The organism is Cryobacterium sp. Y50 (assembly GCF_002929805.1).
GTDB lineage: Bacteria > Actinomycetota > Actinomycetes > Actinomycetales > Microbacteriaceae > Cryobacterium.
The window spans coordinates 1-188,319 of the sequence record NZ_PJJM01000103.1 but is presented as its reverse complement, the minus strand read 5'-3'; the positions used below and the strand labels follow the sequence as shown (position 1 = coordinate 188,319).

The 188,319-nt window shown below is 64.1% G+C and carries 171 protein-coding genes, 2 tRNA genes, 6 pseudogenes and 1 riboswitch; of the genes and pseudogenes, 63 read left to right on the top strand and 116 right to left on the bottom strand.

The features are described 5' to 3' along the window. The 3 genes and pseudogenes from CXY73_RS23675 to CXY73_RS23665 form a co-directional block, all read right to left on the bottom strand. Positions 1–391 (bottom strand): annotated as a pseudogene (locus CXY73_RS23675) (hypothetical protein); the annotation flags it as partial. Between the two features lie 130 nt (positions 392–521). After that, positions 522–719 (bottom strand): hypothetical protein, encoded by a 198-nt coding sequence (locus tag CXY73_RS23670; RefSeq protein ID WP_104178589.1) that lies wholly within the window; start codon positions 717–719, stop codon positions 522–524. Between the two features lie 72 nt (positions 720–791). Further along, entirely contained in the window at positions 792–971 is a 180-nt protein-coding gene (locus CXY73_RS23665; protein WP_104138405.1) for a hypothetical protein, read from the bottom strand. A 65-nt stretch (positions 972–1,036) separates the two neighbouring features. Here CXY73_RS23665 and CXY73_RS18890 point away from each other — a divergent pair, with 65 nt between their 5' ends. Then, positions 1,037–1,645: a PH domain-containing protein gene (locus CXY73_RS18890; RefSeq protein WP_146071818.1), complete on the top strand. Its 609-nt coding sequence runs from the start codon at positions 1,037–1,039 to the stop codon at positions 1,643–1,645. Positions 1,646–2,082: 437 nt separating this feature from the next. On the opposite strand, the gene CXY73_RS18885 is transcribed toward CXY73_RS18890, so the two are convergent. From CXY73_RS18885 to CXY73_RS18870, 4 genes are all read right to left on the bottom strand, one after another. After that, positions 2,083–3,831 (bottom strand): ABC transporter ATP-binding protein, encoded by a 1,749-nt coding sequence (locus CXY73_RS18885; protein ID WP_104178588.1) that lies wholly within the window; start codon positions 3,829–3,831, stop codon positions 2,083–2,085. Then, positions 3,828–4,775, bottom strand: a complete 948-nt coding sequence (locus tag CXY73_RS18880) for an ABC transporter permease (RefSeq protein WP_104138414.1) — start codon at positions 4,773–4,775, stop codon at positions 3,828–3,830. Before CXY73_RS18880 ends, CXY73_RS18885 begins: the two co-directional genes overlap by 4 nt. After that, positions 4,765–5,694, bottom strand: a complete 930-nt coding sequence (locus CXY73_RS18875; RefSeq protein ID WP_104138417.1) for an ABC transporter permease — start codon at positions 5,692–5,694, stop codon at positions 4,765–4,767. The genes CXY73_RS18880 and CXY73_RS18875 overlap by 11 nt, the downstream gene beginning before the upstream one ends. A gap of 145 nt (positions 5,695–5,839) precedes the next feature. After that, complete coding sequence (locus CXY73_RS18870; RefSeq protein WP_233198460.1) at positions 5,840–7,498, bottom strand: ABC transporter substrate-binding protein; 1,659 nt, start codon at positions 7,496–7,498, stop codon at positions 5,840–5,842. 323 nt (positions 7,499–7,821) lie between these two features. On the opposite strand from CXY73_RS18870, the gene CXY73_RS18865 reads away from it, so the two are divergent. Further along, the gene (locus CXY73_RS18865) at positions 7,822–8,613 is read left to right on the top strand and encodes a CPBP family intramembrane glutamic endopeptidase (RefSeq protein WP_104178586.1); all 792 of its coding nucleotides are present in this window, start codon (positions 7,822–7,824) and stop codon (positions 8,611–8,613) included. Positions 8,614–8,784: 171 nt separating this feature from the next. Here the strand turns inward: CXY73_RS18865 and gcvP are convergent, their stop codons facing one another. The 5 genes from gcvP to CXY73_RS18840 all read right to left on the bottom strand — a co-directional run bounded on the left by gcvP (position 8,785) and on the right by CXY73_RS18840 (position 14,863). After that, complete coding sequence (gene gcvP / locus CXY73_RS18860) at positions 8,785–11,685, bottom strand: aminomethyl-transferring glycine dehydrogenase (protein ID WP_104178585.1); 2,901 nt, start codon at positions 11,683–11,685, stop codon at positions 8,785–8,787. Between the two features lie 7 nt (positions 11,686–11,692). After that, entirely contained in the window at positions 11,693–12,064 is a 372-nt protein-coding gene (gene gcvH, locus CXY73_RS18855) for a glycine cleavage system protein GcvH (RefSeq protein WP_104138428.1), read from the bottom strand. A 26-nt stretch (positions 12,065–12,090) separates the two neighbouring features. Beyond that, positions 12,091–13,254, bottom strand: a complete 1,164-nt coding sequence (gcvT, locus tag CXY73_RS18850; RefSeq protein WP_104178584.1) for a glycine cleavage system aminomethyltransferase GcvT — start codon at positions 13,252–13,254, stop codon at positions 12,091–12,093. Between the two features lie 157 nt (positions 13,255–13,411). Then, positions 13,412–13,507: riboswitch (glycine riboswitch) on the bottom strand. A 33-nt stretch (positions 13,508–13,540) separates the two neighbouring features. After that, positions 13,541–14,161 carry a DNA-3-methyladenine glycosylase I gene (locus CXY73_RS18845; RefSeq protein ID WP_104178583.1) on the bottom strand — a complete coding sequence of 207 codons (621 nt, stop codon included), beginning with the start codon at positions 14,159–14,161 and terminating at the stop codon, positions 13,541–13,543. Between the two features lie 99 nt (positions 14,162–14,260). Then, positions 14,261–14,863, bottom strand: a complete 603-nt coding sequence (locus CXY73_RS18840; protein WP_104178582.1) for an LON peptidase substrate-binding domain-containing protein — start codon at positions 14,861–14,863, stop codon at positions 14,261–14,263. 125 nt (positions 14,864–14,988) lie between these two features. Here CXY73_RS18840 and CXY73_RS18835 point away from each other — a divergent pair, with 125 nt between their 5' ends. Continuing rightward, positions 14,989–15,339, top strand: a complete 351-nt coding sequence (locus CXY73_RS18835; RefSeq protein WP_104138441.1) for a LysR family transcriptional regulator — start codon at positions 14,989–14,991, stop codon at positions 15,337–15,339. Positions 15,340–15,382: 43 nt separating this feature from the next. On the opposite strand, the gene CXY73_RS18830 is transcribed toward CXY73_RS18835, so the two are convergent. The 4 genes from CXY73_RS18830 to CXY73_RS23285 form a co-directional block, all read right to left on the bottom strand. Further along, a complete protein-coding gene (locus tag CXY73_RS18830) occupies positions 15,383–15,598 on the bottom strand; it encodes a dodecin (protein ID WP_104138444.1) in 216 nt (71 codons plus the stop codon). Between the two features lie 132 nt (positions 15,599–15,730). After that, entirely contained in the window at positions 15,731–17,395 is a 1,665-nt protein-coding gene (locus CXY73_RS18825; RefSeq protein WP_104178581.1) for an ABC-F family ATP-binding cassette domain-containing protein, read from the bottom strand. A 48-nt stretch (positions 17,396–17,443) separates the two neighbouring features. Further along, on the bottom strand, positions 17,444–18,109 hold the full coding sequence (locus CXY73_RS18820) for a bifunctional 2-polyprenyl-6-hydroxyphenol methylase/3-demethylubiquinol 3-O-methyltransferase UbiG (protein ID WP_104178580.1): 666 nt from the start codon (positions 18,107–18,109) through the stop codon (positions 17,444–17,446). A gap of 44 nt (positions 18,110–18,153) precedes the next feature. After that, on the bottom strand, positions 18,154–18,282 hold the full coding sequence (locus CXY73_RS23285) for a hypothetical protein (protein ID WP_255411402.1): 129 nt from the start codon (positions 18,280–18,282) through the stop codon (positions 18,154–18,156). Between the two features lie 254 nt (positions 18,283–18,536). On the opposite strand from CXY73_RS23285, the gene CXY73_RS23660 reads away from it, so the two are divergent. Together CXY73_RS23660 and CXY73_RS23655 are read left to right on the top strand one after the other, a co-directional pair. Continuing rightward, complete coding sequence (locus tag CXY73_RS23660) at positions 18,537–19,076, top strand: hypothetical protein (protein ID WP_369831260.1); 540 nt, start codon at positions 18,537–18,539, stop codon at positions 19,074–19,076. Beyond that, complete coding sequence (locus CXY73_RS23655; RefSeq protein WP_369831259.1) at positions 18,983–19,795, top strand: MFS transporter; 813 nt, start codon at positions 18,983–18,985, stop codon at positions 19,793–19,795. The genes CXY73_RS23660 and CXY73_RS23655 overlap by 94 nt, the downstream gene beginning before the upstream one ends. 213 nt (positions 19,796–20,008) lie before the next feature. Here CXY73_RS23655 and CXY73_RS18800 read toward each other — a convergent pair whose 3' ends face one another. Next, positions 20,009–20,728, bottom strand: a complete 720-nt coding sequence (locus tag CXY73_RS18800; protein WP_104178578.1) for a DUF2461 domain-containing protein — start codon at positions 20,726–20,728, stop codon at positions 20,009–20,011. A 9-nt stretch (positions 20,729–20,737) separates the two neighbouring features. Further along, entirely contained in the window at positions 20,738–21,304 is a 567-nt protein-coding gene (locus tag CXY73_RS18795; protein ID WP_199185429.1) for an HhH-GPD-type base excision DNA repair protein, read from the bottom strand. Positions 21,305–21,529: 225 nt separating this feature from the next. On the opposite strand from CXY73_RS18795, the gene CXY73_RS18790 reads away from it, so the two are divergent. The 3 genes from CXY73_RS18790 (at position 21,530) to CXY73_RS18780 (ending at position 25,002) form a co-directional block, all read left to right on the top strand. Further along, positions 21,530–22,684 carry a TIGR04053 family radical SAM/SPASM domain-containing protein gene (locus CXY73_RS18790; RefSeq protein WP_104178576.1) on the top strand — a complete coding sequence of 385 codons (1,155 nt, stop codon included), beginning with the start codon at positions 21,530–21,532 and terminating at the stop codon, positions 22,682–22,684. 70 nt (positions 22,685–22,754) lie between these two features. Further along, entirely contained in the window at positions 22,755–24,218 is a 1,464-nt protein-coding gene (gene hemG / locus CXY73_RS18785) for a protoporphyrinogen oxidase (RefSeq protein WP_158254161.1), read from the top strand. Between the two features lie 85 nt (positions 24,219–24,303). Further along, positions 24,304–25,002, top strand: coding sequence for a cytochrome P450 (locus CXY73_RS18780; RefSeq protein ID WP_104178574.1), 699 nt, complete (start codon positions 24,304–24,306; stop codon positions 25,000–25,002). A gap of 328 nt (positions 25,003–25,330) precedes the next feature. On the opposite strand, the gene CXY73_RS18775 is transcribed toward CXY73_RS18780, so the two are convergent. Continuing rightward, positions 25,331–27,199, bottom strand: a complete 1,869-nt coding sequence (locus CXY73_RS18775) for a sigma-54-dependent Fis family transcriptional regulator (protein ID WP_104138473.1) — start codon at positions 27,197–27,199, stop codon at positions 25,331–25,333. Between the two features lie 167 nt (positions 27,200–27,366). On the opposite strand from CXY73_RS18775, the gene CXY73_RS18770 reads away from it, so the two are divergent. The 5 genes from CXY73_RS18770 (at position 27,367) to CXY73_RS18750 (ending at position 35,120) form a co-directional block, all read left to right on the top strand. Continuing rightward, positions 27,367–29,223: a hydantoinase/oxoprolinase family protein gene (locus CXY73_RS18770; RefSeq protein ID WP_104178573.1), complete on the top strand. Its 1,857-nt coding sequence runs from the start codon at positions 27,367–27,369 to the stop codon at positions 29,221–29,223. A gap of 33 nt (positions 29,224–29,256) precedes the next feature. Next, positions 29,257–29,712, top strand: a complete 456-nt coding sequence (locus tag CXY73_RS18765; RefSeq protein WP_104138479.1) for an acetone carboxylase subunit gamma — start codon at positions 29,257–29,259, stop codon at positions 29,710–29,712. A gap of 2 nt (positions 29,713–29,714) precedes the next feature. Beyond that, entirely contained in the window at positions 29,715–31,841 is a 2,127-nt protein-coding gene (locus CXY73_RS18760) for a hydantoinase/oxoprolinase family protein (RefSeq protein ID WP_104138481.1), read from the top strand. A 52-nt stretch (positions 31,842–31,893) separates the two neighbouring features. Then, entirely contained in the window at positions 31,894–34,227 is a 2,334-nt protein-coding gene (locus tag CXY73_RS18755; RefSeq protein ID WP_104138484.1) for a hydantoinase B/oxoprolinase family protein, read from the top strand. A gap of 89 nt (positions 34,228–34,316) precedes the next feature. Continuing rightward, the gene (locus CXY73_RS18750) at positions 34,317–35,120 is read left to right on the top strand and encodes a hypothetical protein (RefSeq protein ID WP_104138847.1); all 804 of its coding nucleotides are present in this window, start codon (positions 34,317–34,319) and stop codon (positions 35,118–35,120) included. 506 nt (positions 35,121–35,626) lie between these two features. Here the strand turns inward: CXY73_RS18750 and CXY73_RS18740 are convergent. The 4 genes and pseudogenes from CXY73_RS18740 to ychF form a co-directional block, all read right to left on the bottom strand. After that, the gene (locus CXY73_RS18740; RefSeq protein WP_104138490.1) at positions 35,627–36,301 is read right to left on the bottom strand and encodes an SDR family NAD(P)-dependent oxidoreductase; all 675 of its coding nucleotides are present in this window, start codon (positions 36,299–36,301) and stop codon (positions 35,627–35,629) included. Between the two features lie 86 nt (positions 36,302–36,387). After that, positions 36,388–37,269 carry a hypothetical protein gene (locus CXY73_RS18735; RefSeq protein WP_146071817.1) on the bottom strand — a complete coding sequence of 294 codons (882 nt, stop codon included), beginning with the start codon at positions 37,267–37,269 and terminating at the stop codon, positions 36,388–36,390. Positions 37,270–37,345: 76 nt separating this feature from the next. After that, positions 37,346–37,537, bottom strand: a pseudogene (locus tag CXY73_RS23030) (HigA family addiction module antitoxin); the annotation flags it as partial. Positions 37,538–37,631: 94 nt separating this feature from the next. After that, positions 37,632–38,705, bottom strand: a complete 1,074-nt coding sequence (gene ychF, locus CXY73_RS18725; protein WP_104138493.1) for a redox-regulated ATPase YchF — start codon at positions 38,703–38,705, stop codon at positions 37,632–37,634. A gap of 76 nt (positions 38,706–38,781) precedes the next feature. Here ychF and CXY73_RS18720 point away from each other — a divergent pair, with 76 nt between their 5' ends. Both CXY73_RS18720 and rmuC read left to right on the top strand, forming a co-directional pair. After that, on the top strand, positions 38,782–39,396 hold the full coding sequence (locus CXY73_RS18720) for an exonuclease domain-containing protein (protein ID WP_104138496.1): 615 nt from the start codon (positions 38,782–38,784) through the stop codon (positions 39,394–39,396). Between the two features lie 64 nt (positions 39,397–39,460). Next, on the top strand, positions 39,461–40,858 hold the full coding sequence (gene rmuC, locus CXY73_RS18715) for a DNA recombination protein RmuC (RefSeq protein ID WP_104178571.1): 1,398 nt from the start codon (positions 39,461–39,463) through the stop codon (positions 40,856–40,858). Between the two features lie 122 nt (positions 40,859–40,980). On the opposite strand, the gene glpX is transcribed toward rmuC, so the two are convergent. Further along, positions 40,981–41,913 (bottom strand): class II fructose-bisphosphatase, encoded by a 933-nt coding sequence (glpX, locus tag CXY73_RS18710; protein ID WP_104178570.1) that lies wholly within the window; start codon positions 41,911–41,913, stop codon positions 40,981–40,983. A gap of 207 nt (positions 41,914–42,120) precedes the next feature. On the opposite strand from glpX, the gene fbaA reads away from it, so the two are divergent. Then, a complete protein-coding gene (fbaA, locus tag CXY73_RS18705) occupies positions 42,121–43,146 on the top strand; it encodes a class II fructose-bisphosphate aldolase (protein ID WP_104178569.1) in 1,026 nt (341 codons plus the stop codon). A 22-nt stretch (positions 43,147–43,168) separates the two neighbouring features. After that, positions 43,169–43,783: a DUF6264 family protein gene (locus CXY73_RS18700; RefSeq protein WP_104178568.1), complete on the top strand. Its 615-nt coding sequence runs from the start codon at positions 43,169–43,171 to the stop codon at positions 43,781–43,783. A 28-nt stretch (positions 43,784–43,811) separates the two neighbouring features. Here the strand turns inward: CXY73_RS18700 and CXY73_RS18695 are convergent, their stop codons facing one another. After that, on the bottom strand, positions 43,812–44,852 hold the full coding sequence (locus tag CXY73_RS18695) for a 4-hydroxy-3-methylbut-2-enyl diphosphate reductase (protein ID WP_104178601.1): 1,041 nt from the start codon (positions 44,850–44,852) through the stop codon (positions 43,812–43,814). 132 nt (positions 44,853–44,984) lie between these two features. Here CXY73_RS18695 and xseA point away from each other — a divergent pair, with 132 nt between their 5' ends. The 5 genes from xseA (at position 44,985) to CXY73_RS18670 (ending at position 49,246) form a co-directional block, all read left to right on the top strand. Then, the gene (xseA, locus tag CXY73_RS18690; RefSeq protein WP_104138510.1) at positions 44,985–46,208 is read left to right on the top strand and encodes an exodeoxyribonuclease VII large subunit; all 1,224 of its coding nucleotides are present in this window, start codon (positions 44,985–44,987) and stop codon (positions 46,206–46,208) included. 5 nt (positions 46,209–46,213) lie between these two features. Further along, the gene (locus CXY73_RS18685) at positions 46,214–46,465 is read left to right on the top strand and encodes an exodeoxyribonuclease VII small subunit (protein ID WP_092450460.1); all 252 of its coding nucleotides are present in this window, start codon (positions 46,214–46,216) and stop codon (positions 46,463–46,465) included. Next, positions 46,462–47,115: a DUF4245 domain-containing protein gene (locus CXY73_RS18680; RefSeq protein ID WP_104178567.1), complete on the top strand. Its 654-nt coding sequence runs from the start codon at positions 46,462–46,464 to the stop codon at positions 47,113–47,115. The genes CXY73_RS18685 and CXY73_RS18680 overlap by 4 nt, the downstream gene beginning before the upstream one ends. Continuing rightward, positions 47,112–47,762, top strand: a complete 651-nt coding sequence (locus CXY73_RS18675) for a carbonic anhydrase (protein WP_104138518.1) — start codon at positions 47,112–47,114, stop codon at positions 47,760–47,762. The genes CXY73_RS18680 and CXY73_RS18675 overlap by 4 nt, the downstream gene beginning before the upstream one ends. Before the next feature lie 68 nt (positions 47,763–47,830). Next, positions 47,831–49,246 carry an aspartate ammonia-lyase gene (locus CXY73_RS18670; protein WP_255411401.1) on the top strand — a complete coding sequence of 472 codons (1,416 nt, stop codon included), beginning with the start codon at positions 47,831–47,833 and terminating at the stop codon, positions 49,244–49,246. Between the two features lie 357 nt (positions 49,247–49,603). On the opposite strand, the gene CXY73_RS18665 is transcribed toward CXY73_RS18670, so the two are convergent. The 4 genes and pseudogenes from CXY73_RS18665 to CXY73_RS18650 form a co-directional block, all read right to left on the bottom strand. Continuing rightward, a complete protein-coding gene (locus tag CXY73_RS18665) occupies positions 49,604–51,409 on the bottom strand; it encodes an HNH endonuclease signature motif containing protein (RefSeq protein WP_104178565.1) in 1,806 nt (601 codons plus the stop codon). Between the two features lie 611 nt (positions 51,410–52,020). Continuing rightward, positions 52,021–52,149 carry a PLD nuclease N-terminal domain-containing protein gene (locus CXY73_RS23025; RefSeq protein WP_304529285.1) on the bottom strand — a complete coding sequence of 43 codons (129 nt, stop codon included), beginning with the start codon at positions 52,147–52,149 and terminating at the stop codon, positions 52,021–52,023. 419 nt (positions 52,150–52,568) lie between these two features. Further along, positions 52,569–52,968 (bottom strand): annotated as a pseudogene (locus CXY73_RS23020) (hypothetical protein); the annotation flags it as partial. Beyond that, the gene (locus CXY73_RS18650; protein ID WP_369831262.1) at positions 52,905–53,651 is read right to left on the bottom strand and encodes a fibronectin type III domain-containing protein; all 747 of its coding nucleotides are present in this window, start codon (positions 53,649–53,651) and stop codon (positions 52,905–52,907) included. The gene CXY73_RS18650 and the pseudogene CXY73_RS23020, both read right to left, overlap by 64 nt. Before the next feature lie 105 nt (positions 53,652–53,756). Between CXY73_RS18650 and CXY73_RS18645 the strand changes: the two genes are divergently transcribed. Next, positions 53,757–54,008 carry a hypothetical protein gene (locus tag CXY73_RS18645; RefSeq protein ID WP_104178563.1) on the top strand — a complete coding sequence of 84 codons (252 nt, stop codon included), beginning with the start codon at positions 53,757–53,759 and terminating at the stop codon, positions 54,006–54,008. A gap of 396 nt (positions 54,009–54,404) precedes the next feature. On the opposite strand, the gene CXY73_RS18640 is transcribed toward CXY73_RS18645, so the two are convergent. The 3 genes from CXY73_RS18640 to CXY73_RS18630 all read right to left on the bottom strand — a co-directional run bounded on the left by CXY73_RS18640 (position 54,405) and on the right by CXY73_RS18630 (position 57,828). Next, positions 54,405–55,754 carry a PhoH family protein gene (locus CXY73_RS18640; RefSeq protein ID WP_233198458.1) on the bottom strand — a complete coding sequence of 450 codons (1,350 nt, stop codon included), beginning with the start codon at positions 55,752–55,754 and terminating at the stop codon, positions 54,405–54,407. Positions 55,755–55,971: 217 nt separating this feature from the next. Then, a complete protein-coding gene (locus tag CXY73_RS18635; RefSeq protein ID WP_104178562.1) occupies positions 55,972–57,093 on the bottom strand; it encodes an aminotransferase class V-fold PLP-dependent enzyme in 1,122 nt (373 codons plus the stop codon). Between the two features lie 36 nt (positions 57,094–57,129). Next, the gene (locus CXY73_RS18630) at positions 57,130–57,828 is read right to left on the bottom strand and encodes an isoprenyl transferase (RefSeq protein ID WP_369831258.1); all 699 of its coding nucleotides are present in this window, start codon (positions 57,826–57,828) and stop codon (positions 57,130–57,132) included. 154 nt (positions 57,829–57,982) lie between these two features. Between CXY73_RS18630 and CXY73_RS18625 the strand changes: the two genes are divergently transcribed. After that, entirely contained in the window at positions 57,983–58,684 is a 702-nt protein-coding gene (locus CXY73_RS18625; protein ID WP_104178561.1) for a hemolysin III family protein, read from the top strand. Between the two features lie 5 nt (positions 58,685–58,689). On the opposite strand, the gene CXY73_RS18620 is transcribed toward CXY73_RS18625, so the two are convergent. Together CXY73_RS18620 and mca are read right to left on the bottom strand one after the other, a co-directional pair. Further along, complete coding sequence (locus tag CXY73_RS18620; RefSeq protein WP_104138555.1) at positions 58,690–58,947, bottom strand: hypothetical protein; 258 nt, start codon at positions 58,945–58,947, stop codon at positions 58,690–58,692. Then, positions 58,944–59,792, bottom strand: coding sequence for a mycothiol conjugate amidase Mca (mca, locus tag CXY73_RS18615; RefSeq protein ID WP_104178600.1), 849 nt, complete (start codon positions 59,790–59,792; stop codon positions 58,944–58,946). The genes CXY73_RS18620 and mca overlap by 4 nt, the downstream gene beginning before the upstream one ends. Positions 59,793–59,892: 100 nt before the next feature. On the opposite strand from mca, the gene CXY73_RS18610 reads away from it, so the two are divergent. Together CXY73_RS18610 and greA are read left to right on the top strand one after the other, a co-directional pair. Further along, positions 59,893–60,378: a DUF4307 domain-containing protein gene (locus CXY73_RS18610; RefSeq protein ID WP_158253152.1), complete on the top strand. Its 486-nt coding sequence runs from the start codon at positions 59,893–59,895 to the stop codon at positions 60,376–60,378. Positions 60,379–60,475: 97 nt separating this feature from the next. After that, complete coding sequence (gene greA, locus CXY73_RS18605; protein ID WP_104138561.1) at positions 60,476–60,967, top strand: transcription elongation factor GreA; 492 nt, start codon at positions 60,476–60,478, stop codon at positions 60,965–60,967. Between the two features lie 298 nt (positions 60,968–61,265). On the opposite strand, the gene ilvA is transcribed toward greA, so the two are convergent. From ilvA to CXY73_RS18575, 6 genes are read right to left on the bottom strand one after another with little or no spacing between them, the layout of a single operon-like run. Next, entirely contained in the window at positions 61,266–62,501 is a 1,236-nt protein-coding gene (ilvA, locus tag CXY73_RS18600; RefSeq protein WP_104178560.1) for a threonine ammonia-lyase, read from the bottom strand. A 3-nt stretch (positions 62,502–62,504) separates the two neighbouring features. Continuing rightward, positions 62,505–63,944, bottom strand: a complete 1,440-nt coding sequence (locus tag CXY73_RS18595) for an AI-2E family transporter (protein ID WP_233198457.1) — start codon at positions 63,942–63,944, stop codon at positions 62,505–62,507. A gap of 21 nt (positions 63,945–63,965) precedes the next feature. Beyond that, complete coding sequence (locus tag CXY73_RS18590) at positions 63,966–65,069, bottom strand: ABC transporter ATP-binding protein (RefSeq protein WP_104138567.1); 1,104 nt, start codon at positions 65,067–65,069, stop codon at positions 63,966–63,968. Continuing rightward, a complete protein-coding gene (locus CXY73_RS18585) occupies positions 65,066–65,911 on the bottom strand; it encodes an ABC transporter permease (RefSeq protein ID WP_104178559.1) in 846 nt (281 codons plus the stop codon). Before CXY73_RS18585 ends, CXY73_RS18590 begins: the two co-directional genes overlap by 4 nt. Then, entirely contained in the window at positions 65,908–66,774 is an 867-nt protein-coding gene (locus tag CXY73_RS18580; RefSeq protein ID WP_369831261.1) for an ABC transporter permease, read from the bottom strand. The genes CXY73_RS18585 and CXY73_RS18580 overlap by 4 nt, the downstream gene beginning before the upstream one ends. Continuing rightward, entirely contained in the window at positions 66,758–67,900 is a 1,143-nt protein-coding gene (locus CXY73_RS18575; RefSeq protein WP_104178598.1) for an ABC transporter substrate-binding protein, read from the bottom strand. Before CXY73_RS18575 ends, CXY73_RS18580 begins: the two co-directional genes overlap by 17 nt. A gap of 161 nt (positions 67,901–68,061) precedes the next feature. On the opposite strand from CXY73_RS18575, the gene CXY73_RS18570 reads away from it, so the two are divergent. Further along, positions 68,062–69,252 carry a winged helix-turn-helix domain-containing protein gene (locus CXY73_RS18570; protein ID WP_104178558.1) on the top strand — a complete coding sequence of 397 codons (1,191 nt, stop codon included), beginning with the start codon at positions 68,062–68,064 and terminating at the stop codon, positions 69,250–69,252. Between the two features lie 21 nt (positions 69,253–69,273). Here the strand turns inward: CXY73_RS18570 and CXY73_RS18565 are convergent, their stop codons facing one another. The 4 genes from CXY73_RS18565 to CXY73_RS18550 all read right to left on the bottom strand — a co-directional run bounded on the left by CXY73_RS18565 (position 69,274) and on the right by CXY73_RS18550 (position 71,820). Continuing rightward, the gene (locus CXY73_RS18565; RefSeq protein ID WP_104178557.1) at positions 69,274–70,158 is read right to left on the bottom strand and encodes a M48 family metalloprotease; all 885 of its coding nucleotides are present in this window, start codon (positions 70,156–70,158) and stop codon (positions 69,274–69,276) included. A gap of 13 nt (positions 70,159–70,171) precedes the next feature. Then, positions 70,172–70,738 carry a LemA family protein gene (locus CXY73_RS18560; protein ID WP_104138578.1) on the bottom strand — a complete coding sequence of 189 codons (567 nt, stop codon included), beginning with the start codon at positions 70,736–70,738 and terminating at the stop codon, positions 70,172–70,174. A gap of 138 nt (positions 70,739–70,876) precedes the next feature. After that, positions 70,877–71,332, bottom strand: a complete 456-nt coding sequence (locus CXY73_RS18555) for a VOC family protein (RefSeq protein WP_199184360.1) — start codon at positions 71,330–71,332, stop codon at positions 70,877–70,879. Then, positions 71,329–71,820 (bottom strand): GNAT family N-acetyltransferase, encoded by a 492-nt coding sequence (locus tag CXY73_RS18550; RefSeq protein ID WP_199184361.1) that lies wholly within the window; start codon positions 71,818–71,820, stop codon positions 71,329–71,331. The genes CXY73_RS18555 and CXY73_RS18550 overlap by 4 nt, the downstream gene beginning before the upstream one ends. 297 nt (positions 71,821–72,117) lie before the next feature. Here CXY73_RS18550 and CXY73_RS18545 point away from each other — a divergent pair, with 297 nt between their 5' ends. Beyond that, positions 72,118–72,468: an ABC transporter permease gene (locus CXY73_RS18545; RefSeq protein ID WP_104138581.1), complete on the top strand. Its 351-nt coding sequence runs from the start codon at positions 72,118–72,120 to the stop codon at positions 72,466–72,468. An 83-nt stretch (positions 72,469–72,551) separates the two neighbouring features. Here CXY73_RS18545 and CXY73_RS18540 read toward each other — a convergent pair whose 3' ends face one another. Beyond that, positions 72,552–74,012, bottom strand: a complete 1,461-nt coding sequence (locus tag CXY73_RS18540; RefSeq protein WP_104178556.1) for a glycoside hydrolase family 1 protein — start codon at positions 74,010–74,012, stop codon at positions 72,552–72,554. 176 nt (positions 74,013–74,188) lie between these two features. Here CXY73_RS18540 and CXY73_RS18535 point away from each other — a divergent pair, with 176 nt between their 5' ends. The 3 genes and pseudogenes from CXY73_RS18535 to CXY73_RS18525 all read left to right on the top strand — a co-directional run. Then, on the top strand, positions 74,189–76,534 hold the full coding sequence (locus CXY73_RS18535) for a hypothetical protein (RefSeq protein WP_104178555.1): 2,346 nt from the start codon (positions 74,189–74,191) through the stop codon (positions 76,532–76,534). A 26-nt stretch (positions 76,535–76,560) separates the two neighbouring features. Then, positions 76,561–77,487, top strand: coding sequence for a Ppx/GppA phosphatase family protein (locus tag CXY73_RS18530; protein ID WP_104138589.1), 927 nt, complete (start codon positions 76,561–76,563; stop codon positions 77,485–77,487). Position 77,488: 1 nt separating this feature from the next. Further along, a pseudogene (locus CXY73_RS18525) lies at positions 77,489–77,800 on the top strand (IS30 family transposase); the annotation flags it as partial. A 40-nt stretch (positions 77,801–77,840) separates the two neighbouring features. On the opposite strand, the pseudogene CXY73_RS18520 reads toward CXY73_RS18525, so the two are convergent. Continuing rightward, positions 77,841–78,138: pseudogene (locus CXY73_RS18520) on the bottom strand (Txe/YoeB family addiction module toxin); the annotation flags it as partial. A gap of 187 nt (positions 78,139–78,325) precedes the next feature. Here CXY73_RS18520 and CXY73_RS18515 point away from each other — a divergent pair. Further along, positions 78,326–78,877: a peroxiredoxin gene (locus CXY73_RS18515; RefSeq protein ID WP_104138594.1), complete on the top strand. Its 552-nt coding sequence runs from the start codon at positions 78,326–78,328 to the stop codon at positions 78,875–78,877. A 244-nt stretch (positions 78,878–79,121) separates the two neighbouring features. On the opposite strand, the gene CXY73_RS18510 is transcribed toward CXY73_RS18515, so the two are convergent. Both CXY73_RS18510 and CXY73_RS18505 read right to left on the bottom strand, forming a co-directional pair. Continuing rightward, entirely contained in the window at positions 79,122–79,820 is a 699-nt protein-coding gene (locus CXY73_RS18510) for an alpha/beta fold hydrolase (RefSeq protein ID WP_104178554.1), read from the bottom strand. A gap of 230 nt (positions 79,821–80,050) precedes the next feature. After that, positions 80,051–80,560 (bottom strand): hypothetical protein, encoded by a 510-nt coding sequence (locus tag CXY73_RS18505; RefSeq protein WP_104178553.1) that lies wholly within the window; start codon positions 80,558–80,560, stop codon positions 80,051–80,053. A gap of 896 nt (positions 80,561–81,456) precedes the next feature. Between CXY73_RS18505 and CXY73_RS23015 the strand changes: the two genes are divergently transcribed. Beyond that, positions 81,457–81,819 (top strand): hypothetical protein, encoded by a 363-nt coding sequence (locus CXY73_RS23015; RefSeq protein WP_233198456.1) that lies wholly within the window; start codon positions 81,457–81,459, stop codon positions 81,817–81,819. Positions 81,820–82,060: 241 nt separating this feature from the next. Continuing rightward, positions 82,061–82,456, top strand: a complete 396-nt coding sequence (locus tag CXY73_RS23010) for a tyrosine-type recombinase/integrase (RefSeq protein ID WP_233198455.1) — start codon at positions 82,061–82,063, stop codon at positions 82,454–82,456. A gap of 9 nt (positions 82,457–82,465) precedes the next feature. On the opposite strand, the gene CXY73_RS18495 is transcribed toward CXY73_RS23010, so the two are convergent. The 7 genes from CXY73_RS18495 to hisS all read right to left on the bottom strand — a co-directional run bounded on the left by CXY73_RS18495 (position 82,466) and on the right by hisS (position 89,408). After that, positions 82,466–82,542: transfer RNA gene (locus CXY73_RS18495), tRNA-Leu, on the bottom strand. A 74-nt stretch (positions 82,543–82,616) separates the two neighbouring features. Next, on the bottom strand, positions 82,617–84,098 hold the full coding sequence (locus tag CXY73_RS18490; RefSeq protein WP_104178552.1) for an NAD(P)/FAD-dependent oxidoreductase: 1,482 nt from the start codon (positions 84,096–84,098) through the stop codon (positions 82,617–82,619). 22 nt (positions 84,099–84,120) lie between these two features. Further along, on the bottom strand, positions 84,121–85,452 hold the full coding sequence (locus CXY73_RS18485; protein WP_104178551.1) for a S8 family serine peptidase: 1,332 nt from the start codon (positions 85,450–85,452) through the stop codon (positions 84,121–84,123). Next, positions 85,449–85,994, bottom strand: coding sequence for a DUF501 domain-containing protein (locus CXY73_RS18480; RefSeq protein WP_104178550.1), 546 nt, complete (start codon positions 85,992–85,994; stop codon positions 85,449–85,451). The genes CXY73_RS18485 and CXY73_RS18480 overlap by 4 nt, the downstream gene beginning before the upstream one ends. Further along, positions 85,991–86,467, bottom strand: a complete 477-nt coding sequence (locus tag CXY73_RS18475) for a septum formation initiator family protein (RefSeq protein ID WP_199184362.1) — start codon at positions 86,465–86,467, stop codon at positions 85,991–85,993. Before CXY73_RS18475 ends, CXY73_RS18480 begins: the two co-directional genes overlap by 4 nt. Positions 86,468–86,700: 233 nt before the next feature. Further along, positions 86,701–87,981, bottom strand: coding sequence for a phosphopyruvate hydratase (gene eno, locus CXY73_RS18470; RefSeq protein WP_104178549.1), 1,281 nt, complete (start codon positions 87,979–87,981; stop codon positions 86,701–86,703). A 146-nt stretch (positions 87,982–88,127) separates the two neighbouring features. Continuing rightward, positions 88,128–89,408, bottom strand: coding sequence for a histidine--tRNA ligase (gene hisS / locus CXY73_RS18465; protein ID WP_104138619.1), 1,281 nt, complete (start codon positions 89,406–89,408; stop codon positions 88,128–88,130). A 92-nt stretch (positions 89,409–89,500) separates the two neighbouring features. On the opposite strand from hisS, the gene CXY73_RS18460 reads away from it, so the two are divergent. Next, positions 89,501–90,481: an ABC transporter ATP-binding protein gene (locus tag CXY73_RS18460; RefSeq protein WP_233198454.1), complete on the top strand. Its 981-nt coding sequence runs from the start codon at positions 89,501–89,503 to the stop codon at positions 90,479–90,481. Next, the gene (locus CXY73_RS18455; RefSeq protein ID WP_104178548.1) at positions 90,478–91,587 is read left to right on the top strand and encodes an ABC transporter permease; all 1,110 of its coding nucleotides are present in this window, start codon (positions 90,478–90,480) and stop codon (positions 91,585–91,587) included. The genes CXY73_RS18460 and CXY73_RS18455 overlap by 4 nt, the downstream gene beginning before the upstream one ends. A gap of 25 nt (positions 91,588–91,612) precedes the next feature. Here CXY73_RS18455 and CXY73_RS18450 read toward each other — a convergent pair whose 3' ends face one another. Beyond that, complete coding sequence (locus CXY73_RS18450) at positions 91,613–92,419, bottom strand: MazG family protein (RefSeq protein WP_233198453.1); 807 nt, start codon at positions 92,417–92,419, stop codon at positions 91,613–91,615. A gap of 150 nt (positions 92,420–92,569) precedes the next feature. Between CXY73_RS18450 and nhaA the strand changes: the two genes are divergently transcribed. Continuing rightward, positions 92,570–93,940, top strand: coding sequence for a Na+/H+ antiporter NhaA (gene nhaA / locus CXY73_RS18445; RefSeq protein WP_104178547.1), 1,371 nt, complete (start codon positions 92,570–92,572; stop codon positions 93,938–93,940). 61 nt (positions 93,941–94,001) lie between these two features. On the opposite strand, the gene mfd is transcribed toward nhaA, so the two are convergent. From mfd to CXY73_RS18390, 11 genes and pseudogenes are all read right to left on the bottom strand, one after another. Beyond that, entirely contained in the window at positions 94,002–97,622 is a 3,621-nt protein-coding gene (mfd, locus tag CXY73_RS18440) for a transcription-repair coupling factor (RefSeq protein WP_104138632.1), read from the bottom strand. 13 nt (positions 97,623–97,635) lie between these two features. Continuing rightward, positions 97,636–98,220, bottom strand: coding sequence for an aminoacyl-tRNA hydrolase (gene pth / locus CXY73_RS18435; protein WP_104178546.1), 585 nt, complete (start codon positions 98,218–98,220; stop codon positions 97,636–97,638). Positions 98,221–98,276: 56 nt separating this feature from the next. Continuing rightward, positions 98,277–98,894 (bottom strand): 50S ribosomal protein L25/general stress protein Ctc, encoded by a 618-nt coding sequence (locus tag CXY73_RS18430; RefSeq protein ID WP_104138638.1) that lies wholly within the window; start codon positions 98,892–98,894, stop codon positions 98,277–98,279. Between the two features lie 244 nt (positions 98,895–99,138). Further along, a pseudogene (gene manD, locus CXY73_RS18425) lies at positions 99,139–100,366 on the bottom strand (D-mannonate dehydratase ManD). A gap of 47 nt (positions 100,367–100,413) precedes the next feature. Next, positions 100,414–101,373 (bottom strand): sugar kinase, encoded by a 960-nt coding sequence (locus CXY73_RS18420; RefSeq protein ID WP_104138644.1) that lies wholly within the window; start codon positions 101,371–101,373, stop codon positions 100,414–100,416. Then, positions 101,370–102,038 carry a bifunctional 4-hydroxy-2-oxoglutarate aldolase/2-dehydro-3-deoxy-phosphogluconate aldolase gene (locus CXY73_RS18415; protein ID WP_233198451.1) on the bottom strand — a complete coding sequence of 223 codons (669 nt, stop codon included), beginning with the start codon at positions 102,036–102,038 and terminating at the stop codon, positions 101,370–101,372. The genes CXY73_RS18420 and CXY73_RS18415 overlap by 4 nt, the downstream gene beginning before the upstream one ends. A gap of 5 nt (positions 102,039–102,043) precedes the next feature. Beyond that, positions 102,044–103,192: a galactonate dehydratase gene (dgoD, locus tag CXY73_RS18410; RefSeq protein WP_104138650.1), complete on the bottom strand. Its 1,149-nt coding sequence runs from the start codon at positions 103,190–103,192 to the stop codon at positions 102,044–102,046. Further along, positions 103,179–103,712: a gluconokinase gene (locus tag CXY73_RS18405; RefSeq protein WP_233198450.1), complete on the bottom strand. Its 534-nt coding sequence runs from the start codon at positions 103,710–103,712 to the stop codon at positions 103,179–103,181. Before CXY73_RS18405 ends, dgoD begins: the two co-directional genes overlap by 14 nt. A gap of 2 nt (positions 103,713–103,714) precedes the next feature. Continuing rightward, entirely contained in the window at positions 103,715–104,596 is an 882-nt protein-coding gene (locus CXY73_RS18400; protein ID WP_104138653.1) for a carbohydrate ABC transporter permease, read from the bottom strand. Beyond that, positions 104,593–105,516 carry a carbohydrate ABC transporter permease gene (locus CXY73_RS18395; protein ID WP_233198449.1) on the bottom strand — a complete coding sequence of 308 codons (924 nt, stop codon included), beginning with the start codon at positions 105,514–105,516 and terminating at the stop codon, positions 104,593–104,595. The genes CXY73_RS18400 and CXY73_RS18395 overlap by 4 nt, the downstream gene beginning before the upstream one ends. Before the next feature lie 96 nt (positions 105,517–105,612). Continuing rightward, complete coding sequence (locus tag CXY73_RS18390) at positions 105,613–106,899, bottom strand: sugar ABC transporter substrate-binding protein (RefSeq protein ID WP_233198448.1); 1,287 nt, start codon at positions 106,897–106,899, stop codon at positions 105,613–105,615. 138 nt (positions 106,900–107,037) lie between these two features. On the opposite strand from CXY73_RS18390, the gene CXY73_RS18385 reads away from it, so the two are divergent. From CXY73_RS18385 to CXY73_RS18375, 3 genes are all read left to right on the top strand, one after another. After that, the gene (locus tag CXY73_RS18385) at positions 107,038–107,820 is read left to right on the top strand and encodes a FadR/GntR family transcriptional regulator (protein WP_233198447.1); all 783 of its coding nucleotides are present in this window, start codon (positions 107,038–107,040) and stop codon (positions 107,818–107,820) included. Positions 107,821–107,919: 99 nt separating this feature from the next. After that, on the top strand, positions 107,920–109,377 hold the full coding sequence (gene gndA / locus CXY73_RS18380) for an NADP-dependent phosphogluconate dehydrogenase (protein WP_104138661.1): 1,458 nt from the start codon (positions 107,920–107,922) through the stop codon (positions 109,375–109,377). A gap of 108 nt (positions 109,378–109,485) precedes the next feature. Then, positions 109,486–109,851: a hypothetical protein gene (locus CXY73_RS18375; protein ID WP_104138664.1), complete on the top strand. Its 366-nt coding sequence runs from the start codon at positions 109,486–109,488 to the stop codon at positions 109,849–109,851. 254 nt (positions 109,852–110,105) lie between these two features. Here CXY73_RS18375 and CXY73_RS18370 read toward each other — a convergent pair whose 3' ends face one another. From CXY73_RS18370 to CXY73_RS18360, 3 genes are all read right to left on the bottom strand, one after another. Continuing rightward, on the bottom strand, positions 110,106–111,083 hold the full coding sequence (locus CXY73_RS18370) for a ribose-phosphate diphosphokinase (RefSeq protein WP_104178544.1): 978 nt from the start codon (positions 111,081–111,083) through the stop codon (positions 110,106–110,108). Continuing rightward, the gene (gene glmU / locus CXY73_RS18365; protein ID WP_104138670.1) at positions 111,084–112,526 is read right to left on the bottom strand and encodes a bifunctional UDP-N-acetylglucosamine diphosphorylase/glucosamine-1-phosphate N-acetyltransferase GlmU; all 1,443 of its coding nucleotides are present in this window, start codon (positions 112,524–112,526) and stop codon (positions 111,084–111,086) included. 35 nt (positions 112,527–112,561) lie between these two features. Next, positions 112,562–112,633: transfer RNA gene (locus CXY73_RS18360), tRNA-Gln, on the bottom strand. 123 nt (positions 112,634–112,756) lie between these two features. Between CXY73_RS18360 and CXY73_RS18355 the strand changes: the two genes are divergently transcribed. Next, a complete protein-coding gene (locus CXY73_RS18355) occupies positions 112,757–113,248 on the top strand; it encodes a MarR family winged helix-turn-helix transcriptional regulator (protein ID WP_104138673.1) in 492 nt (163 codons plus the stop codon). Between the two features lie 90 nt (positions 113,249–113,338). On the opposite strand, the gene CXY73_RS18350 is transcribed toward CXY73_RS18355, so the two are convergent. From CXY73_RS18350 to rsmI, 22 genes are all read right to left on the bottom strand, one after another. Then, positions 113,339–114,112 (bottom strand): phosphate ABC transporter ATP-binding protein, encoded by a 774-nt coding sequence (locus CXY73_RS18350; protein ID WP_199184365.1) that lies wholly within the window; start codon positions 114,110–114,112, stop codon positions 113,339–113,341. Positions 114,113–114,400: 288 nt separating this feature from the next. Beyond that, positions 114,401–115,270, bottom strand: coding sequence for a sortase (locus CXY73_RS18345; protein ID WP_233198446.1), 870 nt, complete (start codon positions 115,268–115,270; stop codon positions 114,401–114,403). A gap of 143 nt (positions 115,271–115,413) precedes the next feature. Further along, a complete protein-coding gene (locus CXY73_RS18340; protein ID WP_104178543.1) occupies positions 115,414–116,502 on the bottom strand; it encodes a hypothetical protein in 1,089 nt (362 codons plus the stop codon). Between the two features lies 1 nt (position 116,503). Beyond that, on the bottom strand, positions 116,504–117,463 hold the full coding sequence (locus CXY73_RS18335; protein WP_104178542.1) for a WxL protein peptidoglycan domain-containing protein: 960 nt from the start codon (positions 117,461–117,463) through the stop codon (positions 116,504–116,506). A 203-nt stretch (positions 117,464–117,666) separates the two neighbouring features. Further along, positions 117,667–118,749 (bottom strand): hypothetical protein, encoded by a 1,083-nt coding sequence (locus tag CXY73_RS18330; RefSeq protein ID WP_104178541.1) that lies wholly within the window; start codon positions 118,747–118,749, stop codon positions 117,667–117,669. 32 nt (positions 118,750–118,781) lie between these two features. Beyond that, positions 118,782–119,888 (bottom strand): hypothetical protein, encoded by a 1,107-nt coding sequence (locus tag CXY73_RS18325; RefSeq protein WP_104138687.1) that lies wholly within the window; start codon positions 119,886–119,888, stop codon positions 118,782–118,784. A gap of 108 nt (positions 119,889–119,996) precedes the next feature. Continuing rightward, positions 119,997–122,603 (bottom strand): hypothetical protein, encoded by a 2,607-nt coding sequence (locus tag CXY73_RS18320; RefSeq protein ID WP_104178540.1) that lies wholly within the window; start codon positions 122,601–122,603, stop codon positions 119,997–119,999. Further along, positions 122,600–124,219 (bottom strand): phosphate ABC transporter substrate-binding protein PstS, encoded by a 1,620-nt coding sequence (pstS, locus tag CXY73_RS18315; protein WP_233198445.1) that lies wholly within the window; start codon positions 124,217–124,219, stop codon positions 122,600–122,602. Before pstS ends, CXY73_RS18320 begins: the two co-directional genes overlap by 4 nt. Then, positions 124,216–125,514 (bottom strand): phosphate ABC transporter permease PstA, encoded by a 1,299-nt coding sequence (gene pstA / locus CXY73_RS18310; RefSeq protein ID WP_104138693.1) that lies wholly within the window; start codon positions 125,512–125,514, stop codon positions 124,216–124,218. The genes pstS and pstA overlap by 4 nt, the downstream gene beginning before the upstream one ends. Positions 125,515–125,516: 2 nt before the next feature. Then, entirely contained in the window at positions 125,517–126,563 is a 1,047-nt protein-coding gene (gene pstC, locus CXY73_RS18305) for a phosphate ABC transporter permease subunit PstC (RefSeq protein ID WP_233198444.1), read from the bottom strand. A gap of 196 nt (positions 126,564–126,759) precedes the next feature. Continuing rightward, positions 126,760–128,544: a PASTA domain-containing protein gene (locus CXY73_RS18300; protein ID WP_104178539.1), complete on the bottom strand. Its 1,785-nt coding sequence runs from the start codon at positions 128,542–128,544 to the stop codon at positions 126,760–126,762. A gap of 28 nt (positions 128,545–128,572) precedes the next feature. Continuing rightward, positions 128,573–128,734 carry a hypothetical protein gene (locus tag CXY73_RS22115; protein WP_158254160.1) on the bottom strand — a complete coding sequence of 54 codons (162 nt, stop codon included), beginning with the start codon at positions 128,732–128,734 and terminating at the stop codon, positions 128,573–128,575. A 531-nt stretch (positions 128,735–129,265) separates the two neighbouring features. Continuing rightward, positions 129,266–129,925: a methionine ABC transporter permease gene (locus CXY73_RS18295; RefSeq protein ID WP_104138700.1), complete on the bottom strand. Its 660-nt coding sequence runs from the start codon at positions 129,923–129,925 to the stop codon at positions 129,266–129,268. Position 129,926: 1 nt separating this feature from the next. After that, positions 129,927–130,955, bottom strand: a complete 1,029-nt coding sequence (locus tag CXY73_RS18290) for a methionine ABC transporter ATP-binding protein (RefSeq protein ID WP_104178538.1) — start codon at positions 130,953–130,955, stop codon at positions 129,927–129,929. 115 nt (positions 130,956–131,070) lie between these two features. Then, entirely contained in the window at positions 131,071–131,976 is a 906-nt protein-coding gene (locus tag CXY73_RS18285) for a MetQ/NlpA family ABC transporter substrate-binding protein (RefSeq protein WP_233198443.1), read from the bottom strand. Positions 131,977–132,217: 241 nt separating this feature from the next. Continuing rightward, on the bottom strand, positions 132,218–134,011 hold the full coding sequence (locus CXY73_RS18280) for an ABC-F family ATP-binding cassette domain-containing protein (protein WP_104178537.1): 1,794 nt from the start codon (positions 134,009–134,011) through the stop codon (positions 132,218–132,220). A gap of 143 nt (positions 134,012–134,154) precedes the next feature. Beyond that, complete coding sequence (locus CXY73_RS18275) at positions 134,155–135,090, bottom strand: 4-(cytidine 5'-diphospho)-2-C-methyl-D-erythritol kinase (RefSeq protein WP_104138710.1); 936 nt, start codon at positions 135,088–135,090, stop codon at positions 134,155–134,157. Positions 135,091–135,099: 9 nt separating this feature from the next. Beyond that, positions 135,100–135,300 carry a hypothetical protein gene (locus tag CXY73_RS18270; RefSeq protein ID WP_104138713.1) on the bottom strand — a complete coding sequence of 67 codons (201 nt, stop codon included), beginning with the start codon at positions 135,298–135,300 and terminating at the stop codon, positions 135,100–135,102. 132 nt (positions 135,301–135,432) lie between these two features. After that, positions 135,433–136,230: a 16S rRNA (adenine(1518)-N(6)/adenine(1519)-N(6))-dimethyltransferase RsmA gene (gene rsmA, locus CXY73_RS18265; RefSeq protein WP_233198463.1), complete on the bottom strand. Its 798-nt coding sequence runs from the start codon at positions 136,228–136,230 to the stop codon at positions 135,433–135,435. Between the two features lie 158 nt (positions 136,231–136,388). Then, positions 136,389–137,405 carry a TatD family hydrolase gene (locus CXY73_RS18260; RefSeq protein WP_104138719.1) on the bottom strand — a complete coding sequence of 339 codons (1,017 nt, stop codon included), beginning with the start codon at positions 137,403–137,405 and terminating at the stop codon, positions 136,389–136,391. Next, on the bottom strand, positions 137,398–138,969 hold the full coding sequence (gene metG / locus CXY73_RS18255) for a methionine--tRNA ligase (RefSeq protein WP_104178536.1): 1,572 nt from the start codon (positions 138,967–138,969) through the stop codon (positions 137,398–137,400). The genes CXY73_RS18260 and metG overlap by 8 nt, the downstream gene beginning before the upstream one ends. Before the next feature lie 51 nt (positions 138,970–139,020). Next, on the bottom strand, positions 139,021–139,884 hold the full coding sequence (gene rsmI, locus CXY73_RS18250) for a 16S rRNA (cytidine(1402)-2'-O)-methyltransferase (RefSeq protein ID WP_104138725.1): 864 nt from the start codon (positions 139,882–139,884) through the stop codon (positions 139,021–139,023). Between rsmI and CXY73_RS18245 the strand changes: the two genes are divergently transcribed. From CXY73_RS18245 to CXY73_RS18220, 6 genes are all read left to right on the top strand, one after another. Further along, positions 139,883–141,502, top strand: a complete 1,620-nt coding sequence (locus CXY73_RS18245) for a dolichyl-phosphate-mannose--protein mannosyltransferase (RefSeq protein ID WP_233198442.1) — start codon at positions 139,883–139,885, stop codon at positions 141,500–141,502. The genes rsmI and CXY73_RS18245 overlap by 2 nt on opposite strands. Before the next feature lie 155 nt (positions 141,503–141,657). Continuing rightward, positions 141,658–142,758 carry an acyl-CoA desaturase gene (locus tag CXY73_RS18240; RefSeq protein WP_104138731.1) on the top strand — a complete coding sequence of 367 codons (1,101 nt, stop codon included), beginning with the start codon at positions 141,658–141,660 and terminating at the stop codon, positions 142,756–142,758. A 135-nt stretch (positions 142,759–142,893) separates the two neighbouring features. Then, positions 142,894–143,157: a hypothetical protein gene (locus tag CXY73_RS18235; protein WP_146071815.1), complete on the top strand. Its 264-nt coding sequence runs from the start codon at positions 142,894–142,896 to the stop codon at positions 143,155–143,157. Positions 143,158–143,273: 116 nt separating this feature from the next. Continuing rightward, positions 143,274–144,647 (top strand): L-serine ammonia-lyase, encoded by a 1,374-nt coding sequence (locus tag CXY73_RS18230; protein ID WP_104178533.1) that lies wholly within the window; start codon positions 143,274–143,276, stop codon positions 144,645–144,647. A gap of 98 nt (positions 144,648–144,745) precedes the next feature. Beyond that, a complete protein-coding gene (locus tag CXY73_RS18225) occupies positions 144,746–145,243 on the top strand; it encodes a LysM domain-containing protein (protein ID WP_104138740.1) in 498 nt (165 codons plus the stop codon). 72 nt (positions 145,244–145,315) lie between these two features. Further along, positions 145,316–146,212 carry a sulfurtransferase gene (locus CXY73_RS18220; protein ID WP_104178532.1) on the top strand — a complete coding sequence of 299 codons (897 nt, stop codon included), beginning with the start codon at positions 145,316–145,318 and terminating at the stop codon, positions 146,210–146,212. Between the two features lie 124 nt (positions 146,213–146,336). Here CXY73_RS18220 and CXY73_RS18215 read toward each other — a convergent pair whose 3' ends face one another. Further along, the gene (locus CXY73_RS18215) at positions 146,337–148,835 is read right to left on the bottom strand and encodes an RNA helicase (RefSeq protein WP_104178531.1); all 2,499 of its coding nucleotides are present in this window, start codon (positions 148,833–148,835) and stop codon (positions 146,337–146,339) included. A gap of 265 nt (positions 148,836–149,100) precedes the next feature. Between CXY73_RS18215 and CXY73_RS18210 the strand changes: the two genes are divergently transcribed. Continuing rightward, entirely contained in the window at positions 149,101–150,702 is a 1,602-nt protein-coding gene (locus CXY73_RS18210; protein WP_104178530.1) for a molybdopterin-dependent oxidoreductase, read from the top strand. A 147-nt stretch (positions 150,703–150,849) separates the two neighbouring features. Here the strand turns inward: CXY73_RS18210 and CXY73_RS18205 are convergent, their stop codons facing one another. The 5 genes from CXY73_RS18205 to CXY73_RS23280 all read right to left on the bottom strand — a co-directional run bounded on the left by CXY73_RS18205 (position 150,850) and on the right by CXY73_RS23280 (position 155,575). After that, on the bottom strand, positions 150,850–151,806 hold the full coding sequence (locus tag CXY73_RS18205; protein WP_104138752.1) for a ferritin-like domain-containing protein: 957 nt from the start codon (positions 151,804–151,806) through the stop codon (positions 150,850–150,852). Between the two features lie 152 nt (positions 151,807–151,958). After that, complete coding sequence (gene tatC / locus CXY73_RS18200; protein WP_104138892.1) at positions 151,959–152,714, bottom strand: twin-arginine translocase subunit TatC; 756 nt, start codon at positions 152,712–152,714, stop codon at positions 151,959–151,961. 41 nt (positions 152,715–152,755) lie between these two features. Next, on the bottom strand, positions 152,756–152,998 hold the full coding sequence (tatA, locus tag CXY73_RS18195; RefSeq protein WP_104138755.1) for a Sec-independent protein translocase subunit TatA: 243 nt from the start codon (positions 152,996–152,998) through the stop codon (positions 152,756–152,758). Between the two features lie 117 nt (positions 152,999–153,115). Next, positions 153,116–154,546: an FAD-dependent oxidoreductase gene (locus tag CXY73_RS18190; RefSeq protein WP_255411404.1), complete on the bottom strand. Its 1,431-nt coding sequence runs from the start codon at positions 154,544–154,546 to the stop codon at positions 153,116–153,118. Positions 154,547–154,636: 90 nt separating this feature from the next. Further along, the gene (locus tag CXY73_RS23280) at positions 154,637–155,575 is read right to left on the bottom strand and encodes a molybdopterin-dependent oxidoreductase (RefSeq protein ID WP_255411403.1); all 939 of its coding nucleotides are present in this window, start codon (positions 155,573–155,575) and stop codon (positions 154,637–154,639) included. 104 nt (positions 155,576–155,679) lie between these two features. Between CXY73_RS23280 and CXY73_RS18180 the strand changes: the two genes are divergently transcribed. Then, positions 155,680–156,462, top strand: a complete 783-nt coding sequence (locus CXY73_RS18180; protein WP_104178528.1) for an RNase H family protein — start codon at positions 155,680–155,682, stop codon at positions 156,460–156,462. Positions 156,463–156,479: 17 nt separating this feature from the next. After that, on the top strand, positions 156,480–156,854 hold the full coding sequence (locus CXY73_RS18175) for a TraR/DksA C4-type zinc finger protein (protein ID WP_104138767.1): 375 nt from the start codon (positions 156,480–156,482) through the stop codon (positions 156,852–156,854). A gap of 251 nt (positions 156,855–157,105) precedes the next feature. Here the strand turns inward: CXY73_RS18175 and CXY73_RS18170 are convergent, their stop codons facing one another. Then, a complete protein-coding gene (locus CXY73_RS18170) occupies positions 157,106–158,410 on the bottom strand; it encodes an exonuclease domain-containing protein (RefSeq protein WP_104178527.1) in 1,305 nt (434 codons plus the stop codon). 284 nt (positions 158,411–158,694) lie between these two features. After that, positions 158,695–160,164 (bottom strand): sugar porter family MFS transporter, encoded by a 1,470-nt coding sequence (locus tag CXY73_RS18165; protein ID WP_104178526.1) that lies wholly within the window; start codon positions 160,162–160,164, stop codon positions 158,695–158,697. A gap of 215 nt (positions 160,165–160,379) precedes the next feature. Here CXY73_RS18165 and CXY73_RS18160 point away from each other — a divergent pair, with 215 nt between their 5' ends. Continuing rightward, complete coding sequence (locus tag CXY73_RS18160; protein WP_104178591.1) at positions 160,380–161,294, top strand: oxygenase MpaB family protein; 915 nt, start codon at positions 160,380–160,382, stop codon at positions 161,292–161,294. Positions 161,295–161,327: 33 nt separating this feature from the next. Here CXY73_RS18160 and CXY73_RS18155 read toward each other — a convergent pair whose 3' ends face one another. The 5 genes from CXY73_RS18155 to CXY73_RS18135 form a co-directional block, all read right to left on the bottom strand. Continuing rightward, entirely contained in the window at positions 161,328–162,185 is an 858-nt protein-coding gene (locus tag CXY73_RS18155) for a Cof-type HAD-IIB family hydrolase (RefSeq protein WP_104178525.1), read from the bottom strand. Between the two features lie 62 nt (positions 162,186–162,247). Then, on the bottom strand, positions 162,248–162,574 hold the full coding sequence (locus tag CXY73_RS21670) for a CAT RNA binding domain-containing protein (RefSeq protein ID WP_233198441.1): 327 nt from the start codon (positions 162,572–162,574) through the stop codon (positions 162,248–162,250). Positions 162,575–162,611: 37 nt separating this feature from the next. Then, positions 162,612–163,910 (bottom strand): M18 family aminopeptidase, encoded by a 1,299-nt coding sequence (locus CXY73_RS18145; protein WP_104178524.1) that lies wholly within the window; start codon positions 163,908–163,910, stop codon positions 162,612–162,614. 48 nt (positions 163,911–163,958) lie between these two features. Continuing rightward, the gene (locus CXY73_RS18140) at positions 163,959–164,696 is read right to left on the bottom strand and encodes a hypothetical protein (protein WP_104178523.1); all 738 of its coding nucleotides are present in this window, start codon (positions 164,694–164,696) and stop codon (positions 163,959–163,961) included. 258 nt (positions 164,697–164,954) lie between these two features. Next, positions 164,955–165,242, bottom strand: coding sequence for a hypothetical protein (locus CXY73_RS18135; protein WP_146071813.1), 288 nt, complete (start codon positions 165,240–165,242; stop codon positions 164,955–164,957). A gap of 242 nt (positions 165,243–165,484) precedes the next feature. Here CXY73_RS18135 and CXY73_RS18130 point away from each other — a divergent pair, with 242 nt between their 5' ends. From CXY73_RS18130 to CXY73_RS18115, 4 genes are all read left to right on the top strand, one after another. After that, on the top strand, positions 165,485–167,644 hold the full coding sequence (locus tag CXY73_RS18130) for an ATP-dependent DNA helicase RecQ (protein ID WP_104178522.1): 2,160 nt from the start codon (positions 165,485–165,487) through the stop codon (positions 167,642–167,644). A 131-nt stretch (positions 167,645–167,775) separates the two neighbouring features. Then, entirely contained in the window at positions 167,776–168,564 is a 789-nt protein-coding gene (locus CXY73_RS18125; RefSeq protein WP_104138789.1) for an amino acid ABC transporter substrate-binding protein, read from the top strand. Positions 168,565–168,576: 12 nt separating this feature from the next. Then, positions 168,577–169,245 carry an amino acid ABC transporter permease gene (locus CXY73_RS18120; protein WP_104138792.1) on the top strand — a complete coding sequence of 223 codons (669 nt, stop codon included), beginning with the start codon at positions 168,577–168,579 and terminating at the stop codon, positions 169,243–169,245. Beyond that, positions 169,232–170,098 carry an amino acid ABC transporter ATP-binding protein gene (locus CXY73_RS18115; protein WP_104138794.1) on the top strand — a complete coding sequence of 289 codons (867 nt, stop codon included), beginning with the start codon at positions 169,232–169,234 and terminating at the stop codon, positions 170,096–170,098. Before CXY73_RS18120 ends, CXY73_RS18115 begins: the two co-directional genes overlap by 14 nt. Positions 170,099–170,312: 214 nt before the next feature. Here CXY73_RS18115 and CXY73_RS18110 read toward each other — a convergent pair whose 3' ends face one another. From CXY73_RS18110 to CXY73_RS18090, 5 genes are all read right to left on the bottom strand, one after another. Next, complete coding sequence (locus CXY73_RS18110) at positions 170,313–170,609, bottom strand: hypothetical protein (RefSeq protein ID WP_092451240.1); 297 nt, start codon at positions 170,607–170,609, stop codon at positions 170,313–170,315. Continuing rightward, a complete protein-coding gene (locus CXY73_RS18105; RefSeq protein WP_104138798.1) occupies positions 170,606–170,935 on the bottom strand; it encodes a hypothetical protein in 330 nt (109 codons plus the stop codon). The genes CXY73_RS18110 and CXY73_RS18105 overlap by 4 nt, the downstream gene beginning before the upstream one ends. A 345-nt stretch (positions 170,936–171,280) precedes the next feature. After that, positions 171,281–171,859, bottom strand: a complete 579-nt coding sequence (locus CXY73_RS18100) for a hypothetical protein (RefSeq protein ID WP_199185426.1) — start codon at positions 171,857–171,859, stop codon at positions 171,281–171,283. Between the two features lie 89 nt (positions 171,860–171,948). Beyond that, positions 171,949–174,978 (bottom strand): AAA family ATPase, encoded by a 3,030-nt coding sequence (locus CXY73_RS18095; protein WP_104178521.1) that lies wholly within the window; start codon positions 174,976–174,978, stop codon positions 171,949–171,951. Then, entirely contained in the window at positions 174,975–176,141 is a 1,167-nt protein-coding gene (locus tag CXY73_RS18090; protein ID WP_104178520.1) for an exonuclease SbcCD subunit D, read from the bottom strand. Before CXY73_RS18090 ends, CXY73_RS18095 begins: the two co-directional genes overlap by 4 nt. Before the next feature lie 175 nt (positions 176,142–176,316). On the opposite strand from CXY73_RS18090, the gene CXY73_RS18085 reads away from it, so the two are divergent. From CXY73_RS18085 to CXY73_RS18055, 7 genes are all read left to right on the top strand, one after another. Next, positions 176,317–177,105, top strand: a complete 789-nt coding sequence (locus tag CXY73_RS18085) for a DeoR/GlpR family DNA-binding transcription regulator (protein ID WP_104138810.1) — start codon at positions 176,317–176,319, stop codon at positions 177,103–177,105. After that, positions 177,102–178,103, top strand: coding sequence for a 1-phosphofructokinase family hexose kinase (locus CXY73_RS18080; RefSeq protein WP_104178519.1), 1,002 nt, complete (start codon positions 177,102–177,104; stop codon positions 178,101–178,103). Before CXY73_RS18085 ends, CXY73_RS18080 begins: the two co-directional genes overlap by 4 nt. Continuing rightward, positions 178,100–180,115, top strand: a complete 2,016-nt coding sequence (locus CXY73_RS18075) for a fructose-specific PTS transporter subunit EIIC (protein ID WP_104178518.1) — start codon at positions 178,100–178,102, stop codon at positions 180,113–180,115. The genes CXY73_RS18080 and CXY73_RS18075 overlap by 4 nt, the downstream gene beginning before the upstream one ends. Positions 180,116–180,150: 35 nt before the next feature. Next, a complete protein-coding gene (ptsP, locus tag CXY73_RS18070) occupies positions 180,151–181,941 on the top strand; it encodes a phosphoenolpyruvate--protein phosphotransferase (protein ID WP_104178517.1) in 1,791 nt (596 codons plus the stop codon). 44 nt (positions 181,942–181,985) lie between these two features. Further along, the gene (locus CXY73_RS18065; RefSeq protein WP_104138824.1) at positions 181,986–182,264 is read left to right on the top strand and encodes an HPr family phosphocarrier protein; all 279 of its coding nucleotides are present in this window, start codon (positions 181,986–181,988) and stop codon (positions 182,262–182,264) included. Between the two features lie 167 nt (positions 182,265–182,431). Further along, a complete protein-coding gene (locus CXY73_RS18060; RefSeq protein ID WP_104138901.1) occupies positions 182,432–182,683 on the top strand; it encodes a hypothetical protein in 252 nt (83 codons plus the stop codon). A gap of 2 nt (positions 182,684–182,685) precedes the next feature. Beyond that, a complete protein-coding gene (locus tag CXY73_RS18055; protein ID WP_233198439.1) occupies positions 182,686–183,651 on the top strand; it encodes an FHA domain-containing protein in 966 nt (321 codons plus the stop codon). 39 nt (positions 183,652–183,690) lie between these two features. Here the strand turns inward: CXY73_RS18055 and CXY73_RS18050 are convergent, their stop codons facing one another. After that, positions 183,691–184,197 carry a hypothetical protein gene (locus CXY73_RS18050; protein WP_104178516.1) on the bottom strand — a complete coding sequence of 169 codons (507 nt, stop codon included), beginning with the start codon at positions 184,195–184,197 and terminating at the stop codon, positions 183,691–183,693. A 197-nt stretch (positions 184,198–184,394) separates the two neighbouring features. On the opposite strand from CXY73_RS18050, the gene CXY73_RS18045 reads away from it, so the two are divergent. Continuing rightward, positions 184,395–184,628 (top strand): hypothetical protein, encoded by a 234-nt coding sequence (locus tag CXY73_RS18045; RefSeq protein WP_146071812.1) that lies wholly within the window; start codon positions 184,395–184,397, stop codon positions 184,626–184,628. A 528-nt stretch (positions 184,629–185,156) separates the two neighbouring features. Here CXY73_RS18045 and CXY73_RS18040 read toward each other — a convergent pair. The 5 genes from CXY73_RS18040 to CXY73_RS18020 form a co-directional block, all read right to left on the bottom strand. After that, positions 185,157–185,930 (bottom strand): gamma-glutamyl-gamma-aminobutyrate hydrolase family protein, encoded by a 774-nt coding sequence (locus tag CXY73_RS18040; protein WP_104138832.1) that lies wholly within the window; start codon positions 185,928–185,930, stop codon positions 185,157–185,159. Between the two features lie 160 nt (positions 185,931–186,090). Continuing rightward, complete coding sequence (locus CXY73_RS18035; RefSeq protein WP_104138835.1) at positions 186,091–186,270, bottom strand: hypothetical protein; 180 nt, start codon at positions 186,268–186,270, stop codon at positions 186,091–186,093. A gap of 21 nt (positions 186,271–186,291) precedes the next feature. Further along, positions 186,292–186,840: a hypothetical protein gene (locus tag CXY73_RS18030; protein ID WP_104178515.1), complete on the bottom strand. Its 549-nt coding sequence runs from the start codon at positions 186,838–186,840 to the stop codon at positions 186,292–186,294. Between the two features lie 21 nt (positions 186,841–186,861). Continuing rightward, on the bottom strand, positions 186,862–187,068 hold the full coding sequence (locus tag CXY73_RS18025) for a hypothetical protein (RefSeq protein WP_104138841.1): 207 nt from the start codon (positions 187,066–187,068) through the stop codon (positions 186,862–186,864). Positions 187,069–187,078: 10 nt separating this feature from the next. Next, positions 187,079–187,774: a hypothetical protein gene (locus CXY73_RS18020; protein ID WP_146071811.1), complete on the bottom strand. Its 696-nt coding sequence runs from the start codon at positions 187,772–187,774 to the stop codon at positions 187,079–187,081. Between the last annotated feature and the right edge of the window lie 545 nt (positions 187,775–188,319).

The window sequence follows — 188,319 nt, the reverse complement described above, 5'->3', positions numbered from 1 at the left end:
ATTCGCCATGCTGCGAGACGGCACCCTCTACGAAACTGAACACCAACTCGCTGCTTGACAAAAACATAGGGGCACCCCCCACGCGCCCGAGCGCTTCCCCCTGACGCACATACAGGTTCACCTCGTCGACGGCGCACAAGGCCGCGACGCGACCGTACTCGGGATACTCGCTGACGACATCCTCAAACTTGACAACCACTTCTCGACGGTCATTTCTGGCCGCCGCTGCCGCCTCACTCGCGAGTCGCTCGTTGACCTCGATACGAGCAGCGAGCACCGCATCGGCAAGGTCGACCACGGCGCGCATGTCGTGAGTGATCAAGCGGATGGCGCTGTCCAGTCGATCGCGGAGGCTCCGCAGCAGGTCGGGAATTTCGGCCTGCACGGTCACGTCGAGGGCGGTCGTGGGTTAGTCGGCAATGAGCAATTGCGGGTCATGGGAGACGGATTGGGCGATCATGGCACGCTAACGTTGCCCACCGCTCAATCGGTGGGGGTAGGAGTTGAACGCCATCAGCAGATTAAGCAGTTCGACCATGTCGAGCAGCTCCAGCGCGCGTCTTGGCCTGCGAGGGGGATATGCCGAAGTGGGCGCGCAGGGTCTCGATGATCTGAAACCCGATCGTGTCGACCGGGTTGAGCGTCGTCATCGGTTCCTGAAAGATCATCGCTATCTGGCCGCCGCGCACCGTGTGCATCTGAGCGGGCTTCAGTTCCATAAGCTCGCGGCTACTGAGCTTGACGCTGCCAAAGATGCGGCTGTTTTCGGGGAGCAGGTCGAGAATAGTCGTCTAGCTGGCACTCTTGCCCGAGCCTGACTTGCCAACGATGGCGAACACCTTGCCCAGCTCGATCGAATAGTTCAGGCTGAGCGCGGCCGGCACCCAGACGTTATCGACGCCGGAGTGCACGGTGAGGTCGGTGACCTGCAGCACGCGGGGAGACAATGTGGTCGTCGCCTCGTCGGTCATGAAATCCTGCCTTCATCGAAGCTGCTCGTGCGGTGGGTGCAAACAAAATCTGGCAGCATGGCTGCATGCCCGTCGCTTCCGACCCGAATGTTTTCTACTCGCGGTTCAACCGCATCATCGCCACCATCTTTGCCACGGTTGCCGCGCTCAGCGCGCTCAGCCTGTTCCTGCTGCCCACCACATCGAACCGCTGGCTCGCCGTTCCGGCCCTGTTCGTCATGCTGTTCGTCTGGGAGGTGCTCTGGCGGCCCGACTTGCAAGTGAGCGACGATGTCGTGACCATTCGTAATCCGCTGCGCACCATCGTTGTGCCGTGGGAGGCGCTCGTGCACGTCGACACCAAGTTCGCACTCACCCTGTACACGCCGGGGCACAAGTTCGCGGTCTACTGCGCCCCGGCGCCCGGCCGGAGCCAGACCAGCGCCGGACGTCGTAAGATCACCGACCCGGTACCCTATGTCAGCGGCCCGCCGCGGCTCGGCGACCTGCCTGGAAGTGAGTCCGGCCAGGCGGCGCAACTGGTGCGCTCGCGCTGGGACGCGTTGCAGCGCAGCGGCCAGGTAGACAGCGGCCTCGCAGCCCAGACCCCCGTTGAGGTCGTCTGGGCATGGGGACGCTGCGGCGCGCTGGTGGCGGGCGCTGCGGCATCCCTTCTGGCGATATTTCTTGCCTAGCCTCGCGGAACGGGGTCGTGTCGAGGCCTGCGGTGCTGCCGCCCATCTCAAAGTATTGGGTGCCTGTGGTTACATGCGCAGTGTCCGGGCCTATCGTCGCCCTGTCGTAGTATCCGGATCCGATCGCCCAGGCAAGAATCATGTCATCCGCTGTGACCGGTTCGTCGTGCTGCGGCCGCGAGTCGAGTGCGGCCGGCTAGGGCAATAAAGAAGATCTATCATTTTCGCCAAAGAAATACCCGAACCGTTATGAAATTGCACCATTCTTCATCGTTCCAGTCGCGCATTCTGCACAAATCCCGCGTCTGCTCCGTAAGGACGAAGCGTTTCGTTCGTTTGGGGGCAAACAACCACAAGATGCCATGCCCGGCAGTCGGTAGACGAAAGGCCCGACCGGAATAATTACCAGTCGGGCCTGGATTGCAGAAAGCGTTCGACTACCGCCCGAACTCAAAGTTCGCTCCGGGGATTGCCGCCAGCAGTTCCTGCGTGTAGACCTCCCGCGGGTTGTCGAACACGTCGTCGGTCGACGAGGCTTCGACGATGCGTCCCTTCTGCATGACGCAGACATTGTCGGCGACCAGGCGCACGACAGCGAGGTCGTGCGTGATGAACAGATACGTCAGACCCAGGTCCGTCTGCAACTCGGTAAGCAGGTTCAGGATCTGACCCTGCACAAGCACATCGAGTGCGGAGACGGCTTCGTCGAGCACGAGCACGTCGGGCTTCAATGCCAAAGCTCGCGCGATCGCGATGCGCTGACGCTGGCCACCGGAGAGTTCGCTCGGGTATCTAAACTGGGTCGACGCGGGCAGGGACACCTGATCGAGCAGCTGCAGCACACGCTTCTGCCGCTCCCGCTTGGTGCCAACCTTGTGCGCGAGCAGCGGCTCGGCGATGGTGTTTCCCACGTTGTACTGCGGGTCGAGCGAACCGTACGGATCTTGGAACACGGGCTGCACGCGGCGGCGGAAGTTCAGCAGCTCGCGCCCCTTCAAGCCAGCGACGTCGCGCCCCTCGAATTCAATCCGCCCGCTGGTGAGGCCCTCGAGCTGCAGAATGAGCTTGGCCACGGTGGACTTGCCGGAACCGGACTCCCCCACGATCGCCGTGGTGGTGCCCTTCTTCACCCCGAACGATACGTCGTTCACAGCGAGAAGCTCGTCGAAACGCAATCCGGACTTACGAATGCGATACATCTTGGTGATGCCCTCGACCGAGATGAGGTCCTTGCCCGAGGCTGCAAGTTCACGGTCTGTAGCACGCTGAATCAGCGCGGTGTCCGTGCCTCCGGCCGAGAAGATTTCGGTCGCCGGGCCATCCTCGTTCTTCTTGGCCTGAATGCGACGCGAGGCGAGGCTCGGCGCGGCCGCCACCAGACGCTGGGTGTACGGGTGCTGCGGGTTGGCGAGGATCTCCTGCGACGGGCCCGATTCGACGATCTTGCCCTTGTACATCACGACGAGCTGCTCGGCCCGCTCCGCGGCGAGACCGAGGTCGTGAGTAATAAACAGGACGCTGGTGCCGTAATCCCGGGTGAGGGTGGCCAGGTGGTCGAGAATCTGGCGCTGCACGGTGACGTCGAGCGCACTGGTCGGCTCGTCGGCGATGAGCAGTTTCGGCCGGGCCGACAGTCCGATACCGATGAGCACACGCTGACGCATGCCGCCGGAGAATTGGTGCGGGTATTGCTTGAGCCGGTCAGCGGCATCCGCCAGACCCGCCTCTTGCAGCACTTCAATGGTGCGCGCCCTCACGGGCTTGCCGCGAAGTCCGCTGTTGGCCTTGATGGCTTCGGACACCTGAAAACCGATGTTCCACACCGGGTTGAGGTTGCTCATCGGGTCCTGCGGAACGTAGCCGATCTCGCGGCCGCGCACGGCCTGCATGTCGGTGGCGTTCAGAATGGTCAGGTCGCGACCCTCGAACAGGATCTGCCCGCCGGTCACCTGGCCGGTGCCGGCCAACAGTTTAATGATCGCTTGGGCCGTCGTGGTCTTGCCCGAACCGGACTCCCCGACGATCGCGAGGGTCTGACCGGGGTAAAGCGTGAGGCTGACGCCGCGCACGGCGGGCACGATGCCGCGCTGGGTGCGGAAGCCGACCTCGAGGTCGCGGACCTCCAAGAGTGGTTCGGAGCCGGCGGGGGGAGTCTTATTCACGGTTTCGGTCACTAACTGGGTCATCGGCGTGCCCTCGCCTGGGGATCGAGCGCGTCGCGCAGCACGTCACCGAGCATGAGGAACGCCAGCACGGTCAAAGAGAGCGCAATCGAGGGGTACAACAGCACCTGCGGGCTCGTACGAATGGATGTCTGCGCCTCGCCGATATCGCGTCCCCACGACATCGTGCCGGGGCCGAGGCCGATACCGAGGAAGGAGAGCGTGGCTTCGGCAACGATAAAGGTGCCGAGTGAGACCGTCGCGATGACGATAACGGGGGCGATCGCGTTAGGAACGACGTGGCGCACCAGAATCTTGAACTTGGACACGCCGAGTGCGACCGAGGCCACCACGTAGTCCGAGTTTCGCGCGGTCAGTACCGCGCCGCGCATGATGCGCGCGACCTGCGGCCAGGCGAAGATCGAGATAACCAACGCGATGACCACCGGGGTGCGGTCGGGCAGCACCGAGAGCAGCACGATGGCGCCGAGCACGGTCGGAACGGCGAAGAAGATGTCGCCGATGCGCGAAACGACGGCGTCGAGGAATCCGCCGTAGTAGCCGGCGAGGGCACCGACGATGAGACCGAACAGGGTCACAATCGATGCGGCCAACATGCCGACGGTTACCGAGGCGCTGGTACCGAAGATGATTCGGGCATAAACGTCGCAGCCCTGAAAGGTGAATCCGAGCGGATGCCCGGACTGCGGAACCCCGTTGCTGTCCGACAGCTGGCACTGGGTCGGTGACACCGAGGAAAACCATCCGGGTATCAGCGCCACCGCGACGATGAGCAGTATGAGTCCGGAGGAAATCCAGAAGGCAGGCCGACGACGCATCGCATCCCAGGCATCCGCCCAGGTGCTGCGCGCTTTCGCGGTCTCGTCGAGGTGGTCGATCGCCACGAGAGGGGTGTCTTCGAGCGCTGCAACGAAGTGCGGCTGCGCGCCCTGGTTCTTACTTGGCATAACGGATCCTTGGGTCCAGAGCTGCGTACAGCAGATCGACGAGCAGGTTGGCGAGCACAAAGATCACGACCATGACGGCGATGAACGACACCACGGTCGGTCCTTCGCCGAGGCGAATGGCCTTGAACACGGTTCCACCCACCCCGTTGATGTTGAAGATTCCCTCTGTGACGATGGCACCGACCATGAGCGAGCCGATGTCGACGCCGAGAAAGGTGATTACGGGTACGAGCGAGTTGCGCAGCACGTGCACGGTCACGACGCGCGGGCGGGAGAGTCCCTTGGCCGTGGCGGTGCGAACAAAGTCGGCGTTGAGGTTGTCCGACACGCTGGCCCGCGTGAGGCGCACAATATAGGCAAATGAAACGGATGCCAGCACCAGCGCTGGCAAAATCAGTTCGTCGATCGGTGCAGCACCACTGACGGTCGTGCGCGCCCAGCCCAGTTGCACGCCGAAGACGAATTGCAGTACGAAGCCGATCACGAAGGTCGGCACGCTGATCAGCAGCAGGCTTACGACGAGGGCGCTCGCATCGAACAACTTGCCCTTGCGCAGGCCGGCAATGAGGCCGACGAGAATGCCGAAGAACGCTTCGAAGGCTAGGGCGAGCATAGCCAGACGGGCAGTGATCGGGAAGGCAGAGGCCATCACGTCGGAGACGGAGCGACCGGAGTAGGTGGTGCCGAGGTCGCCCTGGAAGAAGTTGCCGATATAGAGCAGGTATTGCACGAGGAACGGCTTGTCGAGGTTGTACTCGGCGCGAATCTGGGCGATGACGGCGTCCGACGGCGGGCGTTCGCCGTAGAGGGCAGCGATCGGATCTCCGGGGAGGGAGAACACCATGAAGTAGATGAGGAACGTCGCGCCGAAGAAAACGGGGATCATTTGGAGCAGACGTTTGCCCGTGTACCAGAGCATCAGCTACCCGTCGGCGCAGTTGACACGGTGCTGATCGGCACGGATGAAGTTGAGTGCATGAAAGATTCGCAATCATTAAGCGGAACTCGAGAGGCCCGGGGAATGACCCCCGGGCCTCTCGTAACGACGTACTAGGAACGAACGATTAGTTCTTGGTGATCTCGTGGTAAAGCGGCACGGAATCCCAGCCGAACTCAACGTTGCTCACCGTGTCAGACCAGACACCCGAGGTGTTCTGGTACCACAGCGGGATGGTCGGGAGGTCCTGCAGCAGGACTTCCTGAGCCTCGACGTACTTGGCGGTGGCTTCTTCAACGCTGGACGCCGCGGCGCCTTCCTTGAGGAGTGTGTCGAACGCTTCGCTGCTGTAGCCCTCGTAGTTCGAGCCGGCACCGGTCTGGTACAGCGGCGCAAGGAAGTTGTACAGCGACGGGTAGTCGGCCTGCCAGCCGGCGCGAGTGGCACCGGTCAGTGCCTGAGCGTCACGGTCTTCGAGCGCAGCGCCGAAGGTCGGGTACGGCTTGCCAACTGCGTCGATGCCGAGCGTGTTCTTGACGCTGTTAACGACGGCGTCGACCCAGACTTGGTGGGGTCCATCCGCGTTGTAAGCAATGTCAAAGGTGCCGGTGTAAGGCGAGATGGCGTCGGCTTCGGCCCAGAGTGCGACGGCCTCTTCGGGGTTAAAGTCGAGCACTTCGGAACCCGCGAGTGAATCGGAGTAGCCATCGATGACCGGGGAGGTGAAGTCGGTGGCGGGGGTGCGGGTGTTCTGGAAGACAACGTCGGTGATCTCGGCGCGGTCAATGGCCATGGAGACGGCGGCACGACGCAGCTTGCCCTCATCGCCCGACCAGTGCTCGAGGTAGTACGGCATGTTGAAGGACTGGAATACCGCGGCGGGCTCGTTAATGAAGGTCTCCGGGAAGTCCGACTCGTAGCTCGCGAGGGCGGATTCGGGGATGGCATCGAGCACGTCGAGGTCGCCGCCCTGCACGGCCGCATAGGCGGCATCAAAGGAGGCGTAGAAGATGATGGTCAATCCATCATTGGCTGGAGTGCGCACGCCCGCGTAGTTCGGGTTGGTGACGAGTTCGATTTGCACCTCGTGCTGCCAGGCATCGTCACCGGCGAGCATGTACGGGCCGTTGCCGATCGGGTTCTGACCGAAGGCGTCCATGTCCTCAAAAGCAACCTCGGGCAGCGGCGAGTACGCCGAGTAGCCCAGGCGGAGCGGCCAGTCGGCTTCGGTTCCGGCGAGCTCTACTGTGAACGTCGTGTCGTCGACGACGGTCAGGCCGGACATAGTCTCGGCGAGCGGCGAGGCGACGCGAAGAACGCTGCCGCTCTCGTCGGTCGCACCGGTCGGGTCGTCGATCATGTTGGAGACGTCGGAGTAGCCAACGATGTTGTCGAAGAAATAGGAGGAACCCTGCGCGTTGGTAGACAGCGCGCCGTAGTTCCAGGCATCAACGAATGACGATGCTGTAACGGGCTCGTCGTTGGTGAAGGTCCAGTCGTCGTTTAGGGTGACGGTCCAGGTCGTGGCGTCGTCGGACTCGATCGACTTAGCGACCTCGTTCTCGATTTCGCCCGCGGCCGAGTACGAGACCAGTCCGGCGAAGATGGACGTGACGATCTTTCCGCCACCAACCTCGGTGGTGTTGGTCGGGATCAGCGACATCTGCGGCTCGGTGCCGTTCGTGGTGATGATCGCGGTGCCGTCAGCGGATGTCGTTGATTCTCCAGCGCATCCCGAGAGCACGAGGGCTCCGGTAGATGCGAGAGCGATGGCAACAATGCCCATTCTCCTGATTTTCAATTCTTGCTCCTATGCACGAAAGGGCGACGGACACAGCTCTTAACCGTGTCACGCGCCAGTAGAGTCAACCCAATTTTGACCGCGGAAGACCCGGCTCAACCTTGGGGGGGTTATTACGACCCTAGTTTGTAACCCGCCCAGAATGAGCAATCAGGCGGAGAATGTTACCGACGCGCAATATATCCGGCAACTATTGAGCGTAACGCGACGCAATCTTGCACTTATGTTGCAGGGCACCTTTTTGAGCAGATGGCTTCCCGCGGTCAGGGCGCAAGCGCCTGCGGATGCCGGGGTGGCAGGATAGGGCCATGCCGCCAGCATCCGCCCCGCACCGTTCCCGGCTCGGTAACTCACCGTTGTACTGGGAGATCGGGATTGTACTCGCCTTATCGCTCGGGGCGTCGGCCGTGTACTCGATCGTGTCGATCGTGGCCCGGCTGACGGACATGACACCGCTCGCCGACCAATCGGCGACGATCAACGGCTCGCAGTCGACCCGCGAGTGGCTCGACTTCACCTACCAGTTTCTCGGCATCGCGTTCGGGCTCGCGGCGGTGGCCCTGGTGATATTTCTGCTGTGGCGGCCTGGGCAGAACCCGTTCACCCGGCTCGGCTTCGATCTGACCCGGCCGGGCAAGGACCTGCTCGGCGGGTTCGGGCTGCTGCTCGTGATCGGTGTTCCGGGGCTCGCGCTCTACCTGGCGGGACGGGCGTTCGGCTTCACCGTGGCCGTGGTGCCGTCACCGCTCGACACGTTCTGGTGGACCATACCTATTTTGGTATTCGCCGCCTTGAAGGCCGCGCTGGTTGAAGAGATCATCGTGGTCGGCTACCTGTTCACCCGGCTGCGGGAGCTCGGCTGGTCGACCTGGACGATCGTTCTGAGCTCGGCTGTGCTGCGTGGGAGCTATCACCTGTACCAGGGCGTCGGACCGTTCTTCGGCAACGTGGCCATGGGGGTCGTGTTCGGCTGGTGCTACACCCGCCGGGGGCGCACCATGCCGCTCGTGGTGACGCACTGGCTGCTCGACATTCTCTCGTTCGTCGGGTATCCGCTCGCGCTGGCCTGGTGGCCGGGGCTGCTCGCTCCGACCGGCTGACCTGCTGGTCGAGGCGCGAGGCCCGCAGCACGAGCGATCGACCAGCTGGCAGGGCATGAGGACCGGCTTGCTTGGGCGCGCCCCATACGGGTGGCCGTTACGGCGGTTACCGTAGCGGCCACCCGTATGGGGCGGCGGCGAACCTTGGTGCGCGGATAGGCCTGGGCGGTTCTACTCGAACGCCTCCGGCGGCGGGCAGGCACAGACCAGGTTGCGGTCGCCGTAGGCGTTGTCGATGCGACGCACCGGCGGCCAGTATTTGTTCCGCACCAGTGACGCCAGCGGATACACCGCCGTGGCCCGGTCGTACGGATGCTCCCACTCCCCCTCGATTACGGACTGCGCGGTGTGCGGCGCGTTGTGCAACGGGTTGTCGTCGGCGGGCCAGCGGCCCGCGGCGACGGCATCCGCTTCACCCTTGATCGCGATCATGGCGTCGATGAAACGGTCGATTTCGCCGAGGTCTTCGCTTTCGGTGGGTTCGACCATGAGCGTGCCGGCCACCGGAAAGCTCATGGTCGGCGAGTGGAAGCCGTAGTCAATGAGGCGTTTGGCCACGTCGTCGACGCTGATCCCCGTAGCCGCGGTGAGCGGACGCAGGTCGAGGATGCATTCGTGGGCGACCAGGCCGTTTTCGCCGGAGTAGAGGAGCGGGAAGCTGTTCTCAAGGCGTTTGGCGACGTAGTTGGCGGCGAGCACTGCGGCACCGGTGGCGTGCTTGAGTCCGTCGACACCCATCATGCGCACGTAGGCCCAGGAGATGGGCAGGATGCTCGGGCTGCCGTAGGGCGCGGCCGAGACCGGTCCGCCAGCGTGAACGACGGTGGCCGAGACTCCCCCACTGCTGAGCAGGTAATGCTCGTCACTCTGGGCGAGCGGATGCCCAGGCAGGAACGCCGCGAGATGCGCCTTGGCCGCGACCGGACCGACGCCCGGCCCGCCGCCGCCGTGCGGGATGCAGAAGGTCTTGTGCAGGTTCAGGTGCGAGACGTCGCCACCGAAATCGCCGTACCGGGCGAACCCGAGCAGTGCGTTGAGGTTGGCACCGTCGACGTAGACCTGGCCACCGGCCGCGTGCACGGCCGCGCAGATAGTGCCGACTTCGTGCTCATAGACGCCATGAGTGGACGGGTAGGTGATCATCAACGCGGCCAGATCGGCGGCGTGCTCGGCGATCTTGGCGTGCAGATCGACGAGGTCGACGTTGCCGAGCTCGTCGCAGGCCACGACCACGACACGCATGCCGGCCAGGGCAGCGGATGCCGCGTTGGTGCCGTGCGCGCTCGACGGGATCAGACAGACCGTGCGGGCACTCTCTCCATTGGACTGGTGGTAGCCGCGAATGGCGAGCAGACCGGCCAGTTCACCCTGGCTGCCGGCGTTCGGCTGGAGCGACACTGTGTCGTAACCGGTGACGTCCGTTAGCCAGGTTTCGAGCTGGCGCACGAGGTGCAGGTAGCCCTCGACGTCGGCGCGCGGCGCGAAGGGGTGGATGCCCGCAAACTCGGGCCAGCTGACGGCCTCCATTTCGCTCGCCGCGTTGAGCTTCATGGTGCAGGAGCCGAGCGGGATCATGCCGCGGTCGAGGGCATAGTCGTAGTCGGCAAGGCGTTTGAGGTAGCGCATCATGCTGGTCTCGGAGCGGTGTGTGTTGAAGACCGGGTGGGTGAGGAACTCGCTCGTACGGTCGAGATCGGTCGGCAGTCCGTGCTGCACGGCGTCGAAGTCGACGTGGCCAAATGCAGAGCGGCCGCCGAACGCTCCGACGACATAGGAGAGGTCAGCGAGCGTGGTGGTCTCATCTACCGACACGCTGATGGTGTTCGCATCGACTTGGTGCAGGTTGTAGCCGCTCGCGGCTGCCTTCGCGACGACCTCGGCAGCGCCCGCCGGCACGTTGATCTGGAACGTGTCAAAGAAGGCGTCGGTGAGCACGTCAACGTCAATGGCGCGCAGGGCGGCGACGAGTGCCCCGGCCCGCTCGTGCACCCGGGTGGCGATCGTTTTCAGGCCCTGCGGCCCGTGGTAAACGGCGTACATGCCAGCCATGACGGCGAGCAGCACCTGGGCGGTGCAGATGTTCGAGGTCGCCTTGTCGCGGCGAATATGCTGTTCGCGTACCTGCAGGGCGAGGCGGTAGGCCGGGTGGCCGGCGGCGTCCACACTCACTCCGACCAGGCGACCGGGTAGCTGGCGTTCGAGGCCCTTGCGCACGGCCATGTAGCCGGCGTGCGGTCCGCCGAAGCCCATCGGCACGCCAAAACGCTGGCTGGTGCCGACGGCCACATCAGCGCCGAGGTCGCCGGGCGACTTCAGCAGGGCGAGCGCGAGCAGGTCGGCGGCCACAACGGCGAGCGCCTTATGTTCGTGCGCCAGGTCGATGACGGTCTGCGGGTTCCAGATGCGACCGGAGCCGGACGGGTACTGCACGAAGACACCGAAATAGTCACCGAGATCCTCAGCCGTGGTCTGCTCGTTCAGAGCAACCTGGGCGAGCTCGATGCCAAGTGCGGCGGCGCGATTGGCGAGCAGCGCGTGGGTCTGGGGGAAGGCATCCGCGTCAACGATGAATCGACGTGAGCCCGACTTTGACGCGCGCAGGGCGAGCAGCATGCCTTCGACGACGGCCGTCGACTCGTCGAGCATCGACGCGTTGGCCGTGGTCAGCCCGGTGAGGTCGGCGATCATGGTCTGAAAATTGATCAGGGCTTCGAGCCGCCCCTGCGAGATTTCCGGCTGGTAGGGCGTGTAGGCGGTGTACCAGCTGGGGTTTTCGAACACGTTACGCTTGATCACAGCGGGCGTGAAGGTGTCGTAGTAGCCGAGGCCGATCATCGAGCGTTTGACCGTGTTGTGGCTGGCGAGGGCGCGCAGTTCGGCGACGGCCTCGTTCTCGGTCGCGGCAAGTGGCAGGGCACTGTCGCCGTCCTGCCGAAACAGATCGGCGTGGATCGATGCCGGCATGGCGGCGGAGACGAGGTGTTCCACCGAGTCGTAGCCGAGCGTAGCGAGCATGTGGGACTGGGCGTCAACATCCGTTCCGATGTGACGCTGCGTGAAAGCCTGGCTCATAATGCGACTACTCCCCGATCAGAGCGGAGTACTCGGCAAAGCTGAGCAGCGTTGGGAGGGTCTCGAATTCGACCTTGATCAGCCAGCCCGCGCCGAAGGGGTCGCTGTTGACTAGTTCGGGGCTGTCCACAACGGCGTCGTTGGTTTCTGTGACGGTGCCGTTCACCGGAGCGAACAGTTCACCGACCGACTTGGTCGATTCGATTTCGCCGACGACCGTGCCGCTGGCCACGGTGCTGCCGACGCCCGGCAGTTCGACGAAAACGACGTCACCGAGCTTTTCGGCGGCATACGCGGTGATGCCGACGGTCGCGACGCTACCGTCGACTAAAACCCACTCGTGCTCGGCGGTGTACTGAAGCGAGGATGTGTCTGTCATGGGGTTGCCTTTCGCAGGTTGAGGGTCTACTTGACGCGCTTATAGAAGGGGAGCGAGGTGACGGTCGCCGGAATGCGTGTACCCCGCACGTCGACGTAGACCTCGGTGCCGAGACGGGAAAGGTCGGGCGTGACGTAGGCCATGGCGATCGGGTAACCGAGGGTCGGCGACAGGGCACCACTGGTGATGATGCCGTCGGCGTTTTCCGCGTCGACGCTGCGGAAAATCTTGTAGTCCGCGCGTCCGGCACGCTTGCCAGCGGCAATCAGACCGACCAAAACGGATGCCCCAGCCTCCGGCCCCGCAGCGCTTGCCGCTCGGCCGACGAAGTTGTTCTCCTTCTTCAAATTGACCACTCGGCCGAGGCCCGCCTGGGCCGGGAAAGTATTCAGGGTGAGTTCGTGTCCGTAGAGCGGCATGCCTGCCTCTAGCCGGAGCGTATCGCGACTGGCCAGCCCGGCGGGGACCAGCCCCATTTCGGCGCCGGCGCTCGTGAGTGCATCCCAGAGTTCGCGGGCATGGTCTGCCGCGAGGTAGAGCTCGAAACCGTCTTCACCGGTGTACCCCGTGCGGGCGACCAGCAGCGGCTGGCCGCGGAAGAAGGCATCCGTGATGCGGTAATACTTCATGAGCAGCAGGTCGGTGCCGACGTCGGTGATGCCGCTGGTGGCGCGCAGAATGGCAAGTGCGTTCGGGCCCTGCACGGCGATCAGGGCGTAATCGTCGCTCTGATCAACGACGCTCACGTCGAAGTCTTCGGCGCGGGCGAGCAACGCGTCGAACGCGGCGAACCGGTTGCCGGCGTTGGCCACGATTAGAAACTTGCTTCCGTCGAGACGGTAAACGACGAGGTCGTCGATGATGCCGCCGTTCTCGGCCAACAGCAGGCTGTACTTGGCCTGCCAGAGTTCGACACCTGAGAGCTGGCCGGCCAGCGCATAGTCAAGGTAGGCGGCGGCATCCGTGCCTTCGACCAGGATTTCGGCCATGTGGGACAGGTCGAACAGGCCCGCCGCGTTGCGCACGGCGTGGTGCTCGGCGAGATCGCTCGAGTACCGCACCGGCATCTGCCAGCCGGCGAAGTCGGTGAAGCTGGCACCGGCATCAACGTGCGCCTGGTGCAGCGGGGAGAAACGTTCGCTATTTCGTGAATCGGTGGAGTCGGGGGTGCTGGAATCGGCCGTGGTCATGAGTTCTCCGGGTCACAGGATGGTGTGCACGGCTCGACTGAACCGCGTGGGAACTCCCCCTCTGTCGCTCGTGCCTGAGAGCTTCACCAGCGCGCGGGCACTGACTTTCACCGTGGGCGAGACTGTCGGGCACGCACAATCTACTTTTCAGAGTGGCCAGTTCGATGCGGTACGAGTACCTGAGAGATTGTCGGGGAGGATTGCTCCTTCGGTGTTCGTGCGCTTATGCGCCGAACTCTCCCGCACCGTCCATATGGCCCGATATTCAGTTGTGATAGCGCTCAGCCTAGCCCCACACTCCGCTGCTTCCGCGACGGTGACTGTCTAGCAGGTGGGTGTCGATCATGCCGATCGCCTCCATCAGCGCGAACATCGTGGTCGGGCCGACAAAGACGAAGCCGACCTTCTTGAGGGCCTTCGCCAGCGAAACGGATGCCTCGGAGCTGGTCGGCACGTCGGCCTGCGTTCGCGGCTGGGGCGTTGTGGCGGGCTGGAACCCCCAGACAAAGTCGACCAGTCCGCCCTGCTCCCGCAGCGCAACCGTCGCCTTGGCGTTGGTGATCGTCGCGCGAACCTTGAGGCGGTTGCGCACGATCTGCTCGTCCTGGAGCAAACGCGCCACGTCGTTCTCGTCGAAAGCGGCGATTCGGTCAGGGTCGAAGTCGGCGAAGGCCGTGCGGAACCCGGGGCGCTTCCGCAGGATAATGGCCCAGGACAGCCCGGATTGGAACGCCTCGAGGCTGATCCGCTCGAACAGGGCGTGCTCGGTGCGCACCGGCACGCCCCACTCGGTGTCGTAGTAGTCGCGCAGCATCGGGTCGACCGAGGCCCACGCAGGGCGGGCAAGCCCGTCGGGGCCGACGATCGCGCCGGAGGGTGGTGGAGGCGCATCCGCTGGTGAAGTCATCTACCCCATTAGACACCGCTCCCCGCAGGCTTCGTTTGCCGAGGTGTGAGTTTAAGGCGATTTTTGGTTTTCGGGTCGAAACCCACGGTGCGACGAGTGTCACCAGGCCAGGGCCTCGGCCGCGGCCTGGGTCAGCTCGATGATGTTGTCGAGCAGGGCTTCCATGGTGGGCGAGCGTAGCAGCGCGATCTGGTCGAGCGGTCCGACCGGGGTGATCGCGGCGAGCTGCCAGGCGGCGGCGGTCGGGTCGTGCGAGAGCACCACATCGGGCGACCACTCCTGGTCGCTGAACTCGCTCGCCAGTGACAGGGTACGGCGCACAAGTTGCTCGGCCTGTTCACGGCGCGGCAACAGCGCATCGTCCCATTCCAGGTCGGACAGCACACGAACCGTGGCGAGGGGATGCGGGTCCTCCGGCATCCACTCGGTCACCTCGATTCTGCGCTCGCCCTGCACGACCAACCCGAGGTAACCCTCCGGCGCTTCAAACTGGGTGACCCGGGCGACGGTGCCGACGCTGAACCGACGTTCGCCGCCGCCGACTTCCTGCCCGCGTTCAATGAGCACGACGCCGAACTCGGCCGGCTCCGAATCGAGCACCCTGGCCAGCATGACGAGGTAGCGTTCCTCGAACACACGCAGTTGCAGCGGCATGTAGGGAAACAGCACTGATCCCAGGGGAAACATCGGCAGGGTCGTCATGCACCCAGCGAACCACGTCGACGGCGTTCCGCCAAGCCCCGTGCGCGACGGATTGGAATAGGCCGCATTCGACGCGTAGCCTAGAAGGTCTCCCGCTCCATCTGCGGAAGAACGAGAGGCTGTTTGTGGACATCACCCTGCTAGGACACTTCGTGGCCGCCGCCGAGGCTCCCGATTTCGCCCGCGCCGCGCAGGCACTGGCCATCTCGCGCGACACGCTCAGCGCGTCGGTCAAGCAGGTCGAGGCAGAACTCGGCTACGCCCTGTTCGACCGTGCTGCCGACAGCACGACACTGACCGAGATCGGCGTGGCCTTTCTCGCCGATGCCCGCCTGGAACTCGCGCAGAAGGCTGCCCGCAGCTCGCAGCCCGGCGGCGGTTCCGGCGGAGGCAAGGCGAAGGCGAACAAGGGCAAGGGCCGCGCCCCCGCGGTGAAGGGCCAACCGAAGCTCGGCAAAAAGCGCCAGTCTCGGTAGCTTGCGCACGCGACCCTTCGCGCCAGCTACCAAGCGGAAGACACTAGCTCAGCGCGATGAGCTTGAAGCCGAGTTTCATCTGCACCTGAAAGTAGTCAACGGCCCCATCTACAATATGGCCTCTGATCTGCACGACCTCAAACCAGTCAAGGTTCTGCACCGTCTCGGTAGCGCGCTGAACCGCGTTGGCGATGGCCTCATCAGAACCCACCTTTGACGTTCCGACCACTTCGATAACACGATAGGTATTGTCAGTCATTGTGTGCTCCCTGGTTGTTCGACGGTGAACGGATAGGGCCACGGTACTGCGGACGAACGACGCGCAACAGGTGGTTCGGTATTTTTGCGTACCTCGCTGGCTCGAGTCGGTCGTAGGAATCGGTCGGAACAGTTACAGCTCGGTCACTTGACCAGCGTTCACCTGCCAGTGCCGGTCGGTATGCACGTTGGCGAGCATCCGGCGGTCGTGCGTGACCAGCAGCAGGGTGCCCTCATAGGAGTCGAGCGCCTGTTCGAGCTGTTCGATCGCGGCGAGGTCGAGGTGGTTGGTCGGTTCGTCGAGCACGAGCAGGTTGACGCCGCGCGCCTGCAACAAGGCTAGCCCGGCCCGGGTGCGCTCCCCCGGCGACAACTCGTCGACCGGCCGGTTCACATGGTCGGCTTTGAGTCCGAACTTGGCCAGCAGTGTGCGCACTTCGGCCGGGGACAGTTCGGGGACGAGCAGCTCGAAACTCGCGGCCAGGGCACGGGCACCGGCCAGCAGCGCCCGGGCCTGGTCGATCTCACCGACTGAGACACTCGAACCAAGGTGAGCGCTGCCGGCATCCGCTTTCTGACGGCCCAGGAGTGCCCGCAGCAGGGTGGACTTGCCGGCGCCGTTCGGGCCGGTGATACCGATGCGTTCACCCCCGTTGATCTGCAGCGACAGGGGACCGAGCACGAAGTCGCCCTGCCGAAACTCGGCGTTGTTGAGGGTCGCCACGACGGCGCTCGAGCGCGGGGCCGCGCCGATGGTGAACTCGAGCTGCCATTCCTTGCGGGGCTCCGGGGCCTCTTCCATGCGCGCAATGCGGCTCTCCATTTGCCGCACCTTCTGGGCCTGCTTTTCGCTTGACTCGACCGATGCCTTGCGGCGAATCTTGTCGTTGTCCGGTGCTTTCTTCATCGCATTGCGCACGCCTTGGCTCGACCATTCCCGCTGAGTTCTGGCGCGATCGACGAGGTCGGCTTTCTTGGCGGCGAACTCGTCATAGTTCTCACGGTTGTGCCGACGCGCGGTTTCGCGTTCCTCGAGGTAAGAGTCGTAGCCGCCGCCGAACACCCGGTTCGCGCCCTGCGCGAGGTCGAGTTCGAGCACCCGGGTGACACAGCGGGTAAGAAATTCACGGTCATGACTGACCAGCACGACGCCGCCGCGCAGCCCGGTGATGAAGGTTTCAAGGCGTTCGAGACCGTCGAGGTCGAGATCATTCGTCGGCTCATCGAGCAGCACGATATCGAAGCGGGAGAGCAGCAAGGCGGCCAGCCCGACCCGAGCGGCCTGGCCGCCGGAGAGCTCGGTCATCAGGCTCAAGGCGGTCAGGCTACCACCCAGAGTGAGGCCGAGGTCGGCGAGCACGATCGGCAGTCGTTCGTCGAGGTCGGCCGCGCCGCTGGCCAGCCAGCGCTCGAGCGCGGTCGAATAGGTGTCGGCCGGGTCGATTCCGTCAGCGCGCGGCTGCGTGTCCGCGAGAGCGGATGCCGCGGCATCCATTTCGCGGGTCGCCTCGGCACATCCGGTGCGCCGAGCGATGTATCCGGCGATGGTTTCCCCGGGCACCCGTTCGTGCTCCTGCGGCAGCGCGCCGACGAAGGCATCCGCTGGACTGCGCGTAATGGTGCCGGCCTGCGGCTCGGTGAGCCCGGCCAGCAGATTCAACAGGGTGGATTTGCCGGCGCCGTTGGCGCCGACCACGCCGACGACATCGCCGGGGGCGACCGTGAGGTCGAGGGATTCAAACAGGGTGCGCTGCGCGTAGCCGCCGGCCAGGCCCTTGGCCACGAGTGTTCCGGTCATTAGACAATATTCTCATTGACTGCGTCGTCTTGGCGCAGGGTGCCCAGCTTACGCGACGGGCGTGCGACGAAGGGTCAGCACGCTGTCGACGAGGGTGGCTACCTGGCCGTCGGGGCCGGTGGCTTCGCGGCCGACGGCAGCTTTGGTGACGATCGTCCAGTGCTCGGAGTCCAGCTCAAGCGAGGTCAGCACCTCGTCGGCCGTCGGCAGCGGAACGCCATCCGGTTTGCGCTTCGACCACGGCGGAAACTGGGCGTGACCGACGACGAGCAGCACGCCGCCCGGTGCGACCGTCGCGGCAGCGCGATGCAGAATGACCTCGCGCGGCAGCGGGGCCGGTGACTGCAGAAAGTGGGCGGTGACCAGGTCGAACGGGCCGTCCGGCTGCCAGGTGGCCAGGTCCGCTGTAATCCAGCGGATGCGGCCGGTGAGACCCGCGTTCGCGGCAGCGGCTTCGCCACGGGCGAGGGCAGTCGGTGAGATATCGACGGCGGTGACGGACCATCCGTTTTGGGCCAGCCACAGCGCATCGCCGCCCTCGCCGCTGCCGAGGTCGAGCGCCGTGCCCGGAATGAGATCGGCGGCCTCGCGTTCGAGCGTGGCATTCGCGCGTCCGCTCCAGGCGCGGTCGCTCTCGCGATAGCGGTTCTCCCAAAAGGTTGCGGCATCTGGTGCCGACTCGCCGTCGTGCCCGTGCCCGCTTGAATTCGTCATATTTCTACGATGCCCGGTGTCGCGTTTCGGCGCAAATCTGGCCGCTACCGGCAGCTGCGCTGCTGGCTGAGTGCGGAAACTTCGGCGTCAACGGTTGGCGACTGCACGTCGGCGTTGATCGCCCCGTCGAGGTGACCCGCGCCGTATTCATCGGGCGTGCCCACATCGATCACGACAGTGCCGCTGTCAGCTCAATCGGTTCGGCTGATGGTGAGCAGGCCGAACACGACGGTGACTGCTAAAACCAGTGCGATAAGCGAAGCGCTTTCTTCATGAGCTGCTTTCAGAAGGGGGAAACGAGCAACGTATCCCGTCCTGTTTATACCGTAAGGGGCATTCTAGCAGAGGGCGAGCCCGCCGCGACTGGGGCTCGATAGAGTGAACCTCAGGCGGCCGGTCGAGGTCACAACCAGGGGAAAAACACACGATGAAAAACAATCGAACACCCGTCGAGCCAACGGTCGTAACACAGGCTCCGGAGGCGCACACCGCCTTACAGCAACGCGTCGTGCGAGTGCTCATTGCCGGCCAGATTCTCGGCGGCATCGGAATGGGAGCAACCCTGTCATTGGGTGCTCTGCTCGCCGCCGAACTGTCGGGGTCGAACGCCTGGTCGGGCATGGCCGCGACCATGAGTACCCTCGGGGCGGCGATCGTGGCCGTGCCTCTCGCCCGGCTGGCGCAGGCGCGCGGGCGTCGCGTGTCGCTCGCGACCGGTTCGCTTATGGCCGGCGCGGGCGCGGTGCTCGCGATCATCTCGGTGTCCGTTGACATTTTCGCCCTGCTGCTCCTGGCCCTGATGCTGCTCGGCGCTGGCTCGGCGACGAACTTGCAAGCCCGCTTTGCAGCGACCGAGCCCGCGACCTGTCGATCGTGGTCTGGTCGACGACCATTGGCGCCGTGCTCGGCCCTAACCTGTTCGGACCGGGAGAGGCGCTCGGTGCCGCCCTCGGGCTGCCGGCCATGACCGGCGCATTCGCTTTTTCCCTGGCAGCCACCGTGGCCGCCGCGTTCGTTTACGCGCTCGGTCTCTTACCCGACCCCCTGCTCACAGCGCTGGCGGAGCGCTCGAAGAGCGCGGGTATCCGTCGGGCCAGTGGCGGTTTGGCTATTCTGCGCGGCAACGCAGCGGCCCGGTATGCCGTGGCGGTCATCGCGCTCAGCCACGCGACCATGGTCGCCCTGATGTCAATGGCACCGGTACACCTGCGCGACCACGGCGCGACCCTCTCCATCGTGGGCCTGACGATCAGCCTGCACGTGGCCGGAATGTACGCCCTCTCCCCCGTGTTCGGCGCGCTTTCCGACCGCCTTGGGCGGCTTCCGGTCATTTTCGGCGGTCAGGCCATGCTGCTGGTCGCACTCACTGTGGCCTGGCTCAGCGACGGATCACAGGGCACGATGACGCTCAGCCTGATCTTTCTGGGACTCGGCTGGTCGGCATCCGTTGTGGCCGGATCTGCACTCGTCTCGGAGGCCGTCGAGATCGAGGATCGCTCCTCGCTGCAGGGTTTCTCCGATCTTTCGATGAACGCGGCTGGCGCCCTCGGCGGGGCGATCGCCGGGCCGATTCTGGCGCTGACCGGGTATTCCGGGCTCGGCCTTTGCGCCATGGCTCTCGTCGCCGTCGTGGTCATCTGGTCGGCCCTGCGACTAAGCGGCCCCGCACCGTGTGAGCTCTCCTGACCATTGCCACTATACCCCAACGGGTATAAATTCACAGCATGGCCACCATTGATATCACCGAGAAAACCTTCGACACCACCATCACGAACAACGCGATCGTGTTTGCCGACTTTTGGGCGGGCTGGATGAAGTGATCGCTACCGTGCAGGGTCTCGACGTGGCCGAGGTACGAACGAGAATGGCAGCGCGCTAAACGGATGCCGGCGGCGACAGTCAGGCGGACCAGCGCCGACTCGTGGCTGCTTCTTGCGCGAGCGGAGTAGCCGCGGCGAGGGGAACGTTGAGAAAATCCACGACCGGCTGGAACGCACGAAACCGCTCTATTACGAGATCCGTGAATTTCTCATCGAGCGCGACGTCACCGGGCAGGGTCGAAACCAGCGCCCAGCTGCGGTTGAGCAGCAAATCGGCTGCCGGATTGTCGATCGGAAAGCCGCGTGGCGCGCGAATGAGCTTGTTGCCGCCGAATGGCTGCGCCAGTCTGGCGAGTGCGGGCGTGGCAAGCAGGGAGCGCAGCTCGGCGTGATGTTCGAGCACGTAGTCGCGGATGGCCCGCAACTGCGGCGGCTGCGGGCTGTAGGCACCGCCGGCCATCATGACGCCGTGCACGCCGACCTGCAGAAAGTATCCGGCTCCCCCAGCCTTCTCCAGCCCACGGGGTGGCCAGTGTGCGGCCAGGTAAGTCTTGTACGGCGACTTGTCGTTGGAGAAACGAACATCGCGATAGATGCGCATCATGGCTTTGTGCGGCGGACGCACGCAATCGGCGGCGAAATCGCCTAAGGCGAGATTGAGCGATGCGATGACCGCGAGCATCCGCTCTTTCAGTTCGAGCTCGTAGATCGGTTTGTGCTCTTGGAACCATTCACGTTCGTTGCGGTGCTCGAGTTCGTCGAGGAAGTCGAATGTCTGTTCGCTGAAATGAGCACCCACCCCGCGGGACTACGCCTTCGCAGCCGCCTTGGCGGCCCGTTTGGTCGCGCGCACCCGGGTGAGCGATTCGGGGTCGACGATATCGGCCACCGATCGAAATGATCCGTCTTCTCCGTAGGGAGCGGATGCCCCGCGCCAGCCATCCGCGTCGACCCCGAGTCGCTTGCCGAGAACCGCAAGGAAGATCTTCGCCTTCTGTTCGCCGAACCCGGGCAGTGCCTTCAGCCGGCGCAAAATCTCGGGACCGGTGGGGTGATCAGCGGTCCAGATCGAGGCCGCATCGCCGTTCCAGTTACTCACGATAACCTCGGCGACCTCCTGCACGCGTTTGGCCATCGAGCTCGGAAAGCGGTGCACGGCGGGCGATTGACGAAACACGTCGACGAAGGCGTCGGCGTCGTAGGCGGCAATCGTGGCCGGGTCGAGCGCGCCGATGCGATCGCGAATTTTGGCCGGGCCGACAAAGGCCGTCTCCATGGCGATTTGCTGATCAAGCAGCATGCCAACGAGCAGTGCAAACGGATTCTCGCTGAGGAGGCTGTCGGCGGCGGCATCGCCGGTCAGGTGCAGTGTCATCATGCGCCCATTGTGCCACTGCGCTGTTCTCGGTGCGTTCGGGGCAACTTGATGGGCTGAATAAAACCGGAACTCTCTGACGTATCCGAACGGATGATCCTGCTAGAAATTAAGAGGGTCGAAAGACCCCGAGCACAGGCTTCGCGGAAACCCGGAGGCCGCTCGAAACCGCAGGCACGATCGCCCGGAGACCCTCCGAATCTCGGCGCCTGGACGAGGAACCCCATGAGCGAAACCCCACGCAAACGCCCGGTACGCCTGCTGCACCACGACGCCGCCGAACGCCCGTTCATCGTGATCTGGGAGGTCACGCGAGCGTGTCAGCTGGTCTGCACGCACTGTCGCGCCGACGCCATTCGCACCCGCAATCCGTTAGAGCTCAGCACCGAGCAGGGCAAGACCCTGCTCGACGACCTCGCTGCGTTCGGTACGCCGCGTCCGCTCGTCGTACTGACCGGTGGCGACCCCTTCGAACGCCCCGACCTGCCCGAACTCGTCGCGCACGGCACCGCACTCGGGCTGAGCATGGCGCTGTCCCCTTCGGTGACCCCGAAGCTGACCCGTGAGGTGCTCGTCGAACTGCACGACGCCGGGGCGAAGGCCATCTCGCTATCGCTGGATGGCGCATCCGCTGCCACTCACGACGCCTTTCGCGGCGTGGACGGTGTCTTCGACGACACCATGGTCGCGGCCCGCCTGGTGCGCGAGGTCGGCTATCGACTGCAGATCAACACGACCGTCACCGCCGACAACGTGCACGAACTGCCAGCAATTCTCAAGACCGTGCTCGAACTCGGCACGACGCTATGGAGCATCTTCTTTCTGGTGCCGACCGGCCGCGGCAAGCTGCTGCAGGCGCTGACCGCCAAGCAGGAAGAAGAGGTGCTGCACTGGATGCACGACGTTTCTGAGCTCGTCGCCATCAAGGCGACCGAAGCGCCGCACTACCGCCGCATCGCCATTCAGCGCGCCGGCGTGGCGGACCTCGACGCGGCGTTCCCGGTCGGTCCGCTGCGCACTGTGCTGCGTCGGGACACCGCCGAGCTGCTCACCGGCGACGAACCGAAACGACGCGCGGCCCGGGCACCGATCGACGTCAATTCCGGTCGCGGGTTCGCCTTCGTCGACCACGTCGGCATGGTCTACCCGAGCGGGTTCCTGCCGGTCGCGGTCGGCTGCGTGCGAGACCAGCCCTTCCCCGATATTTACCGCGACGCCGACCTGCTGCAGGACTTGCGCTCCCCGGATAATTTTGGAGGCCGCTGCGGCCGCTGCGAGTTTCGTGCGGTCTGCGGCGGGTCGCGCTCGCACGCCTACGCGGTCACCGGCGATCCGCTCGCCGCGGACCCGAGCTGCGCCTACGAACCCGCACGAGCATAGCCCGTACCGGTGCGACCGACGAACGGGCTGGTCGTCGGTGATTTCTGCGTCGTCCACGAAAGGAATAGCAGTGTCAGAACAGACCCGCATCACCATCGTTGGCGCCGGAATCGGCGACCTCGCCACCGCCTACTACCTGCGGCGCCGGCTCGGCGGCCGGGTACAGATCACGCTCGTCGAGAGTACCGATCGGCTGGGTGGAAAGATTGCCACGCGAAGTTTCGCGGGGCATCCGCTCGATACCGGCCCCGACGCCCTCATGGTGCGCGCATCCGTCGCCGCGGCGCTGATCGCGGACCTCGGCCTGGCCGACCGGGTCGTGGTGCCGAACGTTGGCGGGGCGCGCATCTGGAGCCGCAACCGCCTGCGTTCGCTACCGGAAGGCACCATGTTCGGCGTTCCCGGCGGCCTGGTGCCGCTGATTCGCTCCCGGCTACTCTCGCCGCTGGGTTTGCTTCGCGCCGCCTTCGACCTGGTATTGCCGCGCAGCCGATCCGCCGCGGCCGACCCCTCGATCGGTGAGCTGGTGCGCACCCGGATGGGCTCCCAGGTTTTCAATCGCCTGGTCGAGCCGCTGCTCGGCGGCGTGCACGCCGGACGCGCCGACACACTCAGCGCCCAGAGCACGGCCCCCGACATCGCTGCCCTCGCCCACACCCACCGCAGCCTCTACCTCGGAATGCGCCGTCGGCCAGCACGCTCGACCGGCGGCGGTCCCGTGCTGGTGACCCTGACCACCGGCCTCGGCGGACTGGTCGATGCCCTCGCCGACCAGCTGACAGATGCCACGGTGCGGCGTGGCAGTGCCGTCACCGCGGTGACACCCGCGGCAGGGCCCCGGGCAAGCGGCTACCGCATCGACCTCGAAGACGGCGATGTCATCGACGCTGACATGGTCGTGCTGGCAACACCGGCTTTCGCGTCGGCCCGACTCGTGGCTTCGGCCGCCCCGGAGCTTGGCGCATTGCTGGGCGAAATCGAATATGCCAATGTGGCCACGATCGGCCCGGCGTACCCTCGGTCCGCGTTCCCGGCCACCCTCGTCGGCACCGGTTTTCTGGTGCCGCCCGAGGAACACCGGCTCATTGTCGGTTGCACCTGGTCCAGCCTGAAGTGGCCACACCTGGCCGACGACGACGTGGTACTGGTGCGCTGCATGGTCGGCCGGCGCGGTGATAACCGCTGGCTCACTATGAGAGACACCACCCTCGTGCGCCGAGTGCGGGACGAACTCGATGAGGCGATGGGACTGCGCGGCAAGCCGCTCGAGCAGTTCGTTCAGCGCTGGCGACAAGGCATGCCACAGTATCTGGTGGGCCACCAGGCCCGCCTCGATGCCCTGGCCGAGGAACTGACTGCGCTGCCCGGGCTGTTCCTGACCGGTTCGGCCTATCGAGGCGTGGGGCTGTCCAGCTGCATCGCCGACGCCGAACGCACGGCGGAGTCGATCCGCTCCCTCGCGGCCTCGACTGGAGTCGGGCTCGGCCTGCGCGTTCCGGCGCACTTTGCACCAGACCATCCAGGAGAACGATGACCGAGAACTAGCCGTGTAACTGGAACCCGCGCTCCCCCGCGGTGCTCGAGAACCAGATCGCCGCCTATGACGAGCTGCGCGGGCGATGCCCGGTCGCGCGGCGACGCTCGCGCAAGACCAGCCGGCGATGGCGGCGATCGCGGTCGAGTTCGACGGCTTCATCCGTGCTCTTCTCGTCGCGCGCCGCCAGGCGGGCGACGCCGCACCGGACGATCTGACCATCCACCTGCTCAGTGAGCGCGTCTGGGACCGCCCGATGACCGACAACGAGCTCGTCAGCCTGCTGCGCAACTGGACCGTCGGCGAGCTGAGCACGATCTCGGCCGGCGCCGGGATTCTGGCTCACTACCTGGCGGCGCACCCACCGACCCAGCAGCTGCTCCGCGAGGACCCCTCCCTGATCGGTGCAGCGAACGACGAGATCCTGCGCCTGCACGCTCCCCTGATAGCCAACCGCCGCATGACGACCGAGTCGGTCGAGGTCGGCGGTCAGCTCATCGGCGCGGGAGAGCGAGTCACCGTGCTCTGGGCGTCGGCCAACCGCGACGAGGCGGTCTTCAACGACCCGGATGAGTTTCGGCTCGACCGCGACCCGGCGGACAACCTGTTGTATGGCCGCGGCATCCACGTGTGCCCCGAGGCCCCGCTGGCTCGCCTTGAGCTGCGGGTCCTGGTCGAAGAGTTGCTTGCGCGCATCACCGAGCTGGTGCCGGCTGACATCTCACCAACGCACGCCCACTACCCCGGAAGCGGCTTCGCAACTCTTCCTCTCGTGCTGCGCTGAACGGTGAAGCGGTGCCGAAGCGATTCTTCATTCGAACAGTCGCGGCCGAGAAAACGTCGGAGTGTCGGTCATCATGACACTTTCTCATTTACCTGACGCGGTAGCGCTTGTCGCCAGTAGGATCAGCCCCATGCTTGGGATAATCATTGAAATCACACTGGCCGGTGGCGTAATCGTTGGCGCAGCTCAGGGGGTCTGGTAGACACAGGCTTCAGCTGTGCTCTGCTGTATAGCACGATCATGTCGGCCGTGCCGATCGTGGTCCCGATCATCTTAACGAAAACCGCAGGCGTGGCGAGTGCGCCTGAGAGGCGTGTACACGTAGCTGCTACGAGTCGGTGACCGTGATGCCGAAAGTCTTGAGCTTGCGATAGAGAGATGACCGGGCGATTCCCAGGGCCTCCGCCGCGCGCATGCGGTTGCCTTCGGCCTTGTGCAGCGCGCCGACGATGAGGTCACGCTCGCCAGCTTCCAGCGCCGTCAAGAGCCGGGGCGCAACGCCGTGGCAGTAGGCGGGCAGGTCCTCAGCCTGGATGGCACCGACCGGGCGTGTGAGCAGGGCGATATCGAGCGCTTCTTCGAGCTGTCGAATGTTACCGGGCCACGGGTAGCGTGAGATCACCCGCATGGCACCGGCGCTGACGGTGGCTGGTCGCAATCCGGCTTGTCGGGCGAGTACCCGCGCGACGATGTCGGGCAGGTCGTCGAGGCGATGCCGCAGCGGCGCGACCGTGACGGAGACCTCGAAATGGTGCAGCAACGTCGTAAACAGCCGACCTGCCGCACGGTCTGCCTGCAGATCGGGTTGCGACACAGTGACGGCGATAGCGCCAGCACCTTCGCCCGCGTTTACCTCCCGCTTGATGAGAAACGCATCAAATTCAGCGACAGCGGCCGCGCTCAAGCGATCGATATTGCGGAAGATGTACAACGTGGGCAAGGCAGCGGCGTTCATCAGGTCTTTGTCAATGGCCGGTTGCACACCCTGCTCGTTGAGCTCGTCAGCGCTGTACACCACGCTACGACCCAGCGGCACGACGTGTCGATAGAGTTCAGCCAGAAGGGATACCTTGCCTCCACCCGCCTCGCCCAGCACGAGGAGGGCTGCGCCCACGGTGAGAGCGGAGATAACGCTGCCGGACGCACGTTTACCGAGTAACGATGACACATCATTGAGAATTGTCGATGGTGCTTGAATGTCGCTCAACACCGGCTCCCGCACTCGACGCCCCCGCACTGGCAATAGTTTCAGACCAGGCCCGCCGACCAGAATCGGGGCGACTTCGGAGACGATTTCGACGACCACAACTATCCCCGCTACATCGGGACCGACCACGACGCGCTTGCCTCGAATATGAACGACCTTGCCCGACGACAATTCAATCTGGTCAACCGGTTGGCCCGGAGCGATCGTCAAATAGCGGGCATGTTCGCGGATTGTCAGCTGTTCATCGGGCGCAAACAAACTCTGCGCAACCGCGTTGCCCATCACGATCGTGCCGCCGATCGCCATGACGGCGCCGCGCGTTCGAGAATCTACCCGAACGTACGCCTCGAACAGGGCCTGCTGACACTGACTCCGATCGACGAGAAGGTTGCGCTCAATCTCTCGGGCGGCCGACCGCACCAGGGAAGGCATCAAGGGGCTGGCATCCTCGCTTAGACAACTAAGGTCTAGGACGCCCTCGATACGCCCGGTCAGCGGGTCACGAATCGGACTTCCCGCACACGCGAACGGCTGGAGATGCTCGATAAAATGCTCGGGACCAACAATGTACAGGGGCTGGCCCGACTCGAGCACGGTACCGATTCCGTTGGTTCCAACGCTGGTCTCGGCATAATTGAACCCCGGCGCCAGCGATACTTCATCGAGCAGGGTTCCGATCGTCTTGTCGGTTTCTAAGCGGCTGAGAATTCTCGCCTTGGAGTCGGTGAGCACGATCGATAGCGGCATCTCGGCCATTTCTTCGCTCAGCCGGGCGATGACTGGTGCGGAACATCGCATTAGGCGACCGGTGAGGTCAAGATCGCTGTGAAAAACTGCCTGGGACGAAAACGCGTTTACGCCAGCGGTGAGGGACCGCTGCCAGGAAGCCGCCACGACTTTAGGAACCGATTGGGTTTCGGCGTGACCGAACCGCAGAAAATCGGCGCGTTCAGCGGCAATCTTGATTCGCCGATCGGCGACTCTGTGCATATCGACTCCCTTGTGGACTCCTTAAGCATGCCCTGTACTCGACCGCAAGCGCTAGCCGCGGAGTGTCCCAATGTGGGACACGCCGCGGTCTGAACACGGGGCCAGTCTTGCTAGAGTGCCTCCCCCCGGGGCATCGGTCACTCACAACAACCCGCAATGGAGCGCTCATGGAACGATTGATCAATATCGACAACGGTGGAACCCTCACCGACATTGTCGTCGCCAGCGGCACAGATTTCACGTTCACCAAGACTCTCACCACCCCGGTAGACTTGTCTCAGTGTCTCTTCGACGCCATGACGAAGGTGTCTACCCAGCTGTATGGACAGACGAACCTGGCCGATCTGCTGCACTCAACCCGGCACATCCGCTATTCGTCAACGCAGGGCACCAACGCGCTCGTACAGCGCAAGGGTCCACTGATTGGCCTGATCACCGATGATCCCACTCTGCCAGACTCGCTCGCTACCTCGAAAGAGACGGCTGGGCTCTTCAACGATCTGATCGGCGCCCGCATCGGCATCATCGCGGCCGACGGCACCCCGGAGGAGCTCTCTCGGCAGTTCGTCGCCGACATCAACCGGCTAACGACGGCTGGAGCCGAGCGGCTCGTCGTGGCAGCGTCGAGTGCCCAACGCGAGCAGCTGTTCAAGCGCACCATGCTCAAGAATTTTCCCAGGCATCTGCTCGGTTCGGTGCCGATTCTGTTCTCCCGGGAGTTTGCCTCTGACACCTCACGCGACCGACAGGTCTGGTCGGGAATTCTCAACTCCTTTCTACACCCCACCGTCGAGCGGTTTCTCTACAGCGCCGAGCACCGGCTGCGCGCCTACAAGGTCAAGAACCCCCTGCTGATCTACCGCAACGACGGCGCATCCTCTCGCGTCGCCAAATCGGTCGCGCTCAAGACCTATTCTTCGGGGCCGCGCGGCGGGCTCGAAGGCACGCGTGCGCTCGCCGAGGCCTACGGTCTCGACAATGTGCTGATGATCGATGTGGGCGGCACCACAACGGATGTTGGCGGCGTCGCGAACAAGGCGATCGCCGTCGACCGGCGCGGATCGATTCAGGGCGTCGATATCTCCTACGAGATGAGTGACGTGCGCTCGACCGGCGTGGGCGGCAGCTCAATCATCGCCGTGCACGACGGTGAGATCACCGTGGGGCCGGAGAGCGTCGGCGCCGCTCCCGGACCGGCCTGCTTTGGTTTCGGCGGCACCCAGGCCACCATTACAGACGTCAACCTGCTGCTCGGCATTCTCGACCCAGCTACCTACCTGAACGGCGAGATGGCGCTCGATGCCGAACGGTCACGCGCGGTCATCACCAAGACCGTTGCTGATCCGCTCGGCATCAGCCTCGACGAGGCGCTGATCCGCATGGAACACAGCTACTCCGGTCATCTGGCACAGGCCTTCGCCGACCTGGTCAGCCCGACCGGCGAAACGACCGTGGCTGCGTTCGGCGGCGGCGGACCGATGAGTGCCTGCAGCGCTGCTCGCCTGGCCGGCGTGCACCACGTGCTCGTGCCTCGTCTCGCGGCGGTGTTCTCGGCCTACGGCATCAGCTTCTCGGACATCGCGCAGTCCTATGAAACCAACGTCACCGGTTTCTCGGCCGAAGAACTGACTGCGACACGTCAATCGATGCAAGCGGATGCCGGCCGGGACATGTTCCAGGAAGGGCACGACCTGAGCGAGTGCGAACTCGAATGGTCGACCATCATCGAAGACGGCGAAGAGATCCTCGCCCTCAAGGCCATTTTCAGGCTGCCACACCCGACCATCGACACCGGCCTTCCCTCAGCGGCGAGCCCCGCAGTCGCTACCGGAACGCGGCAGGTGCGCTCCTCGGCGACGCGCGTCGACAGCGTATCCGTTTATGAGCTCGACGGTCAGGTGCCCGGCGCCACGGCAGCCGGACCCGCCATCGTCGAGGGCCCGTTCTTTACCGCGCGCGTACCGCTCGGCTGGACGCTCACGGTATCCACCGCCGGCGACCTGCAACTAGCCGACACCCTCTAATCCACTTTGTTTCCCAAGGAAGGTACAAACAAAATGCGCGTTCCCATGACCGAATACCTGCTCATCGACCTCGACACGGAACGATGGATCTGCCGCGTTTGCGCCCACGACTTCGGCGATGCTCGCGGCAATTATAAGGAGGGCACTCTGGTCTACGACCGAGACCCCCAAGAGATTCATCCTCCCGTGATCGACCCGGAGAAGTACGAATTCACGTTCTCTCCCGACCCCGCCTTCTGCCGCATTCTGGAGTTCTACTGCCCCACCTGCGGAACCCAAATCGAAGCCGAATATCTGCCGCCGGGGCATCCGCCGACCGTCGACATGCTGTGGGACATCGACTCGCTACGCGAAAAGTGGGATGCCCATGGCGGCAACCCCGAAGAGGTCGTCAACTATGGCCCTGGCGAAAACGCCGAGGCCGACCTCAGCGCCCGCTTCGACTCCGTGACACCCCACGCCCACTCGCGCCAAAACGAAGGACACTGACCGTGAAACGAATCTCGGTAGACATCGGCGGCACGTTCAGCGATTGTTTCTTTGTCTGGGATGACGTATACATCGAATCGAAGGCGCTCACCACGCACCACAACCTGGCACTCGGTTTCAACGAAGCCCTCGACCGGGCCTGCGAAAGGGCTGGAATCAGCCGCGAGACGGCACTCAAAGAGGTGGACTCGGTACGCTATGCCACGACGCTGGGCACCAACGCCCTGATCGAGGGCAAGGGCCCACGGGTCGCGGCTATCGTCACCCACGGCTTTGAAGACACCATCCCGCTCTCCCGCGGACGTGGTTACGGTGAGGGGCTCGACGCGGCCAAGCAGGGCGACATGCCTGACGCCCAACGTCCCGAACCACTCGTGCCACGCCAGCTCATCCGCTCGGTGAAGGAACGCATTGATTCGGTCGGGGAAGTGCTCGTGCCACTCATGTACGACGACGTGCGCACCCAGGTTCGCGAGCTCGTCGACAACGGCGCCGAGGCCATCGTGATTGCCCTGACCAACGCCACCGAGAACTCGGTACACGAGGACCGCATCCTCGAGATCATCCTCGACGAGTACCCCACGCACGAGCTTGGCTCCATTCCGGTGCTGCTCAGCAGTCAGGTATCGGGACGCAAGGGCGAGTACGTGCGGGCCATGGCCACTGTCGTCGACGCTTTTTTGCACCAGACAATGTTTCACGCGCTCAATCAGCTCTCCAACAACCTGCGCGACTCGGGGTACGAGAAGCCGATGCTGGTCATTCATAATTCGGGCGGCATGGCGCAGCCGAACTCCACAGATGCCCTGCAAACGATTCACTCCGGGCCGATCGCCGGCGTCGGGGCGGCCCAACACCTCGCGGAGTCAACCGGCCTTGGCGACGTAGTGTCAATGGACATGGGTGGCACCTCGTTCGATATCGGTCTGGTGCCAGAGGGCGGAGTACGGCACTACGATTTCCAGCCCACCATCGGTCGTTGGATGGTCTCCGCGCCGATGATCCACCTCAACACGCTCGGCGCCGGCGGCGGATCTATCGCCGCCTACAACCGCATTCACCATGCCCTCCAAATCGGTCCGGAGTCAGCTGGAAGCGACCCGGGCCCGGCCTGCTATGACCGCGGTGGCCTGCGCCCAACGGTCACCGACGCTGACCTGGTACTCGGCTACCTCGACCCGGACAATTACGCCAACGGGCACATCAATCTCAACAAGAAGCGTTCGATCTATGTCATCGATGAGACGCTCAGCGACGAGCTCGACCTGGACGCGGTTGAGGTTGCCAAGGTTATTAAGAAGACTGTCGACGAACAGATGGCGATCGGCATCGAGAAGGAGCTGCGCTCCCGCGGCGGGCTGATCGAGGACTACACGATGCTCGCCTACGGCGGTAACGGTCCGCTGCATGCCTGCGGCATCGCGGCAAGCGCCGGCATCAGCCGTATCTTGTTTCCGCCGTTCGCCTCGGTGTTCTCCGCGCTCGGGGCCGGCAACATGCGTCCGCTGCACATTCACGAACGCAGCGCCTACGTCGTGCTTTACGAACCGATCAAGCGCAGCCTCTACGCCCAGTACGAAGCGCTCAACGGGTACATCGAGGAGCTCGAAGCGAAGGGCGCCGAAGACCTCGTGCGCCAGGGCTACGACCGCGCCGACGTGCGCTACCGCCTCGAAATGGACATGCGCTACGGCAACCAGCTCGTCACCACTGCCGTCGCCTTCAACATCAACCGGGTCAACGGAGTTGCCGACGTGCTGCACCTGATCAAGACGTTCTCCGAGCTCTTTGGCGAACGCTACGGCGAGGGCACCCAGGCGCCGGAGGCGGGCGTCCGTGCGCAGACCATTCGCGTAGCGTCCTATATCGAGGGCGAAGTCATTCAATTCGAGTCGATCAAAACCGGCGGCGAAAAGATTAAGCCGGCACCGGTCTCCCGGCGTTCGGTGCACTTCACGAGCATCGCCGGCGCAGTCGACACCCCTGTCTATGACGCCGACGCACTCAAACACGAATACGTGATCCACGGACCGGCGATCGTCACGACCGAAAACACCACCTATCTGGTGGAACCGGGCTGGCGCCTGGAACCGACAGTGCAGGGGGCGGTATGGCTACTGAGCGACTGACCGACCTTCCCACTTTTTCTTCAGCGAACGCAAGCAAAGGAGCTTGAACACCATGACACTGACAACTGACCAGTTCGTGCCCACCAGCGGAGACGACGACGCATCCCAGCTACTGACCGACCAGGAACAGCAGTGGGTCGACAAATTCATGGACGAGACTACCCTCTTCCTCGGACCAGACCCGGCCATCATGCGTACTCACGAGATCATGCCGCGCACAGCCTATGAGGAGGAGTGCATCGCGAAGGGTATCGACCCGCTCGAGGTCGACCGGATTCGCAAACGCCTGGCCGGTGCACTTGATGAGGCCTTCGAGATGTGCGAGAGCATGGGCGCGGCGCCCGGAGCGAAGTGGGCCGACCTCTCCTGCGCGGTCTACACCGCCGAGGGCGATGTCACGTATCTCTCCAACCGCGGCGTGATTGCCTTCTCCGCAGTGCTGCACCATCCCATCCGCTACATCATGAAGAATTGGAAGGATGAGCCCACCGTCGGTATCAACCCGGGTGACGGTTTCTTCCACAACGATTCCCGCTTCGGCATGGTGCACAACACCGACCAGTCGATGCTCGTGCCGGTCATGCGCGACGGAATCATCATCGCCTGGGTGGGTGCGACCATCCACGAAGGCGAGAACGGAGCGTGCGAACCAGGTGGTATGCCGTCGGGTTCGGAGTCACCATTCGATGACGGTCTGCGGGCCTCGCCGATCAAGATCGTCGAGAAGGGCCATCTGCGTCGCGATCTGCTGACGTTCTTGCAACACTCCACGCGCGACCCGAAGCTCATGCTCGCCGACATCAAGGTGAAAATGGGCGCCACCCGGCGCATCATGGACACCGTCGACCGGCTCATCGACGAGGTTGGGCAGGAGACCTTCGTCGCGTCGCTTCGCGTCACCGTCGAGGATGTCGAGACTGAGGTACGCCGCCGTATTGGCGAACTGCCCGACGGCACTGTCACCTTCAATCAGTTCGTGGACTCCACGCTTAAGGAGAACATTCTGATCAAGTTCGCCTGCAAGATCACCGTGAAGGGCGAACGAATGATTATCGACCTCACCGGTACCGGCCCCGAGATTCTCAATCGGGCCCTCAACTCGCCGCTCGCGTCAACAAAATCTTTCATGTCCCAGGCAGTTCTCTCGTACTGGTGGCCTGACCTGCCTCGCAGCACCGGAGCATTGTCGCCCATCGAAATTATCACGGAGGAACATACCTGGGCGGATGCCGGTTACGACGCGCCCGTCGGCCAGTCGTTGCAGGCATCCTTCCGCGGCTTCTCCGCCCTACAGTCGGCCTTCGCCAAGATGCAATTCTCATCGCCGCAGAAGTACTCGAACGTCGTGGCTCCCTGGTTCAACCAGATCAACGATTTTCTCTGGGGCGGCACCACACAGAACGGTGAGCAGGTGGGTAACCTGTGTGCCGATCTCAACGGCATGGGCGGCGGGGCGAAGGCGTTCCGCGACGGTGAAGACGCCGTGGCGCCGTTGTTCTGCGCAATGGCCGACCTCGGCGAGCAGGAAGTCATGGAAGAAGAGGTACCGTTCTTGCAGCTGGTCAGTAAACGGCTGGTGCGCGACAATCAGGGATTCGGCAAGTATCGCGGCGGTATGGGTTACGAGATGATGGTGGCGTCTCGCGGTACACCCAGCTGGGGTTTCATGACCGTCACCTCCGGATCGAAGTTCTCCTCGGTTCCTGGAATGTTCGGAGGATACGGCTGCCCGGTCTACCCCCTGGCCATGGTCAAAGACATCAACATCTACGACATCATCAAGAAGGACCCGTCGCAGTTCAACCTGTCGATGGAACGTGTCATGAACGAGCAGCCTTTCGAGGGCGGCGATTACCAGACCGGACACATGGGGCTGCAATTCGACGTGGCGAAAGAGGGCGAACTGTACATGATCGCCCAAGGCGCGGGCGGTGGCTACGGTGACGTGCTGGAGCGCGACCCCGAACTCGTCGTGACCGACCTTGAGCTGGACCGAATCTCGGCCCAGGTCGCCACGAACGTCTACGGCGTCGTCTGGGAAGCGGACACCTTCGTGGTGCACGAGCAGGCAACGATTGAACTGCGGGCCCAGATGCGCCAGGATCGCATCAGCCGCGGCAAGCCGTATAAGGAGTTCATTGCAGAGTTCGTTCAAGAAGAGCCGCCCAAGGACCTGCTCTACTACGGCTCGTGGGGCCAGGACAACAATGAGGAACTGCTGGCGACGCACTGGGGCAAAATCGAGCCCGAGCGAGTCAAGGGCAAGATCGAAGATCTGCCACTCATCATGGTTCCCGACCGTCGAGTGCTGAAAATTAGCAAGCTTGAGGCGCGGGTACGCGAACTCGAGCAGAAGTACGGCGAAGTGGCCGTACACAAATCCTGACCTGTCCTTTCGATCCGTGGCTGCGGGGTCGTCTCCTGACGGCCCCGCAGCCACGGGTCACCCTTCTTGATCGATCAATGGGAGACACCATGACACTTTCGCTATCTGAGCTTCTGGCCGAGCCACCCTCGGGCCGCAGTCGGGCCGTAGTGTTGGACAGTCACGATTATGCCCAATCCGTTTTTCTGCAGGGTAAACCCGTGCCGTGGCAGGAACCCATGGCGTACGCGAATTTCTTCGGCCAGGCTCAGGGCGTTCTCAAATCCGATTTGGCGCTGCTCAGTCTCGACCGGTTCTATGCACACCGGGTCGCATCTGATCCCACTCTTCAAACGGCTATGAGCGCCAAATCCCGCACCGGATATGCCCTCCGCACTCTGCTGGGGGATCCAGGGACAACTGCGTTCGTTATCGAGCTCGTCAGCATCTTCAGCAAGACCCAACGGGTGCCGGTCGTGCTGCAGATTCCGTCGCCGATGCAGTGGCTGGCGCGCACACATTCGTTCTCGGGGGCGACCGACGCGTCAGGTCTCGACGCCGATAATGCCGAAAACGCGTCAATGTATGTCGCGGACTGGCTGCGCGGTTTCGCCGCACTACCGCTGATCGCGGTACTGCTTGATGACCGTAGCCCCGCTTCCGGGGCTAAATCGGTACCGCTATCGACCTATTCACCGGTTGCCAATGTGACCGACCACTACCGTTGGGCGCTCGGACAGCGACACGTGGATCGGGTCGAACTACACGGCACTGAGCTACGCGGCGCTGTAATCGATCCGGAATTTTGGGCGAACGACACCGGCACGCTTCCCGACGGCGATTTTCTGCTCGGCGAGGTGCCCCAGGGAGCGGTTCCGGAGCGGGTGCTGAGCCGAATCACGGCGCTGGTCTAGTCGACGCGACCGCTGGAGCAGGCGCGTAGCGCTGTCACCATCGAAGTCGACCGTCGTGAGTTTGAGGGATTAGATGGCCATGAGCATCCGCTCTTTCAGCCCCTGTTCGTCGATCGGCTTGTGCTCTTTGGACCATTCGCGTTCGTTGCGGTTCTCAGGTCCGTCGAAAAAAATCGAATGTCTGCGCGTTGAGATGGGGATGCACCACGCGAGACTGTACCTCCGCGGCCACTTTGGCGGCTCACTACGGCGAACGATTCGGAACGTACGTCCGGTGCCCACCTGCAGAACGCGAAGACCTTTCTCGCACACCTGCTCGCAGTGCGCTCCGACCCGATTTCTTACTGCTGTGCAGCCTTCTGACGCAGTCACTACACGTTAGAAGCACGCTTTACAGAACTAGACGTTGAAGCGAAACGCCACCAATATCATCACCGATCACCATCAGAGAAGTTACTTTGCTCTCGCCGAACAATCCAATCGGGAGTAAGACAGCAGCGACTGCCTTACTCCCGACCGTCTTCAAGCGGGATGAGCATGGTTCGGAACGGACCGGCAACGGCGTGCAGGTTCCAGATGCGATCGGCGACCCCGTCGATGCCGTTGGCAAGCTGAAGCTGTGGAATGCCGCCGGGAATCACCAGCTGGTTGACACGGATACCCTCACCCGCGAGGGCATCGTGGAGCATCTCGCCGTAGGCGCTCTCGGCCGGGAAGGCGACCGATGTGCCAGCGAAGTCGGCGCGAGCCTTCACCGAGGTTCCGCCATTGATCATGATGATGCTGCCGCTACCTGCCTGCTGCATCGCCGGGAGCACTGCACGCACCGCGTGGATGAGCCCGAGGGCCGAGAACTGCAGGGCCTCTAACGCCAGCTCGGGCGTCATCTCAAGCACCGGCTTCAGGTAGTCACGCGACGGCAGCGGGCTATATTGCAGCGCGGTGATAGGCCCGAGCTCTGCCGCGGCACGCGCAAGGGCAGCTTCGAGCGACGCCGGCGTGCGGACATCCGCAACGTAAGCACTTGCGGTGAACCCGGCAGCGGTGAGCTCGGCAGCCATGGCGTCCAGTTTCGACTGGTTCCTGGCGATCAGGCCAATTGAGAAGCCCTCGCGCCCGAACCGTCGCGCAACTGCTGCGCCGAGTCCCGGTCCAGCTCCGATGATGGCAATGACAGGCACGATAGTCTCCTTCAATTGATGCTGCTGTGATGACGATCGCGAGGAGCTTGCGCCTAAACGTTGAAGCGGAACTCCACCACGTTACGTTACAGAACAACCCCTGAACCGGGTGAGCGAGCGAGTGCGGTCGTCCCCGCCGCCGGCAGACCCAGGTCTGCACCGAGCTGAACGAACCAGCGGCGCTGGTAGGCGGGCAGATCACTTCTCAAGGCTGACTCGACGCCTTGAACGACGAAGCTCCGACTCCACACTCCAGCCTCCACGAGCCCGGGCACGACCACTGTTCGAAGTGGATCGTTGACATCACTCCGGTCGCTCTGCCTCAAAGAAGCACCTTTGACGCCACGCGTCGTGAAGAGACGAGCGAAGAGCACCCTGGTGACTTTCGGTCTCGCAAGCAGCCAGTACAAAAGCGGCTTCCCCGGCCTGTCAGCCCAACCGCTGATCAGCATCAAGACAGCTCCATCATGATGTGGTGCCTCGACGAGACCTTCTTCAATCCACTCATACATCACGGCCCGACCCCGGTTACGGTCCCAGTTCTTGGGATTTGCTGCGAAATCCGAAGACCATTGATCGACGAACGCGATGAGGTCGTTGGGGAACAAGGCCGGGTACACCCACTGCGAAAACGAACGGTCCTCTGGTATCGGCCAGACTTTCGCGGCCTGAGCGGGCACTTTGGAGGCCAGCAGGACGGTGGTCGCCGCATCCCAGTGCCCTAGTTCCAATGGCCCTGTCCAGGCGTCAACGAATTGCGCGTACCCCCCGGGATAGTCTGCTCGCAGATCGCGAAGCCACGAAGTCACCGTCGATGCTGAACTCGCGCACAGGATGGCCTTGGCCTGACCAACCAGGGGCTTGCACGCCGCGCGGCGCTCGTACGGCTCAACGGAAGCGAGTCGGGCCGCAAGGTCACCCGAACGGCCCGTTGCGAGGAGGTTCCTGAGCGAGTCGACCGTGAGCATAACCGAATGCTAGTCCGCTCTCCGCCCACCAGGTTCGCCGTGCCTCGAAAGAAGGGTCTTTGTCCCGCGGGCGGCGCGGAGTGATTGCCGCAATCTGCTCAGCCATGCGATCCTCGGCAACATCGCGGTCATGCCGGTCCTGCAACGTCAACCAGAATTGCGCCGAGGTGCCGAAGTACCTGGCCAGGCGGAGAGCCGTGTTCGCGGTGATTCGACGCTGGCCGTGCACGACCTCGTTGATGCGGCGAGGCGGCACACCGACGGACACCGCGCTCGAGACGGCCCTCGCGGACCTCCTCGACCATCAGAAAAGGCTCTGGCGGACCTACTCGACCTGCAAGAAGCGGCCTTGGCCGGCCTGATTAGACGTTAAACCTAAATTCGACCACGTCTCCGTCTTGCATGACGTATTCCTTGCCCTCGATGCGCGCCTTGCCCTTTGAACGGGCCTCGGCGATCGAGCCGGCGGCCATGAGGTCTTCGAAGGAGAAGATCTCCGCCTTGATGAAGCCCTTCTGGAAGTCGGTGTGGATGACTCCGGCGGCCTGCGGCGCGGTCCAGCCCTTGTGGATGGTCCAGGCGCGGCACTCTTTCGGACCCGCCGTGAGGTAGGTCTGCAGGCCAAGCGTGTCAAAGCCGATGCGGGCGAGCTGGTCGAGTCCGCTCTCGGCCTGGCCGGTCGAGGCGAGCATCTCTGCGGCGTCTTCAGCGTCGAGCTCGCTCAGTTCACTCTCGAGCTTGGCGTCGAGGAACACGGCGTTCGCAGGGGCGACCAGCGCGGCGAGGGTGTCGAGCTTGGACTGGTCCTGCAGCACGGCCTCATCGACGTTGAAAACGTAGATGAACGGCTTCGCGGTGAGCAGGCCGAGTTCACGGATCGGCTCGATGTCGAGCGTGGCCGAGGACAGCGGCTGACCGGAGTCAAGAATCGCCTGCGCCTTGAGCGCGGTCTCCAGAACGAGCGGCGCCATCTTGCGGCCCTTGACCTCTTTCTCGAAGCGAAGCACGGCCTTCTCGAGGGTCTGCAGGTCGGCGAGGATCAGCTCCGTGTTGATCGTTTCCATGTCGCCAGCCGGGTTGACCTTGCCGTCGACGTGCACCACGTCGGGGTCGGCGAATCCGCGGATAACCTGGGCGATGGCATCCGCTTCGCGAATGTTGGCAAGGAATTTGTTGCCAAGGCCCTCGCCCTCGCTCGCGCCACGCACAATGCCGGCGATGTCGACGAATGACACCGGAGCCGGAAGCAGGGTCTTGCTTCCATAGATCGTTGCCAGATCGGCCAGGCGCGAATCAGGAAGGTTCACGATTCCCACGTTGGGCTCAATGGTCGCGAACGGGTAGTTCGCGGCGAGCACGTTGTTCTTGGTCAGGGCGTTGAACAGGGTTGACTTGCCCACATTGGGAAGTCCGACGATTGCAATAGTAAGAGCCACGAGAGACCATTCTACCGGCCACGTCGCTGCATCCCTCGTCGGCGGCTCGTGTCGGTGGCCCATGAGACCATAAGGTGTGCTGAATTTCACCGCGATCGATTTTGAAACCGCTAACTCCTCGGCTGCCTCGGCGTGCTCCGTCGGGATGGTGAAAGTGCGTGACGGAATCGTCGTCGATTCGGCCTACTGGCTCATTCAGCCGCCTCCCGGCCACGATGCCTTCTCTGAGTGGAACACCCGTATTCACGGAATTACCGCAGCGGATGTCGTGGGCGCGGCCAGTTGGGCCGAGCAGCTTTCACAGCTGATCGCCTTCGTCGGTGACGACTATCTCGTTGCCCACAACGCCGGTTTCGACCTCGGCGTGATCAAAACGGCGTCGACCGTGACCGGGCAGCCTGTACCAGATTTTCGCTACGTCTGCAGCCTGCAGGTAGCCCGACGCACCTACCACCTCGAGTCCTATCGGCTGCCGGTCGCAGCCATGGCGGCCGGCTTCGAAAACTTCTCGCACCACAATGCGCTCGCAGACGCTGAAGCCTGCGCGGCCATCATGATCCACGCCGCGAAGCGTCACGAGGTCGACACGCTTGAGCAGCTCGCCCACGTCACCCGGGTCAAGGTCGGCGTGATCGGACCGGTGGCTACCCGGGAACACGCCTCGACCCATGGGCCGATGGCGCTCAACTAGAGTGTATTTGGCCTGATCCGAGTCTCATTCCGTTAATGTCGGTGGTCGCTGTCAGACTTCAAGCATGGAACCACTGCTGAGTTTGATCATCGGTCTCGTCATCGGCGTCGCGTTGGGCGTACTGCTGACCATGGTGCTGTTGCAACGCCGCCGCACCACCGGGGAGGGTGACGGCTCGGTCGACTCCGCTGTGCTCGAGGCCCGCCACCAGGCAGCACTCGCCGAGGCTCGAACCCGCGAGGCGACCGTTCGCGCGGCGCTACAGAGCGAGCTGTCTGCCGCCCTCGCGACCGTAGACGGGCTCAGCGCGCAGATCGACCATGACCGGGCGACGACGCGCGAGGCCACGGAACGGCAACGGTCTGACCAGCAGTTGCAGTCCGAACGGGAGAAACGCGAACACCTCGTAATCGAGGCCCTCAGCCCGGTGCGCGAGACCCTGCGCACCATGCAGGAGAAGGTCACCGAGCTTGAAGCGCAGCGCAGCGAACAATATGGATCGCTATCGGAGCAGCTTAAGCAGGCCCAGATCTCTGACCAGCAGCTGCGGGTGACCACCGAATCGCTCGCGAGTGCACTACGTTCCAACAGCACCCGCGGTGTCTGGGGCGAGACGCAGCTGCGACGCGTGGTCGAAGCGGCCGGACTCGCCCAGTATGTCGATTTCAACACGCAGACCAATATCACGACGGATGCCGGGCTCGGCCGACCGGACATGGTCGTTCGCCTGCCCGGCAACAAATCGATCGCCATCGACGCCAAGGTTCCGCTCGAGCACTACATAGAGGCGAGCACCATACCCTTCACTGCCACCGGCGAGGAGGGCGCCCGCCGTAAGGTGCTGATCGACAAGCATGTCAAGGCCGTGCGCGCCCACATCGACGCCCTCGCTAAAAAGACCTATTGGGAAGGCTTCGATGCCAGCCCCGAGTTCGTGATCGCCTTTATACCGAGCGAATCCCTGCTGTCGGCAGCGCTCGAGGCAGACCCGTCGATCCTCGACTACTCGTTTAGCAAACGGGTCGCCCTAGCGTCACCGGTGAACCTGTGGGCCGTGCTCAAGACTGTGGCCTTCACTTGGCAACAGCAAGCGGTCACCGACGAGGCCCAGAAACTGTTCGACCTCGGCAACGCCCTGTATCAGCGCCTCGGTGCGCTGTCTGGCCATGCCGAGTCGCTGCGCAAGGCACTCGAACGCACGGTGGACAGCTATAACAAGTTCGCCAACTCGCTCGAGTCGCGGGTGCTCGTGACCGCGCGACAGTTTCCGGGGATCGACCAGACCAAGATCGGGCTGCTCACCGAACCGGCCATCATTCATGATTCACCGCGCAAACTGACCGCGCCCGAGTTGGAGGCGCCGGCCGAAGAACTCGACACGCTGGATCTTCCAGTTGACTTGGACGGTTCCGAACTAAACGAGGCGCAGCACAGCGTTATCAAAGTTCGCTTGTCAAAATAAGTCACTTTGCGAATCCGACCTGCGCGTGTAGTGACCTACGGACGGCACAGAAAGAAGTGCGCCTCGAGCCTGATCGAACAGACCCGAGACGTGCAATCGTGTGACGCCCTAGTGCGAGGTGACTACAGCCACTTCGCCGCGAGGTGCTCCGCGATGACGCGACGAGCCGTACCCGAACGCGACCGCAGCACGATGCTTTCGGTGCGAATCATCGGGCCCTTGCGGCGCACTCCGTCGACGAGTCCACCATCGGTCACGCCGGTCGCCACGAAGAAAGTGTTATCGCCGCTGACCATGTCGTCGATCTCAAGCAGCTTGTCGATGTCGAGTCCGGCAGCTATACCCTTGGCGCGTTCGGCGTCATCCTTCGGGGCGAGCCGGCCCTGCATATAGCCGTCAAGGGCTTTGAGTGCGCACGCCGTCGTGATGCCCTCCGGGCTGCCGCCGATTCCGACGCACATATCGATGCGGGTCTCGTAGCGGGCCGCATTGATGCCACCGGCAACGTCGCCATCGAGCATGAGTCGTGTGCCGGCACCGGCAGTGCGGATGGCGTCAATCAGGCCGGCGTGGCGCGGACGGTCAAGCACGGCCACCGTCAGTTCTCCCACTGGCTTCTTCAGTGCTTTGGCAAGTTCACGAAGGTTGTCGCCAATCGTCTGGTCGAGATTGACCACGCCACGGCCGGCGCCACCGGTAACGATTTTGTCCATGTAGAAAATCGACGAGGCGTCGAGCATAGTGCCGCGGTCGGAGACGGCGATGACGGAGACGGCGTTCTGGCGGCCGGCTGCGGTGAGGCTGGTTCCGTCGATCGGGTCCACGGCAATGTCGCAGGCGGGGCCACGGCCGTTTCCGACGTGCTCACCGTTGAAAAGCATGGGGGCCTTATCTTTTTCGCCCTCGCCAATGACGATGAGCCCATCGAAGTTGACAGTGCCGAGGAACGCGCGCATGGCGTCGACGGCGGCCTTGTCAGCGGCATTCTTGTCGCCGCGGCCGATGAACGGTACGGCGCGGATGGCTGCAGCTTCGGTGGCGCGCACGAGCTCCATAGCGAGATTACGGTCGGGGTGTTGAAACAGAGTGGGGGTCTCAGTGCTGTTCAAAAGGTCCTCCCGGACGTAAGTTCGACTTCGATTACGGCGGATGCGCGGCGGGTCGCGCGGAATGTCCGCCCGAGTCACCTTATCGCGACCGAACGCCGGGGTCGGGCGTGGCTAGACTCGGTTCACACCCCCGCACACTTTCGAGGAGACGCAATGCCCATCGCAACCCCGGACCAGTACGCCGAAATGCTCGACAAAGCGAAGACCGGCGGGTTCGCTTACCCGGCATTCAACGTGTCTTCGTCGCAGAGCATCAACGCCGTGCTTCAGGGCCTCACCGAGGCCGGATCTGACGGCATCATCCAGGTCACCACCGGTGGCGCCGACTACTTCGCCGGCCATACCGTGAAGAACCGTGCCTCCGGCGCACTTGCCTTTGCCCGCTTCGCACACGCGGTCGCCGACAACTATCCGATCACCGTTGCGCTGCACACCGATCACTGCCCCGAGGGCGCACTCGGTGACTTCGTCATTCCGCTCATCGAAGCCTCGGAGTCAGCGGTAGCCGATGGCGGCCACCCCATTTTCCAGTCACACATGTGGGACGGTTCGGCCATCGCGCTCGACAAGAACCTCGGTATCGCTACCGATATTCTTAAGCGCACCCGCGCCATCAACGCCATTCTCGAGGTGGAGATCGGCGCCGTCGGCGGCGAGGAAGACGGCGTACAGGCCGACGTGAACGAGAACCTGTACACGACCCTCGACGACGCGATCAAGATGGTCGAGGCCCTCGGCCTCGGCGAGCAGGGCCGCTATATGGCCGCTCTCACCTTCGGCAACGTGCACGGCGTCTACAAGCCTGGCAACGTGAAGCTGCGCCCGGAACTGCTCAAGGAGATCCAGACCGGCCTGTCGGCCAAGTTCGGGCTCGCTGCTCTGCCGCTCGACCTCGTCTTTCACGGCGGCTCGGGCTCAACGGATGCCGAAATCGCCGAAGCCGTCGCCAACGGTGTCGTGAAGATGAACATCGACACCGACACCCAGTACGCCTTCACCCGCTCCATCGCCGACTACATACTCAAGAACTACGACAGCGTGATCAAGGTTGACGGTGAAGTCGGCAACAAGAAGGTTTATGATCCGCGCGCCTGGGGCAAAGTGGCCGAGTCGGCCATGGCCGCTCGCGTCGTCGATGCCACCCGCCAGCTCGGCTCCGCCGGGCGCTCAAACAGTTAGGGCAATGACGGCAGTTACAGCAATGACAGAGAACCCGAACTCCGTTCCACCCCCGCCAGACCCTCGTCCCCGCCCCCAGTACGGCGAACTCGCCCCTGAGGGCTGGACCTGGAAACCTCCGCAGGACCAGGACCGGGTTGACGCTCCAGCCCCCATCGCTGGTGCGGGCGCCGGCGTGCCACCGACCGCACAGCCACCAGCCGTTCCCGCAGTGCCGTTCCAGCCGGGACAGCCGTTCCAGACGGGGCAGCCGCACCAGCCAGCCCAGCGCACCGTACCCCGCTGGGACCGACCGCTGACCATCGGGCTGCTGGCCGTCGGGCTCCTGTCTACCTTGTATGGCGCGTTCTCGCTCGGCGCACTCCCCGATGCCATGCAGCTGATCTACACGCAGCAGGGCCTGGGCACCTACACTCCGGGGGTCAGCATCGGCCCGTTGACCTCGGTCGGGGCCATTGCGGTGGTGTTTATCTGGCTCGCCACTGCCGCGGTGTCGGTGCGTCTGCTGCTGCGGCGACGCCGAGCGTTCTACGTACCGCTGATTGCTGGCGCCGTGTCGACCGTGACGATGTTCGCCTTCATGCTCGCCGCGATGTTGAATGACCCGACCCTGATCGAGTTTCTCAGCCGCCAGTAGCTTTCAGCCGCTGAACCGCCCCGGCCGTCTACTCGGCAGGGGCGGCGCGACCACCGAAGGCACGGGTATCCGTTTCTCCGGAGACGTTGGTGCGCAATTCCTTGGGCAGTGAGAAGACCAGGTCTTCTTCGGCGGTCTTGACCTGCTCAACGTCGTTGTAGCCGGCGTCGGCGAGGGCAGCGAGCAGTTCTTCGACGAGTTCTTCAGGGACGGATGCCCCGCTCGTCACACCGACGGTCGTCGCGTTGTCGAGCCACTCCTGTTTGACCTCACTCGCGAAGTCCACGCGATAGGCGGCCTTCGCGCCGTATTCCAGCGCTACCTCGACGAGGCGCACGGAGTTGGACGAATTGGCTGAGCCGACCACGATCACCAGGTCGGAGTCGCGGGCGACCTTCTTGATGGCGACCTGACGGTTCTGAGTGGCGTAGCAAATGTCGTCGCTCGGCGGATCCTGCAGGTTGGGAAACCGTGCCCGCAGCCGGCGCACGGTTTCCATGGTCTCGTCGACGCTCAGTGTGGTCTGCGACAGCCAGACCACCTTGTCTGGATCACGCACGATGACCGTGTCGGCAGCATCCGGGCTGCCGACGAGCGTCGTGTGCTCGGGCGCTTCACCGGCAGTGCCCTCAACCTCTTCATGGCCTTCGTGGCCGATCAGCAGAATCTGAAAGTCGTCACGAGCGAAGCGCACGGCTTCGCGGTGCACCTTGGTCACGAGCGGGCAGGTGGCATCGATGGCCTGCAGGCCGCGGGCGGCGGCGGCGTTGACGACGGCCGGAGAGACGCCATGCGCGCTGAATACAATGTGCGCGCCGCGCGGAACCTCGTCGACCTCGTCGACAAAGATGGCACCAAGACTTTCGAGCTCGGAGACCACGTGAATGTTGTGCACGATCTGCTTGCGCACATATACCGGGGCGCCGTAGTGCTCGAGCGCCTTCTCGACGGCGATGACTGCACGGTCGACTCCGGCGCAGTAGCCGCGGGGGGCGGCGAGCAGCACCCGTTTGTGTCCGACCACCGGGGTATCCTTGAGCCTGTTGCGGATGCTTGGAATGCGCGGCATGCCCAAGCCGATAACGGGCGGAGTGCTCTTGGTTTGCGCTGTATTCACCGCCTCAGTCTACGCACGCACGAATGAAGAACTCTGGGAGGACCAGCCTGTGCCCCACGCCAGCGCAACGCCAAGGACAGCCGCATGACGGATACCCCCGCCACCGTCGAAACGCCGTGGCCGGTCGCCCTGCTCTCGGGCAAAATTCGTGGTTATATCGAGCGCCTGGGTATGGTCTGGGTCGAGGGCGAGATCACCCAGTGGGGGGCGAGCGGCGGCAACGTCTACGGCAAGCTCAAGGATCTCACCGAAGACGCCACCGTGAGCTTTACCATCTGGTCGTCGGTACGCGCCAAACTGACCGCCGATTTCAAGGCCGGCGACCGCGTTGTCGCGCTGGTCAAGCCCAACTTCTGGGTCAAGGGCGGCACCCTCACTATGCAGGCCTTCGAGATGCGTCACGTCGGGCTCGGAGACCTGCTCGAACGACTCGAACGACTGCGCAAGCAGCTCGCGAGCGAGGGACTCTTCGATGCGTCCCTCAAGAAGCGCCTGCCGTTTCTGCCGCACTGCATCGGCCTCGTGACCGGTAAAGACTCCGACGCCGAGAAAGACGTCATTCGCAACGCGCAACTGCGCTGGCCGGCGGTGAATTTTCGGGTCGCGCACGCCGCCGTGCAGGGAGACCGTGCCGTCGGCGAGGTCACGAGCGCCATCCAACGCCTCGACGCCGACCCGGAGGTGGATGTTATCATCGTCGCCCGCGGCGGCGGTGACTTTCAAAACCTGCTCACTTTCAGCGACGAGATTCTCGTGCGCGCTGCCGCAGCCTGCGTGACGCCGCTGGTCAGCGCTATCGGGCACGAGGCCGACCGGCCGCTGCTCGACGATGTCGCCGACCTGCGGGCCTCCACTCCGACGGACGCCGCCAAACGCGTCGTCCCCGACGTCAGCGACGAACTGGACCGGGTGCAGCAGGCCAGGGCCCGTCTCAGTAGCCGGCTCACCGGCATCCTCTCGTCGGAAATCGATCGGATCGTGCAGCTGCGCAGCCGCCCGGTGCTCGTCGACTCAGGCTGGATCATCGATTCCCGCAGTGAAGACCTGACCCGGTACGTCGCCCGCGGCGCCGAACTGACCATGCGCATTCTGGAGCGCGCCGGAGCCACGGTGGTGGAACTGCGCTCCCAGCTGCGCGCACTCTCGCCACAGGGCACCCTGGATCGCGGCTATGCGATCGCCCAGACGCCCGACGGCCACGTGCTGCGCCGAGCCGAGGACGCCCCGGCCGGCACCAAGCTGTTGCTCACCCTGGCCGATGGAACCGTCGCTGCCACCGCGGACGTTCCCGCCGCCGTGTCGAAATAATTAGAATGGATGCCATGACCTCGCCTGCCCCCACCATCAGTGAACTCAGCTACGAGCAGGCCCGCGACGAGCTCATTCGCGTCGTCAACGAACTCGAACAGGGTTCGAGCACCCTGGAGCAGTCGCTCGCGCTGTGGGAACGCGGCGAAGCTCTGGCCCGTCGTTGCGAGGAATGGCTGATCGGCGCCAAGGCCCGCCTCGACGCGGCCCGCCTGGCCGCGACCACACCCTCCGAAGACGCCACACCCACCAGATGAGCCGCGCCCCCAAACCGCCGCGCGTCGTCGCCGAGCTCGGCCGACCGGAGACTCCACAGGAGACCGCCGACCGGCTCGCCGAGAACTCGCGCAAGTACCGGTCGCACAAGACCGTGAACAACCTCGTGCTATCACTGCTGGCGACGGTGGGAGCCGTGCTCGTGCTCGTGCTGCTGGTGCCGCGCAACGACAATCCGATCACCCGCGACGCCGACTATCAGAGCATCGCCGCCCAGCTGGCGCCGGTAGTTGACCACACTCTGGCCAGCCCGGAGCTACCCGACGGCTGGAGCGCCAACGACGCCGAGTGGCGGGCCGGAGCGAACGACCAGGTTCCGTCCTGGTACATCGGCCTAATCACGCCCGAAAACCAGTTCATCGGCTTCGACCAGGCCTTCGACGCCAACCCCACCTGGCTGGCCCAGAAGCTGCCCGGCTCCCCTGTCATCGACACGGTCAGCATCTCTGGCGTCACCTGGGACGTCTATCGCAACAGCGCTCCGGCCGCTGACCGGGGTAATTTCGACTACGCGCTCGTGACAACAGCCGGCCCGAGCACCTATCTGCTGATCGGAACGGCGCCCACCGACGACTTCGAGACCCTCGCCACTTCGTTGGCCGCCAACATCGCACAGAATGGAGCCGAATGAACCGGTCATCGACGGCCTTCCCGTCTCCGGCACAGGCCTGGAACGAACTGCGCGAGGGCAATGAGCGCTATGTTGCCGGCACTCCCCGGCACCGTGAGGATGTTGACCGGCGGGCCGAACTCGTCGAACAGCAGACACCGCACGCCGCGCTATTTGGCTGCAGCGACTCCCGGCTCGCCGCCGAGATCATCTTCGACCAGGGGCTCGGCGACCTGTTTGTCGTGCGCAACGCCGGCCAGATCATCTCGTCATCCGTGCTCGGTTCGCTGGAATATGCCGTCGCCGTGCTGCACGTTCCACTCATCTTGGTATTAGGCCACGACGAGTGCGGTGCCGTGCGTGCCGCGATCGATTCTCAAGCAGCGGATGCCCCGGCTCTGCCCGTGCACATCGCTCGTATCATCGAGAAGATCGTGCCGGCCGTGCGTCGAGTCAGCGGGCAGGCGGCATCCGCTCAGCTGGATCCAACGCTGATCGATACCGGTCAGGTCGGCCGGGAACACCTCAAAGACACGGTCACCGAGCTGCTCGAGCAGTCCGAGGTGATCAGCGCGGCCATCGCAGCCGGTACATTGGCTATCGTCGGTGCGAACTACGTCCTCCGCGAAGGATACGCCGACCCCAACATCGTGGTGGGCGTCATTTAGACCAGACCATCCGCGCACCCGTTGCGCACAGCACGACTCTCATACAGCACCGAAAGGGAATGCACACAGTGGTGGACACCTCCGCACAAACCGGCTACCGGATCGAACACGACACGATGGGTGAGGTCCGCGTTCCAACGGATGCTCTCTACGGTGCCCAAACCCAGCGCGCCGTCGAGAACTTTCCGATTTCCGGCTCTACACTCGAGTCTGCGCAGATCGCGGCTCTCGCCCGCATCAAGAAGTCGGCGGCTCTCGCCAACGCCCAGCTCGGCGTGCTCGACCACGACATCGCCAACGCGATCGCCTCGGCCGCTGATGAGGTCATCACCGGCCAGTTCGACACCGAGTTTCCGATCGACGTCTACCAGACCGGCAGCGGCACCTCATCGAACATGAACATGAACGAGGTCATCGCGACGCTGGCGACCCGCGCGCTCGGCCGCTCGGTGCACCCGAACGACCACGTCAATGCGAGCCAGTCCTCCAACGACGTGTTCCCGACCTCGGTGCACATCGCAGTCACGAGCGCCTTGATCGACGATCTCATCCCTTCGCTCGACCACCTGGCCGTCTCCTTCGAGACCAAGGCCGAACTGTGGAAAGAAGCCGTCAAGGCCGGCCGCACCCACCTTATGGATGCCACGCCGGTTACCCTCGGCCAGGAGTTCGGCGGCTACGCCCGCCAGATGCGTCTCGGCATCGAGCGCATCCGCACCGCCCTCCCCCGCATCGCCGAGGTTCCGCTCGGCGGCACCGCGGTCGGTACCGGCATCAACACACCGTATGGCTTTCCGCAGCTGGTCATCGAGCTGTTGGTGCGGGAAACCGAACTACCGATCACTGAGGCGCGCGACCACTTCGAGGCCCAGGCCAACCGCGACGGCCTCGTCGACGCCTCCGGGGCGCTCCGCACCATCGCCGTTTCGCTCACCAAGATCTGCAACGACCTGCGCTGGATGGGATCCGGCCCAAACACGGGCTTCGGCGAGATCAACATCCCAGACCTGCAGCCCGGCTCGTCGATCATGCCCGGTAAGGTCAATCCGGTTATCCCAGAGGCCGTGCTCATGGTCTGCTCGCGTGTCATCGGCAACGATGCCACGATCGCCTGGTCCGGTGCCTCCGGCTCGTTCGAACTCAACGTCGGCATCCCAGTGATGGGAACCGCCCTGCTGGAGTCGATCCGCCTCCTCACCAACGCCACCCGGGTGCTCGCCGACAAGACCGTCGACGGCCTCGTCGCCAACCTCGAGCACGCTCGCGCCCTGGCCGAGAAGTCGCCGTCGATCGTCACCCCGCTCAACCGCGTCATCGGCTACGAAGCCGCCGCCAAGGTGGCCAAGAAGGCCGTAGCCGACGGACTCACCGTGCGCGAGTCCGTCATCGCGCTCGGCCACGTCGAGCGAGGTGACCTCACGCTCGCCGAGCTCGACACCGCGCTCGACGTGCTGAGCATGACGCGTCCTCCGCAAAAGAAGTAACCGCACCACCGACAGCGAGTGTTGCCGATGCGCCTCAAGCGTTATCGGCAACACTCGCTGTCGTTAACTCTCCAAGCTGTGGACGGTGCCACTCGCTGATTTCAGCCCCGCCAACAGAACGATCGCTGCTGTCGTCCCAGCACGCCCAGTTCGGGTCCCCCGGTTTCTCACATTCATCGAATAGGCCGTCTGAGACGCGCTGCGGCCTTCAACGCGAGCGTCTCCACCGCAACGTGTGTCAGCGAGCCGGAGAGCACAGGGGAAAGGCACTCCCTGGCGGGGAAAGTAGCACGACCATCGGTGTGCCTCTGAGAGTGGACGGGACAGAAGGCGCAGGGCCACGGCGGCACGACAATTTCAATGCCGGTAGTCGTCGTGTTGGTGACCCGCTCTCGGGTCATCCCCACGCCGTTGGTCGAGCCTGCCGAGACCGCCATCCCGTGACGCGCCGTGATCTGCCGTGCCAGCCACGGCGGTAGTTGACGTCGGCTGGTTGAGCGCGAGTGGCGGCTGCATGAGCGGGTTCTTACTGGGCAGGGCGATCAGCGCCTGCTTCGGGTCGATCTCAACCGGGGGTTGCAGCCAATACAGTCCGCTCTGGAGAAGGATTTTCCAGTGCTGGTTATGGAGCAGCATATGGTGGTGAGCACAGAGCAATATGGCGTGATCGATGTTGGAAAGTCCCAGATCAGCCCAATTTTCGACGTGATGTGATTCTGACCACGACGGTGACTGGTCGCAGCCGGGCCAGCGGCATCCGCCGTCGCGCGCCGCGAGGGCGCGGCGTTGCTCACGGTTGAAGAGACGCTCATCGCGTCCAACGTTGAGGGGTTGCCCGGTCTGGGAGAAGAGGATGCCGAGGTAGCCGGTGTCGCAGAGATGCCGTTCGATCGTTTCCGCCGACACCGGTGCAGGGTTGCCCTCGATGTATCCGAAGGGCGAGTTGGACGTCGTCGCGGCCGGGGTCATGACTGGGGCATCCGCTGTGGCGGTTCGCCCGCTCGGGGCCGGGAAGGTCGAGGGCGCCGGGATACTGGTGGGGCGGTCGTGTTCGGTGACGATGACCTGCACGACCGGGCGGCGCCCGCCGAACAGGGTGTTGGGGTCGGCGTCAGCGCCGAGCTTGAGTAATTGGGTGAAGGAGTCCGCGGCGATCTGAGCCACGGGGCGCGGGTCGTCCTTGACGCTCTGCGCCCACGCTGCGCGTTCGGGGTCGACGAATCGTACGCCGCCGCGCCGCGGGCTGGTGAGTGCGTCGTAGGTCGCCATCCACAGTTCGCCCTGCTCGGGTGCCATCAGCGCATGCAGGGTCACCATGCCGTCTGCCCGTCGCCACAACGACCAGGTCGTGTCGTCGCGGGCCTGCTTCTCCCGCGCCAGAATGCCCGCAGCGTCAAGGTCGTCCCGCAGTCGCCGGGCTCGCTTGTAGGCCTGCTCGGTGTTCATGCCCGGAGCCTCCACCAGCAACACCAGCAGCGCGGCGGCGAGTTTCTCGGCGGTGATCGCCTGATCCAGGGTGCCGAGGCCTCGCAGCAGCGCGTCACCAACGCCGGGCGAGAAGGTGCCTTCGGCGACGGCGTGCATGATCGGCGCCTGCCACGGCACCACCACGACCGGCGGCACCACCACGACCGGCGGCACCACCAGGGATGCCGGGGTTACCGGAAGCACCGGGACGACTGGCACGACCGGGCGAGGCACGGCGGCCGGCAAGGGCAGATCGGGGTGCGTTACGGCCCACGCTGCCGCGCGCTCCGCCTCACGGGCGGCCCAGCGGACGGCTTCACGCTCCGCTTCCCGCTCGGCTTTCGCCGTCGCCTCCGTAGCAGCACCAGCGGCGGCCTGCGTGGCCCGCGCTGCTTCATGTTCCGCCTCGGCCGTGAGACGCTCGGCGGTTTCGGTGCCGCTCATCAGCACTCCAACCGCCACCAACCGGCCAGCCTCAATACGGCTGAGGCCGGTGGCCTGCCGCACCATTAGCGTCGCGTTGCCAAACCCGTGCCGCGCCGCCAACCCCGACTGCCCAAACTCTGGCCGAGACCGGTCTGCAATCGTGCCCGCCAGCATCGCGGCGGCCGTGTTGCTCAACCGAAGCAGGTCGGCGATCGGGCCACGCGCCGCCAGGACCGCGGCGTCGGACAGGCTGCTCAGCGCTGGAACCACCGACCGCGGCGACAGCGGCCGCCGCCCGGGTGAGTTCCACTGCGAAGTTGTTCATAATTCAACCCAACACCCGACCACCGACATTCCCGAGGAATAATCATGCCTAAAAGCACTAAATCGGCAAAATTGGTCAAAGAATACCCAAAGATATGTTTTCAGGACCGAGGGAGACCCTTGCAGCCGTCCCGCATGTGAACCCTCTGCGGGACGAACACTGGCCTCGCGCTCGATTTTCGGGCAACCCAGCACAAGCCGGATTGCAACTGACCTGACGTGTGTGACCGACATGAGTCATCGCACGTCGGGCATTCGGCTCAGTGTGGCCGTGTGGGCTCAATCACCCGGGCGGAGCACGCCAATCTGGTCGACGGCTGGCGTTGGAGGTCCCGGCAGCGACGTGCAACGTTCGCTGTCGCCTACTCCGACGTGGCTGCTGCGTTCGGTCAAGCTGACCGAGATGGCGGTCCGCGCTCCAGCAGGATGCCGCCGAAGAAGAGCGCAGCCATGCCAGCAGTGACGGAGCCCCAGGTGAACACCGCGCTGGCCGCCCGAATTCGCCGAACCATCAGCGGAGCAGCGCCTCAAGCGGATCACCCTACGCGACACACAGCTCACTCCGTGGAGGAAGACTTGAGGTCTGCGCGGGGCTGCGTTGGGGCGCGACCTGACCGGCGCCCAACCGAAAGCCATGCGATCGGCCCGACGACCGGCACGAAAATCGTCAGGAGTGTCCAGATCAGCGCTTGCGTTGCGGTGAGGCGCTTAGCGGTTTGAACTATCTAGACGAGCGCCACGATGACCAAAACAATCAGCAGAATCGAGATTGTGGTCCACGCGATGTCATACCAGGCGGGGAGGAGAGGATTGATAGAGTCACCCATATCGTCAGCCTATGGTGAAGGATCCACTGACGCGAACGGCCCAGGCCACGGGTAAACCTGGTGCGTTGACAGATCGTGGTGCGAACGGCCGGAGATCTCCACCCAAAACTGATCATGGTTATCGCCACTCTGACCGACAGGCATGCTTTCAAGCGCAAAGTGCACCCTGACTGACATCGACCCGTCCTGAAAGCTGCCAACGCTGAACGCAAGATTAGGTTCGGTAAATTCGAGCGACGGCACAACCCCGGCGTCTCCAATGACGCTTACGGCGATGTCGCGAACAGCGGATGCCCCTTCAGCGTTTCAATAGCGCTGGCCACGCCGTCGAAGCGGCCGACTCGCAAATTGTCACGCTGGGCGACGTCGTGGGTGAGTACAACGCGCGAGCGTCGACTTCCCCGTTCCGGCTCGACCTCCCAGCGACAAAGTGCCGATCTTTCGGGTCGAGCAGCAGGTCAATGGCGAGGCGCTGCTCCGCCGAGCGACCGTGCAGGCCGAAAACGTCCCGGTCGCCGCGCATGAGTTTGAGCGTACCCCGGTTGGTCACCCGGTCAAGGCAGACCCTTGATCTGAGTGGATCACGGGCCCCGTGTTGATCGGCATGTCCTGGCTCAGCCGACGTGCAGCGTCCTCGACTGACTGCGCAACCGTGCGGAGCCGAGCACAGCCAGTCCAGATATCAGCAGAAGTCCCGCCAGTCCCATGGGTAATGCGTAAGGCGAACCGGTGATAGCCAACGACGAATCCGTTGGCGTGACCACCAGCTTTACCTGACTTACGGCGCTGGATGTAATGGAGGCGGCGCCAGCGCCAACCGTGTTCGTCGCCGTCACCGTGAACGTGTAGCTGTCCCCGCTCGTCAAACCCGTCACCACGATCGGGCTGCCGGTCCCGGACACTGTCTGCCCACCATTGCCCGGTGTCGTCGTATCCGTGGCAGTGACCGTGTACCCGGTGATGACCGAGCCGCCGTCACTGGCCGGAGGGGTGAAAGCCACGGACACCTGCCCACTACGCGCCGTAGCCGAAACACCCGTCGGGGCACCCGGCACCGTCACCTGGAGGGGGGCAATCACCGACACCGTGCCCCCACTGTAGTTGGCAACGTACGCGGTGTTCCTGGTCTCATTCACCGCCACCCCATAGGGGGTGTTCCCGGCGGTTACGGTGGCCGTCACCGTGTTGCTGGCCCCGTCAATCACCGACACCCTGCCCCCAACGTCGTTGGTCACGTACACGGTGTTCGTTGTCTCATTCACCGCCACCCCGATCGGGTGTCCGCCGACGGGCACGGTGGCGGTCACCGTGTTACTGGCCCCAGCAATCACCGACACCGTGCCCCCACGGTAGTTGGCCACGTACACGGTGTTCGTTTCCTCATTCACCGCCACACCGTACGGCCTGTCGCCGACGGTCACGGTGGCGGTCACCGTGTTAGTGTTCCCGTTCTAATCACCGACACCGTGTCGCTGCCAGTAATCACCGACACCGTGTCGCTGTTAGCGTTGGCCACGTACACGGTGTCCGTTTTTTTATTCACCGCCACCGCGCCCGGCAAGATGCCGACGGGAACGGTAGCGGTCACCGCGTACGGGGTGGCGGCCAAGGCTGGCATCGCGCCACCGAGCACAGCCAACGGGACCACCAGTCCCAAAGCACCGACCAGCGCCGCCAACCGTACCTGCTACAAAACCGGCCACCACCCAGAACTCTGACCGATACCGTTTGGTGCCCTCATCAAGTGACCTTTCGAAGCGTAAGCACACCGAAATCACTCTGGCCGGGCGAGGTCCGCCAAGTTGGGAAAACGATCGCGCTCAGATCCAGCTGCAGCGTGACCGCTCCCTGTTCCCCTGAACCTACCACAGACACCCTCTTAAGGGGGACGGCCACCGAGACACCTGAACGCGCACGGAGCACCGACGGTGGTCCGTGTGATCTCCGGGCCACCCCCTGCCCCGAGGCCCGAGAAAATGCACGGGCAAAGGGGGCGAAACTGAGCAGTGTGACTACAAGCTGCCCTGATGCACAACGGCTGGAGTTGGGAAGCGATAGCCCGGCGGTCACCAACGGCGACGACCCGACCACAGGCATCCGCTCCCCCGCCGAAACTACATAACTTCGTTGCCCTCCAGCATCTCGGTCACGAGCGCCGCGATCGCGCTGCGCTCAGACCGGGTCAAAGTCATGTGCGCGAACAGCGGATGCCCCTTCAGCGTTTCAATCACGCTGGCCACGCCGTCGAAGCGGCCGACCCGCAGGTTGTCACGCTGGGCGACGTCGTGGGTGAGTACAACGCGCGAGTTCTGACCGATGCGGCTCAGCACGGTCAGCAGCACGTTGCGTTCAAGCGACTGCGCTTCGTCGACGATCACGAAGGCGTCGTGCAGGGAGCGGCCGCGAATGTGAGTGAGTGGGAGCACCTCGAGAATGCCGCGCTCCATCACCTCCTCGACTACGTTCTCCGACACGATCGCGCCGAGCGTGTCGAAGACCGCCTGGGCCCACGGCCCCATTTTCTCTCCCTGGTCTCCCGGTAGAAAGCCGAGATCCTGGCCGCCGACCGCATACAGCGGCCGGAACACCATAATCTTGCGATACTGCTGACGCTCCAGCACCGCTTCCAGGCCCGCACAGAGGGCGAGCGCAGACTTTCCCGTCCCGGCTCGACCTCCCAACGACAGAATGCCGATCTCCGGGTCCAGCAGCAGGTCGATGGCGAGTCGCTGCTCCGCCGACCGACCGTGCAGGCCGAAGACGTCTCGGTCGCCGCGCACGAGCTTGAGCGTGCCTCGGCTGGTCACCCGGCCGAGGGCAGACCCCCGATCGGAGTGAATGACCAGACCGGTGTTGATTGGCATGTCCTGCACCGTGCGCGAATCGAGCGTCTCTTTGTCATACAGCACGCTCATCTGCTCGGCACTGAGGGTGATCTCGTCCAGGCCGGTCCACCCGGAGTCAACGGCGAGTTCGTGCCGGTACTCATCGGCGGCGAGGCCGAGGGAGGCGGCTTTCACGCGCAGCGGTAAGTCCTTGGAGACGACGGTCACGGTCATTCCGTCATTCGAGAGGTTCAATGCCACTGCCAGAATACGCGAGTCATTGTCGCCCAGCTGCATGCCCGAGGGCAGCACCGACATGCTGGAATGGTTCAGCTCCACCCGCAGGGTGCCGCCCTCGCCGACCGGAATCGGAAAGTCGAGGCGCTCATGCTTGAGCCGCAACTCGTCGAGGTTACGCAACGCTTGCCGGGCGAAATAGCCGATCTCCGGGTCGTTTCGCTTGGACTCCAGTTCGCTGATCACCACCACGGGCAACACCACTGCGTGCTCGGCAAAGCGAAAAATTGCTTTCGGATCGGACAGAAGCACCGAGGTGTCCAACACGTACGTGCGCTCGGTTTGCGAAGCGGATGTCTCCACCCGGTCAGTCGCCTGAAGATCGGTTCGATTAGCGGTCATGGCCATTCCCACCCTGCGTCACGAAGACGCAGATCACTTTGGCGAGCTGGCCATCAAGCAATTCTCGAGCCGTACTTATATGGCCGTCTCGATCAGGTGCCGTACCTGATGAAAGCGACGCTACGACGTGCGGCCGGAAAAAGAAACCCGACACGCCCACCGAAATCTGACGTTCACCTCATGTTGGGGCGGACGCCGGGTATGCCGGCGGCGAATGCTAGTACGTGGCGGCCAGTGTGTAGGCCGTGAGCGCACCCCGCAGCATGGTGACCGTGTCGGGGTCGAGAGCCGCGTGTACACACAGTCGCACCGTGCCACCACGCGTCGTGGCGGTGATGCCGTGGTTGTGCAGGCTCGCCACCAGGGTGGTCAAAAATTCGGCCGGCGGCTCGAGTACCACGATGCCAGCCCTTGAGCCGACATCCCGCGGCGACACGATATCGACGACGAACTCGTCGACCAGCTCGATGATCTCCGACACGTTCTCGTTCATGGCCTTTTGGATCACGTCGACACCAACGTCGAAACTCTGCTCGAGCGCAGCCGCGAACCGTGCCTGCGCGATGGCGTCTCCGTCTGTCACCCGAAAGGCCCGGGCAGCATGACTGGGCGGGGTGACCTCGTCCCAGGGAGCGTCCGTGTCGGTACCGACGTAACCGGAAATCACGGGTACCAGGCGCTCAAGCGCCCGTTCGCTGAGGGCAAGGAAGCCGGTTCCCCAGCCGGCCCGCGTCCATTTCTGACCACCGGAGGCGACGACATCCGCTGCCGCATAGGCGGCATCGACGACTCCGAAGCCCTGAATTGCATCGACGATGAGCAGCCGATCGCCGATGACCTGGCGGATGCCCTCGAGGTCGGTGCGATACCCGGTGCGCGAATCGACCAGGCAGACGGCGACGGCCACGACGGCCGGGGTCAGCTGGTCGCGAATTTGTCCGGGGGTGACGCGGCCGTGATCCGTCTCCAACCAGAGCGGAGTGACCACGTGCAGGGCTTCGGCGGCGCGCACTGCGGCGAACGAAACACTGGGAAACTCACCGGCCGAGAGCAGCACGGTTCCGGTGAGACCAAACATGGCCTGCATGAGTCCGGAGCTCGTGTTGGGCTGTAGCACGATCTGGTCGGCGGCAAAGCTGGTGAGCTCCGACACTGCCGTGCGAGCGCGCAGATCCTGGTCGACCAGATGGTCGAGGCTGCCGTGGCGGGCGCGGGACAACACCTCGGTCTGGCCGAGGGTCTCAGCGACCACGGCCTCGGAGAGCGGGCCGACCCGACCGAAGTCGAGGTAGCCGGGTTCCTCACGAAAACCGTCGGTGAAGCTGAGCAGTGAATTCATGCGCGCGGATCCAATCGGTTGTCAAACACAGGGTAGCTACCCCCCGAAACGCCGCTGCCGGCGGGAAAAGTCGCGCAGAGCCCGCAGAAAGTCGATCTGCCTCAGGTCGGGCCCCAGCGCTTCAACGAAGTAGAACTCGCTGTGCGCGCTCTGCCAGAGCATGAAATCGCTCAGCCGTTGCTCGCCCGAGGTGCGAATGACGAGGTCGGGGTCGGGTTGACCGCCGGTGTATAGGTGCTGACCGATGAGTTCGGGCGTGAGGGTCTCGGCGAGGTCCTCCAGTGTGCCGCCGTGGGCGTGGTGGGTGGCGACGATGCTGCGCATGGCATCGGTGATTTCGGTGCGGCCGCCGTAGCCGACCGCGAGGTTGACGTGCAGTCCCTTATGGTCGCTGGTCCGGGCATCCGCTGCATCGAGAGCAGCGACCAGCGGCTCCGGCAGGCCGGCCTTGGACCCCACCTGCTGCACCCGCCAGTTGCGGTAGTGCGAGAGCTCTTCGGCGAGATCGGCGATGATTTCGATCAGATCGGCGAGCTCATCACTCGGACGCTGGGTGAGGTTGTCGGACGAGAGCAGATACAGGGTGACGACTGAAATACCGAGGTCATCGCACCATTCCAGGAACTCGCGCATCTTGGCGGCGCCAGCTCGGTGACCGTGCGCGGCGGTTTGAAACCCCAATTGCCGGGCCCAGCGCCGGTTGCCGTCGATGATCATGGCGACGTGGTGAGGCATGTGTGCCGGCGTAAGTCCGCGCCTCAGCCGGCGTTGATACAGCCCATAGAGGATGCCACGCGGCGAGGGTACCTGGGGTTTCTGCACACAGTTACGCTAGTCCACTCCCCGGGCGTTCGCGGCACCCAGCCGAGCCCTGTCGTATCCTTGCAGCATGGCCACCGAGCACGATATCCCCAATCTGCCGTTGATCGAGGCAGCTGACGCCCACCCGGAAGACGTTAAACCGACCTGGCGCGGCTGGATTCACGCGGGAACATTTCCGGTGACGATCGCCGCCGGCATCGTATTGCTCGTGCTCGCTGAGGGCTCGGCGGCGAAGATCAGCTCGGCCATATTCGTGCTCAGCTCGATGCTGCTGTTTGGCAATTCAGCGCTATACCACCGTTTTAACTGGCAGCCGCGCACCCGCATCATTCTCAAACGCATCGACCACGCGAATATCTTTCTGCTGATCGCTGGGTCGTACACGCCGATCACAGTGCTCGCGCTTCCGCCGGAAAAAGCAACTCTGCTGCTGTGGCTGGTCTGGGGCGGAGCCGGACTGGGCATCCTCTTTCGAGTGTTTTGGATTCACGCCCCGCGCTGGCTGTACGTACCGCTCTACCTGCTGCTCGGCTATGGCGCACTGCTGTTCATCGTGGATTTCTTCCAGGCCAACGCGGCAATGATGACGCTCATCCTCGTCGGCGGGCTCTGTTACACGGTCGGCGCCGTCGTCTACGGGCTGAAGAAGCCCAACCCGGTCCCCAGTGTGTTCGGCTTTCACGAGATCTTCCACACCTTGACGGTCGTGGCGTTTCTGTGTCATTTCGCGGCGATAGTGCTGATCGCCACGCATCCGCTCTACCCGTAAGGGGCCTATTCGGGCTTGTCGCTCGGCGTGGTCGGTGCGTTCGGGTCGGCATCGCGGGCGGCGACCTCGGCATCGAGGCGTGCCTTGATCTCGGCGCGATAGGTCGTCCGACGGATGCGACGCACCACATCGAGGCAAAGCAACAGGGTTGCCAGCGCGATGAGGAAGAAGACCAAAAACCCGACGACTCCTGGGGTGACGGTGTTGGGGTCGAAATCGGGGTCAGGAGTTGCGGCGAGCACGACGGTAATCAGGGATGTCATTCGTCGTCCTGGATTCCGGCGAACAGATCGGATTCGGGCATTGCGGTGTCTACTTTCGATTCGACGAGTTGGAAGTCTTCGTAGGGCCAGGCCGCGCGGACGAGATCGTTAGGCCAGAAGAAAAAGCTGCTGTCGGGTGTGACCTGGCTCGCGTGCGAGCGCAGGGCGGCATCTCGCGCCTCGAGAAAATCACCGGCGGGAACGTGCGTGGTGGCCAGCTTGGGGTAATTCTCCATGCGCTCGCGGGCCGCGCCGAGCGGCTCAAGCAGCGGAGAGTCCGGCTCAGCCACGCTCAGCGCCAGGTACATGGCATCGATGCGTTCGAGGTTGAAGATGCGGTCGTAATACACCTTGCCGATCTGCCACGACTCGCCGGTGTGCGGGTAGCGACTCGGGTCGGCGGCGGCACGATAGGCCTCCATCGAAACCTCGTGGCAGCGGATGTGATCTGGATGCGGATAGCCGCCATTCTCGTCGTAGGTGATCAGCACCTGCGGACGAAACTCTCGAATCAAATTCACCAGCGGTTCAGCCGAATACTCGAGCGGAACTGCGGCGAAGCTGTTCGGCGGCGCGTCCTGCCCCTCATCCATCCCGGAATCTTCGTAGCCGAGCCAGCGATGCTGCACATTCAGCGCCTGCTGGGCGCCCTGCATCTCCAGGCGGCGCAGTCCGGGCAGGTCGCGCTCGGCCATGGCATGGCCGGTCAGTGCCGGGTTCAGGATGCTGCCGCGTTCGCCGCCCGTGCAGCTCACGATCATGACCTCAGCGCCGAGGCTGCGGTAGTAGGCGTACGTTGCCGCGCCCTTGCTCGATTCGTCGTCGGGATGGGCATGCACAGCCATCAGTCGCAGCGTCACCATACTCCTCAGGAATGCCGGATAACCTTAGGCCAGATAACCTAGATACCAGCCTAATCGCTCCATCGGAAGTGTGAAATCGCCAGTGCCCCTCAACAGCACGCCTACCGGAGTTCAGCCGAGCTTCGACCCCGAGCGCCTCGATGAATCTGACATCGCCGCTGCGCCGGCACCCGAGAGCGCCGCGATCCAATCGCGCTACGGGCGTACCCCTGCCCGCGGGGTTCGCGACCGCCGCATCCTGTGGGGGCTCGGTGGCATTTTTGTTTTGGTGCTGGGAGCCTGGGTGCTGTGGACCGGCCTGGACGGGGCATCCACTCAGATCGAAGCGCGCGATATCGGGCACACCATCATCGATGAGCACAGCGTGAGCGTCACCTTCGAGGTGGCGCTGCCGGTGAACCGCACGGCGAGCTGCGCGGTTCAAGCTCTCAACGAGAGCTATTCGGTCGTCGGCTGGAAGATCATCGATCTACCGCCCTCCACCCTGTACAACCGGTCATTCACCGAGGTTCTGCGCACCACCGATCTGAGCAACACGGGTTTGATTTACCAGTGCTGGCTGACCTAAACTGACATATTCGCCTGGGCAATCGTCGGGCGTCGACTATATCTGCGCGGCCCTCAACCGGCCTTTTTGCGCTTGAGCGTACTGAAGGAGATCACTCGTGGCTACCGATACAACGGTCACTTGGCTAACTCAGGAGGCCCATGACCGCCTCGCAGCGGAACTGGCGTCGCTGAGCAATTTTGGCCGGGTCGACATCGCGAAGAAGATCGAGTCCGCACGGGAAGAGGGCGACCTCAAGGAGAACTCGGGCTACCACGCGGCGAAAGAAGAGCAGGGCAAGATGGAGGCGCGCATTCGCACGCTCACCCTACTGCTGCGCACCGCCGAGGTCGGCCACGCCCCCGAGAGCAACGGCACCGTCATGCCGGGTACCGTCATCACGGCAACCATCGCCGGCGAGGAGAGCCGCTTTCTGATCGGCAGCCGCGAGATCGCCGCCAACAGCGACCTGGACGTGTATAGCGAGCAGAGCCCGCTTGGCGCGGCGATCATCGGCCTCAAGGTCGGCGCGAAGACGAGCTACACCACTCCCACCGGCAAGGAGATCACCGTGCAGATCTCCAACGTGGAGACGTTCACCGGCGCCTGAACCGAACCGGTTAGCTTTTTGGGGTCACTTCCGGGCTCGCCGACGACAGGAGCCGGCCGGTGTGGTGGCTAATTCAGGAAATCCGGGTCGGTCGACTACTCGGCGGCCAGCCAAAATGCGGCATACCGCTGCTGGCCGCCTCAGTTTCCTGAATTAGCCCCCATCGCCCCGAAAAACACCCGCGTGCAACATCACAACTCCTGCAAATTGCGGCCGCGGCAGAAAAGTTGCCCGGAATGCCGGGTATCCGCTCTGGAAGCGTCACGAGTTGCTGGAGTTATGCGCGTGACCGGAGGCGCTAGTCGATCTGGGGATCGTAGCCGGCGGCGCGCAGCGTGTCGACGACATGCTGGCGGTGCTCCGGCCCGCGCGTTTCGACGCTGACGTCGAGTTCGACCTCGCTGATCTGCAGTCCGACGCCGTGTCGGGTGTGCAGTACCTCGATGACGTTGGCCGTAGCTTCGGCGAGGAGCTCGGAGATTCGAGCCAGCTGACCCGGACGGTCGGGCAGCATGATGCGCAGCGTCAGGTACCGTCCCGAGGCGGCGAGACCGTGGCTGATCACGCGCTGCATCAGCAGCGGGTCGATGTTTCCGCCGGAGAGGATAGCCACGGTCGGCCCGGTGGGTGTGATCTTGCCGGCCAGGATGGCGGCGACCGCAACGGCTCCGGCCGGTTCGACCACGAGCTTGGCGCGTTCGAGCAGCACCAGAAGCGCCCGGGCGGTGTCGTCTTCGGTGACGGTCACGATCTCATCGACAACATCGCGCACGATGCTGAAGTTCAGCAACCCGGGTTTGGCCACCGCGATGCCATCGGCAATAGTCGGGAGCATGTTGATCGTCACTGCTTCGCCAGCGGCGAGTGAGGGTGGATAGGCAGCCGCGTTCTCGGCCTGCACCCCAATCACCCGTATGTGTCGCCCATCCCGGGCGGCACGCTGCTTAAGCGCGCTGGCAACCCCGGAGATGAGTCCGCCACCGCCGATGGGAACAATGACCGTCTCCAGGTCGGGAACCTGATCGAGAATTTCGAGTCCGAGCGTGCCCTGCCCGGTGACCACATCCGCATGGTCGAACGGCGGGATCAGGATCGCGCCGGTCTCCCGGGCGTATTCAGCTGCGGCGAGCAGCGGTTCGGTCACGGTCGTACCGCGCAAAATGACCTCTGCTCCGTAGTCCCGCGTCGCCGATAGTTTCGGCAGTGCGACTCCGACGGGCATGAAGATGGTCGCCTTGATGCCGAGTTCGCGCGCGGCAAAGGCCACGCCCTGGGCGTGGTTTCCGGCCGAGGCCGCCACGACGCCACGGGCTTTCTCCTCCTCGGTCAGTTTCGACAGTCGGTTGTAGGCACCGCGAATCTTGTAGGACCCGGTGCGCTGTAGATTTTCACACTTGAGGTAGACCGGCGCGCCCAATACTTCGGCGAGATAGCGTGAGCTCTCCATCGGGGTCACATCCGCAGCCCGGGCGACGACCGCGCGAGCGGCCTCGAATTCGGCGAGGGTCGGTCCGACGAGGGTGGTCTCTGGCATGTTCTAGTTCTCCGAACTATCGTGCGGAGCGCCGGATGCGCTCGAATCTTTGGGGGTGACGCGCGCGGACGCCAAGCGGGACGTGAGGAGGCTCCGCGGGCGCAGCCGTGCTGTGCGCGCCGGCGCGCCAGACGGGCGATACCCCGGTCGGCTCTGCGGCACGGTCTGCCAAAGCACCGATCCGGTCGTCGGCACCGTCGGCACCGTCGGTGGGCTCGACCGCCAGGTACCCCCAGCAACGTAACTGGTCATCGCGTTCAGGACCGCGGCCACTGGCACGGCGAACAGAGCTCCTGGAATTCCGGCGAGTAAGGCGCCGGCAGCCACCACGAGCACGACGGCAAGTGGATGCACCTTCACCGCGGTTCCCATAATGAGCGGCTGCAGAACGTGTCCCTCAACCTGCTGCACGAGTAGAACAACACCGAGCATGGCCAGGGCAATAGCCCAGTTGTTGAAGATGAGTGCGATCACAATCGCCACCGATCCGGTCGCAACGGCACCGACGATGGGGATGAATGAGCCGAGGAAGACCAGAATTCCGATCGGGATGGCCATCGGCACCCCGAGCAGGGCCGCGCCCACTCCAATGCCGACCGCGTCGATCGAGGCGACCAGAATCTGTACCTTAGCGAAGTTGCCGAGGGTGGTCCAGCCGGCGATTCCCGCACCGTCGACGGCCGCGCGGGCCCGTCTCGGGAAAATTCGCACGATCCAGCCCCAAATGGCTTTGCCATCGATGAGGATGAAGAGCAGGCTGAACAGAGCCAGTAGCAGGCCGGTCAGCAGGTGTCCCAGGGTACTCCCGACCGACAGAGCACCACTGATGAATACCGCACTATCCTCCTGGAGAGCCTCCCACCCTTGCTGCACGTAGGTGTTGATCTCGGTTTCGGACAGTTGCAGGGGTGAGCCGGCCAGAAACGCCTTAAAGCCGTCGAAGAATTGAGTGAGCCGTTCGCTCAGCCCAACGGTGCCCTCGGCGATCTGCGTCGATGCGAGGGTGACCAGTCCGGCAACAAGTACCAGCGTACCCACCATGGCCAGAGCGACAGCGACACCCTTCGGCCATCGATGTCGCACCAGAAAAGCCACAAACGGAACCAGGAGCGCAGAAACCAGCACGGCGACGAGCAGCGGAATGACGATCAGCCGCAACTGAATAACCAGGAAGACCAGAATGGCGATAGCGGCGGCGATCACAATCAACCGCCACGACCAGGCCCCCGCCAAACGGATGCCCGCTGGCAGATTCTCGTCGACGCCGTTAACGGCTGCAGTCGAGGTCACGACCTCAATCGGCGTGGCAACGAGCTCGGATCCGGCCTGATTCGCACTCTCGCGCACGCGCTCCCGCACGCGCTCCCGCGCGCGCTCGGCCGAACGCCTGCGACGCAGCCGTAGCAACGCGCGTGCACCTGGATTGCCCCTGGATTCGCTCACGCAATCAGTCTAGGTCTGCCGTCAGTACTGTTGCTGCGCCACACTTGCTGGCCCCACCGGCTCGGTCGAGACCGGCGCCCCGGTAAAGATTACGTACACGCTTTCGCCCGCTCTCGGATGCACGCGCACGCCGTGTTGCAGAAACAAAATCGTGCCGTCGCCCAGACGAACGGTCGTGCGGCGGAGGGAGCCGAGAAAACTCGAGGCGACCACGGTCGCCGCGAGGCCCTCGGCTGCGAACTCGATGTCTTCCGGGCGGATCGAGACCGTTACCGGTCCGTCGGGCGTCGACGGGTCGATCAGAGCCAGGCTCGTTCCGTAGACCTCGGCCCAGGCAGAGCGCACGAGACCATCGATGCGGTTGCTGAGTCCGACGAAGTCGGCGATGAACGGGGTGGCCGGCCGGGAATACAGTTCTTCTGGCGTGCCGACCTGCTCGATATTGCCGGCGCGCATCACGGCGACGCGGTCGGCGATGGCGAGGGCCTCATCCTGATCATGGGTGACGAACAGGGTCGTTATGCCGAGTTCGGTTTGAATACGCCGAATCTCGTCGCGCAGCTGCACGCGTACCTTGGCGTCGAGCGCCGAGAGCGGTTCGTCGAGCAGCAGCACGCGCGGTTCGGTCACGAGTGCGCGTGCGAGCGCGACCCGCTGCTGCTGGCCGCCGGAGAGCTGGTGTGCAAAGCGATCGAAGTGGTCATCGAGGCCGACCATGGCCAGGGATGCTGCCGCCCTGCGGCGGCGCTCGGCCGGCTTGATCTTGCGCATCCGCAGCCCGAATTCGACGTTTTCGCCGGCGCTGAGGTGCGGAAACAGCGAGTACGACTGAAATACCATGCCCATGTCGCGTTTGCTGGTGGCGAGGGCTGATACGTCGATGCCGTCGATGGTGATGCTGCCCGCATCGGTGGATTCGAGGCCGGCCAGCACGCGCAACGCCGTGGTCTTGCCGCTGCCACTCGGGCCGAGCAATGCGACACATTCACCGGCGTGCAGACTGAGGTTGAAGCCGTCCAGGGCGCGCATCCCGGAGAATTCTTTGACGACGCCGACGAATTCGACGACGGTTCCCGGTCGGGTCGGTGCGGTTGGCTGCTGGACTTTCAGCTTCTGTGAATTCATGCTTGACCTTTCACGTTGGTACGGCGGCGCGATGTTCGGGTGCGCGGGGCACCGAGTCGTCCGATAACGAGAAGCAGCAGGAACGCGAAGGCGAGGGCCAGCAGCGAGAGGATCACGGCCGTGTACGGGTCGACCTTGCTCACGACGACGAGAGCGGTCTGCAGGTTGACCCGGTTCAGCAAGGACGCGATGGTGAATTCGCCCAGCACGACGGCCACGACGATGAAGGCACCGGCCAGGATGCCCCGGCGCAGGTTGGGCACGAGCACCCACAGGAGCACACGGCCCCAGCCCGCACCGAGAGTGCGCGCGGCTTCGGTGAGCGTTTTCACGTCGACGCCGTCGAGGTTGGATTGAATGGCCCGATAGGCGAAAGGCAATACCGTAATGCCGTAGGCGAAGGCGAGGGTCCACACGCCGCTCCCCAGCATTCGAGCCACAATGGCGTAGACCGGCGCGAGCCCGACAACGAGCACAATGGCCGGAATGGTGATAGGTAGAATACAGGTGAATTCCAGTACTCGGCGCAGCCGAGGAAAGCGGATGTGCACGAGCAGCATGGTGGGAACGAGCAGCAGCAGCACGATCAGGACCGTGCCGACGGCCAGGGCCACCGAGTTGCCGAGCGCTACCAGGACCGGTCGGTACACTCCGGTGAAGCCGCTCTGAAACAGGGCGACCCAGCGGTCGACGTTGTAGCCGCCGACCAGCCCGGCACGCAGGGTGAATTCGATCATGGCCACGATCGGCACGGCAAAGATGACCCCGATCAGACCGAGAATGATGGTGCGAACCGTGCGGGAGGGCGCGTGGGCGACGCCGTTGGCGGTCAGGCCGGTCATTGCTGCCACCGCGCGGCCCGTGATTGCAGCGCTGAATAGCCGAGCATGACGACAGCCATGACCACGATCATTCCGAGGGCCAGCGCGCCGGCCAGATTTTCCCGACCGAGCAGTGTTTCGCTGGTGAGTGCAGCGCGAATTTGCAGGGGCACAATCTGCGAGCCCTGACTGACCAGCGCCGCCGCGGTGGCGTAGGAGGAGAACGCGTTGGCGAACAGCAGCAACAGGCTGCCAATGAAGGACGGCGCGAGCACCGGAAACGCGATGCGGAACCAATAGCTGGCGGTGCTGCCACCGAGGGTGGCGTTCGCCTCGGCCCACTGCGGTTTCAAGGCTTGCAAGGCCGGCATAAACGTGATGATCATGAGTGGAACCTGAAAGTAGATGTAGGGCAGAATAAGGCCGGTCGTCGAATACAGCCAGACGCCGTTCTCAAAAATATCCAGGCCGAAGGTATCGCGCAGATACAGGGTCACCATGCCCTGGATGCCAATGGTCGCGACGAAGGCGAAGGCGAGCATGACGCCACCGAACTGGGCCAGCACACCACTGAGCGAATCAATGGTGGTGCGCAACGGACCGTCCGGACGCGCGCCCAACAGGGCGTAGCAGACCGCTGCACCGACAACGGCACCAACGACGGCGGTCAGCGCCGACAGCCAGAAAGAGTTGAAGAAGGTGGTCAGCACGACGGGGTCGCCAAGGGCCGCGACCGTAACCAGGGTGAAGGCGCCGGTATTGTCGAAAAAGCCCGTGCCGATCGCAATCAGGGTCGGCACCGCCAGGAACAACAACACATACACCGCGAAGGGCAGCAGCCCGAAGGCTGCTGCCCTTCCACGGATGCTACTGGACAGCCGCAGCCCACTTCTCGCCGAGCAGTGTAGCCGCTGCGGTGCTCTGTTCTTCGGTCGGAACGACGGTGTCGCTCGGCGCCTTCGGCAGCGCGTCGAACAGCTCACTGTCGATGGTGCCAGCCTCGGCCATGGCCTCGGCGCGCGCCGGACGAGCGCCGCCGGCGAGCCACAGGTTCTGTGCTTCATCGCTGTACAGGAATTCCTGCCACAGCCGCGCTGCCGCAGGGTTGGGGGCATCCTTGTTGATCGCCTGGTTGTAGTATCCGGCGTAGCCGGTGCCGTCGAAGACGACGACCTTCCAGTTGCGCTGGCCCTCCAGCTGGGCACCGTAGCCGACGTTGAGGTAGTCCCAGTCGAAGACCACCGGGGTCTCACCAGAGGCTACGGTCGCCGTCGTCGGGTTGACCTTCAGAAAGTTACCGGCCTTGTTGAGTTCGGAGAAGAAATCGATGCCAGGCTGAAAGTCGTCGACCGTTCCGCCGCTCTGCACGGCGGCGAGACCGACGGCGGCGAAGGCCGCACCGGCCTGGGTCGGATCGCCGTTGATGGCGACCTTTCCCTTGTAGTCGGCTCCGAGCAAGTCGGAGAGCTCTTTCGGCTCCGGCACGGCGTCGGGGTCGTAGCCCACCGAGAGGTATCCGCCGTAGTCGCCGACGTAGAGGCCTGACGCTTCCTTGAGCGCGTCGGGAATGTCGGCCCAGTTGGCAACCTGGTACGGCGCAAAGCGGTCGGTACTGGAGAGGGCGACGGCCAGGCCGAGGTCGAAGACATCCGGTGCCGTGTCCTGGCCCTTGAGGTTGTCGGCGGCCTGGATCTCCTCGGCACTGGACCCGTCGGGGGACGCCTCGTGGATTGTGATGTCGGGGTATTTCTCGGCAAACAGGTCAAGGACGGCGCCGTAGTTCGCCCAGTCACGCGGCAGCGCGATGACGTTCAGCTCACCTTCCGCGATGGCGGCTTCTTCGAGACCGGCCAGATCACCAAAGGCGGTAAGGCTGGTGGCGGTTGCTGCGTCAATGCCCGAGGCCGGGGCCTCGGCAGCTGGTGAACAGCCGCTGAGCGTGAGTGCAAGGGCCGCTGCGGTGGCCAGGGACACCGTCAGAGTGCGTTTGAGAGACAATTTTTCCTCCATTGTGACCGGCACCGGAACGTGTGAATGCTGTGGCAAACGTTCCAGATGAACAGAATATGAGGCAGGGAGTGCCGGCTGCCCGACACTACGAAGATTACATGTCCATCACACGATTTCCACCTTAACCGCAGGTGAACGGGGGTGCAGCTAGAGTGAGACGAATGGTCACGACAATCTCTCCCGCACTGGCGCGGCGGATTGCACTCGCCGCGCAGGGCTTCGGCGCGCGACCGACATCGGCCGTCGGAATTCGTCAGCTCACGGCCCTGGTGAACCGACTTGAGCTGTTACAGATCGACTCGGTCAACGTGTTCGAGCGCAGCCACTACATGCCGGCCTTCAGCCGACTCGGCCCTTATGACAAAACCCAGCTTGACCGGTTGACCACGGGTCGCCAGGCCCGCGTTACCGAATATTGGGCCCACGAGGCCTCCTATCTGCCGATCGACGTCTGGCCGCTGTTTCACTGGCGCATGCATAACTATCGCGACCGCTCAGCCCGCACGCCCGGCGACTGGTCCCAGGCCAACCGTCCGATGCTCGACTGGCTCCTAGCCGAGCTCGCCGCCAACGGTCCGATGCCGGCGAGTGCGATCGAACACGACGCCAACAAGCGCAGCGGTCCCTGGTGGGGCTGGTCCGAGGTGAAGACCGGGCTGGAAAGTCTGTTCCGCTGGGGCGATGTGGTCAGCGCCGGCCGCATCCGCTTTGAACGGGTATATGCCCTGCCCGAGCAGGTCTTCTCCCCCGAACTGCTCGGCACCAAAATTTCTGAAACGGATGCCCACCGCGAACTTGTGCGCCGCTCAGCTCGCGCGCATGGGATTGGTACGGTGAAGGATTTCGCCGACTACTTTCGGCTGAAGTCGGCACCGGTTCTCTCGGCCATTCGTGATTTGGAGGAGGCCGGAGAACTACTCCCGGTGCAGGTTGCGGGCTGGGGTGCGCGCGCCTGGCTGCACCGGGACGCTCGGTTACCGCGCACCATGGACGCGCAGGCGGTGCTGTCCCCGTTTGACCCGGTGGTCTGGGAACGTGCCCGCGCCCTGCGGCTGTTCAATTTTCACTACCGCATCGAGATTTACACGCCGGCACCCAAGCGCGTGTTCGGCTATTACTCTCTGCCGATTCTGCTTGGCGACATGGTCGTCGGGCGGGTCGATCTGAAGAACGACCGGCAGGCCGGCGTACTACGGGTGCAGTCGGCCTGGGCTGAGCCGGGCGCGCCAGCGGATGCTGCGGCGAGGCTAGCGCAGGTGCTGCGGGAAGCGGCGCTCTGGCAGGGCCTCAGGGAGATCGTCGTCGCGCCGCGCGGCAACCTGGCTGACGGTCTCGCCGCCGAACTTCGGTAAGCCTGTCGTCGCGTGGTCAGGTTAGAACTTGCGACCCATGGCGGTCAGGCGCTCGATGCGCTCTTCGATCGGCGGGTGCGTCGCGAACAGCTTGCCCATGGCGCCCTTCTTCAGCGGGTCCGAGATCCAGAGGTGGGCCATCGAACTGTTCTGCTTCTGCATGGGGCGACCGTACTCACCAAGTTTGGCCAGGGCCGAGGCGAGCGCGTCCGGGTGGCGCGTCGTCAACGCGCTTGTGGCATCCGCTAAATATTCGCGCTGGCGAGAAATGGCGAGCTGCACGACGGTCGCGATGAGCGGGGCCACGATCATTGCGACAAGGCCGAAGACCATGACGACGGGATTACCGTTGCTGTTGTTGCTGCGGCCGAAGAACGCCATGCGCAGGAACATGTCGGAGATGAAGCCGATCGCGACGACGAGGCCGAACACGACCATCGACACTCGAATGTCGTAGTTGCGCACGTGGCCGATCTCGTGGGCCATAACGCCTTCGAGTTCGGAGTCGTCCATGATGTCGAGCAGGCCGGTGGTGGCGGCGACGATCGCGTGCTGGGGGTCGCGACCGGTGGCGAAAGCATTTGGCGCCGGATCGTTGATGATGTAAACCTCGGGCATCGGTGTGCCGGTCGTAATCGACAGGTTCTCCACGATGCGCCAGAGACGGGGATGGTCGGCCTTGCTGTTGACCCGGATGCCGCCGCTCATCGAGATCGCCTGGCGACCAGCGGCGTAGTACTGAATGATCACGTAGAGCGCAGTGATGACGACCGTGGCGATGAGGATGCCGTAACCGCCAGCACCGTAAACGAAGTTCGCCAGCCAGCCGAGCCCCGCAATGATCACGAAGAACAGGATCATGATGAAGACGGTGTTGCGTTTGTTCTTAGCTATTGCGCTGTACATCGACTAAGTCCCGTTAGAACTGCACGCGGGGCGGCTCCGCAATCGCTGCGGAATCGGCCACCTCAAAGAACTCGCGCTCGGTGAAGCCGAGGTTCACGGCGAACAAGTGGTTCGGGAACACCTTGATCTTGGTGTTCATTTCGCGCACGCCACCGTTGTAGAACCGACGCGCGGCCTGAATCTTGTCTTCGGTGTCGACGAGTTCGGCTTGCAACTGCAGGTAGTTCTGGCTGGCTTGCAGCTGCGGGTACGCCTCGGCGACAGCAAAAATGCTCTTCAGCGCGGTCTGCATGTGATTCTCAGCAGCGGATGCGTCGGCCGGGCCTTGTGCTGACAGCGTCTCGGCTCGCGCACGGGTCACGTTTTCAAACACGTTCTTCTCGTGTGCCGCGTAGCCCTTGACCGTTTCGATCAGGTTGGGCAGCAGGTCAGCACGACGCTTAAGCATCACCGTGATGTCGCTCCACGCCTCGTCGACGCGCACATTCAGCGTCACGAGCGAGTTGTACGTCGACCACAGGTAGATACCCGCGATGGCGACGAGTGCGACAACGATCAGAACCGGGATGAGCCATTCCATGGCAGCGTCTCCTTGCAAATTGGCTATGTAGGGTGACACGGCGGCATGACTTGGCGACAACGACCCCCGTGCGTACCTGCCCATACTAACCGCGACCCCGGAGGCTCCCACCCGCTTCCCATCACACTCCAAGCAACCTCAAGGCGCGCGGGGAAACGCGGCGACGATCCTTCGGCCGATCGAGGCTTGGAACCGGATCAGGTAGCCATCCGGGTCCTGCACGAGAAACTGAGCGACGCCGGCCTCGGTATCGCCCGTTCGGTACCATTTCGTCTCGGGTTCCATGAACAGCGGCCAACGAGCCTCCCGAAAGGTACACACGAGCGGGTCGATCGATGGAACCGACACCTGAAAGTTGACGCCGCGGCCGAACGGCGGGTCTAACGCCGCCGGAATCCAGTTTCGCCCAGCGCCCCGTCGCTCGAGCATGAGGTGCGCCGTGCCCCGAGTGATGTAGGCAAACCCATCGTCGGGTCGGTCGTACAGCACGTCAAATCCGCTGAGACGGCACCAGAAATCCAGACTCTTCTGCAGCGAGGTGACCAGAAGCTCCGGGACGAGGTCGGGCGCCAGCATGCTGCACTCATCGGTCATCGCAGCTCCTTTCGGAACCAGTGATTGGCATACGGGTCAGTGTTGTGCGGCTCGCCCTCGATGTAGCCGAGCGACGCGTAGAGGCTACGTGCCTCGACGAGGTCGGTTCTCGTGTCCAGACGCAAGACGGTGAGCCCGATGGCGCGGGATTCGCGTTCCAGATTCTGCATGAGCAGTCGGCCGACGCCTTGGCCGCGAGCCGCCGGTTCAACAAAGACCCTGGTCACCTCGCCGAGCTCGCCCTGTTGAATTCGCATTCCGGCACAACCGAGCACTGTGTCCCCGTAGCGGGCGAGTAACAGCAGTCCGGTCGGAGCAGTGAGGTCGTCGCCGGGATACTGGGCCTGGGCGTCCAGAACCTCGTTCCGAAACGCGGGACGCCCGTGGTAGCGACTCACGATGTCGTCGTAGTACCGAAAAGACACACCCTCGGCTTCAGCGGATGACGGCGATGCCGCGAAAATCAGGATCGGCAACGCACACATCATGCGGTCTACCCTACTGGCGGCGCGTTCGAGGCCACCTGCATTCGCCTTTAATGCTGACGAGTATCCAGCTGTATCTGCATCGCCTGAAGTCACTAGCCGGCTCCATGAAACGTGACCCACGCATTACTGCGTGAATTCCGCACGCCGGAATCGCACTTCCCGCTGAGCGCCCCGCAACGGGGAATCACAAAAGGGCAGGCTCTCCAGCATGATCAAACTGGCTGCGCGTAGGACGAGCTGGCCTGCCGCGGTTGCGGCCTTTTGCGAAAGACTCAGTTTGTCGGCAAACTTCGCCCAATGCTTCGCTTTGAGGTTTTTGGTCTTTCCAGCCACGGACAGGGCCAGGGTGTCGTCGCCGTAAAGTGGCAGCGATATGACCTGCGTTCCGTCTTCCAATGGCAACCGTATCCACGTCTCTTCGTTATTCCTGGCGCGTCAAAGCGTTCCGCGAGCGCGGTCGCCCGCGCGGTGTTTCGGGTCGTGCAGTTCATGCCGGCGCTGGTGTTTTCACAGATTCTGCTCGGCGGTATTTTTCTGCCGCGCGAGCAACTGCCCGAGGTGCTGCGCGCGATCAGCGACGGGTTACCGCTGTCGCACGCGATCGACGCGCTGCGGGCGGTCGCGGACGATTCGCACGACGCCGCCTAGATTGGAGGGGAATTGCGCATCCGCTCCTCGCTCTCACACTCGCAACCCCGCAGGACTCGACTCCGTGATGAGTTTGCTACGCGTTAACGGTTTGCGAGGGCGTGCTGCAGCCAGCGGTAGCTCGACTTGGGGGTGCGCGTGCGGCGGTCGTCAGCGAAGTCGACGTGCACCAGGCCGGTCGGCTGGGTGTAGCCGGCATCCCACTCGAACCCGTCGAGCAGCGACCAGAATGCGAAGCCGGCGAGGTCGACAGCAGCGGCCGGGGCTCCGCTGGCCGTGGCGACGAGGGCGACCACGAGGTGTTCGGCGAGGTAGTCGATGCGGGCGGGATCGTGCACCTGGTGGCGGGCATCCGCTTGGTCAGAGAAGGCGCCACCGGCGAGTGAGAGGTAAACGGGAGGCAGGTCGGGGTAGCGTTCGGCCAGTTCGGCGAGCGCCACAGCGACATACTCGGAAGCGTTGACGTCGCCGGTGGAGGTCGTGGGGTGTTCGCGGAACGGCTCAAGGTGGAACGGCCATGAGGTGACGGGAATCGGCTGGCCGTCGGGGGCCTTCAGCACCGTCGCACCGGCAGCGATTCGGGCCGGCCCGGTGTAGCTCATGCCGTAGAAGTCGAGCGGCTGCTGGATCGTGCGCAGGTCGGCTGGGGCGGCCTCGAGCAGGGTGCGTAGTTCGACCCCGAACGGTTCGAGAGGGTCTGGATAGTGGCCGAGCAGCACCGGGTCGGCGAACAGCCGGTTCTGCAGCAGGTCGTAGAGGGCCGTATAGGAGCGGTCCTGGTCGCGGTCGGTCGCTGACTGCACCGGAGTGTGGGAGTTGACCAGGCCGATGCGTCCGCGCACGTCGGCGGCGCGCAGGCCCTGCACGGCAAGACCGTGCGCGAGCAGCTGATGGTGCGCGGTAGGAAGCGCGTCGAACAACAGGGTGCGGCCGGGTGCGTGGGTGCCGAGCGCGTAGCCCCTGGTGGTGACTGTGGCCGGCTCGTCGAGGGTGACCCAGGCGTCGATGCGGTCGCCGAGAGCCTCCCCCACGGCGTGAGCGTAGTCGGCGAAACGGCCGGCGGTGTCGCGGTTCAGCCAGCCGCCGCGCAGAGCAGCCGGCAGGTCCCAGTGCGAGAGCGTGGCGGTTGAACGAATACCGTCAGCCAGCAACGCATCCAGCAACCGATCGTAGAACGCGAGCCCGTTGCGGTTGAGGGGGCCGCGGCCCTCGGGCTGTAGCCTGGTCCAGCCCAGCGAGAACCGGTAGGCGTCGACGCCGAGGTCTCGCAAGAGGACGGCATCCGCGGCGTAGTTCTTGACGTGATCGGCGGAGACGGAGGCGTTCGAGCCATCGCGGATGCGCCCTGATCGTTGGCTGAAGGAATCCCAGACGCTGTCGCCACGGCCGCCGTCGCGGGCGGCTCCCTCGATCTGAAAGGCAGACGTGGCGACGGCCACCTCGAACCCGGTCGGCAGGCGATCGCCGAGCTCTCCGGCGCGGTGTTCCCAGTCCCGGGCGGCGACGGCGCGTGTGGAGGCGGGGGTGCGGGGCGTGGCATTCATCAGGGTACTGCTCTCCTCGGCGGTCTCATGCTGGGCATCCGCTTCGGATAAAGGTTGTCATGTTTGCGGGTGGCCGGCGGCAGCTCGAAGAATTCCCTCGGTTTGTTACATTTTGTAAGGCGCGGGAGGTTGACTTTACCGCCCGCTGCCCTTCAAATTGGGGCAGGGGGTGAGTTATGTCTAAATCGACTCGGGTCGCAGTATCGGGCGCAACGGCGCGTGCGCGACGCTCCCGCAGCTTAGCGGCCGTCGCCGCCCTGCTGCTTGGGTGTGCGATCGCCCTCGCCGGACCCGTGCTGGCGACGGCGCAGGCAGAAGAAGCTGTAGCGACCTCGACGATTCAGGACGAACCCCTGGAAGCAACGCCGGAACCGAGCCAGGAGGTGAACCTGCAATCCACGGCGCAATCCACGGCGCAGTCGACACCGGAATCGACACCGGAATCGACCGCACCGGCCACTGAAGAACCCATCCCGAATACCACGACCGATCCCGCAGCGGCGACGAGGCCGCTGATCGAGAGCCCTGGAAACGGGCAGTTCATCAGCAGTAACCGCACCACCGTGTCGGGGTCGAAAGCCGCTGGCCAAAGGATTCAGCTGTTATCGCCGCGCGGCGAGGACGCCCTATGCATCTTCCCCCCAGAAGGTGTGTCGCTGGATGAAGATACATCGACCTCCTGGAGCTGCAGCAACCTATACCTGCAGAACGGTCCGACGATCAAACTGCGCGTTGTTGTAGCTGGCGATTCCACCCTGAGCGACGAGATCACGGTTGCCGTTCTGGGCGTACCGACCGTGCTGGGCGGCCGCACCGGCTCCGAGTCCGACGGCTGGGTGCGCGGAACCGGGCATCCCCAAGCCACCGTGACGGCATCACTGGAGAACGGCGACTCGTGCTCCAGCGACGTCGACAACTCGGGTGCCTGGGCGTGCCTGTTTGCGGGCACGCTCGCGAGCGGAAGTCTGGAGGTGACAGCGAGCCAGCGTTCGACCTTCAGCAGCCCGTCGTCCAATTCGAGCGACCCGATCGGGATTGTGTTCGACCTGCAAGCCCCCGCTGCTCCCGTTGTCACGACTCCCCGCGAAGGCGCCCAGGTGCTCGTCGCGGGAACCCAATACATAGGCACCGGCGAGACCGGCGCAACAGTCACCGTGTTCGCCGGTGCCTACTCGGTCTGCTTCGCCAAGGTGACCGACGGGGCCTGGACCTGCTCCGCCGGGGGCGTGGAAGCGGGTTCGTACTCCGTCATCGCGGTGCAGCAGGATTCCGCCGGCAATGTCGGCCCGGGCAGTACCCCTGTGACGGTCAGGTATGCCGCCGCGAGCACCACCACGCCGACCCCGTCTGCCTCTGAGACGCCAGCGGCCACGCCGGCTCCGAGCACATCAGCCTCACCCTCGCCTGACAGTGCGGTCGAAGTCCCGGGTGAAACAGTGGTGCCCACGCCCTCCTCGGCGCCGCAAACGGAGGAACCAGCGCCGGAAGCCGCTGAGGAGGAGGAGGCGGCGGGGGCATCCACTTTTTCCGGCCGGTGGAATGACCCGACCCGCTTCGCGCTGCCGATCGGGCCAAGCGGCACCAGTTCGCCGTTCCCCTGGTTGCAGGCCGGGCTGCTCGCCTTGGGCGCCCTGGTGCTGATCGCTCTGCCACTGCGGATGCTCGCGGGCACCATCTCGCGCACGCGCGGCGGACATCCACTCTGGTCAAGGCCCACCCTGGCGGGTCGCAATCAGGTGCGCGAAGAGTATGACGTGGCACCGACCGTGCGGCTCAACCGGTGGCTGCGCGGTGGCGCGGCGCTCGTGGCCGCAGCGACATTCGTCATGCTGTCCGGACCAGTGGTGGATCAGCCGGCCTACCTGCGTCTGCTGGTCGCGGTGATCATTGGGCTGGTCCTGGTCAATGGGGTCGCCATTCTGGTCCCGCTGTGGTGGAGTTCCCGCGTGCTTGGGCTGCGCGGGGCGGTTAGGTTTCTGCCGCGTTACCTGCTGCTGATCGCGGCCGCGGCGATAGCCTCGCGCGTCTTCGACCTGCACCCGGCCCTGCTGTTCGGGCTGCTCGGCAGCGTGAGCTTGTCAGCCAAAGCGGATGCTGCCAGCGCGCAGCCGACGCCGGCGCAGCGCGGCCAGCTTGCGACAGTGCGGGTCGGCGCCCTCGCCCTGTTTGCCGCGCTCGCCTGGTCACTCGGAGCGCTTGTGCCCGCCGCCAGTGATTTCACGACCTCGTTCGTGGCTGAGATGGTCAACACGATCGTGCTCGCTTCAGTCGGCTCGGCCGTGCTCATTCTGGTGCCTATCGGTCACACCAGCGGGCGCAGCATTCTGGTCTGGTCACCGCCGATCTGGACCGGCCTGACCGTCGTCGCCTATGGAATTTTGTTCGCCGCGCTCACCCCGGCGATCGATCAGCTGCACAGCAGCGGCTCCGGGACGGTGTTGTGGATCGTCGCAGCAAGCTTCGCAGCACTGTGCGCAAGCGCCTGGGGCTGGCAGCGCTTCGTCGCTCCCGCGCAACGCTGACCCGGAGGAGGCGGTATCGTACAAATGTGCGCCTTGGAGTCCTCGATGTCGGTTCGAATACCGTCCACCTATTGGTTGTCGACGCGCACGAAGGCGCCCCGCCGGTGCCGATGGCCTCCGATAAGAGCGTTCTGCGCCTCATGCGGTACATCACACCTGATGGTGCAATCAATGATGAGGGTGTCGCGGCGGTACTTTCTTCAGTGCAGCATGCAGCGGATGTTGCCCAGCAGCACAATATCGACGAGTTGCTGCCGTTTGCCACCTCGGCCGTGCGCGACGCGACCAACGGCCCAGAACTGCTCGGCCGGGTCGAACGGGAAACCGGTGTCGCCCTGCAAGTACTATCAGGCGAAGACGAAGCCCGACTAACTTTTTTGGCCGTGCGGCGCTGGTATGGCTGGTCGGCCGGCAACATTCTGCTGTTCGATATCGGCGGCGGATCGCTCGAGATCGCGGCCGGCGGAGCTGAGTTTCCCGAGGTGGCGCTGTCGCTCCCGCTCGGCGCCGGGCGCAGCACGATCGGTTTTCTGCACCACGATCCTCCTCTACCGGAGGAGGTGTCTGCGTTGCGAGGGCATGCGGCATCCGTTCTGCGCGATGCGGTCGGTGCCTTCGCGCACCTGCCGGCACCGCACCACATCGTCGGATCGTCGAAGGCGATTCGATCACTGGCCCGACTGGCCGGCACCACCTCGGACGGCGTCGGCGCCGCGGACCGCCTGCGGCTCGGCCGGGCCGGGCTCGACGACTGGGTGCCGCGTCTCGCGCGCATTCCCGCCGAAGCCCGCCCGGCGCTTCCTGGCATTACCGCCGACCGCACCTTTCAGATCGTGGCCGGCGGCATCGTGCTCGGTGCGGCGATGGCCGCGTTCGGGGCGGCGGAACTTGAAGTGTCGCCATGGGCGCTGCGCGAGGGCGTCATTCTGCGTTACCTTGACCGCCTGCGCTAGCACTCTGACGTGGGATCAGGGAACCGAGCTGGCCCAGCACCGGCAGATCACGCTGGCCACCACGATAGCGATCTACTTCTGTGATCCACATTCACCGTGGCAGCGGGGCACCAACGAAAACACCAACGGGCTGCTGCGCCAATACTTCCCTAAAGGCACCGACTTATCCATCCATTCGCCCGAGCGGCTACTCGAAGTAGCTACCGAACTCAACAATCGACCCCGCAAAACACTCGGCGGCATCACACCCGCTCAAGCCATGCAACGACTATTACCAGAGCCAGAAAAACCCATCGTTGCAACGACCGGTTGAATCCATCGAACCCTATGCGGGCAGTGCGGATCTCGGGCCAGTGGTGTTGGCGGGCTTGCAGGATGACGATGTGGTCGTCCGTGACGTAGTAGACGAGGCGGTTCGTGTCATCGATGCGGCGGGACCACGCGCCGGAGAGGATGTGCCTGAGAGGATGTGCCTGAGAGGATGTGCCTGAGGGGCTCCGGTTTGCCGATACCAGCGAACGGATCGCGCAGCGCGACGGTGATCAGCCAGTTGATGCGTTTGAGAGTCTTGCGGTCCTGGGTCTGCCAGTAGACGTAATCCTCCCACCCATTGGGGTCGAAGTGGCCTTGCTCGACGACTAATCCCGACAATCGAATCCCACCCTAAATGCCGCTTGACTTCAATAGGAGCATCCACCCAGCGGGACGTGACCGTGAAATGCCCGAACAGAGCGAAAATTGTGGGCGCCCTTTGGGCTGGTGATTGTCTGTGACCCGTCCCTGGCACCTAAGTGTGTCGGGCAACTTTGAAGGCCACCACTTCTTGAAAAGGAACCACATGACAAATATCCTCCCGACGCCCATCGACGACGGTGCCGGCGACCACCTGTTCGGATTGCACCTGCCTGACGTCGCCCTTGCGTCGACATCGGGCGGTCAGGTGAGCATCACAAACATCTCGACAGGGCGTTGGATCATGTTTATTTATCCACGGACGGGTGTCCCTGGCCAGGAGGAGCCAATCGGATGGGCGGACATTCCCGGAGCAAAAGGGTGCACCGCCGAAGCATGCAGCTTCCGCGATAGCTTGGTCGAGCTCCAGGAGGCCGGTGCCCACAGCGTGATCGGGCTCTCGGTGCAGAGTTCGGCTTACCAACGCGAGGCCGTCAAGCGGCTGCACCTTCCATACCCACTCCTCTCAGATCAGCAAGGACGATTGGCAGAGACGCTCAATCTGCCCACCTTTGCGGTCGCAGGCTTGACGCTTCTGAAGCGCATGACTCTTGTTATTGACGGCGAAACCATCAGGCACGTGTTTTATCCCGTCTTCCCTGCAGAGGATCATGCAGACCAAGTCCGTGACTGGCTACACGCAAATCCCGCGGTCTGATCACCCGAGAGTAATCACTACTTCCGAACGTGTTCTGGGCGATGGCTATCATCCGGACGACGCCGGCTACGAGCAGCTGACCGCGATCAACCGGGGCACACTTCTCAAACGGCTTAGCCCGGAGGAAATTGTCAGTCCCGAACTCTGTTCACTCCAAGTCCCGTGATGGTTCCGTAAAAGGAACCGCCTACGGGACGACGACGGGCGTCGCCGGAGTAGTGATGTCTATCGCTCGGACTCGCGCTCAAAGGTAGAAGGTGAAGAACTTGACCGCTTCGTCGGCGTCACCCCAGCGCACCAGGACCGGGGCAGAAATCTGGCTAAGGGACTCTGAGATCAGGAGCCTTCCGATGGCGGGCGCCAAGAGGATTCCAGCCCGGACACGCGCGTCGGTCAGGGACCGCGCGCCGGTTTCCGCCAACGAAGTCAACTCGGCATCGGAATACTTGCTGCGCAGCGTTTTGATCAAGTCTGGAAACTCCGGTACGTCCGGCGCAGGGATCTGTCCGTGAAACATTGCCTCCATGAGGTGTACATCGATTTTGCCGCCGAGCAGTGCGGTGACGGTGTAGCCGCCGAACGAGAACCCGGCCGCACCGACCCGCGTGATATCGATGTTCTGCTCGGCCACGAGATGGTCGATAAGGAAGGTGATGTCCCTTGCTCTTTCCCACGCGAACGCGAATCCTTCGGGGAGGTACTCGTCGTTGTAGCTGTTGCCGGGGTGATCGACCGAAGCAACGAGGAATCCCGCGTCATTCAGCGGTTTCGCGAGCCAGTCCAGGTCTTCTCCTGCGCCGCCAGTGCCGTGCGAGAGCACTACGACCGGTGCGGGCGTTGACCTGCTGGAGCGCCAAATGCGCGTTCTCAGTAAACGAGGTTCGGTCGGAACAGACCAGCTCGAACGCGAGTGGTCGAGCAGGTGTGTTGTCTCGGGGTTCATTCCCGAAGCCTAGTGCGACCGCTTTCGCACCCTGGTCAGCAAGAGGAACGACTACCGGACGATTAGCGTGAACGAAACCACGCCCTACCGCTGACTGGGCCTGAAGCAAGCCGACGAACGTCAATCAGCTTGCTTCCCGGAGGTTGGGGTTGCGCGCAGGTGGGTGCTACGCGACAGGGTGCCCTTCAACTTCAGTAAGCGATGCCCTTGGCCTCATCGCGTTCTCAAGGTCATTGAGTCTGCATCGGAGTGATGGTGAGATCGACTGAACCAAATGGGAACGGGTAGAAGAATGTGCCGCTGCCATTCCAATCGGTAATGGGGATCATCGCAAACCAAATCTGGCTAATCGCGACCGATGCGACAGCGAGGATCACGACCGTGACAGCGCCTCGATCGAGGTAGCGCAGCGCGGCGGGAACATCACTTGCCCGGCGGAGTACGAAGGTCAGCGCTCCGATCACGATCGCGAAGATGCCGATATAGATAAAGACACTCGGTTGGAGCGTCAGGTCGATGCAGCTCGGCGCCAGCTCGGTGACGTTTCCGGCTGCATCGATAAATGTGCCATCAGCGTTCACGCCACCTGGGCAGTAGCCTTTACTGGCCACAGTAAACGCGGTGTACCCCAGAGCAGCGAGCATGGCAAGCACAACGAGGCGCCGGATGCGCGCAACGATCGGCCGCAGCGGCAATGCGTCTGCGGCCTGCGCACCTTCGGGCTGAAGCGACAACGACATTTTGACCCCCCGATCGGCTACCAGCGGCCTTACTTGTAGCCTACCTACGGGCTCAGGGTACCGGCAAAGTCGCCCGTCGGGGCATTCCCGCCCCTGCCAGCGGAACGGCGGGCCGGGGATACGCCCACCGGAAAGCCCGCGCGCGCCGTCCGCTGGTGTTCGTCACGGCCGCGCCGTTGCCGCACGCGTTTGGGAAGTTGGCCCTGGTTCGGACACGTGCCAATGCACCGAACAGGGGCCACGAGCGCTGGTCACCGCGCGGACACGGACATCGCACGACCATGGCACCGTCCATGATGCCCTGACCCGACCTGAACGTGCCCGCAAGCCGGACGACCACCGGAACACCGATGGATGTGCGCCGTCTTTCGCGGCTCCGGGCGACGTCTGGAGGCGGCAGATCCGTGAGACTAGTCCGAGAAAATGCCTGGTCAAGGGGACTAACCGAGGCAAGAAATATCGCCCTCCGCTTCTGTTCCTCGACGCCTCCCGAGCCGATCGTGTATTCGCCATAAGAAGGGGGCGACACGCCCCAGGGACTCGGCGCCCGCTGCGCTGAGGAAGGTCGCCTCCGGCGTTCAGGCGCGGGTTCGCGCAGAAATATCCCAGGCTGCGGCAACCTCAAAATGGGCGGCCTGTGCCGACTCGAGCTAGATGGCGTGGTCGCCGGCGTCGAGGGTGGGGCCGATCCCGGCGCCCCGGGCGCCGGGGCAGGGGTATGAGGCCAGCCGTAGGCGTTCGGCGCGCGGGTCAGCCCTGACTGTCGGTGGCAGGGTGCATGGTGATGTCAGTCAGCAGCAATTCCGGCTCGTCGCCACCAATGACGGCGAGCCCTACGAGGTAAGGTCATGGGAACGCGTTCAGCGGATGAGACTGCAGCGGGCAAGAGACACCGCGTGCGTTACCGCAGACCCGGCCACAGCCAGACCGACAAACGTGGCTTCAAGACCAAGCGCTCCGCTCAGCTGTTCCTCGCCTGCACCGAGGTGTCCAAGAGTCGCTGGAGAGCCACCGAGATCGGCCGCATCCAGCACAGCGAGGTGCAGACCTGGGTGTCACAGCTCAGTGCCGGCACAGCAATAACTTTGCATCCCACGCCCGGTGTACGTAGCGCCACCCACGTCATCCGTGCCTACGGAGTGCTCGCGGCAATCCTCGACGTGGGGGTCATGGAGCGCCGCATACTGGTCAACAGCTCGTGCGGCGTGACTCTCCTTTGCAAAAGGAACAAACCGCACACGGATCTCTGGCACGAGTAGGTTGACCTGCTCGCAACCGCGGCGGCGGCGGCGCATGGAACGGTAGTGCTGACCCTCGCCTACACCGGCCTGCTGGGGTGAGGTGACCGGATTGCGGGTGCGAGACGTGGATCTCGTTCAGAGGCGTCTGGCAGTTCGCGAAAACGCCGTGCGGTTTGGCGGCAAGATTCTCATCGGCACGCCGAAGTCGCACGAGGCACGCCTGGTTCCGTTTCCCCCGTTCCTGTAGGAACGATTGGCGTTGCTCTGCGCCGATAGGACACCTGACCAGATCCTGTTCGGCAACGGGCTGTCGCATCAGTGCACGCCGTCGACTCAGGACGGCGGGCTGGTTTACGCCCTCAAGTGTGCCCGGGAGGTCGATCCGACCTTTCCGCGTGTCGTTCCCCACGACCTCAGGCACACCGCGGCCAGCCTGGTCGTGTCTGCCGGGGCGAACGTCAAAGTGCTGCAGCGGCTGCTCGCCTGCGCCTCGGCGGCGATGACCATGCACGTATACACAGATCTCTTCGACGACGACCTGGACAGCGTTGCAGTGGCCCTCGAACAGGCCCGCATAATTTCAAGTGTGGGCAAAATTTGGGCAAACGGTGCACCTGAGGAACCTGTTACGAATTTAAAAGCCAGATCAGCATAGAAAAATTCGTGGTGCCCCCACTGGGACTTGAACCCAGACTGTGACGATTTTAAGTCGTCTGCCTCTGCCAATTGGGCTATGGGGGCGTGCCCGCTGACGGGCGCTTAAAGCATAGGTGCTGCCGAGCGAGGTGATCGCCCGACAGCATCTACCGAAACAATTACTTCGAAGCCGAAGCCGATGCCTCCGCGGCCGCCTTCTCGGCGGCGGGCGCCGAGGTAGCCGCAGCCGCTGCAGCAGCCTTCACCGTGGGCTTGCGCGGCGCACGCGGCGCGCGAGGGGCTGCCGGAGTCTTGGCTGCCGGGGCCGCAGCAGGCGCCGGCGGCTTCGGACGCGAAGCGAACTCGACGAACGCGCCACGCGGGTGCTGTGTGGCGCTGAGCGAAACGTTGTCGCGACCGAGGAAGAAGTTGTTCACCCAACCCCAGACAACGCGCAGCTTGCGCTCCCAGCTCGGCATGGCGAGCCCGTGGTAGCCACGGTGCGCGAACCACGCCGGCAGGCCCGTCATCGCGAACTTGCTGTTCTGGAACACACCGATACCAATACCGAGACCGGCGACAGCGCCCAAGTTCTTGTGGAAGTACTGTACCGGAGCCTCGTCGCGCAGCACGGCGGCGATGTTCTTGGCGAGGAGCTTGCCCTGACGCACAGCGTGCTGGGCGTTCGGCACGCAGTTACCGCCGACGCCGCCACCGCTCAGGTCGGGAACGCAACTTACATCGCCGGCGCCCCAGGCATCAGCGATGATGTCGTCCTCGGTTCCGACGCGCAGGTCGGCACGAACCTGCAGACGACCGCGCTCTTCGATGGGAAGGTCGGTGTGGCGCACGATCGTCGGGTTCGCCATGACGCCGGCGGTCCAGACGATGAGGTCTGTTTCGAAGATCGCTCCGGTGGAGAGCTCGATCTTTCCGTCGACCGCACTGGTCAGCTGGGTGTCGAGGTAAATCTGGGCACCGCGACCGGCGAGGTTGTCGATGACCCAGAGGCTCGTCTTGAGCGAGACCTCGGGCATGATGCGGCCCATGGCTTCGATGAGGTGAAAGTTGGTGTCCTCGAAGCTGATCTCGGGGTACAGAGTGAGCAGCGAGGTCGCGAACGAGCGCAACTCGGCGAACACCTCGATGCCGGCGAAACCGCCACCGACCACGACGAAGGTGAGCAGACGCTCACGCTCTGGGCCGGCTGGAAGGGCGGCCGCCTTGTCGAAGTTGGTCAGCACGCGGTCGCGAATGGCGACGGCTTCTTCGATGGTCTTGAGGCCGATGGCCTGGTCGGCGACACCCGGAATCGGGAACGTGCGCGACACCGCCCCGGCGGTGACTACGACGATGTCGTACTTGAACTCGTACGGCTCGCCGGTCGGCGGGGTGATCGTGGCGGTCTTCTCAGCGTGGTTCACGTGCGTGACCTTGGCGGAGATGACGTTGGTCTTCTTGAGGTGGCGACGGTGCGACACGACCGCGTGACGCGGTTCGATAGAACCGGCGGCGACCTCCGGCAGGAAGGGCTGGTACGTCATGTACGGCAGCGGGTCAACCATGGTGACGTCGGCTTCACCGGATCGCAGCCACTTCTCGAGCTTCCACGCCGTGTAAAAACCGGCGTAGCCGCCACCAACAATGAGAATTTTGGGCACGATGAGAAGGCCTCCTACAGGATTATGATGGTGCGAAATCTTTGGGATTGCGCCGAATTCGCTTGATGTACCGAGTGGCCCCAATGCCCACCAGCGTTACTAGGATACCAAACCCTACGAGGACAGCGAGCGGCAGACTGATATAGGTCAGTGTCAGCTGGTTCGGAAGCCAGGCGGTGAGCAGGTTGGGGGTGGGCACTGCGGGGTCCTCGGTAACAGCAGCCGGGGCTTCGGCGACGGGAACCTCGCTCGGTACTACGTCAATTTGCGCCCGCCGGTGCAGAGTGATCCACTGCGTGAGCAACTCGCTAGGGGTCGCCCCGGTCGCCGGCGCAACATACTGCGTGACCGCGGCAGCGGCATCGATCAGACCATTGCCATAGATGGGGCTCGGCACCGCTCGCCCGTTGGCGTTCGCAGTCGCGATGACCCGGTTCATCACGCCCGCGGCGTCGAGGTTCGGATACGCCGCCCGCACCAGGGCAACGAGCCCGGACACGATCGGCGTCGCGGCACTCGTGCCGTCCCACTGCACATAGGTCGAGTCGGGCGTCACCCCGACGAGCTTCTCGCTCGGTGCGGCGACAGCGATAGTAATGCCCTGGGACGAGGCATCAAAACTCGCCGTTTTATTGCGATCAACGCCGGCGACCGTCAGTACACCGGGAATCGTCGCGGGAGCCCCGACCTCCGTGGTTCCGCTCCCCCGGTTGCCGGCGGCGGCCACGACGACGACATCGTTCTCGAAGGCATAGAGGAACGCTGCGTCCCAGGTCTCCGGCCAATACAGGGTGTTGCGGGTGAGGGACATGTTGATGACGTCGGCCCCGTTGTCGACGGCCCAACGGATGCCCTGCGCGATCTGGTCGTCATTGCTCACGGCGGAACGACTGCTACCAAACCCGACCGACACCGCCAAAATGGATGCCTCCGGCGCCACACCGATCAGTCCGGTGCCATCGCCGGTGCCGCGCCCGGCCAAAAGCGAAGCTACCAGGGTGCCATGTTCGCCATCGTCGTCGTCACCGGCGACCGGCGTTTGTCCATCGGTAGAGCCGAGCCCGGAGACATCCGTTCCCCCGATGACAGCGCCAGTCAGTTCGGCCACGCTGCCGTTGACTCCGGAGTCGATGACGGCGATCGTGACACCGGCACCGCGTGTGGTGTTCCAGGCTTCGGTGAAGCCATAGTCGGCGAGCCAATACTGCAGGTCGCGAATCTGGTCGCCGTGCGCGGCGGGCGTATCGAGCACCACGGAACCGATCACGGTGCCGCCGAACAGTGCCGTGGCCAGCGCGAGCCCGACGCCCGCGCTGACCCGTCGAGCACTAACCCGGTGCGCAGTCGCGGTCACGCCAGAGCCGCCCCGGACTCATCGATCGCCGCCGCAGAGTAGTCCAGACACTCGCAGACCGTGGGCGACCAGGTCGCACGCTCCACCGCGAGGTCGCCAATGGGGTTGACGCCGGGCCCAGCGGCCAGCGCGTGGGCGGCGAGGGCGTGCAGGCATTTCACCCGGTTCGGCATGCCACCGGAGGAGATTCCAGCGATTTCCGGCACGCTGCCGAGCTGGTCGCGGTCAAACAGAAAGCTGTCGTGCGCAGCCTGGTAGGCGGCACGCATGTCCTCATCACCGGCGAGCAGATCGTTGTATTCGTTCATGACCTGGGTGGCTTCGAGGGAGGAGATCGCTGCGGTCGCCGCGGGGTGGCAGAGGTAGTACAGGGTAGGAAACGGGGTACCGTCGGCGAGCCGCGGTGCGGTGGCCACGACTGTCGGAGCGCCGCAGACGCAGCGAGCTGCGATGCCCACGACGTTGCGGGCCGGTCGCCCGAGCTGGGCCGAGACGAGGTCAATATCGGCCGCGGTGAACGGGTCGAATGGTGGCCGGGTCATGGCACCACCGGTGCGGGCGTGTCGGATTCGGGGGCTGCCTCTTGCGGGGCGAGGCCGGCGGTCATGGTGGAGGCGAACAAGGAACCCAACCAATCAATCTTGGTATTTTGGATATTACTGCTGACCGGGGAGACTTCCGCTTCGAGCGGGGCCACGACCGGCAGGTCGTTGATGACGAGAAAGCTGATATCGCCGGGCAGCACGTAGAACAACCGCTCGCGGGCCTGGGTTGTGACGTAGGTGCGATCATTCCAGCGTTCACGCTGGCCAGTCAGCCGGTCGACCTCGTCTTGCTGGTCGTCGACGGCGGCGCTCAACCGGCTGATCTGCTGCCGCTGCTCGGCGTAGGTGCGCAGGCTCGGCGCGAGAATCACCACCGCGAGCACAAGAATCACCATCATCACGAGCGAGAATCCCGAAAAGCGGATGCCGCGCAGCCAGCCGCCAGCGGGCGTTTCCGTCGTCGAGTCCACGGGTTGCCGCTGGGCTGGTTGCCGCTGGGCCTGCGGGCGCCTGGCAGGCTGGGGCAAGACCGGCTTGGGCTGCGGTGACGTCGGCTGAGGTCGCTTCGGCGCCATCACAACTCCTTTCGCCGGTTAGTAGTGTCTGTCAATAAAAAATGGTACCAAGCGCAAGCTGTGGGCCCCCGATCAACCGAAATATCGGTGATCGAGGGCCCGATGGTGCTGCTGGTGATTCTCGCTGACTACGCGGTGAAGCGGGGGAACGCGGTGCGACCGGCGTAAACCGCGCCCTCGCCGAGTTCCTCTTCGATGCGCAGCAACTGGTTGTACTTCGCGACGCGCTCGCTGCGGGCGGGGGCGCCGGTTTTGATCTGCCCGGCATCCGTTGCCACGGCGAGGTCGGCGATGAAGGTGTCCTCGGTCTCGCCGGAGCGGTGCGAGATAATCGCGGTGTAGCCGGCGCGCTGAGCGAGAGAGACGGCATCCATCGTCTCGGTCAGGGTGCCGATCTGGTTGACCTTGACCAGAATCGAGTTCGCGGCCTTGAGTTCAAGGCCCTTGGCCAGGCGCACGGGGTTGGTCACGAACAGATCGTCTCCGACGATCTGCACCTTGCCGCCGAGTTCGGTGGTGAGGTGCACCCAGCCAGCCCAGTCGTCTTCCTGCAGCGGGTCCTCGATCGATACCAGGGGGTAGTCGGTGACGAGCTTCGTGTAGTAAGAAACGAGTTCTTCGGCCGAGAGCTTCTTGCCCTCGAAGTTGTAGCTGCCGTCCTTGAAGAATTCGCTCGCGGCAACGTCGAGGGCGAGGGCGATGTCCTTGCCGGGAACGTAGCCGGCGTTGGTAATCGCTTCGACGATGAGGTCGAGCGCTGCCCGGTTGCTCGGCAGGTTGGGGGCGAAGCCGCCCTCGTCGCCCAGGCCGGTGGACAGGCCCTTGGACTGCAGCAGTGCTTTGAGCGAGTGGTAGACCTCGACGCCCCAGCGCAGGGCCTCGCTGAACGACTCAGCACCGAGCGGAACGATCATGAATTCCTGGATGTCGACATCGTTGTCGGCGTGCGATCCACCGTTGATGATGTTCATGAGCGGCACCGGCAGGGTGTGCGCGTTCGGACCGCCGAGGTAACGGAACAACGGCAGGCCGGCCGAGCTTGCGGCGGCCTTGGCAACGGCGAGGCTAACGCCGAGGATGGCGTTGGCACCGAGACGCTCCTTGTTATCTGTGCCGTCCGATTCGATCAGCACGAGGTCAACGACGCGCTGGTCGGTCGCGTCGATGTCTTCGACCGCGGGGCCGAGTTCGTCGATGACGGCTTCTACGGCCTTGAGCACGCCCTTGCCCTGGTAACGGGCCTTGTCGCCGTCGCGCAGTTCATAAGCCTCGAACACGCCGGTGGATGCGCCGGACGGCACAGCGGCACGACTGACCGTTCCGTCGCCGAGCAGGACCTCGATCTCAATGGTCGGGTTGCCTCGGGAATCGAGAATTTCGCGTGCATCTACTGCCTCAATTAGGGCCACAACTGTCTCCTGTTTCGTCGGAATTGACGCCTGGTTGGGCGTCGGATACTGGTCGGAATGAAAGTAGGGGTATGCCGGGTGATCCAGGCGAATTCAGTCTAACCAAAGCCGTCAGTCGATCCGTCGAACCCGCCAGAGCGGTCGGGTCAGGCGCCGAGCGGTTTGAAGTCGAGGTCTGCAGCCGTCTGCGTTTTGGCGGTCACGAACGCGAACCGTCCGTAGCCGGCCTCGCCGGCCCGGTCGAGCAGCGCCTTGAGGTTCTTGGTGCGGCGTTCGAGGCGTACGCGCAGACCATCGGCGACCAGGTCGCGCTTGAGAGCGACCAGGCGCGCCGGATCGGCATCTTTGTCGTGCACGAGCACGACCGCCAGGTCAGCGGATGCGGCATCCGCTTCAAGCAGGTCGACGATGCGCTCGAAGCCGATCGAGAATCCGCAGGCGGGAACGTCGGTGCCAAGGAACCGGCCGATCATGCCGTCATAGCGACCGCCGCCGCCGAGGGAATAGCCGAGGGAGGGGTGCGAGATCTCGAAGATGGTGCCGGTGTAGTAGCCCATGCCGCGCACCAGGGTGGGGTCGAACAACAGGTCGACGCCGGGCAGGGCGGCGCGCAGGGCGGTCAGGTCGGCGAAGGCGGTTGGGTCGAGCCAGGCAGGTGCGCTGCTGTCGAGAGCACCGCTTTCAAGAGCGCCGCCGAGGCTCCAGCCGCCGGTGCCGAGCTCGGTGAGCAGCGCGGCGAGGCCCGGCGCGTCGATGCCGAGGGCACCGAGTTCGGTGGCGACCCCGTCGACGCCGATCTTGTCGAGCTTGTCGATCACGATCAGCGCGCGCTCGGTCAACTCGGCGGCGACGCCCCAGTGGGCGAGCAGGGCGCTGAGGATGCGGCGGTCGTTGATGCGAATCGAGCAGCCCTGTAGGCCGAGGAGGTCAAGCGTTGCGGCGGTGGCGGTGATCAGTTCGATCTCGGCGAGAGTGCCGGCCTCGCCGATGATGTCGATGTCGCACTGCATGAACTGGCGATAGCGCCCCTTCTGCGGCCGTTCGGCGCGCCAGACCGGTGCGATCTGAATCGACCGGAACACGGTCGGCAGTGCGGCACGGTGGGTGGCATAAAAGCGGGCGAGCGGCACCGTCAGGTCGAACCGCAGGCCCAGGTCGGCCAGGGACAGGAGGTCGTCCTGCGCGGCCGCCGCCGCGACATCCGCTTGGCCGAGCCCGCGCTTGAGCACCGCGAAGCCGAGTTTCTCGTTGTCGCCGCCGAGCCCGGAGTGCAGGCGGGCCGAGTCTTCCATGACCGGGGTTTCGATCTCGTCGAAGCCGTGCGCACGAAAACTCTCGCGAATGATGCCGAGGGAACGTTCGCGGAGGGCCTTGTCGGCGGGGAGAAAATCGCGCATGCCGCGCGGCGGGGTCACTGCAATAGCCATGAAGTAATTCTCTCAGCATGCCGTGGACGCGATTCACCGCCCGCCTCTGAAAATGGCTGCACCTAGACTCGGGGGAACAGGTAGGGGTGTCAATGTCGGTCGCGACAGTTTCAGGCGGGGTGGGAGTGACGCCGAGCGGCATCGCGGTGACCGGAGTCAGTCGATCGTTTGGCAGTGTCCTGGCGGTGGTGAATGCGACGCTCGTCGTGCCGGCGGGGTCGGTGACGGCGCTGATCGGGCCGAACGGCGCGGGCAAGACGACCCTGCTGCTGATGCTTGCCACGCTGCTCACTCCGTCGACGGGCAGCATCCGCATTAACGGGCACGACCCGGTCGCCGAACCCGGACGGGTGCGGGCCGTCACTGGCTGGATGCCGGACGCCCTCGGATCGTGGCCGAGCCTGAGCGCCCGTGCCGCCCTACAGACCACCGGGCGCATGTACCGAATGACCCGCGAGCAGGCCGCCATGCGCGCTGACGAGCTGATCGCGCTGACCGACCTCGGTGATTTCGCCGACCGGCCGTCGCGGGTGCTGTCCCGCGGCCAGAAACAACGCCTGAGCCTGGCGCGGGCGCTCGTGCACTCCCCCGGCGTGCTGCTGCTCGACGAACCCGCGTCCGGTCTCGACCCGGCCGCGCGCGCATCACTGCGCCAGCTGCTGCGTCGCCTGGCCGGCGACGGCACCGCCATATTGGTGTCGAGTCACGTTCTCGCCGAACTCGACGAGATGGCGGATGCCGCGGTGTACCTCGCCGCCGGACGCACGGCGAGCCCGGAGCAGGTAGCCGCGGCGAGCGCGAGTGCCAGATCCTGGCGCATCCGCTCTTTGGACGAGGCGGCGCTGGAACGCGCCCTCGCCACTCCCGGAGTGGTCGGCGCGCTCGTTACTGTGCGCGGCGTCGACCAGCTCGGCACCCTGGTGCAGGTGGAGAACGAAGCCTCGGCGGCCGCTCTGCTGCACAATCTGGTGCTGAGCGGGGTGCCGATCTGCGATTTCGGACCGGCTGTCGGTAATCTCGAGCACACCTTTCAGGACCTTACGCGGTCGACCGATGCGGAGGTCTCCGAATGACGGACTCACGGGTGTTCCTTACCGGACTCTGGCTCATCGTCACCCTCGAACTTCGCCAGCGGGTGCGCGGCGCCTCCTGGTACGTGCTGCTCGGCGTGTTCATGCTGCTCGTTGGCGTGGTCACCTTTCTGCTCTGGCTGGCGACCTCGGCCTGGCTGTCCGGCGGCGGCGGGGTGTTCGGGGCCATCATCTTCTTCGTGCTGCTGCTCGGCACGCTGGTCTCACCGGCGCTGTCGGGTAACGCGATCAACGGCGATCGGGATGCTGGCACCCTCGCCACGACGCAGGTCACGCTGATCAGCACCGGGCAGCTCGTGCTCGGCAAGTTTCTCGCCGCGTGGATCACGGCGCTCGCCTTTCTCGCTGCAGCACTGCCGTTTCTCATCTTCGCTGTCGTTCTCGGCGAGGTCACTCTGGCCACGATTGCCGTGTCGGTGCTCGTGCTCGCGGCGGAACTCGGCGTTATCGCGGCCGTCGGGGTTGGGCTCTCGGGCATTCTCACCCGACCGCTGTTTTCGATCGTGCTGACCTATCTGGTTGTAGCGGCGCTCAGCCTCGGCACGCTCATCGCGTTCGCGCTGCTCGGGACCGCCACCCAACAGCAGGCGACGAGCGTGAATTATCAGGTCGTGTCGTCGACCTTCGACGAAGCCACCGGTAAGCAGTCTGACATCGTCTGCTCCACGGCCGAGACGACGACCTTCAACGTGCCGCGGTTCGACTACTACTGGTGGATCCTCGCCGGCAACCCCTATGTCGTGGTGGCGGATGCCGCCCCCGGCAGTTTCAACGACGCCGGCAACCCCACCGACCTGTTCGGGCAGATAGCCGTCGCCGTGCGCAGCGCCCAGGCACCGCCGGAGTTATACACCGAGTTCAACGGCTGCGACGTGGCCGCACAGAGCAGCCGCAACGACAACGGGACGTTCCCGGATCAGGCCTTCGACCGGGGGCCGACCGCGCAGCAGACCTATGACGACGCTGTGCCGAGCTGGTTCATCGGCCTCGCCATGCACCTGCTGCTCGGCGCCGGCGCGCTGGCCTGGGCCTGGCGACGCACCCGCACCCCCGCGACGCACCTCCCCACCGGAAGCCGCATTGCCTAACCCTCTGCTCTGTTCCGCAAGAGCGTTAGGCGGGGAGGGCGATTATTCCGGCGTCGAAGGCATCTGCGTTGCCGGCTGCCGAGCTCTCGGCTCCGCGAATCTCTCCCTGCAGGTCGCGCACGGCGGTACGCAGCGCGCGCTCAGCGTCGAGGCCCTGGGCGCGAGCGGAGGCCACGATCGCCAGCAGCAACGGGCCCAGATCGGCTTCGGATTCAACCGGCAGCGGGAAGCCGGCATCCGCTTCGATCAGGCCGATCTTTTCAGCGCGCCCGAGCACCTTGTCGGCCAGGGCGAGCGCCGGCATGCCGGTCGGAATTCCGTCGAGCACGCTCGTGCGGCTCGGCTTCTCCGCGGCCTTGAAACCGTCCCAGGCAGCCGACACCTCTTCAGCGGTATTGAGGGTGACATCGCCGAAAACGTGCGGATGCCGCCCCACCATCTTCTCGGTCAGACGAGCGGCGACATCCTGAATGTCGAAGTTTTCTGACGTTGTGTGCGCGGCCAGATCGGCGTGAAAAAGCACCTGGTAGAGCACATCGCCGAGTTCCTCGAGCAGGTCGTCGCGGCTGCCGTCCTCGATCGCCTCGATCAGTTCATGCGTCTCTTCGACCAGGTGCCGCACGAGCGACGCATGGGTCTGGTCGGCGTCCCACGCACAGCCGCCGGGCCCGCGCAGCCGCGCGACGGTGACGATCAGGGTATCGAGAGCACTGGGTTGCATCGTTGTTTGCCGAGCGGATGCTGCATCCCGGTCGATTTCGTCGGCCGGCGGAGTCGATCGAGTCGCGTCGGAGCCGGATGCGGAGCCGGAGGAAAACACGGGGTTGGTCATGGTCGGCACTCCTGGATCGGTTCCATCGTCTCTCCATCGTAGGCGGGCCACCTATGATCGCTCGGGTACATCGTGTATTCTGGTTCACGGTGAGCCGGGAAGTCTGGTCGGCACATGGATGTGCGCGCCCGAAAGACCAGAGGAATTTTAATGACCGAATCGTCCAGCCGGCCAGCTTCGAAGGCCAACCCGTCGACCGCCACCGTGCTTCGCCGCGGCAGCCACAACGAATTCGTGCGGATCTCGCGCATTCTCCGGAAGGAAACCGTCGGAGGCGCCATTTTGCTCGCCGCGACCGTGGCTGCGCTGATCATGGCCAACTCCGGCTTCTCCGATGCCTACTACGCCTTTCGCGACTTCAAAATCGGTTACGAGCCCTGGCACCTCGAGCTGAGCCTCGGCGCCTGGGCCGCCGACGGCCTGCTGGCAATCTTCTTCTTTCTGGCCGGCCTCGAGCTGAAACGTGAATTCGTAGCCGGCGACCTGCGCAGCGTGAACCGGGCCATCGTACCGGTGGCCGCAGCGGTTGGTGGCGTGATCGTTCCGGCGGTCATCTACACGCTGATCAACCTCGAATCCGGCGCCGAAACTCTTCGCGGTTGGGCAATTCCCACCGCGACCGACATTGCGTTCGCCGTCGCCGTTCTCGCCGTCATCGGATCGAAGCTTCCGCCCGCCCTACGCATTTTTCTGCTGACCCTTGCCGTGGTCGACGATCTACTCGCCATTGCGATCATCGCCTTCTTTTACACCACGGATATCGCCGTGCTGCCACTCATCCTGGCCCTGATGCTGCTCAGTCTCTTCTGGCTGTTGACCCATAAATTCTCCTACTTCTTTGGCACCAGAGGCTGGGCGGCATGGACGGTGCTGCTGCCTCTCGGCTTCATCGTCTGGGCGCTCGTGCACGGTTCCGGCGTGCACGCGACCGTGGCCGGCGTGCTCCTCGGTTTCGCCGTACCCGTGCTGCGCAGCAAGCGCGGCGGCGGGCCAGAGGCCGGGCCCGGCCTGGCCGAAACACTGGAACATCGCATTCGCCCGCTGTCGAGCGGTTTCGCTATTCCAGTCTTCGCATTCTTCTCCGCCGGCGTCACCCTCGGCGGCGCCCAGGGTCTGTACCAGGCCATCACCGACCCGGTAGCGGTCGGCATCGTCCTCGCGCTCGTGGTCGGCAAGCCGATCGGTGTGTTGCTGGCAACCTTCATCGTGACCAAGACCACCAAGGCAACCCTCGACCCCGACTTGGCCTGGGTCGACGTCATTGGCGTGTCCTTGCTGGCCGGCGTCGGCTTCACCGTGTCGCTATTGATCAGCGAGCTCGCCTTCGGCCAGGGCAGCCCGCACGACGACCACGCCAAGGTCGCCATCCTGTTCGGGTCTTTGCTCGCAGCCGTCCTGGCCACGGTCATCTTGCGCGCGCGTAACCGTCACTACGGTCGCATTGCCGAGAAGGAAGCCATCGACAGCGACAACGACGGCATCCCGGATGTCTACCAAACAGAGCAGACGTCGAAGAGCTAAGCATCCGCTGAATCAGACAGCACCGTCGTTTCCGCAACGTCGGTGCTGTCTGCGTTAAGGGTTAGGTGGCGGACAGAACGGCGGGCGGGAAGATCGCGGTCAGCAGCGACTTGGTCCACTCGATCAGGGCGTTGTCCTCGAGCGGCTCACCGTTCGGCCGCGGCATCGGCACGCTGAGCGCCCCGGTGGACGACACGTAACGTGAGCCGGGATACATCCGCTGCAAACGTATTTGAATCGAGTCGGCCAGGTCCGCGGGAGCCACTCGCAGGTTTGAACCCATAGCGACGACCTCGCTGAGGTTCGCCCGCTGGGCCTGCCAACGCAGTCGCGATACGGCCACGAGATTCTGCACCGGCACCGGCGGTTCGCCGTAACGATCGGTGAGCTCTTCGAGTACCAGGTCGATCTGGTCGTCGGTCGCCGTCGTCGAGCTCGCACTGGACAGCTTCTGGTAAGCCTCAAGGCGCAACCGTTCGCTGTCGACGAAGTCGTGCGGAATGTGCGCGTCGACCGGCAACTCGAGCCGCAGCTCGGTCTGGCCCTCTGCGACATCGCCACGGAACGTCGAAACGGCCTCACCGATCATGCGCAAGTACAAATCGAAGCCGACCCCCGCGATGTGCCCGGCCTGCTCGCCGCCGAGCAGGTTGCCGGCGCCACGAATCTCGAGGTCCTTCAGCGCCACCTGCATGCCGGCACCGAGCTCGTTGTTCGCCGCGATGGTAGCGAGCCGGTCGTGCGCTGTCTCTGACAGAGGCTTGTTCTCGTCATACAAAAAATAGGCGTACGCCCGCTCGCGCCCACGGCCGACCCGACCGCGCAGCTGATGCAGCTGACTCAGACCGAACTTATCGGCCCGGTCGATGATGATGGTGTTGGCGTTATTGATGTCGAGCCCGGTCTCGATAATCGTGGTGCAGACCAGAATGTCGAACTTGCGTTCCCAGAAATCACCAACAACCTGTTCCAGCTGAGCCTCGGGCAGCTGCCCGTGCGCAATCGCGATGCGCGCCTCCGGCACGAGTTCGGCGAGCTCCGACGCGATGCGATTGATGCTGGTGACTCGGTTGTGCACGAAAAAGATCTGGCCCTCACGCAACAGCTCGCGACGGATAGCCGCGGCCACCTGCCGCTGCGAGTACGGCCCAACAAAGGTCAGGATCGGGTGCCGGTCTTCGGGTGGGGTGGCCAGGGTCGACATTTCACGGATGCCGGTAACCGCCATTTCCAGCGACCGCGGTATCGGTGTCGCGCTCATCGCGAGAATATCGACGTTGGTCTTGAGCTTCTTCAGCGCGTCCTTGTGCTCGACGCCGAAGCGTTGCTCCTCGTCAATGATGACCAGGCCGAGATCCTTGAAAAGGATCGACGGTGACAACAGCCGATGGGTGCCAATGACAACATCAACCGTGCCGTCGAGCATTCCTGCGATCGTTTCACGCGACTCCTTCTCGGTCTGAAACCGTGACAGGGCACGCAGGTGAATGGGGAATCCGGCGAAGCGCTCCTTAAAAGTTTCTATATGCTGGCTGACCAGCAGCGTGGTTGGCACGAGCATGGCGACCTGTTTGCCGTCTTGCACGGCTTTGAACGCTGCACGAATGGCAACCTCGGTCTTACCGAAACCGACGTCACCGCTGAGCAGCCGGTCCATCGGAATGGGCCGTTCCATGTCGGCCTTGACCTCGTCGATCGTAGTGAGCTGGTCGGGTGTCTCCACGAAGGGAAAGGCCTCTTCGAGCTCGCGCTGCCAGGGGGTGTCCGGCCCGAAAGCATGACCCTTGCTGGCCATCCGCGCCGCATACAGTTTGACGAGCTCAACGGCGATGTCCCGCACCGCCCGGCGCGCCTTGGTCTTGGCACTCGACCAGTCGCTGCCGCCCATCTTGCTCAGCGTCGGTGCCTCGCCGCCGACATAGCGGGTCACCAGATCGAGTTGGTCGGTGGGAACGTACAGCCGATCGCCGGCATGCCCACGCTTCGACGGCGCATACTCCAGCACGAGGTATTCGCGGGTGGTCTTGACCGGGTTCCGCCCGCCGCTCGACACCTCACGCTGGGTCAGCTCGAGAAAACGGCCGATGCCGTGCGTCTGATGCACGACATGGTCGCCGGCGACGAGTTGCAGCGGGTCCACGACATTCTTGCGGCGACTGGCGAGCTTCTTGATCTGCCGTGCCGAGTAACCGACGGTGCGCCCGTAAAACTCTGACTCGCTGATTAGCGAAAGTTTGCTGGTCGGCAACTCAAAACCGTGATCGACGGATGCCTTCAGTAGGTAAGCGATACCCGGTTCCGGTTGCAGTGGCCAGACATCTACCACGCGCACCGGCAGCTCGCGCTCGGCCAATACCTGAGCGGCCCGCTCGACCAGCCCAGCGCCCTGGGCAACGATGCCGACGACCCAGCCGTCGTGCAGCCGGGAGGCGACGTGACCGATCGCGCCGTCGACGCTGCCGGCAAAGGTCGGGACGGCATCCGCTTCAATGCGAATTGTGAGCAGTTCGTCTATCTCAAGGTGTTCGGGCAAAACCGGTGCATCGGTCGGTGCGGCCTGGAACGTGCTCAGGGTCCACCAGTGGTGACCGCTCGCCGGGGCACCGGGAGCTGAGTACTTCACGCTGTCGCGCAGGCGACCGAGGGTAAGAAAGTCCCCCGATTCCAGGTCGATCGGGGCGTCAGCGCCGGCCGTGGCCGCGCTCCAGGCGGCCCCCAGAAATTCGCGGTTGGTTTCGGCGAGGCTGATCGCCCGGCTCGCGACCCGTTCCGGTGAGATCACGGCAACGGCGGCATTGGTCGGCAAGTAGTGGGTGACCGGCACGAGCCGGTCGACCAGGGCCGGCGCGAGACTTTCCATGCCCTCGACCGGGATACCTTCGGCGATTTTGGCGAGCAATCCGGCCAGGCTCGGAAACTCGTGCTGCATTTCTCGGGCGCGCTGCCGCACGGCGGGACTCAGCAGCAGTTCCCGGCTCGGCGGCAGACTGACGGATTCGACCGGTTCGGGCAGCGAGCGCTGGTCGGCGACGCTGAAGAGGCGAATCTGCTCGACCTCATCACCGAAGAACTCGACCCGGTACGGGTGGACGGCGACCGGCGGAAACACATCGAGGATGCCGCCGCGCACGGCGAACTCACCGCGCCGGGTGACCATGTCGACGCGGGCGTAGGCCACGTTTACCAGTTGCAGCACGATCGCCGAGAGGTCGTGGCCGCGCGCGCCGACAGTGAGCTCGATCGGTTCGTAGTCGGTGAGGTTGTCGGCGACCGGTTGCAGGGCTGCACGCACCGAGGCGACCACGATAAGCGGACGCCGTGCGCTTGCGTCTTTCTCTTGCCACTCACGCATGCGCCGCAGGGCGTGCAGGCGTTTGCCGACGATCTCGGCGCTCGGGCTCAGACGTTCGTGTGGCAAGGTTTCCCAGGCCGGAAAGTCTATGATTTCGGCGCTGGTGGCGAAGCAGCCGAGGTTCTCGCGCAGCGCCTCTGATTCGCGGCCGGTGGCGGTGATGACGAGCAGCGCCTGCGCATCATCGCGACGCAGGTCGAGCAGCGCGGCCAGCAGCGGGGCGCGCAGACCCTCGGTTAACGAGAAATCAGCATCCCGGCTGGCGTAGGCGAGGGCGTTATCGAACGTGGAGGCGCGCGCGAGCGCAGCGATTAAGCCCTGAAGGATCACTGAATGAGTCTACCTACGTGGGCGAGTGGAACTTCTGCTGCGCCGCCACGACGCCGTCGGTGGCGATCAGTTCGATCGCGTCGGCAGCATCCGCTATCAAATTGGGCAGAATGCTGCGCTCGGCGGATGCGAAGTCGTGTAGCACGAAATCGGCCGCATTCTGGCGGCCGGGCGGGCGACCGATGCCCATGCGAATGCGGACGAACTCGTTGGTACCGGAGGCGGCAATAATGTCGCGCAGGCCGTTGTGCCCGCCGTGACCGCCGCCGACCTTGATCTTGAGGGTGTCGAAGGGCAGGTCGAGGTCATCATGCACGACGATGAGTCGGGACACGGGCAGCGAATAGAACCGCAGCAGCGCGGCGACCGGGCTGCCGGAGACGTTCATAAACGTGGTGGGCTTGGCCAGCACCAGTTTTGGTCCACTGGGCGAGAGTCGCCCCTCGGCGACCAGCGCGGCGGTTTTGTGCCGTTTGAAATTGGACGGGAGACGGTCGGCAAGCTGCGCCGTGACCATCTGGCCGACATTGTGGCGATTGCCCGCGTAGTCGGGCCCGGGGTTACCGAGCCCGACGACGAGCCATTGGTTCGCATCCAGGGGAATCCTCCGTCGCAGTGTTGGAAAACCCCGTGTAAACCGAGTGAAAATAATTGTTACGCGGCGGGCGGCGTAGCGGCCGGGGTACCGGCCGTGATGACCTCGGTCTCTTCGGCCTCGTCCTCGCCACGCGGCGTGTGCACGTAGATGACCAAGGTGTCGGGGTCGGACACAAGCACGGCGCCTGCGGGCAGCGTGACGTCCTTGGCGTGAACCTGCGCGCCGTCTTCGAGGCCCTCGATCGACAGCTGGAGGTTCTCCGGAATGTCGGTAGCTTCGACCTCGAGCAGGAGCGACTTGGTGTCGAAGTCGGCCATGGTGCCGGGGAACGATTCGCCGGTGGTGTGTACGGGAACCTCAACCTGAACCTTTTCACCCTTGCGAACGACGATGAGGTCGATGTGCTCGATGATGGCCTTGACCGGGTCCTTCTGCACGTCCTTGACCAGAACGAGCTGCTTCGTGCCGGCGAGATCGAGCTCGAGAATCATGTTCTTGCGACGCAGCAGCAGGCCGATGCGGTGCGACGGCAGCGACACGTGCACCGGCTCGGTACCGTGGCCGTAGATGACGGCCGGGATCAGGCCGAGCACGCGTAGCTTGCGGGCCGCGCCCTTGCCAAAGTTTTCGCGCAGTTCAGCGACGACGGCATTTACTTCTTTTTTAGAAGCCATGGTATTTCTCCTAGCGGGTATGAGACCCAGATCGTGGTCTTCGGGCCGAGGCCCGGAGATGGGGGTACTGATTCAACTCGAACGCATGTCAGCGTGAGGAAAAGCCCAAAGTCTCGTCCGCCGCGTCGATAACGGATGCCGCCAGCCCAGTCACCCGGGTGACGATATCCCTCGCCGAAGTTCGATTCCCAATCTTACACAGTTCGGGCCGACCCCGCGGCCCGGGCGTGTCGCGCGCCGCGGTCTACCAGTCGTGGACGGTTCCGTCGGCCAGCCGGTTGAAGGGCAGATAGGCAGTCTGATATGGGTACTTTCCGGCTTCATCGACGTTGATTTCGACGCCCAGTCCGGGCTGGTTGCCCGGGTTCAGGTAGCCGTCGGAGAAGCTGAACGATTGTTCGAAGACACTGTTGGTGGCCTCGCCGTGCTGCATGTACTCCTGGATTCCGAAGTTGTGGACGGCCAGGTCGAGGTGTAATGCCGCCGCCATACCCACCGGTGAGATATCGGTAGGTCCGTGAATACCCGACTTGATCTGGTACTGCGCGGCGTAGTCGAGAATCTTCTTCATGGGCGAGATTCCGCCGGTGTGAGTGACCGCCGACCGCACGTAATCGATAAGTTGGTCCTTGATCAAGGTCTGGTAGTCCCAGACCGTGTTGAAGACTTCACCAATCGCGAGCGGGGTGGTGGTGTGGGAACGTACGAGACGCAGGGCCTCCTGATTTTCGGCCGGGGTGCAGTCTTCGAGCCAGAACAGATCATAGGGCTCGAGGGACTTACCGAGTTTCGCGGCCTGGATCGGCGTCATCCGATGATGACCGTCGTGCAGCAGGGGTAGTTCGGCTCCGAATTCGGCGCGCACTCCCTCGAAGACGGTCGGGAGGTGCCGCAGGTAGGCGCGGGTGTCCCACTTCTTCGGCGGGCCTGGCCGCTCGCTGGGCCGGTTCATAGTCATAACGCTTGCCACTGGTCTGGGTCTGGGCGGCGACTCCGTAGATGGCTTTGAGGCCGGGGATTGCGGTCTGCACCCGAATCGCCCGGTAGCCGAGGGCCTGATGTTTGCGGATGGAATCGAACAGTTCGGGAAGATCACGACCCGAGGCGTGGCCGTAGGCGAGAATCTTGTCCCGGCTGGCTCCGCCCAACAGCTGGTATAGGGGAAGGCCAGCGGCCTTCGCCTTGAGGTCCCACAGCGCAACGTCGACGGCGGCGATCGCGGCCATGGTGACCGGGCCTCGACGCCAATAGGCACTGCGGTAGAGAAACTGCCAGGTGTCTTCGATGCGATGCGCGTCGGAACCCAGCAGCAGCGGAACGACGTGCTCTTGCAGGTAGGCCACGACGGCCAGTTCCCGGCCGTTGAGGGTGGCGTCGCCCAGCCCGACGAGCCCGTCGTCGGTGGTGAGGCGCAGCGTCACGAAGTTGCGGTCGGGGCTGGTGACGATGACTTCTGCTCTGTCGATCTTCATGGATTCTCCTTGGTGGTCAACGTGATGAAATGAAGCGGATGCCGACGCTAGCGCAGCGTGACTCCGTCCGGGGCAGCCAGCAGCTTGAGTTCGGCGCGGGTCGGCGCGCCCTCCCAGTCTCCGATGGCGGCGACTGCGAAGGCTCCGGTGACGGTGCCGCGATGCAGCGCCTCGACCGGCCGGAGCCCGTCGAGCACGCCGGACAGATAGCCGGCAGTAAATGCATCTCCGGCACCGATGGTATCCACCACTGTGACAGGGAGGGCCGATGCGTGATCAACCTGCCCGTCGGTATAGACGCTCGCGCCATGCGCGCCGCGCTTGATGACGACAACGCGAACACCGCAAGCCGTGAGCTCGGCCGCCGCGGCCGCCTCCCCGGCCAGCGTCGCCGCGTCGCTGACGACCAGCGCGAGTTCGTCGTCGGAGGCGATGACGATATCCGCACTGCGGGCAAGGGGGGTGAGGCGCGCTCGGGCGGCGTCGATGCCCCACAGCTTGGAGCGATAGTTCACATCGATGCTCACGAGCGCACCCGCAGCGCGGGCGAGTCGCACAGCCTCGGTGACGGCCGCCGCGGCCGAGTCGGAGAGGGCAGGGGTGATGCCCGTGACGTGCAGGAGTCGGGGTGTTACGGCCAGGCAGGCCAAGGCATCCGTTTCGCTGAGCGCCGAGCCCGCCGATCCAGTGCGGTAGTAGCTCACCCGAGAGAGATCGTTGATGCGCCGCTCGGCGAGCATGAGGCCGGTGGCCCGGTGAAGGTCGATCGAAACGGTGTCAACCAGCACAGACTCGGCGCGCAAGGTTCGCAGCAGATAGGTGCCGACCTCGTCATCACCGACGCGGCCGCCCCAGCGCACGCTGTGACCGAGCCGAGCCAGGCCGATGGCGACATTCGATTCGGAGCCGGCCATGCTCATTTGCAGCGCACCGCCGAGACGCAAGGGGGTGCCGGTGCGCAGGCTGACCATCGTCTCACCGAGCGTCGCGACGTCGGTTTCGGTCATGGGCAAGTCGCGGTAGCCTGATCGACCCGGTCGCGCACCTGCAGAAAGGTGGCAGCGCGTGCGCGCAGGGCGTCGAGGGCCCCACCCTGCGCAGCATCGCCGAGCAGGGGGCTGCCGATGCCGACGGCGATGGCGCCGGCCGCGAAATACTCCGCGGCCCGCTCAGCGTCGACGCCGCCGACCGGAACGAACGGCACGTCCGGGAGCGGGTCGCGCAACGCCTTGAGGTAGGCCGGACCGCCGAATGATCCGGGAAAGAGCTTGACCACGGTCGCGCCGGCTCGGCGGGCCGCAACGACTTCGGTCGGGGTGAGCGCGCCCGCGCACACCGGCAGGCCGAGCAGAGCCGATTCAGCGACGGCCTCGGTCACGGCGGGGGTGACCATGAAGGTCGCGCCCGCGGCCGCTGAGCGGTGCACATCCTCGACGGTGAGCACCGTACCAGCGCCGACGACGCAGCCGCTCGGGGCCAGCCGAGCGAGCTCTGCGATGATGGCGAGGGAATCCGTTGTCACGAGCGACACTTCAAGAAAGCGGATGCCGCTGGCGAAGAGTGTGAGCGACGCGGCCAGCGCAGCGTCTGGATTGTTGCCGCGGACAATGGCGAGCAGACGTTCCCGCTGCAGCCGGGCCAGGAAATCGAATGCTGTCGTGGAGGTCGTCACGGCCGTCACCATTCCGCCAGCGCGCCATCGGCGTGCCGCCAGATCGGTGATCGCCAGGTGTGCCCGCGCGAATCGGCGGCTCGCACTGCGGCCTCGTCGACTTCAATGCCAAGACCGGGGCCGGCCAACAGTTCGATGTTGCCGTTCACGAATTTCAACGGTTGTTTGTCGAGCACGTAGTCGAGCACCTCGGCCCCCTGGTTGTAGTGAATACCAATGCTTTGCTCTTGAATCAGGTAATTTGGGGTTGCGAACCCCACCTGCAGGCAGGCGGCGAGCGCAATCGGACCGAGCGGGCAGTGCGGGGCCAGTTGCACGTCATAGATATCGGCCATCGCGGCGATACGCCGCACCTCCGAGATGCCGAAGGCGTGGGAGAGGTCCGGCTGGGCCACAGCGATTCCCGCCTCGAAAACCGGACGAAAGTCCTGCCGGGTATAGAGGCGTTCTCCGGTGGCGATCGGAATCGACGTGGCTTTGGTGAGCTGCCCGATCAGGTGCGAGTTCTCCGGAACGACCGGCTCCTCGATGAAAAACGGGCGCAACGGCTCCAGAAGTGGGGCAATCCGGCGGGCGTTGGCGAGCGTGAACCGGCCGTGGAAGTCTACGGCCACATCGCGGTCGGGGCCGAGCACGTCGCGTGCCGCGGCGACACGCTCCAGGACGCCGTCGATTTCGGCGACCGTGCCGACCCGGCTCATGATGCCGGAGGCGTTCATCTTGACAGCGGTCAACCCTACGGCGACCTGCGCCGCGACAGCATCGGTGATTCCGCTGGGATCGTCGCCGCCGACCCAGCCGTACATGCGGATTCGATCCCGCACTGCACCGCCGAGCAACTGGTAGACGGGCACTCCGAGAGCCTTGCCCTTGATATCCCACAAGGCCTGGTCGATGCCGGAGATCGCGCTGCCAAAAACCGGACCGCCGCGGTAGAACCCGCTCTTGGTCAAGACCTGCCAGTGATCTTCGATGCGAGCAGGGTCGGTACCGATGAGATACTCAGCGAACTGTTCGACCACCGCTCGCACGGCATCCGAATGTCCTTCCAGGCTGGCCTCTCCCCAGCCGACGACGCCATCGCTGGTCTCCAACCGCACAAACAACCAACGGGGTGCAACAAGAAAAATTTCTACTCGTTCAATGTGTGCCAAGGGCAACCTCACCACCTTCTGTTTCGGCGGCAAGAGCCGCGACGATCCGTTCGACGATGGTGCCGGGCGGTTCGACGATATCCACGGTCACGCCGCGTTCACCGTCTGTGCGTGCCTCGAGCGTGTCGAACTGTGATTGCAATAGCGCGGGAGGCATAAATTCGTGGGTTCGGGCGCGCAGTCGGGCCGCTATGAGGTCGATCGACCCCTCGGCATCGACGACGAAAAGATCAGCGGTGTGGCTGCGCAACAGGTCGCGGTAGCTGCGTTTGAGTGCCGAGCAGGCAATGACAATGCCGCTTGGCTCGTCCGCGGCCAGGCAGCGCCCGACTGCGTGCAGCCAAGGCAGCCGATGTTCATCCTGCAACGCGTAGCCGGCCGCCATGACCGCCTTGTTGACGGCTGGATGCAGGGTATCGCCGTCGAGAAATCGGGTGCCGAGTCGCTCAGCTAGAAGTTCACCGATGGTCGACTTGCCTGAGCCCTGAACACCCATGACGATGATCGGAGGGAAGGCCACGCTCAGCCCTTGGTCGCCCCGGCGGTGAGGCCGGACACGATGTATTTCTGGGTGAATAGTGCGATCACCATGATCGGAACGGTGACGACGACGGCCGCCGCCATCAAACTCCCCCAGTCGATGCTGGCATACGAGACGAAGTTGAAGATCGCCACCGGAAGGGTCTTGGTATTGGCCCCGGACAACACGAGAGCGAACATGAAGTTGTTCCAGGAAAAGATGAACGAGAGAATTCCGGCGGTCGCGAGTCCGGGAACCGACAGCGGCAGCGTGATGCGGAGGAACGCACCGATATGGGTGAGGCCGTCCACCTGCGCCTGCTCCTCCAGCTCAAGGGGAGTCGAGTCGAAGTAGCTGATCATGATGTAGACGATGAGTGGCAGCGCGACAAACATGTGAGACAGGATCAGAACGCCGAAGCCGCCGACCAGGCGCATATTAGCGAAGATGAAGTACCAGGGCACGAGCAGGCTGACGCCAGGGATAATGCGGGCCATCAGCACGACGAGCGCGGAACGGTGCATGGCGAACCGGCTCATCGCGTAGGCGGCCGGAACTCCGATGAGCAGGGAGAACAAGGTGGAGAGCAAGGCCACCCAGAAACTATTGAAGATGAATCCGAAATAGTTGTTGCGGCTGAGCACGTTGTCGTAGTTGTCGAAGGTCGGCGTGAAGAACAGGGTCTTGCTGGCGTCGTAGATATCGACGTTGGTCTTGAGCGACGCGACGAACATCCAGACCAGCGGTGCGACAAACAACAAGACCGTCAGGGCCAGTGCGACGACACGGAAGATCTTGTAGGCACGCGGCTTGCGACGCCGCCGCGCGGTCGCGATCGAGCGCGATGTCTCGGCAACGGGACGGGCTGACAGAGTCGTGGTCATGACCGGTTCGCCTTTCTGCGGTACGTGAGCACCCACATGATCGTGATGATGAGTAGGAAGAACAGGATCAACACGGTGGAGGCGATCCCGTAGTCGTTGTAATCGAAGCTCAAGCCGAAGGCGTAGATGTTGAGTGTCTCCACCTCGTGGAACGACCCGCCGCCCTTACCCTTGGTGGCATAGAGGATGTCGAACGTCTTCAGGGCGTCGATCCCCCGAAGCACGATCGTAACGATGACGGTGGCACGCAGCAGAGGCAAAGTCACGAACCAGAATCGCTGCCAGGAGTTGGCACCGTCGATGCGGGCCGCTTCATCGGGTTCGTCAGAGAGCGACGTGAGGCCGGCGAGCAGCATCAGCACGACCATCGGAGTCCACTGCCAGATGTCGACGAACATGAGCGTCGGTAAAGCGGTGTACTGGCCGGACAGCCAGGGCTGGGCTGGGATGCCGACCCAGTTCAATACCTGATTGGCGAAACCGATATTCGGGTCGAAGATGAGGCGCCACATCATGCCGACGGCGACCGGAGTCGCGACCAACGGCAGCAGGATCGCGACGCGAACCCATTTCTCGCCGCGGAATGGGCGCCAGAGGAGAAGAGCGATACACATTCCCAGGATGAGCTCAATGGCGAGCGCTCCTCCAGTGAAGACGAAGGTGCGCATCACGGCTGGCCAGAAGCGTTCCGTGTCGGTGAGCACTTCGAAATAGTTACTGAATCCCACCAGATTGGATGCGGCGCGCACCGAACCCTCGGAGTCGGTCACACTGAGATACAGGGTCCAGCCCAGCGGCACGGCTATGAGTAGCCCGACGAAGATCATCGCGGGAGCAGCGAAGAGCCACTTGCGATGCCGATTTGCCCAGGTGGAATAGTTTTTCCACCTCGAGGGCTTGGTGGTGACCATCGTGGTCATCGTTCACCTCACACTTGGTATTGCGCGTTCTGAAGAAGGAGGACTGGCGGGGCGAACGATCGTTGTCGACCATTCGCCCCGACTCGGTGGAGGTGGCTATTCCTCGTCGAGGATGTCCTGGAAGGCATCGCTCGCGGCATCCGCTGCTGCATCGGAATCTCCACCGGTTATAGCAATGACAATCGGGTCTCCGACGATCTCACGTGCTTCGGGCACCTTGATGACGAGCGGTCGGTCATGACCGACACCGTTCTTCGTGCTCGTGGCGATCGCCGCAGCGAGGTCAGCCGGGTAGGTCGATGTACCGGCCGGGTCTTCCCACACCGACTGACGTGCGCCGGGAACACCATCCTGCTGCACCACCAGGGTCAGTTCCGCACTCGTGGCCCATTCGATGAATGACCAGGCTTCGGCCGAGTTGGCGGATTCAGCATTGATGCCGAGCGCCCATGACGGAACGTTGTAGGCGACGGAACCGCCGGGACCGGCGGGCATCGGTGCGAAGCCGACCGTGTCGGACACCTTGGACGTCGCGGGGTCGGTGGCATTTTTGTAGAGGCTGTCGGCCTCGGTGTACAGACCAGCCTGGCCCTGGGTGAAGATGGCCATCGCCTCGGGCCAGCTCATGTCGGTGCTGACGTTCTCGGGGCCGTAGTCGCGAATCAGCCCGCCATAGAAGGCATAGGCTTCCTTGGCTTCGGAACTGTTGACAGCGGAGTCACCGTTTTCGTCGATGAAGTCGCCACCGAAGCTGTAGAGGAAGCTCGAGAACTGGGTGACGGCGGCGGACTTCCCGGTGCGAGCGACGAAGCCGGCAACGCCGGGGTTCTGTTCTGAGATAGCCTTGGCGGCGGCTTCGAGCTCGTCCATGGTGGTGGGCACCTCGAGGCCGGCGTTGGCGAGAAGGTCCTTACGGTAATACAGCACTTCCTGCTCGGTGATGATCGGTACCCCGACGACATTGCCATCGTAGGTCGTCGACTCGACCGGTCCGGATTGGAAGTCGCTCCAGTCCCAAACGGCATTCGACTCGACGTCATCGCTCAGGTCGCCCAGGTAACCGTTCTTGGCGAACAGTTTGCCTTCCTGGAGCGGGCGGTACATCATGACGTCGATCTCGTCTGTACCGGCATTCAGCTTGACGTTGTACTGGTCAGAGAGCTGATCCTCTCCGTACTGGCTGAGTTCCACGGTCAAGCCGGTGGCGGCCTCGAACTCGGGTAGCTTACTCTTGATAGTGTCAGTCCAGACGTGATTGGCCAGAGTGACCCGAAGGGTCTTCGAGCCCCCATCATCACCGGCACTGCACGCGGTGAGTGTGCCGGCGGCGAAAAATGTCGCTGCGACGATGGCCGCAACGCGAACAACTGAATGACGCTTCACTGTGTCTCCCATTCGCAGAACCGGCGCTGTGAGCCACGGTCCCCGACAGAATGCATCTTTACATCTGTCTCAAAAAGTCACGCTACCGAATAAAGCATACTTATTCAAGTTTCCCGGCGTACCGATATGATCAAGCATATGAAACACAATGTGATGGCCGGGTCCGGCGAGGCCTCGCTCGTCGACCCGACCTCTGGTCTCGACGACAGCGCCCCGGCAACCAGCCTGCACGCCCGCGTCGTCGACCTGCTCGGCCTGGCTGTTTGTGCTGGCGAACTCGCGAGTCGATCCGTCTTTCGTATCGAGGAACTCGAAGAACGGTTCGGCGTCTCCCGGTCAGTGGTGCGTGAGGCCATCCGGGTACTCGCCTCCATGGGCATGCTCGCGTCTCGCCGCCGAGTCGGCGTGCAGATTCTGCCGGCTTCGGAGTGGAATCTGTACGACCCCCAAGTAATCCGCTGGCGCCTCGCATCGCCGGCTCGTATCGCACAACTACGTTCCCTGACCGAATTGCGAACTGCCATCGAACCGCAGGCTGCTCGGCTGGCCGCTATTCGCGCGCCATTAGCAGACGCCAGCGAACTGATGGGACTGGCCGGAAAATTGTGGGCGGCCGGCCAGGCCGATGACCCCGAAGCCTTTCTCGTGCTTGACATCGAGTTTCACCGCCTGGTTTTGGCCAGTTCGGGCAACGAGATGTTCGCCAAGCTCAACAGCCTCGTTGCCGAGGTACTGACCGGCCGCACGAATTACGGGCTGATGCCGCGGCATCCGCATAACGAGGCGTTGCAATTACACGTCGACGTCGCTAGCGCTATTCAACGCGGTAATCCGGAAGCCGCTCACGAAGCCATGCTCGGCATCATGGAACGTGCTTTCAACGAGATGAGTTCCATCTGGGATGGTAACGCTGTCGTCTGAGTCGCGCTGCGCTCCACCTGACCCTCGAAGGTGAGACCGAACAGTCTCGTGGACTAGCCTTGACAGTGGCCTGTTCAATACAGCCCCAAAGGAGAAAACGTGTCAGAGTCTCGGCAAGCACAGGCAAATATTGGTGTCGTCGGACTGGCGGTGATGGGCTCGAACCTCGCCCGCAACCTCGCCGGCCGCGAGGGAAACACGGTCGCGGTGTACAACCGCTCTCCCGAGCGCACCCGCCTGCTCATGACCGAACACCCGGAAGCAAACTTCGTCGCTTCAGAGAACATCGCCGACTTCGTCGCCTCGCTCACCAAACCGCGCACCGCCCTCATCATGGTGCAGGCCGGCCGCGGAACGGATGCGGTCATCTCTCAGCTCTCCGAGCTGTTCGAACCCGGCGATATCATCGTCGATGGCGGCAACGCCGAATTCACCGACACCATCCGTCGGGAAAAGGAACAGAGTGCCAAGGGCATCAACTTCGTCGGCGCCGGCATCTCCGGTGGTGAAGAGGGCGCCCTCAATGGCCCGAGCATCATGCCCGGCGGTTCGGTGGAGGCCTACAAGACCCTCGGCCCGATCCTCGAATCTATCGCCGCGGTCGTCGACGGTGTGCCCTGCGTCACCCACATTGGCACCGACGGCGCCGGCCACTTCGTCAAGATGATCCACAATGGCATCGAATACGCCGACATGCAGCTCATCGCCGAGGCGTACGACCTGCTGCGTCGCGTCGGCGGCCACTCCCCCGCGGCGATCGCGGACACCTTCGCCGAGTGGAACACGGGCGAGCTGAACAGCTATCTCATCGAGATCACCGCGGAGATCCTGCGCCAGGTTGATGCTACGACCGGTAAGCCCTTCATCGACATCGTGCTCGACGAGGCCGGCTCCAAGGGAACCGGAGTCTGGACCGTTCAGAACTCCCTCGACCTCGGCGTTCCCGTCGGTGGCATCGCCGAAGCCGTCTTCGCCCGCGCGGTGTCGGCACACCCGGAGCAGCGCGGACCGGTGCGCGCCACCCTCGCTGCGCGTCCGGAGATTGCGATCGTGGGAGACACCTTCCAGGACGACGTGCGCCAGGCGCTGTACGCCTCGAAGATCGTCGCCTACGCCCAGGGTTTCGACGCCATCATCGCCGGAGCGAAGAAGTACGGCTGGAGCATCGACAAGGGCGCCATCGCCACCATCTGGCGCGGCGGCTGCATCATTCGCGCCCAGTTCCTCAACCGCATCGTCGATGCCTACAACAACGACCCGTCGATTCCGAGCCTACTCGTTGACCCGTACTTCGCCGAGGCCGTTGCTGCCGGTGAGGCCGCGTGGCGCCGCGTCGTCTCGACCGCCGCACTGTCGGGCATCCCGGTTCCCGGCTTCGGCTCGAGCCTGAGCTACTTCGACTCGCTCGCGAGCGAACGGCTGCCGGCCGCCCTCGTGCAGGGACAGCGCGACTTCTTCGGCGCGCACACCTACAACCGCGTCGACATGCCCGGCACCTTTCACACCCTGTGGTCGGGCGACCACAGTGAGATCGCCACTGAGGCGTCCACTCACTAGCCCCATCAGCTCTGCCGGCCGGCAGCATCCACTGATATAAAGGATGCTGCTGGTCGATTTGTCTATACGGGTCGCTTCACACTCACGTCTGGAATACTTGTTCTCCCCATGACTGACAATCACCCCGAGCTCTCCGGCTACGAGCCGAACGACAACTACCGGCCCCTGCGCGGGAAACACTTCACCTCGATCTTGCGGGTCGTTGTCGTGCTCGGGCTCATTGCCCTGGTGGTGCCGGGCGTGCTCACGACCATGCGGGTCGCCTCGGACACCGCTGCCAACGCCTGCTTGGCTGCAGTGGCCCGGTACTACCCGTTCGCCGTCGACTACGACGCCCGCTTTGACCTCGCCGGCCCCGGCGGGTTCGGCTGGCAGTGTTATGCGATCGACCAAAACGAGCGCGACACATTCGTCACGCCACTTGGCATCGTCCCCGCCGCGCCGCGCCAGCTCGAGCCGGCTACCCGAACCTAACCGAACTGCGCGGGACTTGCGCCGGTACGCAAAAGTTAGACGGTAGTTGTCAGGCTGGCCAGAACCCCCGCGCTGCGTGACACGGATGCCAACGCAACATGGTTGCCAGGCCGCGTGCCACAGGCGTCACGACGCGAGGAAGAAGGCAGGACGCGAGGCGACGCGGGAACGCGAGCAGGAGCATCCATACTTGGCGCAGTTAAAGAAGCGGAGGCGGCGGCCGCAGCCACCGCCTCCGCAGTACCATCTGTTGCCTACGCGGCACCGTCGAACATTGACGTGACCGAACCCTCGTCGAAGACCTCGTGGATCGCACGCGCGAGCAGCGGAGCGATCGGCAGCACGGTCAGGGTCGGGAAGCGCTTCTCCGGCGGGATCGGCAGCGTGTCGGTGACGACGACGGCGCTGATGGCCGGGTTCTGCAGCATGTCGACGGCCGGGTCGCTGAACACGGCGTGGGTCGCGGCAACAACAACACCGATGGCGCCGGCCTCGCGCAGGGCTTCCGCGGCCAGGGCGATCGTGCGTCCGGTGTCGATCATGTCGTCGACCAGCAGGCAGACGCGGCCCTCGACCTGGCCGACGATCTCGTGCACGGAGACGCGGTTGGGCACGAGCGGGTCGCGGCGCTTGTGGATGATCGCGAGCGGCACGCCGAGGCGGTCACTCCAGATATCGGCGACGCGTACGCGACCCATGTCGGGCGAGACGATGGTGAGGGTGGCGGGGTCGAGCTTCTCGCGGAAGTGCTCAAGCAGCACCGGCATGGCGAACAGGTGGTCGACGGGGCCGTCGAAGAAGCCCTGAATCTGGGCGGCGTGCAGGTCGATCGACATGATGCGATCGGCGCCGGCGACCTTGAACAGGTCGGCGACGAGGCGGGCCGAGATCGGTTCGCGACCGCGACCCTTCTTGTCCTGGCGAGCGTAGGGGTAGAACGGTGCAACCACGGTGATGCGCTTGGCGGAGGCTCGCTTGAGCGCGTCGACCATGATGAGCTGTTCCATTAGCCACTCGTTGATCGGAGCGGTGTGCGACTGGATGACGAAGGCATCAGAGCCGCGCACGCTCTCGTCGAACCGGGCGTACAGCTCACCGTTGGCGAAGGTGCGGGCATCCGTGTGGAGCAGCTCAGAACCAAGCTCCGTGGCGATGTCGAGTGCGAGCTGCGGGTGTGCCCGCCCCGAAACCAGTACAAGTCGTTTGTCGCCGCTGGTCTTGATTTCCGACACCTATTCTCCAGTCTTTTCGCTACTAATGCTCTCGGCCGCCGCCGTATCCGCGGCCGTGCCTGAACGGTGGGCGTGAACCCAGCCGTCCATGTTGCGTTGCGGGGCCACGCTGATGGCCAATGCGCCGGCCGAAACGCTCTTGCGAACGACCGTGCCAGCTCCCGTGTACGCACCGTCTCCAATTGTAATCGGCGCGACGAACACGTTGTGCGACCCGGTGCGCACATGCGACCCGATCGCGGAGTGGTGTTTGGCGACGCCGTCGTAGTTGGCGAATATTGTTCCAGCACCGATATTCGACTGGGCGCCGATCGTGGCGTCGCCCACATAGCTCAGGTGCGGCACCTTGCTGCCGGCGCCGATCTGGGCATTCTTGGTCTCGACGAAGGCGCCGATCTTGCCTTCTGCGCCGAGCACGGTCTTCGGGCGAAGATAGGAGAACGGGCCGACGGATGCCCCCGCTTCGATCACCGCGAGGGTCGCGTCTGTGCGGTTGACCCGGGCTCCGGCGCCGATCTCGCAGTCTCGCAGGGTCGTGTCCGGGCCAACGATGGCTCCGGTGGCTACAACGGTGGCTCCCTCGATCTGAGTGCCCGGCAGCAGAGTCACGTCGGGTTCCAGCACGACTTTCAGGTCGATCCAGGTCGTGGCGGGGTCTTGCACGGTCACACCGGCGAGTTGCCAGCCGCGCACGATGAGCGCGTTGAGCTTCTGGGCGGTGTCGCCGAGCTGGGCACGGTCATTGATGCCGGCGACGATCCAGGCGTCGGCAACGGGAACGGCGCTCACCTCGGAGCCGGCCCGGCGCAGCAGTTCGATTACATCGGTGAGGTACTTCTCACCCTGCGCGTTCGCGGTGGTGAGCTGGGCGAGCTGCTCGCGCAGCTCTGCCAGGCCGAACAGGTAGACACCGGCGTTGATCTCGGTGACGGCCAATTCTGCATCCGTTGCATCTTTTTGCTCGACGATGCGGTCAAAAACACCCTCAGCCGAGCGGATGATGCGGCCGTAGCCGGTCGCATCATCGGGGTAGGCGGAGAGCACGGTACTGGCGGCCGCGCCCTTACGGTGCGAGGAGATGAATGAGGCGAGGGTAGCGGCGTTCAGCAGCGGCACGTCACCGTTGATGACGAGCACGTCGCCGTCCCAGCCGACGGGAAGCGCGGCGACGGCCTGCTCGACGGCACGACCGGTGCCTGGGACCTCGTCCTGGTCGATGATCGTGCTCTCGGGGAGGTCTTCGGCCACGACTGCGGCCAGCAGGTCGCGCTCGTGTCGCACAACGGTGATGACGTGGGCGGCATCGAGGGCGCGCGCGGTCGCGAGCACATGGCTGACGATGGGAACCCCGGCAAGCGGATGCAGCAGCTTCGGCAGGCTGGACTTCATGCGGGTGCCCTGGCCGGCGGCCAACACAATGATGGCGAGGCGGGCGTCTGTCACAGGATTCCTAACGCGTGTGGAGAAAGAAAGTAGTGCTCCGCCACCAGGATTCGAACCTGGACCGAACAACTCCAAAGGTTGCCGTGCTGCCGTTACACTATGGCGGACCATGCTGACCGAGGTCAGCAACCTGTCAAGTCTGCCAGATTCTGGGGGCCAGCACGCGCACTCGAGTGCTGCGAACGCAGCTTGCGGCGAAGAAACCCCTCGGCAAGCGGGATAATGGAGCAATGCCTGGCCATGATGAAGTCGACCGAATCGTCGATTCGTGGCTGCGTGAACGCCCAGACCTCAACTTCGCGCCGCTGCAGGTGCTCAGCCGCGTTGCCCGACTGGCCAAGCACCTTGACCGGGCCCGCCGCTCAGCCTTCTCCCGCTCGGAACTCGCGTCGTGGGAGTTCGACGTGCTCTCTGCCCTCCGCCGCGCCGGAACACCCTACGAGCTCAGTCCGAAGGCCCTGTTGCAACAGACACTCGTCTCCAGCGGCACCATGACCAACCGCATCGACGGACTCGTCGATCGTGGGCTCGTGAAGCGACGCTCCGCGCCGAACGACGGCCGCGGCATCCTGGTGGGCATGACTCCCGCCGGGCTCAGTCGAGTGGATGCTGCCATCACCCGGCTTGTCGAGGCGGAAGCCGAGCTGCTCGCGACGCTCTCGTTGACCGACCAAGAGCGGCTGGCCGCTCTGCTCCGCAAGCTGAGCCTCGACTTCGACTGAGCGCTGGCGCCAGCGCGACCGTTTGCTGCATTCGCGGCCAGCTATTGCCCGCGCGCCGGCATCCGCTTGCCGCAGCCAGAATCCGGCTGGTTATCCAAACCGTCCGTTGACGTAGTCGGCGGTGCGGCTATCGGTCGGGCCACCGAACATGGCGTCGGTGGGACCGTGCTCCACGATGCCACCTGGCGTGCCCTGCGCAGCCAGAAAGAAGGCGCAATTCTGCGATACCCGCTGCGCCTGCTGCATATTGTGCGTCACGATCACGATCGTGACCTCCTGAGCGAGCTCCAACATGGTCTCTTCGATCACTCGGGTTGACGTCGGGTCGAGCGCGGAACACGGTTCATCCATCAGCAGGATGCGCGGGGTAACCGCAAGTGATCGGGCAATGCACAAGCGTTGCTGCTGTCCGCCGGACAACCCGCTTCCCGGCGAGCGGAGTCGGTCTCGCACCTCCTTCCATAACCCGGCCTTGGTGAGGCAACTTTCAACGAGATAGTCCTTTTCGGCGCTCGATGCCTTAGTACCGGTGAGGGTCAGGCCCGCAACCACGTTGTCGTAGATGGACATCGATGGGAACGGGTTTGGTTTCTGAAAGACCATACCGATGCTTTTCCTGGCATCAACGAGCTTGCGTTCTGCGTCGTAGATGTCCTCACCGTCGAGGAGAACCTCTCCGGCGAGGCTGGCCGATGGCACGAGCTCGTGCATCCGATTCAGGATGCGCAAAAACGTGGATTTTCCGCAGCCCGACGGACCGATCAACGAGGTAATGACGCCAGCCGACATGGTGAGTGAGACTCGGTCCAGCACTTGGCGTTCACCGAACCACGCTGAGACGTTGCGGCCTTCAAGGGTGGCCAGCGCCGGGACGTTTTTCCGATCGGGAGCGAATTCTCCCGCTGCTGCGACGCCCCGCGCTGATTCTGACGAGTCGACCGAACGTCGGCTCCAGGGCGCGCGCGAGCGTACTTGATACAAGGGCGCTTGCAGCCGCCCGGCCAGGCGCGGGCCTGACGTCTCCTGAATGGGCAAGGTGAGGGTTCGGTCATCGTCGCGGAACAGTGGAGTCATGACCACATCTTTTCTTTAGTGCCCCGTGACTCGGGACGATTTGAATAGTTGAAGGAAGAATACGGGTGGCAGAGCGAGTTAGAGCAGGTTGGGCAGCAGCCGGACGATCTGGTCAGCAACGACAAGACCGCTCAGCACTCCCACCGGGATGAAGACGATCCAGGTCTTCTGCGCGCCAACGCGAGGAATGGACCAGACTGCAGCAAACTCGACCAGCAGAAAGAATTGCAGGGCAAAGGCGAGCGCCCACACCGTAGAGAAATCACTGGCAAGTTCGCGCTCGGCCGGGCGGAGGGTAGCAAAAGTCGTTTGTCGCTGACCGGCGGGATACGTTTTACTGACTAGTTCGGCATCCACCCTGGCAATGCCATTGGGCACAAAGGCTAAACCGCGAGCCGTCTGCAGGATGAGACGACCCTGGTCAGCTCGCGGCGAGGCCGGAGCGGGATCGCCGGCATATCGAACCCCGATGACTGAGAAGGTCGACTTGCCCTGACCGGTCAGCACGGAGAATTTCTGTCCGGGGCGCAGCTCCTGAATTCGCGCGAATGGTGCACCGTAGGCCGCGGCACGCCCCATGACCACGCTGACTCCTGCCTGGCCGGGCAGCACCGTGTCGCGACGGTGACCCGGACCGTTTTGGGTCGTACCCGAGTCCGTTCCCTCCACGATGATCTCGTGAACGTCAAGGGCGGGGATGTCGATGAGCGCAACCGGGGCACCATCGGCGAGCAGTACCTTTTCTACCGTGCCCTCACTGACCGGGGCCGTTCCCTCGGCCAGCTGGAGGCGAAATGTGTCGGTGAGCTGTTGTTGGGCGACGGTGTGTTGGAGTTGTCCGACGACGGTCACCTGCGCCAAAAAGCCAAAGAGAAGCGCGGCGACCATGGCCAGGGAACTGCGAACGAGCCGTTCCCGCGCGGTCAGCACGATCCGCGGGCTCGTCACCGGCCCCGTCCACCGTGGTGGGCGGGTTGGAAGGGCCTGGCCGGGCTTCCAGCCACGTGGCGGCATGATCCGTGGGCGCGGCTGTGCTGGGCGCATCGACGACAGTAGGCGTCGGGTCGACGGCAGGCTGCGTCTGGCACTCATCATGTTGTGGCCTCGACCGAGGCGTCAGACACACCGATGATGGACGGCGTGTTCTGGCGCCGAGCCCGCTGCCGTGCCAGTAAAAAACGTACAGTGTAGAAGAGCACGCCAATGAGGCCCACAACAAGCATCACGAAGTAAGGGGGCAGGATCACCAAAGTGTCGCGGGTGACCGGAGTGAGAACGGCTCCGTTTACGGTCTCTGGCGGAGTGAAGGTCATATGGGCATTGAGAACGCCCCACTGGCCGATGTCAGGCAGTGTAACGCTGACGGTTTTCGTTTGCCCCGGCTCCAGGTCAATCACGCGACTGTCGAGGGGATGGGCAACGTCCATTCCGACTGAGTTTTCCAGCCAGAAACGCAGGTCAGCACGGAGCGGCCACGAGGTGACATTCTTCGCCGTGAACGCGAGGGTGATATCCCCACCCTCGGGGCCAACGGCCGACGCAGCGCTGCCGACCAAGCCGCTCAAGTAGAAGACGCCGCCCAAGTCAAATGGGTCTTCACCCAGCGCATCGGCTGCCTCAGCCGGAGTGTTCGCCACGACTTCACTCACGCCAACTAACGGGCTGCTGATGCTCGTGACTGACGGAATTACAGACGTTGCCGGGGTCGTCTCCGGCTGCGCGAGGAGTCCGTCGGCAGTGATCAGGAATTGCGAAATAGTCCAATTGGCTGCCGTCCCGTCTGCGCTAATTCCGGTCACCGATATGGTGTGATTGCCAGCTTCCAGCCCGGCCGGCAATGTGACAGAAACGGAGAATGCTCCAGCAGCGTCAGCGTGACCGCTGGCGACCAGGAGTGGCGTTGAGTGAACGAAAATTTCTAGGAACGAGCGGGGTTGGAGACCCGTGAGGGTGATCACCACCGGCGCGTTCGCCGCCGACGACCCAAAGGGCAGGGCCACCTTGGACTGGGGTTTTGCCGTCGACGATGAATCGACCACGGGAACGCTGATGCCGATTCCGTTCTCATCGTCGGCGGCCTGTGCAGCGAGGGCTCCGGTGCTCAGGCCGAGAAACACGGTAATGGCAAGAAATCCGACGACCCGAATTCGTTGGGCGCGGCGTAATTCGTTAACGTTCACTCTATTCCTCCCGAGCTTTGCGTCGAGCCTCGGCCTCGCTGTATTCGATCCAGGCAGCGGCACGTTGTGCGCCCCTCCGGCGGGTAAGCCGCACCATGAACCAGGCCAGGCCAGCGAGTAACAAGATGATGAGAGCGCCCCACGGAACGACGATCAGGTCGGTCTCGCGACTCGCGGTGGGAAGCACCCCGGGATTGATGGCTTGCGCGTCGATGGTTGCGGAGAGATTGATCTGCGCATTGAGGTACACCCACGGGCCGACACCCGGAACGGTCATGGTCAAGGTGCGGGTACTACCCGGCAGCATCTCCGGGATTTCTTCCCGACTCGTTGTGGAGAGCGGAATGCCGAAGATGCCACGTACGCGGGACACGGTCGTCGCGCCGAGCGCCACATTGCCGGTGTTGTTGAGCGTGACAGTAAGGGCTGTCGTGCCGGAAAACGGGTTCAGTTCGGCTTGGTAAGACGAGGCGATGCTGCTGATGGTCAGGCCAGCCTGAAGTTCGCCCTTGACGCGAACATACAGCCGAATTGCTACCCGTCGGTCCAGTGAAATTTGTCCGGACGGAGACAGCGCCGAAACAACTATTCCACCAGCGTGGTCACCAGGACTCGCGTCAGCGGGCGTCGTCACCGTGAACGGGATCACCTGAGATGCCCCGGGCTCCAGCGTCGCGGTGATCTGGGCAGCACCGTTGTCGAAGGTGACCCAGCGCCCGACGTCCTGCGGGGAAACACCCCCGTCCAGGAGTGAGAAAGCGCCGTCGCCGGCGTTGAAGGCGTCGGTAGCGTAGACGGTAACTGATTGGGCGGTCGTGCCGGTGTTCTGCACCAAGTACTCGTCGGAAACAACCTGTCCGGGATCCATCTGATAGCTGTACCGTGATCGGGATTGGTCGACCCCGCCATCGGCTGAGGGCGCACCCGCAATGCCGTCGGAATCGGCTGCCCAGACACTCATGGCTCCTCCCGCTGTCATCCCAACGGTCAAACCCATGGTGAGGAGAGCTCCTGTGGCAACCAAGCCGAGTGGGCGGATATAGCGATGGATGATCACGCTGGACTTTCTCTTTTCTGCACAAATTTTGACAAGTGACAGCAGGGGAAGAGGCGCCCCGCGCCACCTCTTCCCCGCTGTCTGATCTGACTTCTACCGAACAGGTTCTACTTCGAGACGACCGTGAGGGTCAGCGTCGAGACGTAGGTACCTGCAGGCTTGTTGGCCGGTGCCACGAAGGTGAGGTCGGCGTTGAGCACCGTGTTACCCACCGTGTTTGCCGCTGCGCCCGAGGCGAAAACCGACGAGTATGTTGCCGAACCGGCCACCTGGGCGGTGCCAGCGGTGACTCCGGTCGCTTCGGACGAGACGATCTTGGGGAGCAAACCGAGCTGCACCTTGCTGATCGTGTTTGTGGCGTCACTCGAGTTGACGAAATCGGCGACGCTGGCGTTTAGGTCCCACCCACTGCGGCTGAAGCCACGACCGTCGGCGACGGTGACGTTACCCAAGGTGCCCGTAGTGGTGGACTTGTTGTTGACCATTGTCGGGGAGGCGAATGCCGCCGCGGCTCCGACGGGAACGCTGAGGCTGAGCACTCCGTCGGTGCTGCCGACTGTCTGCGGCGCCAGCGCGACGCTGCCGGTGGTGCCGGCAGGTGCAGTCGGTGTCGGGGTAGGCTCAGCAGTTTCCGTCACTGCCGCCATCGTGTACGAGCCGGTACCGGCGGTCATGGTGATCGTTCGGTAGAACGCACCCACGACGGTGTTGCCGTTGTTGTTCGTGCACGCGATACCGAGGCTGTACGTTCCGCCGTTCGACTTGACCATGCCGGGGTTGCCAGCGGTCAGTGCCACGTCGGGGGTCAGGGTTGCCGCGATCACGTTTTTGGTTCCGGCGGCAAAACCGCTATCGCCAGATGCACTCCATGAGGCCTTGGTTCGCTCGTTTCCGGCCGCTGCCACGAAGATGTAAGCGTCATCGGCCGCGGTCGGACAGGTTGACGGCGCATCATACGAGATCTTGTTACCGGAGCCGAAGCTGTCGCCGGCCCAGGTGAAGGCCGTGGACGGATCGGTAACCAGCGCAGGAGTGAAACCGTTACCAGCGTTTCCACCGTCGTAGACATAGAGCGCCGCATCGGACCCGTTAGTCTGCACCACGGCCGAGGCGACCGCGGTTGCACCAGCCACGAGGGCCAGGGAGACAACCCCGACGGCGGCGAAACGCATTTTCTTGTTCATTTTCATTTTTTGACCTTCCCGTTGTCAGTCGCGATGAATTAGGCGGTCTTGGCGACGCGGTAGGCGACGACACCGGAGGTGGGCGCGAGGAAGCCAAACTTCTTCTTGACGGCTCCCGCACGCGAGACAACGGATGACACGTTGGTGAGGGCTGTGGAATTGGCTGAGTTCAGCAGCGCGGCCAGGCCGGCATCGTACTTGGGATCTGTCGAGTCAACCCGAGCATTCTCTACGACCAGAAAAGTGTCGCGGCCCCAGGTGGTGTCTGCGTAGTAGGGAGCGTTTGGAACCATCGTCGAACCAGTTCCAGTGACCGGATCAACGCCGGACACGAGGGAACCGAGTGAGCCGGTGCCACGCTTGTCGTAGCTGGCGCCGGTGTTCATGGCAACCCAGCGCGACACGGCCATGGGCATAACGGACTCGGCGGTGAGCGTCGTCGCGTCGTGCTCCTGACCTTCAACGACACAGCCCGCTTCGCCGATGGTCTTCATCAGCGCTTCGGTCGAGCCTATCTTGGCCAAAAAGTCCTTGCGGGTACCGGACCCAGCCTGCGGGATGATCGGAGTGACGGTGACGCCACCGATTTGGAAGCCAGGGGAGCATTCGTACAGGCTCTTCATCTGTGACGCAGTCAGCCCGTCGAGACCCGTCGCCAAGCCCTTATAGGCATAGGCGATCGCGTCGCGGCCAAACGGGACGTAGAGCAGTTCGCCGGCGTTGTTGACGGTGCCACCGCTGGATGACCGGGCGATGTCAACCAGACCGGTGATGACCACGTTTGCCGGGCCGCCGGCGGTGGCGGATGTGTAGGCGGCACCGTCACTCGAGCGGCTGAGCGCTTTGACGCCGTCGCTGGAGCCGTTGGGTCGGCCAAACCGGGTTCCGGAAGACTTCGTGATGATATATGGAGAACCAGTGGCATCAAACGAGCCAATAGTGGTGTTATTGACCGTGGAACGAACGCTCGAGCCGGTGATGAGTGTTCCATTGGCGAGTGCGTTGACGACATCTTCGAGGGTGTCAGAACCCACGATGGAATAGCTGTTGGAAACGGGCTCGGCGTGGGCCGGAGCGGTGATGGCAAAGCCTGAAACGGCAACGCCGACTGTTGCGCAAAGAGCAATAGCCTTCTTCGAAATCACTGTGATGCCTTTCGGTTTCTTACATTGAAATGAACCCGATTGAGTCCATTTTTCCTAACCGATTCGACCTGAACTACGAATCAGGTCGAATGGTCAAGCCTGAACGCCTCAGAATCGTCTCTTGAAGCGCGAAATCATGGGGACTGCGCCAGCAGCCGCTAGGCCAGAAAGCAAGCCGGCCGGAATGGCCAATCCGGCTGGCCCTGTTTGCGGGTCCAGAGGAGTGGCCAGGCCGAACAACGGTCCGGCGGCGGCACCACTGACCACCGGGTCCGTCACCACCGGCACAGTCACGGATGCGCCGGACGACTGGGCCGTGCCGGTTCCTGCTGCGGTGGTTACGGCTGTCGTTGTCGGGGTGACGTTCATGACGGGCGCCGCTAGGGGGCTAATGCCTTGCTCAATGGCGGTGGCTGCGGCCTGTGCCTGCGTTACCCAGCTGGCCGGCAGCGGCGCGTACCCCTCGGGCAGTTGCCCGAGCTCCGGCCCCGATACCTGTCCGGCACCGGCGGCGTAGCGAATCATATTGGCGTACTTTGCACGGAGAACGGAATCGGTCTGCAACGGGTTGAGCGCAGCGTAGACGGGCATAGCCAGGGGATAAGCATTCGATGCCGCAATCGCAGCGGAAGAATCCGGATCAAGTTCCAGAACCTTCGGTTGAGCGGCAGATGGAGTCATCGCCGAAGCTGCGGCGGTCAGCGATGCCTCCGTCGGCGCAACGTACTCGCCGGCCGAATTCAGCAGGGACGCGGTGACATTCTGGTAGCGGGCGGCCGCGGCCGTCGTCGTCAACCCCAGAACACCCTGTTCGCCGACCAGGCTGCGAGCGGTCTTGGCATATTTGGGCGGGGTGTACGTCGTATCCCAACCGCCGAGCAGCTGGCCATCACCCCGAAGGGTCAGGTAGGCGCCATTCTCAAAGGCCGAGGTGTACGGGCGCCAGGTCACGAGATTGACCGGGCCCTCCCCGTTGGACCCCATCGTCCCGGCCTTCTCAACCGGGTCCGCCTTGGGAAAATTGTCTCGCGGCAGACTCAGGCCGATTGTGCTGGGGTTCAGCGTTGCACTCGTGGAAAACCACGGGTTCACGACCATGCCCCAGGGATCGGGTGTTCCGGCGAGGAAGGCGACGGCGTCTGGATCACTCAAAACGTAGCGCCACAGGGCAACAGCCAGGTCTGATCGGCCGGAGGGAACCAGCAGATCAGCTAACGACGTGCTGTTCAAGTCTTGTGAAGCCCATTCCTCATCGTTGATCGTGAGGAAGTCTCGATCCCGCGTGAGGTTTGCGGCATTTTTACCTTGGTCCAGATAGCCGTTGTAATTCACGTGGCCGAGGTCAGCCCCGGGGGGCAGGGAAGAAATATACGACGAGGTCAACAGCTTGGCCACGAGGCGCGGGGTGAGCTTGAGACTCGTAAATGCCTGGGTCTCCCGGTCTTTGTATTCTTGTTTGATGCCGTCTATCGGGGTGACGCGCCGGTCGACGGCAAACGAGATCGACAATCCCGAGATTCCGACGGGGGCGTATTGCAGCGGGTCGGGGGCCCCGTTCAGGGTCTCGGTGCTCAACGGCCGCGACGTGAGCGCCAGCGGACTGGGCGCGGTCTTGCTGGCCTTCACTGCGGCATCCGCTTCATTGCCCGTGCTCAAGACGAAGGCAGAGTTCGTGGCGCCCGCGCACAGGTTGGGCTGCCACGACGCGATCGCTCCGCTGATTAGTTCGCTACCAGAGAGTGCGGCCTCGGCCCCACCGATTTCACAACGGATGCCCACCGGCTTGAAATCCAATTTGACGGCAACATGGTGCTGCCAAGCGTCCCAAAACAGCCCGGGTCTGATGATGCTCGTCACTCCAGAGTCGCCCGTTCCACGCGGTATCACGACCAACCAGCAGGATTTCCCGACAATGGGCTGACCGCTCACAATGATCGGTTGGCCGCATCCCAGCCCCGGGGACTCCATCGACGTTTGCACCTCGAACTTCACGGAACCGGCTCCGGTGTCATCGGCGCAAGCCCACTTAATTTCATTCGACGTGAACTGGGTGAAGAATTCGTTGGTGTTCACGTCAATGGACGTATCGTGCTTGAGTACGCCCTGGGCGTTAGGTACCACTGACGCAACCGTTTCACCGCTGGCGGCCCGGAATGGAATGGACGTATACGTTGGCGACAATCCCCCGGTGCCCTTCGCGGCGTACTGCACATCCTCGGGCGCGATGCTCTTGAGATTGAACTCCTCGTCGCTGGGGTCAGTGACGTTATCGAGCACGTTGGAGTCGCGCCCCGCATTGGGGAAGGCGCCATACTGGCACGTCGTTCGGTCGGGATGTCCAGAGTTCAGCGGGTCGTCGCCCCAGCACTGGGCGATCTGCATGAAGTTTTCGCCGCCAACATTCCCCTGCGGTCGCACCGATTTCTTGCCACCAGTCCAACTCACTAAAATCCCCTGTGAAACCAGGTCGGTGGTCTTTGACACCGTCACCGCGAGGTCGGGGAACGGCGCATTGTCGTAGTCGAGGTCGAAACTCCGGGCAGCGACGGTGACAGCACTCGAGGTGGAGGCCTCGGCCGGTGTCGGTACCAATACCGACATCAACGACACTCCCAGGCCGACGATCAATCCAACGACCATTCCGGTGGCAGCAGCACGAGTCGCCGTGGACCGCCCTAAAAACAGACGCCGTTGGCCAGACTTCAGCGCGCTCATTTGACCGCTCCCGGTGCCGACTTGCGTTTCAATCGCGGCCAGATGAGCGGCGGCAGCAATGCGGCCGCCAGGAGAAGAACAGCCGCAAAGAGCATGGTCGACTGTCCAGCGCCCCAGGCGGAAGACGCCAGGGTGAACGGTGCGGCCACCGCAGCCCCTGAGATACCGGTTCCGCTGATCAGGGTGCCGTTTTCGTCGTAGCTGGCCGTCACTCCGGTGGTCGCACTGGCGGGCGCGGCGGTTGAAGCAACTGAACCGGCCACGGCGTTGGAGGCGCTGCCGCCAGTACCGGCACCCGAGATGAGCGTCTCGGCCAGGGACCCGCCAGTGCCAGTGGTGCACTGGTTTGCGCCCACCTTGTCGCATTCAGCCGGCTGCGGCGCGGTCAGTGCGAGCTGGTTGCTCGATGGGGAGTCGCCGGGCTTGAAGGTGGGGTTGTTGCAGGCTGCGGGGTCCGGTGCTGGCGCGGAACCGGGAATGCGTCCGATCTGTGCGAAGCCGGCGAGCACCAGGTTCATCGGCAGCGGCGAGTAGCCGAGGGCCTCAGCCTGCTGCTGGCCCTCACACAGCAGGTAGCTGGCGAACGCACCGAGCGTTGCACCCTTATTGGCCGTGAAGACTCCGCCGGCAACCACCTCGGTGGGCACAATCATGTAGGAGTAACTCGAGAGTGGGTAGGTGCGCGGGTCCGTGTTGTTATACACGCCATCCAGAATCTGGGTGAGGTAGTCGGGGCCGGGCGTGCTGTTGATCTGAGCCTGCATAAGGGCGACGGCTACGCTCGGGGCGGTCGGCTCGACATAATATCCGGCGGTATTGAGTACCTTGGCCACCGGAAATCCCGATTCGAGGGCATAGGAGTATTCGACATAGGTGATGGCGCCTTCGCCGTAGTCCTGGCTGACATAGCCGGCGACGCCGGAAGAACCACTCTGGCCCTTCATGTTTCCGGTGAGTGGATACTGCGAGGTGAGTCCGCACGGGGTTGCCTTGCCAACGGATGCGCAGTACGAGTTCCACAGGTCAGTGTGCTGCTTCGACATCCATAGGGTGAACTGCGCCGTTGAACCGGAGCCGTCTGAGCGCACCACCGGCACGATGCCCTTGTCCGGCATGGACAGGCCCGGATTGTCGGTGGCGATGGCCGGATCGTTCCAGTTAGTGATGACTCCGGTAAAGATCTTGGTGATCGTTTCACCGCTTAGGCGCAGGTTAGATACCCGTACGCCGCCAATCTTCAAGTTGTACATAAAAGACGAACCACCGGCCACAATCGGCATGTATGCAAAACCTCGGGTGGGCACCTCTGGTGCCGATCCGTCTTCGGGCTTCGACTGAAAGGGAATCTCACTGACCGCGTAGTCCACAGTGCCAGCGGCGAAGTCTCGACGTCCGGCCGATGACCCCACCCCCGAATAGTTCACTTTCATTCCATAGTTGGCGGCGACATTTGAGCGCCACTGATCGAGGGCGTTCTGCGACCAGGTGGAACCGGTACCGGTGATCGGATCGTAGGTGACAGCCTGGGCGGGAACCACGTTCGCCACACTCGCTGCGACGATGAACGCAATGCTCACCGTGCGGGCTACGCGCGCCCAGAAATTTTTTCGCGTCACGATGACGACTCCTCTTTTGGTAATGCAGGACGATCTGGTGCTGCGGGAAGGTCGGAAACTGGGTCCGCGTCCGAAGCAGGCGCCGAGGTCAGCAACAAACGACGATCCGCCGCAATCGTGATGCGCTGCTCGTCGCGAGCGGATGCCGCCAGCATCCGGCGCTGCTGGCCGTGGGACAGTTCTCCCGGCCCACGGCCACCGATCAGTCGGGCCGCTGCGAATAGGGCCAGCACGAGCAGGATCAGAACGGCCGCGGTACCGAAACCGCGCGCAATCATGTTCGGTTCTGGCGACTTGACGAAGTCAAAGACCTGCAACGGCAACGAGATCATGGGGCCAGAGAACGGGTTGAGATTTGTCATCGCGGTGACTCCGGAGGTCAGCAGCACCGGCGACGTCTCGCCAATGCCGCGCGCCGTGCCGAGGATGACGGCCGTCGCCAACCCTGGTCGAGCCGTGGGCAGCACGATATGCCAGACCGTGCGCCAACGGGTAGCGCCCAAAGCGTAGGCCGCTTCGCGCAGGTTCCCAGCGACCAGTCGCAGCACAATGTCGGAGGCGCGAATGACGATGGGCAACATCATGACGGTGATGGCCATGGCCGCCGCAAATCCAGAACGCTGGTGCGTGATCAACACGATGATCGCCGAATACACGAACAGACCAGCCACAATCGATGGCAACGCCGTCATGGCGTCAGCAACGGTTCGAACGAACTTCGCGAAGCGCCCACCGATCTCGTTCAAGAACAACGCGGTGAGAATGCCCAGCGGAATAGTGATCGTCAGGGCGATGCTGATCTGTATCAAAGTACCGAGAACAGCGTGCAGGATTCCGCCCACGGAGAGCGGATCGAGCGGACCAGCCAATTCCATATTCTCGATGAAGAAGTTGAGGTGCGGCAACGCGTTTTGCCCACGTACCAGGGTGTAGGCGACGACGAAGATCAGGGCGCCGAATAGGACCACGCCGGCGCTGGCTAAGAGCACCGAAACTACCCGGTCCTTGATTTCCTCGCGGTCCGCCTTCATCCCCACCAACACGGCGTAGAAAGTGATGAAGAGGATGAATGACACGATGGTCCAACCCACTCCGCCAGACAGCGGGGTAAACCAGCCGAAGAGCAACGTTCCCACAGCGATGCCGGCTACGGCAGCGCCAATGAGATCGAAGCGATCGTCGAGGCGCACGGCTCGAACCCGTCGACGCGGCCCGATCTCAATCCCCTCCGATGCGGGAATAATTGTGGTCGTCCTGGTTGGTGCCGTGCGGGGAGTGAGCGTGTCAGTGAGCATGCTTAGGCCTCACTATCGGCGCCGGAACGCGAACGGGCCACGATAGACGAAGCGGTGTAGTTGACCATCAGGGTAATCAAAAAGAGCACGAGGCCCGCCGCCATGAGCGCCGAGAGACCAAACTCACTCGACTCGCCGTAGCGCAGCGCGATGAGCGCAGACACCGAGTTACTGCCGGTCTTGAGCACCTGCCAGTTGATCGTGAAGATGGGCGAAATGATCATGTAGACGGCAATGGTCTCCCCGAGTGCTCGGCCGAGGCCAAGCATCGTTCCACCGATGATTCCACCGCGGCCAAACGGCAGAACAACGGAGCGGACCATACCCCAGCGGGTCGACCCGAGGGCGAAGGCAGCCTCACGCTCGCCGTTCGGGGCCTGCGAAAAGGCCTCACGCATAACGGATGTCTGGGTCGGTACGACCATCAGGCCCACGACGATTCCGGCGATGACGGCCGATGACGTGAAGGCGCTGGCTTCGGTCAAGACCTGACCGGAGGCATCCGTCACTTGAAAGAAGGGAATCCAACCGAAGTAGGTCGAGATCCAGGAAGCCACCGGAATGACGTTGGCCTGCAGGAAGAAGACGCCCCAGAGTCCAAAAACAACGCTGGGCACGGCCGCCATCAGGTCGACCAGCGTGATGAGGGTCTTGCGCAGCTGGCCCTGGGCAATCTCGGAGATGAGTAGTGCCGTGCCGAGGGCGAGCGGTACGGCAACGCACATCGCAATCAGGGCGATAGTGATGGTGCCAAAGAGGATCGACGCGATTCCGAAGACCTGGGTTTCCGGTGACCACTGCTGTTCGACCAGAAAGGAGAACCCTGACACCTGCAGGGCGCTGCTCGCCCGGAGCGAGAGGAACAGCCCGACGGCAAGCATGATACCCACCGTGGTCGCACCAGCTGTGACTGCGACCGACTTGAACACGGAGTCCGAGCCCGATGGCCGCGGAAGCAGAGACCGGCGCGGAGCATCGTCGAAACCGGGTGTCCAGCCCACCGACGTGGTCGGCTGGCCGAGCGGCTCAGTGGGGTTAGTCGTGGTCACGATGCGTCCTCAGTCAGTCTCGGAAAGTGGCTGAAACAGTAGGAGCTTCGTGGCCTGAGGTCGATTTTGATTTTGGAAAGTGAACAGCAGGTGTCAACTGGGTGATCCACTGGTGATCTACTGGTGATCTACTGGTGATCTACTGGTGATCTACTGGTGATGGGAATACGTGCAGCGTCCGCTGAAGGTGAGAGACTCAGCCCGTGAACATTGTGGGTGTCGGAGTAGTGGTCTGCGTCGGGATTGGCGTGGGCGTTGGCGTGACCTCGGGGGTGTGAATGGGGGTCGGTTCCGGACCTGTTGACACCACTATCGTGACGATCTCGCCCAGTCGATGCACGATCCCCTCGCCGGGTTCGCTCGTCACAACCGTGCCAGGAAATGCAGCTGCGTTGGCCCGAAAATCGATCTGTGTGAGGAATCCCGCAGCCTGTAGCACGGTCATGGCGCCATCGGGCGAGCGGTTTGGAAGGGAGGGAATCAGGTTGAACCCCGAGGCGATTGTCAAGTCGATGGCCCCGCCGGAAACCACGCGAGTGCCCGCTACCGGTGCGAGCGCCAGCACGCTGTCACCTGGATTCGCTGAATTCTCCAGGGTGAGTGTTCCCACTCGCAGCCCCGCAGCTTCGAGCACAGCTTTAGCCGCCGCAAGGCTGAGGGACTCCAGCTCCGGGACGACGATCGAGGCAGCAACTGGGACCACAGCCTGCTGCACCGGGGCAGCCACTGGCGGTGACACGCTGGGGGAAGCAACCGGGGCCTGGCTCGCGAAGTCATTTCCTGGCTGTCCCTGTCCTTGGGCAGCCAGCACCCAGCCCCCCGCCACGCAGGAGATGACGAGCAGAAGCGCAAGCCAACCAGCGAAACCGGGATGAGGCTGTCTCTGGCGCGAAAGCGCCCGCACGCCCGGCTCGTTGCCCCGAGCTGTCGCCGTCGCCGAGGTCAGCTGCTGCGCAAGAACAGAGGTGATCTGGTCGGCAGTGCCCAGTGCTGGCCCGGTGAGAATTCTGGTTCTCGCCTCCGTGCGGGAAATGCCCGTCGTTGCGAGCGATTCGATCGCCGAGAGCATGTCGCCGGCACTCGCAAACCGGCTTCCGCGATCCTTGAGCAGCGCCTTGACGACGATGCCATCGAGCGCGCGGGACACGCCCGACCTCACCACGGAAGGGACCGGGGGCGGAGACTGCGCGTGCGCGCGCAAGACTGCGGCAACCGTCTCTCGCGCAAACGGCGGCCGGCCGGTCAGGGCGAAGTAGAGCACCCCGCCCATCTGATAGATGTCGCCGCGTTCGTCGACCGCTAGTCCCTGCGCCTGTTCTGGTGAGAGGTAGTTCATCGTGCCGAGAACCCCCATCGGCTCGCCGTGTACGTCATTCGGCGCAGCCATTTCTGCGCTTACGATGACGGTGCTGCGCCCCGCAACGTCCGCCAGCCCGAAGTCGAGCAACACAACCCGTTCGGCCGATAGGGAACCGTCTGGTTCAGGCGCCACCATGATGTTGGCCGGCGACACGTCACGGTGGATGAGCCCCACGGAATGTACCGCGATAAGCGCCTGCAGCACTCCTCGAGCCATGGCAAGGGCATTACTGACAGATAGCGGACCATCTCTTTCCACTATCTCGGCCAGACTCGATCCAGAAGCAAGCGCCAGCGCAATCCAGGCTTGGGGTACGTCGCAAGGTTCCCCCGCGCTGTCCAGGTCACCGGCATCACAGTGCCGCACGTCGTCATCTCCCCCGATGTCGAGAACATTGATGACGTTCGGATGGCGTACCTCGGACGTCGCACGGGCCTCGGCGAAGAACGCCGCCCGGGACTCAATCGATCCGGACAGGTGTGGATGCAGAATCTTCAAAGCCACAGGCAGCCCCGAGACGACCTCGACGGCCGAGAAGACCGACGCTGTCCCGCCCGTGCCGAGCAGATCTCCGAGGCGATACCGGCCAGCGATAAGACCGACAACGGAGGCATCCGTCATCGACGTTACCTACTCGAACGTCGCCGGGTCACCACGACAAGATTTTCGTCGCTTCTGCCTGCTTGCGTGGGCCGCCATTCTGTGGAACGGGCGCATCGGCTATGACCACCGCTTCGCCCAATGCCGCGATGGTTGCCGCCGCAGCTTCGAGGCTCGCGGCGGCAGCAGCAAACCAGCGACCGTTGGTCATCACGACTGTTTCGCCCAGCAATATGCAGAAACCGTGGGTTCCCGACGAGGGACCAATCACCGACGTAGCTCGCATTTCCGCCACGAGGCCCTGCAGTCGCAGAACGTGTGCCCGGGCACTCCCCAGCGAACTGTAGACCGACGCGCTGCGCCCGAGTTCTCGATTGTTGGGGGCGAGAAGGCGCCATAGTCCGGCCTGAACGGCGGCAACGTCCGGGCAATTGCCGGGCGAGAGACGGGCGTGACCGACGGCGAACCGGCGCTGATTTGACCACGAAGAGTCGCCCAGCCCTGAAGTCGCGGATCAGCCAGTGTGCTAAATGCCGAGAACACGATGTGACTTTTGCCTGGCATGCTGGCTCCCGTTGACAATGAGCACACACCTTGTCCGTCTATGTGGTGCGACGACTGGAGTGAACCCGGCTAGACGAGAACTTTCCGTCGCAAAGGTTGCGATTAGTTGGCTGACAGGTTGCCGGACGATGAACGACGGGTGACTAATCGGAGCACCAGGGTCGTGTGGTCTCGGCAGCTACCGGCGCAGGGCTTTGCGCGCGAGGTAGTTCCCTAAGAATTGGACGAGCTGAACCAGCACAATGATCAGCAACACGGCGGCCCAGGTCACGATGGGGTTGAACTGCCGGTAGCCGTAGAGTAGGGAGAAGCTTCCCAAACCGCCGCCGCCGACGTAGCCGGCGACCGCTGACATGTCCACGAGCGCGACAAAGATGAACGTGTAGCCAAGGATCAGCGGTCCGAGCGCTTCGGGCAGCAATACCGTGAAGATGATGCGAATCGGCCCAGCTCCGACACTGCGCGCTGCGTCGATCACCCCGGGCGTCACCGTGAGCAGGTTCTGCTCCACGATGCGGGCCATGGCGAAGGACGCCGCGAGCGCGATGGTGAAGATGATCGCGTTATTGCCGATACCGCTGCCGGTGACAGCCCGAGCAAGCGGCTGCGCTGCGGCGAGAAATATAATGAACGGAATCGGGCGAACAAAGTTCACTAGCAGGTTGAGCACAAAAAACAGCGGTTTGTTCTCCAGGATGCTGCCAGCTCGGGTGAGATAGAGCCCGAGCCCGATCAGCAGTCCGCCGAGGCCGCCAAAAAACAGGGTGAGTGCGACGATGTAGAGCGTCTCGTAGGTGGCAGTCCAGAGTTCAGGCAGCAGATCGATCAGGGCATCCATGTCAGCGCACCTCCGTGACGGTCGTGAGCGTTCGAATATGCGCGAGCACGGTGTCGATAACCGGATCAGCTCCCGTGAGGGCGAGGGTCAGATGCCCGAACGGGCGCCCCTGAATCTCATTGATGCCGCCGTACACGACCTCAAATGCCACGCCCGCCCTCGACAGCTCGCCGAAGACGGCCGTCTGATCGACCGCGCTGTCGCGAAAAGCGAGGGTGACGAGGCGTCCACTGTGCCGCGCGCGCAGCACCGCGAGCTCGTCGGGCGAGGGAACCCCCTTCACCACCGTCGAAACGAATCGAGCGGATGCCGCCTGTTGCGGATCCGAGAACACATCGAAGACGGGTCCGCGCTCGATAACCCGACCCTGGTCCATCACTGCGACCTTGGTCGCGATGGTTTGGATGACATCCATTTCGTGAGTGATCACGATGATGGTGACCCCGAATTCTGCGTTCACGCGTTTGAGCAGCGCGAGCACCTCATGCGTGGTTTCCGGGTCGAGGGCGCTTGTCGCCTCGTCGGCGAGCAGAATGCTCGGCTGCGTGGCGAGGGCGCGGGCGATGCCCACCCGCTGCTTTTGACCACCGGAGAGCTGGTCCGGAAATGACCCTGCCTTATCGGCGAGGCCGACGAAGTCGAGCAATTCGGCCACGCGGGCGGCGCGCTGCTCCTTGGGATGACCAGCCACTTCAAGCGGATAGGCCACGTTGCGGGCTACCGTGCGGGAACCGAGCAGGTTGAACTGTTGAAAGATCATGCCAATGCCGAGGCGCACCTGGCGCAGCTCACGCTCCCGCAGGGCCGCGATGTTTTGCCCGTTCACCCAAATCTCGCCGGAGGTGGAGTGTTCGAGCGCGTTGACGAGCCGCACCAGGGTACTCTTGCCCGCACCGGAATAGCCGATGATGCCGTAAATATCGCCAGCCTCAACATCAAGGCTGACACCGTCGATCGCCGTGACGCTCTCGCCGTCTTTGGTCGTGGGCGGGTATACCTTGCCCACGTTGCGCAGACTAACTACAGCCATCCGTTTGCCTCGCTCATTTCATACTTATAGCGCTGAACACAACAGCGCAGTCCGGGCCTCAAGCTCCCCGCGGACTGCGCTGTTCCCAGAACTGATGTCTATATTTGGAGGCTGTCTACTTGGCGGCCTTGATATCGGCCTGAACCGTCGCGAGCGACGCTGCCAGGTCGGCCGCCGGAGTGGTCACCATCTCGGCGGTGTCACCGGAGACAGCCATTACGCCGTCCTGTACGTCCTGGGAGTTCTGGTAGATCTCGATGAGCTTCAGGAACGTCTCGTTATTCTTGTCTACGTCACGCGAGACGAAGATGTTGATGTAAGGCAGTGCCTGGGGGTCGGTTGCGTCGTCGGTCGCGATGGCATCCTCGAATTTGAGTCCACCCTTCTCGGCGAAGTCATTGTTGATGACCGCGGCGGCGACGTCGGGCAGCGAGGCTACAGTGAGCGACGCTTCGAGGGCTGTGACCTTGACCTTTGAGGCCGCTTCGTCGATGTCGTCGAGGCCCGAGAAAATCGAGCCGCCGTCTTTCAGCACGATAAGACCGTTGGACTGAAGAACGACGAGCGCGCGAGCCTGGTTGCTATCGTCGTCGGGCACTGCGACGGTGTCGCCCTTGACGATGTCGTCAATACTGCCGTACTGCGTCGAGTACAGACCGAGCGGGTAGATCGCCGTGGCACCGATCGGGGCGAGGTTCTCGTTGCTCGCCTCGTTGTACTCGGCGAGGTAGACGATATGTTGAAACTGATTGATGTCAATCTCGCCAGCGGCGAGGGCCGGGTTCAGCTGTGGGTACTGCGCAAAGTCGACGATCTCGATCTCAATGCCCTCGGCCGCGGCGGCCGCGGTGTAAACCTCCCAGTACGGGTCGCTTGCTCCGACGACGCCGATCTTGATGGCGTCGCCGTCGGTGCCGGCGGCCGGCCCTTCGGAGGCCCCGGCGCAGCCGGCCAGCAGGGCGACTAGCGGTACGACGGCGAGTGCGGCGAGCACGCTCTTAATAGTGGCAGTCTTCTTCACGATGATTCCTTCAGGCGAGTTCAGTTTCAGATGGCATGGGTATTGCCTGCAGCGGATGCCCCCGCAAACGAAATAACGCATCATTTCGACTGTTTGCGGGCATGTAAAACCCACCAGTCAAACAAGGGGATGTGCCCACGCGGGGCGATGTACCGCGGCTGCGCAGGTACCCCTTAACGATACGTGCCGAAGCTGCGACGCGTGGGCTGCTTCGACACACTGCGTCACAGCTTCTGCGACATCAACCCTCGATCAACTCGGTAAGTTCGACCCAGCGGGTTTCGAGCGCTGCGATGGTCTCTTCGAGTTCGGTCAATTTCATGCCGAGGGTACCGAGACCGGCAAAGTCCGACTGATCATGTGCGGCCAACTTCTCGTGCTTCTGTGCAATACGTTCCTGCAGCTTGACCATCTTTCGGTCGATCGAGCCAAGCTCCTTCTGGGCGTTGCGCAGTTCGGCCCCACTCAAGGTGGGAACATTCTTGGTCTTGCTCGAAGCATCCGTCGGCGAACCAGCTGCCGGACCGGCAACGGCCTGACGGCGCACCTCGAGGTACTGGTCGACGCCGCCGGGCAGGTGACGAAAGTCGCCATCCATGACCGCGTACTGATTGTCGGTGACGCGCTCGATCAGGTACCGGTCGTGCGAGACGACGAGAAGGGTGCCGGGGAAGGAATCCAGCAGGTCTTCCATGGCGGCGAGCATGTCTGTGTCGAGGTCGTTGGTGGGCTCGTCGAGAATGAGCACGTTGGGCTCGTCGAGCACGATCAGCAGCAGTTGCAAACGACGCTTCTGGCCACCGGAGAGGTCCTTGACCTGGGTGGTGAGCTGGGCACTGAGAAAGCCCATGCGTTCGAGCATCTGACCGGGTGTGATCTCCTTGCCGCCGGCCATGTAGCTCGTCTTCTGGCGGCCGATGACGTCGCTCACGCGGTCGTTGCGAATCTCATCGAGTTCGAACAGCTGCTGGGTGAGCACGGCGACTTTGATGGTCTTGCCGCGCTTCACGTGGCCGGCCGTGGGTTGCAGGGTGCCGGCGACCAAGTTCAGCAGGGTGGACTTACCGGCACCGTTGACGCCCATGATGCCGGTGCGCTCACCCGGCGCGATGCGCCAGGTGATGTCGTTCAGCACGGTCTTGTCGCCGAACTTCACACCGATGTCGATGAGGTCGACGACGTCCTTGCCGAGACGCTGCATGGCCATCGACTGCATCGAGACAGTGTCGCGGGGCGGCGGCTCGTTTTCAATCAGCACGTTGGCAGCATCGATGCGGAACTTGGGCTTCGCTGTGCGGGCCGGGGCGCCGCGGCGCAGCCAGGCAAGCTCCTTCTTCATGAGGTTCTGGCGTTTGGATTCGACCACGCTACTCATGCGGTCACGCTCGACGCGCTGCAGAATATAGGCGGCGTAGCCTCCCTCGAAAGGCTCGATCAGGCGGTCGTGCACCTCCCAGGTGATGTTGCAGACCTCGTCGAGGAACCACCGATCGTGGGTGACGACCACGAGTCCGCCGCTCTGAGCGGCCCAGCGGGTCTTGAGATGGCCGGCGAGCCAGGAGATACCCTCCACGTCGAGATGGTTGGTGGGCTCATCGAGAAAGATCACGTCGTAGTCGCCGATGAGCACGGCGGCGAGGGCTACCCGTCGGCGCTGGCCACCGGAGAGGTCGTCGACGAGGGCGTCCCACGGGATATCTCGAACCAAGCCGCCGATGACGTCGCGCACCTTGGCGTCGCCCGCCCAAACATGTTCTTCGATGCCGCCGACTATGGTGTGTCCGACGGTCTGACCGGAGGCAAGATCGTCGGACTGGTCGAGCATGCCGATGGTGACGCCGCGCCGACGGGTGACCCGGCCCTCGTCGGGCTCCATCCGGCCGGCCAAGAGGCGCATAAGAGTGGACTTGCCGTCGCCGTTCTTGCCGACGACGCCGATACGGTCGCCTTCGTTGAGGCCGGCGGTAACGCTGTCAAAGATGACGCGGGTGGGAAATTCGAGGTGCAGGGACTCAGCCCCGAGAAGATGTGCCATAGCCTCCGAGTTTACGGCACGCCGCAGCCCTCAAATCAGCCAGCACGACTTCTGTACCTTGCCACCATGCTTCGCAGCTCCCCCGGAATGACGCGGGCGTTTCGCAACTGTCCAGCAGATTGCAGGAGTTATGCCGGGAGGGGCTAGTCATTGATCAAGCGAGCGCCATGCACGGGACCAGTGGCTCGCACGACGCGCAAGCGGCTGGCGGAGAGCGCGACCTGCAATTCGAGCGCGCTGTCGGCGTCCGCTACCAGAAAGGCAACCGTTGGGCCGGACCCGGACAGGATGCCGGCGAGCGCGCCATTCTCTTCACCGAGCTGTAATACCTTGCCCAGGCCCGGCGCGAGGTGCAGCGCGGGGGCCTGCAGGTCGTTGTGCAGAACGTCAGCGAGCATGTGCGGGTCGCCGGCCCGCAGTGCCTGTAGCACATTCGCGTCGACAGACGGCTGATGCTGGGCCGGGAAGATGTCTTGTGCGTGGCGGTCGCGGTGCCGATCGAGTTCCTGATAGACACCGGGCGTGGACATGCCGAAATCCGCCAAGGCGAGGACCCACTGAAACTTCCCCTTGGCCAGGGCCGGGCTGAGCTGGTCGCCGCGGCCGGTGCCGATGGCGGTGCCGCCGGTGAAGGAGAACGGCACATCGGCGCCGAGTGTAGCCGCGATGGTGAGCAGTTCATCCTTGGTGGCGGTGGTGCCCCAGAGCGCGTCGCAGGCGAGCAGGGTGGCCGCGGCATCGGCCGATCCGCCGCCCATTCCGCCAGCGATCGGCACGTTCTTTTCAATCTCGAGGTGCACACCGCCGCGGTAGCCAGCCTTGCGAGCGAGGGCCCGAGCTGCCTTAATAGCCAGATTCGTTCCGCCAGTGGCGAGCCCGGAGGTGTCGATGCTGCCGCTGAATTCGACCGAGAAGTCGGTAGCGGGGCTGGCACGCACCTCTTCGAACAGGGAGACTGCTTGATAGGCGGTCGCGAGGTCGTGGTAACCGTCTTCCATGACGGCACCGACCTTGAGAAAGACGTTGATTTTGCCGGGGGCCCGCGCGTGCACAACAGGGGCCCCCACAGTCGTCGTCATGCGTTAAACCTAGCCCAGCTGCATGGCCGCTATCGACGCAGCGACCACCAGCCGCGCCTGCAGCGCCACCTTGGCCGGAACAACATCGGCGGAGTCGCCCAGCCGCTGGTGGGTGAGCAAAACGGATGTTCGGTCCGCTTTGCTCGGGCTAGCCGTCGCCAGCACCGTCTGTCCGCCGTCCAACGCCCACCGGGCAGTCAGGTCATTCATGGCCCGACTTTCCGATTGCGCAGCCCGCAGCGGTGTATCTGACACACCGAAACGCTATCAAGCTGCCCCGTTCGGCGCAAAACTTCGAGTCAACGGGTTTCTAAAGTTGGTGCACCGTGCCGTGCAAGTCTTCTAGTTCTCGGTCCAGACGCGGGCGATGGCGAGAAAGTCGTGCACGGTCAGCTGCTCGCCGCGCGTCGTCGGGTCGATTCCAGCGGCCGTCATGACAGCGGATGCCGCACTCGAATCCCCGAGAACGACAGAGAGTGACTGCCGCAGCATCTTGCGACGCTGCTGAAAGGCCGCGTCGACGAGCGCGAAGGTCTTGAGGCGCAGTGCTTCGGATTCGAGGGGAGCCTCGCGGCGTTCAAAGGCGATCAGGATCGAGTCGACATTGGGTACCGGCCAGAACACCTGACGGCTTACCTTGCCCGCGGTGCGAAAATGGCCATACCAGGCAGCCTTCACGCTCGGGCTACCGTAAACCTTGCTGCCGGGCGGGGCTGCGAGACGCTCACCAACCTCGGCCTGCACCATGACAACACCGGCCCGAATAGATGCGAAGCTCTCCAGCAGGTAGAGCAACACCGGCACCGAGACGTTGTATGGCAAATTCGCGACGAGCCGGGTGGGGTCTCCGGGCAGCTTGGTGATCTTCAGTGCGTCCGCGCGGATCACCGTGAGCTGGGCATCCGGCTGCATCAATTCGACGGTGAGCGGCAGCTGCTCGGCCAGTCGGTCGTCGATTTCGACGGCGACGACGCTGGCGCCGATTTCGAGCATGCCGAGGGTGAGCGAACCGAGTCCGGGCCCAACCTCGACGACGGTGTCGCCGGGTGCTACGGCGGCGACCTTAACGATTCGCCGAACGGTGTTGCCGTCGATGACGAAGTTTTGGCCGAGCTTCTTGGTGGGGTTGACGCCGAGCATCTCGGCGAGGTCGCGAATCTCGGCCGGGCCGAGGAGGGTCTTCGTCGGCTTCTTCAGGATGGCCGGGTCAGCCGGCAGCTGCGGCGTCGGAGCGGGTTCGGCCGCTGCCACCGTGACGCGCGGGGCGACGGGAATGTGCTCCGCGGAGTGACGGCCGGTCATGCCAGGCCGCCGAGCGGAGGCGGGGCGGAGTTCTGCTCGTCGATGCGACCGGTTCCGGGCACGACCGACCGGGCGGCAAAGGCTGCGGTGACGGGCTCCGCATCCCAGCGGCCGTAGACCAGCTCGGTGTTGGCGGTGATTTGCGCGGCGAGCAGGGATACATCCGTTTCAAGGTGGGCAGCCATGCCACGCAACGTGTTGGGCAGTAGATACGGCGCGTTGGGCCGGCCCCGGTAGGGCAGCGGTGTGAGGAAGGGCGCATCCGTTTCAACCAGCAGCAGGTTGCGCGGCGCGGTGATCAGGGCGGCGCGCAGGTTATCGGCGTTTTTGAACGTGACGTTGCCAGCGAAAGACATGTACCAGCCTTGCGCGGCACACAGCCGAGCCATGTCGGCGTCACCCGAGAAGCAGTGAAAGACGGTGCGTTCGGGAGCGCCGACCCGAAGCAGCGTTTCGATCACGGCCTCATGGGCATCACGGTCGTGAATCTGCAGCGCCAGGTTGTTCTCCTTAGCGATACGAATGTGCTCTTCAAAGGAGCGAAACTGGGCGGCGCGGCCTTCTTCAGGCGTGCGAAAGAAGTCGAGTCCGGTCTCGCCGATGGCGACGACACGCGGCTGGCTGGCGAGTTGGTTGATCACCGCGAGGGCGTCGTCGAGGGTACCGGCTTCTTCAAGTGCAGGGGCCTCGTTGGGGTGGATGGCAACGGCAGCGAGCATGCGCGGCTCGATTAGCGCCGCGGCGGCCGACCAGCGTGACGTTTCCACGTCGCCGCCAACCTGGATCACGCCCCGCACTCCAACGCTCGACGCGCGGTCGAGCTGTTCCCGATAGCTGAGCGGATACTCACCGTCTGCGATTTCGAGATGGGTGTGGTTGTCGTAGATGGGAATCGTGAGCGGCTCGGGAAGCGGCGGGTAGCTCAGGTCACGGCCGGCAGTGTTTTCGCGGCGGCGAATGGCACTGCCGTAACCGTCGATGCCTCCGTCAAGCCCAGGCAAGTCATTAGGCATCGGTCGGCTCCACGATCGATTCGATGCGCGGGAACAGCGGTTCAAGGGCGCTGACCTGGGCGCCGCCAGTCCACTCCCAGGCCCGATCGAGGCGCTGGTCGGCGAGGGCGCCGTCGCCGCCGAGGGCGGTCCACAGCTTGCCGGTGGCGATGGGAATGACCGGCGAGAGCAACACGGTGAGGGTGCCGAGACCGCGCACGGCGGTGTGCAGCACTGTCTCCAGGCGGGCCCGGGTTTCCGGGTTCTTGGCCAGTGCCCACGGCTCCTGCAGGGTGATGTAGCCGTTGAGCTCGTCGACGAGTTCCCACACACTGGCGAGGGCGTCGTGGATGGCGAGGGTCTCGATGAAGGCACCGGCGGCATCCGTCACCCGTTTTTCCGTCGCCGCAATCGCGAGGTCGTCGCCGGCGAGCTCGCGGGCGACAGGCACGATGCCGTCGCAGTAGCGCACGACCATGGCGATCACGCGGGAGGCGAGGTTGCCAAAGCCGTTGGCCAGCTCGGACTGGTAGCGGGCCGAAAGGTCTTCCCAGCTAAACGATCCGTCCTGACCGAAGCTGATAGCGCGCATGAAGTAGTACCGAAAAGCGTCGGAGCCGAAGGTGTCTGTGATCTGGCTCGGGGCAATACCGGTGAGCTTGGACTTGCTCATCTTCTCGCCACCGACCAGCAGCCAGCCGTGGCCGAAAACCTGCTTGGGCACCTCAATTCCGGCGGCCATGAGCATGGCCGGCCAGATGACGGCGTGAAAACGCAGAATGTCCTTGCCGACGATGTGGGTGGCGGGCCAGCGGCTTGCAAATTTCTCATCATTCTGGCCGTAGCCGGCCGCGGTGATGTAGTTGAGCAGTGCGTCGAACCAGACGTAGACAACGTGGGACTCGTCCCACGGCACCTTGATGCCCCAGTCGAAGCTAGAGCGGGAGATGGAGAGGTCGCTCAGGCCGCGCTTGACGAAGGACATGACCTCGTTGCGGGCCGCTTCCGGCTGCACGAAGTTGGGGTTCTCTTCGTAGAGGGCGAGCAGCCGCGCGGCGAAGGCACTCATCTTGAAGAAGTAGTTCTTCTCGTGCAGCAGTTCGACCGGCTTGGAGTGGATCGCGCAGACCAGCTGACCGGCGTACTCGCCGGTGCCGTCGACGAGATCGGTGGTCTGCTTGTATTCCTCACAGCCGACGCAGTAGTAGCCCTCATACTCGCCGGTATAGATGTAGCCCTCGTCGTGCAGGTGTTGCAGAAACTTCTGCGCGTTCACCTCGTGGCGCTCGTCGGTGGTGCGGATGAAGTCGTCGTTGGCAATGTTGACGGTCTCCAGCAGCGGCTTCCACGCGGTCTCGACCAGACGATCGGCCCATTCCTTTGGTGTGACGCCGTTGGCGGTGGCGGTGCGCAGAATCTTCTGGCCGTGTTCGTCGGTGCCGGTGAGCAGCCAGGCGTCCCAACCCGACTGCCGGTGCCAGCGTGCAAGCACGTCGGCGGCGACTTCGGTGTAGGCGTGCCCGATGTGCGGCACATCATTCACGTAGAAAATGGGCGTGGTGATGTAAAAAGAGCCTGCGGACATGCGTTCATCTTATGCGGGGAGGGGCGAGCGTCTCGCCCCGTTACTCCCTGATCAACCCAGCGGAAAGGCCGATCGGTCGGGTTTCGGCGTGATCGCGCCGGTTTTGGCCTGCAGCGCGTGCTCGTAGAGTTCGCGTTTGCCGAGCCCGCTGGCCGCCGAAACGTCTGCTGCGGCCTCCTTCAAGCGGATGCCGCCTGCCACCAGTTCGAGCACCTCGGTCACTCCCATGGCCAGGTCCAGGACCCGCACTGAGGCTCCCGCAACGACGATGCAGATCTCGCCGCGCACCCCCGCCGCCGCCCACTCGGCCAGTTCGCTCGCCGTACCGCGTTTGACCTCTTCGAAGAATTTGGTCAGTTCGCGGCAGACCACGACGCGGCGGTCAGGGCCGAGGGTAGCGGCGAGGTCTAGCAGCGAGTCCGCCAAGCGATTGGGCGATTCGAAGAACACCATGGTACGGCGTTCGGCGCTGAGATCGCGCAGCAGTTTGACCCGTTCGCCGTGTTTGCGCGGCAGGAACCCCTCGAAAGTGAACCGGTCGGTCGGCAGCCCGGACACGGCGAGGGCTGTCAGCACGGCGGACGGACCGGGCAGCGCCGTGACCTGCACGCCGGCGGCGACCGCGGCATCCACTAAATGAAAGCCGGGATCGGAGACGGTGGGCATGCCTGCATCGCTGAGCACCAGAATGTCCGTGTCGCGGGCGAGTTCGACCAGTTCGACCGCCTTGCTTCGTTCGTTGTGGTCGTGCAGAGCAATGAGTCTGGGCCGATTCTCGATGCCGAGGGCCTTAAGCAGGTGCACGGTGACGCGGGTATCTTCGGCCGCCACGATGGTGATGGTGCTTAGTGTCTCGATCAGGCGCCGGGAAGCGTCGCCGAGGTTTCCGATCGGGGTGGCAGCAAGAATGATCATGCTGCAATTCTCGCAGCCTGCGCGGAGCATCCGTTCTTCCCTCGCTCTGTACGATGGTCAGGTGCTCGCAACTAGTCGATGGGTTCGCTGGGGCACCCACCTCGCCGTGGTTCTGTTGGCTGCCGTGTTACGGCTGTGGAATCTTGGCTCACCGCACGCGCTCGTCTTCGACGAGACCTTCTATGTCAAGGACGCCTGGAGCCTGTTCAATAACGGCTACGAGTCCACCTGGCCGGAAGACGCCAACGTTCAGTTCGAAGCCGGCCACACCGACATCTTCACGACCGACCCGTCCTTTGTCGTGCATCCGCCGATCGGAAAATGGCTCATCGGGCTCGGCATGAATCTGCTTGGCCCCGACAACCCGTGGGGCTGGCGGCTGGCGACGGTCGTGGTGGGGGTGCTCGCGGTCGTATTCATCATGCTCGTGGCGCAGAAGCTGTTTCAGTCCCGCCTGCTCGCCCTGATCGCCGGTTTTCTGCTCGCGATCGACGGGCACGCCATCGTCATGAGCCGCGTTGCGTTACTCGACAACTTCGTGATGTTCTTCGCCCTGCTCGGTTTCGGGGCAATTCTGCTGGACCGCGAATGGCACGCGACTCGACTCGCCAGCCGGCTGGCCGGGCTCCGCGAGCAGGGCTGGGGTCCGGCGCTGTGGTGGCGGCCGTGGCTGCTCACCGCCGGCCTTGCCTTCGGTCTGGCCAGCTCGGTGAAATGGTCCGGCGTCTATTTTCTCGCCGCGTTCGGCATTTACCTCGTCGTCGTCGACGCGCTGGCCCGTCGCCGCAATGGCGTGGCGTTCTGGCTTAGCGCCGCCATTCTCAAACAGGCTCCGGTCACGTTTCTGCTGCTGGTTCCGATTGCCGTCACGACGTTCCTGGTTTCCTGGACCGGCTGGTTTGTCACGCGCGGGGGATATTACCGTGACTGGGCAGACGGGGCGGGGGCCGCCTGGACCGGTCCGTTCGCCTGGGTTCCGAATACCCTGCAAAGCTTTTGGCACTACCAGGCGGCTGCGTACACCTATCACGTGGGACTCGCCACACCGCATCCGTACCAGGCAAACCCGTTGACCTGGCTGTTCATGATTCGACCGACCAGTATGTACTACCGCGGTTCCAGCTCGGGTGAATTCGGCTGCCAGCTGCAGAGCTGCTCTGAGGCCATCACTTCCGTCGGCAACCCTCTCATCTGGTGGGCGGCGACAGCAGCACTGTTCTACCTCGTCTACCGGCTGGCTCGGTATCGGGAATGGCGGGTCGGCTTCATACTGATGGGCATGGTCGCCGGCTACCTCCCATGGTTGATGTACCTGAACCGCACGGTTTTTCAGTTTTATACGATCGCCTTCGAACCGTACCTGCTGCTCGGGCTCACCTTCGTCATTGGGCTGGTGCTGAAGCAAATTCCCGACCAGGCGCGGCCAGAACGGAGGCATTCAGCACATTCGCAGGTACCGGAATACGACCCCAAACCGCGGCCTGGGGCTCTTCGGGCGGTCCTCGTCGGCCTCGGCGTCGGCCTGCTGCTCACGGCGTTCTTCTTCCCGGTGTGGACCGGAATGCAGACGTCACTGGAGTTTTGGCAACTTCACATTTGGATGCCAAGTTGGCGATAGATCGGTCGAATACATTCTATTTTTGGCATATGCTGTCTGGGAATGCTGTGTGAATGAAGCGCAAACCGGGGTCGGACGAACGTAGAATAACCATTATCTGCACGACGAGTAATTGCTCACGTCCCGACTGAGAAGTCCCGATCCACTAAGGCCTCATGTCGGAATCACTAGCCGCACCCTCGGTCCGTATCATCAGGACCCGCCCGGGTGGAGACACCAAGAACCCCACAACCGAATATTCCGCACTGCTGCACACCGTGCGTAATCTGGGCCTGCTCGGCCGTCGCACCGGTTTCTACTGGACGGTATTCTCCATCCTCGTCGTCGCCACGGGCGGTGCTGTTGCCGGTTTCGTTCTGCTCGGTGACACCTGGTACCAGCTGATTATCGCCGCAGCCCTCGGCCTCATTTTCACCCAGTTCGCCTTCCTGGCGCACGAAGCTTCGCACCGCGCCGTGTTCACCTCCGGCAAAGCCAACGACCGCGCCGGTCGCATCTTGGCCAACCTGTTCGTCGGCATCAGCTACGCCTGGTGGATGACCAAGCACAGCCGTCACCACGCTCAGCCGAACGTCATCGGTAAGGACCCCGACATAGAGCCTGACTTCATCGTGTTCCGCGAGGAAGACGCCAAGAAGGTCAGCCGCATCGGCGCACTCGTCACCCGCAAGCAGGGCTACTTCTTCTTTCCGCTGTTGATGTTCGAAGGCATCAACCTGCACATTCAGGGCTTCAAGACCGTCTTCGGTAAGCACAAGGTCGACCAGCGCTGGATCGAGATCACGATGCTCGTCACCCGCATCTCGCTCTACCTCGCCGTCATCTTCTACTTTCTGCCGCTCGGCATAGCCTTCGCCTTCGTCGGCGTGCAGATGGCCGTGTTCGGCGTCTACATGGGTGCATCCTTTGCCCCCAACCACAAGGGGATGCCGCAGCTTCCGGCCGAAAGCAAGGTCGATTTTCTTCGCCGCCAGGTGCTCACCAGCCGCAACATTCGCGGTGGCACCTTCATCGATACCTACATGGGCGGACTCAACTACCAGATTGAGCACCACCTGTTTCCGAACATGGCCCGCCCGCACCTGCGCAAGGCGCAGGAAATCGCCAAGGAATACTGCCAGTCGCACGACGTGAAGTACACCGAGACCGGCGTCTTCGAAAGCTACGGCATCGTCATCGCCTACCTCAACAAGGTCGGCTTGGCCGCTCGTGACCCGTTCGACTGCCCAATGACCGCACGGTTCCGCACGCACTAGTCTCACAGCACCGCATGCACGAAGGCCGTCTCTCCGGAGGCGGCCTTCGTGCATGCGGTGCTGGTTCACTTTGATTGGCACCGTGTGGCCACGCTCTTTGGTGCGCTCGCACCCGTACCATCCAGAGGCCACACCATGCACGGTCTTGTCAGAGACATCGGCATCATCGCTACCACCGGCGTGCCGCTCGATCTGGCACTCTCCCCCGCATACGCTGCCGACAGCGACACGGTTGACGCCACCATCAGCGCCGGACTCCTGACCTTCGAGGCCAGTGCGCCCAACGCGATGACCGCTGTCATGCACTACGGCAGCTCCAGCGAGTCCTCGACCGGCACGACCCCGCAGTGGAAGGTCGTCAACGCTCGCGGCACCGCAGCCGCCCCGACCAGGTCTTGAATCTGCATTGTTGCCGCAAGGGAGGCTTGAGATTTAAACCGCACACCCACCGGCTACTGGCATCCGGTCTGCGACCCACTGACGGCTTTCCCGGCCGAAAGACTTAGCATGGGAGTGTGACAGCGTACGTCTCGGCCCTCGACCTCTTCTCCATCGGCATTGGTCCATCCAGTTCCCACACCGTGGGACCGATGCGCGCTGCGCGCGTTTTCGCCGAACACCTGGTCGCGACCGGCCGATTGGCGGAGGTCACCCGCATCCGCTGTTCACTTTTTGGTTCGCTTGGTTCCACGGGACTCGGCCACGGAACCCCCAATGCCGTCCTGGCCGGCCTCCGGGGACTGCGACCCGAAACCTGCGATCCGAGCGACGTGCGCGCGGCCTGGTCCGGCCTGGACACCGGCGCGACCATCACGCTGCTCGGCGGGCACACGATCCCGATCCGCCAGAGCGATGTGCACTTCGAACCGCGCACCCGGCTCCCCGGGCATCCGAACGCGCTGACCATTTCCGTTTTTGGCACCGACGACTCGATGGCCCTGTTCGAGGAGACGTTCTATTCCATCGGCGGTGGGTTTATTCGGCACGATGGCGACCAGGTTTTAGTGGCCGCTCCCCAGCAGCCGCTCCCCTTCGAGTCCAGTGCCGAATTGCTCGCGCTGTGCGACGCGCACGATCTAAGCATCTGCGAGATCGCGCGCCGCAATGAAGAAGCAATCCACGGCAGCGCCGTGCTCGATGCCGGACTCGACGCCATCTGGCATGCCATGCACGTCTGTGTCGAAGCCGGACTGGTCGCCGAGGGCACCCTGCCGGGCGGTCTCAAGGTCAAGCGTCGCGCCGCAGCGGTACGTATGCGCTTAGAAGAATATGACCGCGTGCCCACACACGACCGGGACACCTCGACTGAGTGGCTGCATGCCTTCGCGCTCGCGGTCAACGAAGAGAATGCGGCCGGTGGCCGCGTCGTCACCGCGCCCACCAACGGGGCGGCTGGTATCATTCCGGCGGTCGGCCATTACTACCTGCGCTTCGTTCCGAAAGCGGATGCTGCCGGCATCCGTCGGTATCTGCTCACCGCAGTGGCCATCGGGTCCCTGGTCAAGGCCAACGCCTCAATTTCCGGTGCCGAAGGCGGCTGCCAGGCCGAGGTCGGAGCTGCGTGCGCAATGGCGTCCGGTGCGCTCTGTGCCGTGCTCGGCGGCACACCTCGCCAGGTCGAGAATGCGGCCGAGATCGCCATGGAGCATCACCTCGGACTGACCTGCGACCCGGTCGGTGGCCTGGTGCAGGTGCCCTGCATCGAACGCAACGCCATCGCCTCGTCGACGGCCGTTTCGGCGGCCCGGCTGGCACTGCACGGCGACGGAACCCACCTGGTCTCTCTCGACACTGTGATCGAAACCATGCGCCAGACCGGACTCGATATGATGACGAAGTATAAGGAAACCAGTGAGGGTGGCCTCGCAGTTAACGTGATCGAGTGCTGATCTGATCCCCAAATGGGGGTGGTCCAACCTGTCCAACCGGACCGATCTCCCCCTAAGCTGGCTGAACGCGTGGGTCGGCCGGGCCGCACCGTCTTTCTTTGAAGGGTCCTACCATTCGCACCGTTTTCGCACGTCGCCCCCTGGGCAGCGCCGTCGCTGCCCTCCTGCTCGTTGCTCTGGCCGGCTGCGCCGGTGAACCGGCACCTGCGGTGACGGTGACCATCACGCCGAGCGTCACACCGACACCATCGCCCACCCCGACGCCGACGCCCACTCCGATCCCCACGGAGGAAGCGGCATTGATTCCCAACCCGGAAGTACCCGATCTCGTGCCCAACGCTGAACCCGTGCCGCTGCCCCAGGGTCCGGCCGTCGACCACGGCAGCACGCCCGGTGCGCGCGGCGCAACCACATCGAATGGCAGCGGGGCGTTGCTCACCTATACGGTCATCGAGGGAGACGCTTTTTTCGATATCGCCCAACGATTCAATATTCCAGTGCAGTTGTTGCTCACGATGAATCCTTCGGTGCCGGGACTCGGCGAGAACATCTATATCAAACAGACAATCAACCTCGACTGGACCACAACGCTGTAGTTGTATGTCTCTGCATGACCTGAACCAACTCCGGTTCCGGCCGGTGTCGGCGGCCACCGTTAGCCTTGGATCATGACTTCACCCGTGCCGTCCTCGCTCGTTGTATCCAGCCCCGTTGTGTCCACGCAATGGCTGGCCGACCATCTCGGTTCCGACAATTTGGTCATTCTCGACGCCACCGTATTCGCTGTCCCCGCAGCTAACGACGGGCCGCATTACCTCAGTGGGCGCGATGACTATCTCACCAAGGGGCACATCCCCGGTGCCGTGTTCGCTGACCTGTTCGACGTTTTCTCTGACCCAGCCGGTGAATTCGACTTCTCGCGGCCGAGTGCCGAAATGTTTGAAGCGGCCGCGGTATCCGTCGGCATTGACAATGAGACCACGGTGGTCGTCTACGACGCCGTCGTCGGTCAGTGGGCGGCGCGCATCTGGTGGCTGTTCCGAGCCTTCGGCTACGACGATGTCGCCGTGCTTGACGGCGGCCTGGCGAAGTGGCACGCCGAAACGCGCCCGTACGCCACCGGCGGCACGCACCCAAGATTCGCCAGCGGCTTTGTAGCAACGCCGCGGCCCGAACTGTGGGTCGACAAGAGCTTCGTCGAGTCGATCGTCGCAGGCAAAGCCGATGCCGCCCTCGTCTGCTCAGTGCCGCCGGCGGAGTTCGCCGGTACGGCCGGAACCCGTCCGCGCGCCGGGCACATTCCGGGCAGCATCAGCTTGCCCGCCGCGAAGCTCGTCGACCCCGGCACGAACGCCTTCTTGAGTGGTGACGCGCTCAGGGCAGCTCTCGCACCGACCGTGACCTCGAGCGCTCACCTCGTGACCTACTGCGGCGGCGGAATCGCCGCGGCGGCCAGTGCTCTCGCGCTCATCCGCGCCGGCAACGAGCACGTCTCGATCTACGACGGGTCGCTCAACGAGTGGACGGCCGACGCGGCCGCGCCGCTGAACGCTCCCGGCGCGTAACGGCCGGGAGGGCAGCGCACCAACACCGGGTGAGCGCGCCCAATCTGGGTAGCCGCTTCGCCCGTTACCATAGCGGCTACCCAGTGTCGGGCACGGTGACGGACATGGCCGTGGCGGAGTCGGGTTACAACCGGTTGACCCCGGTGACCCGCACGACGGCTTCGCCGAGCTCGTCGGAGTCGGCGAGATTCACGCTCGCGCTGATGCCCCAATCGTGATCCCCGGCCGGGTCATCAAGAATTTGACGCACGGTCCACTCCTCAGCACCCTCTTCGATCATGAGCAGGTCGGAGCTGCGGGCGTTGCCGCCAGTGAGCAGCTCATCGTGGTCGGCGAAGTAGCCGTCCATCGCCTCGGCCCAGACGTCACTTGAGTAACCGTGTTCGCGGTCGAGTTCGCCGAGCTCGTCGTAGTGCTCGAGTGCGGCCAGCTGTACCCGGCGGAACAGCTCGTTCCGCACCAGAATGCGAAATGCCCGCGTGTTAGTGGTGAGGCGGCGCGGCGGCGGCGGCAGAATCGCGTGCGATTCGGCGGCGTGCACGGCGAGGTCGGGGTGCAGCAGTTCCTCCCACTCGTCGAGCAGGCTCGAGTCGACCTGACGCACGAGTTCGCCGAGCCACTCGATCAGGTCGAGCAGGTCTTCGTTCTTGGCCTCGTCGGGGATGGTCTGCCGGGCCGCCCGGTAAGCGTCAGACAGGTAGCGCAGTACGACGCCCTCGCTACGAGCGAGCTTGTAGAACGCGATGAACTCTCCAAAAGACATGGCCCGCTCATACATGTCGCGTACGACGGTCTTCGGTCGCAGCTCGAAGTCGGCGATCCACGGCTGGGAGGCCTTGTAGGTCTCGAAGGTGTAATTCAGCAGCTCCTCGAGAGGCTTGGGGTAGGTGATCTCTTCGAGCAGCGCCATCCGCTCGTCATATTCGATGCCTTCCCGCTTCATCGCGTTCACTGCCTCACCTCGGGCTGCGAATTGCTGCCCCATGAGCACCGGCCGCGGGTCGTCCAGGGTTGACTCCAGAATGGAGATCATGTCGAGCGAGTAGGTGGGTGCTTCGGGATCGAGCAGCTCGAACGCTGCCAGCGCGAACGGTGAGAGCGGCTGGTTGAGCGCGAAGTTCGCCTGCAGGTCGACGGTCAAGCGAATACTGCCGCTCGCGCTCTGCTCCACGATGCCGGCTTCGCGCAGGGTCTTGTAAATGCCCAGAGCGCGTCGGGCCAGCACGAGCTGTCGCCGCCACGGCTCGTGGTTGTCAAAAACCAGCGAGTACACGTGCGCGAAAGCGTCGCCGCCGCGACCGATCACGTTGATGAGCATCGCCGCGGTCATCTGCATGCTCGATGACAGGGTCTCGGGTTCGGCGTCGACCAGCCGACGAAAACTCGGTTCGCCCCAGGACACAAAACCGTCCGGCGCCTTCTTGCGCACGATCTTGCGCTTCTTCTTCGGGTCGTCGCCAGCTTTTTCGATGGCCTTGAGGTTATCGCTCTCGTGCTCCGGCGCCTGGATGACGACCGTGCCGGCTGTGTCATAGCCGGCCCGCCCGGCCCGCCCGGCGATCTGGTGGAACTCGCGTACGTTGACCTGGCGCATTTTCACACCGTCGTACTTGGTGAGGGCGGTGAACAGCACGGTGCGGATAGGCACGTTGATGCCGACGCCGAGGGTGTCGGTGCCGCAGATCACGCGCAGGTAGCCGCGTTGGGCGAGCTGCTCGACCAATCGGCGGTATTTCGGCAGCATGCCGGCGTGGTGCACGCCGATTCCCATGCGAATGAGCCGCGACAGGGTCTTGCCGAAACTGGTGGTGAACCGAAACTCACCGATCAGTTCGGCGATCACATCGCGCTGCTCACGAGAGGCGACCTTGGCACTCGCGAGGGCCTGGGCGCGTTCAAGGGCGGCCGCCTGGGAGAAGTGCACGATATACACCGGGGCCTTGTCGGTGTGCAGCAGTTCTTCGACGGTTTCGTGCACCGGCGTCTGCTCGTAGTAGTAGCTCAGCGGGACCGGGCGTTCCACCCCGGTGACAACGGCCGTGTCACGTCCGGTACGCCGGGTCAGGTCGTCGCTGATGAATTTGACGTCACCGAGCGTGGCCGACATGAGGATGAACTGCACCCGCGGCAGCAACAGCAGCGGCACCTGCCAGGCCCAGCCGCGCTCCGGGTCACCATAGAAGTGAAATTCGTCCATCACGACGAGGTCGACCTCGGTGTCCTCGCCGTTGCGCAACGCTAGGTTGGCTAGGATCTCCGCCGTGCAGCAGATGATCGGGGCGTCGGCGTTGACGCTCGAGTCACCGGTCATCATTCCGACATTCTCAGCCCCGAAGGTCTCCACCAGGGAGAAGAACTTCTCGCTCACGAGGGCCTTGATCGGCGCGGTGTAGAAGCTGCGCTTGCCGGCCGAGAGCGCGGCGAAGTGGGCCCCGACAGCCACGAGCGACTTGCCGGTACCGGTCGGTGTGCTCAAAATGAGGTTGGCACCGGACACGATCTCGATGACCGCTTCCTCCTGCGCCGAGTACAGGGTGAGGCCCTGCTCGATCGCCCAGCTTTCGAACGCCTCAAAGAGAACGTTGGGGTCGGTTTCGTTGGGGAGGCTCTTGAGCAATGACATGGTCTATTAAGACTGCCCTACTTCGGCTGCCCCTGCCTGCCGAACGGAGCCCGCACCGGCCTCCCCCGTGGCCAATTCAGGAAGATCGGCCAGGATCACCCTCTGCAGAACGAAACCGGGGCGATTTCGCCGCGATCTCCTGAATTAGCCACGACGAACGGCACCAGTCCTCGCCCAGGCCGGCAAATCATAACGGATGTCTGACGAAACTGAGCCTGCGCCCGCGCTGGGTGGTAATCACAGCCGCCCGTTCTAGGCTGGCGACATGGTCTACGTCACCCCGGGCACCGCGGCTGCTGCCACGCCCAGCCGTGCCCGGGTGCTCTGGCGCCCGGCAGCTGTCGGTCTCGCCGCCGCGCTGGCCGGCCTCGGTCTGGCCGAACTGACCGCGACCTGGCTCGCTCCCGGCGCGAGCCCGGTGCTCACGGTTGGTGCGCTCGCCATCGACATTGTTCCGGCGGAAGTCAAAGACCTCGTGATCGGCTTGTTCGGCACAGCCGACAAGATCGTGCTGATCGTCACCATCGTGCTCGTGCTGCTGGTACTCGCCGCCCTCGCCGGCATCCTGGAGAGTCGGCGCCCGCCGTTCGGCCGGCTGCTCGTCGTGCTCATCGGCGGGATCGCCCTGTTTGCGGTGTTGTCCCGCTCGAGCGCCTCCACCCTTGACGCGGTGCCCGCCGTGGTCGCCATGGGGGGCTCGGCCATCGCGCTGACCCTTCTCACGACCCGGTTGCCACGGCCCGCTCCCGCAGTGGAACCAGCCGGCATCGTCGCACCCCTCGAACCGAACGGCCCCGATCGTCGCCGCTTCCTCGTCTACACCGGCGTGACCGCCGGCATCGGGCTCCTTACCCTGGCCGGCGCCCAGATCAGCGCCGTAGGGACCCGGGCAGCGGATGCCGCACGCGCGCTGTTCACACTGCCAGCGGCATCCGTTCGCCAGGCCGCCATTCCGGCGGGGGCGAGCCTCGACGTGGCAGGCATCACCCCACTGATCACCCCGAACGCCGACTTTTACCGCATTGATACCGCCCTGAGCGTGCCGCGCATCGACCCGACCACGTGGCGGCTGAAGATCACCGGAATGGTCGAGAATGAGGTCGAGATCGACTTCGCCGAACTGCTCGCCCTGCCGCTCGAGGAGAGCATGACGACACTCGCCTGCGTCTCCAACTACGTCGGCGGCGACCTGATCGGCAGCGCCACCTGGCTCGGCTATCCGATTCGAGAGCTGCTGGCCCGGGCGAAACCACAGAGCGGCGCCGACATGGTGCTCTCCCGAAGCCAGGACGGTTTCACCGCCGGCACCCCCATCGAGGCGCTGACCGACGGGCGCAACGCTATTCTTGCGGTCGGCATGAACGGCGAACCGCTGCCGCTCGAACACGGCTACCCGGTGCGCATGGTGGTGCCGGGCTTATATGGCTACGTGTCAGCGACGAAGTGGGTCATTGAACTCAAGCTCACGCGCTTCGCCGATGAGCAGGGTTACTGGACGCCGCGCGGCTGGTCCGCCCTCGGGCCGGTCAAACTCTCCTCGCGCATCGACGTACCGCGCGGCGGAACGTCCGTTCCGGCCGGGTCGGTCGTCATTGCCGGTGTCGCCTGGTCCCAGCACGTGGGCGTGAGCGCCGTCGCGGTACAGATCGACAACAGCCCGTGGCAGGACGCGACGCTCGCCGACGCCATTTCGGTCGACACGTGGCGGCAGTGGGCATACACCTGGACCGACGCCGGCATCGGTAATCACTCCATCAAGGTGCGGGCAACGGATGCCGCCAACCTCGTTCAAACGTCGGCAACGGCCGACGTCGCCCCCGACGGCGCCACCGGACTGCACGAAGTCACGGTGTCCGTCTCGGCCTGACGGGGAGGTTGTCGATCATCGGCTGGGTAGCAGCATCCATGGCACCGGTAAAACATCGATCCAACGGATGCCGACAGTGCTGGCGCGCAGAAACCCCGCGAATCCCTGGTCGGCTTCATACAAGGATTCGCGGGGCTGCGGGGTGAGCTAGCCGTTGGCCCCACTCGTGTTGATCACGCCGTTGACTCCGGCCGGGAAGAATCCGCCCGAACGCACCGGAGCCGCGTTGAGATAGGTGATGTTGAGCACCTGGGCGGCGCTGCGGCTGTAGGCGAGGCCGTTCGCGTCGGTCGGCGCGAGGTTGGCCTTCGACGCGTTGCCGATGCCCTGGTCGAGGTCGGCCCTGCCATCGACGGCATCGCGCACATCGGAGATCGCCTGCGCCGTCGTGTACACCGAGGGAACGGCGATACCGAGAGCGTAGAGCGTGCTGCGAATAACACCGGCGTGATAGGCCTCGACCGCGAGCAGCCCAGCGGCGGCCTCCAGGAAGGTCTTGTTCGAGATCAAGGGAGCTGCACCCTTGTACGCGGTCACTCCGACGTCCTCAAAGATGAACGCACCGAACAGAAAGTTCGCCTCATTGGCGTAGACGTCGAACTTCTGCCCCGGCTTGACCAGCCCGGCCGCCTGGGCGGCCGCGGTGAAGCTCGCATCGAGATTGATCCTGGGGCGGGACACTGCGACACTGCCCAGCGCGGAGCGCAGGAAGGCAACGTGCGCCTTCTCGTCGGCAGCGATCTCGTCGGCGTACTTCTTGATGATCCCGGTCTTGAAATTCACCATGCGGCCGCCGGTCACCCCGCCACGGGCTCCTGTTCCCGTGGTCAGGCTGTCGGGCAGCCCGCTACCGGTCGTGGCGCGCAGGTAAAACTCGGCCTCGAGGTACTCCAGATTGAGCGCGAAGTTCAAAATGGCGGCATCGCTCGGTGCGGCTGCCGGCGCCGCGGCCGCTTCCGAAGCGAGTGCCGGACCACCGGTGGCGAGCACCGCCGCGCCCACCCCGAAACCGGCCACACCGGCGGCGCGCAGAAAGTTTCGGCGGTCGGTGGAATTCTCTGCACTGCGGTTAATGGCGTTGGTAATGAAACCCTGATCGAACATTCCAGTTCTCCTGACGTTGTGTGAATGTGCCGAGCGTGTCTGAACAGACTTCGTCAACCTACCCGCGCAAAGTATTTCCTCGCGGGGCTGGACACGGCATGTAAGCAAACGATAAGGAGTGAGTGTGCTTTGAACGGATGCCGATCCACGGATCAGAGCAGCAGTCCGTCCGCTCCGACCGGGGGCAGGCGCCGGGCGGCTCGGCGGTCGTGCAGCACGGCGATGCCGTAGGCGGTGAAATAGAGCGCGACCATGGGCACGGCGAGCAGGAACATCGATACGACGTCTGCGGCCGGGGTCGCGATCGCCGTGAACAGCACGATGACCAGAATGGCCACTCGCCAGGATTTGATGATGGAACGGGCGCTGATCACCCCGGCGAAGTTGAGCAGCACAATGAACACCGGCAGCACGAATGCGATACCGATGGCGATCATGAGTTTGAGCACGAAATCGAAATAGTTTTGCGCGTTGATGAGCGCCGCGTCCTGCTGCGGCGCGAAACTCGTCATGAGCTCGACCACGTGCGGCAGTACGTACCAGCCGGCCGCGCAGCCGAGAAGAAACAGCGGAACGGCCGAGAAGAAGAATCCGAAGGTGTACTGCTTCTCACGACGGGTCAGCCCGGGTACCAGAAAGGCGAAGATCTGGTACAGCCAGACGGGGCTCGAGACGATCAACCCGACGTAGAAGGAGATGCGCAGCTTTAGGTCGAAGGCACTCGTGATATCGGGGTAGTTGATCTGCGCGTTGCGGTTCTGCGCCCGAACGATGGCGTAGATCGGCTCGCGCAGACCGTCCCAGACAAATCCGGACAGCAGCCAGCCCGCAATTGCACCGACCAGGATTCCGGCAGCGGCGAGAAAGAGTCGCTTGCGTAACTCCAGCAGATGCTGCCCGAGCGACATTTTGCTCTTGTCGGGAGTGCTGCGCACCCCCTCAACCACCATCAGGCTTTCGGGTGTGGTGCGCCGCGGGAGTCGGGGCTCGTGCTGCTCTCGGCGCTCGTGCTGTCGTCGGTGTGGTCGGCCGGCCGGGTTTCGTTGGCGCGGTCCGGTGTGATCTCGCTCTTGAAGATCTTCATCGACTGGCCGAGACTGCGGGCGAGCCCCGGCAGCTTCGGAGCGCCGAACAACAACAAAATTACAACGAGAATGATCAGAAAATGCCATCCGGTCAGGTTGCCCAGCATACGAATTCTCCCTCGAATTGAGTCGGTCGATCAGCAGTGTAATCGCCGCGGCACCGACACATCCGGGAAAAGCTCAGCATTTCCGACGGCCGTAAGGTTTCCGCAAGCCGGTTGTCATCAGGTCGCTGATGCGGCCGTCGCCGCGGCGAAGCGCTCGAGAACGTCCCCGATCCGCGCTGTACAGCCGCCGCATCCAGTGCCGGCGCGCGTTACCGCACCGATGCAGGCGACGGTGGTGCTGCCCGCTTCGGCCGAGTCGACAATGGTGCCGCCGGTGACTTCGTTGCACCAGCACACGGTCACATCACGCGCGAACGCGCTGCCGGCCTCTGGCTCGTAGTCCGGTCCGTCGTAGCGCAGCAGCACGGAGCGATCGAAAGGCAGCTCACTGCCCCGCTCGAACAACAGGGTCAGCTCGACGGCCGTGCGCGGCATCTCGACGTAAACGAAGCCCCCGAGAATGCCGTCGCGGGTGACCATTTTCACGTAGCGGCCGGCTTCCCGGTCAGCCCATTGCGACGCGCGCAGCGGAGAGGATGCGCACCCGGCAGCATGGTCATCGACCGAAAGGTCCCACGGGTCGGCGGAGGTGTTGCCGACCGAGACGACGTCGATTCCGTCGGCTTTGAGCATGACGACGGCTGAAACGGATGCCGCGAGCGCCGCCGTCTCGGGCCGGCCCAGCACCTCGGCGATGAATCGTGCGGCGAGCCAGTCGGCCTGGCGCCAGCCCGGACCGATCAGGCCGCTCGGCCCGCCGGCCGGCAGCGCCGTCAAATCGCCGACGCGTGGCGCGGCTGCCACCTGGGCACAGTCGCCGATGGCGTAGATGCGCTCATCGGTCCAGCACTGCAGATTCTCATCAACCAGGATTCCAGTCGATACCGGCAGACCGGCCAGCTGGGCCAGTTCGGTGCGGGCGCCGACACCGCAGGAGAGCAGCAGCAGATCACCGTGTACCTGCTTGCCGTCGGCACAGATCAGTGCGTCGAAGCGGTCGACGCCGTCGTCGTCCTGATGAAACAGCAGGCTTTCGGCGCGGGAGTGGTTGACCATGGTGACGCCGGCCCGCCGGGCGCTCTGGGCGAGCACGCTGTCGCCACCCCGGTCGAGGTTGGGCGCCATCGGAATCTCCCCGTGATAGACGACGCAGGCCTCTCCCCTGGCGGCGGTAGCGGCGAGCGCGATCTCCATACCGAGCACGCCGGCGCCAAGCACGACGATGCGTTTGCCCGCCGCCACAGCCGCGAGCACCCGTTCCGCTTCGTCGAGGTCGCGCAACACGGTGACCCCGCGCGGGAGCGGGGCGTTGCTCGTGTCGAGGGTGGCGGCATGCGCTGTGGGTATCTGGCGGTCTCGGCGCACCCGGGTGACGCCATCGAGCGTGGGAATGTTGGCGCGGGCACCGGTGGCGAGCACGAGCCGGTCGTAGGGCAGCAGGGTGCCGTCACTCAGGGACACCGCGCGGCGGCTGCGCAGAATGGCAGAGACACTCACGCTGCGGTGCAGGTGCACGCCTGCCGCGCGGGTGCCGAGGGCATCGGTGATTTCGAAGCTCTCCCGGTCGGCATTGCCGACGGTGTGGGCGAAGCGATCCAGAAATAACCGCGGCGTTCCGGTGGACCAAACCGGATAGGGTCAGAAGGCCGGTTCCTCGGAGTCGAGCAGGGTATAGCTCAGGCCGGAGTAATGGGTCAGCCCAAGGAGCAGCCCGAGGTCGCTGCCCGAGGTCGGCTGCACGTGCATGCCGGCACCGTCTGCGGTGAGGCGAGCGGTCGCGGTGCGTCGCGGGTCGACGACCACGAGGCCGCCGGCGGCGCGGACTCCGTCGAGGTGGCCGATAAACGGCGGCATGGTCTGGGCCACGTTGGAACCGAGAATGAGGATGGTATCGGCCGCATCGAGCTCGTCCACCCGAAACGGCAGGCCCCGATCGAGTCCGAAGGCCCGGTTGCCGGCCGCGGCGGCGCTCGACATGCAGAACCGGCCGTTATAGTCGATGCGGCTGGAGCGAAGCGCCACCCGGGTGAATTTACCGAGCTGGTAGGCCTTCTCGTTGGTCAGGCCGCCGCCGCCAAACACGTCGGCCCCGAACTCGGCACGGGTCTCGCGCAGCTTGGCCGCGACCAGGTCGAGCGCGTAGCCCTTCTGGCTCTGCGGGTAGAAGTAGGTGATGTTCGACATGGTGCTGGCGAAGTTGCCGACGCTGAAGCCGAGGGCGACCGAGGGGATCAACAGCAGGCCCGCCGAAATGATGGTCCAGTTGCGGTCGCCGAACTTCGGCACCAGAAAGGTGTAGGGAAAACGCAGGGTGGCGCCGACCAGGCTCGGCATCGAGATGAGCCAGAACACGTCGGTGGTCGAGAAGGTGAAGCCGGCCGTTGGCAGCGAAACGACGACGATGCTCCACAGCTGCCAAACCACGAAGCCGAGAAACTCGGCGAAGATCGACCACTTGAGGTTGCGGGCGGCGATGAGTTTGCCGCCCTGTTCCCGCTGCTTCGTGTTTTCGGGGTTCCAGTTGTCGATCCACCGGCCGGGACGGTGCACGAGCACGGCGTCATCGATATCGATCAGGTTGGGCGCTGTTACCTGACGGACACAATATGGGCAGCGGATGCTGTGGATGGCAGACTGAGACAATCCGCGCTCGCGTATCACGCTGTTTGAAAGGCCCACCCATGACGATCACCGCTGCCGCCGACGGTTCTGCCCTCGGCAACCCCGGACCGGCCGGTTGGGCCTGGTACGTTGACGATTCGTCGTGGGCGGCCGGCGGTTGGAAGCACGCGACCAACAACCAGGGTGAGCTGAGGGCGGTGCTCGAACTGTTTCGGGCGACCGCGCACATCGACGACGACCTGCTCGTACTCTGCGATAGCCAGTACGTGATCAACTCCGTCACGAAATGGATGAAGGGCTGGAAAGCGAAGGGCTGGCGCAAGAGCGACGGCAAACCGGTCATGAACCTCGACCTGCTCATGGAGATCGACGAGGCCATCGCCGGGCGTCGCTACCGGTTTGAGTGGGTCAAGGGGCACGTCGGGCATCCGCTCAACGAGGCCGCCGACGAGCGTGCCCGCGGCGCAGCCGAGGCGTTTCAGCGTGGCCGTCCGGCACCGGCCGGGCCGGGTTTTCGTGGAACCGAAGCGGCGGGTGAGCCGGCGTTCGCGGCGAAGGCCACGGCCTTCGTCCGACAGGGCTCGCCGAGCGTGCCGATTCCCAGCGCCGAGCGAGCTACGGCCGACGCGCACGACGAGCTATTTTCCCTCGACGACCTCGGCGCAGAGATTGGCGAAGACTTTCGCGACCTGATCGACCCGCACGGTCTCGACACGATGCGCAGCGGTGGCGAGCTACAGTGGGTGTCGCTGTCGCTCAGCACCGATGAGCACCGGCGGCTGGTGCAGCGAGCCAATGCCCGCGGAGTGACAATCGAGGAGTACCTGCGCGGCCAGATCTGAGCGTGCGACCATGGAACATGACCGGTTCACCCTTTAACCCCGCACAACTACGCACCTTCCAGTCCGATCTTGACGAGCGCCGGCTCGAGCTGACCGAGAAGTCCCAGCGCCTAGCCGACACCTTCGCCGGCGTGCAAAGTTCACGCAGCGACGGCTCGCACGACCCGGAGGCCTCCTCGCTGCGCACAGAATGGTCGCGCATGTCCGGGTTTCGGGACGAGGCCGTCGAAGAACTCGCGGCCATCGACCGCGCCTTGCAGCGCATAGTCGACGGCAGCTATGGCCTGTGCGTGCGCGGCGGGGAGCGTATTCCAATGGGTCGATTGCAGGTCAAGCCTGCTGCCGACCTCTGCATCGCCTGCGCCGAGAAGGCCGCTCCGCGTCGCCGCTAGCAGCTAGCGGCCAGCTGTTAGGTCCAGACTCGACCGCACTTCCACGCTGCGCGGGAGGCCGAACTCCCGCGCAGTGACGCAAGTCCCGCGCGCCAAGTGACGCGGGACTTCTGGTCCGGCCGGCACAGGTCCCGAGTAACGGACTCGGTTGGCTAAACCCGGTGGCCATGCCCGGTTGCCATGCCGGACGCATGCACTCAGTAGTCACCACATGAGCGGATGCCGGCCGGTCCGGTTCAGCCGATGCCGCGTCAGTGCACGCCGATGAGCGAGCGCAGCCCGAACTCGGAAACGATCGGGATGCCGTAGTCGCGGGCCTTGCCGGTCTTGCCGGTGAACGATTCCGGGTTGGCGGCGACCAGCAGGCGAGTACGCATCGTGACCGCGGCGCCCAGGGACAGTCCGCGGGCGACCAATTCCTTACCCCAATCGGCGCGGGCGCGGGCCATGTCACCGGTCAGCACGACGATATCGCCCCGTTCCAACAACACCTCATCGATCGAGGCGACCGGCTGACGCGCCGCCACTGCGGGCGTAGCCAGCGCGGTAGCGACGACCTCCGGGGCAACGTCGAGCATGCGGGCGACCGCGATCAGCTCTGCGGAATCAGCAATGTTGAGCGCGCCGTTCGACCATGCTACGCGTACCAGATCTTCGAAGTAGCTGCGGTGCAGCGCGGTGCAGTCGGTCGGGCTGATGTCGCTGAATTGAGCCAGTACCCGCAACTCGCGCGTTTCGCGAGGCAAGAGCACGCGATCGATCAGGCACAAATCGAGCAGAGCGAGATAGTCGAGGTGCTTCTCAGGGCCGGTGTAGTCGGGAAGTTTCACTGTCACCCGGGCGAGAAAGCTCGGCGTTGCCAGAACATCCGTGCGTGTCGGGTCGCGGTGCACCCAGACCGGCTCGGTTCCGACCAGCGCCGTGCCGACCAGCGCCGTGCCGACCAGCGCCGTGCCGACCGGAGCAGGGCCTGTGGTGGCACGCGGGATGGCCGGCCAGACATTCAGCGCGGCCCGGTCGAGGGCATCGGTCCAGGGTGCGGCGCTCGGCGAGCCGTGCACGTACGCGGCCAGCAAGCTCGCGCAGGCGACCGCCTGCACGAGTGCACCAGGGCCGGGCCCGATCTCAATGTCGTAGGCCGCACAGCAATCCACGAGCAGTCGACCGGCCCCCGGCAGGTAGCGACGAGCCAGTTGCATGGTACAGACCGCTTCGAGTCCGCGCCCGGGGGCGTAGCCGATCTGCTCGAATTCGCTCATCAGAAATCCGGTGACGAACTGGGCGTTGTGGGTGACCAGCACCCGTCCGCTGAGCAGGTTGACCAGGCGCGGAGCGATCTGGGCAAACGTCGGTGCACGCAGCAACTCGGCCGTGCTGATGCTATGGTTCGCCGACCCACCGACGTTACTTTCCGGGTTGACGACAGTCTCCCACCGCGCAGTAATGTGACCACCCTCGTCGAGGTGCACGACGGCGACCTCGACGACCCGGTCCCGTTGGTACGGGAACAGTCCGGTGGTGTTCAAACTTATAACGGCGTATCCACGTTCGGGCATGGTCACACTCCACAATCTTGTGTTGTGAAAGTATCGACAAACCGCCGACTAAGCGACGGCCCCTTCGGGGGCTTGACGTATCGGCTGTACGACTGTTTTTATGCGTGTCGGGGCTCTTTTAGCGCCCGAAAACCTGCCGGTGCGTTAGGTTCGACCCGCCCGTCGCGCGGCCCACAGCTGCAAGCGCACATGCATGCTACTCACTGCCCTGCAGGCCAGGCGCGCGAGTAACTTTCGGGCACGCAGTCACACATTACGGCCCACAACGGCGTACCGCGCCCGGGCTACTTGGCCGCGCGGCCGGTCGCCTTCCTGGCCGAATTCTTCGGTGGCAGCAGGGTATCAGCCTCTTCGAGTGACATACCGTTCGTCTCGGGTACCTTGCGCAGCACGAACCAGAACGACAGCCCGGCGAACACGGCATAGAGTCCGTAGGTGATTGGAAGCGAGGCATCCGCCATCGGGGGAAAGCTGACCGTGATCAGGAAATTCGCGATCCATTGGGCAGCCGCCGCGAGACCCAGCGCCTTCGCCCGAATCGAGTTTGGGAACATCTCCCCGAGCAATACCCAGACCACGGGGCCCCAGGACGCGCCGAACGAGATGACGAATAGGTTGGCCGCGACGAGTGCGATCGGCGCCCCTGCCCCCGGCAGGCTTAGCTCGCCGCCCACCGTTACCGACTGGCTGAAGGCGATAGCCATGGTGGCAAGCGACACCGTCATGCCGATAGAACCGGTGAGTAGAATCGGTCGCCGTCCGATCCGGTCGACCAGGGCGATCGCGACCAGGGTGACCAGGATGTTGGTCACCGAGGTGATCACCGAGATGGTCAACGAGTTGGATTCTTTGAACCCGACGGCCTCCCACAGGGTGGTCGAATAGTAGAAGATCACGTTGATGCCGACGAACTGCTGGAACACCGACAGGACGATCCCGACCCAGACGATCGGCTTCAACCCGAAGGCGCTCCCCCGCAGTGACCCTGACTTCTGCGACCGGGCGTCGACCTCGATCGACCGGCGCATGTCGCGAATCTCGCGATCGACGTCGCCGCTCGGCCAGAGCCGGGTGAAGACGGCGCGGGCATCCGCTTCTTTATCTTTCAGAATGAGAAAACGCGGGGATTCCGGCAGGATGAACGCGATTCCGCCATAGACGATGGCCGGAACCGCGCCGGCCAGAAACATCCAACGCCAGGCTTCGAGGCCGAACCAGAACTCGCTGCCGGCACCGCCGGCACTCTGGGCGAACATGGCGTCGGAGAGCAGGGCGGTGAAGATGCCGAGAGTGATCGCGAGCTGCTGCAACGAGCCGAGGCGCCCGCGCATCTGCCGCGGCGAGATCTCGGCGATATAGGCCGGTGCCACAACGGATGCGAGACCAATGCCCAGTCCGCCCACCACCCGCCAAATGATCAGGTCGACCACGCCGAAGGCGAGGCCGGAGCCGATCGAGCTGACCAGGAACACGACGCCGCCGAGCACCATCATGGGAATTCGGCCATAACGGTCGGCGAAACGCCCACCGAAGAATGCTCCGGCCGCGGCGCCGAGCAGCGCACAGGCCACGGCGAACCCGGTCAGGCTGGCGTTCAGCCCGAATTCCTGCTGTATCGCGTTGACGGCCCCGTTGATGACCGAGGAATCGAAACCGAACAGAAAACCTCCGAGGGCACCGGCGACGGCCAGTGCGATGACCTTTCGGTTCGTGCTCGGCGTGCCGCGATCGGTCGCCTTCGTGGATGTGTTCATCGTGCTGTGTCGGTCAAAAGTGCCGCCCCCTGGGTCACGTGGCCCGCGCTGTGCAGCGTGGGTCTGGAGCAACGTGTGCGACCCAAGCGGGTCTGGAGCACGTGTGCAACCTGACTAGCCTACTTCCGGTGCCATTCATTTTTGACGAGGTGCCCTGGGGCACGGAGCTCCGCACTCGCGGCGGGTGTCCAGCGGGGCAGGGCTACCATCCGAAGATGAGCACATTCTTAGACAGTTGGCGCTCGCACCTGCTGGTGACGCTGTCAGGTAACAGCGAAGGCCGGCCGAAATGGGTCGGCCAGATCGCGACGGGCGACGACGCCGGATATTTCGGACCGGGGAGCGCGGCCTGGGTGGTGCACGGCGGAATGGCGACCATGGTCGCCGGCATCCGGGCCTTGCTCATGCAGACGCTGCACCCGGGCGCGATGGCCGGCGTCCACGACTGGTCCCGTTATCACGAAGATCCGCTCGGCCGTCTGGCGGGAACGATTCAGTGGCTCATCACCGTGACCTTCGCGGACACGGTGGTGGCTCAGCGCGAATCGAGCCGGGTGGGTCACTTTCACGATCGCGTCGCCGGGACCTACCTCGATGCGCGGGGCAAGAAACAGCCATACACCGCGGGTGACCCTGAGCTTCTGTCATGGGTGCACCTGGTTTTCACGGACGCCTTCCTGCAGACCCACCTGCTCTGGGGTGACGCGATTCCCGGCGGTGCCGACGGCTACGTCAATGAATGGGCCACGGCCGGCGAGCTGATCGGCGTGCAGAATGCTCCACATTCGGCCAGCGAACTCGCCACTCAGCTCGAGGCCTTTCGCAGCGCCGGAACCCTGAAAAGCGACGCCCGCGTGGCCGAGGCTGTGCGGTTCATCCGCTACCCACCGCTGAGCCGTGGCATGCTTCCCTTTTACCGCATCATGTTCGCCGGGGCCGTCGCATCGATCCCCCGCGAGTATCGCGACATGCTCGGTCTTAAGCGGTCGCGCCTGCCCGTGGTCTGGGCCACCGGCCTCGTTCTCGGCGTCGTGAGCCGCCTGCTCGGCCCCTCATCGACATCAGAGGATGCTGCCCGCGCGCGTCTGGCGCGCATCGTGCGCACCCACAACCTCGCTCCCGAGGCGTAGTTTCAGCCCGCGCCTCGATCAGATCTTTCTCGGTCAGATCAAACCGTGGCGACGGAAGGCATTCCAGACACCGTCGTCAAGCACTGCGGTGGTGACTTCATCGGCGTGCATCTTGACCTCGTCGGTCGCGTTGCCCATGGCGACGCCTACTCCACAGACCTGCAACATTTCGAGGTCATTGGTACTGTCCCCGATACCGATCGCGGATTCTGCCTGGATGCCAAGGTGTTCGAGAAGTAGCAGGATCGTACTGCCCTTGTTCACCCCGCCGTAGGTCACCTCGCCGCTGCCCGTGCCCATGTGCGGGATGGTGCCGGTGATCACGTGGAAATCCGAGCTGAGGGCCTCGGCCACGCGGTCGTACGCCGTCGGGTCGGCGGCGAGGAAGACCGACTTTGCGATCCCGGTATAGCTGAGCGGGCGCACGTTCGCGAAGGCTTTTAGCGCCGCGTGTTCGTTTCGGTCGGTGACAGAGAGCAGTTCAGTACGGGTTTCGCCGCGGCGTTCTAGGTCGTCCGCGAGGTAGGTCGCGAAACGCGCGCGCACTCCTGGACTCGGGTACAGCTGGTCGAGGGACTGCAGGTAGAAGTCGAATCCGGACTCCTGATAGAAGCTGACCATGCGCGCCACCGCTGCCTCGGGCATCGTGCGGGCGATCACGAGCTCGTCCCCGACTTCGGCGAACCCGCCGCCGGCGCTGATCGTGCCGTCGAATCCGATCTCACGAATGGCGGGGTAGATCTCGACCGATGCTCGCCCGGTGCTGAGGTAAACGAGGTGCCCGTTTTTGCGGGCGGTGCGTACCGCCTCGATGGTGGACGGGGCGATGACCTCTCCGGAATCGATGAGGGTGCCGTCCACGTCGAGGAACGCGATGCGCGGGGAGTTCATGTGTTACTCCAAACGAGGTGGTCTCTGACACGAAAACACGTACCGCAGGCCACCCACAAAGTTTAAACGATTGTCTCGACGCTGGCGAGTGAGGCGCGCGACGTTCGACGAGATAACCTCGTATACCAGTCGAAGGACTTCTTTCTTGTACCGGTCGAGAATGAAAATGCCGTCGGCGATGACTTCACCGACCTGAACGAGGTGCTCGTTGAAGTAGGCGATGCGATGGCCGAGTCGACCGTATCGGTCGGTTGCAGCTGGAGCCCTAGCCCGCGCCCCATCAGCAACCGCTCCTGACCCAACTTGTCGATGGAGATGGCGACATTGTTGTTGCGCACTTTATGCGCGACTGCGGCCTGAGCGTGTGCCACCTTGAGTTTCGTCGCCAATGAAAAATTCGAGAGCGGATGCCTGTCCAACGACCGGTTACATCTCGGGCACGAAGAACGCAGCTATGGCCGCGCTGAGCGCCTGTGGATCGTTGACGTGGCAGAGTTCCCGCGCGGAGTGCATCGACAGCAACGGCACTCCAACGTCGACGACGCGAATTCCGAGGCGGGTCGCGGTCAGTGGTCCGATGGTCGAACCACAGGGAACCGTGTTGTTGGAGACGAATTCCTGGTACTCGACGTTGGCCTGGGCGCAGGTACGCGCCCACAGTGCCGCACCATGGGCATCCGTCGCGTAACGCTGGTTGGCATTGATTTTGAGCAGCGGGCCGCCGCCGAGAATGGGCGTGTTGGCCGGGTCGTGGCGCTCGGGGTAGTTGGGATGCACGGCATGACCGGCATCGGCCGAGAGGCACCACGACTCGGCGTAAGCCTGCAGTCGCTCCGAGACGGATGCGCCCAGGCCAGCGCCGATCCGGGTGAGAATGTCATCGAGCAGTGGGCCGCTCGCGCCGGAGCGCGACTGCGAGCCGAGCTCTTCGTGGTCGAAAGCAGCGAGCACGCTGATCGGGCCGGTGGTTTGTTCACTGGTCGCGATCAGGGCGCGCAGGCCCGCGTACACCGAGGAGAGATTGTCTAGGCGCCCGGCGGCGAACAACTCATTGCCGAGACCGAAGATGGCCGGCGCGTTGGTGTCGGCGGTGAGGATGTCGTAGCCGGCGACATCCGCTGCCGCGATATCGACCAGACCGGCCAGGTGCGCAACCAAGTCGGCCTCGGAAGCATCGCCGACGCCGAAGACCGGCGTAAGGTGGCGTTGCCGATCGAGGGTGAGGCCGTTGTTGACCTCGCGGTCCAGGTGCACGGCGAGCTGCGGGATGCGCAGGAATGGCCCGGTGCGCACCAAATGTTCGGTGCCATCGCGGGTGACCAGTCGGCCGGCGAGTTCAAGCTCGCGGTCGAGCCAGGAGTTTTGCAGTGGCCCGCCGTAAACCTCGACTCCGGCCTGCAGCCAGCCGTGCGAGCCGATCGTGGGCTTCGGTTTGAGCTTGAACCCCGGGGAGTCGGTATGCGCGCCGAGAATGCGAAACGGGGCAGTTCGACCGGCGCTGGTCGGCCCGGCGTCGGCGGGTAGGGACCAGGCGATCACGGCGCCGTCACGCAAGACGTAGAAGCCAGTGCTTTCGGCAGCATCGGTCCAGTTATCTGACTCACTCAGCTGGGTGAAGCCGACCGCGTCGAGGCGCCGGGCCACTTCGGCGGCGGCGTGATACGACGACGGCGACGCTTGGAGAAAGGCAGAGAAATCGGCGATGTAGTCAGGCGTTGCATCCATTCCTCCATCCAACCACTCAGGTCGGGCAGCGGATGCCGCGGGCATGATCTACCCGGCGGCCGGCGCCTCGGACTGCAGAGCGGCTCGGGCGAAGGCCGCGCCGCCAACGGTGACAGCGCTACGGTCACCGTGCCAGGCATCGGTCTGTTCGAAGACGCTGAGCCGGTTGAGCAGGCGCCATTTGGTGTCGACGAGGTGCCAGACCGACTCCGTCGTCGGTTCCTGACCATCGGACTGCACCCAGCCAAGCGAGCCGAGTGCACGCGCGAGGGTCACCAGATAGTCTTCGCGTCGGGTGAGGCCGCGGGTCGCGACGAACAGCAGCAGCAGTCGGGTGGCATCGCTCACGGCGGCAGTCCGACTGTGGTGAATAGTGCGGGCGAGGTGCCACCAAAGCTCGCGCGGATTCCCGGTGAGGGCGCGACCCTTTTTGGTGAGCACGAGCATCCCCTTGTGAACGCGCAACAGCCCGATGTCGCGCAGATGCCCGCGCAGTTCCTGCAAAGGTCGCAAGTGCACTTCGCGGTTGACGCTGATCGGCCAGCCCCAGTCGAGCTCGGCAGCCGCCTCCACGACGACGGCCGGCGGCAGGTGTCCGGCCTGAGTCAAACGGATGCCGTCGGTGCCGACCCGGTTTAAAATCCACTGCGCCTGCACGACCATGCGCGCCATTGCCCGTTCCTGCAGCAGGATCGGGTCACCCACCCGAGCCTGGCCGAGGAGTCGGCGAAAACCGACGACCGCTTGTTCCGGCAGTCGGGTCTCGATCTCCTGAATCACGTTCACCCACCGAGCCTACTGAGCGATTCCGCTGAAAGGCGACGGATACCCCGTGACACGCGCTGTGACCCGCTCACAAACCGACCATCCGCGCGGAAGTCTCGCCTGCCAGCGCCAAGGCAGGGCAACCCCTTTACGTGCGCCGGGGTGGTTCGGGGGTGAGTGTGTTGGTTCGGTGGGTGTGTTGCACAGCGTCGGGCGATTCCCTCAGCATCCGCTACGGGCGCTCGGGTCGTCGTCATGAGCAAGCTCTACCCGCATGGATCACCGACCAGCACAATGACCGAACACACGCCCACGGTAACCACCGAATCCAAAGGACTGATTCGCCAGGACGAATGAGCGAAGATGCGTGCCGCACATGATGCTGGCGGCATCCGTGCCGTCGAGGTGCGAGATAGCGAAACTCGCCACGATATAAGCGAGTGCCATGATGAATACTGAGACTGCCGCCAAAGCGTAAAACTGCCGATACTGACGCAGATAATTTGCGCTCACTGCGGGGTTGTCAGTGTCACCGAAACCGAGAACCGGCCCCATGAGCTCAAACATGAACATCGCGTTGTCTGCAAGCCCGGCGTTGACGACAGCCAGACCACCTGCATGCAGAGCTATTCGATTGAGATACCCGGCCGCGATCTAGCGATACCAGAACAGTACGCGCGCGGACGCCGACCGGAATGGACTCTCCACGCGATTTTGTGTGAGTCGAGCAGCTGACAGGCGTCGCTGTCCGCGCATACCCAGAGCCGAAGGCGGACCGCACTGTCGGTGGTATCTGGCACCCTTGAAGGATGACCGACACCCGCGCGTCCGCTCTGGCCATTCTGCGCACCCTGGTGGGTCGGGAGGACGCCGACTTTCACGACGGACAGTACGAGGCGATCGAGAGCCTGGTGGACCAGCGGCGCCGGGCACTCGTCGTGCAGCGCACCGGGTGGGGTAAATCAGCCGTATATTTTGTGGCGACTCTGCTGCTGCGACGCAGGGGGGCCGGCCCCACCATTCTGGTCTCGCCGCTGCTCGCCCTGATGCGCGACCAGGTTGCCGCGGCGGCTCGGGCCGGGGTACGAGCGGTGTCGATCAACTCGTCGAACGCGCACGAGTGGACCGACGTTTTGCGTCAGCTCGACGCCGACGAGGTCGACGTGCTGCTGGTGTCGCCCGAACGGCTGAACAACCCGTCCTTCCGCGATGAGCAGCTGCCAGCTTTGATCGCCCGCGTCGGGCTGCTCGTGGTCGATGAAGCACACTGTATCTCCGACTGGGGCCACGACTTTCGCCCGGACTACCGTCGCCTGCGCGACCTGATCGCCCAGATGCCGAAAGGCGTTCCGGTGCTCGCCACGACGGCGACCGCCAACAGCCGGGTCGTGCAGGATGTCGCGGAGCAGGTGGGCAGGGTCGCCGCTGGTTTCGACAAAGCCAGCACCGGTGTCGGCACGGCGGCGGAAACCGCAGAAGTCGTCACGATTCGCGGCCCGCTCGCCCGTTCGTCGCTGCGCCTCGGCGTGCTGCGCCTGCCCGACTCACGTGCGCGGCTGGCCTGGCTACTCAGCCATCTCGGAGATCTGCCGGGTAGCGGCATCATCTACACCCTCACCGTGGCGGCGGCAGAAGACACCGCCCGGTTGCTGCGGGAGGCCGGCCATGCGGTGCGCGCCTACACCGGGCAAACCGACACGGTTGAACGTGAGGAATCCGAAGGGTTGCTCAAGACCAACCAAGTCAAGGCGCTCATCGCCACGAGCGCCCTGGGCATGGGCTTCGACAAGCCCGACCTGGGCTTCGTGCTGCACCTGGGGGCGCCCTCCTCCCCCGTTGCGTATTACCAGCAGGTAGGACGCGCCGGCCGGGCTACCGCCTCGGCCGACGTGCTGCTGCTACCCGGCGCCGAAGACGAGGCCATCTGGCACTATTTCGCGACCGCTTCGATGCCCAACCAGGCGAAAGCCCTCGCCGTGATCGGCGCGCTTGAAGCCGCCGGCGCCCCGCTGTCGACGCCGGCCCTCGAGGCCAGGGTCGACCTTCGGCGTACCCCGCTCGAACTGCTGCTCAAGGTGCTCGACGTCGACGGCGCCGCGCACCGGGTCAAGGGCGGCTGGCAGTCCACCGGGCAGCCTTGGGTCTACGACTCCGAACGCTACGAGCGCATCGCCACTGCCCGACTCGGCGAACAGCGGTCCATGCTCGAATTCGAGAACACCACCGGCTGTCGCATGGAGTTTCTGCAGCGCGCCCTCGACGACGATACCGCCGTGCCCTGCGGCCGCTGCGACAATTGCCGGGGCCCCTGGTATCCGGTCGATCTGGCCGAGGGAGCAGCGGCCACGGCGGCGCGCACGCTCGACCGGGTGGGCGTCGCCATCGATGCGCGCGCCCAATGGCCCACCGGCATGAGCAGCCTCGGCGTTTTGGCCACCGGCAAGATTCCGCTCACCGAACACGCCGAGCCTGGCCGCGCGCTGGCTCGGTTGACCGACCTCGGCTGGGGCGGCCCCTTGCGCGACGTTTTCGCCACCGGTGCAGCGGATGTCGCAGCCCCGCCCGCCATGCTGGCCGCCTGTGTGCGCGTACTCGCCGAGTGGGGATGGGCGAAGCGGCCGGCGGCCATTGTCTCGATACCGTCGCGGCGGCATCCACTTCTGATCGATTCGGTGTCCCAATCGCTGTCTGAGGTCGGCCGATTGCCGTGGCTGGGCGCCCTGAATTGGGCGAACGGCGGCCCGACCGGCGAGCCGGGCGGTAACAGCGCCTACCGGTTATCAGGGGTCTGGGAGAAGTTCACGGTGGGGCCTGACCTCGCCGAGGCCCTCGCACCGTTCACCGGGCGCCCCATTCTGCTCATCGATGACTTGGCCGACAGCCGGTGGACCGTGACCGTGGCCGCCCGCCTGCTGCGCCAGCACGGTGCCTCGGCAGTGCTGCCCTTTACCCTGGCCTTGCGCTCGTAGTCTGATATCGGGCGTATCCGGAATAATTGGAGCTTGCGGCTCCTTGTTATTCTGAGTAGAGCGCTATCCGCGGCCTCCGCACCATTCGGGTGCAACACGACCCCAACCTAGTTCGATAGGCGTTCCTTTTCATGAAGTTCAAATTCATTCCGGCCGCTTTGCTCAGCGTCGTCGCTCTCACCCTCACCGGTTGCTCCGCCTCAAGCGCCACCGACGATTCACTGACCAGCGTGCTCGACTCCGGCACCCTCACGATCGGCACAGAGGGCACCTACCGGCCGTTCTCGTTCCACGAAGGCGGCTCGGGCGAACTGACCGGCTACGACGTTGAGGTCGCCCGTGCTGTAGCAGCCGAGCTGGGCGTCGACGTCGCGTTCGAAGAAACCCAGTGGGACGGCATCTTTGCCGGCCTCACCGCCGGCCGCTGGGACACCATCGCCAACCAAGTGTCGATCACCCCGGAGCGCCTAGATGCGTACGCGTTCTCGACGCCATACACTTACTCCACCGGTGTCATCGTGGTTCCCGCCGACAACACGTCGATCACCTCGTTTTCGAGCCTTGACGGCCTGACCACGGCGCAGTCACTGAGTAGCAACTGGTACACCCTGGCCACCGAGAGCGGCGCAAACGTTCAGTCCATCGAAGGCTGGGCCCAGTCTGTCGCCCTGGTCGAACAGGGCCGGGTGGATGCCACGGTCAACGACAAGCTGACCTTTCTGGACTACCAGAAGACCAACGGTGCCGACAACCTGAAGATCGCGGCCGAGACCGAGGAGCGCTCCGAGAGTGCGTTCGCCTTCGCGAAGGATGGCACCGCCCTGGCTGACGCCGTGAGTGAAGCGCTGGCGACCCTCAGCAATGATGGAACGCTCGCCGAGCTCTCTGATAAGTACTTCGGCGCCGACGTCAGCCAGTAACCGAACTAATCTATGATCGAGCCTTATTGGGAGTTGTTCGTCAGTTCGCTCTGGCCGTTGCTTGACGGTGCAGTGCGCGGAACGATTCCGCTCGCTCTCACGTCGTTTGCGATCGGACTCGTGCTTGCGCTCGTACTGGCTCTTATGCGCTTGTCGTCGAAGCGCGCGCTCTCCAGCATTGCCCGCGGCTACATTTCGATCGTGCGCGGCACTCCCCTGCTGGTGCAACTGTTCGTGATCTTCTATGGGCTGCCGTCGATCGGAGTGCTCATCGACCCGTGGCCGAGCGCTATCGTGGCGTTCTCGATCAATGTCGGCGGATACGCCGCCGAGGTCATCCGGGCCGCGATTCTCTCGGTGCCGAAAGGCCAGTGGGAGGCCGCCTACATGATCGGCATGTCGCGTAATCGGGCTCTCACCCGTATCATTTTGCCGCAGGCTGCCCGCGTGTCGGTGCCGCCGCTGTCGAATACGTTCATCAGTCTGGTCAAAGACACGTCACTAGCCTCCGTGATCCTTGTCACCGAGCTCTTTCGCGAGGCGCAGCAGATCGCATCCTTCAGCAATGAGTTCATGCTGGTCTACCTCGAAGCTGCATTGATTTACTGGGTAATCTGCCTGGTCCTCTCGACCGGTCAGGGTTTTCTTGAGAAGCGATTGGACCGCTATGTCGCCCGCTGACCTGTCCGCCAGTGTGAGTTCCGGCACAACGGATGCCACCCCCCTGCTGCGCGTGCGCGGCCTGCAGAAGAGTTTCGGCAGCAACCGGGTCCTGAAGTCGGTGGACCTCACTGTCGGTCGCGGTCGGGTGCTAGCTCTGATCGGCCCGTCCGGCTCGGGCAAGACCACGATCTTGCGCTGCCTGAACGGGCTGGAACTGCCCGACGGCGGCACGATCGACGTCGCTGCCGCCAGCACGAGTGACCGGGGTCCGGGCGGTTCAGCTGCGGGTCGGGGCGAGCGCTCGGCCGCCCCGATGACCATTGATTTTGCGGCGAAAACCTCACCGAAAGACCTGGCCGGCCTGCGCGACCGGTCGGCGATGGTCTTCCAGCACTACAACCTGTTCCCGCACAAAACGGTGTTGCAGAACGTAATCGAGGGGCCGGTGGTAGTGCAACGACGCCCGGCCGCCGAGGTGACCGCTGAGGCGCTCGCCCTGCTCGATCGGGTCGGTCTGACCGACAAACGGCATAGCTTTCCGTTCGAGCTCTCCGGCGGCCAACAACAGCGGGTCGGAATCGTTCGGGCACTCGCCCTGCGGCCGCAGGTTCTGTTATTCGACGAGCCGACATCCGCTCTCGATCCGGAGCTGGTCGGCGACGTGCTGCGCCTGATCAAGGAGCTCGCCGACGAGGGGTGGACCATGGTTATCGTCACCCACGAACTCGAATTCGCCCGCGAGGTCGCCCACGAGATCGCATTCGTCGACGGCGGAACGATCGTCGAGCACGGCGACCCTAAACAGGTGCTGCGGCGCCCGCAGCACGAACGCACCCGTCAGTTTCTGCACCGGCTGCTCAACCCGTTCTAAGCTGCGGGCACCGAGCTGCCGACCGAGGAGCAGGCACCGAGCAGAGCGCGGTGCGAGCAGGCTCCTGCGTCTGAGCGGCTGGCGCGGCATCCGCTGCCCGCATGACCGCGCCCGATATCGGTAGCCGCTGCGCCGGTTACCGTAGCGCGCCCCCACCTCGGGTGCACCCGCGCACCCACCCCGTTCGGGCGAGGGTAGGCGCGGGCGGGCGGCGCTATGGATGGGGCGTTATGATCACGACGGTGATGCGGTCGAGTCCTGGGCCATAGTGCCAGTAGATGCGACCGGCCGTTGGCGTGCGGTGCTCAATGTAGGAGTCCCAGACGGCTTCGCCCTTCTTGCCCGCGAGCGACACGTACTTGTGCGAGCGCAGGGCCGGATCTTCGGGGTTTAGCTGCAGCCGACCGAGCGCGGTTCGCACGCGCTTCAGTCGGCCGACCAGTTGTGGTTTCGCTTCCAGAATGGAGAGTCCTGATGCCGCTTCCCGCGTGAGGAGGAGCGTAAAGCTCATGACCGGGGCTCGGCGGAGGCGTTCTCGTCCTCAAGCGAGTGCTCCTCCTCGGCGTACCGGGTGAAGTCACCGCCCTCACTCGTTTCGTCCTTGGAACTGTGCTCAAGGCCACGCACCAGAGCCGCACGAATGCCCTCGTCGTCCCAGACCAGAAGTTCCCGGCGGGGAATCGACACGAGCGGCGTCAGAAGAATCTCACCCTCAGCATTGACCGCGACGGCGTACCGATCATCACGGTGCACGCCGGCCTTACCAAAGGCCATTCTGGAGCGCTCATCGGCGCTTACTTCGCCCACCGGAACGAAATCCGACTTCAGTTCCACCATGTCGTCACCCAATCATCTGGTGGCATTGACTCGCGAGGGGAAAACTCCCTGCCAGGTCATTGCCCGTCTGGAAAATGAGATTACCCCAGATTTACATGTGGGTAAACCCCTGGTCAAGACTTTCAGAAGATGTATACTCCGCACCGACAAGGTTCTATCAGGATTGGTCGCGGTGCACGCAGGCGTTGACCGCAGACACCTCGCACCGTGAAATCCTGTCGCACACAAAGAGATCAGTCCGGCCGGTAAGGCGATCGGACGATTCAGACAGCGTTAACATACAACGACGCGGGCACTCGCTCAAGCACCAAAACTCCTAATGTCTCACTGTTACTTGCGGAAGAATCACCGAGCCGGGGACACCACGGTCTGCAGAGTGCTCGAGCGCAGCGACCGGGCTTCCCGCTTGGAGCGTGGCTCTGAACGTGGCGACCTTTCGGCCCGCTCCAGCAGGTAGCGTGTAACGGTGTGCCAGTCCGGAAACTTCGGTGCCAGAAACTTGATGAGCTCCCCCTCGAATCGGTTAGCGCCGGCGGCCAAACCGTCGTCGACCAGAAAGTCTCCGCGATTCAAATGCTTGTGGTGCGAGAGGATCAGCCGCTTGTATGCCGGCCCGGTCACATCCGCTCCTAAATGTTCCTGCACCCACTCCAATTTGTGTTGCCAGGCGCTCGCGTTGCCCCACGGCGCCATCGACAAGATGTAAGTGTCAAACGATTTTGCCAAGGTGTGAAACGCCTCGATCGCTCCGCTGATCGGTTCCATTCGTGCGAAAACGCCTGGCACCTCATCGAGTCGTTTTTCGTAGCGGCTGTATTCCGCGTTGGTCAAACGGTCGATTCCCGATTGCACGTTGACGAGGGTGTTGTCGAGGTCGATATAGAGGATTTTTTCATTCGGGCTCCCTAACGCGGCTCGCATCATTGCGGCAACGCTCCGATGGTGACAGGGTCACCCCAGATCGGCAATGCCTGCAGGCACCCCCGAACGATTGGCCCGCCCAGCGATACCCGTCACTCGGTGCGGTCACCGCCCTCAATCTCGCTATACCCCCGGTCGGTTACCACGATGCGCAGAGTTGCGGGGATTTGCTCCTTCATGGAGTCGACGTGACTGATCAGCCCAATGGTGCGACCGCCGGCACGCAAGGAATCGAGGGTACTCATGGCCGTCTCGAGGGTTTCACCGTCGAGAGAGCCGAAGCCCTCATCAACGAAGAGAGTGTCGAGGGTGACGCCGCCGGCCTGCCCGGTGACGACCTCGGCGAGCCCGAGGGCGAGGGCCAGGGAGGCGAGAAAGGTCTCACCGCCCGACAGCGAGTGCGTTGGACGGGCCCGACCGGTGTATTCGTCGCGAATGGCGAGCCCCAGCCCCGACCGTGCCCCGCCGAAAGCCAGGGAGTCATCGTGTTCGAGGGTGTAGCGGCCGCTCGTCATGGTGCGCAGCCGAATGTTGGCAGCCGCCACGATCTCCTCAAGCTGTGCGGCCAGTACGTAATTTTCCAGTCGCATGCGTTTGGTGTTGGGTTCGTCGCCGTGTACGACGTCGGCCAGCTGACGCACCTGCTGCTGCATCTCGTGCATCTGAGCGGATGCCGCGAACAGCGCGCCAACCCGGCCGACAATCACGGAGAGGGTCGCGGTGCGGTCGACCAAGGAGCTTTGCACTGTCAATGCGGTATCGCGTGCCGTGCTCGCGGCGGCAGCTGCGGCTGCGGCTGGTGCGACGTCGACGGGCTCGGTGGGTAGATCCGCGAGGTCGGGCTGGGTGAGGGTCGCGCGGGCTGCCGCCAGGGAGTCGTCGTGCACGCGCAGCGCTTTCGAGAGTCGTTCAATCTCGGGCTGGTCGAGTCGCGCGGCGAGCACCGCAGTCTCATCGGTAAAGGCTTCCTCGGCCAGCTGCGCGCGCAGGCGGCAGTGCGCGGCGTCTTCGGCTGCGCCGCACTCGTCGACCAGGCTCAGCGCAGTGGCGAGCGTGCGCGCCTGGGTTAGCGCGTTGTGCAGGTGAGTGGCCTGGCCGCGTACGCTGTCGAACTCGCCGCGTTGCGCGGCGATCCGGCCGAAGATGGCCTCCCGCTGGCTGACCCGAGCGGCATGTGCCGTGCTGGCCTGATCGCGTTGGCCGCACAGTTCCTCAACGCTGGCGGTCGCCTGGGTCATCGTGGACTGCATCCGAGCGAGCCGGGCTTGCAAATCGGGCAGGGTCGAAGTGGCTCGATCGGCCAGCCGGTGCGCTTCGGTTGCTGCGTCGTGCTCGGCCGTGATCGTGGCCGCGCCGCGCCCCCTGGTGAGGGCGCGGGCTTCAGCCAGGCGGAGATCGACCGATTGCACTGTGTTCTGGGCCACGACGAGCTGACCCTGCCGGTCGGTGACCATGCTGCGCGCGACGTTCAGATCGTGAGTGGTGACCGGCTCATCGTGACCGAGGGCTGGCTGAGGGTGTGCTGTTGACCCGCACACCGCGCAGGCGTCCCCGGTGATCAGCCGGGTGGCGAGCTCGGCGGCGAATCCTGAAAAGCGACGGGCGAGCACGCTCTCGTAGTGCGCGGCCGCGTCGGCGTTGTCGCCGCTCGCGGTCAACTCGGCCTGCTGTGCGGTGAGCAGGACGCTACCGAGCCGCGTGACGGTCTGCGCGGCCGCCAGGGTAAGGGCGGCACGGTAGAGGGCGATCGTCGCGTCGGGCTGACGAGCAGCCGCGAGCTGTGCCGCGGAGTACTCAGCGGTGATCGCCTCGATTTGTTCGGGCAAAGCATCGACCTCGGCGCGGGCAACGTCGAGAGCGCGAGTGCCTTCCAGCTGTTCGATCAGCAGCTCGGCGATCTCGTTGTCGAGCTCAGGGAGGGCGACCTCATCGGCGAGGGCGTCTTCGAGCGCACCGAGGCGACCGAGCAGCCCGTCAATGATTGGCTGAAGCTGCCCGAGCGTTTCCACGGATGCCGCACACGTTCGCGAACGACCGGCAGCACCAGCAGCACCTGACGTCTCAGCCGGGCGATCGCCCTCGCGCTGCGCCTGTGCTGCAGCCAGTGCGCTCTCGGCCGCCGCCAGTGCGCTGGCTGCCTCGTGGCGCGCCCGAACCTGCGGCCAGACTCTGGCAGCGCGCGCGGCGTTCTGCAGATCGGCTCGCTCCCGAACGATGTCGTCCTGCCGGGAGTCGAGCACAGCCAGGTCACTAGCGGCAGCGGATCGACGAAGCTGACGCTGCTCGGTCTGCAGCAGGGACTGGTGCTGGTCGGTCGCGGTGGCCAATTCGACGATGGTACGAGCTTGCTCAACGGTCGCAGCATCGAGTTGCCCGGCGAGATCGTGCTGGGCAGCGGCAAACCACCCCGCGGTCGGTGCGGCGAGCGGCCCGTCGTGGCGAAGCAGCTGCGCGGCAACGGTCTGGTTTTGCTCGAGGTCGCGCTGGCTCGTCGCCAGTTGCTCGTCCAATCCCTTACGGCGCAGAATCAGCGCGGCTTCCAGCTGTTCGAAGCGGCCGGTGTTGAACAGGGTGCGCAGAACAGCGCGGCGCTCCTCGGTCTTGGCGAGCAGGAATCGTTGGAATCGATTCTGCGCGAGCAGGATCACCTGCAGAAACTGGTCGACCTTGAGCGGCAGAATGGCATCGAGTTCGTGACCGACGGCACCGGGCTTGGCCGCGATGCCGCGCCAGCCGCCTTCATCGGAACCGTCGGCGTCGTCCAGAACCTGCAGCACGGCGGTCGCCGCGGCCATGGTGACCCCGGTTTGGTTCTTCTTGGGTCGTTCGTACGCCGGGCTGCGGCGCAGCCGATACCGGGACTGGTTGACGCTGAAGTCGAGTTCGACAAACGTCGGGTCGCCGGCCACGCAGTGGTCGCTGCGCAGCTTCAGCTCGCTGCCATCGAAACGCGGCACCTGGTTGTAAAGGGCGAAACAAATGGCGTCGAGAATGCTCGACTTGCCAGCCCCGGTCTTGCCGGAGATCAGAAAGATTCCGTCATTGTCGAAGCGCTCGAAGTCCACGAGTTGTTCGTCTTTATAGGGGCCGAACCCGGCGAGCCGCAACCGCAGTATCTTCACGAGTTCACCGCCCGGGTGGACTGCTCGGTGAGCAGTTCGGCTACAAGCGCACTCTCAAATTCGGTCGGTCCGACGCCGTTGCGCACGAAGGAGAGGAAGCCGGCCACGATCTCGGGGTCACTCGTCGCCGCACGAATGCGCTCGGCGTAGCTGTTATCGCCGGGGTCGACCCGAATCGCCGGGCGATGCTCGAGCGCCACCGCGTGCGCAAACCGAGCTTGCAGCGCACGCATAGCATCGAGCGGGCGCACCTGATCGGTGAGGATGGCCTTCACCCAGTCGCTCTCGTTGTCGGCGTAGCTAGAGTTTTCGAGCAGATCGGCGAGCTCGCCGGTGAGCACTGCCAACCGCCGCGGCACCGGCAGGTCGGCCCAATCGACCGCGCCGAGGCCGGAGGCATCGAGTTCGACCAGCCAGGCTCCCCGCGGTTTACTCACCTCGGAGAAGGAATAGTGCAGCGGCGCCCCGGAATAACGCACGCGGTCGGTGAGGGTGGCCCGGCCGTGGATGTGCCCTAGCGCTACGTAGTCACAACTATCGAAGACGCTCAGCGGGACGACGTCGAGTCCGCCGGCCGTGATGTCGCGCTCCACATCACTCGCCGCGGTAGCCGGGGCGACGCCGGCGGCGAAGCAGTGCGACAGCACGACGCTGCGCCCGCCGCGCACGCCCATGTCGGTCCGAATCTGGGTCATGACGAACCGGAGCACCTGCTCATGCGTCTTCAGCAGCTCAGCGGGATGCAGATGTCGAATGAGTACGGGCTCGAGAAAGGGAATGCCATAGAAGTGCACCGGTCCGTGCTCATCACTGATGGTGATCGGCTCGAGGTATTGCTCCGGACGGGTCACCACGTGGATGCCGGCCAGCGCCGCCCACTCGGCCTGAAAGCCCAGCCGGGTGGCCGAATCGTGGTTTCCGCTGGTCATCACAACGGATGCCCCGGCCTCTTTCAGACGCCGCAAGACACGAGTCAGCAGCGCGTAGCTCTCTTTCGAGGGCATGGCGGAATCAAACACGTCACCCGCCACGGCGACCACGTCGACGCCTCGCTCGCCCACCACCGCAACGAGGGCGTCGAACACGACCGCCAGGTGTTCGAGGGTCGAATGGGTGTGGAAGGTGCGCCCGATGTGCCAGTCCGAGGTGTGCAAAATCTTCATACCATTCACGCTACCGCCGGCCACCGACAGGACTAACCGACAGCAACCGTTAAACCCGATCCAGACAATTTCTTTGTTTATCTTGTTTTTTCTTGACAAACAAAAATAAACACAGCTAAAGTCAATGAAAACAACTTCTTGTGGCCCGTGTCACTCATCGTCGAGGAGGCAATTCGTGTTCGCCGAAGAACGTCAACTCTTAATCGCCGCACTCGTGGCAACCGAGGGGCGAGTCACCGTGACCGACCTCGCCGCGCGTTTCACCATCACGGCCGAAACCGTGCGCCGTGACCTCGACACCCTCGAGGCCGCTCGCCAGTTGCGCCGAGTGCACGGCGGCGCCGTCGGCATAGATCGCCTGAGCCTGTCGGAGCCGAGCCTCGACGAGCGTCAGACCCAGCGCCTCGACGAGAAGTCCCGCATTGTCGATGCGGCCATGCGCATGATTCCGGTGAGTCGAACCGGCTCGATCGTGCTCGATGCCGGCAGCACCACCGAGCGCCTCGCCGAGCGCCTCGCCGGCTGGGCGCCCGCAGTCTCCGGCGACCAGCTGCTAGTGATCACCAACGCCGTTCCGATCGCCGCCAAGCTCTCCCGCAACGACGCCATCAACCTGCACATTCTCGGCGGTCGGGTGCGCGGGCTGACCAGCGCGATCGTCGGCGCTGGCACCGTCGCCCAGCTCGCCGCGCTGCGCCCCGACATCGCCTTCATCGGCACCAACGGCATCAGCGCGACCTTTGGCCTCAGTACCCCCGACTCGGTCGAAGCCGCCGTCAAATCCGCGATCGTCCGCACGGCCCGGCGCGTCGTCGTTCTCGCCGATTCCAGCAAGCTCGGCCAGGAGACGCTCGTCTCCTTCGCCGCCCTCGCATCAATCGACACCCTGATAACGGATGCCGCGCCATCCGCCGATCTTGCCGCAGCCCTGGCCGCAGCCGACGTCGACGTCGTGATCGCATGATTGTCACCCTGACCCCGAACCCAAGCCTCGACCGCACCATCGAGCTGTCCGGCCCGCTCGCCCGCGGCGAGGTGCAACGCGCCGTCGCTGCCCACGGCGAACCCGGCGGCAAGGGCGTCAACATTTGCCGTGCCCTCGAAGCGAGCGGCATCAGCAGCCTGGCCATCCTTCCCGGCGACGCGGACGACCCGGTGCTGCTCGCCCTCACCAGCCACGGCATTCCACACCTCGGCCTGCCAATCGGCAAACTGCTCCGCAGCAACATCGCGATCACCGAACCCGATGGCACGACCACCAAGCTCAACGAGCCCGGACCGGAGCTGAGCTCGGACCAGCAGAACGCCCTCATAGACCTAGTGCTCGAGCAGTCGGTCGGCGCCAGCTGGCTCGTGCTGGCCGGGTCGGTGCCACCCGGCGTTCCCGACGATTTCTACGCCCGTATCATCCGCGAACTACGCGAACGGCTCGGCTCGGCGGCACCAAAAGTGGCCGTAGATTCGTCGGGCGGCCCACTGGTGAAAGCGGCCCTGGCACACCCCGATCTGCTCAAACCCAACGGTGAGGAACTCGCGGAACTGAGCGGTCTGTGCGACGGCGACACGCTCGAGGCGAACCCCGCGCTTGTTGTCGATGCGGCCCGCGTGCTCATCGCCGGCGGCGTCGGTGCCGTGCTGGCCACGCTCGGAGCAAAGGGCGCCGTGCTCGTCACCGCCGAGGGCAGTTGGCTCGCGACCACGCCGCCGATGATCGCCGTGAGCACCGTCGGTGCCGGCGACTCGGCCCTAGCCGGCTACCTGCTGCAAAGCAACCTCGGCGCGAGCGCCCCCGACCGCCTGCGCCAGGCCGCCGCCCACGGCGCCGCTGCGGCCTCCCTACCCGGTTCTACTGTTCCCGCCCTGCACCAAACCAACCCCAGCGCCGTCACAGTGACGGACCTTGCCCCAGAATCGGTCCCCCGGCCGGTCCTGGCCACACATCCAAAGGAGGATGACCAGTGAGTGCACTGATTACCCCGGAGCTCGTTGCTCTGGACACCCATCTCGGCAGCGAGCCGAAGGACGTCATTCGGCGCCTGGCCGAGCTCGTCGTCGAGTCAGGTCGCGCCACCGAGATCGAGGCGCTGTACGCGGATGCCCTCGCTCGCGAAGCGAAAACCGCCACCGGCATTCCGGGCGGCCTCGCCATTCCGCATTGCCGTTCCTCGGCCGTGCTGGAGCCCACCCTCGCGCTGGCACGCCTGTCGACCCCGGTCGATTTCGGGTCGAAAGACGGCCCCGCCGACCTGGTCTTTCTCATCGCAGCCCCGGAGGGTGCCGACCAGGAACACCTGAAGATTTTGGCCAAGCTCGCCCGGTCGCTCATGAAGAAGGACTTCACCACCGCCCTGCGGGACGCGTCGACCGCGCAGCAGATCGTCGAACTCGTGGGCAATGTCGTCGCCCCGGTTCCGGTTGCCGCTGGCGCTGGCGCACATACTGCCAGTGCCGCTGAGAACTCAAACGCCGGCACCGGTCCGGCTCAGATCGGCGTGAAGCGCCTCGTCGCCGTCACCGCCTGCCCGACCGGCATCGCGCACACCTATATGACCGCCGACTCACTCGTGGCCGCTGCCAAGGCCGTCGGCGTTGACCTGCAGGTAGAAACCCAGGGTTCGGCTGGCGTCACCCCGCTCGACCCGGCGGTCATCGCTGCCGCCGACGCCGTAATCTTCGCTGTCGACGTCGACGTTCGCGGCCGCGAACGCTTCGCCGGCAAGCCCGTCATCAACGCCCCGGTCAAGCGCGGCATCGACGAACCCGGCCGACTGATCGAGGAAGCCCTCGCAGCCGCACTCAACCCGAATGCACGTCGCGTCAGCGGCACCGTCGACCTCGGCGGCGCCTCCGAGGAAAGGAGCGAGCACCTGGGCCAGAAGCTCAAGCGCGCGCTGCTCACCGGTGTCAGCTACATGATTCCCTTCGTCGCTGGCGGAGGCCTGCTCATCGCCCTCGGCTTTCTGCTCGGCGGCTACGAGATCACCGAAGTCGCCGATGACGTCGTGCTCAACAACAGCCTGTTCAACCTGCCAGACGGCGGAATGCTCATCTACCTCGGCGCGGTCTTCTTCAAGATCGGCGCCCTGTCGATGGGGTTCCTGGTTCCCGCGCTGGCCGGATACATCGCCTTCGCGATCGCTGACCGACCCGGTATCGCACCAGGCTTCGTCGCGGGTGCCGTCGCCGGATTCATGGGTGCTGGCTTCCTCGGCGGTATCGTCGGCGGTCTGCTCGCCGGTGTCGTGGCCGCGAGCTTCGCCAAGCTGAACGTTCCGCGCTGGCTGCGCAGCCTGATGCCCGTCGTGATCATTCCGCTGATCGCGTCGATCGTCGCCTCCGGTTTGATGTTCGTCATTCTCGGCGGGCCGATTGCGCTGCTGACCGTGGGGTTGGGCGACTGGCTGAACGGCATGACCGGGGCATCCGCTGTGATTCTCGGTGTCATCCTGGGCCTCATGATGGCCTTCGACCTCGGCGGACCGGTCAACAAGGTCGCCTACGCCTTCGCCGTCGCCGGCCTCGGTGCGGCAAGCCTCGCCAACCAGGCGCCGTGGCAGATCATGGCCGCTGTCATGGCCGCTGGCATGGTTCCGCCGCTCGCAATGGCCTTAGCCACCTCGATCGACAAGAAACTGTTCAGCTTGTCTGAGCGCGAGAACGGCAAGGCTGCCTGGCTGCTCGGTGCCTCGTTCATCTCCGAAGGCGCCATTCCGTTCGCCGCCGCTGACGTGTTCCGGGTTATTCCGGCCGCCATGCTCGGCGCCGCGGTCACCGGTGGCCTGTCCATGGCCTGGAACATCACGAGCAAGGCGCCACACGGAGGAATGTTCGTGTTCTTTGCCATCGACAACTTCTTGCTGTTCGTACTCGCCATTGCGATCGGTACTGTTGTATCAGCGTTCGCCGTGGTCGGGCTCAAGCGCTACGCGGTACGCAAGCCCGCAGTCTCGGAAGCTATCCCGGTCAACGCCTGACCCGGTAAGAACCCCGTGGGAACTACCCGCGAAGAATGCCACGCAGTACAGTGACGCCCAGCCGCAGGCTGGGGATCAAGGAATTGAGGACGATCGTGCAGACGCTTTCAGGCAAGGCGAGTACCGACCAAGCCGAAACCGGCCGCACCTTCACCGGAGTCGGCGTCAGCCCCGGCCGTATCGTCGGCTCCATCCTGTTGATGCCCCAGCCTGTGAGGGAACCCGGTGCGGGCGAACGTCTGGCCGAGGGAACCACGCCGGAGGAGGCATCTGCTGCCCTGCGGGTCGCAGCAAAGGCCGCGCAAACCAATCTCACAGCTCGCTCGGTCGGCGCTTCGGGCGCCGGCCGGGAGGTGCTGGAGGCGACGGCGCTGATGGCGAACGACCCGATGCTGGTCAAGGCTGCCGTCAAGCTCATCACCAACGGTTCCTCAGCGGAACGGGCGATCTGGGACGCCGCCGCCTCGGTGGCCGAAATGCTCCACAACCTCGGCGGCTACATGGCCGAACGGGCGACCGACGTGCTCGATGTGCGCGGCCGGATCGTGGCCGAGCTGCGCGGCGTTCCGGCCCCCGGAATCCCGTACTCGGACACGCCGTTCATTCTGGTCGGCGAGGATCTCGCACCGGCCGACACCGCCACTCTCGACCCGTCGAGGGTACTCGCCCTCGTTACCTCGAGCGGCGGACCCCAGTCGCACACGGCCATCATCGCTCGCGCCCTGGGGCTGCCGGCCGTGGTTGCCGCCCTCGGCGTCGATGGCTTGACCGACGGCACCATCGTCTTCGTTGACGGCGCGGCCGGAACGATTCTGGTCGACCCCGGCGCCGACGAGGTCGACCTGGCCAAGGAATGGGAGACCACCACCGCCGCTCTCGCCGTGTTCGACGGCACCGGGCGCCTGAAAGACGGCCACCTGGTTCCACTGCTCTCCAACGTCGGCGGGGCCACGGATGCGGTCAAAGCCGCAGCCGCCGGCGCCCAGGGTGTCGGCCTGCTGCGCACCGAGTTCTGCTTTCTGGAACGAGACATCGAGCCCAGCATCGCCGAACAGGTCGAGGCCTACCGCGGCGTGTTCGACGCGTTCCCCGGCAAGAAGGTCGTCGTGCGCACTCTCGACGCCGGCGCCGACAAACCGCTGCCGTTTCTGACAGATGCCTCCGAGCCGAATCCTGCCCTCGGCGTGCGCGGCTACCGCACCGATTTCACCTCCCCCGGAGTACTCGAGCGTCAGCTCCAGGCCATCGCGCAGGCCGCCGACGGCACTAAGGCCCAGGTCTGGGTGATGGCACCGATGATAGCCACCGCCGAGGAAGCCGAGCACTTCGCTGGCCTTTGCGCCGCAGCCGGCCTGAAGACGTCCGGCGTCATGGTCGAGGTCCCCTCTGCGGCACTCACCGCCGCGAGCATTCTCGAACACGTTGACTTCGTCAGCTTAGGCACCAACGACCTCACCCAGTACGCCATGGCCGCCGACCGCCAGCTCGGCCCGCTCGCAGCCCTCAACACGCCGTGGCAGCCAGCGGTGCTGCAGTTGATCCGCCTGACCGTGGCCGGTTCGCGCGACGAGGGCAACGACAAGCCGGTTGGTGTCTGTGGCGAGGCTGCGGCCGACCCCGCGCTCGCGGTCGTGCTGGTCGGACTCGGCGTCTCGACGCTGTCCATGACCGCACGTGCCCTCTCTGCAGTCGCCGCCGTGCTCGCGAGCGTGACGCTCCCCGAGGCACAGCAATTGGCCACCCTGGCCCTCAAATCACATTCAGCAACGGATGCCCGTCGAATCGTTCGCGAGAAACTCCCCATACTTAATACGCTGGGTTTGTAATCTGCACTCGCTCTTTTTCAACACTGCTTACCTTGGAGGACCCCGTGTCTGAACGAACTGCTGTCATCGCAAGCCGCGTTGGCCTGCACGCCCGCCCCGCCGGAATCTTTGTCGCCGCGGTCGGTGAGCTGCCCCTCGAGGTCACCATCGCGATGGCCGGCGAGCCGGCCGAAGATGCACTGGACGCATCGAGCATCCTCTCCATCATGAGCCTCGGCGCCTCCAACGGCGATACCGTCGTGCTGCGCGCCGACGGTGACGGCGCCGACGAGGCTCTCGACTCCCTGGTCAGGATTCTTGAGACGGATCTCGACGCCGAATAATACCCGTTCCCCGTTTAGGGACAATCCTTTACCGCACGCAACTAGGTAACTAGGCTAGGTAAATCTCAAGGGTACTGTGTCCTTGCGAGACCGGCGCACCTGTCGGTACCTGCACCACTATCTGTGCGAGCGAAAAGGAACTTAACGTGACTGAACGACAGACGTACCTGGGCAATGTCGAGACCACCGCCGACTCCGAAGAGCACACCATCAAGGACTGGGCCGACCTCGGCCAGGAAATGTGGTCCTATCTCACCGGCAAGGGCGCAGCCATTAATTATAGTTTCATCGATATGGTCGTTGAGGTTCCCCGCGATATCGGCCCCGACGCCCCACGAGCCATCTGGAAGCTCAACGGCACCCTGCGGGTCACCACGAGCGACGAGAAGTCGCTCGGTTCCGATCCGTTTCGGGGCTGATCGTGAGCTCCTCGGCGAGCTCATCACGGGCCGGCTCCCCGGTGAGTCTGCACATCGATCTCGCCTTCTCCCTGGTCGAACCAACGGGTGCAGTCGGTGCGTCGAAGGCTGACTCCAGTGCGGATTCGACCGGGGCGGAATTCGGCGATTCCTTTGGGTCAGCGGATGCAATGCAGGGCACGGTGACCGCCAACGGCACGGAGATCACCGTCTTTACGAGCAACCCGGAAATGTTCGTGCAGGGGCGTGCGCTCAACTTGGAACCGCTGCGCGCACTGGCTGCCGAATTGGCCTCCCGCGGCCTGACCGTCTCCATCACGGGCCCGGTCGGGCTGATTGCGCGTCTCGGCGACGTGCAGGCCTCCGTTTCGCAACGCCTCCTGACGCGGTCACCGCACATCGTGCTCGGGGCCCGAAACGCCCTTGGGCCGCTCGTGCAGGCACGCATGCGCGGACGTGCGCGCATGCCGGTTGCCATTCCGCTGCCGCCATCGACGGTGTTTCCGCTTGCACCCACATTTGATCGACACCGCCGGCGAAAGATCACCACAACGCATTACACGCCGGGAAGCGGGCGGCCCCGCCTCATCTTCGTTGTGGGATCGGAGAACTGGAACGGGAAGATGCCCCGGGAATTCAACCTGCTGCCGGGCGTGACGACGATCGGCTCGTCCGCCGACGCGGACCTGCAACTGCCCGGATTGAAACCGCTGCACGCCGAAATTCGCCACGATGACGACGATGAGTACGTTCTGTATGCGATGGGTGACGTCTCGGGCAGCTCTCGGCCGGTCGAAGGACGCATCGGGAACAGCCAGATTCTGCGCACCGGCTCGCGGCTCGAAATGGGGCCGTGGCGCATGGGATACTTTCGCGAGGAGTTTGCCGACCACGGTCGGCCGTTCGGCGGGCGCGTCGGCGGCGAGCTGGCATTCCAGAAGCCGCAGCCGCCCAGGCCGCGGGCCTGACCAGGCTCGCGAGGGTGTCGCACGTTCGGTGCGGCGCCTTCACGAGATGAACAGGTCGGTCCAAACCGCTCGAGAACCCGATTCCCCGATCAGGGCGACCGTGACGACCGATCCAAGAGCGCTGACCAGAACAAGGAGATCAAGAACAACGGTGGCCACGAGGCATCGGGTGTGGTTCGGCAGAGCGGATGCGAAACGGGCGCCCTCGACGGTCGCATAGCGATACCAGAACCACTGCAGTGCCGTCATAAAGAACAGGGCAATTACCCACGGCAGCATCGTCTTGCCGAGCGAGGTGTGCGCGCCGAGCAGTGGGGTCACGCTGACCAGCCGGGATTGCAACCACTCCCCCGCTTGCACGGCGAGCGGAACCAGCAGGAGCGCGGCGAGGGCCACCATAGGCGTCACGATGCCCAGTCGTCGCCGAGCGGCCGGCCAGAAGGCGGTGAGCAGTGCACACAAGGCGGCCAGCGGCACCACGATCACGATCGCATGCACGATCAGCACGTGTATCGGCAGTCCGTTGAATTCCCAATCAATGTTCATGGCGTGTCTCCATTTCAACGTCTCTGGCAGGCGGGGAACTCAGAATAGACGGAAGCACGTGCCGGAGGCAAAATACCACTGTTCGGCGTTTCGTGCTGTCCCCATGACGGGGGAGGACATCACGCTGTCTGTCCCCACTAGATTGGAATTATCGAACCGATTACCCCGAGTCGGCGATGGAACGGACAATCGTGAAAATGTTGCAGACAGAGTGCCCCGAATGCCAACAAATGGTGTGGATCACGTCGGATACCCGCTTCGCGACCTATCATTCCCTGGCCAATTCCACCAAGGATTGCCCGGGCTCCCGAATGATCGTTCCGGTTCCCCCCAAACAGACCGCTGCGAGCCGTAAGCGGGCGCAGGCCGAACTACTCGCCTGGAGCCACTCAACGAGCGCCGTCAGTACCGCCAAGCACCAGGCCGCCTGACGCAGAGCCGACTCATGCATCCGAGGCGGTGTCGACTCCCTACCCGGGTCGACACCGCCTCGTTTTGTGGAACGGCGACCGCGGTTCAGTTTAGTCGGCCGACCGTTGCGCGCGCGGCGATTGCAACGGATACGTAACAAACCGGTCGACCGGGAGATCCCAATTCTGGCGCGGGGTATACTTCCTTTTTGGTTTTTATCAGCCTCTTCTCAGGCCATGCCCCGTACGGTTACACACGGAGTTCCCCCACTCCACGTGAAGCCCCGGCATATTTCTCACCTCCCCCCAGGCGAGAAGTGCCGGGGCTTTTTCGGTTCCGCGAACAACGCGCGGTACCGCCGCGCTGACACGCCCCGCCGGCACCGGGGCTCAGGCACCAGGGCTCTGGCACAAGGGCTCTGGCACGGGGCTGGCGTCGCGATCCGCGATCCTTTTTCTTCCCGGGCCCGCTTTCCGAACATGGACCCGGCAACGATCCCGCGTGCATGGGGCGTTCAACGAATGCTGATGGCTCAGCTGAAGGACTGGTCAAGCAGCGAGCGCGATGGCGATGCCGCGCAACGAGCGAGTCTCGTGCTGTGCGGCCAGACCGGCCAGGAGCAGGGTGAGCTGATCGACCGGAGAGTCGGGCGCTTCGGGGTGCCACTGCACACCAGTAATCGGAGCGCTCTCGTGCTCGAGGGCTTCGATCAGGCCGTCGGGGGCATGGGCGACGGCAACGAGGCCGGCGCCGAGGCGGTCGACGATCTGGTGGTGGGCGCTCTGCACCGAGAGGTCGATGCGGCCGAGGCTCACGGCCAGGGTGCTGTCGGCGGCGAGGACGACGTCGTGGGTAGAAAGAATCTGGTCGATCGGCACGTCGATGTTTTTGTGAATGCCGTTCTCAATGTGCTGCACGAGGTTGCCGCCGAGGGCGACGTTGATGATCTGCAGGCCGCGGCAAATGCCCAGCAGTGGGGTACCGAGTAGGAGGGCACGCTGCACCAGGGCAATCTGGCCCGCGTCGGCGACCGCGAAGTGTGCCGTCTCACCCTCGTAGCCGTCAGCACCGCCGTAGAAGTGGGGCGTGATGTCTTCGCCGCCGACGATGACGAGGGCGTCGGCATCCGCTGTAATGTGCAGCAGGTCGACGGGCGTCACGTCGGCAGCGGCCACCCGGATGACGACCCAGCCGGCAGCGGCAGCATCGGTGGCCAGGCGCGAATTGAGTACCTGCACCTTGGCGTGGTACGAGGGACGGTCGGGGCGCGCTCCGGTGACCTCGACGACGGCGAGCATCCGCTTCGTGAATTCTTCGTTCATGCCGGGCTCCCGTCGGTGTCGATTGTGCTGCGCTCCTACCAGTGTGCGTGGCGCGCAGGTCGCGGGTGAGCGCCCCTGTAACACGGGGCAACCTGCCGGGCACAGAAAAATGGATGCCACCCCGACCGAAACCGAGGCGGCATCCGCTCACGCGTGCCGGCTACACCTGCCTGTTGGCCTTGCGGCGGTACAGGCGCACCCCGGCGCGCGCTGCGCCAGCGGCGACCAGGAGGGCAGCGAGGCCGACCAACCAGCCGTTGCTGAATCCGGCGCTGGCTAGAGCCGCCCTCGAGACGACCGGAGTGACGACTGGATCGGTGCTGGAGATGCGCAACAGCACGCCATTGGCATCGATCTCAAATCAGACCATGGCCTGCGCGTACGTCAGATCGGCTAAGGTGCCGTCCAGGGTCAGCGAGTGCCAACAGGCTTCGAGGCCGGCGGGCAGGTTGGCCGTTGTGGCCAGCTGACCGTTGGCGCCGACGATTCCGAAGGCAATAACGGTCGGGGTGGACCGCGCCGTGAGCGTCCAGGCGCTGTCGGGCACCAGGCCGGATGCGTAGACGTGTGCCGGAGCATCCGTCACCTGCTCACCCACTGCGAGATCGAGAGCCAGCGACAGGTTGTGAGCGGGAGCGGCAACGACCAGGTTGCCCAGGGCCTCAGCCGAGACACCTGCGGCATTGGCATTGAACGTGAGCGTCGACGTTCCGCTGTAGCTGGGGGTGCCGAAAATACAAACGCTCGGACCCTCGACGCCGCCCAGAACCGCATAGTCCAGGCCGTCGGGAAGGCCGGACAGTGTGAGCTCCCACCCGCCAGAGAAATCCCATTCGTCGGTGAAATCCAACGCGAGGGCCTGATCAATGGCGAGGGCCTGATCAATGACGACACCCTGGGCGGCCGTCAAGTCAGTGACGGAAAATCCGGGTCAATCGCCGCCGATCAGGTCTGTGTTGAGGTAGCTGTCGAAGTTGGCCGCGACAACCTGCGCGTTCGCCACGGCGTCGGCCTGCGACGAGCAGTAGTCGATGACGCCGATGGAGTAGACGAATGACGAACCACCGGTGACCCCCGCAGTCAGGCTGTCGTCATTGTGGCCGGTGTACGTTCGGCCGCTGCCCCGGAGTCGGTGCACGAGGACCGGGTCAGACTCCCGTCGGCCATCGGTCGAAATCCAGACCCCCCGAGTCGGTCTGGGTCCACGTGGTGTCCTCGTCGGAGCCGAGGTCGCCCTCGAGGCTGACGTCGACTGCGGCGGGCGTCGAAGTTCCGGCTTCGAAAACATTGACGTTCCACGTGACGAACGACCCGATCATGGTGACCGTCACGGTCACATCGACGTTACCGTCGCGTCCCGGAATATCGATGTCGTCGTCGTTCAGGGTCAGTACGCCAGCGTCGTCGCTGTAGTCCGCATCCGTCACGGCGTAGTACCAGCCTTCGCCGTAGAGCCAAACTGTGCCGATGGTGTCGAAGGCGTCATCGACGTGGGCGGTCTGGCCGTCGTCCACTGCTCCATCGGTCAGGCAGATGTCGGTCCAGGCGACCGAGTTGGTGGCGAAGTTAGCTCCTTCTCCATAATCCCAGCCGCAGACCAGCTCGTTCACGGTTTCCGACGGCAGGTCGGCCACCGGAAGTGTTCCGATGATGAACGAACCGCTGGCTGTGGGTCTGCCCAGCACAGTTGAGTCACCGCTGGCGCAGGTATTTTCGTCCATGTCGTAGTAATAGCTGAGGCCGAACACGTCGCCCGGAGTGAGATCGTAGTTTTGGAGCAGGTCCGCGAAGCTCGACGTCCACGAGATAGCTCCGCCGCCGTCACGATAGGTGCGAGCGTCCACGGGAACCCCGCCCGTGACGGTGACGATTTCACAGCCAACAAAACCACTGACAGACGAAACACCCCCTGAGTTGTGGATTGTCGATATGTTGCCTTCACCCGGGTAGAACAGGTGCGAGCTGAACGCAACGTGTTGAAGAACGCCGGTCACCGAGGCCGGTACCGCGGCGAGCGTGATGCTGCCAACGAGGGCTGCGGCGGCAATGCCGGCGACGAGACGCAGAGCGCCCCAGCCGGATGCACGCGATGCTGTGGCTCGAGAGGCGGTACACCGAAAAGACCGATGCCTTCTGGTTGACTGGTATAATTCAAGGCTGCTTCTGGTGTGAGAAGTGGCCGGCAGCGAGACAAACAACCCCGGTCGGAAACGGACGACGTCCCCGGGAAATTTCGTGTTGCCGTGGAGAATTTCCTGATAAGTCCCTGTCAGGGTAGGAGCGGAAGACCCCCATAATAGGCACATCTCACCCCCGTTACCTTGTTTGTAACCTCGGATGGTGTGAGTATCTGAGGGAGTTGGCCTGTCGGGTCCGGCATGATTGTTGC

Excerpts from the sequence above, each read along its gene's own strand:
- CXY73_RS18890 (WP_146071818.1), top strand. The coding sequence starts at position 1,037 with ATGCCCGTCGCTTCCGACCCGAATGTTTTCTACTCGCGGTTCAACCGC.
- CXY73_RS18385 (WP_233198447.1), top strand. The coding sequence starts at position 107,038 with ATGAAACACAATGTGATGGCCGGGTCCGGCGAGGCCTCGCTCGTCGAC.
- CXY73_RS18165 (WP_104178526.1), bottom strand. The coding sequence starts at position 160,164 with ATGAACACATCCACGAAGGCGACCGATCGCGGCACGCCGAGCACGAAC.
- CXY73_RS18120 (WP_104138792.1), top strand. The coding sequence starts at position 168,577 with ATGATCGAGCCTTATTGGGAGTTGTTCGTCAGTTCGCTCTGGCCGTTG.
- CXY73_RS18295 (WP_104138700.1), bottom strand. The coding sequence starts at position 129,925 with ATGGATGCCCTGATCGATCTGCTGCCTGAACTCTGGACTGCCACCTAC.
- CXY73_RS18045 (WP_146071812.1), top strand. The coding sequence starts at position 184,395 with ATGTTGCAGACAGAGTGCCCCGAATGCCAACAAATGGTGTGGATCACG.
- CXY73_RS18535 (WP_104178555.1), top strand. The coding sequence starts at position 74,189 with ATGTCTAAATCGACTCGGGTCGCAGTATCGGGCGCAACGGCGCGTGCG.
- CXY73_RS18635 (WP_104178562.1), bottom strand. The coding sequence starts at position 57,093 with ATGAATTCACTGCTCAGCTTCACCGACGGTTTTCGTGAGGAACCCGGC.
- CXY73_RS18630 (WP_369831258.1), bottom strand. The coding sequence starts at position 57,828 with ATGCCTCACCACGTCGCCATGATCATCGACGGCAACCGGCGCTGGGCC.
- CXY73_RS18240 (WP_104138731.1), top strand. The coding sequence starts at position 141,658 with ATGTCGGAATCACTAGCCGCACCCTCGGTCCGTATCATCAGGACCCGC.
- CXY73_RS18205 (WP_104138752.1), bottom strand. The coding sequence starts at position 151,806 with ATGTTCGATCAGGGTTTCATTACCAACGCCATTAACCGCAGTGCAGAG.
- rmuC (WP_104178571.1), top strand. The coding sequence starts at position 39,461 with ATGGAACCACTGCTGAGTTTGATCATCGGTCTCGTCATCGGCGTCGCG.
- CXY73_RS18585 (WP_104178559.1), bottom strand. The coding sequence starts at position 65,911 with ATGACCGGCCTGACCGCCAACGGCGTCGCCCACGCGCCCTCCCGCACG.
- gcvT (WP_104178584.1), bottom strand. The coding sequence starts at position 13,254 with ATGACCACGGCCGATTCCAGCACCCCCGACTCCACCGATTCACGAAAT.
- CXY73_RS18700 (WP_104178568.1), top strand. The coding sequence starts at position 43,169 with ATGACAGAGAACCCGAACTCCGTTCCACCCCCGCCAGACCCTCGTCCC.
- CXY73_RS18590 (WP_104138567.1), bottom strand. The coding sequence starts at position 65,069 with ATGAATTCACAGAAGCTGAAAGTCCAGCAGCCAACCGCACCGACCCGA.
- tatC (WP_104138892.1), bottom strand. The coding sequence starts at position 152,714 with ATGTCGCTCGGGCAGCATCTGCTGGAGTTACGCAAGCGACTCTTTCTC.
- CXY73_RS18820 (WP_104178580.1), bottom strand. The coding sequence starts at position 18,109 with ATGACGAATTCAAGCGGGCACGGGCACGACGGCGAGTCGGCACCAGAT.
- CXY73_RS18215 (WP_104178531.1), bottom strand. The coding sequence starts at position 148,835 with ATGTCATTGCTCAAGAGCCTCCCCAACGAAACCGACCCCAACGTTCTC.
- CXY73_RS18270 (WP_104138713.1), bottom strand. The coding sequence starts at position 135,300 with ATGAATGACCTGACTGCCCGGTGGGCGTTGGACGGCGGACAGACGGTG.
- CXY73_RS18515 (WP_104138594.1), top strand. The coding sequence starts at position 78,326 with ATGACAAATATCCTCCCGACGCCCATCGACGACGGTGCCGGCGACCAC.
- CXY73_RS18770 (WP_104178573.1), top strand. The coding sequence starts at position 27,367 with ATGGAACGATTGATCAATATCGACAACGGTGGAACCCTCACCGACATT.
- CXY73_RS18175 (WP_104138767.1), top strand. The coding sequence starts at position 156,480 with ATGACCGGTTCACCCTTTAACCCCGCACAACTACGCACCTTCCAGTCC.
- CXY73_RS18540 (WP_104178556.1), bottom strand. The coding sequence starts at position 74,012 with ATGAATGCCACGCCCCGCACCCCCGCCTCCACACGCGCCGTCGCCGCC.
- gcvH (WP_104138428.1), bottom strand. The coding sequence starts at position 12,064 with ATGACAGACACATCCTCGCTTCAGTACACCGCCGAGCACGAGTGGGTT.
- CXY73_RS18135 (WP_146071813.1), bottom strand. The coding sequence starts at position 165,242 with ATGTTTGAGCTCATGGGGCCGGTTCTCGGTTTCGGTGACACTGACAAC.
- CXY73_RS18275 (WP_104138710.1), bottom strand. The coding sequence starts at position 135,090 with ATGACGACGACTGTGGGGGCCCCTGTTGTGCACGCGCGGGCCCCCGGC.
- CXY73_RS18755 (WP_104138484.1), top strand. The coding sequence starts at position 31,894 with ATGACACTGACAACTGACCAGTTCGTGCCCACCAGCGGAGACGACGAC.
- CXY73_RS18145 (WP_104178524.1), bottom strand. The coding sequence starts at position 163,910 with ATGGATGCAACGCCTGACTACATCGCCGATTTCTCTGCCTTTCTCCAA.
- xseA (WP_104138510.1), top strand. The coding sequence starts at position 44,985 with ATGACGGATACCCCCGCCACCGTCGAAACGCCGTGGCCGGTCGCCCTG.
- CXY73_RS18210 (WP_104178530.1), top strand. The coding sequence starts at position 149,101 with ATGGTCTACGTCACCCCGGGCACCGCGGCTGCTGCCACGCCCAGCCGT.
- CXY73_RS18675 (WP_104138518.1), top strand. The coding sequence starts at position 47,112 with ATGAACCGGTCATCGACGGCCTTCCCGTCTCCGGCACAGGCCTGGAAC.
- CXY73_RS18290 (WP_104178538.1), bottom strand. The coding sequence starts at position 130,955 with ATGGCTGTAGTTAGTCTGCGCAACGTGGGCAAGGTATACCCGCCCACG.
- CXY73_RS18450 (WP_233198453.1), bottom strand. The coding sequence starts at position 92,419 with ATGACCAACCCCGTGTTTTCCTCCGGCTCCGCATCCGGCTCCGACGCG.
- CXY73_RS18555 (WP_199184360.1), bottom strand. The coding sequence starts at position 71,332 with ATGACCGATGAGTGCAGCATGCTGGCGCCCGACCTCGTCCCGGAGCTT.
- CXY73_RS18460 (WP_233198454.1), top strand. The coding sequence starts at position 89,501 with ATGTCGGTCGCGACAGTTTCAGGCGGGGTGGGAGTGACGCCGAGCGGC.
- fbaA (WP_104178569.1), top strand. The coding sequence starts at position 42,121 with ATGCCCATCGCAACCCCGGACCAGTACGCCGAAATGCTCGACAAAGCG.
- CXY73_RS18355 (WP_104138673.1), top strand. The coding sequence starts at position 112,757 with ATGCCTGGCCATGATGAAGTCGACCGAATCGTCGATTCGTGGCTGCGT.
- pstA (WP_104138693.1), bottom strand. The coding sequence starts at position 125,514 with ATGCTCACTGACACGCTCACTCCCCGCACGGCACCAACCAGGACGACC.
- CXY73_RS18480 (WP_104178550.1), bottom strand. The coding sequence starts at position 85,994 with ATGACCCGGCCACCATTCGACCCGTTCACCGCGGCCGATATTGACCTC.
- CXY73_RS18280 (WP_104178537.1), bottom strand. The coding sequence starts at position 134,011 with ATGGCACATCTTCTCGGGGCTGAGTCCCTGCACCTCGAATTTCCCACC.
- CXY73_RS18430 (WP_104138638.1), bottom strand. The coding sequence starts at position 98,894 with ATGGCTTCTAAAAAAGAAGTAAATGCCGTCGTCGCTGAACTGCGCGAA.
- CXY73_RS18040 (WP_104138832.1), bottom strand. The coding sequence starts at position 185,930 with ATGAACGAAGAATTCACGAAGCGGATGCTCGCCGTCGTCGAGGTCACC.
- CXY73_RS18155 (WP_104178525.1), bottom strand. The coding sequence starts at position 162,185 with ATGAACTCCCCGCGCATCGCGTTCCTCGACGTGGACGGCACCCTCATC.
- CXY73_RS18330 (WP_104178541.1), bottom strand. The coding sequence starts at position 118,749 with ATGAAAATGAACAAGAAAATGCGTTTCGCCGCCGTCGGGGTTGTCTCC.
- CXY73_RS18840 (WP_104178582.1), bottom strand. The coding sequence starts at position 14,863 with ATGACGACCCTGCCGATGTTTCCCCTGGGATCAGTGCTGTTTCCCTAC.
- CXY73_RS22115 (WP_158254160.1), bottom strand. The coding sequence starts at position 128,734 with ATGACCAACGGTCGCTGGTTTGCTGCTGCCGCCGCGAGCCTCGAAGCT.
- glpX (WP_104178570.1), bottom strand. The coding sequence starts at position 41,913 with ATGGAGCTCGTGCGCGCCACCGAAGCTGCAGCCATCCGCGCCGTACCG.
- CXY73_RS18875 (WP_104138417.1), bottom strand. The coding sequence starts at position 5,694 with ATGCTCTGGTACACGGGCAAACGTCTGCTCCAAATGATCCCCGTTTTC.
- CXY73_RS18570 (WP_104178558.1), top strand. The coding sequence starts at position 68,062 with ATGGTCACGACAATCTCTCCCGCACTGGCGCGGCGGATTGCACTCGCC.
- CXY73_RS18220 (WP_104178532.1), top strand. The coding sequence starts at position 145,316 with ATGACTTCACCCGTGCCGTCCTCGCTCGTTGTATCCAGCCCCGTTGTG.
- CXY73_RS18620 (WP_104138555.1), bottom strand. The coding sequence starts at position 58,947 with ATGACATCCCTGATTACCGTCGTGCTCGCCGCAACTCCTGACCCCGAT.
- CXY73_RS18080 (WP_104178519.1), top strand. The coding sequence starts at position 177,102 with ATGATTGTCACCCTGACCCCGAACCCAAGCCTCGACCGCACCATCGAG.
- CXY73_RS18395 (WP_233198449.1), bottom strand. The coding sequence starts at position 105,516 with ATGACCACGATGGTCACCACCAAGCCCTCGAGGTGGAAAAACTATTCC.
- CXY73_RS18775 (WP_104138473.1), bottom strand. The coding sequence starts at position 27,199 with ATGCACAGAGTCGCCGATCGGCGAATCAAGATTGCCGCTGAACGCGCC.
- metG (WP_104178536.1), bottom strand. The coding sequence starts at position 138,969 with ATGTCCGCAGGCTCTTTTTACATCACCACGCCCATTTTCTACGTGAAT.
- CXY73_RS18750 (WP_104138847.1), top strand. The coding sequence starts at position 34,317 with ATGACACTTTCGCTATCTGAGCTTCTGGCCGAGCCACCCTCGGGCCGC.
- CXY73_RS18420 (WP_104138644.1), bottom strand. The coding sequence starts at position 101,373 with ATGACCGAAACCGACGTCGCGACGCTCGGTGAGACGATGGTCAGCCTG.
- CXY73_RS18455 (WP_104178548.1), top strand. The coding sequence starts at position 90,478 with ATGACGGACTCACGGGTGTTCCTTACCGGACTCTGGCTCATCGTCACC.
- nhaA (WP_104178547.1), top strand. The coding sequence starts at position 92,570 with ATGACCGAATCGTCCAGCCGGCCAGCTTCGAAGGCCAACCCGTCGACC.
- CXY73_RS18100 (WP_199185426.1), bottom strand. The coding sequence starts at position 171,859 with ATGATGCGAGCCGCGTTAGGGAGCCCGAATGAAAAAATCCTCTATATC.
- CXY73_RS18795 (WP_199185429.1), bottom strand. The coding sequence starts at position 21,304 with ATGACACTGCACCTGACCGGCGATGCCGCCGCCGACAGCCTCCTCAGC.
- CXY73_RS18685 (WP_092450460.1), top strand. The coding sequence starts at position 46,214 with ATGGATGCCATGACCTCGCCTGCCCCCACCATCAGTGAACTCAGCTAC.
- rsmA (WP_233198463.1), bottom strand. The coding sequence starts at position 136,230 with ATGCTCGGCGTCAACCCCACCAAGAAGCTCGGCCAAAACTTCGTCATC.
- CXY73_RS18885 (WP_104178588.1), bottom strand. The coding sequence starts at position 3,831 with ATGACCCAGTTAGTGACCGAAACCGTGAATAAGACTCCCCCCGCCGGC.
- CXY73_RS18505 (WP_104178553.1), bottom strand. The coding sequence starts at position 80,560 with ATGTCGTTGTCGCTTCAGCCCGAAGGTGCGCAGGCCGCAGACGCATTG.
- rsmI (WP_104138725.1), bottom strand. The coding sequence starts at position 139,884 with ATGATCATTCTTGCTGCCACCCCGATCGGAAACCTCGGCGACGCTTCC.
- CXY73_RS18090 (WP_104178520.1), bottom strand. The coding sequence starts at position 176,141 with ATGAAGATTTTGCACACCTCGGACTGGCACATCGGGCGCACCTTCCAC.
- CXY73_RS18680 (WP_104178567.1), top strand. The coding sequence starts at position 46,462 with ATGAGCCGCGCCCCCAAACCGCCGCGCGTCGTCGCCGAGCTCGGCCGA.
- CXY73_RS18235 (WP_146071815.1), top strand. The coding sequence starts at position 142,894 with ATGCACGGTCTTGTCAGAGACATCGGCATCATCGCTACCACCGGCGTG.
- CXY73_RS18300 (WP_104178539.1), bottom strand. The coding sequence starts at position 128,544 with ATGACGGATGCCTCCGTTGTCGGTCTTATCGCTGGCCGGTATCGCCTC.
- tatA (WP_104138755.1), bottom strand. The coding sequence starts at position 152,998 with ATGCTGGGCAACCTGACCGGATGGCATTTTCTGATCATTCTCGTTGTA.
- CXY73_RS18780 (WP_104178574.1), top strand. The coding sequence starts at position 24,304 with ATGCCCGGTCGCGCGGCGACGCTCGCGCAAGACCAGCCGGCGATGGCG.
- CXY73_RS18830 (WP_104138444.1), bottom strand. The coding sequence starts at position 15,598 with ATGACTGACAATACCTATCGTGTTATCGAAGTGGTCGGAACGTCAAAG.
- CXY73_RS18110 (WP_092451240.1), bottom strand. The coding sequence starts at position 170,609 with ATGAGCTTTACGCTCCTCCTCACGCGGGAAGCGGCATCAGGACTCTCC.
- CXY73_RS18320 (WP_104178540.1), bottom strand. The coding sequence starts at position 122,603 with ATGAGCGCGCTGAAGTCTGGCCAACGGCGTCTGTTTTTAGGGCGGTCC.
- CXY73_RS18105 (WP_104138798.1), bottom strand. The coding sequence starts at position 170,935 with ATGGTGGAACTGAAGTCGGATTTCGTTCCGGTGGGCGAAGTAAGCGCC.
- CXY73_RS18510 (WP_104178554.1), bottom strand. The coding sequence starts at position 79,820 with ATGAACCCCGAGACAACACACCTGCTCGACCACTCGCGTTCGAGCTGG.
- CXY73_RS18790 (WP_104178576.1), top strand. The coding sequence starts at position 21,530 with ATGAGCGAAACCCCACGCAAACGCCCGGTACGCCTGCTGCACCACGAC.
- CXY73_RS18560 (WP_104138578.1), bottom strand. The coding sequence starts at position 70,738 with ATGGAATGGCTCATCCCGGTTCTGATCGTTGTCGCACTCGTCGCCATC.
- ilvA (WP_104178560.1), bottom strand. The coding sequence starts at position 62,501 with ATGCCAGAGACCACCCTCGTCGGACCGACCCTCGCCGAATTCGAGGCC.
- CXY73_RS23665 (WP_104138405.1), bottom strand. The coding sequence starts at position 971 with ATGACCGACGAGGCGACGACCACATTGTCTCCCCGCGTGCTGCAGGTC.
- CXY73_RS18695 (WP_104178601.1), bottom strand. The coding sequence starts at position 44,852 with ATGCCGCGCATTCCAAGCATCCGCAACAGGCTCAAGGATACCCCGGTG.
- CXY73_RS18180 (WP_104178528.1), top strand. The coding sequence starts at position 155,680 with ATGACGATCACCGCTGCCGCCGACGGTTCTGCCCTCGGCAACCCCGGA.
- CXY73_RS18125 (WP_104138789.1), top strand. The coding sequence starts at position 167,776 with ATGAAGTTCAAATTCATTCCGGCCGCTTTGCTCAGCGTCGTCGCTCTC.
- CXY73_RS18260 (WP_104138719.1), bottom strand. The coding sequence starts at position 137,405 with ATGCCTAATGACTTGCCTGGGCTTGACGGAGGCATCGACGGTTACGGC.
- CXY73_RS18865 (WP_104178586.1), top strand. The coding sequence starts at position 7,822 with ATGCCGCCAGCATCCGCCCCGCACCGTTCCCGGCTCGGTAACTCACCG.
- CXY73_RS18335 (WP_104178542.1), bottom strand. The coding sequence starts at position 117,463 with ATGAGTGTCTGGGCAGCCGATTCCGACGGCATTGCGGGTGCGCCCTCA.
- CXY73_RS18640 (WP_233198458.1), bottom strand. The coding sequence starts at position 55,754 with ATGACCGCTAATCGAACCGATCTTCAGGCGACTGACCGGGTGGAGACA.
- CXY73_RS18245 (WP_233198442.1), top strand. The coding sequence starts at position 139,883 with ATGCTGCAATTCTCGCAGCCTGCGCGGAGCATCCGTTCTTCCCTCGCT.
- CXY73_RS18870 (WP_233198460.1), bottom strand. The coding sequence starts at position 7,498 with ATGGGCATTGTTGCCATCGCTCTCGCATCTACCGGAGCCCTCGTGCTC.
- mca (WP_104178600.1), bottom strand. The coding sequence starts at position 59,792 with ATGGCTGTGCATGCCCATCCCGACGACGAATCGAGCAAGGGCGCGGCA.
- CXY73_RS18880 (WP_104138414.1), bottom strand. The coding sequence starts at position 4,775 with ATGCCAAGTAAGAACCAGGGCGCGCAGCCGCACTTCGTTGCAGCGCTC.
- CXY73_RS18160 (WP_104178591.1), top strand. The coding sequence starts at position 160,380 with ATGAGCACATTCTTAGACAGTTGGCGCTCGCACCTGCTGGTGACGCTG.
- CXY73_RS18130 (WP_104178522.1), top strand. The coding sequence starts at position 165,485 with ATGACCGACACCCGCGCGTCCGCTCTGGCCATTCTGCGCACCCTGGTG.
- CXY73_RS18375 (WP_104138664.1), top strand. The coding sequence starts at position 109,486 with ATGACTGACAATCACCCCGAGCTCTCCGGCTACGAGCCGAACGACAAC.
- CXY73_RS18625 (WP_104178561.1), top strand. The coding sequence starts at position 57,983 with ATGGCCACCGAGCACGATATCCCCAATCTGCCGTTGATCGAGGCAGCT.
- CXY73_RS23670 (WP_104178589.1), bottom strand. The coding sequence starts at position 719 with ATGGAACTGAAGCCCGCTCAGATGCACACGGTGCGCGGCGGCCAGATA.
- hisS (WP_104138619.1), bottom strand. The coding sequence starts at position 89,408 with ATGGCTATTGCAGTGACCCCGCCGCGCGGCATGCGCGATTTTCTCCCC.
- CXY73_RS18575 (WP_104178598.1), bottom strand. The coding sequence starts at position 67,900 with ATGGAGGAAAAATTGTCTCTCAAACGCACTCTGACGGTGTCCCTGGCC.
- CXY73_RS18400 (WP_104138653.1), bottom strand. The coding sequence starts at position 104,596 with ATGACCACGACTCTGTCAGCCCGTCCCGTTGCCGAGACATCGCGCTCG.
- CXY73_RS18170 (WP_104178527.1), bottom strand. The coding sequence starts at position 158,410 with ATGCCCGAACGTGGATACGCCGTTATAAGTTTGAACACCACCGGACTG.
- CXY73_RS18050 (WP_104178516.1), bottom strand. The coding sequence starts at position 184,197 with ATGAACATTGATTGGGAATTCAACGGACTGCCGATACACGTGCTGATC.
- CXY73_RS18545 (WP_104138581.1), top strand. The coding sequence starts at position 72,118 with ATGCTTCGCTTTGAGGTTTTTGGTCTTTCCAGCCACGGACAGGGCCAG.
- CXY73_RS23660 (WP_369831260.1), top strand. The coding sequence starts at position 18,537 with ATGAAAAACAATCGAACACCCGTCGAGCCAACGGTCGTAACACAGGCT.
- gcvP (WP_104178585.1), bottom strand. The coding sequence starts at position 11,685 with ATGAGCCAGGCTTTCACGCAGCGTCACATCGGAACGGATGTTGACGCC.
- ptsP (WP_104178517.1), top strand. The coding sequence starts at position 180,151 with ATGCCACGCAGTACAGTGACGCCCAGCCGCAGGCTGGGGATCAAGGAA.
- CXY73_RS18115 (WP_104138794.1), top strand. The coding sequence starts at position 169,232 with ATGTCGCCCGCTGACCTGTCCGCCAGTGTGAGTTCCGGCACAACGGAT.
- CXY73_RS18550 (WP_199184361.1), bottom strand. The coding sequence starts at position 71,820 with ATGATGTGTGCGTTGCCGATCCTGATTTTCGCGGCATCGCCGTCATCC.
- CXY73_RS18565 (WP_104178557.1), bottom strand. The coding sequence starts at position 70,158 with ATGTACAGCGCAATAGCTAAGAACAAACGCAACACCGTCTTCATCATG.
- CXY73_RS18845 (WP_104178583.1), bottom strand. The coding sequence starts at position 14,161 with ATGACTTCACCAGCGGATGCGCCTCCACCACCCTCCGGCGCGATCGTC.
- CXY73_RS18735 (WP_146071817.1), bottom strand. The coding sequence starts at position 37,269 with ATGCTCACGGTCGACTCGCTCAGGAACCTCCTCGCAACGGGCCGTTCG.
- CXY73_RS18765 (WP_104138479.1), top strand. The coding sequence starts at position 29,257 with ATGCGCGTTCCCATGACCGAATACCTGCTCATCGACCTCGACACGGAA.
- CXY73_RS18825 (WP_104178581.1), bottom strand. The coding sequence starts at position 17,395 with ATGACCGGAACACTCGTGGCCAAGGGCCTGGCCGGCGGCTACGCGCAG.